222 protein-coding genes, 5 tRNA genes, 1 pseudogene and 2 riboswitches (2 of these 230 running past the window's edge) are annotated in these 228,501 nt (G+C 68.3%); of the genes and pseudogenes, 60 read left to right on the top strand and 168 right to left on the bottom strand.

The genetic code is table 11. From position 1 onward, the window contains the following. From B0I29_RS09040 to B0I29_RS09050, 3 genes are all read right to left on the bottom strand, one after another. Positions 1 to 5, bottom strand: partial view of an NUDIX hydrolase gene (locus B0I29_RS09040; RefSeq protein WP_111648428.1) — the 5' portion only. 943 nt of this gene lie to the left of the window's left edge; 5 of the gene's 948 nt are visible here — the first part of the coding sequence; it begins with the start codon at positions 3 to 5; the stop codon falls past the left edge of the window. Between the two features lie 131 nt (positions 6 to 136). Beyond that, on the bottom strand, positions 137 to 1,684 hold the full coding sequence (guaA, locus tag B0I29_RS09045; RefSeq protein ID WP_111648429.1) for a glutamine-hydrolyzing GMP synthase: 1,548 nt from the start codon (positions 1,682 to 1,684) through the stop codon (positions 137 to 139). Positions 1,685 to 1,744: 60 nt separating this feature from the next. Then, positions 1,745 to 3,556 (bottom strand): S8 family serine peptidase, encoded by a 1,812-nt coding sequence (locus tag B0I29_RS09050; protein WP_111648430.1) that lies wholly within the window; start codon positions 3,554 to 3,556, stop codon positions 1,745 to 1,747. A 149-nt stretch (positions 3,557 to 3,705) separates the two neighbouring features. On the opposite strand from B0I29_RS09050, the gene B0I29_RS09055 reads away from it, so the two are divergent. Together B0I29_RS09055 and B0I29_RS09060 are read left to right on the top strand one after the other, a co-directional pair. Continuing rightward, complete coding sequence (locus tag B0I29_RS09055) at positions 3,706 to 4,815, top strand: LCP family protein (protein WP_111648431.1); 1,110 nt, start codon at positions 3,706 to 3,708, stop codon at positions 4,813 to 4,815. Between the two features lie 17 nt (positions 4,816 to 4,832). Then, the gene (locus tag B0I29_RS09060) at positions 4,833 to 6,248 is read left to right on the top strand and encodes a M1 family metallopeptidase (RefSeq protein ID WP_111648432.1); all 1,416 of its coding nucleotides are present in this window, start codon (positions 4,833 to 4,835) and stop codon (positions 6,246 to 6,248) included. A 4-nt stretch (positions 6,249 to 6,252) separates the two neighbouring features. On the opposite strand, the gene B0I29_RS09065 is transcribed toward B0I29_RS09060, so the two are convergent. Beyond that, positions 6,253 to 7,371 carry a GuaB3 family IMP dehydrogenase-related protein gene (locus tag B0I29_RS09065; protein WP_111648433.1) on the bottom strand — a complete coding sequence of 373 codons (1,119 nt, stop codon included), beginning with the start codon at positions 7,369 to 7,371 and terminating at the stop codon, positions 6,253 to 6,255. Positions 7,372 to 7,390: 19 nt separating this feature from the next. Then, on the bottom strand, positions 7,391 to 8,878 hold the full coding sequence (guaB, locus tag B0I29_RS09070) for an IMP dehydrogenase (RefSeq protein WP_111648434.1): 1,488 nt from the start codon (positions 8,876 to 8,878) through the stop codon (positions 7,391 to 7,393). A 120-nt stretch (positions 8,879 to 8,998) separates the two neighbouring features. Between guaB and B0I29_RS09075 the strand changes: the two genes are divergently transcribed. After that, on the top strand, positions 8,999 to 9,400 hold the full coding sequence (locus B0I29_RS09075; RefSeq protein WP_111648685.1) for a DUF5319 domain-containing protein: 402 nt from the start codon (positions 8,999 to 9,001) through the stop codon (positions 9,398 to 9,400). A gap of 158 nt (positions 9,401 to 9,558) precedes the next feature. Here B0I29_RS09075 and B0I29_RS09080 read toward each other — a convergent pair whose 3' ends face one another. Beyond that, entirely contained in the window at positions 9,559 to 10,401 is an 843-nt protein-coding gene (locus B0I29_RS09080; protein WP_111648435.1) for a response regulator transcription factor, read from the bottom strand. A gap of 231 nt (positions 10,402 to 10,632) precedes the next feature. Here B0I29_RS09080 and B0I29_RS09085 point away from each other — a divergent pair, with 231 nt between their 5' ends. Continuing rightward, positions 10,633 to 11,019: a WhiB family transcriptional regulator gene (locus B0I29_RS09085; RefSeq protein WP_111648686.1), complete on the top strand. Its 387-nt coding sequence runs from the start codon at positions 10,633 to 10,635 to the stop codon at positions 11,017 to 11,019. A gap of 159 nt (positions 11,020 to 11,178) precedes the next feature. Here B0I29_RS09085 and B0I29_RS09090 read toward each other — a convergent pair whose 3' ends face one another. The 10 genes from B0I29_RS09090 to B0I29_RS09135 all read right to left on the bottom strand — a co-directional run bounded on the left by B0I29_RS09090 (position 11,179) and on the right by B0I29_RS09135 (position 23,624). Next, on the bottom strand, positions 11,179 to 12,720 hold the full coding sequence (locus tag B0I29_RS09090) for a molybdopterin-dependent oxidoreductase (protein WP_111648436.1): 1,542 nt from the start codon (positions 12,718 to 12,720) through the stop codon (positions 11,179 to 11,181). A 113-nt stretch (positions 12,721 to 12,833) separates the two neighbouring features. Next, positions 12,834 to 14,531: a peptidase M16 family protein gene (locus B0I29_RS09095; protein ID WP_111648437.1), complete on the bottom strand. Its 1,698-nt coding sequence runs from the start codon at positions 14,529 to 14,531 to the stop codon at positions 12,834 to 12,836. After that, positions 14,528 to 15,472, bottom strand: a complete 945-nt coding sequence (locus B0I29_RS09100) for a hypothetical protein (protein ID WP_245972362.1) — start codon at positions 15,470 to 15,472, stop codon at positions 14,528 to 14,530. Before B0I29_RS09100 ends, B0I29_RS09095 begins: the two co-directional genes overlap by 4 nt. A gap of 64 nt (positions 15,473 to 15,536) precedes the next feature. After that, positions 15,537 to 16,991: a peptidase M16 family protein gene (locus B0I29_RS09105; RefSeq protein WP_111648439.1), complete on the bottom strand. Its 1,455-nt coding sequence runs from the start codon at positions 16,989 to 16,991 to the stop codon at positions 15,537 to 15,539. Between the two features lie 98 nt (positions 16,992 to 17,089). Next, positions 17,090 to 18,268, bottom strand: coding sequence for an ROK family transcriptional regulator (locus B0I29_RS09110; protein ID WP_111648440.1), 1,179 nt, complete (start codon positions 18,266 to 18,268; stop codon positions 17,090 to 17,092). After that, positions 18,268 to 19,524, bottom strand: a complete 1,257-nt coding sequence (locus B0I29_RS09115; protein ID WP_111648441.1) for a sugar ABC transporter permease — start codon at positions 19,522 to 19,524, stop codon at positions 18,268 to 18,270. The genes B0I29_RS09110 and B0I29_RS09115 overlap by 1 nt, the downstream gene beginning before the upstream one ends. Next, complete coding sequence (locus B0I29_RS09120; protein ID WP_111648442.1) at positions 19,521 to 20,324, bottom strand: ATP-binding cassette domain-containing protein; 804 nt, start codon at positions 20,322 to 20,324, stop codon at positions 19,521 to 19,523. The genes B0I29_RS09115 and B0I29_RS09120 overlap by 4 nt, the downstream gene beginning before the upstream one ends. A gap of 161 nt (positions 20,325 to 20,485) precedes the next feature. Continuing rightward, positions 20,486 to 21,589, bottom strand: coding sequence for a sugar ABC transporter substrate-binding protein (locus tag B0I29_RS09125; protein WP_111648443.1), 1,104 nt, complete (start codon positions 21,587 to 21,589; stop codon positions 20,486 to 20,488). A 346-nt stretch (positions 21,590 to 21,935) separates the two neighbouring features. Beyond that, positions 21,936 to 22,418 (bottom strand): Cys-tRNA(Pro) deacylase, encoded by a 483-nt coding sequence (gene ybaK, locus B0I29_RS09130; protein ID WP_111648444.1) that lies wholly within the window; start codon positions 22,416 to 22,418, stop codon positions 21,936 to 21,938. A gap of 18 nt (positions 22,419 to 22,436) precedes the next feature. Beyond that, positions 22,437 to 23,624, bottom strand: coding sequence for a class I SAM-dependent methyltransferase (locus tag B0I29_RS09135; protein WP_111648445.1), 1,188 nt, complete (start codon positions 23,622 to 23,624; stop codon positions 22,437 to 22,439). 214 nt (positions 23,625 to 23,838) lie between these two features. Here B0I29_RS09135 and groES point away from each other — a divergent pair, with 214 nt between their 5' ends. After that, complete coding sequence (gene groES / locus B0I29_RS09140; RefSeq protein ID WP_111648446.1) at positions 23,839 to 24,153, top strand: co-chaperone GroES; 315 nt, start codon at positions 23,839 to 23,841, stop codon at positions 24,151 to 24,153. Positions 24,154 to 24,225: 72 nt separating this feature from the next. Then, complete coding sequence (gene groL / locus B0I29_RS09145; RefSeq protein WP_111648447.1) at positions 24,226 to 25,869, top strand: chaperonin GroEL; 1,644 nt, start codon at positions 24,226 to 24,228, stop codon at positions 25,867 to 25,869. Here groL and B0I29_RS09150 read toward each other — a convergent pair. The 12 genes from B0I29_RS09150 to B0I29_RS09205 all read right to left on the bottom strand — a co-directional run bounded on the left by B0I29_RS09150 (position 25,866) and on the right by B0I29_RS09205 (position 37,299). Continuing rightward, the gene (locus B0I29_RS09150) at positions 25,866 to 27,656 is read right to left on the bottom strand and encodes an ABC transporter ATP-binding protein (protein ID WP_111648448.1); all 1,791 of its coding nucleotides are present in this window, start codon (positions 27,654 to 27,656) and stop codon (positions 25,866 to 25,868) included. The two genes, groL and B0I29_RS09150, sit on opposite strands and share 4 nt — an antisense overlap. Then, positions 27,653 to 29,338: an ABC transporter ATP-binding protein gene (locus tag B0I29_RS09155; RefSeq protein WP_111648449.1), complete on the bottom strand. Its 1,686-nt coding sequence runs from the start codon at positions 29,336 to 29,338 to the stop codon at positions 27,653 to 27,655. The genes B0I29_RS09150 and B0I29_RS09155 overlap by 4 nt, the downstream gene beginning before the upstream one ends. Positions 29,339 to 29,380: 42 nt before the next feature. Continuing rightward, positions 29,381 to 29,635, bottom strand: a complete 255-nt coding sequence (locus B0I29_RS09160; RefSeq protein ID WP_111648450.1) for a hypothetical protein — start codon at positions 29,633 to 29,635, stop codon at positions 29,381 to 29,383. A gap of 9 nt (positions 29,636 to 29,644) precedes the next feature. Continuing rightward, positions 29,645 to 30,697 carry a tRNA (adenosine(37)-N6)-threonylcarbamoyltransferase complex transferase subunit TsaD gene (gene tsaD / locus B0I29_RS09165; RefSeq protein WP_111648451.1) on the bottom strand — a complete coding sequence of 351 codons (1,053 nt, stop codon included), beginning with the start codon at positions 30,695 to 30,697 and terminating at the stop codon, positions 29,645 to 29,647. Continuing rightward, positions 30,690 to 31,127, bottom strand: coding sequence for a ribosomal protein S18-alanine N-acetyltransferase (gene rimI, locus B0I29_RS09170; protein WP_111648452.1), 438 nt, complete (start codon positions 31,125 to 31,127; stop codon positions 30,690 to 30,692). Before rimI ends, tsaD begins: the two co-directional genes overlap by 8 nt. Beyond that, positions 31,127 to 31,924: a tRNA (adenosine(37)-N6)-threonylcarbamoyltransferase complex dimerization subunit type 1 TsaB gene (gene tsaB, locus B0I29_RS09175; protein ID WP_111648453.1), complete on the bottom strand. Its 798-nt coding sequence runs from the start codon at positions 31,922 to 31,924 to the stop codon at positions 31,127 to 31,129. The genes rimI and tsaB overlap by 1 nt, the downstream gene beginning before the upstream one ends. Before the next feature lie 197 nt (positions 31,925 to 32,121). After that, positions 32,122 to 32,796, bottom strand: a complete 675-nt coding sequence (gene ung / locus B0I29_RS09180; RefSeq protein WP_111648454.1) for a uracil-DNA glycosylase — start codon at positions 32,794 to 32,796, stop codon at positions 32,122 to 32,124. Next, positions 32,793 to 33,242 carry a tRNA (adenosine(37)-N6)-threonylcarbamoyltransferase complex ATPase subunit type 1 TsaE gene (gene tsaE / locus B0I29_RS09185; protein WP_111648455.1) on the bottom strand — a complete coding sequence of 150 codons (450 nt, stop codon included), beginning with the start codon at positions 33,240 to 33,242 and terminating at the stop codon, positions 32,793 to 32,795. The genes ung and tsaE overlap by 4 nt, the downstream gene beginning before the upstream one ends. Then, a complete protein-coding gene (locus tag B0I29_RS09190) occupies positions 33,239 to 34,300 on the bottom strand; it encodes an alpha/beta fold hydrolase (protein ID WP_111648456.1) in 1,062 nt (353 codons plus the stop codon). Before B0I29_RS09190 ends, tsaE begins: the two co-directional genes overlap by 4 nt. Then, entirely contained in the window at positions 34,297 to 35,418 is a 1,122-nt protein-coding gene (gene alr / locus B0I29_RS09195; RefSeq protein ID WP_111648457.1) for an alanine racemase, read from the bottom strand. The genes B0I29_RS09190 and alr overlap by 4 nt, the downstream gene beginning before the upstream one ends. Positions 35,419 to 35,466: 48 nt before the next feature. After that, complete coding sequence (locus B0I29_RS09200; RefSeq protein WP_111648458.1) at positions 35,467 to 36,912, bottom strand: NAD(P)H-hydrate dehydratase; 1,446 nt, start codon at positions 36,910 to 36,912, stop codon at positions 35,467 to 35,469. 12 nt (positions 36,913 to 36,924) lie between these two features. Beyond that, complete coding sequence (locus tag B0I29_RS09205) at positions 36,925 to 37,299, bottom strand: holo-ACP synthase (protein ID WP_111648687.1); 375 nt, start codon at positions 37,297 to 37,299, stop codon at positions 36,925 to 36,927. Between the two features lie 631 nt (positions 37,300 to 37,930). Between B0I29_RS09205 and B0I29_RS09210 the strand changes: the two genes are divergently transcribed. Further along, complete coding sequence (locus B0I29_RS09210; RefSeq protein ID WP_111648459.1) at positions 37,931 to 38,218, top strand: hypothetical protein; 288 nt, start codon at positions 37,931 to 37,933, stop codon at positions 38,216 to 38,218. Positions 38,219 to 38,265: 47 nt separating this feature from the next. Continuing rightward, positions 38,266 to 39,738 carry an alpha/beta hydrolase gene (locus tag B0I29_RS09215; RefSeq protein WP_245972363.1) on the top strand — a complete coding sequence of 491 codons (1,473 nt, stop codon included), beginning with the start codon at positions 38,266 to 38,268 and terminating at the stop codon, positions 39,736 to 39,738. Here B0I29_RS09215 and glmS read toward each other — a convergent pair. Next, complete coding sequence (glmS, locus tag B0I29_RS09220) at positions 39,725 to 41,569, bottom strand: glutamine--fructose-6-phosphate transaminase (isomerizing) (RefSeq protein ID WP_245972365.1); 1,845 nt, start codon at positions 41,567 to 41,569, stop codon at positions 39,725 to 39,727. The two genes, B0I29_RS09215 and glmS, sit on opposite strands and share 14 nt — an antisense overlap. Positions 41,570 to 41,821: 252 nt before the next feature. Between glmS and B0I29_RS09225 the strand changes: the two genes are divergently transcribed. Both B0I29_RS09225 and B0I29_RS09230 read left to right on the top strand, forming a co-directional pair. Then, positions 41,822 to 42,646 (top strand): MmpS family transport accessory protein, encoded by an 825-nt coding sequence (locus tag B0I29_RS09225; RefSeq protein ID WP_146616748.1) that lies wholly within the window; start codon positions 41,822 to 41,824, stop codon positions 42,644 to 42,646. Positions 42,647 to 42,655: 9 nt separating this feature from the next. Further along, positions 42,656 to 43,825 carry a pyridoxal phosphate-dependent aminotransferase gene (locus B0I29_RS09230; RefSeq protein WP_111648688.1) on the top strand — a complete coding sequence of 390 codons (1,170 nt, stop codon included), beginning with the start codon at positions 42,656 to 42,658 and terminating at the stop codon, positions 43,823 to 43,825. Between the two features lie 40 nt (positions 43,826 to 43,865). Here B0I29_RS09230 and glmM read toward each other — a convergent pair whose 3' ends face one another. The 3 genes from glmM to rplM all read right to left on the bottom strand — a co-directional run bounded on the left by glmM (position 43,866) and on the right by rplM (position 46,378). After that, positions 43,866 to 45,218 (bottom strand): phosphoglucosamine mutase, encoded by a 1,353-nt coding sequence (glmM, locus tag B0I29_RS09235; RefSeq protein WP_111648463.1) that lies wholly within the window; start codon positions 45,216 to 45,218, stop codon positions 43,866 to 43,868. A 165-nt stretch (positions 45,219 to 45,383) separates the two neighbouring features. Further along, positions 45,384 to 45,911 (bottom strand): 30S ribosomal protein S9, encoded by a 528-nt coding sequence (rpsI, locus tag B0I29_RS09240; protein WP_111648464.1) that lies wholly within the window; start codon positions 45,909 to 45,911, stop codon positions 45,384 to 45,386. Positions 45,912 to 45,934: 23 nt separating this feature from the next. Further along, the gene (gene rplM, locus B0I29_RS09245) at positions 45,935 to 46,378 is read right to left on the bottom strand and encodes a 50S ribosomal protein L13 (protein ID WP_111648465.1); all 444 of its coding nucleotides are present in this window, start codon (positions 46,376 to 46,378) and stop codon (positions 45,935 to 45,937) included. Positions 46,379 to 47,110: 732 nt separating this feature from the next. Between rplM and B0I29_RS09250 the strand changes: the two genes are divergently transcribed. Next, a complete protein-coding gene (locus B0I29_RS09250; RefSeq protein ID WP_245972367.1) occupies positions 47,111 to 48,256 on the top strand; it encodes a uroporphyrinogen-III synthase in 1,146 nt (381 codons plus the stop codon). A 1,633-nt stretch (positions 48,257 to 49,889) separates the two neighbouring features. Here the strand turns inward: B0I29_RS09250 and B0I29_RS09255 are convergent. From B0I29_RS09255 to B0I29_RS09275, 5 genes are read right to left on the bottom strand one after another with little or no spacing between them, the layout of a single operon-like run. Continuing rightward, positions 49,890 to 50,480, bottom strand: a complete 591-nt coding sequence (locus B0I29_RS09255; protein WP_111648467.1) for a GNAT family N-acetyltransferase — start codon at positions 50,478 to 50,480, stop codon at positions 49,890 to 49,892. Beyond that, on the bottom strand, positions 50,425 to 51,042 hold the full coding sequence (locus tag B0I29_RS09260; RefSeq protein WP_111648468.1) for a GTP-binding protein: 618 nt from the start codon (positions 51,040 to 51,042) through the stop codon (positions 50,425 to 50,427). Before B0I29_RS09260 ends, B0I29_RS09255 begins: the two co-directional genes overlap by 56 nt. Next, positions 51,023 to 51,385: a DUF742 domain-containing protein gene (locus B0I29_RS09265; RefSeq protein WP_111648469.1), complete on the bottom strand. Its 363-nt coding sequence runs from the start codon at positions 51,383 to 51,385 to the stop codon at positions 51,023 to 51,025. The genes B0I29_RS09260 and B0I29_RS09265 overlap by 20 nt, the downstream gene beginning before the upstream one ends. Before the next feature lie 29 nt (positions 51,386 to 51,414). Beyond that, on the bottom strand, positions 51,415 to 51,822 hold the full coding sequence (locus B0I29_RS09270) for a roadblock/LC7 domain-containing protein (RefSeq protein WP_111648470.1): 408 nt from the start codon (positions 51,820 to 51,822) through the stop codon (positions 51,415 to 51,417). Further along, positions 51,819 to 54,398 carry a sensor histidine kinase gene (locus B0I29_RS09275; RefSeq protein WP_245972370.1) on the bottom strand — a complete coding sequence of 860 codons (2,580 nt, stop codon included), beginning with the start codon at positions 54,396 to 54,398 and terminating at the stop codon, positions 51,819 to 51,821. The genes B0I29_RS09270 and B0I29_RS09275 overlap by 4 nt, the downstream gene beginning before the upstream one ends. Positions 54,399 to 55,016: 618 nt before the next feature. On the opposite strand from B0I29_RS09275, the gene B0I29_RS09280 reads away from it, so the two are divergent. From B0I29_RS09280 to B0I29_RS09295, 4 genes are all read left to right on the top strand, one after another. Beyond that, positions 55,017 to 56,624 (top strand): hypothetical protein, encoded by a 1,608-nt coding sequence (locus B0I29_RS09280; RefSeq protein ID WP_146616749.1) that lies wholly within the window; start codon positions 55,017 to 55,019, stop codon positions 56,622 to 56,624. Between the two features lie 112 nt (positions 56,625 to 56,736). Continuing rightward, positions 56,737 to 57,180, top strand: coding sequence for a ribonuclease domain-containing protein (locus B0I29_RS09285; protein ID WP_111648473.1), 444 nt, complete (start codon positions 56,737 to 56,739; stop codon positions 57,178 to 57,180). Positions 57,181 to 57,430: 250 nt separating this feature from the next. After that, positions 57,431 to 57,835 carry a hypothetical protein gene (locus B0I29_RS09290; RefSeq protein ID WP_146616750.1) on the top strand — a complete coding sequence of 135 codons (405 nt, stop codon included), beginning with the start codon at positions 57,431 to 57,433 and terminating at the stop codon, positions 57,833 to 57,835. Positions 57,836 to 57,930: 95 nt separating this feature from the next. Further along, positions 57,931 to 59,943, top strand: a complete 2,013-nt coding sequence (locus tag B0I29_RS09295; RefSeq protein WP_111648475.1) for a signal peptidase I — start codon at positions 57,931 to 57,933, stop codon at positions 59,941 to 59,943. On the opposite strand, the gene thiC is transcribed toward B0I29_RS09295, so the two are convergent. From thiC to B0I29_RS09340, 9 genes are all read right to left on the bottom strand, one after another. Continuing rightward, complete coding sequence (thiC, locus tag B0I29_RS09300; RefSeq protein ID WP_181557752.1) at positions 59,916 to 61,445, bottom strand: phosphomethylpyrimidine synthase ThiC; 1,530 nt, start codon at positions 61,443 to 61,445, stop codon at positions 59,916 to 59,918. The two genes, B0I29_RS09295 and thiC, sit on opposite strands and share 28 nt — an antisense overlap. A 69-nt stretch (positions 61,446 to 61,514) precedes the next feature. Continuing rightward, the gene (gene thiD, locus B0I29_RS09305; RefSeq protein ID WP_111648477.1) at positions 61,515 to 62,282 is read right to left on the bottom strand and encodes a bifunctional hydroxymethylpyrimidine kinase/phosphomethylpyrimidine kinase; all 768 of its coding nucleotides are present in this window, start codon (positions 62,280 to 62,282) and stop codon (positions 61,515 to 61,517) included. After that, positions 62,279 to 62,941, bottom strand: coding sequence for a thiamine phosphate synthase (locus B0I29_RS09310; protein ID WP_111648478.1), 663 nt, complete (start codon positions 62,939 to 62,941; stop codon positions 62,279 to 62,281). Before B0I29_RS09310 ends, thiD begins: the two co-directional genes overlap by 4 nt. After that, positions 62,935 to 63,678, bottom strand: a complete 744-nt coding sequence (locus tag B0I29_RS09315) for a thiazole synthase (RefSeq protein ID WP_111648479.1) — start codon at positions 63,676 to 63,678, stop codon at positions 62,935 to 62,937. Before B0I29_RS09315 ends, B0I29_RS09310 begins: the two co-directional genes overlap by 7 nt. Positions 63,679 to 63,680: 2 nt before the next feature. Then, the gene (thiS, locus tag B0I29_RS09320; RefSeq protein ID WP_111648480.1) at positions 63,681 to 63,881 is read right to left on the bottom strand and encodes a sulfur carrier protein ThiS; all 201 of its coding nucleotides are present in this window, start codon (positions 63,879 to 63,881) and stop codon (positions 63,681 to 63,683) included. Continuing rightward, positions 63,872 to 64,897, bottom strand: a complete 1,026-nt coding sequence (thiO, locus tag B0I29_RS09325; protein ID WP_111648481.1) for a glycine oxidase ThiO — start codon at positions 64,895 to 64,897, stop codon at positions 63,872 to 63,874. Before thiO ends, thiS begins: the two co-directional genes overlap by 10 nt. Beyond that, a complete protein-coding gene (locus tag B0I29_RS09330) occupies positions 64,894 to 65,478 on the bottom strand; it encodes a thiamine phosphate synthase (RefSeq protein ID WP_111648482.1) in 585 nt (194 codons plus the stop codon). Before B0I29_RS09330 ends, thiO begins: the two co-directional genes overlap by 4 nt. Beyond that, positions 65,472 to 65,582: riboswitch (TPP riboswitch) on the bottom strand. Its footprint overlaps the gene before it by 7 nt. 34 nt (positions 65,583 to 65,616) lie before the next feature. After that, the gene (locus tag B0I29_RS09335) at positions 65,617 to 67,263 is read right to left on the bottom strand and encodes an ATP-binding cassette domain-containing protein (protein WP_111648483.1); all 1,647 of its coding nucleotides are present in this window, start codon (positions 67,261 to 67,263) and stop codon (positions 65,617 to 65,619) included. 27 nt (positions 67,264 to 67,290) lie between these two features. After that, the gene (locus B0I29_RS09340) at positions 67,291 to 67,896 is read right to left on the bottom strand and encodes a class I SAM-dependent methyltransferase (RefSeq protein ID WP_111648689.1); all 606 of its coding nucleotides are present in this window, start codon (positions 67,894 to 67,896) and stop codon (positions 67,291 to 67,293) included. Between the two features lie 96 nt (positions 67,897 to 67,992). Between B0I29_RS09340 and B0I29_RS09345 the strand changes: the two genes are divergently transcribed. Then, positions 67,993 to 68,721 carry a hypothetical protein gene (locus B0I29_RS09345; protein WP_111648484.1) on the top strand — a complete coding sequence of 243 codons (729 nt, stop codon included), beginning with the start codon at positions 67,993 to 67,995 and terminating at the stop codon, positions 68,719 to 68,721. On the opposite strand, the gene truA is transcribed toward B0I29_RS09345, so the two are convergent. The 56 genes from truA to B0I29_RS45655 form a co-directional block, all read right to left on the bottom strand. Further along, positions 68,718 to 69,530, bottom strand: a complete 813-nt coding sequence (gene truA, locus B0I29_RS09350) for a tRNA pseudouridine(38-40) synthase TruA (RefSeq protein ID WP_111648485.1) — start codon at positions 69,528 to 69,530, stop codon at positions 68,718 to 68,720. The two genes, B0I29_RS09345 and truA, sit on opposite strands and share 4 nt — an antisense overlap. A 98-nt stretch (positions 69,531 to 69,628) precedes the next feature. Beyond that, positions 69,629 to 70,183: a 50S ribosomal protein L17 gene (gene rplQ, locus B0I29_RS09355; RefSeq protein WP_111648486.1), complete on the bottom strand. Its 555-nt coding sequence runs from the start codon at positions 70,181 to 70,183 to the stop codon at positions 69,629 to 69,631. Between the two features lie 36 nt (positions 70,184 to 70,219). Further along, positions 70,220 to 71,242, bottom strand: coding sequence for a DNA-directed RNA polymerase subunit alpha (locus tag B0I29_RS09360; RefSeq protein WP_014440749.1), 1,023 nt, complete (start codon positions 71,240 to 71,242; stop codon positions 70,220 to 70,222). Positions 71,243 to 71,341: 99 nt separating this feature from the next. Further along, a complete protein-coding gene (gene rpsD, locus B0I29_RS09365; protein WP_111648487.1) occupies positions 71,342 to 71,968 on the bottom strand; it encodes a 30S ribosomal protein S4 in 627 nt (208 codons plus the stop codon). Between the two features lie 13 nt (positions 71,969 to 71,981). Continuing rightward, entirely contained in the window at positions 71,982 to 72,389 is a 408-nt protein-coding gene (gene rpsK / locus B0I29_RS09370; RefSeq protein WP_014440747.1) for a 30S ribosomal protein S11, read from the bottom strand. Between the two features lie 17 nt (positions 72,390 to 72,406). After that, complete coding sequence (gene rpsM / locus B0I29_RS09375; protein ID WP_111648488.1) at positions 72,407 to 72,787, bottom strand: 30S ribosomal protein S13; 381 nt, start codon at positions 72,785 to 72,787, stop codon at positions 72,407 to 72,409. Positions 72,788 to 72,951: 164 nt separating this feature from the next. Beyond that, on the bottom strand, positions 72,952 to 73,068 hold the full coding sequence (rpmJ, locus tag B0I29_RS09380) for a 50S ribosomal protein L36 (RefSeq protein ID WP_014440745.1): 117 nt from the start codon (positions 73,066 to 73,068) through the stop codon (positions 72,952 to 72,954). 51 nt (positions 73,069 to 73,119) lie between these two features. Further along, complete coding sequence (gene infA, locus B0I29_RS09385) at positions 73,120 to 73,341, bottom strand: translation initiation factor IF-1 (protein WP_007073013.1); 222 nt, start codon at positions 73,339 to 73,341, stop codon at positions 73,120 to 73,122. 237 nt (positions 73,342 to 73,578) lie between these two features. Further along, on the bottom strand, positions 73,579 to 74,001 hold the full coding sequence (locus B0I29_RS09390) for a DUF1707 SHOCT-like domain-containing protein (RefSeq protein ID WP_245972372.1): 423 nt from the start codon (positions 73,999 to 74,001) through the stop codon (positions 73,579 to 73,581). A gap of 120 nt (positions 74,002 to 74,121) precedes the next feature. Next, positions 74,122 to 74,955, bottom strand: coding sequence for a type I methionyl aminopeptidase (gene map, locus B0I29_RS09395; RefSeq protein WP_111648491.1), 834 nt, complete (start codon positions 74,953 to 74,955; stop codon positions 74,122 to 74,124). Position 74,956: 1 nt separating this feature from the next. Then, a complete protein-coding gene (locus B0I29_RS09400) occupies positions 74,957 to 75,610 on the bottom strand; it encodes an adenylate kinase (RefSeq protein WP_111648492.1) in 654 nt (217 codons plus the stop codon). A 74-nt stretch (positions 75,611 to 75,684) separates the two neighbouring features. After that, positions 75,685 to 77,025, bottom strand: a complete 1,341-nt coding sequence (gene secY / locus B0I29_RS09405) for a preprotein translocase subunit SecY (RefSeq protein ID WP_111648493.1) — start codon at positions 77,023 to 77,025, stop codon at positions 75,685 to 75,687. A gap of 436 nt (positions 77,026 to 77,461) precedes the next feature. Then, positions 77,462 to 77,911 (bottom strand): 50S ribosomal protein L15, encoded by a 450-nt coding sequence (gene rplO, locus B0I29_RS09410; protein WP_111648494.1) that lies wholly within the window; start codon positions 77,909 to 77,911, stop codon positions 77,462 to 77,464. Beyond that, a complete protein-coding gene (gene rpmD / locus B0I29_RS09415) occupies positions 77,911 to 78,093 on the bottom strand; it encodes a 50S ribosomal protein L30 (RefSeq protein ID WP_014440739.1) in 183 nt (60 codons plus the stop codon). Before rpmD ends, rplO begins: the two co-directional genes overlap by 1 nt. Next, positions 78,093 to 78,716 (bottom strand): 30S ribosomal protein S5, encoded by a 624-nt coding sequence (gene rpsE, locus B0I29_RS09420; protein WP_111648495.1) that lies wholly within the window; start codon positions 78,714 to 78,716, stop codon positions 78,093 to 78,095. The genes rpmD and rpsE overlap by 1 nt, the downstream gene beginning before the upstream one ends. A gap of 13 nt (positions 78,717 to 78,729) precedes the next feature. Continuing rightward, positions 78,730 to 79,125, bottom strand: a complete 396-nt coding sequence (rplR, locus tag B0I29_RS09425) for a 50S ribosomal protein L18 (RefSeq protein WP_111648496.1) — start codon at positions 79,123 to 79,125, stop codon at positions 78,730 to 78,732. After that, positions 79,122 to 79,661 carry a 50S ribosomal protein L6 gene (gene rplF, locus B0I29_RS09430; RefSeq protein WP_111648497.1) on the bottom strand — a complete coding sequence of 180 codons (540 nt, stop codon included), beginning with the start codon at positions 79,659 to 79,661 and terminating at the stop codon, positions 79,122 to 79,124. Before rplF ends, rplR begins: the two co-directional genes overlap by 4 nt. Positions 79,662 to 79,676: 15 nt before the next feature. Next, on the bottom strand, positions 79,677 to 80,084 hold the full coding sequence (rpsH, locus tag B0I29_RS09435; RefSeq protein WP_111648498.1) for a 30S ribosomal protein S8: 408 nt from the start codon (positions 80,082 to 80,084) through the stop codon (positions 79,677 to 79,679). A 115-nt stretch (positions 80,085 to 80,199) separates the two neighbouring features. Further along, on the bottom strand, positions 80,200 to 80,385 hold the full coding sequence (locus B0I29_RS09440) for a type Z 30S ribosomal protein S14 (RefSeq protein ID WP_014440734.1): 186 nt from the start codon (positions 80,383 to 80,385) through the stop codon (positions 80,200 to 80,202). Positions 80,386 to 80,387: 2 nt separating this feature from the next. Continuing rightward, positions 80,388 to 80,957, bottom strand: coding sequence for a 50S ribosomal protein L5 (rplE, locus tag B0I29_RS09445; RefSeq protein WP_111648499.1), 570 nt, complete (start codon positions 80,955 to 80,957; stop codon positions 80,388 to 80,390). Continuing rightward, entirely contained in the window at positions 80,957 to 81,277 is a 321-nt protein-coding gene (gene rplX / locus B0I29_RS09450; protein ID WP_111648500.1) for a 50S ribosomal protein L24, read from the bottom strand. The genes rplE and rplX overlap by 1 nt, the downstream gene beginning before the upstream one ends. Next, positions 81,274 to 81,642: a 50S ribosomal protein L14 gene (rplN, locus tag B0I29_RS09455; protein ID WP_015619002.1), complete on the bottom strand. Its 369-nt coding sequence runs from the start codon at positions 81,640 to 81,642 to the stop codon at positions 81,274 to 81,276. The genes rplX and rplN overlap by 4 nt, the downstream gene beginning before the upstream one ends. 95 nt (positions 81,643 to 81,737) lie before the next feature. Further along, positions 81,738 to 82,010: a 30S ribosomal protein S17 gene (gene rpsQ / locus B0I29_RS09460; RefSeq protein ID WP_111648501.1), complete on the bottom strand. Its 273-nt coding sequence runs from the start codon at positions 82,008 to 82,010 to the stop codon at positions 81,738 to 81,740. Then, complete coding sequence (rpmC, locus tag B0I29_RS09465; protein ID WP_111648502.1) at positions 82,007 to 82,240, bottom strand: 50S ribosomal protein L29; 234 nt, start codon at positions 82,238 to 82,240, stop codon at positions 82,007 to 82,009. The genes rpsQ and rpmC overlap by 4 nt, the downstream gene beginning before the upstream one ends. Beyond that, the gene (rplP, locus tag B0I29_RS09470; protein ID WP_014687763.1) at positions 82,240 to 82,665 is read right to left on the bottom strand and encodes a 50S ribosomal protein L16; all 426 of its coding nucleotides are present in this window, start codon (positions 82,663 to 82,665) and stop codon (positions 82,240 to 82,242) included. Before rplP ends, rpmC begins: the two co-directional genes overlap by 1 nt. A gap of 3 nt (positions 82,666 to 82,668) precedes the next feature. Next, positions 82,669 to 83,496, bottom strand: coding sequence for a 30S ribosomal protein S3 (gene rpsC, locus B0I29_RS09475; protein WP_111648503.1), 828 nt, complete (start codon positions 83,494 to 83,496; stop codon positions 82,669 to 82,671). Next, complete coding sequence (gene rplV, locus B0I29_RS09480) at positions 83,496 to 83,954, bottom strand: 50S ribosomal protein L22 (protein WP_111648504.1); 459 nt, start codon at positions 83,952 to 83,954, stop codon at positions 83,496 to 83,498. The genes rpsC and rplV overlap by 1 nt, the downstream gene beginning before the upstream one ends. 31 nt (positions 83,955 to 83,985) lie before the next feature. Further along, on the bottom strand, positions 83,986 to 84,267 hold the full coding sequence (rpsS, locus tag B0I29_RS09485; protein ID WP_014440726.1) for a 30S ribosomal protein S19: 282 nt from the start codon (positions 84,265 to 84,267) through the stop codon (positions 83,986 to 83,988). Positions 84,268 to 84,279: 12 nt separating this feature from the next. Then, entirely contained in the window at positions 84,280 to 85,119 is an 840-nt protein-coding gene (gene rplB / locus B0I29_RS09490; protein WP_111648505.1) for a 50S ribosomal protein L2, read from the bottom strand. 12 nt (positions 85,120 to 85,131) lie between these two features. Beyond that, the gene (rplW, locus tag B0I29_RS09495; RefSeq protein ID WP_111648506.1) at positions 85,132 to 85,434 is read right to left on the bottom strand and encodes a 50S ribosomal protein L23; all 303 of its coding nucleotides are present in this window, start codon (positions 85,432 to 85,434) and stop codon (positions 85,132 to 85,134) included. Next, the gene (gene rplD / locus B0I29_RS09500) at positions 85,431 to 86,081 is read right to left on the bottom strand and encodes a 50S ribosomal protein L4 (protein ID WP_111648507.1); all 651 of its coding nucleotides are present in this window, start codon (positions 86,079 to 86,081) and stop codon (positions 85,431 to 85,433) included. The genes rplW and rplD overlap by 4 nt, the downstream gene beginning before the upstream one ends. After that, positions 86,078 to 86,728, bottom strand: coding sequence for a 50S ribosomal protein L3 (gene rplC, locus B0I29_RS09505; RefSeq protein ID WP_111648508.1), 651 nt, complete (start codon positions 86,726 to 86,728; stop codon positions 86,078 to 86,080). Before rplC ends, rplD begins: the two co-directional genes overlap by 4 nt. An 11-nt stretch (positions 86,729 to 86,739) precedes the next feature. Further along, complete coding sequence (rpsJ, locus tag B0I29_RS09510) at positions 86,740 to 87,048, bottom strand: 30S ribosomal protein S10 (RefSeq protein WP_007073037.1); 309 nt, start codon at positions 87,046 to 87,048, stop codon at positions 86,740 to 86,742. 361 nt (positions 87,049 to 87,409) lie between these two features. Then, positions 87,410 to 88,603: an elongation factor Tu gene (tuf, locus tag B0I29_RS09515; protein ID WP_111648509.1), complete on the bottom strand. Its 1,194-nt coding sequence runs from the start codon at positions 88,601 to 88,603 to the stop codon at positions 87,410 to 87,412. A gap of 120 nt (positions 88,604 to 88,723) precedes the next feature. Next, entirely contained in the window at positions 88,724 to 90,820 is a 2,097-nt protein-coding gene (fusA, locus tag B0I29_RS09520) for an elongation factor G (protein WP_111648690.1), read from the bottom strand. An 84-nt stretch (positions 90,821 to 90,904) separates the two neighbouring features. After that, a complete protein-coding gene (gene rpsG / locus B0I29_RS09525; RefSeq protein ID WP_111648510.1) occupies positions 90,905 to 91,378 on the bottom strand; it encodes a 30S ribosomal protein S7 in 474 nt (157 codons plus the stop codon). Between the two features lies 1 nt (position 91,379). Beyond that, complete coding sequence (rpsL, locus tag B0I29_RS09530) at positions 91,380 to 91,754, bottom strand: 30S ribosomal protein S12 (RefSeq protein ID WP_014440718.1); 375 nt, start codon at positions 91,752 to 91,754, stop codon at positions 91,380 to 91,382. A 442-nt stretch (positions 91,755 to 92,196) separates the two neighbouring features. Next, positions 92,197 to 92,682, bottom strand: a complete 486-nt coding sequence (locus B0I29_RS09535; protein ID WP_245972374.1) for a hypothetical protein — start codon at positions 92,680 to 92,682, stop codon at positions 92,197 to 92,199. A gap of 43 nt (positions 92,683 to 92,725) precedes the next feature. Beyond that, positions 92,726 to 93,073 (bottom strand): hypothetical protein, encoded by a 348-nt coding sequence (locus B0I29_RS09540; protein ID WP_111648511.1) that lies wholly within the window; start codon positions 93,071 to 93,073, stop codon positions 92,726 to 92,728. 67 nt (positions 93,074 to 93,140) lie between these two features. Then, the gene (locus B0I29_RS09545; protein WP_111648512.1) at positions 93,141 to 97,034 is read right to left on the bottom strand and encodes a DNA-directed RNA polymerase subunit beta'; all 3,894 of its coding nucleotides are present in this window, start codon (positions 97,032 to 97,034) and stop codon (positions 93,141 to 93,143) included. Positions 97,035 to 97,133: 99 nt separating this feature from the next. Next, entirely contained in the window at positions 97,134 to 100,574 is a 3,441-nt protein-coding gene (rpoB, locus tag B0I29_RS09550; protein WP_111648513.1) for a DNA-directed RNA polymerase subunit beta, read from the bottom strand. Between the two features lie 559 nt (positions 100,575 to 101,133). Further along, the gene (gene rplL, locus B0I29_RS09555) at positions 101,134 to 101,514 is read right to left on the bottom strand and encodes a 50S ribosomal protein L7/L12 (protein WP_111648514.1); all 381 of its coding nucleotides are present in this window, start codon (positions 101,512 to 101,514) and stop codon (positions 101,134 to 101,136) included. A 56-nt stretch (positions 101,515 to 101,570) separates the two neighbouring features. After that, positions 101,571 to 102,116, bottom strand: coding sequence for a 50S ribosomal protein L10 (gene rplJ, locus B0I29_RS09560; protein ID WP_111648515.1), 546 nt, complete (start codon positions 102,114 to 102,116; stop codon positions 101,571 to 101,573). A gap of 279 nt (positions 102,117 to 102,395) precedes the next feature. Beyond that, the gene (locus B0I29_RS09565) at positions 102,396 to 103,073 is read right to left on the bottom strand and encodes a hypothetical protein (protein ID WP_111648516.1); all 678 of its coding nucleotides are present in this window, start codon (positions 103,071 to 103,073) and stop codon (positions 102,396 to 102,398) included. Then, positions 103,070 to 103,840: an ATP-binding cassette domain-containing protein gene (locus tag B0I29_RS09570; protein WP_111648517.1), complete on the bottom strand. Its 771-nt coding sequence runs from the start codon at positions 103,838 to 103,840 to the stop codon at positions 103,070 to 103,072. Before B0I29_RS09570 ends, B0I29_RS09565 begins: the two co-directional genes overlap by 4 nt. Positions 103,841 to 103,913: 73 nt before the next feature. Then, positions 103,914 to 104,630, bottom strand: a complete 717-nt coding sequence (gene rplA, locus B0I29_RS09575) for a 50S ribosomal protein L1 (protein ID WP_111648518.1) — start codon at positions 104,628 to 104,630, stop codon at positions 103,914 to 103,916. A gap of 85 nt (positions 104,631 to 104,715) precedes the next feature. After that, positions 104,716 to 105,441: a transcription termination/antitermination protein NusG gene (nusG, locus tag B0I29_RS09580; RefSeq protein WP_111648519.1), complete on the bottom strand. Its 726-nt coding sequence runs from the start codon at positions 105,439 to 105,441 to the stop codon at positions 104,716 to 104,718. A gap of 56 nt (positions 105,442 to 105,497) precedes the next feature. Then, positions 105,498 to 105,866, bottom strand: a complete 369-nt coding sequence (gene secE / locus B0I29_RS09585; protein ID WP_111648520.1) for a preprotein translocase subunit SecE — start codon at positions 105,864 to 105,866, stop codon at positions 105,498 to 105,500. 108 nt (positions 105,867 to 105,974) lie between these two features. Beyond that, a tRNA-Trp gene (locus B0I29_RS09590) sits at positions 105,975 to 106,047 on the bottom strand. A gap of 83 nt (positions 106,048 to 106,130) precedes the next feature. After that, complete coding sequence (locus tag B0I29_RS09595; protein ID WP_111648521.1) at positions 106,131 to 106,526, bottom strand: MaoC/PaaZ C-terminal domain-containing protein; 396 nt, start codon at positions 106,524 to 106,526, stop codon at positions 106,131 to 106,133. Further along, positions 106,523 to 106,975: a MaoC family dehydratase N-terminal domain-containing protein gene (locus B0I29_RS09600; RefSeq protein WP_111648522.1), complete on the bottom strand. Its 453-nt coding sequence runs from the start codon at positions 106,973 to 106,975 to the stop codon at positions 106,523 to 106,525. Before B0I29_RS09600 ends, B0I29_RS09595 begins: the two co-directional genes overlap by 4 nt. A 70-nt stretch (positions 106,976 to 107,045) precedes the next feature. Then, positions 107,046 to 107,213, bottom strand: a complete 168-nt coding sequence (rpmG, locus tag B0I29_RS09605) for a 50S ribosomal protein L33 (protein WP_014687739.1) — start codon at positions 107,211 to 107,213, stop codon at positions 107,046 to 107,048. A gap of 112 nt (positions 107,214 to 107,325) precedes the next feature. Further along, positions 107,326 to 107,398 (bottom strand) — tRNA-Met (locus tag B0I29_RS09610). Between the two features lie 46 nt (positions 107,399 to 107,444). Further along, positions 107,445 to 107,520: transfer RNA gene (locus tag B0I29_RS09615), tRNA-Thr, on the bottom strand. Positions 107,521 to 107,617: 97 nt separating this feature from the next. After that, the gene (locus B0I29_RS09620; protein WP_111648523.1) at positions 107,618 to 110,146 is read right to left on the bottom strand and encodes a putative bifunctional diguanylate cyclase/phosphodiesterase; all 2,529 of its coding nucleotides are present in this window, start codon (positions 110,144 to 110,146) and stop codon (positions 107,618 to 107,620) included. A gap of 40 nt (positions 110,147 to 110,186) precedes the next feature. Beyond that, positions 110,187 to 110,327, bottom strand: coding sequence for a hypothetical protein (locus B0I29_RS45655; protein WP_181557739.1), 141 nt, complete (start codon positions 110,325 to 110,327; stop codon positions 110,187 to 110,189). 253 nt (positions 110,328 to 110,580) lie between these two features. On the opposite strand from B0I29_RS45655, the gene B0I29_RS09625 reads away from it, so the two are divergent. Next, complete coding sequence (locus B0I29_RS09625; protein WP_111648524.1) at positions 110,581 to 110,892, top strand: hypothetical protein; 312 nt, start codon at positions 110,581 to 110,583, stop codon at positions 110,890 to 110,892. Here the strand turns inward: B0I29_RS09625 and B0I29_RS09630 are convergent. Together B0I29_RS09630 and B0I29_RS09635 are read right to left on the bottom strand one after the other, a co-directional pair. Next, positions 110,889 to 111,179 (bottom strand): hypothetical protein, encoded by a 291-nt coding sequence (locus B0I29_RS09630; protein WP_111648525.1) that lies wholly within the window; start codon positions 111,177 to 111,179, stop codon positions 110,889 to 110,891. The genes B0I29_RS09625 and B0I29_RS09630 overlap by 4 nt on opposite strands. A 31-nt stretch (positions 111,180 to 111,210) precedes the next feature. After that, a complete protein-coding gene (locus B0I29_RS09635; RefSeq protein ID WP_111648526.1) occupies positions 111,211 to 111,702 on the bottom strand; it encodes a YajQ family cyclic di-GMP-binding protein in 492 nt (163 codons plus the stop codon). 147 nt (positions 111,703 to 111,849) lie between these two features. Between B0I29_RS09635 and B0I29_RS09640 the strand changes: the two genes are divergently transcribed. Next, a tRNA-Tyr gene (locus tag B0I29_RS09640) sits at positions 111,850 to 111,930 on the top strand. Positions 111,931 to 112,269: 339 nt separating this feature from the next. Here the strand turns inward: B0I29_RS09640 and B0I29_RS09645 are convergent. Continuing rightward, positions 112,270 to 112,812: a hypothetical protein gene (locus B0I29_RS09645; protein ID WP_111648527.1), complete on the bottom strand. Its 543-nt coding sequence runs from the start codon at positions 112,810 to 112,812 to the stop codon at positions 112,270 to 112,272. 317 nt (positions 112,813 to 113,129) lie between these two features. Further along, positions 113,130 to 113,510 (bottom strand): hypothetical protein, encoded by a 381-nt coding sequence (locus B0I29_RS09650; RefSeq protein WP_111648528.1) that lies wholly within the window; start codon positions 113,508 to 113,510, stop codon positions 113,130 to 113,132. Positions 113,511 to 114,948: 1,438 nt separating this feature from the next. Between B0I29_RS09650 and B0I29_RS09655 the strand changes: the two genes are divergently transcribed. The 3 genes from B0I29_RS09655 to B0I29_RS45160 all read left to right on the top strand — a co-directional run bounded on the left by B0I29_RS09655 (position 114,949) and on the right by B0I29_RS45160 (position 116,387). Continuing rightward, entirely contained in the window at positions 114,949 to 115,197 is a 249-nt protein-coding gene (locus tag B0I29_RS09655) for a hypothetical protein (protein WP_111648529.1), read from the top strand. Positions 115,198 to 115,259: 62 nt separating this feature from the next. Beyond that, complete coding sequence (locus B0I29_RS45155) at positions 115,260 to 115,904, top strand: helix-turn-helix transcriptional regulator (protein ID WP_146616751.1); 645 nt, start codon at positions 115,260 to 115,262, stop codon at positions 115,902 to 115,904. A 6-nt stretch (positions 115,905 to 115,910) separates the two neighbouring features. After that, on the top strand, positions 115,911 to 116,387 hold the full coding sequence (locus B0I29_RS45160; RefSeq protein ID WP_146616752.1) for a hypothetical protein: 477 nt from the start codon (positions 115,911 to 115,913) through the stop codon (positions 116,385 to 116,387). Positions 116,388 to 116,664: 277 nt separating this feature from the next. On the opposite strand, the gene B0I29_RS09660 is transcribed toward B0I29_RS45160, so the two are convergent. The 7 genes from B0I29_RS09660 to B0I29_RS09690 all read right to left on the bottom strand — a co-directional run bounded on the left by B0I29_RS09660 (position 116,665) and on the right by B0I29_RS09690 (position 121,529). After that, on the bottom strand, positions 116,665 to 117,429 hold the full coding sequence (locus B0I29_RS09660) for a hypothetical protein (RefSeq protein WP_245972377.1): 765 nt from the start codon (positions 117,427 to 117,429) through the stop codon (positions 116,665 to 116,667). 38 nt (positions 117,430 to 117,467) lie between these two features. After that, positions 117,468 to 117,755: a hypothetical protein gene (locus tag B0I29_RS09665; protein ID WP_245972379.1), complete on the bottom strand. Its 288-nt coding sequence runs from the start codon at positions 117,753 to 117,755 to the stop codon at positions 117,468 to 117,470. A gap of 38 nt (positions 117,756 to 117,793) precedes the next feature. Further along, positions 117,794 to 118,516: a hypothetical protein gene (locus B0I29_RS09670; protein ID WP_111648532.1), complete on the bottom strand. Its 723-nt coding sequence runs from the start codon at positions 118,514 to 118,516 to the stop codon at positions 117,794 to 117,796. A 1-nt stretch (position 118,517) separates the two neighbouring features. Next, positions 118,518 to 118,931, bottom strand: a complete 414-nt coding sequence (locus B0I29_RS09675) for a hypothetical protein (protein WP_111648533.1) — start codon at positions 118,929 to 118,931, stop codon at positions 118,518 to 118,520. Positions 118,932 to 119,137: 206 nt separating this feature from the next. Further along, positions 119,138 to 119,962 (bottom strand): aminoglycoside phosphotransferase family protein, encoded by an 825-nt coding sequence (locus B0I29_RS09680; protein WP_111648534.1) that lies wholly within the window; start codon positions 119,960 to 119,962, stop codon positions 119,138 to 119,140. Continuing rightward, positions 119,959 to 120,666 (bottom strand): HAD family hydrolase, encoded by a 708-nt coding sequence (locus tag B0I29_RS09685; protein ID WP_181557740.1) that lies wholly within the window; start codon positions 120,664 to 120,666, stop codon positions 119,959 to 119,961. Before B0I29_RS09685 ends, B0I29_RS09680 begins: the two co-directional genes overlap by 4 nt. Beyond that, on the bottom strand, positions 120,663 to 121,529 hold the full coding sequence (locus B0I29_RS09690; protein WP_111648692.1) for a winged helix-turn-helix domain-containing protein: 867 nt from the start codon (positions 121,527 to 121,529) through the stop codon (positions 120,663 to 120,665). Before B0I29_RS09690 ends, B0I29_RS09685 begins: the two co-directional genes overlap by 4 nt. Positions 121,530 to 121,852: 323 nt before the next feature. On the opposite strand from B0I29_RS09690, the gene B0I29_RS09695 reads away from it, so the two are divergent. The 10 genes from B0I29_RS09695 to B0I29_RS09735 all read left to right on the top strand — a co-directional run bounded on the left by B0I29_RS09695 (position 121,853) and on the right by B0I29_RS09735 (position 132,178). Further along, on the top strand, positions 121,853 to 122,593 hold the full coding sequence (locus tag B0I29_RS09695; RefSeq protein WP_146616753.1) for a GntR family transcriptional regulator: 741 nt from the start codon (positions 121,853 to 121,855) through the stop codon (positions 122,591 to 122,593). A 105-nt stretch (positions 122,594 to 122,698) separates the two neighbouring features. Then, the gene (locus B0I29_RS09700) at positions 122,699 to 123,130 is read left to right on the top strand and encodes a hypothetical protein (RefSeq protein WP_111648693.1); all 432 of its coding nucleotides are present in this window, start codon (positions 122,699 to 122,701) and stop codon (positions 123,128 to 123,130) included. A gap of 93 nt (positions 123,131 to 123,223) precedes the next feature. Further along, positions 123,224 to 123,535 carry a hypothetical protein gene (locus B0I29_RS09705; protein WP_146616754.1) on the top strand — a complete coding sequence of 104 codons (312 nt, stop codon included), beginning with the start codon at positions 123,224 to 123,226 and terminating at the stop codon, positions 123,533 to 123,535. Positions 123,536 to 123,574: 39 nt separating this feature from the next. Continuing rightward, complete coding sequence (locus B0I29_RS09710) at positions 123,575 to 124,945, top strand: FtsK/SpoIIIE domain-containing protein (protein WP_245972380.1); 1,371 nt, start codon at positions 123,575 to 123,577, stop codon at positions 124,943 to 124,945. Further along, positions 124,942 to 125,442 carry a hypothetical protein gene (locus tag B0I29_RS09715; protein ID WP_111648539.1) on the top strand — a complete coding sequence of 167 codons (501 nt, stop codon included), beginning with the start codon at positions 124,942 to 124,944 and terminating at the stop codon, positions 125,440 to 125,442. Before B0I29_RS09710 ends, B0I29_RS09715 begins: the two co-directional genes overlap by 4 nt. Further along, positions 125,439 to 127,244: a replication initiator gene (locus tag B0I29_RS09720; protein WP_245972382.1), complete on the top strand. Its 1,806-nt coding sequence runs from the start codon at positions 125,439 to 125,441 to the stop codon at positions 127,242 to 127,244. The genes B0I29_RS09715 and B0I29_RS09720 overlap by 4 nt, the downstream gene beginning before the upstream one ends. Continuing rightward, a complete protein-coding gene (locus tag B0I29_RS09725; protein WP_111648540.1) occupies positions 127,237 to 127,419 on the top strand; it encodes a helix-turn-helix transcriptional regulator in 183 nt (60 codons plus the stop codon). The genes B0I29_RS09720 and B0I29_RS09725 overlap by 8 nt, the downstream gene beginning before the upstream one ends. Then, positions 127,416 to 128,855, top strand: a complete 1,440-nt coding sequence (locus tag B0I29_RS09730; protein WP_245972384.1) for a tyrosine-type recombinase/integrase — start codon at positions 127,416 to 127,418, stop codon at positions 128,853 to 128,855. The genes B0I29_RS09725 and B0I29_RS09730 overlap by 4 nt, the downstream gene beginning before the upstream one ends. Positions 128,856 to 129,671: 816 nt before the next feature. Then, positions 129,672 to 130,331: a hypothetical protein gene (locus B0I29_RS45165; protein ID WP_146616755.1), complete on the top strand. Its 660-nt coding sequence runs from the start codon at positions 129,672 to 129,674 to the stop codon at positions 130,329 to 130,331. Positions 130,332 to 130,954: 623 nt separating this feature from the next. After that, positions 130,955 to 132,178, top strand: coding sequence for a hypothetical protein (locus tag B0I29_RS09735; protein WP_111648541.1), 1,224 nt, complete (start codon positions 130,955 to 130,957; stop codon positions 132,176 to 132,178). On the opposite strand, the gene B0I29_RS09740 is transcribed toward B0I29_RS09735, so the two are convergent. From B0I29_RS09740 to B0I29_RS09805, 14 genes are all read right to left on the bottom strand, one after another. Further along, positions 132,159 to 132,833, bottom strand: coding sequence for an MOSC domain-containing protein (locus B0I29_RS09740; protein WP_111648696.1), 675 nt, complete (start codon positions 132,831 to 132,833; stop codon positions 132,159 to 132,161). The two genes, B0I29_RS09735 and B0I29_RS09740, sit on opposite strands and share 20 nt — an antisense overlap. A gap of 46 nt (positions 132,834 to 132,879) precedes the next feature. After that, positions 132,880 to 133,893, bottom strand: coding sequence for an LLM class flavin-dependent oxidoreductase (locus B0I29_RS09745; protein WP_111648542.1), 1,014 nt, complete (start codon positions 133,891 to 133,893; stop codon positions 132,880 to 132,882). Positions 133,894 to 133,976: 83 nt separating this feature from the next. Beyond that, on the bottom strand, positions 133,977 to 135,233 hold the full coding sequence (locus B0I29_RS09750) for an MFS transporter (protein WP_111648543.1): 1,257 nt from the start codon (positions 135,231 to 135,233) through the stop codon (positions 133,977 to 133,979). A gap of 131 nt (positions 135,234 to 135,364) precedes the next feature. Further along, complete coding sequence (gene htpX, locus B0I29_RS09755; RefSeq protein ID WP_111648544.1) at positions 135,365 to 136,252, bottom strand: zinc metalloprotease HtpX; 888 nt, start codon at positions 136,250 to 136,252, stop codon at positions 135,365 to 135,367. Between the two features lie 99 nt (positions 136,253 to 136,351). Next, positions 136,352 to 137,527, bottom strand: coding sequence for a hypothetical protein (locus B0I29_RS09760; protein ID WP_111648545.1), 1,176 nt, complete (start codon positions 137,525 to 137,527; stop codon positions 136,352 to 136,354). Continuing rightward, entirely contained in the window at positions 137,524 to 138,051 is a 528-nt protein-coding gene (locus tag B0I29_RS09765) for a SigE family RNA polymerase sigma factor (protein ID WP_111648546.1), read from the bottom strand. The genes B0I29_RS09760 and B0I29_RS09765 overlap by 4 nt, the downstream gene beginning before the upstream one ends. Beyond that, positions 138,048 to 139,238 (bottom strand): hypothetical protein, encoded by a 1,191-nt coding sequence (locus B0I29_RS09770; protein ID WP_111648547.1) that lies wholly within the window; start codon positions 139,236 to 139,238, stop codon positions 138,048 to 138,050. Before B0I29_RS09770 ends, B0I29_RS09765 begins: the two co-directional genes overlap by 4 nt. After that, on the bottom strand, positions 139,238 to 139,744 hold the full coding sequence (locus tag B0I29_RS09775; RefSeq protein ID WP_111648548.1) for a SigE family RNA polymerase sigma factor: 507 nt from the start codon (positions 139,742 to 139,744) through the stop codon (positions 139,238 to 139,240). The genes B0I29_RS09770 and B0I29_RS09775 overlap by 1 nt, the downstream gene beginning before the upstream one ends. Before the next feature lie 500 nt (positions 139,745 to 140,244). Then, positions 140,245 to 141,705 (bottom strand): NADH-quinone oxidoreductase subunit N, encoded by a 1,461-nt coding sequence (locus B0I29_RS09780; protein ID WP_245972386.1) that lies wholly within the window; start codon positions 141,703 to 141,705, stop codon positions 140,245 to 140,247. Continuing rightward, the gene (locus tag B0I29_RS09785) at positions 141,702 to 143,210 is read right to left on the bottom strand and encodes a complex I subunit 4 family protein (RefSeq protein WP_111648550.1); all 1,509 of its coding nucleotides are present in this window, start codon (positions 143,208 to 143,210) and stop codon (positions 141,702 to 141,704) included. The genes B0I29_RS09780 and B0I29_RS09785 overlap by 4 nt, the downstream gene beginning before the upstream one ends. Then, complete coding sequence (locus B0I29_RS09790) at positions 143,210 to 145,135, bottom strand: NADH-quinone oxidoreductase subunit 5 family protein (protein ID WP_111648551.1); 1,926 nt, start codon at positions 145,133 to 145,135, stop codon at positions 143,210 to 143,212. The genes B0I29_RS09785 and B0I29_RS09790 overlap by 1 nt, the downstream gene beginning before the upstream one ends. After that, positions 145,132 to 145,503: an NADH-quinone oxidoreductase subunit NuoK gene (gene nuoK, locus B0I29_RS09795; protein ID WP_111648552.1), complete on the bottom strand. Its 372-nt coding sequence runs from the start codon at positions 145,501 to 145,503 to the stop codon at positions 145,132 to 145,134. The genes B0I29_RS09790 and nuoK overlap by 4 nt, the downstream gene beginning before the upstream one ends. A 1-nt stretch (position 145,504) precedes the next feature. After that, entirely contained in the window at positions 145,505 to 146,062 is a 558-nt protein-coding gene (locus B0I29_RS09800) for an NADH-quinone oxidoreductase subunit J family protein (RefSeq protein WP_111648553.1), read from the bottom strand. Then, a complete protein-coding gene (locus B0I29_RS09805) occupies positions 146,059 to 146,706 on the bottom strand; it encodes a NuoI/complex I 23 kDa subunit family protein (protein WP_111648554.1) in 648 nt (215 codons plus the stop codon). Before B0I29_RS09805 ends, B0I29_RS09800 begins: the two co-directional genes overlap by 4 nt. Before the next feature lie 107 nt (positions 146,707 to 146,813). Here B0I29_RS09805 and B0I29_RS09810 point away from each other — a divergent pair, with 107 nt between their 5' ends. Then, positions 146,814 to 147,383: a Uma2 family endonuclease gene (locus tag B0I29_RS09810; RefSeq protein ID WP_111648555.1), complete on the top strand. Its 570-nt coding sequence runs from the start codon at positions 146,814 to 146,816 to the stop codon at positions 147,381 to 147,383. Here B0I29_RS09810 and B0I29_RS09815 read toward each other — a convergent pair. Further along, complete coding sequence (locus B0I29_RS09815; RefSeq protein ID WP_111648556.1) at positions 147,380 to 148,339, bottom strand: complex I subunit 1/NuoH family protein; 960 nt, start codon at positions 148,337 to 148,339, stop codon at positions 147,380 to 147,382. The genes B0I29_RS09810 and B0I29_RS09815 overlap by 4 nt on opposite strands. Further along, positions 148,339 to 148,947 (bottom strand): NADH-quinone oxidoreductase subunit C, encoded by a 609-nt coding sequence (locus B0I29_RS09820; protein WP_111648557.1) that lies wholly within the window; start codon positions 148,945 to 148,947, stop codon positions 148,339 to 148,341. The genes B0I29_RS09815 and B0I29_RS09820 overlap by 1 nt, the downstream gene beginning before the upstream one ends. A 64-nt stretch (positions 148,948 to 149,011) precedes the next feature. Between B0I29_RS09820 and B0I29_RS09825 the strand changes: the two genes are divergently transcribed. The 4 genes from B0I29_RS09825 to B0I29_RS09840 are packed head-to-tail and all read left to right on the top strand — an operon-like array spanning position 149,012 to position 152,086. Beyond that, a complete protein-coding gene (locus B0I29_RS09825; RefSeq protein WP_245972388.1) occupies positions 149,012 to 149,536 on the top strand; it encodes an RNA polymerase sigma factor in 525 nt (174 codons plus the stop codon). After that, the gene (locus tag B0I29_RS09830) at positions 149,533 to 150,543 is read left to right on the top strand and encodes a hypothetical protein (RefSeq protein ID WP_111648559.1); all 1,011 of its coding nucleotides are present in this window, start codon (positions 149,533 to 149,535) and stop codon (positions 150,541 to 150,543) included. Before B0I29_RS09825 ends, B0I29_RS09830 begins: the two co-directional genes overlap by 4 nt. Before the next feature lie 47 nt (positions 150,544 to 150,590). Next, positions 150,591 to 151,130: an RNA polymerase sigma factor gene (locus tag B0I29_RS09835; protein WP_111648697.1), complete on the top strand. Its 540-nt coding sequence runs from the start codon at positions 150,591 to 150,593 to the stop codon at positions 151,128 to 151,130. Then, the gene (locus B0I29_RS09840; protein ID WP_111648560.1) at positions 151,130 to 152,086 is read left to right on the top strand and encodes a hypothetical protein; all 957 of its coding nucleotides are present in this window, start codon (positions 151,130 to 151,132) and stop codon (positions 152,084 to 152,086) included. Before B0I29_RS09835 ends, B0I29_RS09840 begins: the two co-directional genes overlap by 1 nt. Before the next feature lie 26 nt (positions 152,087 to 152,112). On the opposite strand, the gene B0I29_RS09845 is transcribed toward B0I29_RS09840, so the two are convergent. Beyond that, positions 152,113 to 153,429 carry a DUF2252 domain-containing protein gene (locus B0I29_RS09845; protein WP_111648561.1) on the bottom strand — a complete coding sequence of 439 codons (1,317 nt, stop codon included), beginning with the start codon at positions 153,427 to 153,429 and terminating at the stop codon, positions 152,113 to 152,115. A gap of 50 nt (positions 153,430 to 153,479) precedes the next feature. Here B0I29_RS09845 and hemC point away from each other — a divergent pair, with 50 nt between their 5' ends. Next, positions 153,480 to 154,409 (top strand): hydroxymethylbilane synthase, encoded by a 930-nt coding sequence (gene hemC, locus B0I29_RS09850; RefSeq protein ID WP_111648562.1) that lies wholly within the window; start codon positions 153,480 to 153,482, stop codon positions 154,407 to 154,409. A 777-nt stretch (positions 154,410 to 155,186) separates the two neighbouring features. On the opposite strand, the gene B0I29_RS09855 is transcribed toward hemC, so the two are convergent. The 3 genes from B0I29_RS09855 to B0I29_RS09865 form a co-directional block, all read right to left on the bottom strand. Next, entirely contained in the window at positions 155,187 to 155,708 is a 522-nt protein-coding gene (locus tag B0I29_RS09855; protein WP_111648563.1) for an NADH-quinone oxidoreductase subunit B, read from the bottom strand. Positions 155,709 to 155,812: 104 nt separating this feature from the next. After that, the gene (locus B0I29_RS09860) at positions 155,813 to 157,231 is read right to left on the bottom strand and encodes a pyridoxal phosphate-dependent decarboxylase family protein (RefSeq protein ID WP_111648564.1); all 1,419 of its coding nucleotides are present in this window, start codon (positions 157,229 to 157,231) and stop codon (positions 155,813 to 155,815) included. Then, positions 157,228 to 158,559 (bottom strand): MFS transporter, encoded by a 1,332-nt coding sequence (locus B0I29_RS09865; protein WP_111648565.1) that lies wholly within the window; start codon positions 158,557 to 158,559, stop codon positions 157,228 to 157,230. Before B0I29_RS09865 ends, B0I29_RS09860 begins: the two co-directional genes overlap by 4 nt. A gap of 48 nt (positions 158,560 to 158,607) precedes the next feature. Between B0I29_RS09865 and B0I29_RS09870 the strand changes: the two genes are divergently transcribed. Beyond that, positions 158,608 to 159,999: a gamma-glutamyltransferase gene (locus tag B0I29_RS09870; RefSeq protein ID WP_111648566.1), complete on the top strand. Its 1,392-nt coding sequence runs from the start codon at positions 158,608 to 158,610 to the stop codon at positions 159,997 to 159,999. 11 nt (positions 160,000 to 160,010) lie between these two features. On the opposite strand, the gene B0I29_RS09875 is transcribed toward B0I29_RS09870, so the two are convergent. Then, the gene (locus B0I29_RS09875; RefSeq protein ID WP_111648567.1) at positions 160,011 to 160,940 is read right to left on the bottom strand and encodes an NAD-dependent epimerase/dehydratase family protein; all 930 of its coding nucleotides are present in this window, start codon (positions 160,938 to 160,940) and stop codon (positions 160,011 to 160,013) included. Positions 160,941 to 161,044: 104 nt separating this feature from the next. On the opposite strand from B0I29_RS09875, the gene B0I29_RS09880 reads away from it, so the two are divergent. After that, positions 161,045 to 161,725: a TetR/AcrR family transcriptional regulator gene (locus B0I29_RS09880; protein WP_111648568.1), complete on the top strand. Its 681-nt coding sequence runs from the start codon at positions 161,045 to 161,047 to the stop codon at positions 161,723 to 161,725. Here B0I29_RS09880 and B0I29_RS09885 read toward each other — a convergent pair. Together B0I29_RS09885 and B0I29_RS09890 are read right to left on the bottom strand one after the other, a co-directional pair. Beyond that, positions 161,722 to 162,519 (bottom strand): class I SAM-dependent methyltransferase, encoded by a 798-nt coding sequence (locus B0I29_RS09885; protein ID WP_111648698.1) that lies wholly within the window; start codon positions 162,517 to 162,519, stop codon positions 161,722 to 161,724. The genes B0I29_RS09880 and B0I29_RS09885 overlap by 4 nt on opposite strands. Further along, positions 162,519 to 162,821, bottom strand: coding sequence for an MGMT family protein (locus B0I29_RS09890; RefSeq protein WP_111648569.1), 303 nt, complete (start codon positions 162,819 to 162,821; stop codon positions 162,519 to 162,521). The genes B0I29_RS09885 and B0I29_RS09890 overlap by 1 nt, the downstream gene beginning before the upstream one ends. A 62-nt stretch (positions 162,822 to 162,883) precedes the next feature. Between B0I29_RS09890 and proB the strand changes: the two genes are divergently transcribed. Next, a complete protein-coding gene (gene proB, locus B0I29_RS09895; protein WP_181557741.1) occupies positions 162,884 to 163,996 on the top strand; it encodes a glutamate 5-kinase in 1,113 nt (370 codons plus the stop codon). Between the two features lie 81 nt (positions 163,997 to 164,077). Beyond that, the gene (locus B0I29_RS09900; RefSeq protein ID WP_111648571.1) at positions 164,078 to 165,319 is read left to right on the top strand and encodes a glutamate-5-semialdehyde dehydrogenase; all 1,242 of its coding nucleotides are present in this window, start codon (positions 164,078 to 164,080) and stop codon (positions 165,317 to 165,319) included. Between the two features lie 1,005 nt (positions 165,320 to 166,324). Here B0I29_RS09900 and B0I29_RS09905 read toward each other — a convergent pair. The 6 genes from B0I29_RS09905 to B0I29_RS09930 form a co-directional block, all read right to left on the bottom strand. Next, a complete protein-coding gene (locus tag B0I29_RS09905) occupies positions 166,325 to 167,128 on the bottom strand; it encodes a prenyltransferase/squalene oxidase repeat-containing protein (RefSeq protein ID WP_111648572.1) in 804 nt (267 codons plus the stop codon). Positions 167,129 to 167,293: 165 nt separating this feature from the next. Beyond that, the gene (gene moeZ, locus B0I29_RS09910; protein WP_111648573.1) at positions 167,294 to 168,475 is read right to left on the bottom strand and encodes an adenylyltransferase/sulfurtransferase MoeZ; all 1,182 of its coding nucleotides are present in this window, start codon (positions 168,473 to 168,475) and stop codon (positions 167,294 to 167,296) included. A 109-nt stretch (positions 168,476 to 168,584) separates the two neighbouring features. Further along, positions 168,585 to 171,218 (bottom strand): DUF3152 domain-containing protein, encoded by a 2,634-nt coding sequence (locus tag B0I29_RS46575; RefSeq protein WP_245972390.1) that lies wholly within the window; start codon positions 171,216 to 171,218, stop codon positions 168,585 to 168,587. A 178-nt stretch (positions 171,219 to 171,396) separates the two neighbouring features. After that, a complete protein-coding gene (locus B0I29_RS09920; protein ID WP_111648574.1) occupies positions 171,397 to 172,287 on the bottom strand; it encodes a DUF3152 domain-containing protein in 891 nt (296 codons plus the stop codon). A gap of 94 nt (positions 172,288 to 172,381) precedes the next feature. Beyond that, positions 172,382 to 173,326, bottom strand: coding sequence for an alpha/beta fold hydrolase (locus B0I29_RS09925; protein WP_111648575.1), 945 nt, complete (start codon positions 173,324 to 173,326; stop codon positions 172,382 to 172,384). Then, on the bottom strand, positions 173,326 to 175,086 hold the full coding sequence (locus B0I29_RS09930; protein ID WP_245972393.1) for a Daple: 1,761 nt from the start codon (positions 175,084 to 175,086) through the stop codon (positions 173,326 to 173,328). The genes B0I29_RS09925 and B0I29_RS09930 overlap by 1 nt, the downstream gene beginning before the upstream one ends. Positions 175,087 to 175,372: 286 nt before the next feature. Between B0I29_RS09930 and B0I29_RS09935 the strand changes: the two genes are divergently transcribed. From B0I29_RS09935 to B0I29_RS09945, 3 genes are all read left to right on the top strand, one after another. Then, a complete protein-coding gene (locus B0I29_RS09935) occupies positions 175,373 to 176,032 on the top strand; it encodes a TetR/AcrR family transcriptional regulator (protein ID WP_111648576.1) in 660 nt (219 codons plus the stop codon). A gap of 38 nt (positions 176,033 to 176,070) precedes the next feature. Next, positions 176,071 to 176,295 (top strand): DUF3107 domain-containing protein, encoded by a 225-nt coding sequence (locus B0I29_RS09940; RefSeq protein ID WP_111648577.1) that lies wholly within the window; start codon positions 176,071 to 176,073, stop codon positions 176,293 to 176,295. Positions 176,296 to 176,574: 279 nt separating this feature from the next. Beyond that, positions 176,575 to 178,470, top strand: a complete 1,896-nt coding sequence (locus B0I29_RS09945; RefSeq protein WP_111648578.1) for a DEAD/DEAH box helicase — start codon at positions 176,575 to 176,577, stop codon at positions 178,468 to 178,470. Between the two features lie 91 nt (positions 178,471 to 178,561). On the opposite strand, the gene B0I29_RS09950 is transcribed toward B0I29_RS09945, so the two are convergent. Then, positions 178,562 to 179,203: a biliverdin-producing heme oxygenase gene (locus tag B0I29_RS09950; RefSeq protein ID WP_111648579.1), complete on the bottom strand. Its 642-nt coding sequence runs from the start codon at positions 179,201 to 179,203 to the stop codon at positions 178,562 to 178,564. Positions 179,204 to 179,300: 97 nt separating this feature from the next. Between B0I29_RS09950 and B0I29_RS09955 the strand changes: the two genes are divergently transcribed. Beyond that, on the top strand, positions 179,301 to 180,449 hold the full coding sequence (locus B0I29_RS09955; protein WP_111648701.1) for a class I SAM-dependent methyltransferase: 1,149 nt from the start codon (positions 179,301 to 179,303) through the stop codon (positions 180,447 to 180,449). An 859-nt stretch (positions 180,450 to 181,308) separates the two neighbouring features. On the opposite strand, the gene B0I29_RS09960 is transcribed toward B0I29_RS09955, so the two are convergent. Next, positions 181,309 to 182,415, bottom strand: coding sequence for a hypothetical protein (locus B0I29_RS09960; protein WP_245972395.1), 1,107 nt, complete (start codon positions 182,413 to 182,415; stop codon positions 181,309 to 181,311). A 55-nt stretch (positions 182,416 to 182,470) separates the two neighbouring features. Further along, entirely contained in the window at positions 182,471 to 182,683 is a 213-nt protein-coding gene (locus B0I29_RS09965; RefSeq protein WP_111648580.1) for a heavy-metal-associated domain-containing protein, read from the bottom strand. Between the two features lie 139 nt (positions 182,684 to 182,822). On the opposite strand from B0I29_RS09965, the gene B0I29_RS09970 reads away from it, so the two are divergent. Further along, positions 182,823 to 183,278, top strand: coding sequence for a GNAT family N-acetyltransferase (locus B0I29_RS09970; protein ID WP_111648581.1), 456 nt, complete (start codon positions 182,823 to 182,825; stop codon positions 183,276 to 183,278). Between the two features lie 64 nt (positions 183,279 to 183,342). Here the strand turns inward: B0I29_RS09970 and B0I29_RS09975 are convergent, their stop codons facing one another. Both B0I29_RS09975 and B0I29_RS09980 read right to left on the bottom strand, forming a co-directional pair. Further along, the gene (locus B0I29_RS09975; RefSeq protein WP_111648582.1) at positions 183,343 to 185,496 is read right to left on the bottom strand and encodes a RecQ family ATP-dependent DNA helicase; all 2,154 of its coding nucleotides are present in this window, start codon (positions 185,494 to 185,496) and stop codon (positions 183,343 to 183,345) included. A gap of 116 nt (positions 185,497 to 185,612) precedes the next feature. Next, positions 185,613 to 186,461 carry a hypothetical protein gene (locus B0I29_RS09980; protein WP_111648583.1) on the bottom strand — a complete coding sequence of 283 codons (849 nt, stop codon included), beginning with the start codon at positions 186,459 to 186,461 and terminating at the stop codon, positions 185,613 to 185,615. A 1,288-nt stretch (positions 186,462 to 187,749) separates the two neighbouring features. On the opposite strand from B0I29_RS09980, the gene B0I29_RS09985 reads away from it, so the two are divergent. Continuing rightward, positions 187,750 to 188,148 (top strand): hypothetical protein, encoded by a 399-nt coding sequence (locus B0I29_RS09985; protein ID WP_111648584.1) that lies wholly within the window; start codon positions 187,750 to 187,752, stop codon positions 188,146 to 188,148. A gap of 25 nt (positions 188,149 to 188,173) precedes the next feature. Here B0I29_RS09985 and B0I29_RS09990 read toward each other — a convergent pair whose 3' ends face one another. From B0I29_RS09990 to B0I29_RS10040, 11 genes are all read right to left on the bottom strand, one after another. Beyond that, positions 188,174 to 188,899: an SDR family NAD(P)-dependent oxidoreductase gene (locus tag B0I29_RS09990; protein WP_111648585.1), complete on the bottom strand. Its 726-nt coding sequence runs from the start codon at positions 188,897 to 188,899 to the stop codon at positions 188,174 to 188,176. A gap of 16 nt (positions 188,900 to 188,915) precedes the next feature. Beyond that, a complete protein-coding gene (locus B0I29_RS09995) occupies positions 188,916 to 190,667 on the bottom strand; it encodes a serine/threonine-protein kinase (protein ID WP_111648586.1) in 1,752 nt (583 codons plus the stop codon). Positions 190,668 to 190,725: 58 nt separating this feature from the next. Next, a complete protein-coding gene (locus tag B0I29_RS10000) occupies positions 190,726 to 192,216 on the bottom strand; it encodes a fused MFS/spermidine synthase (RefSeq protein WP_111648587.1) in 1,491 nt (496 codons plus the stop codon). A gap of 72 nt (positions 192,217 to 192,288) precedes the next feature. After that, a complete protein-coding gene (locus B0I29_RS10005; protein ID WP_111648588.1) occupies positions 192,289 to 192,741 on the bottom strand; it encodes a deaminase in 453 nt (150 codons plus the stop codon). Between the two features lie 98 nt (positions 192,742 to 192,839). Next, positions 192,840 to 193,844, bottom strand: a complete 1,005-nt coding sequence (locus B0I29_RS10010; protein WP_245972401.1) for a coiled-coil domain-containing protein — start codon at positions 193,842 to 193,844, stop codon at positions 192,840 to 192,842. A 63-nt stretch (positions 193,845 to 193,907) separates the two neighbouring features. Then, positions 193,908 to 194,681 (bottom strand): SDR family NAD(P)-dependent oxidoreductase, encoded by a 774-nt coding sequence (locus tag B0I29_RS10015; protein ID WP_111648590.1) that lies wholly within the window; start codon positions 194,679 to 194,681, stop codon positions 193,908 to 193,910. Positions 194,682 to 194,690: 9 nt separating this feature from the next. Next, positions 194,691 to 195,512: an inositol monophosphatase family protein gene (locus B0I29_RS10020; RefSeq protein ID WP_111648591.1), complete on the bottom strand. Its 822-nt coding sequence runs from the start codon at positions 195,510 to 195,512 to the stop codon at positions 194,691 to 194,693. Beyond that, positions 195,505 to 195,960, bottom strand: coding sequence for a response regulator (locus B0I29_RS10025; RefSeq protein WP_111648592.1), 456 nt, complete (start codon positions 195,958 to 195,960; stop codon positions 195,505 to 195,507). The genes B0I29_RS10020 and B0I29_RS10025 overlap by 8 nt, the downstream gene beginning before the upstream one ends. Continuing rightward, entirely contained in the window at positions 195,957 to 197,558 is a 1,602-nt protein-coding gene (locus B0I29_RS10030) for a sensor histidine kinase (protein ID WP_111648593.1), read from the bottom strand. Before B0I29_RS10030 ends, B0I29_RS10025 begins: the two co-directional genes overlap by 4 nt. Beyond that, on the bottom strand, positions 197,555 to 198,751 hold the full coding sequence (locus B0I29_RS10035; RefSeq protein ID WP_111648594.1) for a PP2C family protein-serine/threonine phosphatase: 1,197 nt from the start codon (positions 198,749 to 198,751) through the stop codon (positions 197,555 to 197,557). The genes B0I29_RS10030 and B0I29_RS10035 overlap by 4 nt, the downstream gene beginning before the upstream one ends. Before the next feature lie 91 nt (positions 198,752 to 198,842). Continuing rightward, the gene (locus B0I29_RS10040) at positions 198,843 to 199,184 is read right to left on the bottom strand and encodes a hypothetical protein (RefSeq protein ID WP_181557743.1); all 342 of its coding nucleotides are present in this window, start codon (positions 199,182 to 199,184) and stop codon (positions 198,843 to 198,845) included. A gap of 75 nt (positions 199,185 to 199,259) precedes the next feature. Between B0I29_RS10040 and B0I29_RS10045 the strand changes: the two genes are divergently transcribed. Continuing rightward, on the top strand, positions 199,260 to 201,614 hold the full coding sequence (locus B0I29_RS10045; protein ID WP_111648596.1) for a M28 family peptidase: 2,355 nt from the start codon (positions 199,260 to 199,262) through the stop codon (positions 201,612 to 201,614). A 19-nt stretch (positions 201,615 to 201,633) separates the two neighbouring features. Here the strand turns inward: B0I29_RS10045 and B0I29_RS10050 are convergent, their stop codons facing one another. After that, positions 201,634 to 201,918: a Smr/MutS family protein gene (locus tag B0I29_RS10050; protein WP_111648597.1), complete on the bottom strand. Its 285-nt coding sequence runs from the start codon at positions 201,916 to 201,918 to the stop codon at positions 201,634 to 201,636. Between the two features lie 11 nt (positions 201,919 to 201,929). Next, positions 201,930 to 202,301, bottom strand: coding sequence for a tetratricopeptide repeat protein (locus B0I29_RS10055; RefSeq protein ID WP_111648598.1), 372 nt, complete (start codon positions 202,299 to 202,301; stop codon positions 201,930 to 201,932). A gap of 325 nt (positions 202,302 to 202,626) precedes the next feature. Between B0I29_RS10055 and B0I29_RS10060 the strand changes: the two genes are divergently transcribed. The 6 genes and pseudogenes from B0I29_RS10060 (at position 202,627) to B0I29_RS10085 (ending at position 210,291) form a co-directional block, all read left to right on the top strand. Continuing rightward, the gene (locus tag B0I29_RS10060; RefSeq protein ID WP_111648599.1) at positions 202,627 to 203,364 is read left to right on the top strand and encodes a response regulator transcription factor; all 738 of its coding nucleotides are present in this window, start codon (positions 202,627 to 202,629) and stop codon (positions 203,362 to 203,364) included. A gap of 1 nt (position 203,365) precedes the next feature. Continuing rightward, on the top strand, positions 203,366 to 205,012 hold the full coding sequence (locus tag B0I29_RS10065) for a HAMP domain-containing sensor histidine kinase (RefSeq protein ID WP_111648600.1): 1,647 nt from the start codon (positions 203,366 to 203,368) through the stop codon (positions 205,010 to 205,012). A gap of 204 nt (positions 205,013 to 205,216) precedes the next feature. After that, positions 205,217 to 206,281 (top strand): 3-deoxy-7-phosphoheptulonate synthase, encoded by a 1,065-nt coding sequence (locus B0I29_RS10070; RefSeq protein WP_111648601.1) that lies wholly within the window; start codon positions 205,217 to 205,219, stop codon positions 206,279 to 206,281. A gap of 128 nt (positions 206,282 to 206,409) precedes the next feature. Next, on the top strand, positions 206,410 to 208,596 hold the full coding sequence (locus tag B0I29_RS10075; RefSeq protein ID WP_111648602.1) for an ArnT family glycosyltransferase: 2,187 nt from the start codon (positions 206,410 to 206,412) through the stop codon (positions 208,594 to 208,596). A gap of 476 nt (positions 208,597 to 209,072) precedes the next feature. After that, a pseudogene (locus tag B0I29_RS10080) lies at positions 209,073 to 209,762 on the top strand (dolichyl-phosphate beta-glucosyltransferase); the annotation flags it as partial. 256 nt (positions 209,763 to 210,018) lie between these two features. Next, on the top strand, positions 210,019 to 210,291 hold the full coding sequence (locus B0I29_RS10085; protein ID WP_111648603.1) for a DUF3040 domain-containing protein: 273 nt from the start codon (positions 210,019 to 210,021) through the stop codon (positions 210,289 to 210,291). 58 nt (positions 210,292 to 210,349) lie between these two features. Here the strand turns inward: B0I29_RS10085 and B0I29_RS10090 are convergent, their stop codons facing one another. Further along, positions 210,350 to 215,203 carry an ExeM/NucH family extracellular endonuclease gene (locus tag B0I29_RS10090; protein WP_111648604.1) on the bottom strand — a complete coding sequence of 1,618 codons (4,854 nt, stop codon included), beginning with the start codon at positions 215,201 to 215,203 and terminating at the stop codon, positions 210,350 to 210,352. Positions 215,204 to 215,406: 203 nt separating this feature from the next. On the opposite strand from B0I29_RS10090, the gene B0I29_RS10095 reads away from it, so the two are divergent. Beyond that, a complete protein-coding gene (locus tag B0I29_RS10095) occupies positions 215,407 to 216,645 on the top strand; it encodes a cellulose-binding domain-containing protein (protein ID WP_245972403.1) in 1,239 nt (412 codons plus the stop codon). Here B0I29_RS10095 and B0I29_RS10100 read toward each other — a convergent pair. Then, positions 216,640 to 217,350: a GntR family transcriptional regulator gene (locus B0I29_RS10100; protein ID WP_111648605.1), complete on the bottom strand. Its 711-nt coding sequence runs from the start codon at positions 217,348 to 217,350 to the stop codon at positions 216,640 to 216,642. The genes B0I29_RS10095 and B0I29_RS10100 overlap by 6 nt on opposite strands. Before the next feature lie 67 nt (positions 217,351 to 217,417). Between B0I29_RS10100 and deoC the strand changes: the two genes are divergently transcribed. Continuing rightward, on the top strand, positions 217,418 to 218,113 hold the full coding sequence (deoC, locus tag B0I29_RS10105; RefSeq protein WP_111648606.1) for a deoxyribose-phosphate aldolase: 696 nt from the start codon (positions 217,418 to 217,420) through the stop codon (positions 218,111 to 218,113). Here the strand turns inward: deoC and B0I29_RS10110 are convergent. Both B0I29_RS10110 and B0I29_RS10115 read right to left on the bottom strand, forming a co-directional pair. Further along, on the bottom strand, positions 218,110 to 219,345 hold the full coding sequence (locus B0I29_RS10110) for a D-alanyl-D-alanine carboxypeptidase family protein (RefSeq protein ID WP_111648607.1): 1,236 nt from the start codon (positions 219,343 to 219,345) through the stop codon (positions 218,110 to 218,112). The genes deoC and B0I29_RS10110 overlap by 4 nt on opposite strands. A gap of 27 nt (positions 219,346 to 219,372) precedes the next feature. Then, complete coding sequence (locus tag B0I29_RS10115) at positions 219,373 to 219,927, bottom strand: RNA polymerase sigma factor (protein WP_111648608.1); 555 nt, start codon at positions 219,925 to 219,927, stop codon at positions 219,373 to 219,375. A gap of 36 nt (positions 219,928 to 219,963) precedes the next feature. Between B0I29_RS10115 and B0I29_RS10120 the strand changes: the two genes are divergently transcribed. Beyond that, positions 219,964 to 221,241 carry a serine/threonine-protein kinase gene (locus B0I29_RS10120; RefSeq protein ID WP_220091297.1) on the top strand — a complete coding sequence of 426 codons (1,278 nt, stop codon included), beginning with the start codon at positions 219,964 to 219,966 and terminating at the stop codon, positions 221,239 to 221,241. A gap of 294 nt (positions 221,242 to 221,535) precedes the next feature. Here B0I29_RS10120 and B0I29_RS10125 read toward each other — a convergent pair whose 3' ends face one another. Continuing rightward, entirely contained in the window at positions 221,536 to 222,645 is a 1,110-nt protein-coding gene (locus tag B0I29_RS10125) for a calcium-binding protein (protein ID WP_245972405.1), read from the bottom strand. Positions 222,646 to 222,721: 76 nt separating this feature from the next. Continuing rightward, on the bottom strand, positions 222,722 to 223,960 hold the full coding sequence (locus B0I29_RS10130) for a saccharopine dehydrogenase family protein (protein WP_111648610.1): 1,239 nt from the start codon (positions 223,958 to 223,960) through the stop codon (positions 222,722 to 222,724). Positions 223,961 to 224,186: 226 nt separating this feature from the next. Beyond that, a riboswitch (cyclic di-AMP (ydaO/yuaA leader) is annotated at positions 224,187 to 224,359 on the top strand. On the opposite strand from B0I29_RS10130, the gene B0I29_RS47395 reads away from it, so the two are divergent. Continuing rightward, entirely contained in the window at positions 224,360 to 224,980 is a 621-nt protein-coding gene (locus B0I29_RS47395) for a LysM peptidoglycan-binding domain-containing protein (protein ID WP_111648611.1), read from the top strand. It begins immediately after the preceding riboswitch. Between the two features lie 332 nt (positions 224,981 to 225,312). Here B0I29_RS47395 and B0I29_RS10140 read toward each other — a convergent pair whose 3' ends face one another. Beyond that, the gene (locus B0I29_RS10140; RefSeq protein WP_111648612.1) at positions 225,313 to 225,669 is read right to left on the bottom strand and encodes a YybH family protein; all 357 of its coding nucleotides are present in this window, start codon (positions 225,667 to 225,669) and stop codon (positions 225,313 to 225,315) included. A 70-nt stretch (positions 225,670 to 225,739) separates the two neighbouring features. On the opposite strand from B0I29_RS10140, the gene B0I29_RS10145 reads away from it, so the two are divergent. Next, positions 225,740 to 226,609, top strand: coding sequence for a LysR family transcriptional regulator (locus tag B0I29_RS10145; RefSeq protein WP_111648613.1), 870 nt, complete (start codon positions 225,740 to 225,742; stop codon positions 226,607 to 226,609). Positions 226,610 to 226,697: 88 nt separating this feature from the next. Here the strand turns inward: B0I29_RS10145 and B0I29_RS10150 are convergent. After that, positions 226,698 to 226,773 (bottom strand) — tRNA-Arg (locus tag B0I29_RS10150). Positions 226,774 to 227,053: 280 nt separating this feature from the next. On the opposite strand from B0I29_RS10150, the gene B0I29_RS10155 reads away from it, so the two are divergent. Further along, positions 227,054 to 228,501: the 5' portion of an Ig-like domain repeat protein gene (locus B0I29_RS10155; protein ID WP_111648614.1), read on the top strand. The gene runs 547 nt beyond the window's last position; only the first 1,448 of its 1,995 coding nucleotides appear in the window; the start codon lies at positions 227,054 to 227,056; its stop codon lies off the right edge, out of view.

Raw genomic sequence — 228,501 nt, forward strand, 5'->3', positions numbered from 1 at the left:
GTCACGGGCGGCAATTCTGCCCGGAATATGTTACCTCTCAAGAACTTCTGTCGGGTTCCTGACAGTGGGATAGCGGTGCGTAATCGCAGCTCAGGGCGATTTTACCCGCCCTGAGCTATTGATCCACTACGGAGCGTCACTCCCACTCGATAGTGCCCGGCGGCTTGCTCGTGACGTCCAGAACAACCCTGTTCACCTCGCGGACCTCGTTCGTGATCCGGTTGGAAATCTTGGCGATCACGTCGTACGGAAGGCGCGACCAGTCGGCGGTCATGGCGTCCTCGCTGGAGACCGGGCGGAGCACCACCGGGTGACCGTAGGTGCGGCCGTCGCCCTGGACGCCGACGCTGCGCACGTCGGCGAGGAGCACCACCGGGAACTGCCAGACATCGCGGTCCAGGCCGGCCTCGGTCAGCTCCTCGCGGGCGATCAGGTCGGCCGACCGCAGGATGTCCAGCCGGTCACGGTCCACCGCGCCGATGATCCGGATCGCGAGACCCGGACCCGGGAACGGGTGCCGCTGCACCATCGCCTCGGGCAGGCCGAGCTCGGCGCCGAGCGCGCGCACCTCGTCCTTGAACAGCGTCCGCAGCGGCTCGATCAGCGCGAACTGGAGGTCGTCGGGCAGGCCGCCGACGTTGTGGTGGGACTTGATGTTCGCCGTGCCGGTGCCGCCGCCGGACTCCACCACGTCCGGGTAGAGGGTGCCCTGCACCAGGAACTCGATGTGCCGCTCGGCATCCAGCTCGCGGGCCGCGGCCTCGAACGTCCGGATGAACTCACGGCCGATGATCTTGCGCTTCTGCTCCGGGTCGGTGACGCCGGCCAGGTGCCCGAGGAACTGCTCCTCGGCGTCGACGGTGATGAGCCGGATGCCGGTGGCGGCGACGTAGTCCTTCTCCACCTGCTCACGCTCGCCCGACCGCAGCAGGCCGTGGTCGACGAAGACACAGGTGAGCTGGTCACCGATCGCCTTGTGGACCAGGGCCGCGGCGACCGCCGAGTCGACGCCACCGGAGAGCGCGCAGAGAACCTGCTTGTCGCCCACCTTCTCGCGGATCAGGGCGACCTGGTCCTCGATGATGTTGCCGGACGTCCAGGTCGGTTCGAGGCCGGCGATGTCGTACAGGAAGCGCTTGAGCATTTCCTGGCCCTGCTCGGTGTGCGCCACCTCGGGGTGGAACTGCACACCGGCGCGCTTGGTGGTCAGGTTCTCGAAGGCGGCGACCGGTGCGCCCGGGGTCGAGGCGGTGACCGCGAAGCCCTGCGGGGCGACCGCGACGCTGTCGCCGTGGCTCATCCAGACCGGCAGGTCAGCGGGGAGATCGCGAAGGAGAGTGCCGCCCTGTGCGGCGAGAAGCGTCCGGCCGTACTCCCGGGAGCCGGTGTGTGCCACCGTGCCGCCGAGGGCCTGGGCCATCGCCTGGAATCCGTAACAGATGCCGAAGACCGGGACGTCGCTGTCGAACAGCCCGGCGTCGAGCGAGGGCGCGCCCGGCTCGTAAACGCTGGAGGGGCCGCCGGACAGGATGATCGCGGCCGGGTTTTTCGCCAGCATCTCGGCCACCGGCATCGAGTGCGGGACGATCTCGGAGTAGACACGGGCCTCACGGACCCGGCGGGCGATCAACTGGGCGTACTGGGCGCCGAAGTCGACGACGAGAACGGGACGCGGTGTACTCACCCGGCGAGTTTACCGGCGGTGCGTCACGGCCCCCTGTACGGGGCCGTGACGCACCAACGGTCAGCGACGGTAGTAGGTACGCGTCGCCAGCTTCTTCACGTTGCCCGCCTTGTCGTACGCGCGAACAACGACCTTCATCGTCTTCTTCTGCTTCGACACCTTGAAGGACAGGCTGTAGCCGGCCTTCGTGTCGGTCGCCACGACCTTGCCGTTGACCAGCAACTGGACCTTGGCGACCTTGTACTTGTCACTCGCCTTGACCTTGACGGTCACCGTGCCCGACACCTTGGCCTTGTTCTTCGGGGCCTTGGTGATCGTGACCTTGGGCGGCGTGTTGTCCGCGACCACCCAGGTGGCCGGCGTCCAGCCGATGTTGCCGGCCTTGTCGGTGATCCGCAGCTGAATCTTGAGCGGGCCGTTCTTGCCCGCGGTGTTCAGCTTCGGCGCGAACGGGGCGACGTAATCCCAGCTGTGCCACTTGCCGTTCACGTACAGGTCGACGTTGCGGATGCCGGAGTTGCCCGGCTCCTTCACGCCGGTCGCGCTGATCGCGCGAGAGCCACGCACCAGCGTGTTCTTCGCGATCCCGATCCCACCGGTCGGCTTCGCGGTGTCGACAGTCTTGTAAGCGACCGCCGCCGACGCGTCGACCAGGCCCCTCTCGACCCAGCCACCGATCGGACGGGCCGTGTTGCGGATCGCCCGCTGCACGCTCCATCCGCTCCACGACGGGTTCTTCGACTGCACCAGCGCGGCCACACCGGCGACCAGCGGGGCGGAGAACGACGTGCCCTGGACCTCGTACTCGTTGTAGTACCAGTCCCAGCAGGCGGCCGTGTTGCCGTCCCAGCAGTACGCGCCGTTGTTGCGCATGCCCGCGGTGATGGCGGGCGCCGCGACGTCGACCCAGCTCGCGCCGTAGCTCGAGAAGTCGACGCGCTCCTTGCCACCGGTCCGGGTGTTGGTGCCACCGACAGCGAGCACGTCGGCGTACGCCGCCGGGTACATCCGCTGGCTGGTGCCCTCGTTGCCGGCTGCCGCCACGACGAGTGCTCCACGGCCGTTCGCGTACGCGATCGCGTCCTGGAGGGTGGTCGAGGTGTCCGCACCACCGAGCGAGAGGTTGATGATCTTCGCGCCCTGCTTGGCCGCGTAGACGACACCCGCCGCGACGGCGGCGTAACTGCCCGAACCGTCCCAGTCCAGCACCTTCACCGGGAGGATCTGGCACTGCTCGCACACGCCGGCCAGGCCGGCGTTGTTGTTGGTCTTGGCAGCGATCAGCGACGCCACCACGGTGCCGTGCGGGAAGTCGCCGTCGTCGGAGGCGTTGTTGTCGCCGTTGACGAAGTCGTACCCACGTAGAACCTTGCCGGACAGGTCACCGACCGACGAGACGCCGGTGTCGACGACCGCGACCTTGATCGCGCCACCCTTCGTGGTGTTCCACGCCGCGGGCACGTTGAGCTGGGCGAGCTCGGGCTGGTGACCGCCCGCGTAGACCGGGTCGTTCGGCGTCACGGCGAACGACTTGGCGGTCGGGTCGACCTCGACGTACGAGACCTTCGGGTCGGCCTTCAGCGCCGCGATCACCGACGACGACTTGTCGGCCGGCACCTCCAGCGCCTTCGCCCGTACCTCGGCGAGAGCGGAGCTCAGCGCACCGCTCTTCTCCACCGCGCCCTTGAATCCCCAGCCGGAGAGGGCGGAAAGCGGAGCCTCGGCGTCCACCGAGGACTTGAGTCCCACCACGAGCCGGATCGGCTTGGAATCCCAGGCCTGGGCCGGGCCGGCAACACCGGCCACGCCGAGACCGGTCGCCAGGCTCGCGGTGACGATGCCGGCAAGAACGCGCCGGCTGGAAGAATTCATGCTTGGAGACCTCCCCCGTTGCGACCGCCGGGGGGTCGGCGAATCGCCGGGCCAGCGTACTTGCGATCTCCAAAAAGGCAATACCAGGTTCATTGAACGAGATATGTATAGGCATTGAGCACTACAACAATGTCCTTTACTGTTCCGCTATGCGGAACAGCAAGATCACTTGGGCGGTGATCGCCGGCGCGGTCGTGGCGCTGCTCGCCGGCGTGGGCGTCGCCATCGCGATGAATCGGAGCTCGAACAACACGGCCGCCGCGCCGGCCAGCTCCGCGGGCGCGTCGTGGGCGGCGACCGCCCCGTCGGCCTCGGCGGCACCGGCCGAGTCGCCCGGCGCCGACATCAAGGGCCCGCTCGACCTGGTTCTCATCGGCGTCGACACCCGGACCAGCATTCCCGGCTGGGAACCACACGCCGACACGGTGATGCTGCTGCACGTGGACTCCGGACTCGAGAACGCCTACCTCTACTCGCTCCCCCGCGACCTCCGGGTCGACATGCCCGCCTACAAGAAGGCGGGCTTCTCCGGCGGCCGTTACAAACTCACCGAGGCGATGAGCCGCGGCTCCCGGATTCCCGGCGAAAAGACCAAAAAGAGCACCGAGCAAGGGTACGAGCTACTGACCAAGTCGCTCAGCGAATACACCGGGATCAAGACGTTCCAGGCGGGCGCGATCCTCAACTTCGCCGGCTTGTCGAAGCTCGTCGACGCGCTCGGTGGCATCGACATGAACATCGACCAGAAGGTGAAGTCGCGGCACCACAAGCCGGACGGCACGAACCGGCCGATCGCGCCCGGCGGCGGTGACCACACCGGACCGCAGATGATCTACCAGGTCGGTGAGCGGCACCTGGTCGGCTGGCAGGCGACCGACTACGCCCGCCAGCGGTACGGGCTGCCCAACGGCGACTACGACCGGCAGCGGCACCAGCGCCAGATGGTCAGCGCGATCATGACGAAGGCGCTCGCCGAGGGCGCACAGGACCCGGCCAAGCTCGGCGACGTCATCAAGGCGCTCGGCGACTCGCTGGTCTACGTGGGCGGGCGTACGCCTTTCGAGTACGCGTACGCGCTCAAGGACCTCACGCCCGAGAAGATCACCCTGGTCGACCTGCCCGGCGCCGGCGTCTCCAGCGGCGGCAAATACGTCGGTGAGCAGCTCAAGTCCGAGGGCACAGGCTTCCTCAAGGCGCTCGTCAAGAACAAGGCGGCGGCGTACCTGAAGGAGCATCCCAAGCTGGTCAACAAGCTGTAGAACGTAACCTCGTCTGCATGAGACGACGGGGTATCGGCGCACTGGCCGTCCTGGCATTGATGGCCGGCTGCACGACGGGCTCGGATCCGGACACTCCGGAACCGAGCCCGTCGCCCAGCGTGGACTTCCAGCCGGGCGCGGACGGCGCCGGCGACCCGTACTTCCCGAAGTACGGCAACGGCGGGTACGACGTGGCCGGTTACGACCTGGCCCTGAGGTACGACCCGAAAACCGGCAAGCTGGCCGGGACGGCGACCATCACGGCGACCGCCACCCAGGACCTCTCCCGGTTCAACCTGGACCTGGCACACCTGAAAGCCACCGAGGTCGCCGTCGACGGGACCGCCGCGACCAGCAAGGCCGAGGGCAACGAGCTGGTGATCACGCCGGGCAGCGGCATCGTCTCCGGCCGGACGTTCACCGCCCTGGTCCGGTACGAGGGCACCCCGTCGCTGCTGGAGAACAAGGCGCTCGGCAACGGCGGGTGGATCCGTACCCCGGACGGCGCCCTCGCGCTCGGCCAGCCCGAGTCGGCCAGCACCTGGTTCCCGGTCAACGACCATCCCTCCGACAAGGCCACGCTGAAGCTGGCGATGACGGTTCCGGACGGTGTCGAGGTGCTCAGCAACGGCGTACCCGGTGAGCGGCCGTCGAAGGACGGCTGGACCACCTGGAACTGGTCGGAGAGCTCCCCGATGGCGAGTTACCTCGCGACCGTCGTGATCGGTCAGTACCGGATCACCACGAGCAAGCACAACGGCCTGCCGATGGTGATCGCCATCCCCGAGTCGCTGCCGGCGAACGGCCCGTCAGCCAAGTCACTGGCCCGCACCGGCGAGATCACCGATTACCTGGCTACCCAGTTCGGGCCGTACCCGTTCACCTCGAACGGCGGCGTGGTGGTCGACGAGGACAAGATCCAGTACGCGCTGGAGACGCAGTCCCGCCCGGTGTACGGCCAGACGTTCTTCACCAACGGCGAGAACCTGGGTGTCGTCGCGCACGAGCTGGCCCACCAGTGGTTCGGCGACAGCGTCGCGCTCGACCGCTGGCAGGACATCTGGCTCAACGAGGGCTTCGCGACGTACGCCGAATGGCTGTGGTCCGAGCACTCCGGCGACGCGACAGCCGACGAGCTGTTCACGACCTCGTACAACACGTTCAACTGGGCGGAGATCCCCGGCGACCCGAAACCGGCCCGGATCTTCGGCTCCGCCGTCTATCAGCGCGGCGGGATGACCGTGCACGCCCTGCGCGAGACCATCGGCGACGAGGCGTTCTTCAAGCTGGTCAGGTCCTGGACCGCCGACCACCGCGACGGCAACGTCACCACCGACGAATTCATCAAGGCGGCCGAGGCGGCATCCAAAAAGGACCTGACGAAGTTCTTCCAGGACTGGCTTTACGGGACCGAGAAACCCCCGGTCCCGTAAAGGCTCACTTGTCCAGGACGAGGGAGACCTTCTGGAACTCCTTGACGTCGCGGTAACCGCACTTGGCCATCGCCCGGCGCAGGCCACCGAAGAGGTTCAGCTGGCCGTCCGGGCGGTTCGCCGGGCCGTACAGCACCTCTTCGAGGGTGCCGTCCGGCTCGCCGGCCACGCAGAAACCGCCGCGGGGCAGCGCCGGGTGGCTGGCCGCCGAGTGCCACCAGGCACCGCCGGCCGGGGCGCCCTCGGCGAGCGACAGCGGCTCACCGAGCATGACCGCGTCGGCGCCGCAGCCGATCGCCTTGGCGATGTCGCCGGAGGTGGCGATGCCACCGTCGGCGATCAGGTGAACGTATCGCCCACCGGTCTCGTCGAGGTAGTCACGGCGGGCCGCGGCCGCGTCAGCGATCGCGGTGGCCATCGGCACCCGGATGCCGAGCACGGTGTCCGTGGTGGCCCACTCGTCGGCGCCGACACCGACGATGACGCCGGCCGCGCCGGTACGCATCAGGTGCAGTGCCGTCTTGTAATCGGTACAGCCACCGACGATGACCGGCAGGTCGAGGTCGGCGATGAACTCCTTGAGGTTCAGCGGCTCGTCCGTCGTGGACACGTGCTCCGCGGAGACGAGCGTGCCCTGGATGACCAGCAGGTCGACGCCGGCGTCGAGCACAACCGGCGCGAGGGCCAGGGTGTGCTGCGGCGAGACCCGGACCGCGGTGGTGACACCGGAAGCACGGATCTGCCGGACACGCTCGGCGATCAGGTCCGGCTTGATCGGCTCCGCGTACACCTCCTGCAGGCGCTTGGTGGCGTCCGCGTCCTCGTCGAGCGAGGCCAGCTCTTCGAGGATCTTGGTGGGGTCTTCGTACCGGGTCCAGAGGCCCTCGGCGTTGAGCACGCCCAGGCCGCCGAGGCGGCCCAGGGCGATCACCGAGTCCGGGCTCTGAGTGGCGTCCGACGGATGCGCGACGCAGGGGATCTTGAAGGGGTACGCGTCGAGTTTCCACTCGGTCGACACGTCGTCCACGTCGCGGGTGCGGCGACTCGGAACGATCGCGATGTCATCCAGGTGGTACCCGCGCTGAGCGGTCTTTCCGAGACCGATCTCCACGACGTCACGCATGTTGGGGCGCCTGTTCTATTTAGCGGGAGTGATAGTTGGGAGCCTCGACCGTCATCTGGATGTCGTGCGGGTGGCTCTCCTTGAGCCCGGCCGCAGTGATCCGGATGAGCTGTCCCCGCTCCTGAAGGTCGGGGATGGTCTCCGCGCCCACGTAACCCATGGCCGCGCGCAGCCCGCCGATCAGCTGGTGCGCCACCCTGGACAGAGGACCACGATAGGGCACCTGACCCTCGACGCCTTCCGGGACCAGCTTGTCCTCGTTCACATCCTGCTGGAAATAGCGGTCCTTCGAGTACGACTTGGCCTGACCGCGCGACTGCATGGCACCGAGGGAGCCCATGCCGCGGTACGACTTGTACTGCTTGCCGTTCATGAAGATCAGCTCGCCGGGGCTCTCCTCGGAGCCCGCCAGCAGGCTGCCCAGCATGACCGTGCTCGCGCCGGCCACGATCGCCTTGGCGATGTCGCCGCTGTACTGGATGCCGCCGTCACCGATCACCGGCACACCGGCGGGCGCGCACGCCCGGGAGGCCTCCATGATCGCGGTGATCTGCGGTACGCCGACACCCGCGACGATCCGGGTGGTGCAGATCGCGCCGGGGCCGACACCGACTTTCACCGCGTCAGCGCCCGCCTCGACCAGCGCCTTGGCGCCGGCGTAGGTCGCGACGTTGCCGCCGATGATGTCGATCGGGACGTCTTTCTTCAGCCGGGCCACCATCTCGAGGACGGCCCGCTGGTGCCCGTGCGCCGTGTCGACGATGACCACGTCGACGCCCGCGTCGACCAGGGCACGCGCCCGCTTGTAGGAGTCGTCGCCGACACCCACCGCGGCGGCGACCCGGAGCCGGCCCTGCGCGTCCTTCGCCGAGTTCGGGTACTGCTCGCTCTTGGTGAAGTCCTTCACCGTGATCAGCCCGCGCAGGCGGCCACCCTCGTCGACGAGGGGAAGCTTCTCCACCTTGTGCTTGCTGAGCAGCTCCAGCGCCTGGTCCTTGGTGACACCGACCGGAGCGGTGATCAGCGGCGCTTTCGTCATCACGTCGCGCACCTTGGCGCTGTGGTCGCTGACGAAGCGCATGTCACGGTTGGTGACGATGCCGACCAGCACGCCCTGTGCGTCGACCACCGGGGCGCCGGAGATGCGGTAACGCCCGCAGAGGGCGTCCACCTGGTTGAGAGTGTCGTCCGGGCTGCACGTGATCGGGTTGGTGATCATGCCGGACTCGGAGCGCTTCACCAGGTCGACCTGGGCCGCCTGGTCCTCCACCGAGAGGTTGCGGTGCAGCACTCCGATGCCGCCCTGGCGGGCCATGGCGATCGCCATCCGCGCCTCGGTGACGGTGTCCATGCCGGCCGAGAGCAGCGGGATGGAGAGCTCGACGTTGCGCGTCAGCCGCGTCACGGTGTTGACCCGGCTGGGAACGACATCCGACTCACCGGGCTGAAGCAGCACGTCGTCGAAGGTCAGACCGAGCGGAACGGTGCGGGCGCTGTCAGTTTCCACAAATCATCCCTAGAGAAGAGGCGGAGTCCAATCATCCTACCCATCCCAGCCGGGGCACCCGGGCGGCGGACAGAACGTGCGGGCCAGCACACCTCGGCTCGGGGTGAGTACGGTATGGGGGTGCAAGAAGAGCCGATCGACCCCTTCAACGGCGATCCCGCCGACCCGGCCGCCGGGCTCGACGACCTCAACGAGGACGCCGAGGCCGAACCGCTGACCGAGGAAGAGCGGCAGGACGTCCTGGAGGACCTCTCCGACCTGGAGATCTACCAGGCGCTGCTGAGTCCGACGGGCATCCGCGGGTTGGTCATCGAGTGCGAGGATTGTCACGAGCCGCACTACTTCGACTGGGATCTGTTGCGCGGCAACCTGCGCCACCTGCTCGACAGCGGGCGGCCGAGGGTGCACGAGCCCGCCTACGACCCGGACCCGGACCACTACGTGACGTGGGAGTACGCACGCGGCTACGCCGACGGCGTGCACGACACCCTCACCGAGGGCTCAGAAGAAGAGCAGAGCTAGCTGGCTCCGCTGCGCTCCGCGGCAAAACGCCTTTTAACCGGTGAGGAGTCGGGCGATTTTCCGACACCCGCAAACCCCGCGGGCGTCGAAAAATCACTCGCCTCCTCACCGGCGGCGTTTTGCGGTCGTGGGGCACCGTGGTGAAACCCCACGTATAACTAAGCGACCAGACCCGCCCGGAAACCCGCCGCCACCGCGTGAGCGCGGTCGCGGGCACCCAGCTTGCGGAACAACCGCCGGGCGTGGGTCTTCACGGTGTCCTCGGAGACGAAGAGCTCACGGCCGATCTCGGCGTTGCTCTTACCGTCCGCCATTCCTCGCAGGACTTGCAGCTCCCGCTCGGTCAGCGTCAGCCGCCGGCCGGTCGGTGCGGCTTCGCCCATCTCGTTGCCGGGCCACGCCGCCATCGGACGGCCGGTCGCCGGATCGATGGGCGCGTCGCCTCGCTGCGCGGGAACCATCGGGGCGTTCGGGCCGAGCATGGCCGGGACGGCAGCCGCGTTGGCGACACCCAGACCGCCGGGACCGTTGTGGTACGCACCACGGACCGCCGGGGAGTTGTTGTTACGAGCCCCTCCGGCCACGGTGGCCGGCTGAGCGTTCGCGCCGTTGATCGGCATGCCCTGCGGGCGTACCGGCAACAGCAGCAGGAGCAGCGCCTTGGCGACGACGCTGACCAGGTCGTGTTCGACGCCGCGGATGACGCCCCGGGCGCCTGCGGCGACGGCTGCCGCCGCTACCCGCGGGTCTTCCGCTCCGAAGAGCACTACTTGAGCCTGTGGGGCGCGTGCGAGCACGCGCCGGGTGAACCCGACGCTGTCGGGCCGGGTCACGGCGGTGTCAGCAAGGACCACTTCGGCCGGCCGTTCCGCCAGTCGGATCATGGCCTCGGTCTCGCTGACCGCGGTCCGGACGACACCGGTCATGCCGAGCCGGGCCGCGGTGGACGCGACGGTTTGGGCCGCCAGCGGGGTTCGGACGCACACGAGGACGGTACGCACAGTGATCCTCCTTCTCTCTCAGAGGAGATCACGCGAGGGCCGCAGCATTACGCGCTTTAGATGGAAAAAATGGGAAAGATAGGTATGACTTGCCACCCCTTTGCCATACCGCTCACGAAGACATCGACATGTTGCGTGTGAGCCGGCGGCCGCCGGGGTACACCCGCGGGAGGCCTGGGCACAGGCCCTCATGACGAACGCTCCGCGGCGCCGCGCGGGAGGAGGGTGTTGATGTCGAACGTTCGCAGACTGCCCGGGCCCATCGCAGACCTGTGGGACTGGCAACGGCTCGGCCTCTGCCGTGGCCGGGACAGCACGCAGTTCTTCCACCCCGATGGCGAGCGCGGGTCGTCCCGCAATCGTCGCGAGGCCAAGGCCAAGACCATGTGTGGCGCGTGCCCGGTTCGGGCGGAGTGTGCCGCACATGCCCTGGAAGTTCGCGAGCCGTACGGAGTATGGGGAGGCTTCAGCGAATCGGAGCGGCTGCGGCTGCTCGCGGTCGGCTGGGAAGACCTCGTGGATCGTCACGGACGGGTAGACCTGCTACGGCTTGAGGCACGCCTCGGCCGGCCCCACAAAACGGCGGTTCCCGTGCAACGGCAGGCTCCGGCAGCCTGACGCCGACCGGCGCGTGGCAACACCACACGGCTGGCGACACGGTCCTCAGCGGAGGACCGTGTCGACTGGTTCAGCGGTTCTCCAACCGCATTGGTGGACATGCAAGCCACCGTATGAGCGACTTGCGTTTTCGAGTCGGACCGAAAGTGCGGCTTCGACTTACTCGACACCAACCTCGACCTGGTGCCATCCAGTCGCGCCGTCCGGCGCCGGAGGCGCCTCGTTCGCAATCTGTGTCACCCCGTCGATATCTGTCGCCCGGACGCGCACGACATGACGGCCCGCAGGGGCCTGCCAGGTGTGACTCCACTGCCGCCAGGTGTCGGCCGAGACCGTCGGAGCGAGCGTCGCCTCCTCCCAGGCACCGCTGTCCACCTGCACTTCGACCTTGGCGATGCCGCGGTGCTGCGCCCACGCCACTCCGGCCACGACGACCGGACCGGCGGGCCGGGTGGCGCCGTTGCGCGGTGAGTCGATCCGCGACTGCGTCTTCACCGGCGCCTGCGCCGACCACCCTCGCGGCACCCAGTAGGCATCGAAGTCAGCGAATCTCGTCAACTCGATCTCGGTGATCCACTTGCACGCCGAGACGTACCCGTAAAGTCCGGGAACGACCATCCGCACCGGGAATCCGTGCGCCACCGGCAGCGGCTCGCCGTTCATGCCGACCGCGAGCAGCGCGTCACGACCGTCACGCAGCACCGAGGTCGGCGCGCCGCAGGTCCAGCCGTCCGACGAACGCTGCACCACCTGGTCCGCGCCGGGCAGCGGGTCGGCCTCGTCGAGCAGCGCCTTGATCGGCGTGCCGAGCCAGAGCGCGTTCCCGATCAGATCGCCGCCCACCTCGTTGGAGACGCAGGCGAGCGTGACGTACCGCTCCACCATCGGCCGCTTCAGCAGCTCTTCCCAGGTGATCTCGATGGGGTTGCGGACCATCCCATGGATGCGCAGCCGCCACGTCGCGGGATCCACCTGCGGCGTGACCAGGGCGGTGTCGATGCGGTAGAAATCGCTGTTCGCAGTGACATAAGGGACGGCTCCCTGCGCCTGCACCCCACTCGGCACCACCGGCGCGCTCCCCTGCGCCGCCGGCAGCGCGACCTCCTGCCTGGCGACGCTCACCGCGCGACGCGAGCTCAGCCACCTGCCGCCGGCTCCGGCGCCTGCGGCGACCGCCGCCACGATCCCCAGATCCTTCAAAAAACGCCTTCTTTGGTACGCGTAACCGCCCTCGTCGTGACCCGCCACAACACTGCCGGCCGTGCTCGGTTCGGCCCGCTCGGACAGCCGCAACAGGTGACGCAGCACGAAGATCGCCGCGGTCGCCCCGATCACCGACGGCAACGCCCCAGCGAGTCCCACGTCGTCCCGGCTCACCGCGGCCACCGCACCGACCAGGCCGAAGACGCCGATCCCGACGACCGCGAAAGCCCACCGCCGAAGGGCGGCCACGCCGATCCCGTACGCATAAAGGCCCAAGAGAATCGCGGTGCCGGACAACAACGCGGTCTTGTCGTGCACCCCGAAGACGGCGATGCCGAAGTCCTTGACCGGCGCCGGCACATGATCGACCACCACGCCACCGACCGCGACCAGCGGGCCGGACGCCGCCCCGGTGCCGACCGCGACCAGTTCGGCGACACCGAGAGCGACTCCCGCCGCCACCACACCGGCCAACCCGGCCCGAACGCTGACTCTCACCCCACCATCCTCCCTCGCGCCGCCCCACCCGGCTTAACGTCACGGCCCCCGGCTTAACGCCACGGCGACCCTGCCGTTAAGCCGGGCAAGAGCGGCCGGCACGAAGGGTGGGGTCAGCCGCGGCGGAGGCGGCGGATGGCCCAGACGACGCCCCAGCCGGCGAGCAGCGCGAACGTCAGGAAGACCACCGAGATGGTCACCTCGGTGGCAACGTCGATGTCGTCCTCGAACGCGACGGCGCCCATGATCAGGCCCAGGCCGCCGAAGAAGAGCAGCACCGGAGCGAGCGCCACCAGCACGACGATCGGCCAGGCCTTGCCGCCACCACCGCCGGACGCACCGGCGGCCGGGACAGCGGCCGGGCTCGGCTTCGGGATCCGCTCCAGGTCGCGGGCCGGCATCGCAGCCCACAGGCCACGGGGCACCCGGGCGTCGATCGCCGGGACGACGGCGTGGCCGTTCGGGAACAGCGTGGGCTCGAAGTGCACCACCATGCCGTCATGGCCGATGAACCGGCGGGCGCCGTCCGGCCAGACCAGCAGCACCGAGCACTCGTCGTAGAAAACGGTGGCGGCCGAGTCCTCCTGCACAAGGCTGACGCCGCGATCTCCGGCCACGAAGGACACTTCTGGGTCCTCGAGCGAGGCGTACTTCGTACCCTCCACGATCGACGCCGAGTCCTGGGGCGCCTGCGCGTATCCGGCCCAGTCGGCGGTGTTCCGTCCCGGTGTCATCAGCAAGCCATCGGCAAACGCCGCCGCAGCGACTGCGGCAACCTCATCCCGGGTTACCGCACGCAGCTCGGCGACGAGTTCCTCAGCGCTCTGCACCGGACGGCCGATGAGCAGGTTGAACGCCAGACCAGGCAGCCGGCTGCCGTCCTCTTCGGCGTGCGTGAGCTCCTCGACCCGATGGTTCACCTCAGCAGTAACGTCGGCCTGCTCCACCAACCCGAGCCGGAGCGCGGCCAGCACGTCGATGAATCCGCCCAGCACGGCGCCCTGCTTCTCTGGCAACGCGTCGGCGATTGCCGTGATCACGGCACGGCCGTCGGAGCGCGGCGAGTAGTCGGTCTGCACCGCGTAGGAAAGACCACCTTCCTGCCGCAACGACCGGAAGAGTGCCCGCTTCAGCACGCCGGTGAAGACCCCGGCACTCACCGACCGGTCGACGACGGCGTCCCAGGCAACACGCTTCGGCGGGCCGGGGAAGTACGCCGGGCGTACCGGAAGAGCCGACGACGGAGCCGGCGCCGGGCGACGCTCGCCGTGTGGCAGGCGAAGGTCCAGACCGGCGGGAACCGCCGGGCCGGCGATCCAGAGAGCGGCGTTCTCGGCGGTGAAGTACCGCGCCACCCAGGCACGGAGGTCGTCCGGGGTGATCCCGGAGAGGCCCCACTCCGGATAGGTGCCCACGCCGTAGTCCCGGGCGCCGTGCCGCCATAGCGCCAACCCCTCGGTCGGGTTGTCACCACGCGTGCTCGCCTCAGTGCGCAGGATCTCCTTCTCGGTGGTGAGCCGATGCATCGGGAGATCGGTCAGCGCCGCGCTCACCCCGTTCAGGAACGCGACGATGTCCGTCTCGGCGCCCTGCATATGGAAGTACGTGAACTCGTCGCCGGTCGCGCCGTTGTAGTGATAGTCGGCCACGCCGAAAGCGTGCAGCGCCAGATGTTCGAGCAGGTGCGTGATGCCCCGTCTGGCAAGCGGCTCGTCCACCCTGCCGACCCGGAAGACGAGTCCGGCGTGCATCGGGCCGGTGGTCGGCGAGAGCACCACTGGTATCCCGCTCACCTCGAGCTGAGTGATCATCGCGCTCCTCCGAACGCCCAGGCGCGTGCTTGCCGGATCTTCGGCGCCGCGTCTTCCTCCGAATGGCCCCACGGATCGACAGTGGCGAGGTTGCCGAGCAGCTCGAACATCCGCGCGGCCTTCTGCTGGTCGCCCTGCAGGCTGAAGAGGGCCGCGTAACTGCTCGCCGCGCGTACCCAGCCGTACTCCCGGTTGAAGCGCGGGTGCAGCACGCTGTGCTGGGCGGCCTGGTCGAGGTCGGCACGCAGCCGGGGGTCGTGCAGCAGACGGGCGCGTTCGGCGTCGTCGTCCGCGGCGCCGTACCGGGAGAAGAAGGCCTCGGACACCAGCAGGCCGTGCGGGCTGCCGGGCAGCGCGGCGAGGGCGGCGTCCCGGGCGAACGTGTGCAGTTCCTCCCAGGTGCCGGACCACTTGGGCTCCAGCGAATAGCTGAGCTCCATCTGGCCGGGCAGGTGGTGCGGCACCGCGGTGGAGAGCCGGTCGTACCGGCGGCGGATCTCGGCGATGCCCAGCGACAGACCGCGGGCCGAGAGCAGCCGGCTGGTCCAGACCGCCGGGTCACCCGGGTTGTACGCGCTGGCGTCGATCAGCACCAGCTCCGCTTTCCGCAGGTGCTCGCGGAACCCGGCCCACTGCTCCTCGGTGACGTCCTTGGCCCAGGCTGCGGTCCGGATCTCCCAGCCCAGGTCGATCAGGTGGAAACCGAGCAGTGCCGCCGCGGCGCCGTCGCGGGGATCGCCGCGCAGCACGTACCGGAGGAAGTCCTCCAGGTCCTTCTCGTCACCGCAGGTACGAATCAGCGAGGTCCGGTCGGCCGGGGTCACCGAGTCGAGCACGGCCCGGGCGCCCGCCCAGTCCCGGCCGGTCAGTGCGGCCCGCAGAGCGGTGAGACCCGGGTACGGGACCGCCGGGTCGAACACCACGTCGGAGGGTTGAGACATGGCGCGCAGCATAAAGGTCGATCACCAGATCCGCGACGCCCATCCCAAGGTCAACCGACCGGCCTCAACCGTTCGGCCGGTTGAGCCAGCCGCGCCGGGGCTGCGGGATCGTCTCCGGGTCGCGGGCGGGCATCTCGATCCGCAGCGCGGCCGGCGTCCGGGCGTCGATCCCGGCCACCACTGCGGTGCCGTCGCGATAGAGGGTCGGCTCGACCGGAACCGCGATCGCGTCGTCGCCGATCAGCCGCCGGCCACCGTCCGGCCAGGCGAGCACGGCGGCGCAGGAGTCGTACCGGACCGTGCGGATCGCGTCGCCTTCGACGACGCTCACCCCGTCCTCGCCGTGCACCAGCCGGGAGCTCCGGTCGCGGCGCGCCCGGACGGTACGCCCGGTCACCGCCGCGGTGGAGACAGCGGGCGCCGCCACATATCCGGCCGGGCCGGTCGTGGTTCCGGCGGGCGTCATCAGCAGGCCGGACTCGTAAGCGGCGGCCGCGACCTCGGCGACATCGTCCACTGTGATCGCCCGCACTTCCGCGATCGCCTCGTCGACGCCGCGTACGCCACGGCCGGCGAGCACGTTGAAGGCCTGGCCCGGCAGCCGGCGGCCGCGGACCTCGGCGTCGCGCAGCCCGGCGCAGGTGTCGTCGACCACTGTGGACACATCGGCCGCTTCGATCCGGCCGTCGCGCATCGATTCCAGCACTCCGGTCAGGCCGGCCAGCACGGCGGCGTGGTGCTCCGGCGCGGCCTCGGCGACCGCGGTGATCCGGGCGTTACGGGAGGCGCGGGGCTCGTACTCGGTGTGGGTCTCGAAGTTGATCAGGTCCCGGGTCAGCTGACGGTCCAGCACGTTCGCGAAAGCGGCGGCGCGTGCTTCCCGGCGAACCACGGTGTCCCAGGCCACGCCGGTACGGTGCGCGGCGAACCAGGCCGGGGTGACCGGCAGCGCGGAGGACGGCACCGGCGCGGGCTGGCGTACGCCTTCCGGCAGGTTCAGCCGCAGGCCGGGCGGCACCTCGTCACCGGCCACCCAGAGCGCGGCGTTCTCCCTGGTGAAGAACTGTGCGATCCAGGTGTGCAGGTCCTCGCCGGTGAGGCCGTTCAGGCCCCGCTCGCCAAAACTGGGCATGCCGTAATCGCGGGCGCCGTGCCGCCACATCGACCGGGGCTCCAGCGTGCGGCCGGCGCTTTCCGCGCGCAGCACCTCTTTCTCCCCGTCGATCCGGTCCGCGGGCAGGTCACGCAGCGCCGAGCAGACACGGTTCAGGAAGGTGCTGATGTGTGCGGCGGATCCCCGCACGTGGAAGTAGGTGTGCTCGACCCCGGTCGTGCTGTGGGTGTGCGCACCGATCTCACCGAGGCCGTACACCGCGAGGTGCTCGACGAGGTGGGTGATGCCCCGCCGGACCAGCGGCTCGTCCGCGACACCGACCCGGAAGACCAGGCCGGCGTGCATTTCTCCGGTGACCGGCGCCAGCACCGCCGGCACACCGTCCACCTCGAGCTGCTTGATCATCCCGCGCCTCGGCGGGCGGCACACGATAAACGAAGCGGGGGCATGGCGGGCAGCATAGATCTTCCGCGATGACCCTGGGGATGGTGGGTGAACCCGTTTCAAGAAAGCAACGGATCGTCCAGCAGATGCTCGAACGCGAGCTCGGCCGCCCCGATCAGGGCCGCGTCGGTGCCCAGCTCCGGAGTGCGCAGCCGGACGTGCTCCCGACAGGCCGGCAGACCGACCGCGTTGAGCCGGCTGCGGATCTGCGCGGCGGCGCCCAGATACACGTCACGCAGCGTGCCGCCGAAGATCACCACCTCCGGGTTGAAGATGTTGACCAGGTTCCCGACACCGAATCCGAGCCAGTCGCCGACCTGACGCAGCGCGTGCTGCGCCTGGCTGTCACCACGCATCGCCGCGTCGACCACCGCGAGCACCTCGTCCCGCCCGGTGCGCCCGGTCCGCCCGGCGAGGCGCAGCAGTGCGTGCTCACCGATCTCGGTCTCCCAGCACCCCCGCGAGCCACAGGAGCACGGCCGCCCGTACGGGTTGACGACCATGTGGCCGACCTCGCCGCTGTAACCGCCGTGCCCGGTGACCCGGTGCCCGCCGGCCACGATCCCGGCGCCGACACCCACGTCGCCGTACAGGTAGATGACGTTGTCGCAGCCCACGGCCGCGCCCCGGGCGTGTTCGGCGAGCGCGCAGACGTCCGCGTGATTGCCGATGCTGAGCCGGCCGGACTCACCGAGCGCGGCACTCAGCGCCGGGCCGACCGGTTCCTCGACCCACCCGATCGTCGGGGCGAGCCGGACCATGCCGTCCTCACGCCGGACCATGCCGGCCACGGCGAGGCCGCTGCCCACACACCGGGCGTCGTCCGGAACGCTCGACCGCATCTGCCGGATGAACCGGGCCAGCGGCTGGACCGCGTCGTCGACACCCATCCCGGGCGGGCGCTCGGTCTCGTACTGCTCCAGGATGCGGCCGCCGAGCCCGACACGCGCCGCGCGCAGCCGGTCCACCTCGATGCTCAACGCGTACGCGTAGACCCGCCCCGACTCGGGCCGGACGACCAGTGACGGTCGTCCGGCCCGGCCGGTCTCGCGCGGTACCGCCTCGCTGACCAGCCCGACGCTGATCAGCTCGGAGGTGAGGGCCCCGATGGTGCTGCGGTTGAGGCCGAGCCGGTTGGTCAACTCCGCCCGGGACGTCGCGCCGTGCACATGCACGTAACGGAGCAGCGTCCCTAGGTTGTGCCGGCGTACCTCTTCCTGGGTGGGGCCGGCACGCATCAGCTTCCCGTTGCGGATGCTCTGCGCCGGGCCAGGGCGTCGACGCTTGCCGCCGCCAGGAGGACCAGTCCGGTGAAGATGTACTTCTGACCGGAGCTGAAGCCCATCAGACCCATGCCGTTGTCGATGACCGCGATCACCGCGCCACCGATCACCGCGTTGATCACCTTGCCCTTGCCACCGAAGAGGCTGGTGCCGCCGATGACCGCGGCGCCCACCGAGTAGAGCAGGATGTTGCTGCCACCGGTGTTCGGGTCGACCGAGCTGGCCCGGCTGACCACCAGGATGCCGCCGATCGACGCCATGAACGAGCAGATCACGAAGACCGAGATGCGGATCCGGTCGACCGGGATGCCGGCGCGGCGGGCCGCCTCGGTGTTGCCACCGACCGCGTAGACGTGCCGGCCGTACGTGGTGCGGCCGAGCACGAAGCTCCAGATGATCATCGCGATCGCGATGATCGGGACGACGATCGGCACACCCTTGAGCGAGTTGATCGCCGGGTTGATCGCGCGTTCCTGGGTGAGCACCGCGGTGGCCGCGAAGAGCAGCACAGCGAGCCCGCCGATGCGGAACAGGACGATGCCGATCGGGTCGGTGATCAGGTTGCGCGCCGCCCGGCTACGAACCCGGTTCAGCTGGATGCCCGCGTAACCGACCACCGCCAGGATCGCGAGACCCCAGCTCCACGCCGTCGAGAGGTTGCCGTTGTTCAGCGACTTCACGAACTCGTCAGTGATCGAGATGTTCTGACCGCCCTTGAGCATGGTCAGAAGCACACCCTGGAAACCGAGGAACGCGGCCAGCGTGACCACGAACGACGGGATGCCCAGCTTCGCGACGAGCACGCCGAGCATCAGACCGATCACGATGCCGGCGAGCATCGCGGCCGGGATCGCCACGTACCAGGGCAGGCCGTGGTTCGTGAGCAGGATGGCCATCACCGCGCCGCAGACACCGCTGGCGAAGCCGGCGGAGAGGTCGATCTCGCCGAGGAGCAGCACGAAGACCAGGCCCATGGCGATGAAGACCACCTGGGCGCTCTGGGTGAACAGGTTCGCGAAGTTGAGCGCGCTGAGGAACGTGTCGCTGCGCGCCACACCGAAGATCAGCGCCAGGACGAGGAGGCCGAGAACGGCCGGAAGGCTGCCGAGATCGCCGCCGCGGACCCGGCCCCAGTAGTCACGGATGTGGCTCGCGACCGTGGGCTTGACGGCCTGGATGCCACCGGCCGTGGTGGTCGTGGTGGTGGTCACTGGGCTTCTCCCGGCGTGATGTCGATGAACTCGGAGGGCTTCTCCGCCGGAAGGCCGAGGTTGCCGCTGCGCCCGCCGGTGATCAGCTCGACGATCTGGGAGTGGGTCACGTCAGAGGCCTTCACCTGCGCGGCCATCCGGCCCAGGTAGAGCGCCGCGATCCGGTCCGAGACCGCGAACACGTCGTTCATGTTGTGCGAGATCAGCACCACGCCGAGGCCGTTGTCCGCGAGCCGGCGGACCAGCTCGAGCACCTGGGCGGTCTGCGCGACGCCGAGGGCGGCGGTCGGCTCGTCGAGGATGACGACCCGGCTGTTCCAGAGGACAGCCTTGGCGATCGCCACGGTCTGACGCTGACCACCGGAGAGGCTGGCGACGAGCTGGCGCAGCGACTTGACCGTGCGTACCGAAAGGCTGCGCAGGGTCTCGCCGGCCATTTCCTCCATGGTCGCCTCGTCGAGGACGATGCCGGAGGTCTTCTCCCGGCCGAGGAACATGTTCTGGACGATGTCCAGGTTGTCGCAGAGCGCGAGGTCCTGGTACACGACCTCGATGCCGAGCGCGGAGGCGTCACGAGGCGAGTGGATCGCCACCTCGTTACCCTCGAAGGTGACAGTGCCGCCATCGATCGGGTAGATGCCGCTGATGCACTTCACCAGCGTGGACTTACCGGCGCCGTTGTCGCCGACCAGGGCGGTGACCTCACCCGGGTAAACGCTGAGCCCGACGTCGTGCAGGACCTGGACGGGACCGAAGCTCTTGTCGATCCCGCGCAGTTCCAGAAGGGGTGTCGCGGCCACTGATGGTTCTCCTTCGTTCGGTGACCGGTTTCGCCGGGGGCTCGGACACGTCGTCGTGACCGGCCGACTGCGGGAGGGGTGCCGCAACCGAGCCGAGCGCCGCTCACGCGTGAACGTGAGCGGCGCCGTAGCCCAGCCGTTGCGGCTTCAGTGCGTCAGCGTCAGCTGATGCCCGCGTCGGTGCATGCCTTGGCGAAGTCCGCGGTGCAGAGCTCCTCCTTGGTCACGAAGCCGTCGGTCACGACGTCCTTGACGTTCGCCTTGGTGATCGACTGCGGCTTCAGCAGAACGGACTTGACGTCCTTCTTCGACTCCGGGTCGGTGATCGAGCCGGTGGCCGAGGTCGGCGCCTGGCCCTTGGCGAGCGCGATCGCCAGCTCGGACGCCGCGTCGGCCTCCTGCTTGATGGCCTTGTAGACCGTCATGCACTGGTCGCCGACGAGCACGTTCTGGAGACCCTGAACGGTGGCGTCCTGGCCGGTGACCGGGACCTGGCCGTTCAGCTTGTTCTTCTTCAGCACCTGGATGGCCGCGTTGCCGAGACCGTCGTTGGCGGCGAGAACACCCTTGATGTCCTTGTTCGTGGTCAGCATCTGCTCGAAGAGCGTGCCGCCCTGAACGTTGTCCCAGTCCGGAACGTCCTGGTCCGGACCCTTGGTGTACTCACCCGAGTCGAACTTCGGCTTCAGGATCGAGTCGTAGCCCTCCTTGAAGAGGGTGGCGTTGTTGTCGGTCGGCGACCCGTTCAGGTACGCGACGACCGGCTTCGTCACCTTCTTCTCGGTGAGGCAGTCGATCAGACCCTGGCCCTGCAGCTTGCCGACCTCGACGTTGTCGAACGACACGTAGTAGTCGGCGCCACCGTTGAGGGTGAGGCGGTCGTAGTCGATGGTCGCGATACCCGCGGCCTTCGCCTTGTCCAGCACGGCCTTGCCGGTGCCGGAGTCCAGGTTGACGATGACCAGAACCTTGACGCCGCTGGAGATCATGCCGTCCGCGATCGTCTGGAACTGGGTCTTGTCACCCTGCGCGTTCTGGATGTCGGCCTCGACACCGGCCGCCTTGAAGGCGTCGGTGAGGTACTTGAGGTCGGCGGTCGCCCAGCGAGCGGAGCTCTTGGTGTCCGGCAGGATCACACCGACCTTGCCGACCGACGAGCCACTGCTGCCGCTGTCGCCGTCACTGCCACTTTCACTGCCACACGCAGCCATGCTTCCGGTGGCCAGGAGGCCGACCGCGGCAAGGGCGAACAGTCCCTTACGCATTCCTTATGTCCTTTCGGGGGGTAAATCCGGGGCCTTGGTTCGGATTTGTCAGGGGTCGCTTGATGCCCGAGAAGGGCGCTTCCCCTGTGACGCCGATGGAGGAGGAACCGGTTTGTTGTGCCCGGCAACGTATTCCCATGGTGGCCGAGAACACAAGCCGCAACGGAGGTCTATCTCGTAACGAGGGATAACAATCCGGCAACACAGCTCTGTTACCAGCAGGTACCTTGTCGTACGAAAAACGCCCCCGGATACACACGGGGTAACGCTAAGTAATGTTGGGCCCTGAAGTTGGCAGATCCCGGAAGAACAGACGTTTCCTGACTCGTACTAGGATGCTCCGACTTCAGCTGCGGATCGGTGCCACTGTCGCGCTGGTCAGACGAATCAGGTCGGCCGGTGCCAGGGAGACCTGGAGACCGCGGCGGCCCGCTGAGACGTACATCAGGTCGAGATCGTGCGCGGTGTCGTCGATCACCGTGGGGAGTCGGCGGCGCTGGCCCAGCGGGCTGATCCCGCCCCGGACATATCCGCTGCTGCGCTCGGCGGCGGCTCGATCGGCGAGGGTGGCCCGCTTGCCTCCGGCGGCCTGCGCGAGCGCTTTCAGGTCGAGGTCGCCGGTCACCGGTACGACCCCGACGATCAGTTTCCCGTCGACCTCGGCGATCAGCGTCTTGAAGAGGCTCGCGGGCGCGACGCCCAGGAACTCGGCGACCAGAGCGCCGTAGTTCGGCGAGTCGGGCGACACCTCGTACGGATGAAGGGTGTGCGCGACCCGCTCGGCGGTCAGCACGACGGTGGCCGGCGTGCCGGCCGCTTTCTTCGCCATGCGGGGCACGCTACCCCGCTACGACTCGGTGGTGATCAACGCCACCGGCGCGCCCGCGACCCGGGTCAGCACCAGGCCGGCGCCGTTCGGCCCGGAGAGGCGCAGATCCTTTCGCAGCTGGTCCGGCACCAGGGCCGAGCCGCGCTTGCGGATCTCCAGCCGCCCGACGCCCCGCTCCCGCAGCAGCGCCCGCAGCTTCTTCAGGGAGAACGGCAGCACGTCGGTCACACCGAGCCGCCGGGCGAACGGCGTGTCCACCGGGTCGTCGGTGTAGACGTACGCGATGTCCGGATCGCCGAGCCGCCCGCCGACCGTCTCGGCGAACTCGGCCACCAGGTGCGAGCGGACCACGGCCGGGTCCGGGTCGTACAGGTACGCGCCGACCGGGCCCACCGGCGCGGCCTCGACACCGGATCCGGTGAGCTCCGCGACTCCGGAGGCGCCCAGCAGCGACGCCCGGCGCGGATCCCGGGCGAGCGGCCCGCACCAGAAGGCCGCCTCGACCAGGTCACCACCGACGCTGACCCACTCACCCTCGGCGCCCGGCGGCAGCAGGCCGTGGTCGATGCCGGGCGCGAGTTTCAGCACGGTCCGCGGCACCCGCTGCGGCAGCGCCGCCACGAAGTCCCACGGCGGCGAGTACGACTTCGGGTCGAACACCCGCCCCCGGCCGGCCTGACGGCGTGCCGGGTCGGCGAAGACCGCGTCGTACGCCTCGACCTCGACAGTGGTGGCGTCCGCGCACTCCACCGTGATCATGTCGGTCAGGCCGAGCGCCTCGACGTTGGCGGCGGCGACAGCGGCGGTCAGCGGGTCGGCGTCGACCGCGTACACCCGGATGCCCCGGCGTGCCACGGCGAAGGCGTCGGTGCCGAGACCGCAACCCAGGTCGGTGAGCGAGCGCACATCCGCGGCGGCGAGCCGCTCCGCCCGGCGGGCCGCGACACCCCCACGGGTGGCCTGTTCCAGCCCCGGGCGGGTGAAGAACATCCGCGCGGCGTCCGGCCCGAACTTCATCGCCGCGCGGCCGCGCAAACTAGCCTGGGTCAAGGCGGCTGCCGCGAGTTCCGCGCCGATGCCCCGGGCCCGGACGGCCGAGGCAGCGGCGAGAGGCTCGATGTCAGCCACCTCAGCCGCCACGGCCAGGGCTTCGACCCCTTCCGGGGTACGTAATGCAGAGAGCAGCTCAGGTGTCACGACAGGCATTCTCCCTGGCGTGACAGGCTGGCACTCTGGTTGACGGAGTGCTAGTTCCGGAATAGTCTCCGATTAGCACTCTCAACATGAGGGTGCCAATCGCCCGGCCCGTCCGGACGGTTAGGCACCAGGCGGACCGGCACCCGCGACGACGGCCCCGCCCGGTGGCATGAGGCATGAGACCGGCCTGGTTCATGGCCGGCAAACCTGTACCCAGGAGGGTATGCCCGTGACTACCGCGACCAAGGTTGCGATCAAGCCGCTCGAGGACCGCATCGTGGTCCAGGCGAACGAGGCTGAGACCACGACCGCTTCCGGCATCGTGATCCCCGACACCGCCAAGGAGAAGCCGCAGGAGGGCACCGTCCTTGCTGTCGGCCCCGGCCGGATCGACGACAAGGGCAACCGCGTTCCGCTCGACGTCCAGGTCGGCGACGTGGTCCTCTACTCGAAGTACGGCGGCACCGAGGTCAAGTACGCCGGCGAGGAGTACCTGGTGCTCTCCGCCCGCGACGTCCTCGCGGTCATCGAGAAGTAAGACCTAACTGATTGCGCCTGCGCCCTGTTCCGATATGTCGGGGCAGGGCGCCGGTGCGTGAAGGGACCATAGATGGCGAAGATTCTCAGCTTCTCCGACGACGCCCGGCACCTGCTGGAGCACGGCGTCAACACGCTCGCCGACACGGTCAAGGTCACCCTCGGACCGCGCGGTCGCAACGTCGTCCTGGACAAGAAGTTCGGTGCGCCCACGATCACCAACGATGGTGTGACCATCGCCAAGGAGATCGAGCTCTCCGACCCGTACGAAAACCTTGGCGCGCAGCTGGTCAAGGAGGTGGCGACGAAGACCAACGACGTCGCCGGCGACGGGACCACCACCGCGACCGTGCTCGCGCAGGCGCTGGTCCGCGAGGGCCTGCGTAACGTGACCGCGGGCGCCAACCCGATCGGCCTCAAGCGGGGCATGGACCTGGCCGCCGAGGCCGTCTCCAAGGCTCTGCTGGCCAAGGCCGTCGAGGTCGCCGACCACAAGGCGATCGCGAACGTGGCCACCATCTCGGCCCAGGACGCCACCATCGGCGAGCTCATCGCCGAGGCGATGGACCGGGTCGGCCGCGACGGTGTCATCACGGTCGAGGAGGGCTCGGCCATGCTGACCGAGCTCGACGTGACCGAGGGTCTGCAGTTCGACAAGGGCTTCATCTCGCCGAACTTCGTGACCGACGCGGAGTCTCAGGAAGTCGTCCTCGAGGACGCCTACATCCTGATCACCACGCAGAAGATCTCCAGCATCGAGGAGCTCCTCCCGCTGCTGGAGAAGGTGCTCCAGGGCGGCAAGCCGCTGCTGATCATCGCCGAGGACGTCGAGGGCCAGGCCCTCTCCACCCTCGTGGTGAACGCGCTCCGCAAGACCATCAAGGTCGCCGCGGTGAAGGCGCCCGGTTTCGGTGACCGCCGCAAGGCGATCCTCCAGGACCTGGCGATCGCGACCGGTGGCGAGCTGATCGCCCCCGAGCTCGGTTACAAGCTCGACCAGGTCGGCATCGAGTCGCTGGGCAGCGCCCGGCGGATCGTCGTCGACAAGGAGAACACCACGATCATCGACGGCGGCGGCAACAGCTCCGACGTCACCGACCGGGTCTCGCAGATCCGCAAGGAGATCGAGGCGTCCGACTCCGACTGGGACCGTGAGAAGCTCCAGGAGCGGCTCGCGAAGCTCTCCGGCGGCATCGCGGTGATCAAGGTCGGCGCGGCCACCGAGGTCGAGATGAAGGAGCGCAAGCACCGCATCGAGGACGCCATCGCGGCGACCAAGGCTGCGGTCGAGGAAGGCACCGTCCCCGGTGGCGGCGCCGCGCTCGCGCAGGTCTCCAAGGAGCTCGAGGGCAACCTCGGTCTCACCGGCGAAGAGGCCATCGGTGTCGCCATCGTCCGCAAGGCGCTGGTGGAGCCGCTGCGCTGGATCGCGCAGAACGCCGGCCACGACGGTTACGTCGTGGTGGGCAAGGTCGCCGAGCTGGGCTGGGGCCACGGCCTCAACGCGGCCACCGACGAGTACGTCGATCTGGCCGCGGCCGGCATCATCGACCCGGTGAAGGTGACCCGCAACGCGGTCTCCAACGCCGTCTCGATCGCCGCCCTGCTGCTGACCACCGAGAGCCTCGTGGTCGAGAAGCCGGCCGACGCGGCTCCGGCCGCCGGTGGCGGGCACGGGCACGGTGGCCACGGCCACCAGCACGGCCCGGGCTTCTAAGTACTGATATGAAAGGGCGCGCCGTCATCGGCGCGCCCTTTCTGTTTCTCGGCGCCGCCCTGCCACGAACGCCACAGAGCCGCGTACGCCCCATCGGCCGCCAGCAGCTCGTCATGTGACCCGATCTCGGCGATCCGGCCGTCCTCCACCACCGCGACCCGGTCGGCGTCGTGTGCCGAGAAGAGCCGGTGGGCGATCGCCACGACCGTGCGCCCACGGACCACGGCCGCGAGGCTCTGTTCCAGGTCCCGGGCCGCCCGCGGGTCGAGCAGCGCGGTCGCCTCGTCGAGCACCAGGGTGTGCGGGTCGGCCAGGATCAGCCGGGCGAGAGCCACCTGCTGTGCCTGCGCCGGCGAGAGGGGCAGACCGCCGGCGCCGACCACTGTCGCCAGCCCGTCGGGCAGGGCGTCCACCCAGTCCAGGGCGTGCACGGCGGAGAGCGCCCCGCGTACCTCGGTGTCCGCGACGCCGGGACGCACCAGCGCGACGTTCTCGCGCAGCGTGCCGATGAAGATGTGGTGTTCCTGGCTGACCAGAGCGACCTCGGCGCGCAGCCGCTCCGGCGGCAGCGCCGCCAGCGGTACGTCACCCACCGTGATGATCCCAGCGGTCGGCTGGTGCACGCCGGCGAGCAGACGGCCGAGGGTGGACTTGCCGGCGCCGGAGACACCGACCACGGCGAGCCGCTCGCCCGGTTCCAGGGTGAGGTCGATGCCGTGCAGCACCTCCCGGTCCGGCCGGTACGCGAACCGCACCCCACGCAGCTCGATCCGGCTCCCGGATGGTTCCGGCCCGGTGGCCGCCGGTGACGCCTCAGCCGTGACGCCGAGCAGCCGGGCCAGCGAGGCGGCGCCGACCTCCAGCTCGTCGAGCCAGGCGGAGAGCCGGTCGAGCGGGTCGACCAGCTGCTGCACGTAGATCACCGCGGCGGTGAGCTGACCCAGCGTCACCACGCCGCGCAGATAGAGCCAGCCGCCGGTGAGCAGGGTGACCACGACCGGCAGGACGTAACTCGTCTCGATGATCGGCCACCAGACGGTCCGCAGGAACAGCGTGTGCCGCTCGGCCTTCCAGGCCCGCGAAAGGTCCACGTCGGTACGCGCGACCCGCTGCCGCCCCCGCCGCAGCGCCTCGACCGTCCGAGCACCCTCCACCGTCTCGGTGAGCCCTTCAGTCACGTCGGAGTACGCCGCGTTCTGCTCCAGATAGCCCTCCGGCGCCCGCCGCAGGTACCACCGGGTCCCGGCCACCAGGATCGGCACCCCGATCAGCAGCGGCACCGCGAACAGCGGACTGACCAGCACCAGCGCCACCACGAACAGAGCCAGCGTGATCAGCGCGATCATCGTCTCCGGCACCGCGAACCGGACGCACTTGGAGAGCGCGTCGACGTCCCGGGTGGCCCGGGTCAGCAGGTCACCGCTGCCGGCGGCCTCCACCGTGGACAGCGGCAGGGTGACGACCCGGGCGACGAACTCCTCCCGGAGCCGGGCCAGCACCCGCTCACCCAGCCGGGCCGAGGCCAGATGGGCGAACCGGGTCAGGATCGCCTGCACCAGCACGAACCCGGCGAGAGTGAGGACCAGCCGGTTCAGGTCGACGATCGGCTCGTGCTTCTCGATCGCCTCGACCAGCTCGCCGAGCAGTCGCGGGCCGGCCAGGGCGGCGAGTGCCGCGGCGACGTTCAGCCCGACCGCCGCGCGGAACATCCCCGGGTCGAGGCGGATCAGGTCACGGGCGTACCGGCGAGCCTGCGACGTGCTCGCCACCGGAAGCGGGCGGGTCATGGCTGATCCTCGCGCAGCACCATCCGTGCGTACCCGGGTGTGGAGCGGAGCAGGTCCTGGTGCGGGCCGGCCGCGACCAGCTGTCCACTCTCGACGTAACAGACGTGGTCGGCGCGGCTCAGCAGCAGCGGGCTGGACGTGCAGACGACAGTGGTACGCCCGGACCGCGCCGCCCGCAGCCGGTCGGCGATCAGCGCCTCGGTGTGCGCGTCGACCGCGTTCGTCGGCTCGACCAGGATCAGCACCTCCGGGTTCACGATCAGCGCGCGGGCCAGGCGCAGCCGCTGCTGCTGGCCGCCGGAGAAGGACTGGCCGCGTTCGGCGACGACGCCGTCCACCCCGTCCGGCAGGCCGTCGACGATGCCGGTCGCGGCCGCCGCCTCCAGGGCCTCCGGGAGGGCGCCGGTCGCGTACGGGTCCAGATCGGACACCAGCGGGCCGGCGAACAGGCGCGCGTCGTTGTCCGCCACCAGGATCCGCTTCCGGATCTCGGCGAGGTCCCCGGCGGCAAGCGGGACGCCGCCAAGAGTGGAGCCGTCCTCATACCGGCCGAGGCGGTCGGCAATCCGGGCAGCCTCGGACGGGAGGGCCGCGACGATCGCGGTCATCAGACCGGCCGGCACACACACTCCGGATTCCTGGTCACGAAGCTCACCGGCGGGCAGCGGCACCGGATCGTCCGGTTCGGTCAGCTCCGGTTCCACGGTGAGCATCGCCACCACCCGGCGGCTCGACACGTGCCCTCTGGTGATCTTGTCGACCGCCTCGGTGAGCTGCCGCAACGGCGCCACCAGGAACGCCGCGTACGCGTAGAACGACACCAGCTGACCGACCGTGATCTCCCCTTTCCAGGCGGATCGCGCGCCCAGCCACGTCAGCAGGACCAGGAAGACTCCGGGCAGCAGCACCTGGGCCGCCTCGAGAAGTGCTTCGACCTTCGCTGTGCGTACCCCCGCCGCGCGCAGCGCCTGAGACGCGGCGCGATAGCGCGCCGCCATGATTGGCTCACCACCCACGCCGCGCAGCACTCGCAACCCGGACACCAGGTCGGCGGCCTGGCCGGTCAGCCGGCCCTGAAGCGTGCGATACGCCCGCTGGCGGCGATGCAGCGGACCGATCAGCAGGCCCACCACCATCATCATGATCGGTACGCCGATCAGCACGATCATCCCGATCGGGACCGAGATCCGCAGCAGCAGCACGGTGACCACACCGACCGCCAGCAGCGACCCGATCCCCCGCGAGACGAGGTCGACGGCGCTGCCGATGTGGCTGATGTCCGAGGTGCCGATCGCCACCACCTCGCCGGCGTCGAGGCGTCGCGGCAGTGTGGCGCCGAGCCGGTTCGCCTGGCGCACCACCACCTGGACGGTCCGGAACGCGGCGCCCAGCCAGTTGGTGACCGCGAACCGGTGCCGCATGATGCCGGCGACCGCCTGCACCGTGCCGACGCCGAGCAGCAGCAGCGTCCAGCCGGCGAGCTCCCGGCTGTCATAGGCGACGGCCGCGTCCACTGCCTCGCCGACCATCGCGGGCGCCAGCGACTGGCAACCCATCCAGATGACCGCGAGGACGGCCGCGGCGACGACCGTCAGTCGGGAACGCCGGACCAACCAGAACAGAAATCGGGCGGCGGACCGGGAGTCGGGAAGGCCGGGTTCGTGCTCGGGCAGTCTTCGCATCAGGCCCCGACGGTAAATGCCGGGTGCCCTGACTGCGACCGGTCAGCGATCGACGGGTGTGAAATCCCAGACGTGCGGAGTGCGTGCTACCAGCTTCTCCGGCGGGGTCGGCATGCTCTCCGGGGTGTTACGCCATTTGGTGATGACGACGATGCGTTGATCGGTGGACGAATAGACGTCACTCGACACATGTTGTGGCAGCACCTCCAACGAGGGCACCGCCGTGTCACAGACCCAGCTCAGCAGCTCGTCGAAGCCGCTGCGCGAGGCCCGCACCTCCCACATCCGCGCGATCATGCCCGATTCCTACCCCGCGACACTGACCTCGGTCAAACTCATGGCCGAGTCAGCCGGAAGATCAAGACGGCTCGGGGCGACGCCGGCCGCGACGAGATGCGAGCCGAGTGCCGCGACCATCGCGCCGTTGTCGGTACACAGACCAGGCCTGGGTACGCGTACCAGAATCCCGTGCTTGGCCGCGCGCTGTTCAGCGAGCACCCGCAGCCGCGAGTTGGCCGCCACGCCACCGCCGATGACCAGCGTCTTCACGCCATTCGTCAGGCAGGCATCGATTGCTTTCGCGGTCAGCACGTCGCAGACCGCCTCCTGGAAACTGGCCGACACGTCGGCCACCGGCACCGGCTCGCCGGCACGTTCCCGGGCCTCCACCCAGCGCGCCACGGCCGTCTTGAGCCCCGAGAAGGAGAAGTCGAACCGGTGCGCGGCCTGATCCTTCGGCGCGGTCAGCCCGCGCGGGAACGCGATCTTCCGGCTGTCCCCGGAGACGGCCGTCCGATCGATGATCGGGCCGCCCGGGAAACCGAGCCCGAGCAGCCGGGCCACCTTGTCGAACGCCTCGCCGGCCGCGTCGTCGATGGTCGCGCCGAGCGGCGTGACACCGGCCGTCAGGTCGTCGACCAGCAACAACGAGGAGTGCCCACCGGAGACCAGCATCGCGATCGCCGGCTCGGGCAGCGGGCCGTGCTCCAAAGTGTCCACCGCGACGTGCGCGGCCAGGTGGTTCACGCCGTAGATCGGCTTCTCGGCGGCCAACGCGTAACCCTTTGCCGCCGCCACGCCGACCAGCAGGGCGCCGGCCAGGCCGGGACCGCTGGTCACCGCGATCGCGTCGATGTCGGCGAGGGTCACCCCGGCCTCGTCGAGGGCGCGCTGCATGGTCGGCACCATCGCCTCCAGGTGCGCGCGGCTGGCCACCTCGGGCACCACCCCGCCGAACCGGGCATGCTGGTCCACACTGGATGCCAGCGCGTCGGCGAGCAGGGTGTGCCCGCGCACGATGCCGATGCCGGTCTCGTCGCAGGAGGTCTCGATCCCGAGAACCAGGGGTTCGTCACGCATCGCGCATCATCACCAGGGCGTCCGTGTTGCTGGGTTGGTAGTAACCGCGCCGGATTCCGACCGGCTCGAAGTCATAACTCGCGTACAGCGCCTGCGCCGGCGCGTTGTCGACGGCGACCTCCAGCAGGGTCTTGCGTACCCCGCGCGCGGCCGCCTCGGCCAGCAGCGCCTCGAGCAGCCGGCGTCCGAGGCCGCGGCGTTGCGCGTCCCGGCGTACCGCGATGTTCTGCACCCAGGACTCCTCCGGGTCGACGACCGAGAGCCCGGCGTAACCGAGCACCTTCTCGTCCTCGACCGCGACCAGGTAGTGATGCCCCTGCGCCAGCTCGTTCCAGAACATCGCAGCGGACCATTTCTCCGGACCGAAGAGGTCCTCCTCGACCGGCAGCACCTGACCGATGTGCCACCAGCGGAAACGCTCGATCCGCATCAGGTCAGCACCGGCTTGCGCGCGGCCGGCTCCACCGCATCGGGCCGCCGCAGATAAAGGGGCGTCAGCACCTCACTCGGCGCTTCGCCGCGGATCTTCGCCGCGGCGAGCGCCACGAGAGCGGCTCCCGGCGGATAGAGGAGATGCTCTTCCACGGGTACGCCGAAAAGGTCGCCGTATTTCAGCGCACCCTCGCCTGCAGCGCGATCGACGAGCCCCGCAAGGCCGCCACCCACCGCGTCACCCAGCAGCCCGGCAGCCAGCGGCCCGGCGCCCAGCGAGCTGGCGCCCAGCGAGCCGGCATCCAGCGGCCCGGAGCCCAGCGAGTCGGCGGGCAGCGAGCCGGCGGCGAGGAGGGCGGCCACGTCCGCCGGTTTGGCTACGTCGGGGCCGGTCAGTCGCTCGCCGTCCTGATATGTCGCGAAATAGACCTCGCGGCGCCGGGCGTCCGTCGCGATCAGCACCCGGCCCGGACCTGCGGCGCGGCCCAGACCGTCGAGCGAGCAGACGCCGTAAGTCGGGATGTCCAGCGCCTGGCCCATGCTCGCCGCCGTGGCGAGACCAACCCGCAGGCCGGTGTACGGCCCCGGCCCAAGACCCGCCACGATCGCCGTCAGATCACGCGGCCGGTAACCCGCCTCGGCCAGCACCGCGGCGATCTCCGGGGCGAGTTTCTCCCCGTGCGCCCGCGGGTCGACAGTACGGCTTTCCGCAACGCCGAAGAGGCCGTCAGCGGTCACCTCGACGAGCGCCGCCGTGGAGGCGGGTGTGGCGGTGTCCAGAGCTAAAACGAGCACACCTGACCCTAGCGCGGGCCCGATCCAGTCAGCCGCCACCCGGCCCACGCGCGAGGCACCCGGCCCACGTACGAGCCGCCCGGGCCCACGCGCGAGCCACCCGGCCCACGCGGCGGGGCGCCAGCACACGCGCGAGGCGCCGGCCCACGCGCGAGGCGCCCGGGCCCACGCGCGAGCCACCCGGCCCGCCGCTGTGCTTAGCGCGGGTCCCAGTTGATCAGCGGGCGGCCGCCGTCGGCGAGGGCCTTGTTGGCGGCGCTGAACGGCCGGCTGCCGAGGAAGCCCACCCGGTTGAGCGGGCTCGGGTGCCCGGCCTCCAGAACCGCGTGCGCCGGGTTGGTGATCAGGGCTGCCTTCTTCTTGGCGTAACTCCCCCAGAGCATGAAGACGATCCGCTCGTCGCGCTCGTTCAGCGCCCGGATCGTGGCGTCGGTGAACGCCTCCCAGCCCTTGTTGCCGTGCGAGCCGGCCTTGGCCGCGCGGACCGTCAGCACCGCGTTGAGCAGCAGCACACCCTGCCGCGCCCAGCCGGTCAGGTCGCCGCTCGCCGGCTTGGCGATGTTGACGTCCTCGGCGAGCTCCTTGAAGACGTTGTTCAGCGACGGAGGCTTCCGCACACCCTCGCGCACGCTGAAGCTCAGCCCCTGGGCCTGCCCCGGACCGTGGTAGGGATCCTGACCCAGAATCAGCACCCGGGTCTGCTCCGGCAGGCACAGCCGGTACGCCGCGAACAGATCCTCCACCGGCGGGTAGACGGTCTCGCTCGCATATTCAGCGGCGACGAACTCGCCCAGTTTCGCGGTGGCGTCCGCGTCGAGGAACGGCGTGAGCTCGGCACGCCACTCCGCGGGCAGCAGTTCGGTCAGGTTCACAGGCTCTCCAGTCGCTGTGCCCAGTCGCCGCCGTGCGGCACCAGGTCGATCACTCGGGTGTCGTCGTCCAGCCGGTCGATGCGGACCCGCAAGTATTCGTCGTTGAGCTGCTCGACCAGGCCGGCACCCCACTCGACGACGGTCACCGCGTCGTCGGCCGAGGCGTCCAGGTCCAGGTCGTCGATCTCGGCACGCGGGTCGGGCCGCGCACCCAGCCGGTACGCGTCCGCGTGCACCATCGGCAGCGGTCCCTTGTGCACCCGGGCGATCACGAAGGTCGGCGAGGTGATCGGCCCCTGCACGCCGAGGCCGGCGCCGATGCCCTGGACCAGCGCGGTCTTGCCGGCGCCGAGCGGGCCGGTGAGCAGCAGCAGATCGCCGGCCCGGAGGATGCCCGCCAGGCGGCGGCCGAAGTTCTGGGTGTCCTCGACGGTCGCGAACTTCACGTGATCTTCTCCAGGAAGGGGATCAGGGCCGCGTTGACCTGCTCGGATTTCTCCAGCATCACCACGTGGCCGCTGTTCTCTATCTTCAGCAACTCGGCCTCGGGCAGATGCTTGAGGATCTCCTCGGAGTGGGTGACCGGTGTCAGGTAGTCACGGTCGCCGACGACCACCAGAACCGGCACGCCGCGCAGCGCCGACAGCGCCGGGAACCGGTTGTGGGTGTACAGCGTGTGCAGGTATTTCGTCAGCGTCTCCACCGACGTCTTGGAATTCATGCTCTCCACGAACGTCACAAGCGTCGCGCTCGGTTTTGCCTCGCCGAACCCGTAACGCCGGGTGAGCAGCCAGGCCAGATCGGAGGACGCGACCCGGGCCCGGTCGATGGTGCCGCCGCCCAGGTGCGCCGCCTTGTCCCACAGCGGGAAGAAGGGTGCGCTGGCCCGGGCCACCAGGTTCGTCACGCCGAGCTGGGCCTTGTCGATGAGCCCGGCCGACGTGGACATCAGGACCACGCCGGTGACCCGGTTGCCGAACCACTCCGGGTACTGCTCGGCGAACGCCATTATCGTCATGCCGCCCATCGAGTGGCCGACCAGAATTATGTGGCCGTCCGGCACCGTCGACTCCAGCACCGCGGCGAGCGAGCGGCCCAGCGCGGCGATGTCGTACGTCCCTGACTGCAGCTTGCCGGACCGGCCGTGACCGGGCTGGTCGTAGAAGACCATCCGGTACTCGCCGCGCTCGGCGAGCTCCTTGCGCTGGAAGTAGAACGTGCCCATGTCGAGCGCGAAGCCGTGCACGAAAACGATGGTGGGCCGATCATTCGGCTCGTCCGGCTCGACGATCTCGACGTGCAGGTCGGTGCCGTCTGCTGCGGTGACCGTCCGCTCCGCGTCGAACTGCTGGTCGCCGAACGGCTCCTCGACGTACGGGTCGCCGGGCGCGTTGACCGACCGCCGCACCAGCACCCGCTCCACGGCGAACGCGGTGGCCAGGCCGGCCGCCGCGACACCGACCGCGGCGCCGAATATGCCGGCGGTCTTGGCAGCCCTTTTCACGGCCGGACCTCCCCGTCGTAGTGCCTTGGCACCCGGCTGCTCCCGAACCGGGTGACGATCTCGTAATTGATCGTCCCGGTGGCGGCGGCCCAGTCGTCGGCGGTCGGCTCACCGTCGTCACCCGGACCGAAAAGGGTCGCCACGTCGCCGGCCTCCACCGGCTCGTCGCCGACGTCGACCACGAACTGGTCCATGCAGACGCGCCCAGCGATCCGGGACACCGCGCCGCCGATGCGCACCGGGCCGGTGCTGGAGGCGTGCCGGGGAACCCCGTCGCCGTAACCCAGCGGCACGACAGCGAGAGTGGTCTCCCGATCAGTCGTGTAGGTCAGGCCGTAGGAGACGCCCTGACCAGCCGGAACCCGTTTCGCCAGGGTCACCCGGGCGCGGGCCGTCATCGCCGGCCGCAGACCGTAGGTGTCCCCCGCGATCGGCGACAGACCGTAGGCCGCGATGCCGACCCGGACCAGGTCGAAGTGGGAATCCGGGCGGCTCAGGGTGGCCGCCGAGTTGGCGATGTGGCGGAACCGGGGGCTGATCCCATAACGCCCGGCCAGCTCCAGGCCCTCGCCGAAGGCGGCCAGCTGCCTGTCGACCGACTCGTGGCCGGGGTCGTCGGCGCAGGCGAAGTGGCTCCACACACCGACCACCTCGACGTCGCCGCCGGCCTGCGCCTTGGCCGCGGCCTCGAACAGCGCCGGCCAGTCGGCCTGCGCCGCGCCCCCGCGGGCCAGGCCGGTGTCGAGTTTCAGGTGCACCTGGGCGGTGCGGCCGGCCTGCCGGGCAGCGGCGACCAGCTCGTCGACCAGCTCCGGCGTGGCCGCGCTCAGGTCGATGCCGGCGGCCACACCCTCGTGCAGCGGCAGACCCGGGCTGAGCAGCCAGGCCAGCACGCGCGACTCGATGCCGGCCCGGCGCAGGGTGAGCGCCTCGTCGAGGGTGGCGACACCGAGCCAGGTCGCCCCGCCCGCGATCGCCGCCCGGCCGGCCGGAACCATGCCGTGCCCATAACCATCCGCCTTGACGGCGACCAGCACCTCGGCGGAGGTGCGGGCCCTCAACGCCGCGACGTTGTCCCGGATCGCGTCCAGATCGACGCGGACTTCGGCCTGCCACATGCCTCTAACCCTACTGAGGCGTATGACAGTTCTGGTCACCCCGCAAGATCATTGAAGGATCCGGCCGAGCACCGGCCGGATCGCGGCCGCAACGTCCGGCGCGGTCACCGGGCCGTCCAGCGCCGCGTGCCGCCCGGCCAGGCCGTGCACGAAAGCGGCGGCCACCGCGGCCTTGACCGCCGGAAGGCCGGCTGCCAGCAGCGAGCCGAGCAGACCGGCCAGCACGTCGCCGGAACCTGCAGTGGCCAGCGCCGCGCTGCCGGTCGGATTGACCCAGATCTCACCCGCCGGAGTGGCCACGATCGTCCGGTCGCCCTTGAGCAGCACGACCGCGTTGGTCCAGGCCGCGAGCCGGGCGGCCGCGCCGGCCCGGTCGGCGCCCGGCGACTCACCGGCCAGCCGCTTGAACTCACCGTCGTGCGGGGTCAGCACCACCGGAGCGTCCCGGCGCAGATCCTCCGCGTGCTTACCGCCGACCAGCAGGGTGATGGCGTCCGCATCAAGAAGCACCGGCAACGACGTGGCAAGGACACTGCGCAATTCGGTACGCGCATCCGCCCCCGTCCCCAACCCGGAACCGCAGACCCAGGCCTGCACCCGGCCGGAGTCGGCAACCCGGGGCGCCGCCACCACGGAGGGGTGTGCCCGGACCACCTCGGCGTGCGCGCTGCCCGCGTAACGGACCATCCCGGACGGCCCGGCCAGCGCGCCGGTGCAGCCGAGCAGGGCCGCGCCGGGGTAACCGGCCGATCCCGTCGCCAGCCCGACCACGCCCCGGGTGTACTTGTCCGAGGTCGCACCGGGTACCGGCCACCACTCGGCGATGTCGGACGTCTCGGCGAGCTGGACCGCTGGGCTCATCACCAGTGCCGGGCCGAGACCGATGTCGATCAGCTCGACCTCACCGCACCGGACGGCGGCCGGGCCGATCACGTGTGCCGGCTTCAGGCACCCGAACGTGACAGTGACGTCCGCGTCGACCGCCTCACCGGGAACGTCCCCGGTGTCCACTGCCACTCCGCTCGGCACGTCGACGGCGACGATCACCGCGCGGTCACCCGTACGCCCGCGAAGTGAGCCGAGCCGGCGCACGATGGCCGCGGCAGGCGGCCGGAGTCCCCCGCTGGCGCCGATGCCGACGATCCCGTCGAGGACCAGGTCGGCGCGGTCCGGAAGGTGTGAGGTGGTGAATCCGCCGGAGGCGCGCAGGGCGGCGAGGCCGGCCAGATGAACGCGTTCCGGGGTGAGCAGCAGCGCGCGGACCTGCGCGCCCCGGCGGGCCAGCGCGGCGCCGGCGTAAAGCGTGTCACCGCCGTTGTCACCGCTGCCGACGAGGAGCACGACCCGTGCGCCGTAGACGTCGCCGTCCAGAAGGAGTGCGCATCGCCGGGCCAGACCGGCCGCGGCCCGCTGCATCAGCGTGCCGTCCGGCAGCGTCGCCATCAGCGACTTCTCGGCCGCCCGAACGTCCGCCACCCGCCATGCCTGCCGCATCTCGATCTCCTGTCACTCACCGGTCTCGGCGACCACCATCGCGGAAGCGATGCCGCCGTCGTGGGACAGCGACAGGTGCCATCGATGGATGCCCCTCTGGGACGCCGCGGCGGCGACCGTACCGGAAACGGTCAACCACGGCCGCCCGTCCGGGTCGGTGACGATCTCGCAGTCGTGCCAGCGCAGGCCGGCCGGAGCGCCGAGAGCTTTGGCGACAGCCTCCTTGGCCGCGAACCGGGCCGCGAGCGACTCCGCCGACCGCGGATTCCCGGTTCCGGTCAGCCGTTCCGGCTCGGTGAAAAGACGGTCCCCGAGGAGCGGAGTCCGCTCCAGCGCACGGGCGAAACGATCCACCAGGACGACGTCGATGCCGACAGACACGATCACACCGGTCACCTTAGTGGTGCCCCCGACCCCATTCCCACGTACGAGAACCACGGCGCGCGCCACCCCACCGGCCAGGCCGCAGGACCAGCCCCGACGCGCCGGCGCTCGACCCCCCGCCGCCGCAGGTCCCCAAGGCCGGCTGCACACCACGGCCACCACACATGACAGCCGGCAGCCGTGCCGTACAGCCAGCCCGGACCGGCTGTTCAGCACGGCTGCCACACGTGTCAGCCGCCGCCCGGTTGTGGGTCGTGGTCGTTCGGCCGGCGCTCATGGTCGTGGCTGAGCCCTGCCAACGACCGCAAGCGCTGGCCAATCCGGGTATCGCTGCTCGGCGACGAGCTTGTTCGCGGGCGAGCCGTAGCTCCAAGATCCGCGACCAGCGAACCAGCTCTCGTTTCAGCATTTAACGCATAAAGCCGACGTCGGGGCCGCATACGACACGGGCCGACGGAGCCAGCCGGCTTCAGCAACCCCGCCGACTCGTTGCCGGTCGGCTTTTAGCAAGCCCGCCGGCTCGTCGCAAGGGCTGTGGACAAAGCCCCGTCCGCTTGTCCACAGGCCGGTCCACAGGGCTTCGAACAGCCCTAACGTCGACGCATCCCGTTCCGCCGCTCTCTGGAGGCAGCCGATGAACCCCGATTTCCAGGTCGACGCCGACGAACTGATTCGTCAGGCCACGGCCGCCGACGACATCGCGGCCCGGCTGAACGGCACGGCCGACGCCGCCCCGCACCTCCACCCGTCACCCCGCTGGGCCGCCACGACCGCGACGGCTCTGGTCGCCGACGCCCTGCGCCTGCAGCTTCGCCAGCTCGGCGGCGACGTGTCCGAAACCGCCCGGCTGATCTCAGCGGCCGCCGCGGCCTATCAGGAGGCTGACGCCCGCGCGGCCGCCCGCTTCCGGCTCTCCCGATGACCACCTGGAACGTCCCATACCCAGCAAGCACCTATGCCCGGCTCCGCGTGACCGATCCTGATCGCTGGCGGGCGGCCGCTTCCGCCTGGCGGCGATGGGCGGCGCTCGCGGGTGCGCTCGCCGCCGAGTTCGGGACGCTGACCACGCGCCTCCGGTCCTCCTGGTCGGGCACAGCGGTCGCCGCCGCATCGGCTGCCTTCGCTGGGTTCCGGCGGCGGCTCGCGCTGTTCCGGGTGCTCTGCTGGCGCGCTGACCAGGCGTTGAGCGAGCTCGCCGCCTCACTCGCGCGAGCGCGCGAGCTCCTCCGCCGGGCGCAAGGCCGTGCGAAAAGCGCCGGCTTGGTGATTGATTCCTTGGGTACGGTCCACAGCACCCGCCCCACCGCCCATGCTCCGATGGCCGAGGTGACGGCCGACCTGTCAGCGGCTCTGGAGATCGCAGCCCGAGCCGACGCACAGGCCACCGCCCGCCTGACCGCGGTCTCAGCCTCCACGGGGTTCGGCGCGCACTCGGACCGGCCGGACTGCACCGCCGGGCCGGTCGAGGTCAAACAGTGGTGGGACAGCCTCACCCAGCAGGAACGGAACTGGCTGCTCGCCACCGATCCAGCCACCCTCGCCTCGGCCCGCGGCATTCCGGTCGCCGACCGGGACGTCGCGAACCGCCTGCTCCTCGATGACCAGCGAGTCGCAGATCGCCGGCTGGACGAACTGACGGCACGTCTTGACGACGACGGTGCGCTCAGGGCGTACCTCATCGGGGTTGATCTTGGGGGTGATGGTCGCGCTGTTGTCGCTCTGGGTGACCCGGATCGGGCCTCGCACGTGCTGACTCACGTTCCCGGCATGACCAGCGATCTGGAGTCGCTCGGCAGTGAGCTGACCCGGGCGGGCCGGGTCGCGCAGCGAGCCGCCGAGCTGGCGCCGGACCAGGCCACCAGTGCGGTGTTGTGGCTGGATTACGACGCGCCGGACTTCCTGCACGAGGCGTTCTCCGACCGGCAGGCCCGGGAAGGTGCGGCTGAGCTGCGCCGATTCCAGGAGGATCTGCGGGCCACGCATGACGGGGAGCCGGCGCATCAGACCGTGCTCGGCCACAGTTACGGCTCGCTGGTGACCGGGTTGGCCGCTGCCGGGCCGCTCGCCGCCGATGACGTCGTGCTCGTCGGGTCGCCCGGGACCGGCGTGGACTCGGTGGACCGGTTCACCGTCCCGGCCGATCGGGTGTGGGCGTCGACGTCGCGGACCGACGTGATCCAGTACGCCTCGGTGTCGCCGAAAAGCCTGCTCCAGGACCTGCCGATCGCGGCCGTGCTGCCCGGGACCGGCCCGATGCTGGCTTTCGGTACGCCCGAACGGGATCTCTGGTTCGGCCGGAACCCGAGCGATCCGGGCTTCGGCGCCCAGGTCTTCGCCAGTCAGGAGGACGCCGGTCACCTCGGGTACTGGGATCCGGGCCGGCCCGCGCTCGACGCGCTGGCCCAGATCACCGTCGGTCAAAAACCGATCACTCGACCGTGACGGACTTCGCCAGGTTGCGCGGCTGGTCGACGTCGTGGCCCCGGGCAGCGGCGATCTCGCAGGCGAGGATCTGCAGCGGAACCGTGGTCATCAGCGGGGCGAGCAGCGTCGGCGTACGCGGAACCACGATCAAGTGGTCAGCGAAAGCCTTGACGCTGTCGTCGCCCTCCTCGGTGATCACGATGGTGCGGGCGCCACGGGCACGCACCTCCTGGATGTTGGAGACGACCTTGTCGCGCATCACGCCACGACCGGCCGGGGACGGCACCACGCAGACGACCGGGGTTCCCTCGTCGATCAGCGAGATCGGCCCGTGCTTCAGCTCGCCGGCGGCGAAGCCCTCGGCGTGCATGTACGCGAGCTCCTTGAGCTTGAGCGCGCCTTCGAGAGCCACCGGGAAGCCGACGTGCCGGCCGATGAACAGGATCGTCGAGGCGGTCTTCAGGTCACGGGCCAGCGCCCGGACGTCCTCCATGCCGGCCAGCAGCGTACGCAGGCTGTCCGGGGTGGCCTGGAGCTTCTCGACCACGGCGGCGACCTCGTCGGCGTACATCACGCCGCGGATCTGGGCCAGGTGCAGGCCGATCAGGTAACAGGCGACCAGCTGGGTGAGGAACGCCTTGGTCGAGGCGACAGCGATCTCCGGGCCGCCGTGGGTGTAAAGGACGGCGTCCGACTCGCGCGGGATCGTGGAGCCGTTGGTGTTGCAGATGGCCAGCACCCGGGCCTTCTGCTCCTTGGCGTGCCGGAGCGCCATCAGCGTGTCCATCGTCTCGCCGGACTGGCTGATCACGATCACCAGCGTGGAACGGTCCAGGATCGGGTCGCGGTAACGGAACTCGCTGGCCAGCTCGACCTCGCACGGGATGCGTACCCAGTGCTCGATGGCGTACTTCGCGACCATCCCGGCGTGGTACGACGTGCCGCAGGCCACGATGAAGACCTTGTCGACGTCACGCAGGTCCTGGTCGGTGAGGCGTACCTCGTCCAGGATGATCTCGCCGCGGTCACTCAGGCGGCCGAGCAGGGTGTCCGCGATGGCCTGCGGCTGCTCGGCGATCTCCTTGAGCATGAAGTACTCGTAGCCACCCTTTTCGGCGGCGGACAGGTCCCAGTCGACGTGGAACTCCTGCCCGGTTGCCGGGGCGCCGTCGAAGTCGGTGATCTCGATGCCCGCCGGGGTGATCAGGACGACCTGGTCCTGACCGAGCTCGATCGCCTCGCGGGTGTGCTCGATGAACGCGGAGACGTCGCTGGCCAGGAAGTTCTCCCCGTTGCCACGGCCGACCACGAGCGGCGAGTTGCGCCGGGCGGCGACCACCGCGTCGGGCACCTCGACGTCGACAGCGAGCAGCGTGAAGGCGCCCTCGAGCCGCCGGACCGTACGCCGCATGGCCTCGGCGAGCAGCGCCGGGCCCTCCAGGGCACCGGTCGCGCGCAGCGCGCGCACCTCGGCGGCGAGCAGGTGGGCCGCGCACTCGGTGTCGGTGTCGCTGCGGAACTCGATGCCGTCGGCCTCAAGCTCGGCGCGGAGGCGGGAGAAGTTCTCGATGATGCCGTTGTGGATGACCGCGACGCGGCCGTCGGCGGAGAGGTGGGGGTGGGCGTTGCGGTCGGTCGGACCGCCGTGGGTGGCCCAGCGGGTGTGGCCGATGCCGGTGCTGCCCGCGGCGATGCGGTCGCCGCTGCGCTCGGCGAGGGCCTTCTCCAGGTTGGCGAGCTTGCCGGCCCGCTTCTCGGTCTGCACCACGTCTTCGTCGATGACGGCGATGCCGGCGGAGTCATATCCGCGGTACTCCAAGCGGCGGAGTCCATCGAGAACGATGCTCAACGCCGGACGATTGCCTACGTAACCCACGATCCCACACATGACGGGCAGCGTAGCCGAACTTCGCTCAAACGTCATGCTCGGGAAAGGCACTTTCGAGCATCGTACGTGATCGGAACTATAGGCGACAGGCCCGTGTACTGCACAAGCGCGATTTGCCGGACGACAGGTGAACACCCCGTACGGGTGGGTGACACGCCAGGTGCGTCGCTGGCGTACCGTCGTTCACGGCAGCGCCTCACCGGGAGGGAACCCATGAGCGATCCAAGCGAGCCGCGCCAACCGCCCCGGCCGCCGCAGTTCGCCCCGGGCATGGCGACGCCACCGGAGCCTCCTCCCTACGATCCGACGTCCGCGTTCCCGCCGGTCGGATACGAGCAGGTCAACTACGCGCCGCCGGGATACACCCCGGAGCCGGGTTACGCGCCTGACTACACCCAGGGCGGCTATCCGCCGCCTCCGCACCCGCCTTACGGCGAGCCCATGCCTGGGTACGGTCCGCCGCCCCCGCCCCGGAAGAGCAAGGCGCCGCTGATCGCGCTGGTCGTGGCCATCTCGCTGCTGCTCTGCGGCGGCGTGGTGACCTCCGGTGTGCTGATCGTGCGCAGTGTCACGGACAAGGCGAAAGAGGTCGTCGAGCCGATCGCCAATCCGACACTGCCCGAAGTGCCGGACCTTGGTTTGCCGACCGATGTGCCGGACCTTGGTTTGCCGACCGATCTGCCGACCGTCCTCCCCACCGGTCTGCCGGGCCTGCCCACCGATCTGCCCGACCTCCCGGGCGTCGATGAGAACAAGGAGATCTCGGTCGTCTACGAGATCACCGGTGACGGGCCGGCCGAGGTCCTCTACACCGAGCAGCTCGGCACCGCGCCCAAGGTGGTGAGCGGCGTGAAACTGCCGTGGAAGGTCTCCACCACGATGAAAGGTGTGGCCCTGATCTCGGTCTCCGCGCAGCGGACCGACGGCACCGAGGGCGACATCACCTGCCGGGCCACCGTGGACGGCAAGGAGGTCGCGAAACAGACCGGCTCCGGGCCGTACGCGACGACGACCTGCAACCAGCTCGTTTTCGACTAAGGGGTCGTGTTGCCCGCTTCTGATCCACTGGTCGAGCGGATGCGCCCGTTCGGCACGACCATCTTCAGTGAGATGTCCGCGCTCGCCGCGCGTACCGGGGCGGTCAACCTCGGGCAGGGCTTCCCGGACACCGACGGGCCGGCCGAGATGCTCGCGGCGGCCGCCGAGGCGCTCGCCGGCGGGGCTAACCAATACCCGCCGCTGCCCGGCATCCCGGTGCTGCGGCACGCCATCACCGCGCACGAGCAGCGGTTCTGGGGGCTCACCCGGGATCCGGACTCCGAGGTCGTCGTGACGGCCGGTGCCACCGAGGCGATCGCCGCTGCCATCCTGGCGCTCTGTGAGCCCGGCGACGAGGTGGTCTGCTTCGAGCCGTACTACGACTCGTACGCCGCCTCGATCACCCTGGCCGGTGCGATCCGGCGGCCGGTGACGCTGCGGCCCGGCCCTTCAGGGCGGTACGAGTTCGACGAGGCGGAGCTGCGGGCGGCTTTCGGTGGGCGTACCCGTCTGGTGCTGCTCAACACCCCGCACAACCCGACCGGCAAGGTCTTCACCCGCGCCGAGCTGGACCTGATCGCCGAGCTCTGCCGGGAGCACGACACCTACGCCGTCACCGACGAGGTGTACGAGCACCTGGTCTTCGAGAGCGAACACGTGCCGCTGGCGAGCCTGCCCGGGATGCGGGAGCGCACCCTGCGGATCTCCTCGGCCGGCAAGACGTTCTCCTGCACCGGCTGGAAAGTCGGCTGGGCGACCGGCCCGGCGCCACTGGTCTCGGCGGTGCAGCGGGTCAAGCAGTTCCTGACGTTCGTCAACGCGGGACCGCTGCAGCCCGCCGTTGCGGTCGCGCTGGGCCTGCCGGACGCGTACTTCACCGGGTTCACCGCGGGTCTGCGGGAGCGCCGGGACCGTCTGGTCTCCGGGCTCACCGACGCCGGCCTGGCCGTCCTGCCCTCGGAGGGCACATATTTCGTGACGGCCGACATCCGGCCGCTGGGTGGCACCGACGGCATCGAGTTCTGCCGGGAACTGCCGGACCGGTGCGGTGTGGTCGCCGTGCCGACCCAGGTCTTCTACGACCATCAGGACGCCGGCCGGCATCTGATCCGGTTCGCGTTCTGCAAGCGGCTCGACGTGATCGACGAGGCCGTCAGCCGCCTCAAGAAGCTGACATGAAAAGGGCCGGCTGGCAGCCGGCCCTTTCAACGATCGAATATCAGGCCGGGCTGGCGGCCCTTACCTCTTCGGCGATCCGCTCGGCGACAGTGCGCGCCTTCTCCTCGGTGGCGGCCTCGACCATCACCCGGACCAGCGGCTCGGTGCCCGACGGGCGCAGCAGCACCCGGCCGGTCTCGCCCAGCTCGTTCTCCGCGAGGGCGACCGCGGCCTGCACGGTCGGCGCGGCAGCGCCGGCTTCCCGGTCACCGACCTTCACGTTGATCAGCACCTGGGGCAGCGTGTGCACCACGGAGGCCAGGTCGGCGAGCGACTTGCCGCTCGACGCCACCTGAGCCATCAGGTGCAGGCCGGTCAGCACGCCGTCGCCGGTCGTGGCGAAGGCCGGCATGACGATGTGCCCGCTCTGCTCGCCGCCGAGCGCGAGGCCGCCGCTCTGCAGCTCCTCCAGGACGTACCGGTCGCCGACCTTCGTCTCGATCAGCTTGATCCCGGACTGCTTCATCGCGATCCGCAGGCCGAGGTTGCTCATCACGGTGGCGACCAGGGTGTCGTCGGTGAGAGTGCCGGCGTCGCGCATGGCCAGCGCCAGAATCGCCATGATCTGGTCGCCGTCGACGACGTCACCGGCCGCGGTGACCGCGAGGCACCGGTCGGCGTCGCCGTCGTGGGCCAGACCCAGGTCGGCGCCCTCACGCAGCACGGCTTCGCGCACCTTGTCGAGGTGCGTCGAACCGCACTCCTCGTTGATGTTGAGACCGTCCGGCTCGGCGTGGATCGCGATGACCTCCGCACCGGCCTCCCGGTACGCGACCGGCGCCACGTCGCTCGCCGCACCGTTGGCGCAGTCCACGACGACCTTGATCCCGGCCAGCGGGTGCGGAGCCGACTCGACCAGGTGCCGGATGTAGTGCTCGGCGCCGTCGAGAAGGTCGTGCACCCGGCCGATCGCAGCGCCGGTGGGGCGCCCGACCAGTCCGTGGCCGTCCGCGACGGCCTGCTCGATCCGCTCCTCCAGCTCGTCCGGCAGCTTGGCGCCGCCGGCGGCGAAGAGCTTGATCCCGTTGTCCGGCATGGGGTTGTGCGACGCGGAGAGCATCACTCCGAGATCGGCATTCGTCTGCCCCACCAGGTACGCCACCGCCGGCGTGGGTAGCACGCCGACCCGTACCACGTTGGCCCCGGCACTGGTCAGGCCGGCCACGACGGCCGCCTCCAGCATTTCTCCGCTGGCCCGGGGGTCGCGCCCCACTATGGCAAGCGGCTGGTGGCTGCTGTCAGCCTCGACCAGAACCCGCGCGGCCGCGACAGCGACAGAGAGCGCGAGCTCGGGGGTGAGCAGATCGCCGTTCGCGAGACCGCGAACGCCGTCGGTGCCGAAGAGTCGCCCCATGGCGGCTTCCTTTCGCCGGTGACACGTCAAACAAGACTGCCTCAGGGCGCGCCTGTTTCCGAGTACCGGAACGGCTGGTTGGGGAGGGAGGAAAAACAGCGACGGCCGAGCACGCCCCTCGTGAACAGGGGTGCGCTCGACCGTCGGTCAGAAGCGGCGCAAAAATCAGCGCTTCGAGTACTGCGGAGCCTTACGGGCCTTCTTGAGACCGTACTTCTTGCTCTCCTTGACCCGGGCGTCACGGGTCAGGAAGCCGGCCTTCTTCAGGGCCGGGCGGTCGTCCGGGTCGCTCGTGATGAGCGCACGGGCGATGGCGAGGCGCAGCGCACCGGCTTGGCCGGTGATGCCGCCGCCACGCAGGTTCGCGATGACGTCGAACTGCTCGGCGCGCTCGGTGGTGACGAACGGCTCACGGATGAGCTGCTGGTTCACCTTGCTCGGGAAGTAGTCCGCGAGCTCGCGACCGTTGCAGGTGATCTTGCCGGTGCCGGGCACGAGACGCACCCGGACGATGGCCTCCTTGCGGCGGCCAACGGTCTGGATCGGGCGGTCACCCGGACGCGGGGCGCGAACCGGAGCCGGAGCCGGCGTCTCGACGACGACAGCCGTCTCGGCGGCGGGCTCTTCGACGGCCTCAACGGTCTCGACGGTCTCGACGACCTCGGTGACCTCGGGCTCGATGTTGTCGGACACGTTGTTGCTACCTTCTCCCGCGCTCACTGCGCGATCTGCTTGATCTCGAACGGCTGCGGCTGCTGGGCGGCGTGCGGGTGCTCGGCACCCGGGTACACCTTCAGCTTCTTGATGATCTGCCGCGCCAGCTTGTTGTGCGGGAGCATGCCCTTGACGGCCAGCTCGATCGCGCGCTCGGGGCGCTTCGACAGAAGCTCCTCGTAGCTGACCTGCTTGAGGCCACCCGGGTAACCGGAGTGCCGGTAGGCGATCTTGGTCTGACGCTTGTTACCGGTCAGAGCGACCTTGCCAGCGTTGATGATCACCACGAAGTCGCCGGTGTCAACGTGCGGGGCGAACGTCGGCTTGTGCTTGCCGCGCAGAAGGGTCGCGGTGTGGGTGGCGAGCCGGCCCAGAACGACGTCGGAAGCGTCGATAATGTGCCACTGACGCTCGATCTCACCCGGCTTCGGGCTGTACGTACGCACAGAATTACCTTGTCTCGTCGTCGGTCTGGGGGCGCGCGCTGGTCGCGTCGAACACGATCGTCAAGCGTCCCCGCATAGGGACCACTCGCAGCTGTCGCACAACAGCAGGCAACAATACCCGCCCGCGCAGCGCGTGGTCAAAACAGCCAGTGTTTAGGGCACTGACCGTCCGGCGAGCGTTCTGGTTGCAAACACTCAGCCCTAGCGGAACCCCAAACATGACCAGCATACTCCGCGCTACGGACACGCCCGAAGCGGGTGGAGCAACCCGAGTCTGCCTGACTTAGCAGGCTTGAAACAAATGGGACGCTCTTCCGAAATTCGCCCCCGGCACTCTTCGGTCATGGCCAACGGTGCGGTTCTCCCAACGATGCGGTTCGGGATTCGCCGAAGCCGCCTCCGGGGGCGCACCATGGAAAGACCATCGTCAGGGTTGAGGACGGACCTGACGATGTCCGCCGGACCGGCTCGCCGGTTCGGCGAGGAGGAGTCGCGGCGTGCCCCGGACGGAGGTACGGCGAAGAACGCAGGCGTGACGTGGGAGCGGGTCGACGCTGAGGACGGCGGGCTTCGAGCGTGCCCTTCGGTGGACCGTTCGGCCACGCCGCGACTTCTCGCCTCGGGACTGAGTTCTCTCAAGCCAGGTCTTCTCAAGCCAGGTCTTCTCAAGCCAGGTCTTCTCAAGCCAGGTCTTCCCCAGCCAGGAACAGGTCTTCTCAAACCGGGTCTGGGATGACGGATCGGACCCCGGGCTCTCGCCGGGCGGTGCTGACCGCTGCCGCGCTCGCTGAGCCGGCCGCGGCCCTCTCCGGTTATACGATCGGGGTCACCGCCGACGGGCGTAAGGACGAGCTCGCCACCCTGCTCGAAGCACGTGGCGCCCGCGTGGTGCTGGCGCCGGCGTTGCGCATAGTGCCCATCGCCGACGACGCCGAGCTGCGCGCGGCCACCCGGGCCTGCCTCGACACACCACCCGACATCGTGCTGGTCAACACCGGCATCGGCATGCGCGGCTGGCTCGAAGCCGCCGAGAGCTGGGGCCTGGCCGAGCCGCTGCGCTCGGTGCTCTCCCGGTCGTACCTGGTGGCTCGCGGACCCAAGGCCCGCGCCGCGGTCCGCGCCGCCGGCCTGCACGATCAGTGGACCCCGGACGGCGAGGGGTACGAAGAAGTCGTCGACCACCTGACCACCAGAGGCGTGGCCGGTCTCACCGTGGCACTGCAGCTGCACGGGGAGAGCCAGCCCGAATACACCGACGCCCTGCAGCGCGCCGGCGCCCGGGTCATCGAGGTACCGGTCTACCGCTGGGCGCCGCCGATCGACCCCGCACCACTGCACCGGCTGGTCGACCTGATCCTCGGCAGGCTGGTGGACGCCGTGACGTTCACTTCGGCCGCCGCCGTCCAGGCCGTGCTCCGCGCCGCCGGCACGGGCACCGACACGGTCCTCGACTCGCTCCGCGGCGACGTCCTAGCCGCCTGCGTGGGCCCGGTCACCGCGGCCCCGCTGCGCCGGCAGGGCATCCCGGTTGTCACACCCGGCCGGGCCCGGCTCAGTGCCATGGTCCGCACCATCGTCGACGAGCTGCCCAAACGTGCCGTCTCCCTGGAGGTGGCCGGGCACTCCCTGACCCTGCGAGGCCACGCGGCAATCGTCGACGGTGAGCTTCGACCACTGGCCCCGGCCCCGATGGCCGTACTGCGAGAACTCGCCGTCTCACCCGGACGAGTACTCTCCCGCGCTTCGCTGCTGCAGGCCCTCCCCCGCGGCGCCGACGAACACGCGGTCGAGATGGCCGTGGCCCGCCTGAGAGCCGGCCTGGCAGTCCCAGGCGTAATCCAAACAGTGGTAAAACGCGGCTACCGCATCCCCGCCTAGCCGTACCCATACCCACACCACCGCCACCCAGCCCCAAGCCCACCGCCGCCCAGCCACCACAACCGCCGGGCGCCACCACGCACCCCCGCTACTTCCGCCGCGCGCCGCCGCTACTACCACTGCGGGACGCCACCGCGCCGCCGCTACTTCCACCGCGCCGCCGCTACTTCCACCGCGCGGCCGCCACCACCGCGCGGCCGCCGCTCACCGGGGATGCCGCTCACCGGGGGATGCGAGACGTGTCGACCTGTGGTCAGGCGTGTCCTCTCGCCGCAGGCCCTGTAGCCGCGGGTGAGCCGTAGCTCAGATAGGTCATCGGGGCTGATGACCTATCTGAGCTACGGCTCGTGTCCATAAGCCGGCTCGGTTCAGCGAGCCGGGTCCGGGCTGCTTGGCGGAGCGTCACCCCGTGAACACTCCCGCCCGGTGTGTGTCGAGTTGAGGCGCGTATCGAACCCAAAATCAACACAGGGCAGGTGATCCGCGGGGTGCGTGTCGAGTTTGGGGGCGTAGCGAACCTGAAGTCGACACGCTGGTCGGGGTCGGGCGCATTCTGGGCAAACCCCGCCGATGCTTCGGCTGGAACTTGCCAAGATTTGCGGCGGGCTGGGGTTCGAAGCGACACCAGCCTCCCGTGGGCCTGGGTGCGCTGGGCGCCAGCCTGTCCGGCTGGCTGGCTGTGGCGTCAAACTGCCCGTGACGCAGCACTGACCCTGCTGGTCGATTGAGGTAGCCGTCTACCCGGGGATGCGTGACGTCGAATCGTGGTCGAGTGTGTTCTGCCGCCGGAGATCTCATCGTCGCGGGGGCGAGCCGTAGCTCAGACACCTCATGAGGGCGCGATGACCTATCTGGCCTACGGCTCGCACCCACCAGCCGTAGCTCAGACACCTCATGACAGCCCGATGACCTATCTGAGCTACGGCTCGCCCCAGCGGCCGGCTCACGCCGACGGCCGGGTTCGGTCCGTGCAGCGGGGCCGACGGCAACATGCCGCGGGCACCCCACCCGGTGCGTGTCGAGTTAAGGCGCGTATCGAACCCCAAATCGACACACGGCAGGTGATCCGCTGGGTGCGTGTCGAGTTTGGGAGCCCAGCGAACCCGAAATCGACACAGGGCAGGTGGTTCGCGGGGTGTGTGTCGAGTTTGGGGGCGCAGCGAACCTGAAGTCGACACACTGGTCGGGGTCGCGCGCATTCTGGGCAAACCCCGCCGATGCTTCGGCTGGAACTTGCCAAGATTTGCGGCGGGCTGGGTTCGAAGCGACACCAAGCGTTCGCCGGCCCGGGCGCGCCCGCCCGCCAGCCAGCCCGCCTGGCTCGCTGTGTAATCAAACTGCCCGTGATGCAGCACTGAGCGCCAGCCGGACCAGCTGCAGCGACACTGCGAAACGCTCCGTGACCACGGGAACGCTCCGTAACCACGAACGCTCCGTGACCACGGGAACGCTGCGTAAATCGGGTACGCCGGGCAGCCTTGGCGGGTGGCGGGGGTGACAGGAAAAGGGGCGCAACCATTTACGCAGGCCGCTCGGGGCGCGGAGCGTTCTGGACGCGTAGCGGCCAGCGATTGCGCCTCGAGCCCTCGGCGGGAGCAGCGGTCCGTACCCACCACCCCGCTGCGACAAAGATCTAAAGGTCTGTCGGGATTCGGCTGTAGATGACCAGGTCGACGCGGGTGCCGTGGATCTGGCCGGCGCTGCGGGCGATTCCCTCGCGGGCGAAACCGGACTTGATCGCCACCCGGTTGGAGGCCGCGTTTCCCGGGGCGATCCGCAGCTCGACGCGCTCGAAGCCCGCGTTGTGCAGGGCCCAGTGGGACAGCGCCGTCGTTGCCTCGGTCATCACGCCGCGGCCGCGGAAAGCGGGCATCGCCCAGTAACCGATTTCGGTCACGCGGGCGACCCAGTCGGTCCGCTTCAGGTCGATGACGCCGGCGAAGGCGCCGTTGTGTTCGATGGCGCGGACCACGCCGTGGCCGACCGCGTGCAGGCCGGGCGCCAGGCGGTTGATGAAGGCGCGGGCGTGGTCGACCGTGTACGGACGTGGCAGCGGCAGCCACTGCTGGGTGACCGGATCGGAGGCGCCGGCCACCACGTCAGTCGCGTCCGAGTCACGCAGTGGCCGCAGGACCAGGCGCTCCGTCCGCAGGATCAGGTCGGGGAACCTAACCGACCGTGGCTGGGTGGCCTTCGTGTTCGGCCACAAGGGTCGCCATCGCATGCTCGACCACCCCGATCAGTACGGCCTTGGCGGACTCGCGATGCCGCGCGTCACACATGAGCAGCGGCACCCGAGCCGGGATGGCGAGCGCCTCACGGACCTCCTCCGGCTCGTAACGCGGCGCGCTCTCGAAGCAGTTCACCGCGACGAGGTACGGAAGATGCCGGTTCTCGAAGTAGTCCAGCGGCGCGAACGCGTCGGTGAGCCGGCGGGTGTCGACGAGAACCGCCGCACCGACCGCTCCCCTGATCAGCTCGTCCCACATGAACCAGAAGCGGGTCTGCCCGGGCGTGCCGAACAGATAGAGGATCAGGTCGTCGGCCATCGTGATGCGGCCGAAGTCCATCGCCACCGTGGTCGAGCCCTTGCCGGGCACCTTCGAAGCGTCGTCGATGCCCTCGCCGGCCGCGGTCATCACGGCTTCCGTGGTCAGCGGTTCGATCTCGGAGACGGCACCGACGAGAGTCGTCTTGCCCACGCCGAACCCACCGGCGACGACGATCTTCGCGGACGTGATCTCCGTGGGACGCGCTCCGGCCCCCTCAGAGCTTGCGTAATCCACCTAACACCCTTCCCAGAAGGTTCATCCGATCCGCGAAACCAGTTCGAGGAGCGGCACTGTGCAGCGTCAACAACCCGTCGGCCACCATGTCGGCGACGAGCACCCGAGTCACCCCCAGCGGTAACCGGGTGAGCGCCGCGAGTTCAGCGAGCGATTGGGCCTTCGGCTCGCACAACACGGCTAGGCGGTACTTGTCGTGCCCGGCGAACCTCGATTCCTGTACGGCCGCCGCGCTCGCGACCAGAACCGCTTCGATCGGGATGTCCCGGATCGGCTCGGTCCGGCCACGGGTGACCGCGTACGGCCGCACCAGGTTGCCCCTGGGATCATGCGGCTCTGACATGTCGCGGTCACCTCGCCATTTTTGAAAGGTCAGTAACTGACGGCCTCGCGTGGCGCCGGCGACAGTGCCGCGCCGACCCGTTCCACCACGAGGGCCATCTCGTAACCGACCTGGCCGACGTCGCAACTGCGCGCCGCCAGGACAGCCATCGATGATCCGTCACTGATGGACATCAGGAAAAGATAACCGCTGTCCATTTCGATAATGGTCTGCTGCACCTTCCCGGCGTTGAACATCCGGGACGCGCCGTCGGTCAGGCTGACCACGCCGGAGGTGATCGCGGCGAGCTGATCCGCCCGGTCCGCTGGCAGATCACGCGACGAGGCCAGCAGCAGACCGTCCGCCGAGACGGCGATCACGTGCGCGATGCCCGCGATGCTGTCGGCGAAGTTGCTGAGCAGCCAACCCATGTCGTGCATGGTGGGGGGCCTGGTCACTGTTCATTCTCCTTAGGAGCTGTGGCGCCGGAGTCGGCAACGCCGTCCGTCCGCCCTCTTTGCACCCCGCGGTGGTACGAGGAAAGCAGGCCCCGCACGTCGTCCGGATTGCGACGGTGCTGGGTCCGCGGCTGGGTCTGCACCCCGCCGGGCACCAATTGTGCCTGCGGGACTCGTTTGGGAAGTCCGGATCGGGTGATGCCGGCGTCCTGAGGGACGGCGGCGGCAATCGCCCGCTGCCAGCCCTCGTCAGCGGTGGTCCGCCACCGGTCCTCCGGCGACTGACGAGGCTTGGGAACAGCGGCGGCCGGCGGTGCTGAAATAACCGGCGGAGCCGAGACGGGAGCAGGGGCGGGCGGCGGCGCATATCCCGCCGTCGGCATCCCCACCTGACTCTGCGCGTCCTCGGTCTGATCGAACCAGTTGGTCTGCATCTCCAACTGGATTCGATCATCGGTGGAAGGAGCAACCGGCGCCGCCCGTGTCGGCAGCGGCGGCCGATCCGGCGTAGGCGCGAGATCCAAATCGGACACCGGCCCGACGGCGAGCTGCTGCCGGAACAACGGCTCGGCCGGCATCGGCGCCGACCGGACCGGCGGCCGCACCTCAGCCCGCGGCTCGGGCCGGCCGGCAACCCGGCCAGGCCCCAGCGGCGCCGGACCGGGACGCGTCCAACTCGCGGCACGGGCCGGAACCGACGGCTCCCCGCCCGGCACCACGGCGACATCGGACGGCAGCGTGATCTCGGCGATCGTGCCGCCCTCACTACCGGGCCGCAGCTCGACACCGATGCCGTGCCGGGCGGCGAGACGGCCGATCACCGCGAAACCCATCAGCCGGAACGCGCTGACGTCCACTTCGGTCGGTTCGTCGAGACGCCGGTTGATCTGGTCCATCTGGTCGGCGGTGATGCCGAGACCGCGGTCCTCGACCTGGATCACGGCCTGGTCGCCGACCCGTCCGCCGTGCGCCATCACCAGCGTCGACGGCGGCGAGAAGCGGGTGGCGTTGTCGAGCAGTTCGGCGAGCAGGCGTACCACGTCGTTGACGGCCGCGGCGGAGACCAGCACGTCGGTGTCGATCGAGCCGAACTCGACGCGGTGGTAGAGCTCGACCTCGGACTGGGCGGCCCGCAGCGCGTCGATCAGCAGCGCGTCCTCGCGGCGCGGCGCACCGACCTCGGCACCGGCCAGGACCAGCAGGTTCTCGTCGTTGCGGCGCATCCGGGTGGCGAGGTGGTCGAGTTCGAAGAGGCGGGCCAGCCGCTTCGGGTCCTCCTCCAGCCGCTCGATCTGGTCGAGTTCGCCGATCATCCGGTCGACCAGGGCCTGACTGCGCCGGGCGAGGCTGAGGAACATCGTCGAGACGCTGGTGCGCAGCGCGGCCTGTTCGGCGGCGACCCGGATGGCTTCCCGGTGCACCATGTTGAAGGCCTCGGCCACCTGCCCAAACTCGTCGTGCTCGGTGACCAGGATCGGGTCCCGGGTCTCGGCGAGGATCCGCTCGACGCCGCCCTCGCCCAGGTTTTCCACGTCCTGCAAACGAGTCACGGCCTCGGGAAGATCCCGGTTCGCCACCGCGAGCGCGCCCTCCCGCAGCCTGCGTACCGCGAGGTGCATCGATCGCCCCAGGTAGATCGCGACGGCGACGGCGAGCAGCAGCACGAGCAGGACCAGGACGAACTCGATCGTGGCCCGCCGGGAGGCGTCGGTGCCGCTGTCCTGCGCGACCGCCACGGCCTGCTCACCGAGCTGGACGTCAGCGGCCCGGAAGAGGCCGGTCACCGTACCGAAGGCATCAACGACCTCGTTGGGCGCGGTCGCACCGAGCCCGCGCCCGTCGCTGGAGAGGGTGTCGGCGCGAGCCACCGCGTCGTCCTGGACGACCGATTCGACCAGCGCGATCTGCCGCTCCGTCGCGACCGACCGGAGGTCGGTCAGCGCCTCCGCGCGACTTGCTTGCGCCGCGACGATCGCTTGCTGCCGTGCCGCGTCCAACCCCCCTTGGGTACGCGCTAAAAAGGTGACCGCCGCCTGCTGTGCCGCCGCCGACTCGATCCGTGCGAACGCGGCAAGGGTCCGCAGTCCGTCGGCGACCGTTCCGGGTTCGGCGACCCGGCTCAGCGTGTTGTCGAAACCGCCCAGGCCGGCGAGCGCGTCGCCGTACCGCTGGGTGGTGTCGGTGATCGCGGCGGACCGGTCGGAGACGCCATCGCGAGCCGCGGGCAGCCCGCCGATCGCGGTGTCGACGACCGTCAGCCGGTCGGTCACCAGCGACGGGATCTCGTCGATCGCCGCCCGTTCGGTACGGAAGACCTGCACCTGCGCGTCGACAGCCTTCACGGCTTCCCGATAACCGGTGTCGGCGGCGTCCGGCACGGCCAGGTACGCGAGCGCGGCCATCCGCTCGTCGTGCAGCAAACCGGTCAACCGGGACAGGTCGGTGCCGAGCGCGGTCAGGTCGGCCACTCGTCCGGCGTCACCGGCCCGCTCGCCGACCTCTGCCAGCCGCACGGTCGCGAGGACCAGCACAGCGGCCAGCGGCACGAAGAGCAGTGCGGCCAGTTTGGCGCGCATGCGCGCGTCCCGGAGCCCTAGGAGGCCACCGCGTCGTGCAGCCTGGGCCGAGGATCCCGTGCTCACGACATCTCCTTCGTGGTCGTCCCCGATCGGCTCCGGCTGGGTGGCCGGCGCACAAGGGTCCGCGGTCCGGCCCCGTCCGGTGCCCGCAGCAAAGCCCGCGCCGAATTCGGCACGGCGGCGATTTCACCAGAACGCCGGTCCTTTTGGGAAGTGCGGATCCTCCCCGGAAATGCCCGGCTGTCCGGGTGATAACAACGCGCGGACGCGGGAAACGAAGGTGAAGTCCGGTTTGACGTGCGCGAATGCCTCACCCGCGACCTTCCAAGAAGTCACCGCCACCGTTCCAGCCACTGAGATTTCTGTCCCGTGACCTTGTGAGGTTCTCACGTTCGCAAGGATTGGCACGACGCGACGGACTCGCTGTCCGGTGCGGCAATAGTGTCCACTGCGGACGGTGCACGTGGCAACCAATCCCTACGTCGCCTAACGATGACTCTGAGTGACAGTGAACATAGTGACACAAGTCGATACTGATGATCCAGACTTTAGGGTGTCTTAATAAGCGGGCCCCGGACTGGCGTGTCAGCGTGCGGATTCCGTAACGTGCGCGGCATGGGATTTCGGAGCTGGGTGAAGCTACTGGCGACGACAACCGCGGCAGCCGCCGTGGTCGGCGCGGGACAGCTCGGCCTCGCCTACGGGCTCAGCATGGTTCGGCTCGATCGGGATCTCGACGTCACTGCGAGTGATCAATGGACGTCCCAGCTCGCCTGGGTCGCCTGGATCGCGATGACAGCGGCCGCGGTCGGCGCGATCGTCGGCACCGGCTTCCGGCCTCGCTGGCTGCCGCAGCCGGTCGGCACCGGCGGCGCTCTCGGCGTCGGCCTCGCCGGCGGTCTCGGCGCGCTCGTGGTGCTACCGCTGACCATGCAGCCCGCCCGGTCCGCATCGGTCGCCGGCGTCAATCCGGTCTTCGTCATCGGCGTGTGCGCGGTCCTCGGCGCCGCGGTCGGCATCTTCGCGGCCTGGGCCGCCGCCGCCCGGGCCGTCGCCCGGTGGAACCTCGGCACCATGACCGTGCTGGTCTGGATCGTGGCGCTGATCGCGGTGACGCCGTCGCTGCTGCCCGGCCACACCCCGGCTCCGGTGCGCCTCGGCGTACTGGACGGCAGCCTCATCCCGGGCGCGATCGCCGAGCACACCCCGTTCGTCACCATGCCGGTGCTCGCCCTGCTCGCCGGTCTGATCCTCGGCTGGGCGGCCCGCGGCCGCCGGATGCCGATCACCACGGTGGCGCTCACCGGCCTGGCCGGCCCGGCGCTGCTGACCGTGGCCTACCTGATCGCCGGGCCCGGCGAGTCAACCGGCTTCACCTTCGACCCGTACTGGGCGGCGATGACCGCGAGCGGCGCCGGAGTGCTCGGGTCGGTGCTGGCGGCGATCGTGCGCGGCCAGCCGGGCGCTTTTGAGGGTGACACGCCCCCAGCGGCTTCCTCGGCCGTTAGTGACGCGCCCGCTAGTAACGCGGCCTCTGACAACGCGGCTTCCAACAACCGCGCGCTGAACACCGCGCAGGCGCTGGACGCCGAGTTCCCGCCGCTGCCCCGCCGCGACCCGGTGCCTCAGCAGCCCCAGCAACAGCAGGCCCAGCAACAGCAGCCACAGCAGCCCCACTACGCCGACTTGGCGGCGACCGCGGCGCAGCGCCCGGACGCGCAGCTGCGGCCCTCGGACACCGGCGTGATCGGTTACGCCGGCGACCGCCCGCACCCGTTCGCCGACCTGGCGAACCAGGCCCCCGCCAACGCGCCAGCCTCACCCTTCTCCTCCGGCACGGGTACGCCGTTCGGCCAGCAGCAAAACCAGCAGCAACCGCAGCCGCAGGCCCCCGCGCCCCGGCACTCCGGTGAGGCCGAGCCCCCGGCCCGCTTCTCCGGTCAGCAGGAACCCACTCCGAGCCCTCGCCGCGGCTGGCGGACCCGGCGCCCGGCACCGGAGAACCCACCCTCCCCAGGTAACTCGTTCGACGGCTTCGCGACTACGAACCCCAGTCCGCGTACCGGGATCGACACCGCCGAGCTTCCGCGGGTCAACGCCGCGATGCCGCGCCCGCAGGTCGTCGAGCCGACCTCGATCAGCGGCCCGCCGCCGCACCGGGGCCCGCAGGGTCAGCAGGAGTCGGAGTACGTCAACTGGGTGAACGGTCTCGGCAACTCGTAAAGCTTTGCCGAACTCCGGTGGAATGACCGGATCGGGAGGTACCCGACAGCCGTCATCACAGTGAAGATGGTCGATGTCCGGGTCAATCCCCCCACGGCATCGGAGTCCGATCATGATCACTGACCGGCAAACCCGCCCGCTGTCCCGAATCGGCCGCCTCTTCGCAGGCGTCGCCCTGGTCTTCGCCCTCTCGGGCACCGCACTGGTGGCACCCGCCATCGTGGCGCCGACCACCACCGACGCGGCACAGGCGGCGGTCTACAGCAGCTGCACGATCAGCCGCTGCTCGGCCGCGCGTACCGCTTTCACCGGCTGGAAGTCCCTGGGCTGGCCGACGAGCGCCGGCTGGTACTCCTGGCCGTACGGCAACTACAACTACACCGGCGGCACGTTCCAGAACCGCGAGGGCCAGCTCCCCTCGGCCACGTACAGCGAATACGACGTCTACTCCCGCGCCCGAGGCGCCAGCCGCGACGCCTACCGCATCGTCGTCAACCGCAGCACCCGGGTCGCCTACTTCACCCCGGACCACTACGTCACGTTCTACAAGCTCTAAACCCTTCCCGCGTACGCGCGGCGGCCGTCCTCCCGACGGCCGCCCTGCGCCGTTTCTCCCCCGGAAACGACGGCCTCGCCACCTCTTAGCACCCGAGCTGCACTCAGGTGGAAAAACCCCGAGAGAATGCGCCGGAAAAATGGCTTCTAACGCTTAGCGCCCAGGGGCGCTGGCCGAACAACCTGGCGTAAGCGAGATCGGGCAACCGCTCGGGCCGCTCGGACACGGGGAGAACTTCTATATGCGCAGCATGATGCAGCTCGTTGGTGGCGTCGCCGTCGCTGGGGCCGTCGCGGCCGGCAGCACCGCCTTCACCGGCGCAGGTATGAGCAGCGGCCTCACCAACGCCTTCATCGGTGGCGCTGTTTCTAAGACCGTGGTTAGCGGCGCCGATCTCACCGGAGTTCAGGGCACGGTGAACAACGGCACCGACCAGATCGCCGAGGTGAAGCTGACCTTCGCCACCGACACCAACATCGTCGGTCGGACGGTCACCCTCACGACGAACGGCTCGGCCGGCGGCGGCAGCCCGACCGGCTTCTACTGCCAGGTGGTCCAGTCGGACTACACCGCCCTTTGCAAGGCTGGCACCGCTTACGCCAACCCGGTGGGTTACTACACCACCATCACCTCGATGACGGCTGCGGTCCTCTAACGGATTCCGCCACCGGCCGACTCCATCTCGTTTACCGTCTGCCCTGTCGCAGGCTGTGAATGGGGAGTCGCATCCGCCCGGTCAAACGTAACGCTGTGGCCGCCATCATGATGATGGCGGCCATCGGCGTGTGGGCAGTCAGCACCGGACGCCTCTCGTACGTCATTACCCATGGCATCAGCATGAACCCGGTCTACTACGCGGGCGACTTGGTCATCATCACCAAGTCCGATTCCTATCAAGTAGGGCAGATCGCCGCATATTATGGCCCTGGAGGCAAGGTCAAAGTCCTACATCGCATCATCGGCGGTGATGGCGAGACCGGCTTCGTCTTCAAAGGGGACAACAACAGCTCCGTCGATGTGGATCGGCCGACTTCGGGCCAGATGATCGGCCAGGCCGCCGTCCACATCCCCAAGGTCGGTGCGTGGATACAGCTGCTGCTCAGCCCCACCGGTCTGGGCATGCTCAGCTTCCTGTTCATCAGCGGTGGCGCTGCCACGGTGAAGAGCCGCCGGGATGTCCCACGCGGTCACCGGAAAAAGAAAGTGAAGGGCATGTCTGGCCAAGGCAGCTCTTGGGCAGCGGCGACAGCCGTGGTCAAGGCAGTCAGTCGGCTCCACCCCGCACTCCGGGTTGTTGCCGCGCTCTCCGTTGTGGTGGCAATTTTTGGTCTCGTGCTCGCCGTGCTCGGGTGGACCAAACCGGCGACTCAGCTCACCGACAGTTCATCGCCAACCGGCGAGTCGATGACTTTCTCCTACTCCGCCGATGTGCCTCGCAGCGCCGCTTATGACGGCACGACCGCCTACTCCCCTGACCCGATCTATCGGAATCTCGCCAAGTTCGTCGTTCTCCGGATGCAGTACCTCGGGCAGCCAGGCAAGGCGGACGTGAGCGCCCGCCTCTCCTCCCCGACCGGTTGGCACTCGACCATGCAGCTGGCCCAGACCAGGGAATTCTTCTCGGAACGATTCACAGGAACTGTGTCACTCGATCTGGAGGGCATGGAAAAGCGGGCCCAGGAGGCCAGCGACGCGATCGGCGCGGACGTCGGCGCGGTCACGGTGACGGTCACCGCACGAATCAGCCACGACGACGCGACATTCGAACCACAGGTGGCTTTCTCGCTCAGCAATGTTCAACTGGCCCTCGTCGGCGGAGCGGACAGCCTCGTGGCCGACCGATCAGGCACGACGTACAGCGGCGGGACCTACCCTCGCCAGATCTCGGTGCTTGGCAACGAGCTGCTCACTGCGGCGCAAGCTCGCAAATACGCAACAATCCTCGTGCTCATCGCACTGCTCGCCGCCGCCGCCGTGGCTGTGGTCGCCGTCCGGCGGGTGCCACTCAAAACTCGGGAGCAGATCGAGCGCCGCTATCCGCATCTCCTGGTACCGGTCGAGCCGATGCCCAGCCCACCCGGGAAACCCGTAGTCATCGTCGACAAGTTTCCTGCGCTGGTGAAGCTCGCCGAGAAATACGGGCAGATGATTCTCACCTGGACTCGGCCGGACGGGGCCGAGGACTTCGTGGTGCGCGACGACGGGGTCACCTATCGCTATCGGATCGAGGCTCCGGTCGTACCCTCGCCCTCGCAGCCCGAGTCGAAGCCGGCGCCGGCCCGCAAGCCGGCGCCGCGCAAGGCCGCCCCTCCCCCGCCGGAAACCCCGCAGGAGAGCCCGCCGCCCCCGCCGGAAACCCCGCCTCCCCCACCCGACAAGCCCACGGCCGCGCAAGAGCCCACGGCCACGCAAGAACCCGCGGTCGAGGCAAAGCCCGAACCCACCGCAGAAGAGCCCGCGGCGGAAAAGCCCGAACCCGCGAAACCAGCCCGCGCGCCAAGGAAGAAAGCCACACCGAAAGCAGCCCCGAAAGCAGCCACCCCCGAGGAAATGCCGCCCAAGCCTCCCCTCAAACGACCCATCCGCCGCAAGCCCGAAGCCGATCGCGAAGCCATCGAAACCCTCGCCGAGCTCAACAAATCGGTGGGCGGCGCCCCGGAAGGCAAATCCGAGACGCCCCACGAGCCGATCTACGACTTTCTGCCGCATGCCAAACACGCGGCAGCGGATCCCGATCAGGCAGACGGCGTGACCGGCAGATAGACCCGGCCACCCGCATCCACGAACTCCTCAGACTTGGCTTTCAGCCCCGCCGCCCGCAGCTCATGGCTGATTTTCATGGAGCAGAACTTCGGCCCGCACATCGAGCAGAAATGCGCCGTCTTGGCGGGCGCCGCCGGCAACGTCTCGTCGTGATAGGCCCGGGCCGTCTCCGGATCCAGCGACAGCTCGAACTGGTCCTCCCACCGGAAATCGAACCGCGCCCGGGATAGCGCGTTGTCCCACTCCTGCGCACCGGGATGACCTTTCGCCAGGTCAGCAGCGTGCGCCGCGATCTTGTACGCGATCATCCCCGCCTTGACGTCCTCCTTGTTAGGCAGACCGAGATGCTCTTTCGGGGTGACGTAACAGAGCATCGCCGTCCCGAACCACCCGATCATCGCGGCCCCGATAGCCGACGTGATGTGGTCATAGGCGGGCGCGATGTCGGTGGCGAGCGGCCCCAGCGTGTAGAACGGCGCTCCGCCACACAGCTCGACCTGCAGATCCACGTTCTCCTTGATCTTGTGCATCGGCACGTGGCCGGGGCCTTCGACCATGACCTGCACGTCGTACTCCCACGCGATGTGCGTCAATTCGCCGAGGGTACGCAGCTCCGCGAACTGCGCCTCGTCGTTGGCGTCAGCGATCGATCCGGGCCGCAGGCCGTCGCCGAGTGAGAACGTGATGTCGTACTCCCGGAAGATCTCGCAGAGCTCCCGGAAGTGGGTGTACAGGAAGTTCTCCCGGTGCTCGGCGAGGCACCAGGCCGCCATGATCGAGCCGCCCCGGGACACGATGCCGGTGACGCGTTCGGCGGCGAGCGGCACATACGCCAGCAGCACGCCGGCGTGGATGGTCATGTAATCGACGCCCTGCTCGGCCTGCTCGATCACGGTCTCCCGGAAGATCTCCCAGCTCAACCCCAGCGGGTCACCCTTGACCTTCTCCAGCGCCTGGTAGATCGGTACGGTTCCGATCGGGACGGGCGAATTCCGTACGATTGCCTCTCTTGTCTCGTGAATTCTCGGCCCGGTGGACAGGTCCATCACGGTGTCGGCGCCCCACCGGGTGGCCCAGGTCAGCTTCTCCACCTCCTCGGCGACCGACGAGGTGACCGCGGAGGTGCCGATGTTCGCGTTGACCTTCACGAGGAACCGCGAGCCGATGATCATCGGCTCGCTCTCCGGATGGTTGCGGTTGGCCGGCAGCACGGCCCGGCCGGCCGCGATCTCGTCGCGCACCAGCTCGGGTGCGACGCTCTCGCGGACCGCGACGAACTCCATCTCCGGCGTGATCACGCCGGCTCGCGCGGCGGCGAGCTGGGTCTGCCCGGTCCACCAGGGTTCGCGCAGCGGCGGTAGCCCCTCCGACGGTTCGCTGCCCGGCCCGGACGTGTCGTAGAGCCGGAACGGCGGCTCGTCACCGGTCAGCAGCACCTCGCTGAACGGCACCCGAATGTCCGCACGCGAACCGTCCACATAGACCTTTTGCCTCACGTCGATCCTCCCCAAACTAGGATAAAAACGGCAGCACAAGGCAGCACTGAACCCAGTGCCGAACCCTGTAGATCTCTAGATTGACCAGCCGAAGTGGTCCAGGGGGCCCGGGCCCGCGCCCAGCCGCCACGAGCTGCCACCGCGCAGCCCGCGTCGCACGTACTCCTTCGCCGCCACCACCGCGTCCGGCACCGGGTCACCCGCCGCGAGCCGCACCGCGATCGCCGACGAGAACGTGCAGCCCGAACCATGGTTGTTCTCGGTCATCACCGGCTCACCGCGCAGCAGGGTGACCTCTCCCGCGTGGTACATCGCGTCGACCGCGAGCTCACTTCCGGTCACCACGACGGTCCGCGCCCCGAGCTCCGCGAGCTCGGCCGCGGCCGAGACCATTTCCTCGGCCGTCTCGATCACCCTCCCGAGGAGGGCGCCGGCTTCGTGCCGGTTCGGCGTCAGGACACTTGCGTACGGAATTAGCAAACCGACCACTCCAGGCTCACCAAGTCTGCTCCCGGCGGTGGCCACCAGAACCGGGTCGATGACGAGTTCCGGCAGACCGGCAGCCCGTTCCGCGATCACCTTGGCGACCGCCGGGTCGGAGATCATCCCGATCTTCACGGCCGCCACCGGCAGATCGGACAGCACGGCGTCCAGCTGCGCCGCCACGATGTCCGCCGGGACGGCGTGGATGGCCGTGACGCCGAGCGTGTTCTGCGCGGTGATCGCGGTGATCACCGACGTCCCGAACGCACCGAGCGCCGCGAACGTCTTGAGATCCGCCTGAATCCCCGCTCCCCCACCGGAATCCGACCCGGCGATCGTGAGCACCACCGGCGGCGTCACAGCGCGCCTTCCAGATCCCTGGCAGCGGGGTCTCGCCCGGCGACCCTTCGCTTGGCGGCGGCGAACGCGCCGGCCAGCTCGCTAGCCACCCGCGCCGGGTTGGCGGCCCGCATGATCGCCCCGAGAACCGCGATGCCCTCGGCTCCGGCTTCGGCGCACTCGGCCGCCCGCGCCGCCGAATCCACCCCGCCGAGAGCGAGCCACGGAATCCGGCCGACGGCAGTGCCTCCGCCTGCCGGCGATCGCGGAACCCGGTTCACCAGTTCCGCCGCACCTGCCGGACCGAGCGCCGGCCCATATCCCGGCTTCGTGGCCGTCAGATACACCGGCGACAGCGTCACGTAATCCACATCGGACAACGGTTCGGTGCCGTGCCAGGACCGGCCGACCAGTGGCACCCCGGCCGGCACCGGATCGGCGGCCGACAGGTGGACGGCCGAGCCGCCGAGCGGGTCCGGCCCCGCGACGATCAGCCGGCCCGGTGGCAGCAGCGGTCGCAGTTGAGCCGCTAGTGCTGTGCGTTCCGCGTACCCAAGGTCTCTCTCCCGGAGGATGACCCACGCGGCGCCGCCGCGGATCGCGGCCGCGACCACCTGGACCAACGGCCCGGCGGCGGACCGCCTGTCGGTGAGTACGACGAGCCCGCCCGGTGTCACCATGCCGCGATCCCTTCGTCCGCTGTGGACGCGAGTGCGTGGAACCGCCGTGGGATCCGGCCGGCGGCGCGAGCGAGCCGGCCTGCCGCGACCGCGTGCCGCATGGCCGACGCCATCGCCGCCGGATCGTCGGACCGGGTGATCGCGCTGGCGACCAGCACCGCGTCGCAGCCCAGCTCCATGGCGAGCGCGGCGTCCGAGGCGGTGCCGATGCCGGCGTCCAGGACCACCGGGATGTCGACCATCTGGCGGATCAGCTCGATGTGATGCGGGTTGGAGATGCCGAGACCGGAACCGATCGGCGAACCCGCGGGCATCACCGCGGCGCATCCGGCGTCGGCGAGACGGCGAGCCAGAATCGGATCGTCGGTGGTGTACGGCAGAACCGTGAACCCGTCCGCCACCAGCGTCTCGGCGGCCCGCAGCAGCTCCACGCCGTCGGGCAGCAGCGTCCGCTCGTCGCCGATCACCTCAAGTTTGATCAGGTCGGTCTCGAATGCCTCGCGGGCCATCTGCGCGGTCTTCACCGCGTCACCGGCCGTGTAACAACCGGCGGTGTTCGGCAGCACCCGCACACCGAGCCGGTCCAGCATCGGCAGCAGTCCCGGACCGGCCGCGTCGACCCGGCGCAGCGCGACGGTGACGAGAGTGGTCTCGGATGCCGTGATCGCTTCTTCGAGCGCGGCGAGGCTCTGTGCCCCGCCGGTGCCCAGGATCAGGCCGTTCTCGGGCAGGAACATCCTCAACCGCCCTGCGCCGCGGTCAGTACCTCGACCCGGTCGCCGTCGGCGAGGTCGACGTCCGCCCAGGTGGAACGCGGCACCACGGTCCCGTTGACCGCGACCGCCACACCGCGCTGCGCGGCGATGAGCTCGGCGACCAGGATCGCGACAGTGCAGCTCTCGGTCCTGCTCCGGTCCTGGCCGTTGATCGTCAGGCGCATCCGAATCTCCCGGGGGTGAACGCGTCGAGCAGGGGATCCGCGGTTCCGGTCAGCACCAGATCGGCGATGAGCCGCGCGGTGATCGGGGTGAGCAGCACCCCGTTGCGGTGGTGACCGGCGGCCACCACGGTTCGTTCGTCGAGGCGGCCGAGTCCGAGCCTGCCTAAAATCGGGGCGTTGTCGGGTGTGCCGGGGCGATGCCCGGCGGTGATCTCGGTGAGTTCGTGCTCGGACAGCCCGGGCACGAGGTCGAGGGCAGCGCGCAGCAGGTCGTGCACACCACCGGCGGTGGTGAAGTGGTCGGACCGCTCTTCCATCGTCGCGCCGACAACAACCTCACCGTTCGCACGGGGCACCAGGTAGACATGCCGTCCGTCGGCCTCACCGTCGATCACGTGCCGCAGCAGACCCGGTTCGCCGTGCAGCCGCAGAACCTGGCCTTTCACCGGACGGATCGGGAGTCCGGTGAGTGACGCCGTGCCAACCCCGGCAGCGACAACCACGATTTCCGCGTCTATTTCCGATAAATCGGTTACCTGCCGCGCGACAATCCGACCTTTGAGGACTGTCCGCAGCACGGAGACCACCTTGCGCGGATCAACCTGCCGCTCAGTCGGCGAGAAAGCGCCGGCCCGCACCCGAGGCGACAACGCCGGCTCCAGCTCGCGCACCTGAGAGCCGGTCAGAGTGCTGAGCTTCTGGTGCTTCCACTCCCGGGAGGCACTGGCCACGTCGTCAGCCGTCAACGCCACGCTCAGGGTGCCGGCATCGTCATAACCGACATCCCCCAGAGAAGCCGCATAAGACGGCCACAGCGCGTTGGACGCTTCCAGCAACGGCTCCAGAAAAGGGAACTCGAACGCCGACTCCCCACCCGGCGCCAGCATCCCGGCCGCCACATGCCAGGCGCCGTCATCACCACCCGGGTCGAAGACGGTGACATCTGCTCCACGCAGCAACAACTCGCGGCCGATGGCCAGCCCGATGATCCCGCCGCCGACAACAGCGACCCTCATCGCAGTGCCTCGATGAACTCGGCAACCGCCCGCTTCGGGTCGACCACGAACGCGCCGATCGCGGCAACGCCATGGGATGGAAGCACCGGCACCCGGTCGGCCGTGATCCCGCCGATCGCCAGCACCGGAACACCCGGCACCGCGTCGACCACAGCCGCCACGCCGGCCGGGCCGATCGGTGGTGGCAGACCGTCCTTCGTGGAGGTCAGGAACGCCGGCCCGGTGCCCAGATAGCTCGCACCGGCGGCGACCGCTTCCCGGGCCGCCGTCGGGTTCCGGCAGGTCGCACCGATCACGGCGGACGGGCCGAGCACCCGCCGCGCCGCATCGATCGGCAGATCGTCGGCGCCCAGGTGAACCCCGTCCGCGCCGGCCGCGAGTGCCACCCCGATCCGATCGTTGACCAGGCACAACGTGCCGGCCGGGCGAAGGATTTCCAGGGCTGCGAGGGTCAGTGCGTACGCCTCGGCGTCAGTTGTCTTGACTCTGATCTGAACGGCCACGTCGTCTTGACCGGCCACCGCACGGATGACGTCGAGCGAATCGGTGATGACGTGGATCCGAGGAAACGACTCGTGCATGAAGCACTCCTCCCTGCGCCGGCATGACCCGGATCAGGTTCGACGGTCGGGGGCCGCATCAGCCCCCCTCTCAGCCCGGTGCCCGGACTCCCGTGGGTTTCTTGTAATCGGACCCTAACCGGTCCGTGACGAGAAAAGCTAGCGCACGTCCCAGACCGGTTCAGGAACCTCGACAACCTCGTTGTCGGCCCCGAACAGCACGAAACGGTCGAAAGACCGGGTGAACCAGCGGTCGTGGGTGACCGCTATCACCGTGCCGTCGAACGCCTTCAATCCCTCTTCGAGCGCCTCGGCGGACGCCAGGTCCAGGTTGTCCGTCGGCTCGTCGAGCAGCAGCAACGTCGCGCCGGAGAGCTCCAGCAACAGCACCAGGAACCGGGCCTGCTGCCCACCGGAGAGCGTGCCGAAGCGCTGGTCGCCCTGTGCCGCGAGCTCGTACCGGTTGAGCGACTTCATCGCGCCGGCACGGTCCATCCCGGAGCGATGTTCATCACCTCGCCAGAGGATCTCGACGAGCGTCTTCTCGGTCAGCTCGGGCCGGTCGTGGGTCTGCGAGAAGTGCCCGGGACGGACCCGCGCCCCGAGCCGGGCGACACCCTCGTGCATCACGTGCGTCAGTGGCGCGCCGTCGACAGGTTTGTGCTCCAGGTCGGGCTCGGAGCCGCCGGCCGCCAGCAGCCGCAGGAAGTGCGACTTGCCGGTGCCGTTCGCGCCGAGGACCGCCACCCGGTCGCCGTACCAGATCTCCAGGTCGAACGGGAACGTCAGGTTCTCCAGTTCGAGCCGTTCACACATGACCGCGCGTTTGCCGGTGCGGCCGCCGCGCAGGTTCATCCGTACCGACTGGTCCTTCGGCGGCAGCGGCGGCGGGCCGGCCTCCTCGAACTTGCGCAGCCGGGTCTGCGCGGCCTGATAACGCGACGCGAGGCCGTCGTTGAAAGCCGCCTTGTTCTTCAGCGTGAAGACGAGCTCGCGCAGTTTCTCGTGCTCCTCCTCCCAGCGCCGGCGCAGTTCCTCCATGCGCTCGTGCCGGTTCACCCGGGCCGCGTGCCAGGAGGCGAAACCGCCCGGATGGGTCCAGGCGCCGCCACCCTCGACGGCCACCACCCGATCCGCCGTCTGCGCGAGCAGTTCCCGGTCGTGCGACACGAAGAGGATCGACTTGGACGACTCCCGCATCCGCTGTTCCAGCCAGCGTTTCGCGGGCACGTCGAGGAAGTTGTCCGGCTCGTCGAGGAGCAGCACCTCGTCGCCGCCGCGAAGCAGCAGGTCCAGGGCGAACCGCTTCTGCTCACCGCCGGAAAGCGTCCGCACGACGCGGTCCTTCGCCTCCTCCCACGGCTTGCCGAGGATCGAGACGGTCACGGTGTCGAAGAGGACCTCAGCCTCGTATCCGCCGACCTCACCCCAGTGCGTGAGCGCGTTCGCGTACGCGATCTGGCTCTTCTCGGTCTCGCCAAGAGCCGCGGCCGCGGCGGCAAGTCGCGCGCCTGCCGCGCCCAGCGCGGGCGCGACCAAGGACAATGCAAGATCTTCGAGGGTACGGTCGTCGCCGATCATCCCGATGAACTGGCGCATCACACCGAGCCCGCCGGACCGGGCGATCGTCCCGCTCTGCGTCGGGATATCGCCCGCCACCATGCGCATCAGCGTCGTCTTGCCGGCGCCGTTCGGCCCGACCAGCGCCACTTTCGCGCCCTCGCCGACCCGGAAAGCGACGTCGGAGAAGAGCTCCCGCCCATCGGGGAGCACAAAGCCGACTCCGGCGACATCCACGTAACCCATGGCGGCATCCTCCCGTGCGACGAGCCGTCAGTCAGCCGAATTTCGGGTGACCCGAAGCACCCGGAAACCGCGCTGGCTGGCGGTTCTCTCCACCTGCCAGCCGAGCCCGGTCAGCCAGGTGTGCAGCGAATCACCGCCGAGGTTCCGGTTGATCACCAGCCACGCGGTGCCGTCCGGTGCCAGGCGCGGCAGCCAGCGTTCCATCAGCGCGCGCAGCTCGGCCTTGCCGACGTGGGTCGGCGGGTTGCTCCAGATCTGGTCGAACGTGACGTCCGCCGGAACGTCGTCCGGCGCGGCCACCTTCACACCCAGTTTGCTGGTGTTCTCCGCGGTCAGCTCACGCGCCCGGGAGTTCACGTCCACCGCCCACACCGTTGCGGCCGGCGCCTCGGTGGCCAGCACGCACGCGATCGGACCGTACCCACAGCCGAGGTCGAGCAACGTACCCTCGGTCGTCACGGTCGGCAGGGTGGCCTTGCGCAGCAGCACGGCGGTGCCCGGGTCGAGCCGGCCGGCCGAGAAGATCCCGGAGGCGACGGCGAGCCGGTAGTTCTTGCCGGCGACGCTGAACTCGATCTCGCTGCGTCGCAGCGGCGCGTCCGGCTCGGCGGTGAAGTAATGGTCGGCACTCACCCGGCCAGTCTCCCGCCGCGCAACGAGCGGCAGCACGGCGGGGTGCCGCACATTGTGTGCGTTCATAGATCAGCGTCCCCGCCTAACTTGGGGTCCATGCGGTACGCCACCTCGACGCGCTCCGCGCACGCCCTGATTCTGCGACCGTTCCCGGGACCCGCCGGACAGCACCGCACCCCGGCCCGTTCCCGAGCGCGCAGCCAGCGGCACCTGCGACGGGAGCCTCTCCGGACAGCCCGTCTGCTCACCCACGGCCTGGCTGCCCTGATCGTGCTCGGCATCGTCGTGATGGTGGGCGTCCTCATCCTCTCCGACGACCGCCTGCCCTCCACCCCCTCGACGCGCGGTCCCCGCACGCCTCTCACCACAGCGGACGTCTTCCCCGATCAGGCGTCCCTCTTCCGGGTCAGCCAGTCGCGGGTCGAGGCCGATTGCCCGCTCGCCGTCACCGGCGGCCTGCGCTCACTTCTTCAGGGGTACGGGTGTACGCAGGCGGTCCGCGCCGAGCTGTCCGTCCCGTACGCCCCTCACCAGGTGACCGCAGGGGTTCTCAACCTGCCGGACGCCCAGAGCGCGGCGTCGGTGAGCGAGCTGATCCGAGCCCAGGTGGAGACCCGCGACGGCGGCTTCAGCAGCCTGACCGGCGCCGAGACTCCGCAGGGCTCCCCGGTCGCCTGGCGAACCCTGGACCACTACCTGCTCTACAGCGTGATCGTCAGCCCTGAGGGCGAGCCGCTGACCAACGACGACCCCGCGGTGACCCGCATCATGACCGAGGTGCTGGAAACCCACCTGCCCCAATCGCTGACCCAGGACAGGTCCTAGGCCCGCAGGCGGCGGGTGGCTTCGGCTCGGGCGGCGTAATCGGCCTCGTCGGCGTACCCGACCTGCACCAGGGTCAGGCCGTGGGCGGCGGCCACCGTGACCTCGCTGGAGCGTTCGCGGAGGGTCAGCAGGCGGGCCGGCCACCCGGGCTCCTTGCGGCCGTCGCCGACGAAGAGCATCGCGCCGACCAGGCTGCGGACCATGGCCTGACAGAACGCGTCCGCCTGCACGGTCGCCACCAGGATCCGGTCCGGGTCGCGGCGCCAGTCCAGGCGGCTGATCGCCCGGATCGTGGTGGCGTGCTCCTTGCGCTTGCAGAACGCGGCGAAGTCGTGCTCCCCGAGCAGACCGGCCGCGGCGGCGTTCAGCCGGTCCAGGTCGAGCGGGCGCATCCAGCCGAGGGTGTCGTGTCGGCGGAGCGGCTCCGGACCCCACTGGTCGTCGGTGACGCGGTACTCGTACCGGCGGAACGTGGCCGAGAAACGGGCGTCGAAGGTGTCCGGGACGGGGGCGACCGCGCGTACCCGGGCGTCCGGCGGCATCAGGGCCGCTAGCCTGCGCAGCAGTGAGCCGGTGAGCCGTTCCCAGTCGTCGACGGGCAGGTCGATGTGGCAGACCTGGCCGGTGGCGTGCACGCCGGCGTCGGTGCGGCCGGCCACGGTCAGTCCGAGCGGGGTGTCCGGGCCGACCAGCCGGCCGAGCGCCTCGATGAGCACACCGGCGACAGTCCGGCGGCCGGGTTGAACGGCCCATCCGGAGAAATCGGCGCCGTCGTACGACACGTCCAGTCGAAGGCGGATCGAACTCATCCCGCTGGGTGCTCCTGTGGTTAAGGCGTACACAAGAAGATCTTGGAAAGCGAAAGGCCCGGCACCCAGAGTGGGCACCGGGCCTTTCAACGTGGCACTCAGGCCTTGGCGTCGTCGCCCTCAGCCTTGTCGCCGGAAGCGCTGACCGGCGCCTCGGCGTCCTGGTCGGCCTCGGTCTCCGCGGCCGGGGCGCTCTTGGGCGCCTCGTCCTCGGGCGCGAGCGCCTCGACCTTGGCCTGCTGCGCGGCGGCCTTGCGGGCCGACTTCGACGGCGCGGCGGTGGTGGCCGCGACCTGCAGCTCCTCGACCAGCTCGATGACCGCCATGGGGGCGGCGTCGCCCTTGCGCGGGCCGGTCTTGGTGATGCGGGTGTAGCCACCGGGGCGGTTGGTGTACCGCGGAGCGATCTGCTCGAACAGGGCGTACACGACGTCCTTGTCCTTCACGGTGGCCAGAACCCGGCGACGGGCGTGCAGGTCGCCGCGCTTGGCCTTCGTGATGAGCTGCTCGGCCAGCGGGCGGAGCCGCCGGGCCTTCGTCTCGGTGGTCTTGATCTTCCCGTGCCGGAAGAGCTCGGTGGCCAGGTTGGCCAGGATGAGCTTCTCGTGTGCCGGGCTGCCGCCGAGGCGGGCACCCTTGGTGGGCGTGGGCATTTCAGATGCTCCTTGGTTATGGCGCGGCAGCCGGACTTACAGCTGCTCGGTCTCGCGGTAGTCGTCGGTGTCGTAATCCACGTCGCCGAACGAGTCCACGACGTGCGCCGGGTCGAAGGACGGCGCGCTGTCCTTCAGCCCCAGGCCCATTCCGGCGAGCTTCATCTTGACCTCGTCGATCGACTTCTGGCCGAAGTTCCGGATGTCCAGAAGGTCAGCCTCCGTACGCCCTATCAACTCGCCCACGCTATTGATGCCCTCGCGCTTGAGGCAGTTGTACGACCGGACGGTGAGGTCCAGCTCCTCGATCGGCAGGGCCAGATCGGCAGCCAGCTGAGCATCCTGCGGCGACGGGCCGATGTCGATGCCCTCAGCGGTCTCGTCCAGCTCACGGCAGAGACCGAAGAGCTCGACGAGGGTCGAGCCGGCCGAGGCCAGCGCGGTCCGCGGCGAGATCGACGCCTTCGACTCGACGTCGATGATCAGACGGTCGAAGTCGGTGCGCTGCTCGACACGAGTCGCCTCGACGCGGTAGGTCACCTTGAGAACCGGCGAGTAGATCGAGTCGACCGGGATCCGGCCGATCTCGGCGCCGGCGCTCTTGTTCTGCGCTGCCGTGACGTAGCCACGGCCCCGCTCGACGGTGAGCTCCATGTCGAGCCGGCCCTTGCTGTTCAGGGTGGCCAGCTTCAGATCGGGGTTGTGCACGGAGACGCCAGCCGGGGGCTGGATGTCACCGGCGGTCACGTCGCCCGGGCCCTGCTTGCGCAGGTACATGCTGACCGGCTCGTCGTGCTCGGAGCTGACGGTCAGTTCCTTGACGTTCATGACCAGCTCAACCACGTCCTCCTTGACACCGGGGATCGTGGTGAACTCGTGCAGCACGCCGTCGATCTTGATGCTGGTGACAGCCGCGCCCGGGATGGACGACAGCAGAGTCCGGCGGAGGGAGTTACCGAGGGTGTAGCCGAAGCCCGGCTCCAGAGGCTCGATGGTGAACCTGGAACGGGTCTCGCTGAGCGACTCCTCCGAGAGGGTCGGCCGCTGGCTGATGAGCACGCTTTTCTTCTTTCTGTCAGGCCACCCACTATTTGATGGCCGTCTGGTGTTCTTTTTTCGCCGGTGCCGGCCCGAAGGCCGGCACCGGCGAAAGAGCTGCTACTTGGAGTAGAGCTCGACGATCAACTGCTCCTGGACCTGCGTGTCGATGACAGCGCGCGCCGGGATCGAGTGGATCAGGATCTTCATCTCGGCCGGAATCGGCTCGAGCCACGCCGGAACGCCGCGGGAGCCGGCCTGAGCCTGCGCCACGACGAACGGGGTCATTTCCTTCGACTTCTCACGCACGGTGACGATGTCGTGTTCCTTGACCCGGTACGACGGGATGTCGACCTTAACGCCGTTCACCAGGAAGTGACCGTGCTTGACCAGCTGCCGACCCATGTCCCGGGAAGCGGCGTAGCCGGCCCGGTAGACGACGTTGTCGAGACGCGTCTCGAGGATCTGCAGCAGGACCTCACCGGTCTTGCCCTGCTTCTTGACGGCTTCCTCGTAGTAGCCACGGAACTGCTTCTCGAGGACGCCGTACGCACGACGGGCCTTCTGCTTCTCGCGGTGCTGAAGCAGGTATTCCGTCTCCTTGGTCCGTCCACGCCCGTGCTGTCCGGGCGGGAACGGCCGGGACTCGAACGGGCACTTCGGACCGTCGCACTTGCTGCCCTTGAGGAAGAGCTTCATCTTCTCTCGGCGGCAGCGCTTGCAGTCGGCACCGGTGTAACGAGCCATCTCGGTACCCCCCTTAGACCCGGCGACGCTTCGGCGGACGACATCCGTTGTGCGGCTGCGGCGTGACGTCGGAGATCTGACCGACCTCGAGGCCCGCGGCCTGCAGCGAACGGATGGCGGTTTCCCGGCCGGAGCCCGGACCCTTGACGAAAACGTCGACCTTGCGCATGCCGTGCTCCATGGCACGACGCGCGGCAGCCTCGGCAGCCAGCTGCGCCGCGAAGGGAGTCGACTTGCGGGAGCCCTTGAAGCCCACCTGGCCGGAAGAGGCCCAGGAGATGACAGCACCGGTCGGGTCGGTGATCGACACGATGGTGTTGTTGAAGGTGCTCTTGATGTGCGCCTGCCCGTGGGCGACGTTCTTGCGTTCCTTGCGCCGGACCTTCTTGACTGCGGCCCCTGCGCGTGCCTTCGGTGGCATAAGTCAGTGCGCTCCTATTACTTCCGACCGGGCTTCTTCTTACCGGCGACCGTGCGCTTCGGGCCCTTACGGGTACGAGCGTTGGTCCGGGTCCGCTGTCCACGCACGGGCAAGCCCTTGCGGTGGCGGATGCCGGCGTAGCAGCCGATCTCAACCTTGCGGCGGATGTCCGCGGCGACCTCGCGGCGCAGGTCACCTTCAACCTTGAAGTGGGACTCGATGTAGTCGCGGAGCTGGACCAGCTCCTCGTCTGTGAGGTCCTTGGCGCGCTTGTTCAGGTCAATCGCGGTAGCAGTCAATGCCTCGACGGCACGGGTGCGACCGATGCCGAAGATGTAGGTGAGCGCGATCTCCATCCGCTTGTCGCGGGGAAGATCAACGCCGACGAGACGAGCCATAAGTGGGCGTACTCCTCAGGGTCTCTCACGGAGGTCTGTGCCTGTCCCATCCCGCCTGCCCGGGCGGGCCCCGGCCTCCGACCGGGGGTATAGCCACTCATGCCTGCGCACGGATGACTGGGACGAGCTTGTTCAGTGGTGCGGATCCTGCGTTGAGGCTGAAATCAGCCCTGACGCTGCTTGTGGCGCGGGTCGGTGCTGCAGATGACCATGACCCGCCCGTGCCGCCGGATCACCCGGCAGTTGTTGCAGATCCGCTTGACGCTCGGCTTGACCTTCACGGTTTGCCTTAACTCTCAGTCAGACGGGAAGTGGATCCCCCGCGACCCGGGTTACTTGTAGCGGTAGACGATGCGCCCACGGGTCAGGTCGTACGGCGAGAGCTCGACGACGACCCTGTCCTCGGGAAGGATGCGGATGTAGTGCTGCCGCATCTTGCCGGAGATGTGTGCCAGGACCTTGTGACCATTAGCGAGCTCAACGCGGAACATAGCGTTCGGCAGAGGCTCGATCACTCGGCCTTCGATCTCGATGGCTCCGTCTTTCTTTGGCATGTCCTCCGCTACCTGTACATCGGGTTCATGGGGCTGGCTTTTGCAACGCCTCATCCGAGCCGAAAATCCGCCTCGAACCAGCCGCGGCTCCCCCGCCCTCGAAGCGCTTGAGGGCATGGAGAGAGGACGCTGCGCGCCAGCAAGCTAGTCTACGCGCCCGTTACAGTGACGACAAACCGAGGGTTCCGTAACCCGGGGTCGGGCGTGTCTGCACCGGACAAGTACCACTTTATCGCCTCAGTGGCGGTGCTTGTCCCGATCTCCGAGTCGCGCCAGGACAGCGAAGGCAACCGGGATCAAAACCCACATCGGCCAGAAGTAGTGAGCGTCGCCGGAAGTCAGGCTCGTGATGCCCCAGATGATCGTGCAGATCACGAAGATGCCGAGCATCGGACGGACGCCGTGCTTGCGTTCCGGGGCGCCCGTGGGTGCCACCGGTGCCTTGTGCGCGGGCTCGATCCGGGATTTCCGCAGCGGGACCGTGCCCGGCAGATCGTCCAGCAGCCCGTCCAGGTCGCCGTAGGTCCTCGCCCCGTACGCCTTCTGGATCCGGTCGTCGTACTCGTTCAGATCCAGCCGGCCCTCGTCGAGTGCGGCCTTCAGCTGATCCGCGACCTGTTGGCGGTCGGCATCACTCGCACGCATTCCCTCGCGCCCCATGAGCCCCAGCATGCCAGCCGCAATCCACCCAGGCCACGGCTGAGTGCCACCGGGCATGGTTTTACGGCTGGCAGGCCGATAAAGGGCTTCTTACGGCTGGCGGGCCGATTAAAGGGCTTCTTACGGCTGGCGGGCGGTCACGAGGTCGCCCAGGCGGCCGCGACCGCCGTCGTGGGCGGTCGTCACCCAGACGCCGTCGTCCAGCAGGGCCATCGTGTGCTCCACGTGCGCGGCCCGCGAGCCGTCCCGGGTCACCACGGTCCACCCGTCGTCGAGCTCCACCGTGCGCGGCGAGCCCATCGTGATCATCGGCTCGATCGCCAGGGCCATGCCCGCGATCACCCGGACGCCCCGGCCCGGCTTGCCGTGGTTCAGCACGTGCGGGTCCTGGTGCATCTCGGTACCGATGCCGTGGCCGCCGTAACCGTCGACGATCCCGTACCGGCCGGCCCTGCGGACGACCTTCTCGATGTTGAAGGAGATGTCCGTCAGCCGGCCACGGCCGTTGGCGACGCCACGGGCAGCCGCGGCGATGCCGGCCCACATGGCGTCCTCGGCCACCTCGGCCATCCGCAGCAGGGCGGGGTCCGTCTCGCCGACCCCGACGGTGATCGCCGAGTCGCCGTGCCAGCCCTCCAGGATCGCCCCGCAGTCCAGGGAGATCAGGTCACCCTCGCGCAGGATCTGGTCGGTGCTCGGGATCCCGTGCACCACCTGCTCGTTGACCGACGCGCAGATGGAGGCCGGGAAGCCGTGATAGCCCTTGAACGACGGGACCGCCCCGGCGTCGCGGATCACTTTCTCCGCGACCGCGTCGAGGTCGGCTGTCGAGACACCCGGCGCGACCGCGTCGCGCATCGCGTCCAGCGCGGCCGCGACAACAAGGCCGGCCGCGCGCATCAGCTCGATCTGCTCCAGCGTCTTGAGCTGGATGCTCTGTTCGTTACGCCCCACGTCAGCCCCCGTAGGAGCGCAGCGCGTCGATCGCACGCACGGTGACGTCCTCCACCGGGCCGGTCGCGTCGATGCCCACCAGCTTGCCCTGGGCGCCGTAGAAGTCGACCAGGGGCGCGGTCTTGTCCGCGTACTCCACCAGGCGGTTGGCGATCGTGTCGGCCTTGTCGTCGTCGCGCTGGAACAGCTCGCTGCCGCAGCGGTCGCAGATGTTGTCCTTGCTCGTCGGGTCGAACTCGACGTGCCAGATCTTTCCGCAACCACGGCAGGTCCGCCGGCCCGAGAGCCGGCGGATCACCTCGTCATCGTCGACCACGAGCTCCATGACCAGGTCCAGGGCGGTGCCCAGGTCGGCGAGGAGCTTGTCCAGCGCCTGAGCCTGCGGCACCGTCCGCGGGAACCCGTCCAGCAGGAAGCCGTCGCTGGCGTCGGGCTCGGCGAGCCGGTCGCGGACCATGTTGATGGTCACCTCGTCCGGCACCAGCTGCCCGGCGTCCATGTACCGCTTGGCCTCGACACCCAGCGGCGTCCCCTGCGAGACGTTGGCCCGGAAGATGTCCCCGGTCGAGATCTTCGGCACGGCGAGATGGGCGGCGATGAACTCAGCCTGGGTTCCCTTGCCGGCCCCCGGAGGGCCCACCAGTACCAGCCGCACCTACATCGCCTCGCTTCGGTCAGGAGAAACCACGCCCACCTGAGACGCCAGAGCCCCCCGGCCCTGCGTCCCCACTACCGGAGGAACCCTTCGTAGTTCCGCTGCATGAGCTGGCTCTCGATCTGCTTCACCGTCTCCAGACCCACGCCCACCATGATCAGCACTGCGGTACCACCGAACGGGAAGTTCTGGTACTGCTGCTGGTTGAGCCAGATGAAGAAGAAGTTCGGCAGAACCGAGATCAGGGCCAGGTAAAGAGCGCCCGGCAGCGTGATACGGCTGAGGATGAAGTCCAGGTAGTCGGCGGTCGGCTTGCCCGGACGGATGCCCGGAACAAAACCACCGTACTTCTTCATGTTCTCCGCGACCTCAGTCGGGTTGAACGTGATCGACACGTAGAAGTAAGTGAAGAAGATGATCAGCAGGAAGTAGAGGCCGATGTAGATCGGGCTCGTCGGGTCAGCCAGGTTGTTCTGGATCCAGATCTGGTAACCCTTGAGATTGTTCTGGTCGAAGAACTGCAGGTACAGCTGCGGGAGGTACAGCAGCGAGGACCCGAAGATGACCGGAACGACACCAGCCTGGTTGACCTTCAGCGGGATGTAGGTGGAGGTCCCGCCGTACATCCGCCGGCCGATCATGCGCTTCGCGTACTGGACCGGAATGCGTCGCTGAGCCTGCTCGATGAAGACGACCAGAGCGATGATGACCAGGACCAGGCCGATGACCAGCAGGAACTTGCCGGTACCGCTGGAGGTCTTAATCGTCCAGCCCTCGCCGGGGAGGCGAGCAGCGATCGAGGTGAAGATGAGGACCGACATGCCGTTGCCGACGCCGCGGTCGGTGATCAGCTCGCCGAGCCACATGACCACGCCGGTGCCGGCGGTCATCGTCATCACCAGGACCATCAGGGTCAGCCACATCGGCAGGCCCGTGCTCTCCGGAATGATCTGGTAAGCCGGGTTGTCCTGGTCACACACGTTACCGAAGAGCTGGCCGGTACGGGCCAGAGCGACGAACGCGGACGCCTGAAGGACAGCGAGGCCCAGGGTCAGGTACCGGGTGTACTGCGTGATCTTGGCCTGGCCGCTCTGGCCCTCCTTGCGGAGCTGCTCAAGTCGCGGAATCACGACCGTCAGCAGCTGCAGGATGATCGATGCCGTGATGTACGGCATGATGCCCAGCGCGAAAACGGAGAGCTGGAGCAGCGCACCGCCGGAGAAGAGGTTGAGCAGGTTCAGCACGCCGTTGCCGGAGGCCTCGGTGAGGGCCAGGCAGGCCTTCACGTTGGCGTATGACACACCGGGACTGGGGAGAGTGGCACCGAGACGGTAGATCGCGACAATCGCTACCGTAAAGAGTAGCTTCTTCCGCAGGTCAGGCGTCCGAAGCGCGCTCGAGAAGGCGGACAACAACTGATCCTCCTGCGTAGTCGCCACACTCTGGGTTGCGTTATCCCGGAAGTTCGGGCACACATCATTGGGCAGCCATATAGGCCGCCAGCGGAGCACTGTATCAGCAACGCCGAGAACTCAACCACCGGCGTGGCATGGTCCGATGCATCAGTACAACACAAGTGTCTGACTCAGTGGCCGAACCGGGCGTGCTCCACCTTGGCCGGTCACCCGTTCCCGGCCGGTTCCCACCATACGGCAGCGCGGCCCGTTCAGAACGCCTCTGAGGGCACCAGATGTTACGACCGTGTTCCGCCCGGTTCCGGGTGCATTCGCCGCCTCAGGCGACGCACAGGGCCACCTGCGCGTCACCAGTCACTCACCCGACGCGGGTGAAAAGCGAAGAGGCCGTGGCGCCGGACGAATCCGGTGCCACGGCCTCTGCCGTTGTCACGTACTACAGCTCGGTGACGGAACCACCGGCGGCAGCGATCTTCTCCTTGGCCGACTCGCTGAAAGCGTGCGCCGTGATGGTCAGCGACACACTTCCCAGCTCGCCCGTGCCCAGAACCTTGACCGGCAGGCCCTTGCGGACAGCGCCGGCCTGGACGAGCTCGGCCGGGCCGACCTCGCCGCCGTTCGGGAACAGCTCGGCAAGGCGGTCCAGGTTGACGACCTGGAAAACGACCTTGTTACGCGGCTTGTTCCGGAGACCCTTCATCTTCGGCAGGCGCATGTGGATAGGCATCTGCCCACCCTCAAACGATGCCGGAGTGTTCTTGCGGGCTCCGGTGCCCTTGGTACCACGACCGGCAGTCTTGCCCTTGGAGCCTTCACCGCGACCCACACGGGTCTTCGCGGTCTTGGAACCGGGCGCCGGGCGCAGGTGATGAACCTTGATCGCCATTACTCGACCTCCTCAACACTGACGAGGTGGTTCACGGCGAAGATCATGCCCCGAATCTCGGGGCGGTCCTCCTTGACCACCACGTCGTTGATCCGCTTGAGGCCGAGCGAACGCAGGGAGTCCCGCTGGTTCTGCTTACGGCCGATACCGGACCGGACCTGGGTGACCTTCAAGCGTGCCATCAACGCACCGCCGCTTCGGCACGCGCCGCCAGCATCGCAGCCGGCGCCACATCCTCAACCGGGAGACCGCGGCGAGCCGCGACCATCTCCGGCGACTCGAGGCCCTTGAGAGCAGCCACAGTCGCGTGCACGATGTTGATCGGGTTCGAGGAGCCGAGGCTCTTCGAGAGGATGTCGTGGATGCCCGCGCACTCGAGCACGGCACGCACCGGGCCACCGGCGATAACGCCGGTACCAGCGGAAGCCGGCTTGAGCAGGACGACACCCGCGGCAGCCTCGCCCGTGATCGGGTGCGGGATTGTCGCACCGATACGCGGAACCTTGAAGAAGTGCTTCTTGGCCTCCTCGACGCCCTTGGCGATTGCCGCGGGCACCTCCTTGGCCTTTCCGTAACCGATACCGACGGTGCCGTCACCGTCGCCGACGATCACCAGGGCGGTGAAGCTGAAGCGACGACCACCCTTGACGACCTTCGCAACACGGTTGATCGCGACGACCCGCTCAAGATGCGGGGTCTTCTCGACGGGCGCGTTACCGCGGCCGCCCTCGCGACGGTTGTCGCGGCGGTTGCCACCCTCGGTGTTACCGCCGGACCCGCCGCCTCGGCGCTGCTGACCAGGCATTGGTCAATTCCTCCTAGAACTCGAGTCCGGCTTCGCGGGCGGCGTCCGCAAGCGCGGCAATCCGCCCCGCGTACTTGTTGCCACCGCGGTCGAAGACGACCTTGGAAATGCCCGCGGCCTTGGCCCGCTCGCCCAGGAGGGCGCCGACCTTGCCGGCCAGGGCGCTCTTCGCGCCCTCGCCACCACGGATCGAGGTGTCGAGCGTGGACGCCGAGACCAGGGTGTGACCGGCCAGGTCGTCGATGATCTGCGCGGTGATGTGCCGCGTGGAACGGGTGACGACCAGGCGCGGACGCTCGGCCGAACCGCGAACGTTCTTGCGGACCCGGAAGTGCCGACGCGCCTTGCCAACGGCACGCGCGGCGGAGACCCCGCCGCCATTGCGGCGCTTGAGCAGCGTGGCGGTCACTTCTTACCTGCCTTTCCAGCCTTGCGGCGGATGACCTCGCCCTGGTACTTGACGCCCTTGCCCTTGTACGGCTCCGGCGGGCGGATCTTACGGATGTTCGCTGCGACCTCACCGACAAGCTGCTTGTCGATGCCCGCGACCGTGAACTGGGTCGGCTTCTCCACGGAGAAGGTGATACCCGTCGGCGGCACGATGTTCACCGGGTGCGAGAAACCGAGAGCGAACTCCAGGTCCTTGCCCTTGGCGGTCACGCGGTAACCGGTTCCGTTGATCTCGAGCGTCTTCTTGTAGCCCTCGGTGACGCCAACGATCATGTTGGCGACCAGCGTGCGCGAGAGGCCGTGGAGTTCCTTGGCCTTGCGCTCGTCGTTGGGGCGGTTGACGTGCAGCTCGCCGCCGTCCTTCTCAACCGTGATCGGTTCAGCGACGGTGTGCGAGAGCTCGCCCTTGGGGCCCTTGACCTTGACGGTCTGGCCCGTGATGGTGACGTCGACGCCGGTCGGCACCGGGATCGACTTACGTCCGATTCGCGACATTGTCTAAGTCTCCAGTTACCAGACGAAGGCGAGGACTTCCCCGCCTACGCTCCGCTTGCGGGCCTGCTTGTCGGTCAGCAGTCCCTGGGACGTCGAAATGATCGCGACACCGAGACCACCGAGCACGCGGGGCAGCTCGTCGGACTTGGCGTAAACCCGCAGGCCGGGCTTCGAGACGCGCTTGATGCCGGCGAGGCTGCGCTCACGGTTCTGGCCGTACTTGAGCTCAACGACCAGACGCTTGCCGACCGCGCCCTCTTCGGGCTCCTCAGACGACCACGAGGCGATGTAACCCTCAGCCTTGAGGACCTCGGCGATGTTCGCCTTGATCTTCGAGTAGGGCATCGTCACCTTGTCGTGGTACGCCTGGTTGGCGTTACGCAGACGCGTCAGCATGTCTGCGATCGGGTCCGTCATCGTCATGGGTATTCGTCAACCTTTCTCGCCGGGGTTCCCGCGAGCGGGCCTACGGCGAAGCGGTATTGCACAAACCCAGCCACTGTTCCGCTCAGGAGCGGCGGGCGGGGCGGTTGGATGGTTACCAGCTGGCCTTGGACACGCCGGGGAGCTCACCGCGGTGGGCCATGTCCCGCACGCAAACCCGGCAGAGGCCGAACTTGCGGTACACCGAGTGCGGGCGACCGCACTTCTGGCAGCGGGTGTAGGCACGCACGGCGAACTTGGGCTTCGCGGCAGCCTTGATGATCAGCGCCTTCTTAGCCATGCTCAGTTCTCCTTGAACGGGAAGCCCAGGAGCTTGAGCAGCGCCCGGCCCTCGTCGTCGGTCTTGGCGGTGGTGACCACCGTGATGTCCATGCCCCGCGGACGATCGATCCGGTCCTGGTCGATCTCGTGGAACACCGACTGCTCGGTCAGACCGAAGGTGTAGTTGCCGTGGCCGTCCAGCTTCCGGCTGTCGAGGCCGCGGAAGTCACGGATACGCGGCAGCGCGATCGACAGCAGCCGGTCCAGGAACTCCCACATCCGGTCGCCACGAAGGGTGACCTTCGCGCCGATCGGCATGCCCTCACGCAGCTTGAACTGCGCGATCGACTTGGTCGCCCGACGCACCAGCGGCTTCTGACCGGTGATGGTGGTCAGGTCCCGAACCGCGCCGTCGATCAGCTTGGCGTCACGAGCGGCCTCGCCGACACCCATGTTCACGACGACCTTGACCAGGCCGGGGATCTGCATGGGGTTGCCGTACGTGAACTGCTCGTTGATGGCCGGCGCAACCTCGGAGCGGTACTTCTGCTTGAGGCGCGGCAGCGTCTTGGTCTCGGTGGCGGCAGTCATCAGAGTTCCTTACCGGTCGTACGCGCGATGCGGACCTTGTTGCCGTTCCCGTCGATCTGGTAACCGATGCGGGTCGGCTTGCCCTGGTCGTCCAGCACCTGCACGTTCGAGATGTGAACGGGGGCTTCCTGAGTGACGATGCCACCGGTCTTCGAGCCCCGCTGGTTCGTGCGGATGCGCTCGTGCTTCTTGACTCGGTTGACGCCCTCGACCAGGACCTTGTCCTGCCGCGGGAAGGCCGCAATGACCTTGCCCTTGGCACCCTTGTCCTTGCCGGCGATGACGACGACCGTGTCGCCCTTCTTGATCTTCACGGTCAGAGCACCTCCGGCGCCAGGCTGATGATCTTCATGAACCGCTTGTCGCGCAGCTCGCGCCCGACCGGGCCGAAGATGCGGGTGCCGCGGGGGTCCCCGCCGTCCTTGATGATGACGGCGGCGTTCTCGTCGAAACGGATGTACGAGCCGTCCGGACGCCGCTTCTCCTTGGCGGTGCGAACGATGACCGCCTTGACGACGTCACCCTTCTTCACACCGGCACCCGGGATGGCGTCCTTGACCGTGGCCACGATGACGTCGCCGATGCTCGCGTAACGGCGACCGGAGCCGCCGAGTACGCGGATGCACAGAATCTCCCGTGCACCCGTGTTGTCGGCGACACGCAGTCGCGACTCCTGCTGGATCACGTCTGTCTCCTATGTCTGCCAGTTCTCCGGAAAAACTCGCCCGAAGCTTGGCGGAACGATGGGCCGCTGGGCCGGCCGAAGCCGGCCCAGCGCGCTCACTTGGCCTTTTCGAGGATCTCCACGATCCGCCACCGCTTGGTGGCGGAGAGCGGCCGGGTCTCCATCATCAGGACCCGGTCACCGATGCCCGCAGCGTTCTGCTCGTCGTGCACCTTGAGCTTGCGGGTCCGGCGGATGACCTTGCCGTACAGGGCGTGCTTGACCCGGTCCTCGACCTCGACCACGACGGTCTTGTCCATCTTGTCGCTGACCACGAGGCCCTCACGCACCTTGCGCTGGGCGCGCGGTGCAGCCGTGTCTTCACTCATGCTGTCACCTCATCCGGCGCAACCGAGAGCCCCAGCTCGCGCTCACGCATGATCGTGTAGATCTTCGCAATGTCCTTGCGAACAACCTGGAGTCGACGGTGATTGTCGAGCTGCCCGGTCGCACGCTGCACGCGAAGGTTGAACAGCTCCGCCTTGGCCTCCTGCACCTTCGCGACCAGCTCCTCGTCGGAGAGTTCGCGCAGCTCGGTTGCCTTAACGCCCGCTGCCATCAGCTTTCACCCACTTCGCGTGTCACGATGCGGCACTTCATCGGGAGCTTGTGAATCGCGCGGCGCATCGCCTCGCGCGCGACCGTCTCGTTCGGGAACGACATCTCGAAGAGAATGCGTCCCGGCTTGACGTTCGCAACCCACCACTCGGGAGAACCCTTACCGGAACCCATGCGGGTCTCGGCAGGCTTCTTCGTCAGGGCCTGGTCCGGGAAGATCGAGATCCAGACCTTGCCACCACGCTTGATGTGGCGGGTCATCGCGATACGCGCCGACTCGATCTGCCGGTTGGTTACGTACGCGGGCTCCAGCGCCTGGATACCGAATTCGCCGAAGACGACCCGGTTGCCGCCCTTGGACGCGCCGTGGCGGTCCGGGTGGTGCGGCTTGCGGAAGCCCTTCGGGGGCTTACGCGGCATCAGCATGGCTCAGCCCTCCTGCTGCGTTTCGGCCGCAGCCGGAGCAGCGGCGGTTTCATCAGCGGCCGACGCGGCCTGGGCCGCACGGCCGGCCTCGGTGCCGCCGGCGGTCGTGCCGGACGAACCGGAACGGCCACGGCGCGGACGCTCGGGGCGGTCAGCGCGGTCGCGGCGGGGGCGCGCAGGCGCCTCAGCCACAGCCTCACGACCCGGAACGGCGTCGCCCTTGTAGATCCAGACCTTCACGCCGATCCGACCGAACGTGGTACGGGCCTCGAAGAAGCCGTACTCGATGTTCGCGCGGAGCGTGTGCAGCGGAACGCGACCCTCACGGTAGAACTCCGTGCGGCTCATCTCCGCGCCGCCGAGGCGACCGGAGACCTGCACACGGATGCCCTTGCAGATCGGGTTCTTCATGGCCGACTGCATGGCCTTGCGCATCGCCCGGCGGAAGCTGACCCGGCTGGACAGCTGCTCGGCGACGCCCTGCGCCACGAGCTGAGCGTCCGACTCGGGGCTCTTCACCTCGAGGATGTTCAGCTGGACCTGCTTGCCGGTGAGCTTCTCGAGCTCGCCACGGATCCGGTCGGCCTCCGCACCCTTCCGGCCGATGACAATGCCCGGCCGGGCGGTGTGGATGTCGACGCGTACCCGGTCGCGGGTCCGCTCGATGTCCACCTTGGAGATGCCGGCGCGCTCGAGGCCCTTGGACATCATGCGGCGGATTTTGACATCCTCGCCGATGTAGTCCTTGTAGAGCTTGTCCGCGAACCAGCGGCTCTTCCAGTCGGTGGAGATGCCGAGACGGAACCCAGTGGGGTGAACCTTCTGACCCATTACTCGGCACCCTCCGTGCTCTGGGACTCGGCAGCCTTCGGCTCAGCGGCCGCAGTGGCCTTCTTCGCCGTGGCCTTCTTCGCCGGACGGGTCGTCTGAACCGCCTCGACCGCAATGGTGATGTGACACGTGCGCTTGCGGATCCGGTAAGCCCGGCCCTGCGCCCGCGGACGGAACCGCTTGAGCGTGGGACCCTCGTCGACGAACGCCTCACTGATGAGGAGTGCGTCGGGGTCGAGCCGCTCGTTGTTCTCCGCGTTCGCGATAGCGCTCGCGACCACCTTGTAGACCTGCTCGCTCGCCGACTGCGGCGCGAATTGCAGGACCGTCAGGGCCTCCTTCGCGGGCAGACCGCGGACGAGGTTGACGACACGGCGTGCCTTGCTCGCCGAGATGCGCACGTGCTTCGCAACTGCGCGAGAGCCCGGAAGCGCGGGAGCGTCGTTCTTTACTGGCATCGCTGTAACCCCTTTCTTATCCGTGGACTGACTAGCGACGACGGCTCTTGCGGTCGTCCTTCTCGTGACCCTTGAACGTACGGGTCAGAGCGAACTCGCCGAGCTTGTGACCGACCATGGCCTCGGTGATGAACACCGGGACATGCTTGCGACCATCGTGAACGGCGATCGTGTGCCCGAGCATGTCGGGGATGATCGTCGAACGACGAGACCAGGTCTTGATGACGTTCTTGGAGTTCTTCTCGTTCTGGACTTCCACCTTCTTGATGAGGTGGTCGTCGACGAACGGGCCCTTCTTCAGGCTGCGAGGCATCTTCTACTCCCGTTACCCGCGCTTGCGGGTGGCGTAGCGGCGGCGAACAATCAGCTTGTCGCTCGGCTGGCCCTTGCGACGGGTACGGCCCTCAGGCTTACCCGCCGGGTTCACCGGGTGGCGACCACCCGAGGTCTTACCCTCACCACCACCATGCGGGTGGTCGACGGGGTTCATGGCGACACCACGGACGGTCGGGCGCTTGCCCTTCCACCGCATACGACCAGCCTTGCCCCAGTTGATGTTCGACTGGTCAGCGTTGCCGATCTCGCCGACGGTGGCGCGGCAGCGCACGTCGACGCGACGGATCTCGCCGGAAGGCATACGCAGCGTGGCGTACACACTTTCACGGCCGAGAAGCTGGATGCCCACGCCGGCCGAACGGGCCAGCTTGGCGCCACCGCCGGGACGAAGCTCCACGTTGTGGATCGTCGTACCGACCGGGATGTTGCGCAGGGGCAGGTTGTTACCGGGCTTGATGTCGGCGCCAACGCCCGACTCGACCCGGTCACCCTGCTTGAGGTCCTTCGGCGCCACGATGTAGCGCTTCTCGCCGTCCGCGTAGTGGAGCAGCGCGATGCGCGCGGTGCGGTTGGGGTCGTACTCGATGTGAGCGACCTTGGCCGGCACGCCGTCTTTGTCGTTGCGCTTGAAGTCGATCAGCCGGTACTGCCGCTTGTGGCCACCGCCCTGGTGCCGGGTGGTGATCCGGCCGTGGACGTTGCGGCCACCCTTCTTGGGCAGCGGAACCAGCAGAGACTTCTCCGGCGTCGACCGGGTGATCTCAGCGAAGTCGGCGACGCTCGAGCCGCGGCGGCCCGGCGTGGTCGGCTTGTACTTACGGATAGCCATGATTCGTACCCCTTAGCTGACCGGGCCGCCGAAGGCCTCGATGCGGTCACCGTCAGCCAGCTTCACCATCGCGCGCTTGGTGGCCTTGCGCTGGCCCCAGCCGGTACGGGTCCGCTTGCGCTTGCCCTCACGGTTCGCGGTGTTCACGGACAGCACGCGGACATTGAAGATCTGCTGGATCGCGATCTTGATCTGGGTCTTGTTCGCGTCCGGGTCGACGAGGAACGTGTACCAGTTCTGGTCGAGAACGCTGTAGCTCTTCTCGGAGACCACCGGGGCGACGATGATGTCGCGCGGGTCGGCGATCGTGCTCACTTGTCGCCCTCCTCGGACGTATCGGCCGAACCGCCCAGGAATTCGTCGAGCGCGACCTTCGTGAAGACCACCTCGTCGGCGACCAGCACGTCGTAAGTGTTCAGCTGGCCGGCCTCGATGAGGTGCACGGACGGCTCGTTGCGCAGCGAGATCCAGTTCAGCTCGTCCTGGCTGTCCAGGACGACGAGAACCTTGGTCGTCTGGACGACCTTGCGCAGCGCGGCGACGGCGACCTTGGTCGACGGCTTCTCGCCGCTGACGAAGGACTCGACGACGAACACGCGGCCGTCACGGGCCCGGTCGGAGAGGGCGCCACGCAGAGCGGCGGCCTTCATCTTCTTGGGGGTCCGCTGGCTGTAGTCGCGCGGCACGGGACCGTGCACGACGCCACCGCCGGTGAACTGAGGCGCGCGGATCGAGCCCTGACGGGCGCGACCGGTGCCCTTCTGCTTGTACGGCTTCTTGCCGCCACCGGCGACCTCACCGCGCGTCTTCGCCTTGGCGGTGCCCTGGCGGGCCGCGGCCAGCTGGGCCACGACGACCTGGTGCATCAGCGGGATGTTCGCCTGGACGTCGAAGACGTTGCCGGGCAGGTCGACCGAGCCGGCCTTGTTGCCCTCGGCGTTGATCACGTCAACCGAGCTCACTTGGCACCGCCCTTCTTCGCCGCGGTACGGACCAGGATGAGAGCGCCCTTGGGACCGGGAACCGCGCCGCGGACCAGGATCAGGTTGCGCTCGGTGTCGACGGCCTGGATGGTCAGGTTCTGCACGGTGAAGCGCTTGCCACCCATGCGACCCGCCATCTTGACGCCCTTGAAGACGCGACCCGGGGTCGCGCAGGCGCCGATGGAGCCGGGCGAGCGGTGCTTGCGCTCGACACCGTGGCTCGCGCGAAGACCGTGGAAGCCGTGCCGCTTCATGACGCCGGCGTAGCCCTTGCCCTTGGTCTTGCCGGTCACGTCGATCGAGCCGCCCGCGGCGAAACCGTCGACAGTGACTTCCTGGCCGAGCTCGTACTCGCCGGCGTCGGCGGTGCGCAGCTCCACGAGGTGGCGCCGCGGCGACACACCGGCCTTGGCGTAGTGGCCGGCCTCAGGCTTGTTGACCTTGCGGGGGTCGATCGAGCCGTATGCCAGCTGGACAGCGGAGTAGCCGTCCTTCTCATCGGTGCGGACCTGGGTCACGACGCACGGGCCGGCCTGCACCACGGTCACCGGAACAACCTTGTTGTTGTCCCAGACCTGGGTCATGCCGAGCTTGGCGCCCAGGATCCCCTTTACTTGCCTGTCCATTTGTCGGATCCCTACAGCTTGATCTCGATGTCGACCCCAGCCGGCAGGTCGAGGCGCATAAGCGAGTCGACCGTCTTCGGAGTCGGGTCGATGATGTCGATCAGTCGCTTGTGCGTGCGCATCTCGAAGTGCTCGCGCGAGTCCTTGTACTTGTGCGGCGAACGGATCACGCAGAAACGGTTGATCTCCGTGGGCAGCGGCACCGGGCCTGCGACCTGCGCCCCGGTGCGCGTCACCGTCTCGACGATTTTCCGCGCCGAGGAGTCGACGACCTCGTGGTCATAGGCCTTGAGCCGGATGCGGATCTTCTGTCCCGCCATGGTGGCTTCTGTTTCCTTCTCTCGATGCCGCTACGTGCGGAAGCGGGTGGCTTCCGCATGCCCGCAGGACCGTTGATCCTGCGTTGTCCGACCCCCGCGGTCGGGCGTGTCGCGCCTTGCCTCAGAATGCTGGGCACTCTGATTCCGCCTCAGTTGCCTGAAGCGGGTTGATCACGGGGATCTAAGAGTGGCGGGCGGCAAAAGAACACACCCGGACACCCTGCGAGGGTGGGCAACTGAACGAGCAGCTGCCCACCCCGCGCGGACGCAACCTGACTAGTATGCCGGATTCTCTCCGACAACGCTAATCGGGGTCACCGATGAGGGTTGTTCACGACATCACACCGTGAACATCCGTCAATTAGTTGGTGATCTTCGTGACCGTTCCGGCGCCGACGGTGCGGCCACCCTCACGGATCGCGAACTTCAGGCCCTGCTCCATGGCGATCGGCTGGATCAGCTTCACGGACATGGAGGTGGAGTCGCCCGGCATGACCATCTCGGTGCCCTCGGGCAGCGTGACGACGCCGGTGACGTCCGTGGTACGGAAGTAGAACTGCGGGCGGTAGTTCTGGAAGAACGGGGTGTGCCGGCCGCCCTCTTCCTTTGAGAGGATGTAGACCTGGCCCTCGAACTCCGTGTGAGGAGTCGAGGTACCCGGCTTCACGACGACCATGCCGCGCTCGACGTCCTCGCGCTTGATGCCGCGGAGCAGCAGGCCGACGTTCTCGCCAGCGCGAGCCTCGTCGAGCAGCTTGCGGAACATCTCGATGCCGGTGCAAACGGTCTTGGTCGACTTCTCGCGGATACCCACGATCTCGACCTCCTCGTTCGGCTTGAGGATGCCACGCTCGGCGCGACCGGTCACCACGGTGCCACGGCCGGTGATCGTGAAGACGTCCTCGATCGGCATGAGGAACGGCTTCTCGGTCTCACGCTCGGGCTGCGGGATCGCGGTGTCGACCGCGTTCATCAGCTCGAGGAGCTTGCCGGTCCACTCGGGGTCACCCTCGAGGGCCTTGAGCGCCGACACGCGAACGACCGGCAGGTCGTCGCCCGGGAACTCGTAGGTGCTGAGCAGCTCGCGAACCTCGAGCTCGACGAGCTCCAGGAGCTCCTCGTCCTCGACCATGTCGCTCTTGTTCAGGGCGACAACGATGTACGGAACGCCGACCTGGCGGGCCAGGAGCACGTGCTCCTTGGTCTGCGGCATCGGGCCGTCGGTCGCGGCAACCACCAGGATCGCGCCGTCCATCTGCGCGGCACCGGTGATCATGTTCTTGATGTAGTCGGCGTGGCCGGGGCAGTCCACGTGCGCGTAGTGACGCGCCGCGGTCTGGTACTCGACGTGTGCGATCGAGATCGTGATGCCGCGGGCCTTCTCCTCCGGCGCCTTGTCGATCTCGTCGAACGGGGTGTACGGGTTCAGGTCCGGGAACTCGTCGTGCAGGACCTTCGTGATGGCCGCAGTCAGCGTCGTCTTACCGTGGTCGATGTGACCAATGGTGCCGATGTTGACGTGCGGCTTAGTCCGCTCGAACTTCGCCTTCGCCACTGGTGTCCTCCTGTGGACTGATCAATACTTTTCGCCCGGCACGCCCGATAAGGCGCCTCAGGACTCTGTCGACTGCTAGTGCACGTGCGGCTCTCGACGAGCCGCACGTGCCTCAACGCGTCAGGCGCCAGTGGCCTTAGCGATGATCTCCTTCGCGACGTTCCCGGGAACCTCGGCGTAGGAGTCGAACAGCATGCTGTAGCTGGCCCGGCCGGCCGTCTTCGACCGGAGGTCGCCGACGTAGCCGAACATCTCCGACAGCGGAACCAGAGCCTTGACGACGCGGGCGCCGGAGCGCTCCTCCATCGACTGGATCAGGCCGCGGCGGGAGTTGAGGTCGCCGATGACGTCACCCATGTTGTCCTCAGGGGTGGTGACCTCAACGGCCATCATCGGCTCGAGCAGCGCGGGGTCGGCCTTGCGGGCCGCTTCCTTCATCGCCATGGAGCCAGCGATCTTGAACGCCATCTCGGAGGAGTCGACCTCGTGGTACTGACCGTCGATCAGCGTGAACTTCACGCCGACGAGCGGGTAACCGGCGAGGACGCCGTACTGCAGGGAGTCCTGCGCACCCGCGTCCACCGAGGGGATGAACTCCTTGGGGATGCGGCCACCGGTGACGGCGTTCACGAACTCGTAGGTCGGGCCGTCAGCCTCGAGCGGCAGCGGCTCGACGGTGACGACGACCTTCGCGTACTGGCCCGAGCCACCGGTCTGCTTCTTGTGGACGTACGAGAGCTTCTCCACCTTGCCGCGGAGGGTCTCGCGGTACGCCACCTGCGGCTTACCGATGTTCGCCTCGACGTTGAACTCGCGCCGCATGCGGTCGACGAGGATGTCGAGGTGGAGCTCGCCCATGCCGGCGATGATGGTCTGCCCGGTCTCCTCGTCGTTGAAGACGCGGAAGGTCGGGTCCTCCTCGGCCAGACGCTGGATCGCGGTGCCCAGCTTTTCCTGGTCCGACTTGGTCTTCGGCTCGATGGCGACCTGGATAACCGGCTCCGGGAAGGTCATCGACTCCAGGATGACCGGGTTCGCCGGGTCGCTCAGCGTGTCACCGGTGGTGGTCTGCTTGAGACCCTGGACGGCGATGATGTCGCCGGCCTGCGCGGTGGCGCGCTCCTCACGCTTGTTCGCGTGCATCTGGTAGATCTTGCCGATCCGCTCCTTACGGTCCTTGGTGGAGTTGACCACCTGGGAACCGGAGTCGAGCGTGCCGGAGTAGACCCGGACGTACGTGAGCTTGCCGAGGTGCTTGTCGGTCTGGATCTTGAAGGCCAGGCCCGAGAACGGCTCGGAGTTCGACGGCTTGCGCAGCATCGGCGTCTCGCCGTCGGTGGCAGTGCCCTCGATGGCCGGAACGTCCAGCGGCGACGGCAGGTAGTCGACGACGGCGTCGAGCATGGGCTGAACGCCCTTGTTCTTGAACGCCGAGCCACACAGGACCGGGTTGGCCTTGCTGGCGATCGTGGAACGCCGGATGGCGGCCTTGATCTCGTCGATCGACACCTCTTCGCCCTCGAGGTACTTCTCCATCACCGCGTCGTCGACGTCGGCGAGGGTCTCGATGAGCTTCTCGCGCCACTCGGCCGCGGAGTCGGCCAGATCGGCCGGGATCTCCTCGATCGCGTAGTCGTCACCCTTCTGGGTTTCCCCGCGCCAGGTGAGCGCCTTCATGTTGATCAGGTCGACGACGCCGATGTGGTCGCCCTCGAGCCCGATCGGGATCTGCAGCACGAGCGGCGTGGCGTTCAGCCGGTCGATCATCATCTGCACGCAACGGAAGAAGTCCGCGCCGGTCCGGTCGAGCTTGTTGACGAAGCACATCCGGGGGACGTGGTACTTGTCCGCCTGGCGCCAGACGTTCTCGGTCTGCGGCTCCACGCCGGCAACGCCGTCGTAGACCGCAACCGCGCCGTCGAGCACACGCAGCGACCGCTCGACCTCGACCGTGAAGTCGACGTGGCCGGGCGTGTCGATGATCTGAATCGTGTAGCCCTTCCACTCGCACTTCGTGGCGGCGGAGGTGATGGTGATACCGCGTTCCTGCTCCTGCTCCATCCAGTCCATGACGGCTGCGCCCTCGTGGACCTCACCGATCTTGTACGTGATGCCGGTGTAGAACAGGATCCGCTCAGTCGTCGTGGTCTTACCAGCGTCGATGTGCGCCATGATGCCGATGTTGCGAACCTTGGCGAGCGCGTCTGCGGCGGCCACTTCCATCCCTACTTTTCTTCGTCGTCGTCTCGTGGACCGGTACGACTGCCGTGGCCCGGCACATGGCCGGGCCCGCAGCAGGTCTTACCAGCGGTAGTGCGCGAAGGCCTTGTTGGACTCCGCCATCTTGTGAGTGTCCTCGCGCCGCTTGACGGCAGCACCGAGGCCATTGCTGGCGTCGAGCAGCTCGTTCTGGAGGCGCTCGATCATGGTCTTCTCACGGCGGGCCTTCGAGTACTGGACGAGCCAGCGCAGGCCGAGCGTGGTCTGACGCGGGGTGCGAACCTCGACCGGAACCTGGTAGGTCGCGCCACCAACGCGGCGGCTGCGGACCTCGAGGGTCGGCTTCACATTGTCCATCGCGCGCTTGAGGATGACCACCGGGTCGGTGCCACCGCTCTTCTCGCGAGCACCCTCGAGGGCGCCGTAGACGATGCGCTCGGCGAGCTGGCGCTTGCCGCCCACCAGGATCTTGTTGACCAGCTGAGTCACCAGCGGGGAGTTGTACACCGGGTCTGCGACCACAGGGTGGCGCGGAGCGGGTCCCTTACGCGGCATATCAGCTCTTCTCCTTCTTCGCGCCGTAACGGCTGCGGGCCTGCTTACGGTTCCGGACACCCTGGGTGTCCAGAGAACCGCGGACGATCTTGTAACGGACGCCCGGAAGGTCCTTAACACGGCCGCCGCGCACGAGCACGATGGAGTGCTCCTGGAGGTTGTGACCGACGCCCGGGATGTAAGCCGTGACCTCGATCTGGCTGCTCAGCTTCACACGAGCGACCTTGCGCAGCGCAGAGTTCGGCTTCTTGGGGGTAGTGGTGTAGACGCGCGTGCACACGCCGCGCCGCTGGGGGCTTCCCTTCAGCGCCGGCGTCTTCGTCTTGCTCGTCTTCGCCTGGCGGCCCTTTCGGACCAGCTGCTGGATCGTGGGCACCGGGTTTCTCCGCTCCCTTCGGCCGTTTCCTTGTGTTACGGCCGCACCGAGTAAGTCTGCTTCTGTGTGTGGGGGCCGCCCAGGAGGGGCGTCTCCCACACCCGCGGTCGGGCGTGTCGTCCGGCTCACGGTCCCATTACGCGTGGTACCCACGCGCTCCGGGTCTTTCTTGTCTTTGTCGGGACAGGACCCTCACCGGGTTCCGCCCGTCGTGCTGCAATACCCGTCGCACGTTCCGAGTCGGGTGCACGCACGAGTTGCCCGGGCTAGCCCGGGCACGAAGGGAAAGATTACCCATCACGAGCACCCAGGTCAAAATGAGGGCCGGGCTCCCATGATGGACATCTCCGTATACCAGTGTACCGGGTGCTTCTGCGTGACATCGTCGCGGTGCCGGAACACGGGGTCGCACGCTCCCGGACGGCGCTCGCCGAGGGGCCGTTCAGGACATCTGCAACACCAGTCCCAGCAACAGACCCAGCAACCCTATTCCCGCGCCCACCCCTCCGCAGATGATGCCGGCGATGCCGACACCGCGGCCGGTGAACCGGACCCGGCCGACCTGGCCGGAGCGGCGGATCTGCCGCAGGGCGATCATCCCGGCCGCCACCGCTCCCCCACCGGCCAGGACGCTGAGGAGAGTGAAGGCGCCACCGACCCAGGCACCCCAGCCCTCGGCGGCGCCGACAGCGTTGAAGCAGAGAGCCAGCACCGAGACCAGGATCGCGCCGATGCCGGCCACCAGCGAGCCGATCGCCAGCCCGGACGTGATGGGCGCGACACGCAGCTGCGCCAGGCCGAACCCGGTGCCGCTGACCGCATCGACCCGTTCCAGCTCCCAGCCCGCTGAGGGCGGGGCCACCGGCGGCGGGCCGTAGTGGTGCTGTGGCGGCGGGCCGTAGTAGGGAGACTGCGGCGGCTGGGTCATACCGAAAGCATGTCACCCGTATGAGCCGGGGCGCAGCCCGGCATCAGTCAGTGCCGGGCGCGAAGTCCTGTCCCCCGGGCGCCGTGGCCAGATGCAGCAGGGCGACGATCACGGCGACCACCAGCGACGTCAGCGCCAGGACCAGGCCGGCCCAGGCCAACCGCCGGCCCCGCAGGATCCACGCTGAGCCGGTCAGATAGCCACCTGCCGCATAGGCCTCACGATGCGCCTGCCGGGCCAGCAGCAGCGCGAGGGTGGCCGGGACGACCCCGCCCACAAACACACCGGTGAGCAGCCCCACAAGACCGAGCACAAAAACCGCCCGCGATTTCGTGGAGGCCACCGGGTCCGGGTCCATCGGGTGCCGTGCCGGCACCACGGAGACAGTCATGAAGCCATCCTAGAAACACTGATGGGGCGGTCGCGCTGTGCGCGACCGCCCCATCAGAAAGAAACCCTTAGCGGTACGACCCGAAGTCGAAGTCGTCCAGCGGCACAGCCTGCCCGCTGGCCGGCCCGAAGCCATAGTCGGTCTCGGGGTACCCGGTCATCGAGTACACCTTGGCCTTGGCCTCCTCGGTCGGCTCGACCCGGATGTTGCGGTACTTGGAGATACCGGTACCGGCCGGGATGAGCTTACCGATGATGACGTTCTCCTTGAGGCCCACCAGCGAGTCGCTGCGCGAGTTGATCGCAGCGTCGGTGAGCACCCGGGTGGTCTCCTGGAAGGAGGCCGCGGAGAGCCACGAGTCGGTCGCCAGCGAGGCCTTGGTGATACCCATCAGCACCGGACGACCGGCGGCGGGCTCGCCACCCTCGCCCACGAGCCGGCGGTTCTCCGACTCGAAGAGCGCCCGGTCGACCAGAACACCCGGAAGGAATTCGGTCGCGCCGGAGTCGATGACCGTCACCCGCTTGAGCATCTGGCGGATGATGATCTCGATGTGCTTGTCGTGGATGAGCACACCCTGCGAGCGGTAGACCTCCTGGACCTCACTGGTCAGGTGGACCTGGACCGCGCGCGGACCCATGATGCGGAGCAGCTCGTGCGGGTCGATGGTGCCCTCGGTGAGCTTCTCGCCGACGCCGACGTGGCCGCCGTCCGGGATGCGCAGCTTGACGCGCTTCGAGATCTTGTCGTAAACGATCTCTTCGCTGCCGTCGTCCGGCACCACGATGATCTTGCGAGAGCGCTCGCCGTCCTCGATGCGGACGCGACCGGGGGTGTCGGCGATGGGCGCCTTACCCTTCGGCACGCGGGCCTCGAAGATTTCCTGGACACGCGGCAGACCCTGGGTGATGTCCTCACCCGCGACACCACCGGTGTGGAAGGTACGCATCGTCAGCTGCGTGCCGGGCTCACCGATCGACTGGGCCGCGATGATGCCGACGGCCTCGCCGATGTCGACAGCCTTGCCGGTCGGCAGCGAGCGGCCGTAGCAGGCCGCGCAGACGCCCAGCTTCGACTCACAGGTCAGGACGCTGCGCACCCGGACCGTCTCGACGCCGGCCGCGACGAGCGCGTCCACCATGATCGAGTTGAGGTCGTCACCACGCGACACCACACGGTTGCCGTTGGCGTCGTCGATGTCGTCGGCCAGGGTACGAGCGTGCACGCCGGTTTCGGCGTGCGTGTGCACGACCAGCTTGCCGTCGACCCGCTCCGCGTCGGTCACCGCCATCGGGATCGCGCGGTCGGTGCCGCAGTCCTCCTCGCGGATGATGACGTCCTGCGACACGTCCACCAGACGACGGGTCAGGTAACCCGAGTCGGCGGTACGCAGCGCGGTGTCGGCCAGACCCTTACGGGCACCGTGCGTGGAGATGAAGTACTCCAGAACGGTCAGACCCTCGCGGTACGACGAGGTGATCGGGCGCGGGATGATCTCGCCCTTGGGGTTGGCCACCAGACCACGGATCGCGGCGATCTGCCGGAGCTGGAGGAGGTTACCGCGAGCGCCGGAGTTGATCATGACCCAGAGCGGGTTCTCCTGCGGCAGCGCGGTCTCCATCTCCTTGGAGATCTCGTTGGTCGCCTTGGTCCAGATCTCGATGAGCTCGCCGCGGCGCTCCTCACCGGTCATCAGACCACGCTGGTACTGCTTGTCGATCCGGTCGGCCTCGGCCTGGTACTTGGCGAGGATCTCCGGCTTACGCGGCGGCGCGATGACGTCGCCCATACCGATCGTCACACCGGACCAGGTGGCCCAGTGGAAGCCGGCCTCCTTGAGCGCGTCCAGGGTCGCCGCGAGGACGACCTTCGGGAAGCGCTCGGCGAGGTCGTTGACGATCGCCGACAGCTGACCCTTGCGGATCTCGTAGTTGACGTACCGGTACCCGACCGGGAGCGTCTCGTTGAAGATCACGCGGCCGAGAGTCGTCTCGACGGTGACCTGGCCACCCTCGGTCCAGTCCTCCGGCGCGACCCAGGTCTCGCCCTTGGCACCGTTGTCGACACCGACGACGTTCTGGAGACGGAGCTTGATCGGCGCCTGCAGGTGCAGCTCGCCGTTGTCGAACGCCATCCGCGCCTCGGCGTCGGAGCTGAAGACCCGACCCTCGCCCTTGGCACCCTTGGTCATGTGGGTCAGGTAGTACAGACCGATGACCATGTCCTGGGTAGGCATGGTGACCGGCTTACCGTCAGCCGGCTTGAGGATGTTGTTCGACGACAGCATCAGGATCCGCGCCTCGGCCTGAGCCTCGGCGGACAGCGGCACGTGGACCGCCATCTGGTCACCGTCGAAGTCGGCGTTGAACGCCGTACAGACGAGCGGGTGGATCTGGATCGCCTTGCCCTCGACCAGCTGGGGCTCGAAGGCCTGGATGCCGAGGCGGTGCAGGGTCGGCGCGCGGTTCAGCAGCACGGGGTGCTCGCTGATGACCTCTTCCAGGACGTCCCACACGACGGGGCGCTGACGCTCGACCATCCGCTTGGCCGACTTGATGTTCTGCGCGTGGTTCAGGTCCACCAGGCGCTTCATCACGAACGGCTTGAACAGCTCCAGCGCCATCTGCTTCGGCAGGCCGCACTGGTGCAGCTTGAGCCGGGGGCCGACGACGATGACGGAACGGCCGGAGTAGTCAACGCGCTTGCCGAGCAGGTTCTGACGGAACCGGCCCTGCTTGCCCTTGAGCATGTCGGAGAGCGACTTGAGCGGGCGGTTACCCGGACCGGTGACCGGCCGGCCACGACGGCCGTTGTCGAACAGCGCGTCGACGGCCTCCTGGAGCATCCGCTTCTCGTTGTTCACGATGATCTCGGGCGCGCCGAGGTCGATCAGTCGCTTGAGGCGGTTGTTCCGGTTGATGACCCGGCGGTACAGGTCGTTCAGGTCGCTGGTCGCGAAGCGGCCACCGTCGAGCTGCACCATCGGGCGCAGGTCCGGCGGGATGACCGGGACGCAGTCCAGCACCATGCCGAGCGGCGAGTTACGGGTGTTCAGGAACGCCGCGACGACCTTGAGCCGCTTGAGCGCCCGGATCTTCCGCTGGCCCTTACCGGTGCGGATGATCTCCCGAAGGTTCTCCGCCTCGGCGTCGAGGTCCATGTTCTCGAGCAGGGCCTTGATGGCCTCCGCGCCCATGCCACCGGTGAAGTACTCACCGAAGCGGTCGCGGAGCTCGCGGTAGAGCAGCTCGTCCGTGACCAGCTGCTTGGAGTCGAGCTTGCGGAAGGTGTCGAGCACCTCGTCGAGGCGGTCGATCTCGCGCTGCGCCTTGTCACGGATCTGGCGCATCTCGCGCTCGCCAGCTTCCTTGACCTTGCGGCGCACGTCGGCCTTGGCACCCTCGGCCTCAAGCTCGGCCAGGTCCTGCTCCAGCTTGGCGGCGCGCTTCTCGATCTCGGAGTCGCGGCCGTTCTCGGACTGCCGCTTCTCGGCGAAGATCTCGTTCTCGATCGTCGACATGTCACGGTGACGCGACTCGGCGTCCACGCTGGTGATGACGTACGAGGCGAAGTAGATGATCTTCTCAAGGTCCTTGGGAGCCAGGTCGAGCAGATAGCCCAGCCGGCTCGGCACGCCCTTGAAGTACCAGATGTGGGTCACCGACGCGGCCAGCTCGATGTGACCCATGCGCTCACGGCGGACCTTGGACCGGGTCACCTCGACGCCGCAGCGCTCACAGATGATGCCCTTGAACCGGACCCGCTTGTACTTGCCGCAGTAGCACTCCCAGTCCCGCTGAGGACCGAAGATCTTCTCGCAGAAGAGTCCGTCCTTCTCGGGCTTGAGGGTGCGGTAGTTGATCGTCTCGGGCTTCTTGACCTCGCCGTGCGACCACTGCCGGATGTCGTCAGCGGTAGCAAGGCCGATGCGCAACTCGTCGAAGAAGTTGACGTCGAGCACTTGGACTATCCCTCGTGTTTCGTTGCTCGGGTGAATTCAAGGCCGGCGGGTGCGGCCCCGGCCCGGCTGAGTTTCCTCAGACCGGCGGGGCCGCTTCCGTCAGATCTCTTCGACGCTGCTGACGCCCTCGTTCGGGCGCCGTGACAGGTCGATGCCGAGTTCCTCCGCGGCCCGGAAGACCTCGTCGTCCGTCTCGCGCATCTCCAGGGCAACACCGTCGCTGGAAAGCACCTCGACGTTCAGGCACAGCGACTGGAGCTCCTTGAGAAGCACCTTGAAGGACTCCGGGATTCCCGGCTCCGGGATGTTCTCGCCCTTGACGATGGCCTCGTAGACCTTCACTCGGCCCAGGACGTCGTCGGACTTGATGGTCAGCAGTTCCTGGAGGGCGTAAGCCGCACCATAGGCCTGCATCGCCCAGCACTCCATCTCACCGAACCGCTGGCCACCGAACTGGGCCTTACCACCGAGCGGCTGCTGCGTGATCATCGAGTACGGGCCGGTCGACCGAGCGTGGATCTTGTCGTCGACCAGGTGGTTCAGCTTCAGGATGTAGACGTAGCCGACCGAGATCGGGTCCGGCAGCGGCTCACCGGAGCGGCCGTCGAACAGCTGCGCCTTGCCGTCACCGTTCACCAGGCGCTTGCCGTCCCGGTTCACCAGCGTCGACTCGAGCAGGCCCTTGATCTCCTCCTCCTGAGCACCGTCGAAGACCGGGGTCGCGACGTTGCTGTCGGCGGAGGACTCGTGAGCCTCGATGGCGCGGAGCTGACGCTTCCAGTCCGCGTCGTCGCCCTCGACCTCCCAGCCGGTCTTGGCGATCCACCCGAGGTGGGTCTCCAGAACCTGGCCGATGTTCATACGCGAGGGCACACCGAGCGGGTTGAGCACGATGTCGACCGGGGTGCCGTCCTCAAGGAACGGCATGTCCTCGACCGGAAGGATCTTGGAGATGACGCCCTTGTTGCCGTGACGACCGGCGAGCTTGTCACCGTCCTGGATCTTCCGCTTCTGCGCCACGTAGACGCGGACCAGCTCGTTCACGCCCGGGGGCAGCTCGTCGCCGTCCTCGCGGGAGAACGTGCGGACACCGATGACGGTGCCGGTCTCGCCGTGCGGAACCTTCAGCGAGGTGTCCCGGACTTCCCGGGCCTTCTCACCGAAGATGGCGCGGAGCAGACGTTCCTCGGGGGTGAGCTCGGTCTCGCCCTTCGGCGTGACCTTGCCGACCAGGATGTCGCCGGGGACGACCTCGGCACCGATCCGGATGATGCCGCGCTCGTCCAGGTCGGCGAGCATTTCCTCGCTGACGTTGGGGATGTCGCGGGTGATCTCCTCCGGGCCGAGCTTGGTGTCCCGAGCGTCGACCTCGTGCTCCTCGATGTGAATCGAGGTGAGCACGTCCTGCTGCACGAGGCGCTGCGACAGGATGATCGCGTCCTCGTAGTTGTGGCCTTCCCAGCACATGAACGCGACCAGCAGGTTGCGTCCGAGGGCCATCTCGCCCTCGTCGGTGCAGGGACCGTCAGCGATGACCTGGCCGGCCTCGATGCGGTCACCCTCGAAGACGACCGGCTTCTGGTTGACGCAGGAGCCGGCGTTGCTGCGACGGAACTTGTGCAGCAGGTAGGTCCGGCGGTGGCCGTCGTCCTGGTGCACCGTCACGTAGTCGGCGCACAGGTCCTCGACCACGCCACCGACCTCGGCGACGACAACGTCACCGGCGTCGACCGCGGCGCGGTACTCCATGCCGGTGCCGACCAGCGGCGCCTCGGCCTTGACCAGCGGAACGGCCTGACGCTGCATGTTCGCGCCCATGAGGGCACGGTTCGCGTCGTCGTGCTCGAGGAACGGGATCATCGCCGTCGCGACCGAGGTCATCTGTCGCGGCGAGACGTCCATGTAGTCGACCTCGGTGCCAGGCACGTAGTCGACCTCACCGCCCTTACGGCGGACCAGGACGCGGTCCTCGGCGAACGTGTTGTCACTGGACAGCACGGCGTTCGCCTGGGCCTTGATGAAGCGGTCCTCTTCGTCAGCCGTGAGGTAGTGCACCTCGTCGGTGACGATGCCGTTCTCAACCTTGCGGTACGGGGTCTCGATGAAGCCGAACGGGTTGACCCGTGCGAACGTCGAGAGCGCGCCGATCAGACCGATGTTCGGACCCTCAGGGGTCTCGATCGGGCACATCCGGCCGTAGTGCGACGGGTGCACGTCACGGACCTCGAAGCCGGCCCGCTCACGGCTCAGACCACCCGGGCCGAGCGCCGAGAGACGGCGACGGTGGGTCAGACCCGCGAGCGGGTTGGTCTGGTCCATGAACTGCGACAGCTGCGACGTACCGAAGAACTCCTTGATCGCCGCCACGACGGGACGGATGTTGATCAGGGTCTGCGGCGTGATCGCCTCGACGTCCTGGGTCGTCATCCGCTCGCGAACGACGCGCTCCATCCGGGACAGGCCGACACGGACCTGGTTCTGGATGAGCTCGCCGACCGTACGCAGACGCCGGTTACCGAAGTGGTCGATGTCGTCCGCCTCGTAGCCTTCCTCACCGGCGTGCAGCCGGCAGAGGTAGTCCACGGTCTTGACGATGTCTTCCTCGGAGAGCGTGCCCCGGACGATCGGGACGTCGATCTCGAGCTTCTTGTTGAACTTGTACCGGCCGACCTTGGCGACGTCGTACCTCTTCGGGTTGAAGAAGAGGTTGTCGAGCAGGGTCTGCGCGTTCTCCCGGGTGGGGGGCTCGCCAGGGCGCAGCTTGCGGTAGATGTCTAGCAGGGCCTCGTCCTGCCCTGCGATGTGGTCTTTCTCAAGCGTCGTCATGAGCAGCTCGGACCAGCCGAACCGCTCGCGGATCTGGTCCGCCGACCAACCGATGGCCTTGAGCAGGACGGTGACGGCCTGCCGGCGCTTGCGGTCGATGCGGACGCCGACGGTGTCGCGCTTGTCGATGTCGAACTCGAGCCAGGCACCCCGGCTCGGGATGACCTTGACGCTGGTGAGGTCGCGGTCGGAGGTCTTGTCCGGCTCCTTGGTGAAGTACACGCCCGGCGAACGGACGAGCTGGCTCACCACGACCCGCTCGGTGCCGTTGATGACGAACGTCCCCTTGGGGGTCATCATCGGGAAGTCACCCATGAACACGGTCTGGCTCTTGATCTCGCCAGTGGTGTTGTTGGTGAATTCCGCGGTCACGAACAGCGGGGCACAGTAGGTCAGGTCCTTCTCCTTGCACTCCTCGATCGAGGCCTTGACCTCGTCGAAGCGCGGAGCTGAGAAGGACAGCGACATGGTGCCGGAGAAGTCCTCAATGGGACTGATCTCTTCGAGGATCTCTGCGAGGCCCGAGTGGGCGTGCGGGTCGTCCGTCGTCCGGGCCTGCCAAGCCTCGTTGCCGACCAGCCAGTCGAACGAGTCCGTCTGGAGGGCGAGGAGGTTGGGGACCTCTAGCTGCTCGGTGATCCGGCCGAAAGAGACCCGGCGGGGTGCGTAAGCGCTCGACGTACGGCTGGTCTTCGCAGGGCGGGAAGCTGCCAAGATGCGTCCTTCCGAGGACCGGTGCTGCTATGCGGCTGAGTTGCTGATGCAACTGGTCTGCGTGCACTCCAATGAGCCCCCGGGAATTAATCCTCACGGATATCCCGACAGGCATCAAGACAGAAGGCAGCGCAAACTAGCAGTGTAGCCGCTCGGCTAACCGCTGTCCAGCCCACACCCAAGGTGGTCCGCGGAACGTGCTCCCACCAGCGATGGGGCCGCTCAGAAACGCGGTAACTCTTCCTCGGGTGCCGGTCTGTGGAGGATCGGCAGGATCACCGATTACCCACAGCGCGACTGTCGCAAGCGCGGAAACTTGCTGATGTCAGCGTGCCTGTCAGGGGACACACAGTCAAGGGCTGTGCCGCGGGTCGAACCGGTGCGGTCGTCCACCCGGCACACCCAAGGGACCATAACGCATGAATAGCGAGCTTTGACAGTCTTTGCCACGTGTGCCGGTCAGGCGCTGATGAGCTGCCGAAACCGGCCGGCGATACACCGATGGCGGAGATCCAGCACGGATCTCCGCCATCGACAAGCAACGCTGAGGAGCGTTAGATCACTTGAGGGTGACCTTGGCGCCTTCGCCCTCGAGCTTGGCCTTGGCGGCCTCGGCCTTCTCCTTGTTGACACCCTCGAGGATCGCCTTGGGGGCGCTCTCGACGGCGTCCTTGGCCTCCTTGAGGCCCAGGCCGGTCAGCTCACGCACGACCTTGATGACCTGGATCTTCTTGCCGCCGTCGCCCTCAAGGACAACGTCGAAGGAGTCCTTCTCAGCCTCGGCCTCAGCGGCGGCCGGGCCGGCCGGGCCGGCAGCGGCAACAGCCACGGCGGCCTTGACGTCGAAGACGTCCTCGAACTGCTTCACGAAGTCGGACAGCTCGATAAGCGTCATTTCCTTGAACGCGTCGAGCAGCTCGTCGGTGCTGAGCTTCGCCATATCAGGCAACCTTTCCTAAGTACTGAACTTGACGTCTTACGGGTTCACGCGAGGCATCAGGCCTCGGCAGAACCGTCCTTCTCGCGATCGGCCCGAAGAGCGTCCACGGTCCGGACCAGCTGCGAGAGCGGGGCCTGGAACGTGGCAGCGGCGTTGCTCAGGCCGGCCTTCATGGCGCCGGCCAGCTTGGCCAGCAGCACCTCACGGGACTCGAGGTCAGCAAGCTTGTTGACCTCGTCCGCCGAGAGGGCTTTGCCCTCGAAGACGCCGCCCTTGATGATGAGAACGGGGTGGGCCTTGGCGAAGGCACGGAGGCCCTTGGCCGCCTCGACCACATCGCCCTTCACGAAGGCGAGCGCGGTAGGACCGGTGAACAGAGCGTCGAGACCCTCGATGCCCGCATCGGTCGCCGCACGCTTCGCGAGGGTGTTCTTCGCGACCACGTACTTCGCTTCGCTGCCCAGCGAGCGACGGAGCTCGGTGAGCTCCTTCACGGTGAGGCCGCGGTATTCGGTCAACACGGTGGCCGCAGAGGCACGGAACTGATCCGTGAACTCGGCGACGGCCGAAGCCTTGTCGGCCCGGACCGGCTTGTCCGCCATGTCCCTCCTCTCTCAGTGATACAGCCACTGGTCGAGAGGGTCCGTACAAGCAAAAACGCCCCGGCGCAGGGGCACGGGGCGGGACCAGGCACGCTTGCGCTTGCCGGAATCACAACCGTTTCGCCCTGCGCAGGTCGCCCGCTTGTGCGGGACCTTCGGCCGCGGCGTCCGTCGTGGTGACGGTCACTGCGGCGACCAGCGGTCTATGGGTGGAACTTCAAGAAGGAACAGTACGCGGACCGGCCACGAAAAACCAAATCGATGTGCGCTTCGTCCTTTCTAGGCACGGGCTCGACGCAGCCGGGCATAGATCCCGAGGGCGGCGGCGCACCAGAGCAGCGTCCGGATGACCAGCCACAGCAGATCCCCGGCAGCCGGGGCGGCGTCCTCGCTCAGCGCCCGGGCCGTCGCCATCACCGGCGGCACCAGCCACGGCGCGATCGAATCGCTCAGACCCAGCACGACCGCCAGCACCCCGCCGCTGACCAGGACCGCCACTCCGGGCATCACCCGGCGGGTGACGGCCCGGCCGGCCAGTGCACCGAGCGCGAGGGCGCCGGCCAGCGCCAGCAGGTGGGCCAGCACTCCGAGCAGGATGCCCACCCCGATCGCCGGTCCGCTGATCCCGCCGAACGCCCAGGGCGCCAGCATCGCCAGCGCGCACACCCCCGCGCCGAGAAGGCCGGCTGCCAGCAGACCCGCCGCTGCCTCCCGAGCCGGGCCGACCGCAAGTCGGGCCAGGCGGCGCTGCACGTCCGGCTCGGTGTCCAGCACCAGCTTGGTGATCCAGGCCAGCACGGCGAAGAGGGCGGCGGCCGAATATCCGTACGCGGCGGCGGCTCGTGAAGGGCCGCCTCCGTAGAGGATCGACAGGACCACCAGCACGGCCACCAGGGGTGCGAGGCAGCGGCCACTGCGGACGAAACCGGCCACCCGCATCCAGGCCAGCGCGATCATCGATCCTCCTCGACGGTGGTGTGCTTCTCGCGTACCGAAAGGCCGTTTTCGCGTACCCCAAGAACGCGGTGACCGGCCGCACGCAGCTGGACCACCGCGGCGGCGGCCTCGTGCCGCCGGACGGCGACCTCGACGATCAGCTCGTCCGTCTCGGGTTTTGCCTGCGTGGTGGTGGTGCGCAGCTCGCCGGCGGCGAGGGTCCAGTGGCGAGCGCCGGGGAGGTTGGCGATCTCTCCCCTGTGGTCGCTCACCAGGACCACTCCCCCGGCGTCGGTGACCTCGGTGACGATCTCGGGGATCAGGGTCCGGGAGGCGGCGTCCAGGCCTTCCCATGGCTCGTCGAGGACCAGCAGGCCGGGCGGGGTGAGCAGGGCCTGGGCCAGACCGACCTTCTGCGCGGTGCCCTTGGAGAGATCGGCCAGTGGGGTGTCCGCGTGGGCTGCGAGGCCGAGGCGCTCGATCCAGGGGTCGGCGGCGCGGGCAGGCAGGCCGCGGACCGCGGACATCGCGTGCAGGTAACCGAGCGCGGTGAACGGCTGAGCGGCCGGGAAACGCTCCGGAACCCAGCCCACGACGGACGGGCGGTCCCGGATCCGGCCCCGCGTCGGGCGCAGGACGCCGGCCGCGAGCTGGAGCAGCGTGGACTTGCCGGCGCCGTTTGGTCCCAGCACCACGATGGTGTCGCCGGGTGCGGCGGTGGCTTCGGCGCCGCGCAGAGCCCAGGGTGCGCGGCGGGAGTACCGGAACCAGAGGCCTTCGAAAAGCATGGCCGGAAGGATGCCACGAAAAAGGCCCCCGGGGTGTCCCCGGAGGCCTCAATCATGTCGCTTTGGGCTGAAATCAGCTCTCGGCGTCGCCGCGCAGGTTCTTCACAGCGTTCGGGTCGATCTGGACGCCCGGGCCCATCGTGGTGGCGACGGTGACCTTCTTCAGGTACTTGCCCTTGGCGGCCGACGGCTTGGCCCGGAGGACCTCTTCGAGCACCGCGGCGTAGTTGTCGAGCAGCTGCTCCGGCGCGAAGGAGGACTTGCCGATGATCAGGTGCAGGTTGGAGTGCTTGTCCACCCGGAAGGTGATCTTGCCGCCCTTGATCTCGTTGATCGCCTTCGTGACGTCGACGGTCACGGTGCCGGTCTTCGGGTTCGGCATGAGGCCACGCGGGCCGAGGATCCGGGCGATCCGGCCGATCTTGGCCATCTGGTCCGGCGTCGCGATCGCGGCGTCGAAGTCCAGCCATCCACCCTGGATCCGGGCGACGAGCTCGTCGGTGCCGACCTCGTCGGCGCCGGCCGCGACAGCCTCCTCGGCCTTCGCGCCCTGGGCGAAGACGATGACGCGGGCGGTCTTACCGGTGCCGTGCGGCAGGTTGACCGTGCCGCGGACCATCTGGTCCGCCTTGCGCGGGTCCACGCCGAGACGCATCGCGACCTCGACGGTGGCGTCGAACTTGACCGGGTTGGTCTCCTTCGCGAGAGCGACCGCTTCCTTGGGCTCGTAGAGCTTGTCGGCGTCGATCTTCTCAGCGGCGTTGCGGTACGCCTTGCTGCGCTGTGCCATTTCAATTACTCCTGTGGTAGTTGGCGGGGCCGCCGAATGCAGCCCCTCCCACTGAAATCGCCGCGTTGTCGTGCTCTCGCGACGATCAGATCTTGGTGACCTGGTTGAAGTTCAGCTCGACCGGAGTCTCGCGGCCGAAGATCGAAACCAGGACCTTGAGCTTCTGCTGGTCGGCGTTGATCTCAGAGATCGATGCCGGCAGCGAGGCGAAGGCGCCGTCGGTGACGGTAACCGAGTCGCCGACCTCGAAGTCGAGGACCTTGATCTCGGGCTTCGACTTCTTCTCCTCGGACTGGACGGCCGGTGCCAGCCACTTCAGCACCTCGTCCAGCGAGAGCGGCGCCGGCCGGTCGACCCGGTCGGTGGCGCCGACGAAGCCGGTCACACCAGGCGTGTTGCGCACACAGGAGTAGGACTCCGGGGTCAGGTCCATCCGGACCAGGATGTAACCCGGGAAGACCTTGGCCTGCACCTGGTTGCGCTTGCCGTTCTTTACCTCGACCTCTTCGCGGGTCGGAACCTCGACCTGGAAGATGAACTCCTCCATGTCGAGGCTCGTGATGCGGGTCTCGAGGTTGGTCTTGACCTTGTTCTCGTAACCGGCGTAGGAGTGCACCACGTACCAGTCGCCGGGCGCGTAACGCAGCTTCTGCCGCAGCTCCTTGACCGGGTCGTAGTCCTCGTCCGCTTCGGGCGCCTGGATGTCGGCGGCCTCGTCGGCCACCTCCACCGTCTCGTCCACCGACTCCTCGGTGACCAGCGACGACTGCTCGTCAGCAAACTGCGCGGTCTCGTCGTCGTACTCAGGCACGCTCGCTCACTTCTCCAGATCAGATCTCTTCGGTTCGGAACTCAGGGCCCGGCGGATCAGCCGAGGGCCCAGAGGATGCCCTTCCCGAAGACCCAGTCCAAGCTCGTCACGATTGAGGTCACGACCACCACGAAGACGATCACGACGCTCGTGTAGGTCAGAAGCTCCCGGCGGGTCGGCCAGATGACCTTGCGCAGCTCACTGACGACCTCGCGGAAGAAGCCACCCACCCGGCCGATCGGGCCGCCACGACGCTTCTTGGCTTTCGGGCTGTCCGACGTGGCCGAACGCTCGGCGAGGGCGGTGTCGCCACTGCCGGTCGCCTTGTCGACACCGTCGTCCGGTACGTCACCGCCGGCAGAAGCGTCGGCGAATACCTCGTCGTCGCCCGGGACGTCGTCACCGGGCCGGTCCTTATCGGCCACTTCGCGCTACTTCCGTCGTCGGTGGGTGTTGATTGTCCCGTCAGGGCTCGACCGGACGCGGAAGTCGTGCGAACCGCGCACCGGGCGGGCACGTCGAGGAGGAATGCGCAGGGGTGACAGGACTTGAACCTGCAGCCTGCGGTTTTGGAGACCGCTGCTCTGCCAATTGAGCTACACCCCTTTGCGGGACCTGGGCCTATGACGGCTCAGTGCCCCACGGCGCACCAGTGTACGGGTACGCCCGGCGTTATCCCAACCCGGGTGTTACCGCTTCCTGATGAGCGCCTGCGCCAACGACAGTACCTTGTCGCCGTTGCAGGTTGCGGTCAGGCTCAGCCGTGTGTGCCCCGCGTCGGTGATCTCCTTCACCATCCCGCTGACCACGACCTCGGTTCCCTCGTCGGTGTCCGGCACCGGAACCGGCCGGGCGAACCGGACGCTGAACTCCACGACCGCGTCCGCGGCGCCGGCCCACGTGGTGACGGCCCGGCCGACCAGCGCCATGGTGAACATGCCGTGCGCGATGACACCGGGCAGCCCGACGCCGACGGCGGTGCGGTCGTTCCAGTGGATGGGGTTGAAATCGCCCGAGGCGCCCGCGTAGCGCACCAGATCCGCCCGGGTGACCCGGAACGTCTGCGGCTCAAGAACGTCGCTCATTTGGCCTCCTCGCCCCGCTGAACCAGTTTCGACCAGACGGTGACGACCGGGTCGCCCGACTCGGTACGCACATCGGTCCGGGTGGTGATGAACTCGTGCCCGCCCCGGCTGGTGATGTCCTCGACCGAGTTCACACAGACCAGCGCGTCGCCGGCGACGACCGGCCGGTGGTAGGTGAACCTCTGGTCGCCGTGCACCACACGGGTGTAATCGAGGCCGAGCTCGGGGTCCGCGATGATCTGCCGGCTGCTCGACATGGTGAACACCACGGGGAACGTCGGCGGAGCCACCACGTCGGCGTAACCGATGGCACGGGCGGCCGCGGGGTCGTGGTACTCGGCGTCGGTCGCGCCGATCGCACGGGCGAATTCGCGGATCTTCTCCCGGCCCACGAGGTAGGGCTCGGTGGCCGGCCAGCTGCGGCCGACGAAGGATTGGTCCAGGGACATGCCCCACAAAGTACTCTGCGCCGCCCGGAAGAATCCGGACGGCGCAGGGTGAAAACTGTGGAGCGCTAGATCAGCGCGTCTCGCGGTGCAGGGTGTGCTTCCCGTCGCGGGGGCAGAACTTCTTCAGCTCCACGCGGTCCGGGTCGTTGCGCCGGTTCTTCTTCGTGATGTAGTTCCGGTCCTTGCACTCCGTACACGCCAGGGTGATCTTCGGACGGACGTCGGTCGCCTTGGCCACGGCGGGGTGCCTTCCTGCTAACGGGGTTCAAACTGTCGACGTTTCAGCGTAGACGCTGAGGCGGTCGCTCTGCAAAGCGGGCCCCGGGAGGGGTCCACCTGGAAAATCACAGTAGCGGTGGCCGGACTTGAACCGGCGACACAGCGATTATGAGCCGCTTGCTCTGCCATCTGAGCTACACCGCCGAGCCAGGCTCATCGTTCAACGCCGGCGGGGCGGGAACGAACCCGGTGGAGCCCCCTTACGGAATCGAACCGTAGACCTTCTCCTTACCATGGAGACGCTCTGCCGACTGAGCTAAGGGGGCTTGCCGCTTCGCGATCACTCGCTCGCTGACAGAGGTAAGAGTACACGGCCCGTCAGCGGGGGTGAAATCGGCACCCCGAAACAGGTTGAACTCCTGGTCAGATCACGACTCGGAGCCGCCGGACCTCGCCCGTCGGCGTCGATTCGGGCTCGGTTTGAGCGCTCAACCAGGCCTCCAGACGCTCGAACGGAAGCGGGCGGCTGAAGAGGTAACCCTGACCGAGTTCGCAGCCCATCTCCTCGAGCAGATCCAGGGTGAGCTCGCTCTCCACACCCTCGGCCACGACCGTGAGGCCGAACTCCCGGGAGAGCCCGACCACCGCCCGGACGATCGCGAGATCACCGGAATCGGTCGCCATCCCCTGCACGAACGTGTCGTCGATCTTCACCTCGTGCACCGGCCACTGCCGCAGGTACGCCAACGAGGAAGCGCCGGTGCCGAAGTCGTCGACGCTGAGCCGGACACCGAGGTCCCTCAGCCGGTACAGCGACGGCAGGACACGCTCTATGTCGTTGAGCATCCCCGGCTCGGAGATCTCGAAGGTCAGCTGACCGGGGTCGACGCGGTATTCCGCCAGCATCTCCTCGACCATCTCCGGGAACCGGGAGTCGAGCAGGGTCCGCGCGGAGAGGTTGATCGCGACCGACAGCGGCCGGTCGGCTTCCGCCCAGTCCCGGCAGCGCCGCAGGCCCGCGGCGAGAACCACCTCGGTGAGCCGGGCCAGCTGACCGGTGTGCTCGGCCACCGCCACGAAGTCCTCCGGAGCGACCTCGCCGTGCGCCGGATGCACCCAGCGGGCCAGGCACTCCACCCCGACCACGTGCCGGTCGGCGAGCGTCACCAGGGGCTGGAACCAGACCTCGAGCTGACCGTTGTCGAGCGCCCGGCGCAGGTCCGCCGCGATGCCGAGCCGGCGAACCGCCCTCGACTCCAGCGCCGGGTGGAACGGCTGCACGCCGTACGGCAGCGCTTTCGCCGCGTTGGCAGCGAGCTCGGCGCGCTGGAGCAGGGTTTCCGGGTCGCTGCCGTGGTCCGGGTAGACCGCCACACCGACCGCGGTGTCCACGTCGAGGGTGAGCGAGCCGACGGCCATCGGGCCGCGCAGCCGCTCACGCATCTCGGTGGCGAGCGCGATCGTCGATTCAAGGCTTTCGGTACGCAGGGTGACCACGAACTCGTCGCCGCCGATCCGGCCGACCAGCGCCCCGGAGTCGGCGATGCCCCGCAACCGGGCCGCCACCTCGGAGAGCAGCTTGTCGCCGGCCGCGTGACCCATCGACTCGTTGACGTTGCGCTGGCCGTCCACGTCGAAGAGGACCACCGCGACGACCTCCTGCTCGGCGTGCACCTTGACCGACTCGGCCAGGGCGTCGACGATCCGGCGCCGGTTCGGCATGCCGGTGAGGCGGTCGTGGTACGCGTCGTGGCGCAGGCGGTCGACCAGGCGGGAGTTCTCCACCGCCGCCGCCGCGTGTGCGGCGATCGTCTCGAGCACCTGGATGTCGCTGTCCCGGAAGCTGCGGCTCTCACCGATCCGGTTGGCCACTTCGAGCGTGCCGATGATGGCCTGACCGGAGCGCAGCGGGACCACAACGGTGTCCTTCACCCGGGCCGGACGCAGTTGGTCACGCAGGTGCTCGGTCTCGGTGAAGTGCTGACCGACCGCCACCACCTGGTGGTCGTCGACTGCCAGATCACGAATCTTGGCGGGCACCGGGGACATGTCTAGCAATCCCTTGTTGTCCACCTGTGCGGTGAGCAGCACCTCCGGATAGCGCTCCTGCGGCGCGAGCCAGAGCGTCGCGTACTCCGAGCGCATCAGGTCTCGGACGCGGCCGAGCAACACGTCGGGCAGGGCGCTGTTCGAGGTCTCGCGGCGGACGGCCTGGGTCAGCTCGTAGACGTCGGCAAGGGTGCGGTGCTGCCGGAAGAAGCCGGCGAACGAGCGCAGCAGCAGGGTCAGCGCCACGGCCAGGACCGCCAGCAGGACCGCTGACCACTTGGTCGCTTCGAGTGCGATCAGGAAGAGCAGGCCGACCGCCGCGTTGACCCCGGCGATCATCTGGTTGGGGAGGCTGGCCCTCAGTGTGTCGGGGCCGGCTCGGCCGCCCTGGACCACACTCATCACCCCGGCCAGACAGGCCAGTTGGACCAGCACGTTGACCGCGACGGCGACCGCGAGAACGCCCCAGGTGCCGGGGCCCGCGTTGACGATCGGCGGGAACGCCGCGATCACCAGCAACGACGCGCAGATGCTCGCCGCTTGCTTGGCGACGTTGAACCACGCCTTGACCGGAAGCTGGGTGGCCCGCAACTGGAGGCAGAGCGCCCCGGTGACGACCACTCCGATCATCAGCACGGGCGAGACGTAGTAGAGACCCAGGACGAGCGGGACCTCGGTCACCGTCACGGAGAAAGCGTTGCGCCTGATGACGACGTTGAACTCGGCGAACTGAGTGACCAGGTAGAGCACCAGCAGCAGGAGAGCGGGCAGCCAGTCCTGGTACCAATCAGGCTCCTCGAACCAGAACCCGATGGTGCAGGCGATCGCGAAGATCGCGAGGGGCCCGGTGATGAGCCACGCATAATCAGCAGAACGCCGCCGGGATCGTGAACTGCCGGCCATGGCGCTCCTATGCGGGTCGCGCCCAAAGGTCGCTGGGCGATCAGTTCCAGTCGAAGTCGAGCGTGGTGTAGCGAACCGCCGAGGAATCCCCGGACGAGGTGTGTCCGACGGACAATCCGCCGAATGCAGCTGCCAGCACGAGCACCAAACCGGCCAAGCGGCTCAGTTTCTTTGCAGACATGCGTGACTCCTGTTGGCGCGGTGCTCAAGTTCGGTGTCCTGATGTTGCCACACCCTTTGTGCGACAGGGAGCGCCGATCGGCGGGTCGGACCCACACTTCATCAAACAATGGCCGAACGGTTGAGTGAAGCCCGCGACTCACAGCCCAAGAATTGAGGGCTTTGCGCCGGATTTAGAGGCAGAAGTGAGGGCAATTCGCCTCTCATTGTCAAGGTCACTTGACGTCAAGGCAGCCTGACGAGAGGATCCTCCAGTGACGACACCGGAGGAGCTCGAGCCGCTTCACACGCTCGTGACAGCCACCGCTCGGTACAACGATCTACGGATGCGCGACGCACTGGCCGCGATGGACCCGGAAGGCACACCCGGCCTCACCCGGGACGAGTCGCTGGAGATGCTCGCGCTCAGCGAGGTCGTGATCCGCAAGGCCGGGTACGGACGCCAGCCGATGATCCGCACGGCACGAGGCGCCGGCGCGTCCTGGTCGCAGATCGGCGCGGCGGTCGGCAGCAGCAAACAGGCAGCGTGGGAAGCACACCAACGCTGGATCGACGCCCAGGGCTAAGGCTCTTCGTCTCGGACCCGGCCTCGGGGGCGGAAGCGGACCACGGCGACCGCGACCAGCGCGATGGACAGAATCGTCGCGGTCGTGCCGGAGGCCTCGCCCGGAAGACGGGCCCCCACCACGAAGATCACCAGTGCCACGCCGAAGAGCAGGTGGTACCACCCGGCTTCCCGATCGGCCCGAAACGATCGGGCGATCACCGCCGGGGCATGCCCGCTGACCAGGATGCGCGCCCCGAAACCCAGCAGCGCGAGCCCGATCAGGCCACCCAGAAACGCGGTACCCACCACACCAGTCTGCGGCGCGGCGGGACGGCGATCAGCGGTAATTCGTGAACTGGAGCGCGACTCCGAAGTCCTCCTGCTTGAGCAGCGCGATCACGACCTGGAGGTCGTCACGCTTCTTGCCGGTCACCCGCAGCTGGTCACCCTGGATCTGCGGCTGCACACCCTTGGGACCCTCGTCCCGGATCTTCTTGCTGATCGCCTTGGCCTTTTCGGACTCGATGCCCTCGACAACCTTAAGATCGATTTTGTACGTCTTACCGGACTGCCGCGGCTCGCCGGCATCCAGCGACTTCAGCGAGATGTTGCGCTTGACCAGCTTCTCCTTGAAGACGTCGAGCGCGGCGACGGCCCGCTCCTCGGTCTCCGACGTGATGGTGAACGCCTCACCCGACTTGGCGACGACGGTGCCGGTGCCCCGGAAGTCGAACCGGGTGCTCAACTCCTTCTCCGCCTGGTTGAAAGCGTTGTCGACCTCCTGCCGGTCGACCTTGCTGACGATGTCGAACGACGGGTTGGCTGCCATGATCAAACTCCTGCGACTGGGATCGTGTCGATGTCTTCAGCGAGGCGTTGGAGACCCCGCGACATGCCGACCGTACCCGGTTGCGGAGGGGCTCTGCGGTACGGCTATTCTGATGTCCGCTGCTGCGGGAAACCGCGGTGGTTCCCAGGCGGGTTGCCCGAGCGGCCAATGGGAGCGGACTGTAAATCCGTCGCGAAAGCTTCGAAGGTTCGAATCCTTCACCCGCCACTGGGAAGTAAAACAGCCCCGTAACCTGCGGAAACGCAGAACGGGGCTGTTCCTGTTGTGATCCAGAGAGTCCGGCAAGATCCGGCCGTCTATGGCGGTCTACGGGAACATCGCGGGAACGCCCAGCGGGCACTCTTCTTCCCCACCGCCATCCCGTCCGCCGTCGACCCACCCACCGGGGAGCGGGCCGGCGCCGGGGCCGCCACTGATCACTACATAGAGATAGGTGCGGACGCTGGCGGTCCCGGCGTCGGTCTGCTCGGCTCGCCTGGGGCGACGGTGGACGGGATGGCACCCATCCCAGAAGCCAGAGATCCCCGCCGGAGGCAACTGATGCCTTCAGGACATCGACGTGTCCTTACGGGCTTGCTTCTCCATCTCTGTGATCAGCTCGGCCAGCTCGTCGATCATGTCCGTCAGGTAGGCAGCCTGCTTATCTCGGAGCGCGTACTCCGATGAACTGGTTGCCCGAAGATTGCGCTCCGTCTGATGCAGGGTCTCGTAGGCATCGAGCAAGGTACGGAAGGTTACCGGCCACTGTCTTAGAAGCTCCCGGAACTGAGGGCCCGTGTCGAGCTGAGACAGTGCGCCAAGGCTCGCCTGCTCCCGCTCATCTACCAACGCGTGGTTGAACTCGCGGCGGCCGTCGATCGTCCGGCGGAGTTCGTCCTTGATATGCGTCACCCACGTGAGAATCCTGAGGTAGGCCTCGCGTGCTCGAACCTCTCGGGCCATCCGCGCGTCTCGGGCAGCCTTCCGCCGGTCGAGCGTGACAGTCACCGTCAGCGTGAGGATGGCTCCCAAGAGAGTGAAGAGGCCAGCGATCACTACCGTCGCCCACCAGGGAGGGCTGACTGCGACTTGCTGCGCAACCCTGAACATGGGCCTCACCGTAGAGATCCGGCGTGACCGGTGCCAGAGTGCACATTGCCACGCAGCCCAGATGCGGTCCGCATTCGATGCGCGTCTGGCCGGCGCGCCGGCCGATGCCGGCGCTTGCGCCGCCAGCAGGCCGAGCGCGACCGGCCGCGCCACGCTTGCGTGGCGCCTTGATCTAGTAGAGCCAAATTCGGCAGTCCACAGCCCAGCAACTTTGAGTATTAGGCAACCCGAATGCCCTGCTAGACAGCAAGCCCGGGTAGCCGCTCGGCAGCCACCCGGGGACACCCCGACCCACTCTCCTTAGAACATTGGCGAAATCACCCCTCGGACTTACGCTCCGGGAGCTTCGCTGCTTCCCCGCCTGTCGCGGTACTCGGGTGTCCAGCCCTAAAAGCGACGACTGCGAGAGCGGTCGTCACCCCTAAGACGAGGATTGCGAGAGCGCACCCCGGGATCATGACCACGAGCGGCTCGACAACGAACTGCAAGCCGAAGACGCAGGCGATCACGATTGCGGCCGCTGCACTGACTCCTATACCGCTAAGCATCACGGGGCTGGGCAACGCAGCCGCCCCTTTGACCTTCAGACCGATGATCCGCAGCTTGATCTCCAACCCAGCCCTGCCAGTGGGGTAGCCCTCTGTCTGGGTCAGATCAACTTCGAGCGGCGGAGGCTCCCGACGGTCCGGTGTTGTCATCTTGCGGCCCTTCTCCTACGTACAAACCCACATCAACCACGGAGGCGATCACCTGAAGCGGTACGCGAGGCTGCCCGGTTGTGCCGGCCCGCCGTCGGAAGAACTAGGTGCCATCGGCTAGATGGCGCCGGGACCAGTGTACGCACTTGAGTACACAAGTACCTTACGACCCACTGCGAGACCCCAGGCGCACAGCTAATCGCCATATGACGTACGTCACAGCCGGTGACTGATTTGCCCGTTTCATCGTGTTCTAAAGAACTAACGGCTACTCTTCGTGGGACCTAACGTCTACAGTGAGTAGTAAGGGCGCTGGTCCGAGTACAGCTTTCATCCATATAGCGAGTTGATACGTACTGGCAGCCGAGACATAGTAGGTCCCTGGTCTGACCAGTCCTACCGAAGACGCTTGTACTCGTCTCGACCAGTTGCTCCACGGACTAATAGTGGGGCAAGCCCACGTTGGAAGGGAGCCGGTGTGGCACGCACATCAACACTTACGAGTTCGACGCAGAGTGGCGATGAGCTCGAAAACCAGGACGACATGGCCTCGGACTTGGACGGCTCGCCGACCCCACCTGATACCTCGTCGAGCGGGGGGCGAGCGAAGCCGGTGAAGATCACTGTCAACCTTATTCAGCGGGCTTGGCGAGCACTCGGTCAGGTCTGCGGATTAACAGGGGAGAGCAAAACCGATGCGATCAACCGTTCCGTCTTGTTGTACTCTTTTGTTCAGTCTATGATTCATAGTGGACATGTGATCAAACTCGTCGGACCAGACGGGTCAGAAAAAGAGATACATCTTTTTTAGTGGCCGCCGATTAGTAAAGTCCGATTAGCTTCGGGCAAGCGGCCTGCAATACCTTTGCGATTCGGGTTTGCCACCGTAAGGAAACGGCATTCCCCTGGAGATGTGAAGGCGGCCCCTTTGTTAAGAACGACGGGCAAAGCACAGGTCATGTCGACGGCGGTCCTGATCTCCAAGATCCGACTGAACAGGACGCCGTTCCGACATCTGAAGCTGGTCCCCAGGTCGAGCCTCATAATCTGCTTGCAGAGAGGCAGTACGGCGTCCGCCGGGATCAGTGCCGTCTCGCCGACCCCTCAGTCCGTCAGATAGGCGACAGGCATCAACGCAGGGTGGGCCATGCTCATGGCCCACCCTGCGTATTTATGTCCGAACACGCCTACAATGCGGCTTCACGATGCAAATCAAGGCGATCACGTAGACGCGCGATTGATCATGATTTGACGGACAGACCGTCCGTCGCGAAGCATTCCACCCCCGTAACGTACGGCCAAATCAGTCGTTTCGGAAGGCAGCGGTCTTGACGCACTCCCAAGCACAGGGATCACGTCAGAGACGTTTGGCAGATTCTATTCGAAACGACGCAGTCAGGGCTGGAACAGCGGCGGACGATAGCCGTATCGTGCTCACATGACCACGAAGCGCCATCCTGATCCGGATGTGCGGACCGTCCTGAAGGAGGCGGAACGCGCTGGCTGGCGCTTGAAGCTGAGTACCGGCGGCAACTCCCACATCTTCGGCTCACTCATGTGCCCCGGCGAGCAATGCACGCCGGTGTGGGTACTGAGCACCCCCAGTGGCAGCTCTCAAGCCAAAATTCTGCGCCGAAATATGGCACGTTGTCCTCATAACGATACATCGGACAGTGATGGTCGCTAGATTAGGGGTGTACGCAAGTGAGTACGGTCGCTACCGTGGACGTACCAGGCAGGAGGTGGGCGGTGAAGGACGACACGACACAGGTATTGCCCTACCTGTTCACGCTGTTCGTGGGCGGTATCGACCTCGCATCGGAGACCACAGTTGCCCGGCTGCTCGATGACGGGAACATCGAGGTTTACCCAGCGGTCATCGGCGGCAAGCCACTACTCACATACCGTATCGCGGCAGAGAACAGCTACGACGCAGTGCTAGATGCTGTTGGGCGCCTATGCTGCGCATTCCCGAATGTCCAAATTCTCCGAGTGGAACCCGACCTTGTCAATATCACCGATATTGCGGCACGGACAGGCCGGCCTCGCGAGACGATTCGCGCATGGGCGCTGGGCACCAGGGGCAAAAAAGACTTTCCATTGCCGGTGTCCGTGGTTGGAGACGGAATTCGAATCTGGGATTGGACGAGTATCAACTCTTGGCTACGCCGCAATGAGTTGAACGGCTACGACGAGGACAATCTTCTCACTCGGGAAGAGATTGACGAACTAAACGTCATGCTAGTCCGGAAGCTGTGTGGCAATACTGGAAAAGCTTTCCAACAGTCCCGGCCAATGAGCGAGTCGAGCACCGTAAAACTAAGGAAGCCGAGCATTATCAAGGCTGCCGGTGTTACCTATCCCAAGTCGGTACTTTCAGGCTCCGGAGCCTGAGAACTCATGGCTGCCAGCAATGTCACTGCAGAGTTGTTTGGCCAGGCTGACCGCCTGTTCAGACAGGTCGAGCTTACGACCATTTACTTTGATCGGATCTCGGCCGAAGTGCACGACCGGTCAGCATTCGACCTTCCGGACGGCACGAGTATCTCCACACGAATAACCGTGATTCTCGGTCATAGACTTCTTGATGAGAAAACGATCGAATTTCGACATGAGACACGAGTTGCTATTTGCCCCGGAGGCGCCGACGGATCGGCAGTTGTAAACACAACAATTGCCGTTCAATTTGAGTCGAACGACCCTATCATTGCAGAGCCAGACGCGTTAAGTGCATTCGGCGAGATTTACAGTCACAGAGTCATGTTTCCTTATCTCAGAGAAGCAGTCCAATCGGCTCTCACCAGAGTCGGAATTATTGGCGCGACCATGGCCCTTTTCAAGGGCCCTGGCTTGGAGAATCTGGATCCGCCGCATTGATGCACCGCCTTCATACATGCTAAATCTGCTCCCCTGCCACCTTGTTCCTGCGGGGAACAGCGCAGCTTGGTTGAAGCGCCCTCGGCACGCGTATGTAGGTAATGATGGGCAGCGTCGATAACTGGCGTGTACTCCAAGACGGGTACGTCGACCCCGGCTAGCGCTCAGCGTTAGCCGGGGATTTTCGTTGAGAGCCCCTGAGCCGGTTGCGTGAACCGGCAAACACAACCCTTTCACGAGCTATGTTTTCGATCCTCATGCGACAGTGGACTGGGTGCTAGTCATCCTTGAGGGACCAGTCGGCGTCGCCGTCCTTGACCGTCCCGTCGCTGTACTGCGCGCTGTTCGACTTCGGCCATGCGCCGTTCGGAAAGCTCGTGGGATCGGCGGCTTCGCCGTGCAAGGTGACTAGGGCGTTGACCTGCGTGCCCAAAAATGCTGAGAGCAAGCCAAGAGCAGTGACGATCGCTGTCACGTTGACGACTCCTGATTCAAGGAAGATCATCGCGCCGACCGCGGAAAAGACCGCTGTGCTAATCGCGGTGGTCGCTGCAACAACCTCGACGATCAGCTTCGCAACGACGCCGGCGACCAGAATGTAGAAGGCCAGACCGGCACCGGCGCACAGCAGCAGGTTGTCGGATGCGGTCTTGGCGATCGACCCGATGCGTCCAGCGGCGGTGGACTGGGCCGCAGCGGCGTTGAGGTAGGCGTCATGACCCTGTCCGGACCAATCCGAGCTGTTGATCACCAGATTCTGGACCGTGACATCGGTAGAAACACCGTTCGCAGTGGCCTTGAAGTCGATCCACTTGTACGCATCGATGAACATGAAGACGGGTGCGGTCGCGCCCTTGAGCACGTCCAAGATGAAGTTCAGGATCTCGGTCCCTACTTCAACTGTCCTGCGGGCGATCCACTGAAGCAGATCACCGAGAACCTCGCCCACGTACCACTGGCTGGAGACCCTGTCCGCGGCGGGAATGACCTCGGCAAGCTTGGCCTCGAAGGTCTTCGTCCCCTGCTCGATCTCGCTGATCACTGCCTCATACTGCGCCGCGCTGAACATCGCGTCCCCCGTCAGTAGACATTCTTGATGCGGTGCGCGCCGGCCTGGTCCTCGGTCTCGTAGACATCCGCCACCTTGCGCAACGTGCCTGCCATGTCCGTCATCGCGGCAGCACCTTCAACACAGCGGGCAGCGACAGCACGAACGACCTCGTTGTACGGGCTCACCATCATCTGGAAGAGGCCGGCTTCAACACGGCCGAACTCCATGGCGCCGACCTCAGCGCTGAGCGCCCGCAGCGCCTCGCCCTGGGTGTCCCACACCGTTGCCTCGGCGCGCAGGGCATCGGTAGCGACCAAGACCTCTTCTGAGCTGGGAAGACCCATCACACATCACCTCAGTTCGACGACCGCTGGACCAGGGTGGTCAACGTCGCCAGAGCGTCGCTCACCAGCGCGTCGAGCTCGGCGCTCCGGTGCGCGGCCGACGGAAGTCCGTGTCTCGCTCGCCACAGTGCCGTCGAGAGGGCTTCGGTGATGGTGCCGCCGGTGCGGTTGCGCGCCCACTGCGGCTCGATAAAGCATTCCGTGAGGCCACCGCTGTTCAGCCTCACGGCCACGTGGTGCCCGCCGTCGACGCCGTCCGTATCGTCGGCGGGCTGCGGTCGGCTCGCCTGGTCCACCGATTCGCGCAGAGCCCTCATGACCTGCTCGTTGAATTCGCCGTCGGGCTGTGGCCGGCCTGGACCGAGCCCTGACGGCTGCTCGCGGCTCTGGGAGTTGGCTTCGCCGGCGTACTCGTCCGCGTCTCGCTGCCGCGTCCACCAGCGGCTGTTGTCCAGGCTCCCGGCCCACGCTCTGGTCGCTGCCTGTCCAGCGGCAGAGGAAGCGTCCAGAACCGCGGAGCCGAGTTCTTCCGGCTCCAACCGCTCCTGCCACTGGTCCCGCACTCGGATATCGACCGGCAATCCGTCCCGGCCGAGCAACACGAGCACACATCCGCTCGCGTCATAGCCTTCCGACTCCTCGGGTGCGGCCGACGCCAGTTCACGCGTCAGCTGACCAAGCTGGTTGACGCGCTGCTGGATTCGCTGAAGGCGTTGCGTTAGGTCCGGTTGCATCTCAGCGCGCCTCCCTCGTTCCGGACGCGTGCGCGACCTCCCGCCCGCCTAAAGCGACCAGCACAGCGGCACAGACCAACAGGAGTCCCGCCCCGAACTGGGTGTTGTCGGAAAACAAGAAGAGGTACGCCAGCGTCGCCACGAGAACGGCCGCAACGATCGACATCCCTACCGCTACAGCACGCACCGCAGATCCAGAGCCACGCCAAGCGATGACGGCCGAGACGCAAACCACGATGGCAGCTCCGACGGTCACAGCCACGGTCCCGGCCTTCCCGAACACCGTCGCTTCGGCAACATCCTCTGATGCGGCGACCAGCAGCGTCACGGTGAGCAGCAGGATTGAAGCGGTTGTGCTGAGCATCAGCAGGGTGAACCCGCCTGCGCTGTCACGCCGGCTCGTTTGCTCGACCATGGCCTACTCCTCATCCGCGAGCATTCGACAGGACGGTCTCGAACCAACTACTCAGCGCAACATAGCTACTCAAGTAGTCATGTCCTCGCGCCCCTACCCCGAGGTTGGACGCTACTTCCATCCACAGTGGTACACGCCCTCGGAGCCAGGGCGGTTCACCAAGCCCCAGAACATCGCTCGCGGGAATCTGACACTCGGTGGAGCGACTACACCCGTGCGGCCTGCGCGATCTTCATCCAAGCGCGGAGTCGATCACTATCCACTCGGGTGAGATCGGCGATGAGGCTGACTAAACCAGGCGAACTGCGGACGACACTGACTCGGAGTGCGAGCACAGCAACGTCGTAGCCGTGCTCGCCAGTCATGCCCCGGGGGTCGATGAGCATCCAGCCACGTCGACCACGGGCGAGGATGTTCCCGCTGGATGCATCGCCATGACACAAAGCTGGGGTGTGGTCGCGAGCTAGATCGGTCAATTGCGCCAAGGCAGCTCGGCGCTCACTTGCCGGAGCCACAGCGGTACCGGGACGCAAATCGGCAAGATCGTCGTTCTCAAGACGATCACGCAACCAGTCCAAGATTGAGGGCAAATCCGGCGAGGCTGGCGGCTGAGCAGCCATCGCCGCGAGCGGAGCAAAGAGTGCTTTCGGGTCAACGGTGGCAGGATCAACCTGACTAAGGGGTGTTCCGGGCAGCACTCGATCGAGCACGGTCCAGGTGCCTCGTTCATCGCTGAATGCCTCGTGCACCGGCGGTGCGGTCCCCAGGTTCGCAAGCGCGACCGAGACGGCGGCTTGATCGCGCCCGTGAGGGTCCGGGCTACTACGAATGACGAGTGGGCCGTCGGTGGCATCTACCGCGACTACGAATCCATACCTCGCTGACAGCACCTCACGCGGAATGGCTTGGTAGCGCTCACAGATAGCACGGAACTGCACCGGGACTTGGGCAGCCCAGGACTCAGCTGTCTCCGGCCAACGACGGCGAACGTTCGCAAGCACCGCGGCAGGCACCACGAACTGATCGGTCATCGCATCGGCCTGGTTGCGGTGGAAAGCAGCTCGGCTGCCAGCGCTCGCATGGAGTGGATCACGATGTCGGCGCCGGCATCGGTGAGTCGCTGCTGTTTGCCTGGCTTGTTGGCGTACCCGATCGTCCGGATGCCTGCGGCCCTGCCGGCCTCGACGTCGGTAACCGAATCGCCGATAAAAACCGCCCTGTCGCGCGGCACGCCCGCGGAGGAGAGCGCACGTTCCAGCAGGAACGGATGTGGCTTGAGCAGGCACGGGTCCATTCCGTCGAAGCGCGAAGCGATGCCGTCCACATAGGAGGCCATGCCATGCAGCGCGAGGTATTCGCCGATAGCCGTGGTGGCGTTGTTGCTGACCACGGCCACTTTTCGCCCGGTCAGGGACGCGGCGCGAAGTACCTCGTCTGCACCCTGCGTCGGTGCGGCGGACTGTACGGCGGTCACTTCCGCGTCTCGACTGGCGTTTGCGACCTTGCCGGTGAGCTCGTCGTCTCCGAGCTCACCGACGTCGACCAGGAGGCGCAGCGGGTCGCCGTGAGGTTCTGCCAACTTGGTTGGCAGCTCGCCGCCGTTGTGTCGGCGGATCACGTCGCGCAGGTCGTCGGCGACTACGGGGGCCGGGTGCCCTGCGAAGACCGAACAGATGGGTCCATCGAAGTCGATCAGGAAGAAACCCGCAGAACCGACCAGGTCGGCGAGCGTCACGGGATGTACTCGTGAGCGATGGTGTCCCACACGCTGTCGAACCAGCCGCGAGACTGCTGCACGAACTGGTCCCCGGCGTCGCCCTCGTCACCGCTCGTCACGAAGTGGAAGAGCGGTACGTCTTTGCCCAGCACGTCGAAGATCGGCACGGCCTGTTTGTCGACCGAGACGGTGTGGCGGACGACCGGGTAGAAGCCGAAGAAGACCTCTTCGCGGTTAATGATGTAGAGCTTTGACAGGACCGTGGTGCCGTAGGCGCGGATCTCCGTGGTGGCGTTACGCACCAGGCCCAGGGTGCCCAGCTCGCCTACTGACTCAACGATGGCCTCGGTGTGACGGCGCGCTATCCGGGCGGCGCGTTCACGGACTGCGGGATCATCGCCGGCTGGCTCCGCACGGGAGGGCACGATCGCCGGTTGACCTAAGTCCGGCAACAGGATGCGGATCGCGATGGACTCCGGGTTGAGCCGGCCCGCGCGGATCTTGTCCAAGGGCTCCTGGATGGCGCCGTGCAGGGTCTCGCTGGAGAAGCCGGCGAAGTCGATGCTGATGTGAGCCTGCTCAAATGCGGCCTCGATGTGCGGGCGTAGACCAACGGGTCGATCGGTCTGGGCCCGGACGAATGCTCCACTCCCCTGACGACTGACGATTAACCGGTCGTCCCGCAGGATGCGCAAGGCGGTCTTGACCGTCTCGCGCGCTACCCCGTAGCGCTCCGCCAGGTCGGTCTGTGAGGGCAGGCGCTCACCAGGAGCGAAGCGTCGAGTGAGGATCGCCGCGCGCAGCACGTTAGCGATCTGCTGGGAGGCCGGGCGGGCGTCGTCCGGTTCCAGGTCGTCAAGTTCGCGGGCTTCCACGTTCACTCCAGCAGCGTAAAGCCTGGCTAGCCAGGTTAGGAAATATCTCGTCTGTCTGCTTGCGTAGGTGAGCACCTACCCTTACGGTCAATTTGGCTAGCCAAGCTAGCCAAATCTGTTGCGCTCGACGTTACTCGCCACCCCAGCAGGGCGATCTTGTCTAGCGGAACAGTAGGTGCCGGAGCGGCGGTGCGGACAAACGCGCCCCTTTCGCGATCCGCCCGCTCCGGCGCCACCCCAAACCATCGGGTGGAGGTCGTGATGCCTGAACTGCTCGACGCCACATCATCGGCGTCCGCAGGGTGGCCCGCTCCCCTGAGTGCTCGGGCATGACCGGGATGCGGATCGATCCGGCGCCCGCGAAGTACGCGATGATCGCGAACACGCTCCAGGCACGCATTGACAGCGGCACCTACCCGACCGGCTCGATGCTGCCCAGCGAAGCCCAGTTGGTTCGCGAATTCGAGGCCTCCCGGTCAACCGTGGTCCGCGCGCTGGAGTACTTGCGGCAGCTCGGTTACATCGAGGGCGTTCAAGGCAAGGGACGCGCGGTGCTCGGCACTCCGCGGCCTCGCTCCCCTCGCTTGCCAGGGCGCATCTTCGCAGCTCTACACGGGGCCGAGATCGGCGTTGGCACGCTGATCGGTGCGGGCCGGGCGCCTGCGTCACCTCGGATCGCTGCGGCTCTCGCCATCCCGATCGGCGAGGCGGTCATCGCTCGCCAGCGGATCATGCCCGCAAGTGACTCGGAGCAGACTGCGCTATCAACGGTTTTCCTTCCGGCAATCACTGCCGGCGGAACCGCGCTCGGCGGTCCGAATCGTCTCCGTGAGGGCATCCTCGACCACCTGGAGCAGCGCCGGCAGTTCGTCGCGGGCGACGTAATCGAGCGACTGACCGCGCGGACCGCTTCTCCCCGCGAGGACGACTTGCTCCGACTCGGTCGGCGGACGCTTGTCCTGGCGAGCCTGCTGATCGTCCGCAACACCTCCGGCCACCCGGTCCTGGTGTTTGACCTGGTCATTCCTGCGGGGCCGCTAGGTATCGAAGAACTCTTCATCGTCCATTGATTTCAGACTATGAACAAGCTTGGCTAGCCAAGCTGTCCATCTGATAATTTCTGTCCAACTTGGTTAGTCAAGTAGCCAAGCTTGGACGACAGAGGGAGCAGCTCGGTGATTCCGAACGCGATCAAAGTGCCGGTTCCGTGGGACTACGTCGCGCCGCATGGTGCGCTCTGCCTCGGTGTCGAGCCGGCCACCGACTTCGACAAGCGCGGACAGGGTGACGATCAGCTCCGCGACAAGGACACCGGCGAGCGGGTCTGGCTCGTCCGGCTCCTTGACTTGGACCCGGAGGCCGGCAAGTTCGGCGGCTCGAAGGAATTCAAGGTCAAGGTCGTCGCGCCGCAGCAGCCGGTGCCGCCGGCGTCGGCCGTGCCGGGCTATCCGCCGATGGTGGAGTTTGTGGACGTGACGTTGACGCCGTACGTGGATTCGCAGAAGTGCAAGGGCGCCGCCGCTAAGTGCCGTGCGCGGCTGGGCTGGTCGGTGCGTGCGACCGCGATGACGGCGCCGCAGTCCGCCGGGCGCGCGAAAGCCGCCTAGATCTCGTCGCGTCCGGGAGCGGGGCCAACAACCGCCAAGAAGTCATCCCCGCCCCGGGCGCTCAACCACTGACCTGCGAAGGAGAGGGCTGTGATGCCCAAGGTAGTCGACGCTGCCCGCGTCACGACACGAGATAACACCGTATGGCGTACCTGCACCGAGTGCGGCCAGCTCAGGCCGATCCCGGACGGCGTCGAACGATGCGATGCCTGTCTCCAGCAGCGCGAGCGGGAAGCCCTACAACAGCACGCTCTGAACGGCTGGGAGTACGCGCACCGCTATACCGGCGTCATCGGCAGGATCGAGGCTTGGGCGCTGCTGATCCCTAATGTCAGCGATGCCGAACGCCTCGACCACATCCGGCAGGCCCTGAGCACCCTCGACCAGGCTAAGGCGGTGAGCTAGATGCCGCTGGTCAACATAATCCGGGGCGAAACGATCCCCGTGGCCCCGCTCAACGTACGCACGCCGATCGTCAAGCTCCCGATCTGGCTCGTCGTCACTTGGGAGATCATCAAGGCGGTCGCCAGGCTCGTCACCACCTACGTCCGACACTGGTACGCCACGCTGCCGATCACGCTCCTGACCGCCCTCTACGTCGTCTACGGCTGGCAGCGGCTCGCTCTGGTTGTCGGCGGGGTCGCGCTCGTCGCAACTGTATGGGCATTCGCGCACCGGCCGTCGTGGCTGCGGTTCGGATGGTGGCCGATCCTCGCGAGGGTTCGCAGGCTGGTCTACCGGCGGCGGTGGATGGCCGCGATGGTCACCGCAAAGCTGTCGATCTCGTACGACAAGCGCACGATCATCCCCGAAATCGTCCGGGTCCGGTGCCGGGCGGCCTGTGATGAGGTCACGGTCCGGATGGTGACTGGGCAGATCCCCGATGACTTCGCCAAGGCTTCCGAGCGGCTCGCCCACACCTTCGGGGTTCGCCAGGTCAAGGCCGTGCCCGGATCGACTTACGCAACCGTGGTCCTGGTTCTCATGCGCGGCGACGCTCTGCAAGAAACGGTGCCGCCTCTGCCGGTGCCGGACCTGCCGGACTTCACCGCTCTGCCCATTGCAGTGCAGGAGGACGGCGACCTGTACCGGATGCGACTGTTCGGCACTCAGGTGCTGATCGTCGGGGCTACCGGCTCGGGTAAGGGCTCGGTGATCTGGTCCATCGTGCGTGCCCTCGCCGGGGGCGTGGCGGCCGGCGTGGTCGAGCTTTGGGGCCTGGACCCCAAGGGCGGCATGGAACTCGGCATCGGCCGGCCGTTGTTCGCCAAGTTCGCCTCGCGCGACTTCGCCGAAATGGCCGACCTGATCGAGCAGGCGGCAGCCAAGGCCCAGCAGCGCGCCGCACGGCTGGCCGGCCGAACACGCCAGCACACCCCGACCGAGGACGAACCGCTGATCGTCCTGGTCATCGATGAGCTGGCGAACCTGACCGCCTACCTGACCGAACGGCAGCTCAAAGATCGGATCAAGGCCGCACTCGGCATCGTCCTCACCCAGGGCCGCGCGGTCGGCGTGCACGTCGTCGCCGCGATCCAGGACCCCCGCAAGGAGGTGCTGCCGGCACGCGGACTGTTCCCGACCCGCATCGGACTGCGCCTCTCAGAGCCCGCTGAGGTCGACATGGTCCTCGGCGACGGTATGCGTGACCGTGGCGCCCTCTGCGACCGCATCCCGCAGACCCAACCCGGCACCGGCTATGTCGTCCTAGAAGGCGACCCGACACCGATGCGGGTCCGGCACACCTACTGCGACGACGACACCGTGCGCGACATGGCCGACCTGTACGGCGAACCGGTCGGGGGTGCGGCATGAAGTTGCACGTGGAACGGATCGAGGGCCTGACGCTGGCCGCCATCCTCACCACCGTCGCACTGGCCGCGGGGTGGGCATCCTTCTCCCACGTTCACGACTGGACCATGCGCCACACTCCGGCCGGCACTCTGGACGCGTTCGGCTGGGTGAACGCGGTCATCTCCGAACTCGTCCCGGTCGCGGCGCTGCTGACCATCAAGCGGCGCCGCCGGACGGGGGCGCCGATCGGCTACCCACTGTTCCTGCTCGTCGCGGCCGGCACGCTGTCGCTCTCCGCTCAACTCGCCGTCGCGCAACCCAGCCCGTCCGGTTGGCTGCTATCCGCAGTGCCAGCCCTGGCGTTCATGGCCCTGGTCAAGCTGGTCTTCACCGGCACCACTCCGGCGCCGGCGGAGCAGCACACGCCCGCTGTCCCGGTACCGGCGGCCGTAGCGGCCCCGGTCAAGCCGATCACTCGCCCCAACGGCGTCCCTGTCATCGGGCAGGTGACCCGTTGACCGCTCCGACCCTGCCCACCCCGGCCGTGACACCGACGCCTCGGCCGGGCTCCAGGGCCGCCCGCCTCGCCCTGCCCCGCGCCACCGACGCGCTCAAAGACCTCGCCATCGACCACGGCGTCTGCATTCGCCCGATCGCACTGCGCCGCACCGACCTGACCACCGGCAAGACCGAACTCGTTGACCTGCCCTGCGGCGCCACCCTCGAAGTCAAATGCCCGCCCTGCGCCAAGCGAGCACGCAGGCTGCGGCAGGTCCAGATCCGCGAGGGCTGGCACCGCACCGACGAACCGCTCCCCGCACCGGCCCTCGCCACCCCACGGCAACGCGACCTCATCACCGCACGGGCACACCTCGAATTCGAGCGGGCCGCACTCCAACTCGCTGCGATGGACCCGGACGACAGAACGACGGAGCTCCACCGCATCGACACCGCGATCGGGGCAGTAGAGCAGGAGATAGCCGCCGAAGGACTGCGCGGCAGCATTGCGCCCAGCCACGCCAGCGACGACCAAGTCGGCGACGACAACGCACCTCGACGGGTCCGGTCCACCAAACGGCGGCCAGACGTGCCCGAGCTGCCTCGGCAGAAGGTCGACCCCCGCACCGTCGGCCGCACCTACACCGGCCCGGACGGTGTTGAGCATCGCCCCTCGATGTGGCTGACCCTGACCCTGGACAGCTACGGACCGGTGCACTCGATCCACGCTGGGCGCTCGTGCGCCTGCCGTCGCCGACACACCGAGGACGATCCGCAGCTCGGCACACCGGTCGACCCGGCGCGGTATGACTACCGGCGCGCAGCCTGGGACGCTGTCCACTTCCCCCGATTGCTCGATCGGTACTGGCAGAACCTGCGTCGAGCGGTCGGTTGGAACGTGCAGTACGCGGGCTGTGTCGAGCCGCAACGGCGCCTCGCTCCGCACGCGCACTTCGCCATCCGGGGCACTGTTCCCCGAGCGATGCTGGAACGCGTCGCCACTGCGACCTATCACCAGGTGTGGTGGCCGGACGCCGATCGGCTGAGGTACCCGATCGATCGGCCGCCGGCCTGGGATGCCAAGGCCGAAACGTGGGTGGACCCGGACACCAGTCGGGCGCTGTCGACCTGGGCTGAGGCTCTGGATGCGATCGACGACGATCCCGACGCTGAGCCAGCGCACCTGGTCCGCTTCGGTGCCCAGGTCAAGGCCAAGGGCGTCGACCCTGGTACCCGCGTTGCCGAGCGGACGATCGGCTACATCACGAAATACATCACCAAATCCGCGGTGGACTGCCACTCGACCAGCGGCGACCCGCAGCGCGCTCACCTCGACCGGCTCTGGCACGAACTATGTGTCACCCCGTGCTCGGAGCGATGCGCGAACTGGTTGCTCTACGGCGTCCAGCCGAAAAAGGCGCACGGGCGACTCCGGCCCGGCCATTGCAAGGGACGTGTGCACCAAAAGACCACCCTCGGCATCGGTGGCCGACGTGTGCTCGTCTCCCGTGACTGGTCCGGCAAGACTCTCTCCGATCACCGCGCCGACGCCCATGCCTGGGTCAAGGCCCTGCTCGGCGTGATCACCGATGACACGGAACCCAGCGCGGAAAAGCCAGCAGTCGCCTGGGAAATGGCCCGCAACGACGATCCCGACTTACCCCCGCTCGAACACCGACTCCTACGAGCGATATCTCAGCGCATCCAACGCCGCGCGCAGCTGAACACCGCTCGGCAACGCGCCAGCGGTGACCCACCGACAGCTCCTTTGGCAACCGGCCAGGCGCCCGACCAACGCGGAGGGGAACAGAGCAATGGATGAGCTGCTGACCGTGCCGGAAGTGCTCGCCGAACTGCGGGTGCCTCGGTCGACCTGGTACCAGTGGCGGCAGACGGGTCGGGCACCGCGCGTGTTCAAGCTGCCCAATGGTGAGCTGCGGGTCCGACGCTCGGTGTTCGAGGACTGGCTCACTGGCCTCGAAAGCGATGCGGCATGAGGAGCTACCAGGTCCGTATCTGGGATATCGGCAAGCGAACGATCCGGAGCAAGCTCTGGTACCGGGTCCGCTGGTCCGTGGAGGGCGCCGCCCGGCCGTTCGAGGAACTGTTCGCCAAGAAGGCGCTCGCCAACTCGTTCCGCTCGGAACTGGTCAAGGCCGCGAACGACGGGCAGCCGTTCGACACGGAGACCGGCCGCCCCATGTCAGAGATCCGCGCCCTCAACGCGGTGACCTGGTACGTCCACGTCCGCGAGTACATGAAAGCCAAGTGGCCCCGGCTGGCCGCCAAGTCCCGCCGGGGCACGGTGGAGGCACTGACCGATGTCACCGCGATGCTGACGGCCAAAAGTCGACGCGGGCGCCCAGACAAACAGGTTCTTCGCGAGGCCTTGTACCGATACGCGCTCAACCCGATGCGCTGGGATGAGGAGGTTCCGGAGACGCACGCCGCCGCGCTGGCCTGGCTCGAACGCTCCTCGATCTTGGTCACGGAACTGGAGACAGCGGCGACCGTGCGCCGGGTCCTCGACGGGCTCTGCATTCGGCAAGACGGCACGGCTGCTGCTGCCAGCACGATCAGTCGAAAGCGCGCGATCTTCTACAACGCCGTGGGCTACGCCGTCGAGCTGGGCCGCCTCGACGCCAATCCGATTGACCCTCTCCAGTGGACCGCTCCTCAGGTCGCCTCGGCCGTCGACCGCCGGGTGGTAGCCAACCCCACCCAGGTCAGTTCGCTCCTCGATGCGCTGGAATCGCTCGGCAAACGGGCCGACCGGGTGCGGGCGTTCTTTGGCTGCCTCTACTACGCCGGTACGCGCCCGTCGGAAGCGGCTGATATTCGGCAACCTGACTGCGAGCTACCGGGCCGCTGCCTGGACTGCGATACCGATCTGCCCGACGTGACCGCGCCGCCGCGGGGCTCGTGCCAACACGAGAAGATCGAGTACGGCTGGGGCCGGATCACCTTGGCGGAAACCGCACCCCGATCGGGCACCGCCTGGACCGACGACGGCAAGCCTCACGAGCGACGCGGTCTCAAGCACCGGGCTCGCCACGACACCCGCGTTGTGGCGGCCCCGCCCCAGCTGGTTGCCCTGCTGCATCACCACATCACGGAGTACGGCGCGGCTCCTGACGGCCGGCTTTTCCGCGGCCTCCACGGCGGTCCGCTCTCCGAGTCGGTCTACGACCGGTGGTGGAAGATGGCCCGTCGCGCGGTGTTCACTCCGCACCAGGTCGCCTCGCCACTGGCGAAGCGCCCATACGACCTCCGCCACGCCGCCGCCTCGCTCTGGCTAAACGCCGGCGTTCCGGCAACCGAGGTCGCCCGGCGACTCGGGCACAGCGTCGCGGTGTTGCTCCGGGTCTACGCCAACTGCATCGACGGCGGCGAGGATGGTGTCAACGATCGCATCCATAACGCACTCAGGTAGCGTGCAGTTCCGGTAGCTTCTGGACCTTGTCGGTCGCGATCTTCCATTGATCGGGCCGACTCCTTGTTCGAGCCTTAACTCGCCAAGTCCTGGACGGTACGAATTGGCCCGCAACCAACAGAGCGAACCCCGATGCTCTCGCGTCCCCCTTAGTGACCACACGAAGCGTCGCCTATGGTCCGAATCGGGAGGCTACTGCGCTAATCCGGCCTGCGAGATCGCCCTCTTCGACACTGACAACAGTGTCGACTTCGCGGAAATGGCGCATATTATCGCAGCATCCAAAGGTGGGCCGCGCGACGACAAAGGCGTGACCCTGACTGCGGATGAGCGAGCGAATTCCGATAATGTCGTTGTACTCTGCGCAAATTGCCACACTAAAGTAGACAAGGTTCCAGGAAACTATCCCGCCACGCTACTTCAATCTTGGAAAAGTAGACACCAAGATGAACTACGCCGAGCTTTTGGAACTCCCGAATTCACTGACCGGAAATCCGCGCGCGCATTCATCGAGCCCTTGCTAGAAGAAAACCGTGCAATATTCCTACGATACGGGCCTGCGGACGGCGTTTTTTCTGAGGCTCGCGCTAGCCAGTGGAGCCGACATGCCAAGGGGACAATCATACCCAACAACGCCAGAATAAAGCGCGTACTACAAAGAAACAACGCACTACTCGACCCAAGCGAGCGTCGTGTCGCCGAGGAATTCTCAATTCACGCCCTAGAATTCGAGGAGCGCCACCTGTTCGATGATTGGACCGCCGGCTCTAGCCGTTTTCCGGCCGAAATGGATGACGTCCTCCGAGGAGATGCACGGTGACTATGCGGGATTGGGCGGCCGGAAAACTCCGAGAGGACGGGTACCCCACTGTCACACCAGTAGGCGTGCACGGTTTACAGATCAACCGTAAGGCGCTACCGCCAGCCTTCGTCTACTGCGTGGAAAAAAAGGGGAATCTCTCTTTTACTGCCAGAGATCTGGATGACGCGATCCGCGAAATGCCAACAGCCGAGGCTTTCCTGCTAATAAGGCGTTCCGCCGATGGCAGCGCCTACGAGATGGCAGAGACACGTGGCGTCCTCCTTGCTCGCATGGGTGACTTGAAGGGAGCCCTCCTCCGGAGTCCGAGGATCTCCGAATACGTCAGCTCCGAACAACAGTACGTTCACAATAGGCTCAACTCAAATTGGCACGTCGCAAATACACGGCGTTGCGGCGAGTTCACCTATGAAGTCAGTCGTAAGGGCGGCCTTAGTCCGCTCGTCGCAATCTTTTACTCCGACTACGAGCTAACCTCAGACAGCGTCTACTCACTCTTGGCAGCTGAGCCTCGGGTACCAGTCGATGCAATCGTAAACACCAATCCTAGCTGCCGCGGGTTCGCGTCCGAGGTCTACGAGGCCGGGAAAGTATCCAATACAAAGATCCTGCTCCTAACAGATTTCCTGAAAAGCCTGGGCCTAGAATGGAAATGATCGATCGCTGGCCACATCTTCGGGCACTCTACAAGGAGTTGAGCAAATACCCATTCGTCGAGGCGTGGCTATTCGGTTCAGCCCTAGTATCACCCATTCCGGAAGACATCGACGTATTGCTCATGTATAGCAACCGGGATAACATCAAGGCACTTCGCGAGGCCGACTACTGGCGAGACTACGTTCCACCAATCCACATCATTGCTATGACCCATAGCGAGGAGATGCACTACCACTTCAAGACCGTAACCAGGGCCGTACGGTTGCTACCGGCCGCGGGACTGCAAGCAGGCAGTACGGGAACATGACGGGAACATACCCGCGATGGCTACCCATCGCCGACTAGATGCGCAGGTCGGGCCATTGTCGATCTTGCCTTCAGGCGCTCCCTGTAAATCCGTCGCGAAAGCTTCGAAGGTTCGAATCCTTCACCCGCCACCACTGGGAAAAGAAGCCCCCGACCAGGCGTTATGCCGGTCAGGGGCTTTTTTCATGCGTATCACTCGGTCTCCGCCGGAGCTGATCAAAGCTGGCTCGCCCGGTGTTCGCTCGGTGTGTGAGGCCATACAACCCACCCCTGTGAAGTCGCGTCTATTTAGTGGGCAGCAGAACGGGGAGCGGGGATGGACAAGGACTTTCTGGTGGACGACGAGGATTGCGGGGCGCTGCTGTTGCGGCCGCTCGGCCACGGGACACCGGACGGGGTGGCTCGGGTTGACGTCGCCAAAGCTATGCGGGACGGCCTCAGGGCTCGGCGAGCGCGGGCCTGGTCGACCGCGGTGGCGGTCACCGCTGGGGTCGCGGTTGTGGTCACCGGTGGGTTGCTGGTGTTGCGGCCGCAGAATCAGGCGTTGCCGCCGGTGCTTCCGGCGGATCCCAGCGTGCCTGCGTCCTGCACCGCCTCGGCGCTGCCTGCAGGCGACGCGAAGTCGGCTGAGGTCAACGCTGGGGATCCGAGTGGCCGCTATCTGGTCGGCGCCTCCGAGCCGGTTGAGGGCGGGGACCACAACGTGCTGGTCTGGCGGGACGGGAAACTGGTCGCGGATGTGGCGTACCAAGGTCCTCGGGTTTCGATGACGGACATCAACGCGTCCGGGGTTGCGGTCGGGGCCACCACCGGCGGGGTCACGCTTCCGTACGCGTACGAAAGCGGCAGGGTGACCCGGATGAAGGGCGCGGGTAACGCGGTCGCGATCAACGACGCGGGCATCGTCGCCGGTGACACCGAGCCGGTGATCAAGGATCCGCAGCCGCAGCGATGGGCCTCGTGGGACGCCGAGCCCGAGCTGATGCCGATGCCGGCGGGGATGACCGCCGGGCAGGCCTTCGACATCACCGAGGACGGCACGATCCTGACCTCGCTGTGGAGCCGGAACGTCGGCGGGATCTATCTCTGGCATGCGGACGGGACTGTCGAGAAGGTCGAGCCCCCGAAGGCCGCTCCGGGGCACGAGGTGTTCGCCGGGCCGCTGGCGTTCCATTTCGGCTGGCTCTACGCCGAGGTACGCACACCGTCGCTGAACAGCAGCGAGTCGACGCCCGAAGCGAGGACCGTCGGGTCGAACTACCGGTATGACCCGGCGAGCAGGACCTGGCAGGACCTCGGCACCAAGTCGTACTCCGTGCAGGTGCCGGCCGTGCAGCGCCGAGGCGGCGGTTTCCTCCAGAACAAACCGACCGTTTACGTCGGCAAGAAGGTTCTCACGCTGCCACCGCTGGCGAAGTACGACGACGACGCTTTCAAGGTCGCCTTCATCAGTGCGGACGCCCGCGTCGTGGCCGGCTCCAACCTGAGTGGCGTCGCCGCCGAACGCCCTGTCCTGCCGATCATCTGGCGGTGCCGGTAGTCCGGGACAGGCGTTCCTCGATCTCCCTGCGGGCTGACGGGGGCAGGGAGTCAGCGACCAGCAGCCGGGACAACCGGCTCGGGTCGTGCATGTAGATATCGAACGCCTCGGCCACGGTGAGACCGTGACCGGGGCGTTCGGTCACTTCCACCCGGTCGCCGGCGCGGATCTCACCGGGTTCCAGAATCCGCAGGTACGCCCCGGTGCGGTTGGCCAGGGCGAACCACTTCGTCCAGCGCTGCTCGCCCATCCGGTGCTGGAACGTGGCGCACGGGATCCGGCCGAAGGTGGGCTGCAGGACCACGCCGGACGGGAAGGTCCACCGTTCGCCGATCACCGCACCGACCAGGTCGAGGCCTTCGGTGGTCAGGTTCTCGCCGAAGAGCCCGTTCGGCAGCTCCCGCCCGAGCTCCGACTCCCACCAGGCGTAATCCTCCCGGGCGTACGCGTAAACGGCCTGATCGTCACCGCCGTGGTGCTCGACGTCGCCGATGTAGTCGCCGACCACGCCGCTGTGCAGCCCGGTGGTTTTCTCCCCCGGTGGCCGCACCGTGATGGCGTGGTCGATCGGGCGCTTGCCGATGCCGGTCACGCCGACGGCCTTGGCCGGGTTGGGCTCGGCCGAGCCGACGTTGACGGTCAGAACAATACCGATACTCATGAATACGACTCCACCACGACCGGTGAGCGGCGGCAAACGATTACAGGCCCCACACCTTCGCGATCCGGGCCAGGCTGTCCTTGCGGGTCGCCGGGTCGTACACCGCGCCGGCCAGGATCAGCTCGCTCGCTCCGGTGCGTTCGACAAGCGTGTCGAGGCCGGCGACGACCTCATCGGCGGTGCCCGCGTACTGGGTGCCGGGCAGCGAGTCGAGGACGGCGCGGTCCATGTCGGACAGTTGCCGGGTGGCGGCGGTCTCCGGCGAGACCATCGGGCCGAGCCGGCCGGTACGCAGACTGAGCGCCATGATCCGGCTGGGCCCGGCCAGGTACTGCGCTTCCTCGGTGGTCTCGGCCGCAAGCACCGAGGCGCTCACCATGAGATGCGGCTCGGGGAAGCGTGCCGACGGCTGGAATCCGTTCCGGTAGAGCCGGGCCGCACTGTCCACGTCGGAGCTCATCGCGAAGTGGTACGCGTAACAGAACGGCAGACCGAGCGTCGCGGCCAGCTGAGCGCCGTACGTCGAGGAGCCGAGAATCCAGATCTCCGGGAAGGTCTCCGCCGCCGGGGTGGCCGAGAGCCGGGCCGGCGCGGATCCGCGAACGTCACCGAGCAGCGCCATCACGGTCTGCAGGTGATCGGGGAACTGCTCCACGGTGAGGTAGGGCGAGACACCCCGCAGCGCGGCCGCGGTGGCCTGGTCGGTGCCGGGCGCCCGGCCGATGCCGAGGTCGATCCGGTCCGGGTACAGCGCTTCGAGCAGGGCGAACTGCTCGGCCACCACGAACGGCATGTGGTTCGGCAGCATCACGCCGCCCGAGCCCACCCGGATGTCGCGCGTGTTGGCGGCGACCGCACCGATCAGCACCGGCGGCGTGGTGGACGCGACGGCGGGCATGTTGTGGTGCTCGGCGACCCAGAATCGGGCGTACCCAAGCTCGTCCGCGGTTTTGGCGATCTCGATCGTGCCTCGCAGGGCGTCGGCGCTGCCGTGGCCTTCCCTGACGGTGGCGAGGTCGAGGACGGAGAGCGGGACGCGGTTCGGAGCGCTCATGACGGAATCCGTTCTGAAGATTGCAGTAGGTCGAAACCCTCCCCGAACGTAGCTCGGCTCGCACCGAGTGCAAGTGATACCGGCTACTTGAGGGCTGCGGCCAGGTGCGCGGCGGCCACCCGGTCCGCGCGGGCCATCGAACCTTCCGGCATCGCCGCCACCGCGGCCGCCACCAGCACCACGCCGCCCGCGAACGCGAACGCCCAGGGCAGTCCGCCCGGCTGGTCGACGATCACGCCGGCCAGCGCGCCTCCGGCCGCGCTCCCGGAGACCGAGACGGTCACCATCCAGGTGTACGCCTCGTTCAGCATCCCGGCCGGGGCGAACCGTCCGACCAGGCTGTTCTCCACGGTGAGAGCCGGCGCGATGGTCGCCCCGCCGATCACCAGGGCGGCACCGAGCCAGAGCGGGCTCGGCATGAGCCCCAGCACCGCGAAGCTCGACCCGACGGCCGCCAGCAGCCAGGCGAACTGCCGGGTCAGGGTCATCGCCGGGCGCCGGGTGCCGAACCAGATGCCACCGAACACGCTGCCGACACCCCAGACGCCGAGCAGGACGCCACCCAGCGCCTCTCCCCCGCCGTGCTGCGATGCGTACGCCGGGACGATCACACCGGCCGCACCGAACGCGATGCCGAGAGCGGTGACACAGAGCAGCAGCTGCGGGAAGCCGCCCGAGCGCAGCGGGCCGAGACCCTTCGCCGCGTGCTCACCGCCGGCCGCCGTGCGGCGCCGCATCACCGGCAGCCGGGAGATCCACACGGTGCCGGCGAACGTCGCCGCCGCAGCACTGATCAGCGCCGCCGCCGGCTCGCCGCTGACCACCATGAACACCGCGACCAGCATCGGGCCGAGCACGAAGACCAGCTCGAAGAGCGACGTCTCGGCCGCGAGCGCGGCCGATCGCAAACCAAGACCACCGGTGGTCACCGAGGTCATATCGGTCCAGGCCCTGCGGATCGCCGCGGTCAGAGGAGGGTACGTGGCACCGGCCACCGCGGTCGCCGTGAAGATCCATGGGAGTGCGTTCGCACCTCCGCGGCTGGCCAGGATCAGCGCGCCCAGTGCGAGCGGGTGCAGCACGGCCGTCGCGAGCAGGATGGGCCCTGGGCCGATCCGGTCGGCGAGACGGCCGGCGATCGGGCTCAGCGCGGCGCCGGCCAGCGCGTACACACCACCGGCCAGGCCGGCCGCGGCATACCGCCCGGTGGCCTGTTCGACCAGGAGCAGCAGGGCCAGCGGGGTCATGCCGATGCCGAGCCGGGCCAGGATGCCGACGGCCAGCAGGACCTTTCCGCCCGGGAGTTGCCACACGCCAAGGTACTGACGCAACGCGGTCACGGGCGGGACCTCCGGAGTTGATCGGTAACGACTGAAACGCGTTCCGACGCTAACTCCGAAGCATTGATCAATGGAAATGAAATACGCCCGTGGTGTCAGGACTCACCACGGGCGTATCCGTTAGCTTCCGGTCATTGCCGGTACGGGCGTGCCGCGCTTCCGCTGAGCGACGCCTGCTCGTGCAGACGGCGGATCCGCTCCTGCATCGGCGGGTGCGTGGCGAACAGCGACGACAGGCCGCCGGCCTTCAGCGGATTGGCGATCATCAGGTGTGCGCTACTGGCGAGTTGTCCGTCGGCCGGCAGAGGCATTTTCTGCGTACCGTAATGGATCTTCTCTAGAGCGCTGGCAAGCGCGAGAGGGTCGCGGGTGAGCGTGGCGCCGGAGGCGTCCGCCTGGAATTCGCGGTTGCGACTGATCGCGAGCTGGATGATCGACGCGGCGAGCGGGCCGAGGATCATCATGAGCAGCAGGCCTGCCGGGTTGGGGCTGTCCTCGTCGTCCGAGCTCAGGAACGGCAGGAAGAACGCCAGCTGCGCGAGCATCGTGATGATGCCGGCCAGACCGGCAGCGACGCTCGAGATCAGGATGTCCCGGTTGTAGACGTGCGACAGCTCGTGGCCGATGACTCCGCGCAGCTCACGCAAGGTCAGCAGGCGGGTGATCCCGACGGTCACGGCGACCGCTGCGTGCTCCGGGTTGCGACCGGTGGCGAACGCGTTCGGCTGCGTCGCGGGCGAGACGTAAAGGCGCGGCATCGGCTGCCCCGCCTCGCTCGCCAGCTCGCGAACCATCCGGTGCAGCTCGGGGAACTCGGCCTCGCTGACCGGTCGTGCGCCCATCGATCGCAGCGCGATCTTGTCGGAGTAGAAGTAGCTGATGGCGTTGGTGGCCAGCGAGACGATGACGGCGAGCACGAGGCCGCCGCTGCCGCCCAGCCAGTAGCCCACGGCCAGGATCAGACCGGTGAGCAGACCCAGCAGAGCGGCAGTCTTGAGGCCATTGTTATGGCTGGACAACGTTCACTCCTTCGGTTTGCGAGCTTGTGGCCCGCATCCGAGAGAACGTCGGCGACCTGCGCTTTCATCCGGTTGGCGCTGTGAGTTCGCTGGGGGGTTCTACCGGCAGCTCCAGATGATCGGGTCGGGCGGGTTGTTGTCGCTGGCCGTCAGGCTGAACTTGTTTCCGGCCACCACTTTGGCGTTCTCGCTGATGAAGTCGACCGTGTAACCGTCGTCGGGTGTCTCGGTCATATCCGGCAGTTCGAGGATCTGCCGGCCGACGAACACCTGGGGAATCTCGGACTGGAAGCCGCCGATGTTGGTCGGGGCGGGAACGTGCGCCTCCCAGGTAGCGGCGCTGACCTGCTGCCAGGTCCGTGTCGGCACGTGATACCGCTGGATTCCCGAATCAGACCTGCCCGCCGCACTGGATTGACCGCCTCGAACCTCGGCGTACAGCCATCCGAAATGGAACGCGATCGGCTGCACATTGCTGCGGTCGAGCCGATCGGGCCCGGCGATCGGCTCGACCGATCCGTCGGCGTGCCAGAGGAACGCTTTCTCACCCTTGGTCGTATAGAACGAGGTGACGACCGTGCCGTTCTCGTCGATGTCCACCGTCCGGCCGCCGTTCGCGCCGGCCGGCACCGGCATCACCTCCGGCTCGGCGTCCGGTGACGCCCAGCGCTGCGGCGCGGCCTCGCCACGCTTCTCGTAATTGCCGGCGATCTCGCCGGCTTCGTTGATCGCGATCGCGGTCCCGTCACCCTTGAGGCGGGTCACCTTCCCATCCCGCAGAAAGAACGGCAGGCTGGGCATCTCGGCGGTGCCACCGACCGCGATCCCGGATCCATTAATGTCCGACATCACCGGCATTCGCTCGGGAGTGGGCACGGAAGCGGTCAACTCACCCTTTTCCCAGACCAATACCGTACGGGATTCAGCACCGGCCCACGAGTTGGTGGTGCCGACCAGGTACGTCCCGGTGGGGTCTCCACCGGTCACCTCGGCCGACGCCGCCTTGCCGAACTCCAATTTCTGCGCCACGCAGGACGACGGCTTGACCGGGTCGGGCGGCAGGGCGGGCAACACGTGCTCGGTGGTCGGGCGCAACACGAGCGCGCCGGCGGTGGCCACGACGGCTGTTATCACCGCCGCCGTCGAAACGGTCCGCACGCGGCGGGCTCGCCGGCCGTCGCCCATCGCCTTGGCGACGTTGATCCGGCTCGGCCCGTCCGGGACGCCGGTGTCCAGCGGCCGCAGCAGGCTGGTTCCGTATTCGTCGTCGTTCACCGCGGTCCTCCTTCGCCGTTCGGATTGGCCGGGACGGGGTCGCCGATGATCCGGCGCAGGGCGTTGAGTCCGTGGGAGGTCTGGCTCTTCACGGTGCCTTCGGAACAGCCGAGGATCTGGGCGACCTCGGCGACCGGACGGTCATAGAGAAAGCGCAGGACCAGGACGGCCTGCTGTTTGGGCGGTACCTGTTTCAGCGCGGCCCGCAGCATGGTGCGGTCCTCCAGGCCCGCTGCCTTTTCTGCCCGCTCCTCGGGAATCGAGCCGAACAACCCGACCCGCCACCAGCCCCGCCGTTTCTCGTCCAGGAACGCTCGGACGATCATCGTGTGCACGTAGGCGTCCACATTGTCGGCACGGGAGATCTTCGACCAGCGCGCGTACAGCTTGGTGATCGTCTCCTGCACCAGGTCATCAGCCTGGTCCCGGTCGCCGCTGAGCAGGTACGCGAGCCGCCTCAGCGCCGGAAGACGCCCGTTCACGTACGCCAGGTATTCGTCGTCGGCCGTGCTGTCGCGGCTCATCGGCAACGCCAGATGATCGGGACGACCGGGCGGTCCGCAGCGACGCCGCTCATGTTCGATCCCGCGATGACCTGGGCGTCCTCGCTGACGGACTCGATCATGAAGGAGTCATCGCCGTACTTCTCGACGGTCGGCAGCTCGAACATCTCCTTACCGATGTAGACCTTCGGCCTGGGCCCGAGGGCCTGTGGTCCCCCGGCCGGCAACTGGGCGCTGTACGGCTCATCGTTGATCTTCTGCCAGACCTTGCTGACCGGGTCGTAACGGAAGAGCGACTGGATTTCGTCAGTGCCCGCCACCGCGTAGACCCAGCCGTATCGGAAAGCGATCGGCTGGACGTTGACGGGCTGCTCGATGTCCATCTCCGGAGCCCCGATCGCCTCGATCTCACCGTCGGCGTGCCAGAGGTACGCCCCCCTCGTCGATGCCCGTGACGTATAGGACCCGGTGAACAGCGCGGTGAGGATGGTGCCGTCCTCGGTGATGTCGTAGGCGGCCCCGCCGGTGATCCCGTCCGGCAGCGGCATCGCCTCAGGCTCGGCGTCCCACGACGACCAGCGCTGCGGATGCGGCTCCTCCGTCACGTGCTCGGTGTCACCGGCGATCATGCCGGCGTCGTTGATCGCGATCGTGGTGCCGACGCCTTTCATCGGGCGGACCTTGCCGTCCCGGTACGCGTACGGCTTGATGGTCCCGGCATTGGTGCTACCGACCGCCTCGCCGACTCCGTTGATGTCCTTCATCTCCACGCGCGGGCCTTCGTACTCGACGTCCGCGACCAGCTTGCCGTCCTTCCACACGAGCAGGTCGAAGTCGCCCTCGAAGACCGGCTCGGTCGCGCCGACCAGGTACGTCCCGGACGGGTCACCGCCGGTCACCCCGGCTGACGTGGCGTCTCCGACCGGCAGAGTGTCCACTGTGCAGGCGGCCGGCAGAGCGACATCCGCCGGAAGCACCGGTTGCGGCAGGTTCTCGTCGTTGTGCCGGGGTGGCGTCAGCACCAGCATGCCGGCGGTGACGATCGCCGCCATCCCGGCGGTGACGGCCATGGCTGTCGACCAGGTTCGCAGCCGGCGAGCGCGCAGGCCGTCGCCCATCGCCTTGGCGACATCGATCCGGGTCGGTCCGTCCGGGTTTCCGGCTTTCAGCGGCTGCAGCAGAAGTACGCCGTAGTCTTCGTCGTTCATCACAGTCCGCCTTCCTGGATTTTTACGGCCGGGAAGAGGTTCGCGGCGTGAGCGGTCGGGCCCAGGATTCGGCGTAGTGCGCTGAGGCCGTGGGACGTCTGGCTTTCGACGGTGCCCTCGGAGCACCCGAGGATCTGTGCGACGTCGGCGACGGAGTGGTCGCCGAGAAAGCGCAGCACGAGTACGGCTTGCTGTCTGGCCGGGATCCGCCTGAGCGCAGTCCGCAGCATGGGTGCTTCTTCTTCTGCCCGCTCCGGCGGGGCGGGCCGGTTGGTACGCCGCCACCAGCCCCGCCGTTTCTCCACCAGGAACGCCCGGACGATCGCCGTGTGCACATAGGTGTCCACATTGTCGGTGCGGGAGATCTTCGGCCAGCGCGCGTACAGCTTGGTGATCGCCTCCTGCACCAGGTCGTCGGCTTGGTCCCTGCTGCCGCTGAGCAGGAACGCCAGCCGTCTCAGCGACGCCAGCCGCCCATTCACATAAGCCAGATACTCGTCGTCCATCCCCGCTCCCCGTTCTGCAGCCCATTAGATAGACGCGGGTTCACACGGGTCGGTTGTATGCCTCGATCCGATTGCCAGAAGACATCGGGACGCTCCAGTCGCCGCCGCCGCCCGCCGCGTAGGCCGCGTAGGCCGCGCAGGCCGCGTGAGGTCCCAAGATCGCGCAGACCGTGCGCGTGTCGATTTAGGGTTCGATCCGCACCCGAACTCGACACACGCGCAAGAAGCCGCCCGCCTGTGTCGAATTGAGGTGCGCCAGCGACCGGCTCGCGCTCACGGTCGTGTTTGCCGCCTCCGCACGACCACAACAACAAGCCGAACCGCAACGGCTCGCGCTTACGGTCGCTTTCCCGGCCTCCACACGACCCTAAGCACAAGCCGGCCCTGCGTGGCTCGCGCTTGCGGTCGCTATTTCGGCTTCGGTGCGACCGCGAGCACAAGCCGGCCCCGCGATTGGTCGGCCCGCGGGTGGGTGGCGGTGGGTCGGGCGGGTTGGTGGGTCAGGTTAGGGCGTTCAGGAGGAGTTGGGGGGCGAAGCCCAGGGCCACCGCTGCCGTCACCGCTGCTGCTACCGCAATCGCCACCGGGCGTGGGACCGGCAGGTGGGGGTGGATGGCCTCGTCCAGCAGGACCGGGTCGGCCACGGAGAAGCCGACTCTCGGCGGCAGCGTGTACAGGGCTGCCGACACCCGGACGTAGTAGGCGAGGGCGATCACCGCGTTCAGGACGACTACGCCGGCGAGCCAGGTCCAGTTCGCGTCGATCAGGGCGTCTACCACCGAGAGCTTTGCGAACAGCCCGGCCAGGCCCGGGGGCAGGCCCGCCAGTCCGGCGAAGGCCAGGATCAACGCTGCGCCCAGCCAGGGGCTGCGGCGGCCCGCGCCTCGGAAGTCGGCCAGGGTGCCGCCGTCCCCGCCCTGCGGGCGCAGCGCTACGACCACGCCGAACGCGACGAGCTCCAAGACCACGAAGAAGCCCGCGTACGCGAGAGCGGCCACCGCGCCCGGTTCGCCGATCGCCAGGGCGGCCAGGATGTAGCCGGCCTGTGCCACCGATGACCAGGCGAGCAGGCGGACCATGCGGGTCTGGCGGAGAGCTACCAGGTTGCCGATCGTCATGGTCAGGATGGCGAGGATGGTGACCACGGCACGGGTTTCCAGGCGGGACACCACGGTTACCAGGGCCAGGATGCCGCCCAGCTTCGAGGCGGTGGACAGATAGGCGGCCACCGGCACCGGGGCGCCGTCATAGGTGGCGGGTGCCCAGGCGTGCAGGGGTACCGCGGCCACCTTGAAAGCCAGCCCGATCACCAGCAGAGCGGCGCCCACCCCGGCGATCGGCGCGAACACGGATGCTTGTGCCGGGCCGAGCGAAGCCAGGTGTACGACGCCGGTCGCCACGTAGTTGAGTGCTACGCCGAGCAGGGCGATCGCCGTGGAGACGACGCTGATCAGGAAAAACGTCAGCGAGGCGGCGGCCGGGTCGGAGGTGACCCGTTCGGTGGGGGCGAAGCGGCGCAGGCCGACCAGGACGTACAGCGGCAGGGTCAGCGTCTCCAGGCCGACGATCAGGGTGATCAGGTCGCCGGCGTACGCGACCGTCACGCCGCCGGTCATCGAGCACGCCAGCAGGAAGCAGAACTCGCCGGCCGGTGCCGTGCCGATCCGCAGTGCGGGCAGCGAGAACGCCAGAACGCCGGCGGTCAGGCCGGCGAAGAGTACGGCCGTCGTCGCTGCGGCGCCGGTGGGAATCCAGGAGCAGCCGCCGGTGGCGCAGAAGGTGGGTTCGGCGTTCGCGGCCAGGACGGCGCAGACCGCGGTGGCGAGGGTGCCGAGCAGGGTGACGCCGGTGATCGCGGCGCGGCGGCCGGTGAACAGGTCGGCGAGCAGGGCGAGAATCGCGGTGCCTGCCGCCGCATAAAGCGGCAGAAGAGCGAAATGTCCGACGCTCTGGCTACTCACGGGCGGGCTCCGATCAGGCTGACGATCGGGATGTCGGTTCCGGACAGGACCAGCGCCGGCATCAAGCCGATCACCAGGCTGAGCACCACCAGCGGGCCCCACGCAACCCATTCCACCAGCGATATCGAGTGGCGCGATGCGCGTACCCCTGGGGTTGACGGACCGTGAGTGACGCGCCGGAGCAGGCGCAGGAAGTAGGCGGCGGTGAGGGCGCCGCCGCAGGCGGCGATCACGGCGAGGGTGACCCAGAACGGGCCGCCGGCCTGGACCGCGGCCACCACCGCGAACGCCTCACCCCAGAAACCGGCCAGACCCGGCAGGCCGAGCGACGCGATCGCGGCGAAGCCAAGCAGGCCGGCCAGGCGCGGTGCCTGTTCGCGCAGGCCGCTGAGCTGGTCGAGGGAGCCGGTGCCGGTGCGGTCCTTGATCGTGCCGACCAGGAAGAACAGCAGGCCGGTGATGAGGCCGTGCGCCACGTTGCCGATCAGCGCGGCCTGGATGCCGGTGACCGTCAGGGTGGCGATGCCGAGCAGGACGAAGCCCATGTGGCCGACGCTGGAGTACGCGATCAGCCGTTTCAGCTCGCGCTGCCGCAGACAGATCAGCGAACCGGCGATGATCGCGACGACGGCCAGGACACCGAGGACCGGAGAGGCCCATTCGGCGCCCTGCGGCGCTACGCCGAGACCGACTCTGATCAGTCCGTAGGTGCCCATCTTGAGCAGTACCCCGGCCAGGATCACCGAGCCGACAGTGGGCGCCTCGGTGTGTGCGTCGGGCAGCCAGGTGTGCAGCGGCCAGAGCGGCGCCTTGATCGCGAAAGCCACCGCGAGCAGGGCGAAGACCAGGCACTGCGTGTTCCGGCTCAGGTCGAACGAGCCGGTCAGGTCGCCGCTGCCGGTCTGCGACACCACGGTCACCACGCCGATCAGCAGCAGCACCGAGCCGGCCAGCGTGTAGAGGACGAACTTGCGGGCCGCCGCTCGCCGCTCCGGTCCGCCCCAGCCGGCGATCACCGCGAACATCGGCAGCAGGACGACCTCGAAGAAGATGAAGAAAAGGATCAGGTCCAGCGCCAGGAAAGTGCCGAGGACGCCGACTTCCAGAACCAGGAGCAACGCGGCCAGGGTGCGCCCGGCGCCACCTTCCGGGACCTTTTTGACCGTGTACGCACAACACAGCACCGTAAGCAGCCCGGTAAGCACCACAAGCGGGTACGAGATCGCGTCGACACCGAGGTGGAATTGCAGCCCGAGCGACGGCACCCAGTCGGCCTGGACCCGCACCCACGGGATCAGTGCCGGCACGGGTCCGTAGGAGAACCAGCCGAACTCCCGGGGCGCCGCCACCGGCAGGGCCAGCGTCAGCAGGAACGTGACGCCGGCCAGCCCGGTCGCGAGAACCCGGGCGGCGCGATCCCGGCGGGCCGGAACGGCGAGAACGGCGACCGCCCCGACGGCCGGGACGGCCAGCAGCGCGATCAAGAGGATCTGGGCGGCATCCATCAGGCCAGCGCTCCCACCCACGCGACGATGCCGAGCACCAGAGCGCCCAGGCAGACCAGCAGAGCCGCCGCCGGCAACGCCACCCGGTGTCCTTCGGCGAAGACTCCGCCGAGGTTCCGGGTCCCCTCGCCCGCGCCCATCACCGCGGCGTCGACGACATGCTCGTCGGCGGCGGTGAAGAAGCGGGCCAGCACCCGCACCGGCACGACCACGAGCCGGTGCTGGACGGCGTCCAGGTGGAAGCCGGCCGCGAAGAGCGGGCGGGCCCGGCCCAGCGCCAGTGCCGGGTCGACGCCGGGAACCGCCCACCAGATCCACCACGCCGAGACGGCGCCGGTGACGAGCAGCAGCATCGGCAGGGCGACCGCGACACCGAGGTGCGGGTCTTCGAGCTCCAGCGAGGTACGGAAACCGGGCGCGTAGGCGGCAAGGCCGAGTAACGCCGACGGGACGAGCAGCACGAGAAGAGGCCCGCGCATGGCCCACGGCGGGTCGTGCGGCGTCGACGGAGGCTGATAGCGGGCATCGTCGAAACCGATCTCCCAGGCCGGCCCGTCCGGACCGTGTGCGCGGGAGACGCCGAAGAAGGCTCGGAGCAGCAGGCGGGTCGCGTACCAGGCGGTGATCCCGACCGCGAGCAGCGCGGCGAGCCAGACCACCCAACCGGCCCAGACCGGAACAGCTTCGCTGCCCTCGGTGGCGTGCGCGGCAGCGGTCAGCACGGTCTCCTTCGACCAGAAACCGGCGAGCGGTGGCAGCCCGGCGAGCGCGCCCAGGCCGATCACGAACGACGCGAACGTCACCGGCATGTGCGCGCGCAGGCCACCCATCCGGGACAGGAACCCGGTGCCGGCCGTGTGGATCACCGCGCCGGCCGCGAGAAAGAGCAACGCCTTGAACGCGGCGTGGGTGAGCAGGTGGAACAGCGCGGCGGCGGGCGAGCCGACGGCCAGCGCGGCGGTCATGTAACCGATCTGGGAGACCGTCGACCAGGCCAGCACCCGTTTCAGGTCGTCCTGCGCGGTCGCGGCGAGCGCGCCGAGCAGAATCGTGATCGCGGCCATCACGCCGAGCACCGCGAGGGTGGCCGGCGACTGTTCGAAGAGCGGGTACAGCCGGAAGACCACGTAGACGCCGGCCGCGACCATCGTGGCGGCGTGGATCAGGGCGGAGATCGGGGTCGGGCCGGCCATCGCGTCCGGCAGCCAGGTGTGCAGCGGGAACTGGGCGCTCTTGCCGGCCACCCCGGCCAGGATCAGCAGCAGTGCCGCGGTCAGCGTGCCGGCGTCGTAGGGGAAAGTCAGCACGTCGGAGATCCGGGCGCTGCCGGCCTGGGTGATCAGCACGGCGATGCCGAGCAGGAAGCCGACGTCACCCACCCGGGTGACCAGGAAGGCCTTCACCGCGGCGGCGGGCGCTTCCGGCAGCCGCCGATCGTGGCCGATCAGCAGGTAGGAGCAGGCGCCCATCACCTCCCAGCCGATCAGCATGAAGATCAGGTCGTGGCTCGTCACCACCAGCAGCATCGCGCCGGTGAAGAGGCTGATCTGGGCGGCGTAGGGCGCGTACCGCGGGTCGTCGTGCAGGTAGGTGACCGAGTAGATCTGCACCAGCAGCGCGACCAGGCTGACCGCGAGCGCCACGTAGACCACGGCCGGGTTGATCGCGACGCCGAAACTGACCGCGAGCGGGCTGTTCAGGCTGTCGCCGAAACTGACGATCTCCAGCCCGGTCTCGAACGGGTCGCCCTGCCAGAACAGCAGCCGGATCGCGAGGGCCAGCGCCGCTGCCGCCCCGGCGATGCCGAGGGCGGCGGCGATCTTTCTGCGTGGTCCCTGTCCGTCGCCCGGCGGCAGCAGGAGTCCGAGCAGGCCACAGAGCAGGGGTACGAGTGGAAGCAGCGGCCCGGCGACGTCGACGCTCACCCGGCGATCCGTTCCTCTTCGGCGTCCAGCCGCACGTCATCGGTGATCACGGCGTTACGCATCCGGTAGTACTGCAGCACGATCGCGAGCCCGACACCCACCTCGGCGGCGGCCAGCACGATCACGAAGAGGGTGAAGACGCCGCCGGTGCCGGGTGCGGCCGCACCCGGGTTGGCCCACGCCTCGATGACGACACCTTCCAGGGCGGATCGCAGGCTGACGTCCGCGGTCACGAAGATCAGGTTGACCGCGTTGAGCATCAGTTCGACCGCCATCAGCACCAGGATCGCGTTCCGCCGGCGCAGCACGCCGTAAACGCCCAGGCCGAACAGGAGAGCGCCGACCACGTACGGAATGACCACGTGCATGTCAGGCGTCCTCCGTTTCGGGCTCTGTCGCCGGCTCCGGCTCGGGCTCCGGCTCTGCCTGTCGCGCGCCGATGTCGGGGCGGGACAGCACGATCGCGCCGACCAGGGCGGAGAGCAGCAGGATCGACAGCACCTCGAACGGCAGCACCCAGGCGCCGAAGATCTGCTCGCCGACCCGCTCGGCGGTGCCCGGTTCCGGCTCCGGGTAACGGACCCAGTGGAACGCGTCGGCGAACAGGCCGGCCAGGCCCAGGCCGACACCGCCGCCGATCAGGGCGGCTGGGAAGACCGGGCGGTCCAGGTCGGCGGACGGGCCGATCGGCGCTCGGGTCAGCATCACCGCGAACAGCAGCAGCACGACCACCGCGCCGACGTAGACGAGGACCTGCACCCAGGCGACCAGCTCGGCGCCGAGGACCAGGTAGAGGCCGGCGATCGCGCCGAGGCTCACCACCAGGTAGAGCCCGGCCCGGACCAGGTGTTTGCTGGTCACCACGAGCGTGCCGGAACCCACCGCGAGGGCACCGAGCGCGAGAAGCAGCACGTCGGAGACGGTCACTGCTCCCGCTCCGGGTTCGCGCCTGAGCCGGGGGCCCGGTCGGGGGCCGGACCTGCGGTTGGGGGGCTCGTCGTGCGTACCGAAGAAGGTCTTGAGGTCTTGGCCGCAGTGGCCGCGCCGGGGCCCGCGGCCTTGCGTGCCGCGGTGGCCTCCTCTTTGCTCGGCTCGCCGAGCACGTCGTGAGCCGGCGGCGGAGGAACCGTGCGCATCCATTCACCCAGCCGGTTCTTGTCGTGCAGCAGGGAGAGGACGTCGGTTTCGGCGTATTCGAACTCGGGCGTCCAGTGCAGCGCGTCGAACGGGCAGACCTCGATGCAGATGCCGCAGTACATGCAGAGGGCGAAGTCGATGTCGAATTTGTCGAGCACGTTGCGCTGGCGGGAGCGCGCGGCGCCGGGGACGACGACCTCTTCCTTGTGCGAGTCGATGTAGATGCACCAGTCCGGGCACTCGCGAGCGCAGAGCATGCAGACCGTGCAGTTCTCCTCGGAGAGCGCGATCACGCCGCGGGAGCGCGGGGGGAGATCGGGCTGGACGTCCGGGTACTGCTGGGTGGTGGACCGCTTGGTCATCGTCTTGAAGGTGACCGCAAGCCCGTCGAGCAGTCCCTTGCCAGGCACGTCGCGGTCGCCGTTATCAGTCACAAGGGCATATCCTGCCCGCTCCGGGCGGGTGACGCGACCTCGGGCTCGCCGGTTTTTCGGGTACCGTCGGTGGGACGGGTGACATGACCCCTTCCCCGGAGGCCGCTATGACCGCTGCGATCGAGTTCCCGCGCGCTGGCGGCTGGACCACTGAAGATCTTGAAGATCTACCCGATGACGGCTTGCGCCGCGAGTTGCTCGATGGAGTGCTGCTCGTGTCACCCTCCCCCACAGATATTCATCAAATCATCGCCATGCGCCTCGGTGTCGCACTCGAAGAGAGCTGTCCGAATGACCTTCAGGTGACGCAGGGCGTGGAGATCAGGCTCAGTCCGACCCGGTCGTTCATTCCGGACGTGCAGGTGGCGACGGACGAAGCGGCCCAGCGCCGCGGGCGTTATTACACCCCGAAAGAGATCATCCTCGCCGTCGAGATCGTGTCGCCGACGTCGCTCGCCATGGACCGGGTCACCAAGCCTGCGCTCTACGCCTCCGCGGGGATCCCCTACTACTGGCGGATCGAGACGACCAACGGGATCGTCGTGCACGCGCAGAAGCTGGACCCGGAGTCCGGGGTCTACCTTCCGGTCGAGCTCTTCGACGCCCGGATCCGCACCGTGGAGCCGTGGCCGATCGACATCCCGATCGAACGGCTGACGCCCCGCCACCTGCGCTAGGTCAGGGATTTCACCGCTACGGTCAGGACCAGCTGGGCCAGGGCGGTCGGGACCAGGATCAGCCAGCAGAGGCGTTGCAGCTGGTCCTCGCGCAAGCGCGGGTAACTCACCCGGATCCAGATGATCACGAAGGACAGGGCGAAGACCTTCAGCATGGTCCAGAGCCAGCCCAGCTGATCCGGGTTCGGGCCGTGCCAGCCGCCCAGGAACAACACAGTGGTCAGGGCGGCGATCACGACGATGCCCACGTATTCGGCGAGCAGGAAGAACGCGAAGCGCAGCCCGGTGTACTCGGTCATGTACCCGAAGACCAGCTCGGAGTCGGCGATCGGCATGTCGAACGGCGGGCGGCGGATCTCGGCGAGGCCGGCGATGAAGAAGACCAGCGCGGCCGGCGCCTGCCAGATCAGCCACCACGGACGCCACGCCTCGACGATGCCGGGCAGGCTCAGCGTGCCCGCCGCCATCGCGACGCTTGCCGCCGACAGCACCAGCGGCAGCTCGTAACCGAGCAGCTGGGCGGCGCCGCGAACGCCGCCGAGCAGGCTGTACTTGTTCGCCGACGACCACGCCGACATCAGCACGGCCACCACGCCGATCCCGAGCACCGCCAGGACCAGGAACAACCCGATGTCCAAGCTCTGGGCGACCAGGCCGCCGGGTCCGAGCGGCACCATCAAGAGCACCACCAGGTACGGGAACAGCGCCACGATCGGAGCGAGCCGGAAGACGACACGGTCCGCGTCCCGTGGAGTGACGTCCTCCTTCTGTACGAACTTCACCCCGTCGGCGACGAGCTGCGCCCAGCCGTGGAAGCCGCCGGCGTACATCGGGCCGAGCCGGCCCTGCATGTGCGCCATCACCTTGTGCTCGGCCTGCCCGACAACAAGCGGCAGGACCAGGAAGGCGGCCATCACGGCGACGACCCGGATCAGCAGGTCGAGCCAGAGCGGCATCAGGTGGCCTCCCGTGCTTTTGGTCCCCACTCGTTCGGGTCGGGGACACCCGGCGGGCGCATCGGTGCGCGTTTTGCGGTGCCGGCCTCCGACTCGCCCGGCTCCTTCGCACCCGGCCACGGTTTGGCCACCCGCGAGGCCAGCACGAACTCCTTGCGCAGCGGATGCCCCTCGAACCCCGGCGGCAACAGCAGCGGGCGCAGGTCAGGGTGGCGGGCGAAGGTGATGCCGAACATCTCGTGCGTCTCACGCTCGTGCCACGCGGCGCCCGGATAGAGGTCCACGAGCGACTCGATCTCCGAATCGGTACGCGGAACCCGGGCGCGCAGCAGCACCCCGTGCTTGCGTCGCGTCGACCAGAGGTGGGCCACCACGGTGAGCCCCTCGTCCAGCTCGTCCACGGCGGAGAGCCAGTCGAAGAAGTCGCAGCCGATCGCACCCGGGTCGAGGGCCACCTGAGCGGCGTGCCACCAGCGGGCCGCCGACACGTCGACCACGGCGCGGGCGTGCCCCGGCCCACCACCGGAGACACCGGCCGTGACGGTGCCCGAGGGCTCGTCCGTCGTGAGCAGGGCGACCAGGCGGTCACCGACCTCTTCGGGCGTCATGGGCCACATCCTATGGTCCTCGAAGGCTTCGCAACGTTCCGCCGGGCACAGGCGTGTATTCCTCGTGACCGCCATCGTCGAACCGGAGACACCCATCAACGCCCGAGACGACCCGCCCTCGTTCGACGAGGTCTACGCCGCGCACTACACGGACCTCGCTGTGCAGCTGTACGCGTACTTCGGCGATCGGCAGGAGGCTCAGGACGTCGCTCAGGAGGCGTTCTGCCGCGCTCTGGCCCGGTGGAACAGCATCGCCGAGTACGACGATCCGGTCGCCTGGATCCGCCGGGTCGCCTGGAACCTGGCGGTCAGCCGGTGGCGCCGGGCGCGTACCGCATTGAACTTCCTGAGCCGGCAGCGTCCGGCCGAACCACAGACCGACGGGCCCGACCCATCGCGCGTCGCGCTGCTGGCCGCGCTCGCGACGCTGCCGCCCACGCAGCGGCGGGCCATCGTCCTGCACTACCTCGCTGACCTGCCGGTCGCCGAGATCGCGGCGCGCGAGAGGGTCGCCGAGGGGACCGTCCGATCCTGGCTGTCCCGGGGACGTGCCGCGCTCGCCATCACGCTGAAGGGGGTGTCGCTGTGACCGACATGCTGGATGAACTCCTCGCCGACCTGCGGGAGTCGGCGGTCCGCGAGATCCGGCCGCCGGGGGCTGCGGCAGCGCGGCGGACGGTTCGGCGGCGCCGGGTGACCGGTGCGGTGGCGGTGGGGTGTGCGGTGCTCGTGGCGATCGTCGGCGGGTTCTCCCTGATCCGCGGGCCGGCGGCGGCTCCGGTCCTGCCGGCGGTTTCTCCGACGGCTTCTCCGGCGCCTTCCTTCAGTGCCGCGGAACGGCTCGCGAGAGTCGCCTACCAGAGGATCAGGACCGACCAGCCCGCTCTTGAGCAGGTCGGACCGGTTCAGCCGATCGACATCCAGAAGCGGGTGTACCTGACCCGGCTCACCCTCACGGTGGCCTGCGCCGGCACCGGCCAATTCACCCTGGTGGTGACAGGCGACGTTTCGGGCGACCGGAACAACACCTTCAAAGACAAAGAATTGGTACGCGTAAAGGTCCCCTGCAGCGCCGATCCATCCCCGATCACCCGCAAGATCAACGCGAACACTCTGCCCGAGCTGACGTTCGAGCTGGAGGGGACGAAGAGCGCCGTCGAGAAGGCCGGCTACGCGTTCCGGCTCACCGGCGACGGTGATGCGCCTCTGGCTCCCGACGACGAGACGGCCAGCGTCGACAAGGCTCTCGGCGTGAATTTCGAAGCGCCCACGACCGTGCGGGCCGGCGGCGGCGCCCCGGAGGACGAACCCTTCGACGGCAAGTTCCACTTGGGTGGCCAGGATGCCGAATTCCCGGCCGATGAGCGCTACACGCTCGCGCTGGCCTGCCGGGGCGAAGGCACCTACGCTCTCCAGATCCGCCGCGGCGGCACCGGAAAGATTCTCGCCGAGCACTCGGTCCAATGCTCCTGGCCACCGCGGCGGAAGAACTTCGAGGTGCCCGGCGCGCTCGGCAAGAACGTGGAGTTCTGGAGCCGATACGAAGCGCCGCCCTCGGAAGTGGCCGAGACCGGGTGGGCGCTGCACATCCGGTGAGAATCTCCGGCGGCCGGGTGCAACCGGCCGCCGGGGCGCGGCGTGTTGTGGCCGTGACAGCCATCGCCGGATATGGATCGGAGACGCTGACCGCCGTGCGCCCATCCTTTGACGAGGTGTACGCCGCGCACTACGCCGATCTCACCGTGCAGCTGTACGCGTACTTCGGTGACCGGCAGGAAGCGCAGGACGTGGTCCAGGAGGCGTTCTACCGCGCCCTGGTCCGGTGGAACAGCGTCGCCGGGTACGACGATCCGGTCGCCTGGATCCGCCGGGTCGCCTGGAACCTGGCGGTCAGCCGGTGGCGCAAAGCGCGTACCTCGCTGAGTTTTCTGCGTAAGCAGCGACGGATCGAGCCGCAGGCAGAAGGCCCCGACCCGGACCGGGTCGCGCTCGTGGCCGCACTCGCCGCGTTGCCGGCGGCGCATCGCCGGGCGCTGGTGCTGCACTACCTCGGTGATCTGCCGGTGGCGGAGATCGCCCGCCGGGAAGGCGTGGCGGCCGGAACGGTGAAGTCCTGGCTGCATCGGGGGCGTGCCGCGCTCGCCACCCAGCTCGACCTGACCGACAGCACCGGAGGTGCGTGATGACCGACCGGTTCGAAGAACTCTTCGCTGACCTGCGCGCCGAAACCCTGCCCACGGTCCGGCCACCCGGTGCCGCGACGCTGCGGCGGGCAGCCCGGCGTCGGCAGGCCGCTCTCTCGTCCATCTCCGCGGTGGTCGCGGTGCTGATGATCGCCGGCCTGATCGGGATCGTGGTCCGGCCGGGTGGCGGGCAGTCATCTTTTAACCAGGAAGCGCCTGAGCCCGAGCACTACAGCCAGGCCGTTCTCGCCGAGAAGGTGGCCGGGTTCCTGAACGCCGGCGAGGAGGCGATGCGGTCCGGCAAGACCTTCACCTACATCGGGCCCGAGATGGTCACCTCGCGGCACGAGCTGCTCGGCGGAACGTACGAAATGCCGGTGACCTGCTTCGGCTCCGGTGACGTGGCCGTCGCGGTGCACACCACAGCGGTCGGGAAATCGCCGATCAGTACGACGTACGACCATCCGTGCGTGACCCAGAAGCTCACCACGGAGACGCTGCTGACCGTGCCGCAGCCGAGCGGCATGGTGTCCGTCGAGGTGACCGGCGTCGGGGTCGAGCCGGGCGAGGCCGCTTTCGGCTATCTCCTGCAGCTCAGCCAGGACGACCGGATCCGATATCAGAAGGCCGCCGAGTCGGTGCTGCCGAAGCAATGGCACACCATGCAGTCGACCTTCCTGGATGGCGCCGACGGCGCCCAGCTGCCGGTACGCCCGGTCGAACAAGTGATCACGGTGGCTTGCGTGGGATTCGGCTCGCTGACCCTCACCGTCGGGCCGGTCGACGAGAACGAGACGTTCGCCGACCGGATCGACGTGCCGTGCACCCTGACCAGCCCGGCGAAGTGGGAGTTGCGCTACACCCCGCCGGGGAAGAGCCTGCGCACCACGATCACGCCCGACCGAACGGCGATCGGCCGCAGTGCCGCGGCCGTCTCCATCGCCGAGGCGGGCTGAGCCTTTCGTCGTTCGAGCGGCCTTTCTCAGAGGCCGGGAAGGCGGCCGTTGCGGAAGACGTCGACGAAGTCCTGGTGGTCCTCGCGGGCCTGGTCACCGTACTTGTGCGCGAACTCGACCAGGTGGCGTACGAAACCGGCCTCGTCGGAGTCGATCACCGCGACGATCGCCTCCTCGGTGGAGAAGTCGACCAGGTCATGGCTGGACTCGTCGTCGGCGACCGAGTGCATCCGGGCCACCGCGCGGCCCAGGTCGGCAATCACCCCGGACAGCTCCTCCGGCTCGTTCACGTCCGACCAGTCCAGGTCGGCGGCGTACGGGGAGACCTCGGCGACCAGCTGGCCGACACCGTCCAGCTCGGTGAAGCCGAGCCACGGGTCGGCGTGCGCCTGCAAGGCCCGCTGCGACTCGGCGGTCCGGTGGCCCTGGTGCTTGAAGTACGACCGGACCCGGTCGTCGTCGATCCAGCGGGCGACGGCCGGCACCTGCGCCTGCTTCATGTAGATGATCACGTCGTTCTCAAGCGCCTCGGTGTGGCCTTCGAGCAGCATGTTGTACGACGGCAGGCCGGCCGACCCGATGCCGACACCCTTGCGCAGCTTGATGTCCTTGATGTTCGTGGACACCGGCCGGCTCTGGTCCGGCAGCGTGCTCAGGTACTGCTGGAACGCGGCACGGACCCGGTCCCCGGTGTTGTCGTCAACGTCGTAGACGCCGTCACCGAGCGAGAACCGCCGCTCGTAGTCGTCGATCGTGGTCTGGCCCGCGAGCAGGTCGACCCGGGTGTTCAGCCGGGCCTCCTGCAACACCCGGCGCAGCACACCGTCCGCGTTCTCCAGGGTGATCGAGCCGATCGCGTCGTCGCCGCCGTGCGCGATCGCCCGCAGCTCGGTGAGGTACGACCCAGCGAACGTGGTGACCAGCGCCGTGATGCTGTCGTCGGAGAGCGCCTTGGAGTATCCGATCAGGGCCACGCTCGCCGCGAACCGCTTCAGATCCCAGCTGTACGGGCCGACGTACGCCTCGTCGAAGTCGTTGACGTTGAAGACCAGGTGGCCGGAGGAGTTCATGTAGGTGCCGAAGTTCTCGGCGTGCAGGTCACCGTGGATCCACACCCGGCTGGTGCGCTCGTCGAGGTAGCTGTCGTCGCGGTAGTCGCCGGTGAGGTCCGCGTAGAAGAGCGAGGCACTGCCCCGATAGAACGCGAACGGCGACGCTGCCATCTTCCGGAATTTGCGACGAAACGCCGCGGGGTCGATCGCGATCAACTCACCGAACTCGCGGGTCAGCACGTCGATGATGAAATCCGCCCTCGATCGGGCAGCGGAAGACTCAGAGCCCATGTCCGATCACGGTACTCACCCGAGGCCATCGGAGGGCTACCCTTTCCGCTATGTCCGCTTCACGCTTGCTGCGTATCGGAACACGGTCCTCGCCGATGGCTCTCGCCCAGGTCGAACGGGTCCGCCGGCTGCTCGCCGAGCGGCGCCCCGAGGTGACCGTCGAGGTGCTGCCGCTGTCGACAAGCGGCGACCGATGGCAGGGCTCGCTCGCCGACCTCGGTGGCAAGGGCGCGTTCACCAAGGAGGTCGACCAGGCGCTGCTGGACGGCCGGGCCGACCTGGCCGTGCACTGCGTCAAGGACGTGCCCGGCGACCGGCCGGCGCCGGCCGGGACGGTGCTCGCGGCGTACCTGACCCGCGACGACGTCCGGGACTGCCTGATCCACCCCGGCGGCGCCTCGCTCTCCGAGCTTCCGGCCGGCTCGAGGGTGGGCACTTCTGCCGTACGCCGGATCGCGCAGCTCTCGTTGCACTTCCCGCACCTGACCGCGGTGCCGATTCGCGGGAATGCCAATTCCCGCCTCGCAAAACTGGACGCCGGGGAGTACGACGCGCTGCTCCTGGCCGTCTCCGGCCTCGACCGCATCGGCGAGCAGCACCGGATGACCCACCCGATCGACGTTGACACGTTCGTGCCGGCGGTCGGCTCCGGCACGCTGGTCCTGCAGTGCCGCGACGACGACGCGGTCACCCGGGAGCTGGCCGAGGCGCTCGGCGACCGGCGGACCCAGCTGGAGACCGAGGCCGAGCGCTGGATGCTGCACATCCTCCAGGGCAGTTGCCACTCCCCGATCGCCGGTTACGCCCGCATCGAACCGGACGGCCGGATCGGCCTGCGAGCCCGCGTGATCAGTCTGGACGGCAAGACCGTCCTGGACGCCCACGAGTGGGCGACGGATCCGATCGTGCTGGGCACGTCGGTGGCGGCGGCTTTGCTGCGCCAGGGCGCCCGCGAGATCCTGGACGGAGTCACCCGGTAAAGACAGCTGCCAAGGGTGCGTGTGGGGGCGCGGCTGTAGGGAGCGCGGCACGCATTTTGGGGGATTCCGGGCGCGGCACCGCCCCAGATGGCTGTCACGGTTGCCTCAACTGACCCGTTGGCCCCGGCGTGCGCTGCCGTCGCAGGCCTCGTCGTCACGGGGGCGAGCCGTCGCTCAGACATGTCATGAGGCTGCGATGACATGTCTGGCCTACGGCTCGTGCCGCTCAGCCGTCGCTCAGACATCTCATAAGAGCCCGATGACCTATCTGAGCTACGGCTCGCCCACTGGCCGGGTCGTCAGTAGCTCGGTCGCCCAGTGATCGGGTCCGGATTCCCGGGCAGCATGGCTGAGGCCAGCGTGCCGCGGAGCCCACACCGGTGCGTGTCGAATTAGGGCGCGTATCGCACCCGAAGTCGACACAGACAGGCACATCACGGCGTGCGTGTCGAACTAGGGCGCGCAGCGAGCCCGAAGTCGACACAGACACGAAAGTCCCGGTGTGCGTGTCGAATTTGGGGGCGTATCGAACCCGAAGTCGACACACTCTCGTCGGGTCTACGCGATCTGGGGCTGCGGTTCCCCTCGGACCCCCGGTCCAGGGACTACGGGCGGGTCGCGGGCGACGCGCTGCGGGCGGGCGCTCGGGCGCTCAGGGCCGGCCGCGCTCAGGGCCGGCCGCGCTCGGGATCTTGGGCGATTTTCTACAGCCTGCTGTGCGATATCGCTCAAGATTCGCTGGTTGTGCGCTCGAACGGCTGCTTGGACAGCGCCGTTTCAGAGGGGTGGCTTGACCAGTGGGGCGGTGAGGGCCAGGGCGTCGGGGCGGGGGACGCCGCCGACGCCGGACTGCTCGGCGGCGATTTTTTCCTGGAGTTTGAGGATGCCGTGCAGCAGTGCTTCCGGACGGGGCGGGCAGCCCGGGACGTAGACGTCGACCGGGATGATCTGGTCGACGCCCTTGGTGACCGAATATGAGTCCCAGTAGGGTCCGCCGCAGTTCGAGCAGGAGCCGAACGAGATCACGTATTTCGGCTCGGGCATCTGGTCGTACAGCCGCTTGATCGCCGGGGCCATCTTGTCGGTGACCGTGCCGGAGACGACCATGAGGTCGGCCTGGCGCGGACCGTGCGCGAACGGGATGACACCGAGCCGCATGAAGTCGTGCCGGGCCATGCTGGAGGCGATGAACTCGATGGCGCAGCAGGCCAGACCGAAGTTGAACACCCACAGGGAGTAACGGCGCCCCCAGTTCAGCACGAACCGGATCGGCTCACCGAGCACTCCAGGAAGGGCCATCCGGTCAACCTACCGCGTAAGGCTCGGCCAGGGTCATCGGCGTGCGGGCCACCTCCAGCACGGAGTCCGGATCCGACAGATGACGTTATGACGCAATCATTGCGTCATAACGCAGTCGGGCGTTGTAGGAGGCTGAGGAAGCCGGTCAGGAGTGCCTCGCGTAAGGCCGGCGGGGCGGCGTTCAGGATTGAATTCACCGCTGCCATCTGGGAGAAGTCGCCGCCGCCCAGGCCCAGGCCCTCGGCCAGGGACGCGATCAGCTCTGGGGTGATCATTTCGGGGGTCAGGGGTGGCAGCTGCGGGATCTCCACCGGGCCGCGGGCTCTCGCCGATGAGACCGCGGACTTCAGGTCGGCCGCGAAGGACGGGGCGGTTGCTCGCACCGAGGCTGTCACGGTCAGGTGGATGGTCGGGGGGAAGTCGCCGTACGCCATCTGGGGCTGGGTGTGCCAGCCGCGCGCGGCCAGTTCGTCGGCCAGCACGAACAGGTCGACGCCGTCGGACGCCAGGCAGACGACGCTGGTCTCCGCCGGCGCGTACAGACGCACGCCGTCAGTTTCGGTCACGGCGGCGGCGAGGATGCTTACCGCTTCCTGGACGGAGACGGCCAGGTCTCGGTAGCCGGCGTCGCCGATCGAGCGCAGCGTCGCGACCGCGGCGGCGATCGGGCCGCCGGAGCGGGTGGACGAGATGATCGGGTTGATCATCGTGTAGCCGGGCCAGTCCGCGTAGGCGAAGTACTGCGGCCTGCGCAGCGCCTCGTCGCGGTGCAGCAGGACCGAGACGCCCTTCGGCGCGTAGGCGTACTTGTGCAGGTCGACCGAGATGCTCGTGACGCCCGGGACCGACAGATCGAAATCGGGCAGGTCGGCGCCGAGCCGGCGCAGGTAGGGCAGGATCCAGCCGCCGAAGCAGGCGTCGACGTGGAAACGCACGCCGCGCTCCGCCGCCAGCGCCGCGATCTCCGGGATCGGGTCGACCACGCCGTGTGCGTACGACGGGGCCGAGGCCGCGACCAGGACGGTCTCCGGCCTGACTGCCGCGCCCATCGCTTGCGGGTCCGCTTTCAAACCCTTCGTCGGTACGACATCAAGCTCGACCCGTAGGTAGTGCGCGGCCTTGGCGAACGCGGCATGAGCCGTGGACGGGATCACCAGGCGAGGTGACGAGATCTCGGGGTGGGCGTCGCGGGCCGCTTTCACCGCGAGGATCAGCGACTCGGTGCCGCCACTGGTGACGCTGCCGACCGTGCCGTCTGAGCCGCCGAGCAGCCGGGCCGCCGCGCCGACCAGTGCGTTCTCCATGGCGAGCAGCGACGGGAACGCCGTCGGGTCGAGGCCGTTGACGTGCGACGAGATCGCGTGCGCGGCGCGGGCCAGCTCGTCCAGGCCGTCCAGCGCCGGGTCGTAGACGTACGCGAAGAGCCGCCCGCCGTGCGTCGGCAGGTCGGAGCCGCGCAGCTCACGTAACTCGGCGAGGACCTGCTCGGCGGGGACGCCCTTCTCGGGCAGCGCGTCGATCACGCTTTCATCCTCTCCTGATATCCGCGGAGGAGCACCAGTGCGGCACCGACCAGGGTCGCCGGGACGACGGTGAAACCGAGCAGGACGCCGAGGCGGGCGCTGTCGCTCTGGGTGGCGGCCTCGCCGGTGGCCGAGGAGGCGTACCCGGAGATCTGCAGCAGCGCCGCGTAGATGCCGGGGCCGAGCGCCAGGCCGAGGGTCTCCCCCGCGGTCCACAGGCCGGTGAAGACGCCGGCCTGGCGGCGGCCGGTGCGTTCGGTGTCGTACGCGATGCAGTCCGGCAGCATCGACAGGGCGAACACCTGCTGGCCCGCGTACCCGGCGCCGATCACCGCGACGATCAGGTAGACCGCGAGCGGCGGCAGGGCCGGCGAGGCGAGCAGCAGCAGGGCGCCGGCCGCGAACAGCAGCGACGAGACGATCAGCGAGCGGAGCTTGCCCCAGCGGTTGCCGACCGCCGTCCACAGTGGCATCACGAGCAGGGCCGGGCCGACGAACGCGGCGAACAGGAACGTCGCGCCGGAGGCCTGGAAGAGCACGTGGTCGGCGAAGTACTGGACACCGGCCAGCATCGTCCCGATACCGGCGGATTGCACCACGAAACAGATCAGCAGCACGCGGAACGGACGGTTCCCGGAGGCCACCCGCAGCTGGGCACGCAGGCTGGGCTCGGATTCAGCGGCCGTACGAACGTCTGCTTTGCGCGTACCCAAGAATGTCGCAAGCGTGCCCACGACGATGAGTGCGCCGACGAAGGCGCCGGACCACCGGTGTCCTTCGCGGCCGCCGCCGGTGAGGTCGACGACCAGCGGCGCGAGTGCACCGGAGATCAGGATCGCGAGGGCCAGGACGGCGACGCGCCAGGTCATCAGGCGGGTGCGTTCCGCGTAACCGTCGGTCAGCTCGGCGGGCATCGCGACGTAGGGGACCTGGAAGAACGCGTACGCGGTGGCGGCCGCGAGGAACGCGACAGCGACGTACGCACCGGAGGCCGCGCTGCCGCCGAACGGCGCCAGGAAGATCGCGGCGAAGAGCACGCTCAGCAGCAGACCGGCGATGAGCAGGAACGGGCGTCGCGAACCGCGCCGGTCGGAGATCCGGCCGGCGACCGGATTGACCAGAACGTCCCAGGCCTTCGGCAGCAACACGAGTAGTCCGGCGACACCCGCCGCAACACCGAGCGTATCGGTCAGATAAGGCAGAAGAAGCAAACCGGGCACCGTGCCGAAGGCGCCGGTAACCAAGGAGCCCAGGGCATATCCAGCCAAAACTCCGCGTGGGAGTACGCCCGTCCGGGGTAACACGGGAGAGGGACCAGGTGTCGTCATCGACGCGCATCGTAACCATGATCGGCCTCTGCCGCCTACGCTCGCCGCATGAAAAGCGTTGCGGCCGGCGTCGCCGCGAGCCACCCGGCGACCGCCCGCACCGGGGTGCGGATCCTGGAGGCCGGAGGGTCCGCCGCGGACGCCGCGGTCGGTGCGGTTCTGGCGTGCTGCGTCGCCGAAACGGTCTACACCGGACTGGGCGGCGGCGGGTTCGCCACCTACTTCGATGCGCGTACCGGTGAGGTCACCTGTCTCGACTTCTTCGTCGCGGTGCCCGGACTCGACGGCGATCGCAAGGCCGAGCCGATGGTCGCGGTCGACGTGTTCTTCGGCGGGCTGCCACAGACGTACTCGATCGGTGGTGCGAGCGTCGCGGTCCCCGGCGTACCGGCCGGGCTCGGCGAGGTGCACCGGCGCTGGGGGCGTCTGCCCTGGCCGGAGGTGGTGGAGCCGGCGGCCGGGCTGGCGCGTACCGGGGTGCTGCTGCCGCTCGCGCACGCCCGCACGCTGGAGGCGTGCGCGCCGGCCCTGGCGTACGGCGACGGGGCCGAGCTCTATCAGCCCGGTGGGCGGCTGCTGCAGGGCGACGAGCTGCTCTTCCACCCGGGGCTGGCGACCGCGATGGACGTGCTCGCGGAGCGGGGACCGGACGTCTTCTACACCGGCGAGTACGCCCCCGTGCTGGTCGACTCGGTCCGAGCCGCCGGTGGCGCGCTCGGGCTAGCCGACCTGGCGAGTTACCGGGTCGTCTCGACCGGCGTGGACCGGGCCCTGCTGGCTGGGCACCAGGTTTTCGCCCGGCACGACCTCAACCGCACGATCGACACGATCGCGGCGCTGCCCGAGGACCTGTCCCGGCCGAAACGGGCACCCGCGGTCGCCACCGCGCTGCGCAACCGGGGCGCGCAACGGCTCGGCGACACCACGAACGTGTCCGTCGTCGACGCCGACGGCAACGCCTGCGTGATCACCACGACGCTCGGTCTCGGTGCCGGGGTCTGGCTGCCCGGTCTCGGCATCAACCTGAACTCGATGCTCGGCGAGGGTGAGCTGCTCACCGAGGAACTGCTGCCGGGGCGGCGGATGGCGTCGTACATGTGCCCGCTCGTGGTGATCGCCCCGGACGGCGGGCTGGCCGTGGCGGCCGGGTCAGCGGGGGCGTCGCGAATCCGTACCGCCCTGGTGGACACGCTGCTCGGCCTGCTGGTCGACGACCTGACCGTGCCGGAGGCGATCGCCCGGCCGAGGTACCACGTCGTCGCGGACACCGTGCACGCCGAGGCGGGCTGCCCACCGGAGGAGCTGGCGGCGCTCGTCGACGCGGGCTGGGAGGTGGTCGAGTGGCCGGAGCTGAACCATTACTTCGGCGGGGTGACCGCGGTGGGCCTGGCCGGCGCGGCGGGTGATCCCCGCCGCGGTGGCGTCGGCATCATCGTCTGACTCCCGGTGCATCACATCGTGCGGGCGGCGGTCTCGTCGGCGGCGGTCGCGGTCTCGCGCAGGGCCTCGTCGAGGCTGGTGGGCGTGAGGCCGAAGGTGCGCTCGGTGAGCGAGCTGTCCATCACGAACGGCGCGTAGAACTGGTAGTCCATCTCGGCGAGCTCGCGGGCGATCGGGACGGCCAGGCCGGCCGTGCGCATCACGAACCGGGGCATGCTGTGCACCTTGAGCGGCGGCTGGCCGGTGAGCTCGCAATACCGCGCGGCCATCTCGCGGATGGTGATCGGCGCGGGTGACGGGACGTGCCAGGCCTTTCCGTACGCCCTCTCGTCGCGGGCGAGGGTGGTCAGCGTGCGGGCCATGTCGCCGGTGTAGGTGAACGAGTGCGGCAGGTCCATTTTCGCCGGGCCCCAGGCGGGCCGGCCCTTCTGGATGGCCGGCAGCAGGACCGTGGAGAAGATCCCGGCCGTGCCGGCGCCGACGTAGTCCGAGCCACGGGCCTCGATCGTGCGCACGCCGCTGGCCAGGGCGTCCTGCCACATCTTGATGCGGATGCGGCCCTTGCGGCCGGTGGCGGCGAGCGGGCTGGCCTCGGTCATCAGGCCGCCGGGCTGGGGACCGTATCCGTAGAGGTTGCCGGTGATGGCGTAGACCGCGCCGGCTGACCTGGCCGCGGCGATCATCGCGTTGTTCATCGGGAACCAGAGCTTGGCCCACTCGGTGTATTTCGGGTTCGCGCAGTTGTAGAGCACCTCGGCGCCCTCGGTGACCTCGGTGAGGCGGCGGGTGTCGGAGGCGTCCGCGGCGACGCGCTCGATCAGCTCGTGCTCCGGGCCGCGGCCGCTGCGGGTGACGACGCGGACGCTCTCGCCCTGGTCGGCGAGGAGAAGGGCGACCTTGGAGCCGATCGGGCCGGAACCGACGACGACATGCTGAGCCATGACGATGATCTCCTTTGCGAGCAGTGCTCTCTGTCGAGAACAACAGTCGCACATGGCATGTCAGATTTGCAAGAGCAGTGCTCTCGTTGTGGCACACTGGGCGCATGAGCGCCGCGAACCTGCGAGCCCGGGTGCGGGCCGAGATGACCGAAGAGATCAAGAACGTGGCCCGCCGCCACCTCGCCACCGACGGCGCGAACCTCTCGCTGCGGGCGGTGGCGCGCGATCTCGGCATGGCCTCGTCGGCGGTCTACCGGTACTTCGCCAGCCGCGACGAGCTGCTCACGGCGCTCATCATCGACGCGTACAACGAGGTGGGTGACGCCGCTGATCGGGCCGCCGCGACCCAGGTGATGCCGCTTGGCAAATGGCTCGCCGCCGGGCACGCCGTCCGGGACTGGGCTCTGGTCAATCCGCATCAGTGGGCGCTGATCTATGGGAGCCCGGTGCCTGGTTATCAGGCGCCGCAGGACACCATCGGGCCGGCTACCCGGGTCATCCTGCTGCTCGGGGCCACGCTCGGTGACGCGTACCAGAGGGGTTTGATCCCGGCTCGGGAACCGATCAGCGCGAGTTTCGCGCAGGAGCTCGCGCCGATCGCGGAGACGTTCCAGGCGGGCATGCCGCCGCACGTGGTCGCGGACACGCTGGCCGGCTTCTTCCAGCTCTGCGGCGCGATCAGCGCCGAGCTGTTCGGCCAGCTCAACAAGTCGGTCGACGAGGACCGGCGCGGCTTCTTCGAATACCAGATGCGGGCCGCCGCCGCCGCTGCCGGCCTGAGCTAGCGGCGGGCGTGCAGGACGTGACCGCCGGGCGTCTCCGGTGGCACGTCGGGGCGATCGAAATAGCGCGCCGCGAGCGCCGACGGGCCCAGGTCCTCGATCTCAGTGAAGCCGCGTTCGCGCAGGTCAGCGCCGATATCTTCGGGTTCGAAATAGGTCAGCCACGGCTCGCCGAGCTTCGCCACCCGCGCGGCGCGCTCCTCCAGCGCGGCTCGGCGCGCACCCGCCATCCGCTCCGGTGACTGCGCGTAATCGAACGCCACCTCGTTGCCCTCGCCGGCCGCGACGAAGGCGAGCGTCTCGGCGAAACCGTCAGCGCTCAGGTAAGGCACAACACCCAGCCAGAGGAAGAACGCCGGACCGTCCAGACCGATTTCGATCGTCTCCTTCTCGAAGTCGACGCCGGCGTAACGCACGCTCTCCGGGATCGCGATGCCGGTCTCAGCGAGCCGCTTCCGCTTCCAGGCCTGCGTGTCCGGATGATCAACCTCGGTCACGCGCAACCCCGGGTGCGGATTGCGATAGGCGAACGTGTCCAGGCCCGCACCGAGAATCACCAGCTCACGAACGCCACGCCCGACCGCCGCGGCAATCGCGTCCTCCGCGAACCGCGTCCGCGCCGCGATGAAAAGCCGCATCGCGCGCCGCGGTGCGTCAGCCAGGAGATCCGCTTGCGCTTCACCGAGCATGGGTACGGCGAGAGGGTCGGCGAAGATCCGTCCCTGCTCGATGATCTGGTGTGCGGCCCGATACCGTGCGGCACTCCAAGCGGTCTTGCTGGGTTGTCCGTTCTCCATCACGGCTGCCACTCGGCTTTCGTCATCTGGACGCGTTCTCCGCGCATCGGAACACCTTCGGCGAGCAGCCGGGCCCGCGCCTCCCGTTCGTTCCCCGGTGGCAGGCGTCCGGCGCTGTTCACCACACGATGCCAGGGCACACCGCCACCGTGCCGGGCCATGATCGTGCCGACCTGACGTGGTGAGTTGCGGCCGGAGCGCTCGGCCAGCGTGTCGGCGATGCCGCCGTACGACATGACCCGGCCCTCCGGGATGCTCTCGACCAGCGTCAGAACCTGTTCGACGTACTCCTCGGGTGTCATCACACGCCAAGATATGGGATCTGACGACGGTTGACACCGCCCTGCCGAGCACAATGGGCCGGGTGCGAGATGTGGTGACCGGTGCGCGCCGGATCGTGGTGAAGGTGGGTTCGTCCTCCCTGACCACCGCGGCGGGCGGTATCGACGAGCAGCGGATCGACGCCCTCGTCGACACCCTCGGCGGTTTGGCGACGTCCGGCCGCGAGGTGGTTCTGGTGTCCAGCGGCGCGATCGCCGCCGGCCTGTCCCCGCTGAACCTGCCACGGCGACCGCGTGACCTCGCCACCCAGCAGGCCGCTGCCTCGGTGGGCCAGGGCCTGCTGATCGGGCGGTACACGACGGGTTTCGCCCGGCACGGGATCACCGTCGGGCAGGTGCTGCTCACCGTCGACGACGTGACCCGGCGGGCGCATTATCGGAACGCGTACCGGACGCTGCGGAAACTGCTCGACCTCGGCGCGCTGCCGATCGTCAACGAGAACGACACGGTCGCGACCGAGGAGATCCGGTTCGGCGACAACGACCGGCTGGCCGCGCTGGTGGCCGCCCTCGCCGACGCCGACCTGCTGGTGCTGCTCTCCGATGTGGACGCGCTGTACACCGGCAACCCGTCGGATCCGTCGTCGCGGCGGATCGGTTTCGTCGGCGACGAGTCGGATTTGTCGGGCATCAACATCGCGACGCCGGGCCGGTCCGGTGTCGGTACCGGCGGCATGGTCACCAAGGTCGAGGCGGCCCGGATCGCCACCGGGTTCGGCATCCCGGTGGTGCTGACCGCCGCGCCGCTGGCCGCGCGGGCGCTGGCCGGCGAGGACGTCGGCACGCTGTTCCAGGCGGCGTCGTCGCGACCGGCCGCCCGGCTGTTCTGGCTGGCACACGCCACCTCGCCGCGTGGTCGCCTGCACCTGGACGCCGGTGCCGTGGCCGCGGTGGTGGCCCGGCGCAAATCACTGCTGCCGGCCGGGATCACCGCGGTGGACGGCTCGTTCGCCGCCGGCGATCCGGTCGACCTGGTCGACGCCGGCTCCGGCACACCTGTCGCCCGCGGTCTGGTCAACTATGACGCGGTGGAGCTGCCCGCCCTGCTCGGACGCTCCACTCCGGAGTTGGCTGCGGCGCTCGGCCCGGGTTATGAACGAGAGGTCGTGCACCGGGACGATCTGGTGCTTCTTTAGGACGATTTGGTTCTGCTTAGGGCGATTTGGTGCTGCTTTAGTGCGTACCCAAGCAGGTTTTTGATCTTAGAAAGGTTTGCCATGAGCGTGCTGGAGCAGGCTGCCGCGGCCCGGATCGCGGCCATCGACCTCGCGGGCGCGACCCGCGCTGAGAAGGACAAGGCGCTGCTGCTGATGGCGGACCGCCTGGTCGAGCGGTCGGACGACATCGTCGCGGCAAACGCGGTGGACATCGCCAACGGCCGGGAGAACGGCATCGGCGAAGCGATGATCGACCGGCTCACGCTGACCACCGAGCGGGTCGCCGCGATGGCCGACGGGCTGCGCCAGCTCGCCGCGCTGCCCGACCCGATCGGCGACGTGGTACGCGGCTCGACCTTGGCGAACGGCCTGGAGCTCCGGCAGGTCCGGGTGCCGTTCGGCGTGGTCGGCATGATCTACGAGGGCCGGCCGAACGTGACCGCCGACGCCGCCGGGATCTGCCTCAAGTCCGGCAACGCGGCGCTGCTGCGCGGGTCCGGCTCGGCCTTCTCGTCGAACGCGGCGATCGTCTCGGTGCTGCGCAAAGCGGTCACCGACGCCGGGCTTCCGGCCGACACGATCCAGCTGCTCGACGCCACCACCCGCGACTCGGTGAAGGAGCTGATGCGGGCCCGCGGCCTGGTCGACGTGCTGATCCCGCGCGGTGGCGCCTCGCTGATCAAGACGGTGGTCGAGCAGTCGACGGTTCCGGTGATCGAGACGGGCGTCGGCAACTGTCACGTCTATGTGGACTCCGCCGCCGACCTGGAGAAAGCCCTCGCCGTCACGGTGAACTCGAAGACCCAGCGCCTCTCCACCTGCAACACCGCGGAGTCGCTGCTGGTGCACACCGAGATCGCCGAGCGGTTCCTGCCGCTGGTGCTGGAGGAGTTCGCGAGCCACGGCGTGACCGTGCACGGTGACGCGCGGGTCGCCGGTTACAGCGACGACGTGGTCGCCGCGACCGAGGATGACTGGGGCACCGAATACCTGGCCGCCGACATCTCGGTGGCCGTCGTCGACTCACTGGACGACGCGCTCGACCACATCCGCCGGTACGGCACCGGGCACACCGAAGCCATCGTGAGCGAGTCGGTCACCGCGACGCGGCGCTTCGTGGCAGGCGTCGACGCGGCGGCTGTGATGGTTAATGCGTCGACTCGGTTTACTGACGGCGGCGAGTTCGGGTTCGGCGCGGAGATCGGGATCAGCACGCAGAAGCTGCATGCACGGGGTCCGATGGGGTTGCCGGAGCTGACGTCGACGAAGTACGTGGTGACCGGGAATGGTCATACGCGCTGAGGTTTGCGCGGTTGGGCTGGGCTTTGCGCGGTTGAGCTGAGCTTTGCGCGGCTGGGCTGAGCTGGGCTGGGCTGGGTTTACGCGATCCTGGCAAGCTCTGGTCGTTTGGCGTGCGCTCACCGCCCTTGCGTAGGCGTTCTGCATGCGCCGGTCGCCCCGGATGCTGGCCGCTCCAGATGCTGGCCGGCCCGGATGCTGGCCGGTCGATCGTGATGCCGCGCCAGCGAAGTCCGGCACGGTCAGCGGGAGCGGACGAGGTCGCACATAGCGGTTCGGTGCGACCTCGTCTACGCCAGAGCGGGGGCAGGAGCTCACGGACACACTCGGTGCGGCCTGGTCATCGCCACCAGCCGCCTGAGTGTGCTCGCGACTGATTCGCACCAGAGCGCCGACCCGTGCTCGATCTTGCGGAGTTTGCCGCGAACGGGGCCGCGTAACTCGACAAGATCGGCAGCCGGGCGACGGGCCAACCGGGAGACCAGCGAATCTTGAGCGATTGTTGACCGCCCCGTGTAGAACATCGCTCAAGATCGCGGGACCGGCGCGGGAGCTGGCGCTGGCGCGGGAGCTGGCGCTGGCGCTGGCGAGCGACTTCGCCGCTGTGGTGGCGGGTGCGGCCGGATGTCTGGCCGGTGCCACTCGCTCCACCGAACCGTCACGGAAGGTGAGCACTAAGCAGGCGTCGCCGGCCAAATCTTGGTAACCCACGGGTGCTCTAACCCCCACGGATTACCGCAAAGCCCAAACCCCTCACCCCTGCGGTGGCAGCGCGTCACCAGCAAACTCGCGGATCGCCCAAAATCGACACGCCACGGGTGGCCTTCCCGGAAACTCGTGCGTTTGCGGTCGATCGGACGGCCAAACGGCACAAGATCTGAACGACGCCTCGCCACGAGAGCCGCTCCAACCCGCCACCGGCCACCGGCCACCGGCCACGGAACGGCGGAACCGCGGAACGGCGAAACACGAGCGGACGCGGTTTGAACCACGATCCCGCGGTGAGGATCAGCGGCAGGCTCGCAGCGCCGTCAGGGTGATGTTGACGTCGAAGAGCGGGCCCTCGTTGCTGTCCCAGCCACCGTCGATCCGCTGCGTCTCGGCGAGACGTTTCCGGGCGCTCTGCAGCAGCCAGTCGTCACCCAGGTTGACCCGGCGCAGCGCGGCCGCCATCGCCGCCACGTCGGCCGAAGCCATGTTCGGAAGGCGGTCGCCGAGGACCTGCTGGACCCTCGCCGACTCGTAGAAGAACTGGCGCTGGTGCAGCAGCCCGGCGGCGTGCCAGCCGACCGCGAGGAAAGACGGCCAGGTCCCGTCCGGGTTCAGCTGGGAGACCACGAAGGCGGCGGCACGGCCGATGGCCTCACCGAACGGCGAGCGGGTCTGATACGGGTCGGCCTCCACCGCGGCGGCGGTCAGCCAGAACCCGGCCACCGAGGTCAGGTACAGGGTTGCTTCCGGGTCGCCGGGCATCGCCCACGGTGGGGCCTCGCCGGCGAGGGACTCGTGCTCCTGCCAGGTGCCGTCGCCGCGCTGGGCGGTGGCGAGCCAGTTCAGCGCTCGCTCCACCACCGGGCCGCGCAGGCTGCCGAGGTCGTCGAGTTCGGCGAGGCGGAAGCAGGTCGCGTCGATCGATGGGACCGCGCCCTCGGCGGAGGCGGACCAGCCGCCCTCCAGCATCTGTCCGGCGGCGATGCGGTCCACAACCTCCTCCGGCGCCGGCTGACCGGTCCGGAGGTAAGACAAACGTGCTCGCTCGACCGGGTCACCGTGGGCGACCACGTACCCGATGGCGGCGTCTATATCGACCACTGTGGTGACGCTACAGTCCGCGCCTGTGATTCGCTGTGCCGATTCGACATCTGTGACGTTCGTCCGTTTCGGTCACTTGTTCATCACTCTGAGGAGCTGCAAAAGCAACCCCTCAGAGTGACAACTGAGCTAACCCGCGGCGGAAAACCGAGGCCAAATCGCGTTTCAGTACGAGGGCAACGAAGGGTCAACTGTGCTGACCCAGGAGACGATGCCGCCCTGGACGTGCACCGCGTCCTTGAACCCGGCCGCCTTCAGCGCGGCGAGCGCCTCGGCCGAGCGGACACCGGACTTGCAGTGCAGCACGATCTGCCGGTCCTGCGGGAACTGCGAGAGCGCCGCGCCGGAGAGGATGTCGCCCTTGGGGATCAGGACAGCGCCCGGGATCCGGTTGATCTCCCACTCGGCGGGCTCACGGACGTCGACCAGGAACACGTCCTTGCCGGTGTCCTGCCAGTCCTTCAGTTCGCGAGCCGTGATGGTCGCGTTGAAGGTGGCTTCCTGCGCCTCGACCGAGACCGCGCCGCAGAAGTCCTCGTAGTCCTCCATCAGGTCGGTCAGCGTCGGGTTGTCCCCGCAGAGCACGCAGTCCGGGTCCTTGCGGACCTTGATCTTGCGGTACTCCATCTCCAGGGCGTCGTAGACCATCAGGCGACCGACCAGCGGCTCACCGATGCCGGTGATCAGCTTGATCGCCTCGTTGACCTGGATCGAGCCGATCGACGCGCAGAGCACGCCGAGGACGCCGCCCTCGGCGCAGCTCGGAACCATGCCGGGCGGCGGGGGCTCCGGGTAGAGGCAGCGGTAGCAGGGACCGTGCTCCTCCCAGAAGACCGAGGCCTGGCCGTCGAAGCGGTAGATGGAACCCCAGACGTACGGCTTGCCGAGCAGCACCGCAGCGTCGTTGACCATGTAGCGGGTCGCGAAGTTGTCGGTGCCGTCGACGATCAGGTCGTACTGGCTGAAGATCTCTTTGACGTTGTCACGGTCCAGCGCGGTGTTGTGAATGACCACGTTCACCAGCGGGTTGACCTCGGCGATGCTGCGTGCCGCGGACTCCGCCTTGGGCGTACCGATGTCGGAGACGCCGTGAATGATCTGGCGCTGGAGGTTGGACTCGTCGACCGTGTCGAAGTCGATGATGCCGAGTGTGCCCACGCCGGCAGCGGCGAGGTACAGCAACGTCGGCGAGCCGAGGCCGCCCGCGCCGACCGCGAGCACCTTCGCGTTCTTCAGCCGCTTCTGACCGTCCATCCCGACGTCGGGGATGATCAGGTGTCGCGAATAGCGGCGGATCTCGTCGATGCTCAGCTCAGCGGCCGGCTCGACGAGCGGGGGCAGAGCCACAGTCACTCCCCGGGGTTCGGTGGTAAGGATCGCCGCCCATTGTCGCTCGTTCGGCGCGGATATGCCCATGACGTCGGACACCGGCCCGACATGCGGGATCTGGGAATATTCAGACGGTCGGCTCGCCCGCGTACCGCTTGCCGCTCAGATAGGGCCAGGCGTTGCGGGTACAGCCCTTCAGACCGTACGTCTGCTGCATCATCACCGGAGCCTTCTCGCCGTCACCCGGGCACGCCTCGTGGCCGCGTCCCAGCTCGTGGCCGACCTCGTGGTTGATCGCGTATCGGCGGTACTCGGCGAGGTGCCCGTCGTAATCGACGACCCCGTCCACCCACCGGTCAGCGTTGATGATCACCTGGCCGGGCACCCGGCACGAGGTGAACCCCTCGGTCTGCAGACCACCGGTCGCGCACATCTTCTCCGAGGTGGCGGCCGACGCCAGGTAGATCGTGAAGTCCGCGTTGCCGGCGCTCTGCACCCGCCGCATCCGCAGCCGGCCGTCGTTGGTCCAGCTCCGGTCGTCGCCGAGCGTCTCGTCGATCATCTCGGCGAAGGCGGCCGGCGCGGTGCCGTCCACTGTCTCCTCGACGGCCACCCGGAATCGGTGGAGTTGTCCGCCGGTGCCGAGCATCGGGCCGCGGCCTTTCGCGTATCGGAACTCCCCCGCGTCGCCGGTCGTGACGGCCTCGGCGGTTCCGGTTTGCTCTTCGGTGGCGGCGGGCGCTTTCGCGTCCGTGTCGTTCGGCACGATGCCCTGCGCGGCTGTCGCCGCTGCCGTGGGCTCCGCGGCCGTCGTGGGCTGAGCTGCCTGCTCCGCCGCCGGCTGCGCGGCCTCTGGCGCCGCTTCTTCTCGATCGCGAAGCTCATGCCCGGCGACCAAGATCCCGGCGACCACCAAGAGGTACGCGAGAAGCACCGCACGCCTCCTGCGCCGAATCGTCTGCCGGACGCGCGGGGAGGGAGCGCCGTGACGGGCGGTCTCGGAGTTCTCGTAGGCGTCGTCGGTGCCATCGCTGCTGCCGGTGCCGTCGGTGTCGTCCTGGGAGAGGACACCGGGGAGGAAACCGCGGTCGTGGCCGTGGTCGGCCGGAAGCCCGTTGAGACGCTGGCCGAGAGCGGACATCTGGTGCTCGGTGGCCGGGTAGATCCGTTCGGCGGTCGTCTCCTCGGGCGCGTCCGGGTAGGCGACAGTGCCGTGCGGCTCGGCGGCGCTCAAGGGCTCGTGGGTCTCGGCCGGAGCACCCCAAGCATCGTCGGGTGTGGTTCCCCAGGCGTCTTCGCGAAGGTTCTCGGCGTTGTCGAAATCGGTCAGACCGGCTTCGCGGATTTCAGCCGGCTGGGCTTCGCCTGTCTCGGGCCGGTCGGCTGTGTCGAATTCGGGCTCGGTGGCCGCGTCGTATCGGGGCAGGGCGGCTTTGTCGCTCTGCGGCAGGGCAGCGGGTGGCCAGAGGTTGTCAGGCACGTCGACCGGAAGCCGGAGGCTCGGCGGAAGGCCCACCGGCGGACGGTTGCCGGTCTGGTCGTAGTGGTCGTCGAAGTCCTGCGGCCACTGCGGCTCGAAGTGCTGTTGCTGGTCCGTCGCGTCCGCGCCCGTCCAGCTGATGGCGGGCAGGGCCACCTGGCCGGCTGTCCAGGCGGTACCGGGGTGGGCTGGGTGCCCTTGCTGGGCCTTCAGCTGCTGGGCCTGCTTGTAGTTGGCCTGACGTCGCGCGGCAGGAGTCTCGCCGGGCGTCCTCCGCCCAGGCGTGCTCTCCGCAGGCACTGTTTCGGCGGGGCGTGAGGCGGCCAACCGTTCGGCGGCCAGCTCGACGATCCCCCGGGTCAGCTCGGTACGCTCCGGCACCGGCGCGGCGGCCTCGGCTGGCTTCGCAGCGGCGGCCGAGCCACGGGGACGCCGGGTTTTGCTTGCTTTGGCTGCGGGATCCGTCCTGGCGGCGAGTGCGGCCTCGACGGACTGGACTCGTGCCGGTGTGGCGCGGTTGTCCGGGACAGCTTTCGCCGGTCCGGCACCTCGTGCGGCCAGGGCGGCCCTGGTGACAGCATCGCGCGTCGTCTTGGCGTCGGTCTGCTGGGACTTGGCGGCCGGTGCCCGGCGAACCGTCTTCGCAGGTGGGGGCGTCGCCTCCGGTTGCGAGGCGGCTGACGTGCTCTTACGCGCGGTACGGCTCGTGGCCTTGCCGGCCGGCTCGTCGTCCGCCGGCCGCGCCGAGGTCGACTTCACGGCAGGCGACTTCACCGCAGGCGGCTTCACAGCAGACGGCTTGACCGCGGAAGACTTCGCCGCAGGCGGCTTGACCGCGGGTGACTTCGCCGTGGGTGGCTTGACCGCGCGTGCCGGCTTTGCCGGGATCGAGTCGGCCGGGATCGAGTCGGCCCGCGGCGGCTTGGGCGGGGTGACCTTGACCGGGGTCGACTTGACCGCCGGCGGCTTTGCCGGGGCCGTGGTCGCTGAAGTCGACTTGACCGGCGTTGACCTGGCCGACGCCGGCTTCACCGGCACCGATGCCCGGGCGACCACCGCACGCGGCTTGGCGCCACTCGGGGCGTCGCCGTCCGGATCCGGTCCGGGCCCCGACGGCGTGTGGCTGGCCGTCTTGCGGGCGGGCTCGGCGGGCGGCGTCACCGCGGCCCGGCCGACGGTCGCCCTGGCGGCGACCGCAGTCGCCGTGGGAGCCGCGGCGGTTGCCGTGCCGCTGTGGGCCGGGGTTTCGTCCGGTTCCGGGTCGGCACGGTGTGCGCCCACCCGCCGCACCGATGGCAGGCCGGCCATCAGCGCGGCCTCGGCCCGGGAACGCTCTACGGAACGTCCGGCGGAGGGGGCGCTGGTATCAGCAGAACCATTTGTCGCGTTTGCCATAACATGCGCAAGCCTGCCACGACTTACCGCTTGTCACAGGACTTTCGCATTTCCCCAGTGAAGATCAGATCGACGGACCGGCGAAGTTCCGGTTGTCGCGGCGAGGCCATGCGTACGGCACACAGCCGCGCAACGTCAGCGTCTGCTGCACCATCACCGGGGCGGGTCCGCCGGCCTTCGGGCAGCCCTGGTGACCGTGGCCGAGCTCGTGCCCGACCTCGTGGTTGATGACGTACTGGCGGTAGGTGGCGAGGTTGATCTTCGCGTCCAGGTACGGCTTGGCCGACAACCGCCAGCGGTCCAGGTTGATGATCGCTTTGCCGGTGGTGCGGCAGGACGTGTACGGCACCCCGCCGACCCGGATGTTGGTGCCGCCCTGTGCGCACATCTGGCCCGCCGTGTCCCGGGTCGCCAGGTACACCGTGAAGTCGGCCTTGTCGGCGCCGGTGACCATCTGCAGGCGCACGTTGCCGTTGCCGATCCAGCTCCGTTTGTCGCCGAGGATCGCCTGCACCTGGGCCGCGAACACCTCGGCGTCCTCGTTGCTGCCCTTCTCCACGGCTACCCGGAAACGCCGGACCTGCCCTTTGCTACCGACGATCGGCCCGCGCTGAGACGCGTACAAAAAATGGCCTGAAGCCTTGGTGGGCACCGAGCCGGAGAGGCGCAGCAGGCCGGCCGCCGGGAAGGGGCTGGTGGGCGAAGGCGAAGCCGAGGCCGATTCGAGGATCGGAGCCGACGGCGAGGCGGCGAGCGAGGGCGCGACGGAAGCGACCGGCGGCGTGGAGACGGCGGGCGACGGTGAGGCTGCCGCTGCGGCGTTGCCGACCGGGGACGGGTCGGCGGTCATCTGGTTGCCGATCACGACGGCGATGAGCAGGACCAGCGTCGCCGCCAGGATCACCAGCCAGGACTGACGCCATCGGTCTGCGGTGGGCGGGGCTGAAGAGATCATGGGCTTTCCACATTGGCACATGTCGTCGATGCCGGGCGCGGCGAGTTGATCAAGTGCGGCGAGGCCCACAGAGGGCGGGTGAAAGGTTTGAACCTCAGCGCACGTCGTCGAGCAGGCCGACGATCCCCCGAGCAACCAGCCGGGGCACTTCCATCTGGGCGACGTGACCCACGCCGGGCAGGATCAGCAGCCGGCTGTCCGGGATCGCTTTCGCCACCTGGGCCGGCACCCGCGGGTCGACCAGCTTGTCGTTGAGACCACCGATCACCAGCGTCGGAGCCTGCACCCGGGCCGCAAGCCGCCACTGCGAGTCCTCACCCGGCAGATAGGCCCGCAGGAAGCTGCTCACCAGCCCGCGCAGCGTCCCGAGGTACGCCTTCGGGTAGTGCGCCACCGTGTAGCGGAGCTGGATCTCCTCCATCGCCTCGGCGCGGCGCTGCGGATGCACCTTCGTGGTGTCGCCGAAACACGCGGCGAGCACCTGCTCGGCCATCTGCTCGGCGGTGACCCGGGTCAGCGCCCACGCCATCAGGCGTTCCGCGCCGGGCAGGGCGAGCAGCGGCAGCACCGGGCCCTGCGCGGTGCGGCGCGGGTTCAGGAACGGCATCGCCGGCGAGACCAGGGTGAGAGTGCGTACCAGGTCAGGGCGCAGCGCGGCGACCCGGACCGAGATCGACCCGCCCAGCGAGTTGCCGATCAGGTGGACCGGACCACGCCCGGAGTGCTCCAGGTAATCGATCAGCGTGGTCGCGAACGCCGGGATCGAATATCGCGGGATCGCGTCGCTGTAACCGAATCCGGGCAGGTCGACGGCCTGGCCGTCGAGGCGGTCGGCGAGCAGGCCGGCCAGGTCGGTGAAGTTCTGCGACGAACCGCCGAGGCCGTGCACGTACACCGCGGGCTCGGCGCCGGGGTGACCCGGCGTGTCCCGGACGTGCAGCATCGAACCGCCGACCGTGACCCGGCGAGCGGGCCAAGGCGACGGGATCTCGTCGGCCGGCAACAGCACGCTGTCGTCGGCAAGCATCGCGCCTCTCATCAGGCCAAGAGTGCCTCAAGCCGGCGGTTCACCGCGGCGAGAGTGGCGCGGACCATGGCGTGCCGGTCATCACCACTCACCACGGCGGAGCCGGCCAGCTGCTCGACCCAGCCACCGTCGCAGGACAGCAGCAGCACGACGACCGCGACCTGCATCTGGCCGAACGAGACCGAGGCGGCGTGCTCGACGAAACAGCGAGCCGGGCCGTGCTCATGCTGCGAGGAGGCGAGCAGCTCGTCGACCGCTCCGGCGGTGGCCGTCGCGCAGAGGCGCAACAGGTAGCCGTCGACGGCGGGGCCGGTCGCGACGCCGGAGGCCGCCCGGCCGCCGGCACGCAGCCGCACCTCGACGCTGGCGTCCGCGCCGAAGGTGTTGACGTGCACGTTCTCGATGACCACGCGCGGGCCCGGGTTTTCGCCCGGGTCGAGCGGGCGGGGCCTGCTCGAGTCGACCGGGACGAGCGAGGCCCGCTCGACGAGGGGGTGGTTGCGCGGCGCGGGCAACGGGGACGGCTCCGACGAGATCGGGGCCGCCGAGATCGGGGCGGGCGGTGCCACCGAGATCGGCGCGGCCGGCAGAACCGGCGGAGGTGCGGAGACCGGCGCGGCCGAAATCGGCGACGCCGAGACGGGCGCCGGGACCGAGGCACGGCCGGACCGGGTCTGACCGGGAACGATCGGCGACGACACCGGGGCGGGCGCGAACCGCGGCGGCGCCGAGGTCGGTGCCGGTGCGAAACGCGGCGGAGCGGAGACCGGAGCCGGCGCCGGACTATCCCCGGGCATCGCCGCGTCCAGGCCCATCCGGTCCTGGAGCAGGCGGGCCACCCGGCGGCTCACCTCGGCCGGGTCGGCGCCGTCGGACAGGTCCAGCCGCAGGCTGTGCGCGCCGGCCGGCGTGGCACGCAGCGACGCGTCGCGGACACCGGAGACCTCACGCACGGCGGCGAGGATGTCCTGGACGTCGAAGCCCTCCTGCCGTTCCTGCACCGGCACGACGTCACCGCGACGCAGATGCGTCGCGATGCGCGCCAGGGCGGGCGCCTCGGCCGATGGCTCCACGGAGGGCGGCTCCGGAACTCGGGGGACGTCAGGCTGGGCCGGAACCCGCTGGGGCAGCGCGCCGCTGTTCTCGGTCACGGCCGCGACGAGGGCTTCGTCCGGTTCCTCGGGACGACCAGGCGCGGGGTACGGGCTGAGGTCGTCGGTGGCTGGCGGGAACGCGACCGGCCCCTGCTCGTAGCGGCGCTGGTAGCTCGCCGAATCGTACGACGGACGGGCCAGGGCCGCGCTGTTGTCCGCGGCGACGACCTGGGGCAGACCCTGGGCGAGGGTGTCGGTGACCAGGGCGTGCCGGGAACGCTCGGCTCCGGCGGCAGGCTCGTTGACCGGAACCCAGTCGGGCCTGGTCACTGGCGGTGCGGAGCGCGGCGCGGGACCGTCACGGTAGTTGTCGTCGAGGTCACCCTCGTACGGGTACGGCGGTGCGCTGCTCGGCGCCGGCGCACCGATGGGCGCCGGGGAGGACGGCTGAGGCGCGCGGCGGGCGCCGAGAATCTCGGCGAGGCGGCTGCGCTCACCCGGCCACGGCGCGGGCGGCTGCTCGGCTGACCCGTTAGGGGGAATCTCGGATGAATTCTGAGCGGGCACCGCGGAGGACGGCACGGATCCGAACGGGCGCTCCGGCGGGAACTGCTGACGCCCGAACGGGCGACCGTCCGACGGGCGACGCCACGACGGCACGTCCGTCTCCTGCTCCACTGCCGCTCCTGCGTTCGACCACGGACTATCGGCGTTCGCCCACCCGTTCACTCGACTGCGGTCTCGCGAGTCGGCGCCGTTGCCGCTCCCTGTGGCCCCGGCGTCTCCGGAATGCCCTGATTCATCCACCGCGTGCTCCTCGCTCGCCCCAGCTGAGGCTACCGTGTGGTTGCAGTGGCGATAAGTTGCAGCGTCGCGACAATTGCCCGCACGACCGCGACAAGCGCCGATCCGGGCAATCCACGACGACAAACCGCGGGGACCGACCCCCTGGAGGTTCAGAGAAATGACCGCTGCGTCCGGCGGGGCACAGACCGCCCGACCCACCCGCCTGCCACGTTCGGCCCGCCGCAAGCAGCTCCTGGCCGCCGCGCAGCAGGTCTTCGTCGCCCATGGCTACCACGCCGCGGCGATGGACGACATCGCGGAGCGGGCGGGTGTCTCCAAACCCGTTCTCTACCAGCACTTCCCCGGAAAACTCGAGCTCTATCTGGCACTGCTGGACACGCACTGCGACGCGATAATCGCCAAGGTGCGTGGCGCGATGCTGGCAACCCCCGACAACAAGGAGCGAGTCAAGGGCGCGGTCCGCGCGTACTTCGACTTCATGGATCACGAGAGCGAGGCCTTCCGGCTCGTCTTCGAATCCGACCTGCGCAACGACCCCCAGGTTCGCCAGCGGGTGGAGCGCGTCGAGCAGGGCTGCATCGCCGCTGTGACGGACACCATCATCTCGGATACCGGGCTCCGCCCGGATCAGGCCGAACTGCTCGCTTCCGGCCTCGCCGGAGCGGCTGGGCAGGCCGCTCAGTTCTGGCTGGCGAACGGCCGCCGTACGCCGAAAGCTGAAGCCGAAGCGCTCGTAGCTGCACTGATCTGGCGCGGCATAGCCAGCTTCCCGCTCCAGGGCGGCTCAACGGCCGGTACGCCGCCGGAAATCGGATAGCCTCATCGGCGGTAGACGGTTTGACAAAGGAGGGCCCCGTGGAGGTCAAGATCGGCGTGCAACATTCGCCGCGTGAGCTGGTGCTGGAAAGCGCGCAGACCCCGGCGGAGGTCGAGGAGGCGGTGTCCGAGGCGCTGGCCAAGGACGGCGTTCTGGCGCTCACGGACGAAAAGGGCCGCAAGGTGATCATTCCGGTCGCCAAGGTGGCTTACGTGGAGATCGCCGAGGCGTCGCACCGCCCGTTCGGTTTCACGACTCGCTGAAAGTTTTACGGCTCGCTGAATACGACGAGTGGGGACCCTGATACACAGGGTCCCCTCCCGTAACTTGCTCTCGGGTGCGCCCGGCCGCTGGTCGGGTAGACTTGTGCCGTTGCCGTCCTCGTCGATTTGTCAAATCGACCCGCCAAGACCCGGATTACCGGGTCCGCGATGTACGGCGATCGCGTGTGCGGCCCGCTTCACAGCGTGTGGCCCGCGCCAAAACAAGACCGCGCCCCTGACTTCGACGGGCGCACCACGAGAGGGCACCCGTAAAACTTCATGACCGACAATGAGCAAGCTCTAGTACCCGTAACCAGCCGTGCGCCGGTCCGCCCGGACAGCCCCACCTTCGCCGAGCTCGGCGTGCGTGCCGAGACTGTCGAGGCGCTGGCCGCGGCCGGCATCACCCACGCGTTCGCCATTCAGGAATACGCGCTGCCGATCGCCCTGCGCGGCACCGACCTGATCGGCCAGGCGCCCACCGGCACCGGCAAGACCCTCGGCTTCGGTCTGCCGCTGCTGGAGCGCATCCTCGCCCCTTCCGAGGGCGCTGACGGCCTCCCCCAGGCCCTGATCGTCGTCCCGACCCGTGAGCTCGGTCTCCAGGTCGCGCGTGACCTCGCGGCGGCCGGCAGCACCCGCGGCGTCCGCGTTCTGCCGATCTACGGCGGCGTGGCGTACGAGACTCAGGTCGACACCCTGAAAAAGGGCGTCGAGATCCTGGTCGGCACCCCCGGCCGTCTGCTCGACCTCGCCAAGCAGAAGCAGCTGAAGCTCGGCTCGGTCAAGGCGCTCGTCCTCGACGAGGCCGACCGGATGCTCGACCTCGGCTTCCTGGAGGACGTCGAGAAGATCCTGGCGATGCTGCCGGAGAAGCGTCAGACGATGCTCTTCTCGGCCACCATGCCGGACCCGATCGTCGCGCTGTCCCGCCGGTTCCTGCACAACCCGGTGACCATCCACGCCGGCCACAGCGCGGAGAGCGCCGCTTCCCCGCTGACCAAGCAGGTCGTGTACCGCACCCACCCGCTGAACAAGCTGGAGATGGTGGCCCGGATCCTGCAGGCCCGCGGGCGTGGCCTCACGATGATCTTCACGCGGACCAAGCGGGCCGCCGACCGGGTCGCCGAGGACCTGGACTTCCGTGGCTTCGCCGTCGCGGCCGTCCACGGTGACCTGGGCCAGGGCGCCCGCGAGCGCGCACTGCGGGCGTTCCGCTCCGGCAAAATCGACGTGCTGGTGGCGACCGACGTCGCGGCCCGCGGCCTCGACGTGTCCGGCGTCACCCACGTGATCAACTACGACTGCCCGGAAGACCCGGAGACCTACACGCACCGCATCGGCCGGACCGGCCGCGCGGGCGCCACCGGCGTCGCGATCACGTTCGTGGACTGGGAAGACATGCCCCGCTGGGTGCTGATCGACAAGTCCCTCGGCCTGGGGATGCCGCAGCCGCCGGAGACGTACCACACGAGTCCCGCGCTCTACGCCGACCTGGACATCCCGTCCGACATCTCCGGCACCCTGCCGACTGCCGACCGCAGCCGGGTCGGTCTGTCCGCCGAGATCGAGGAAGACCTGGGCAGCGTCGGTCGCCGGGGCCAGTCCCCGCGAGGCCGTGGCCCGCGCGTCCGTGCCGGTGGTCCTGGCCGTGGTTCGGATCGCGGCTCGGACCGTGGATCAGACCGCGGATCGGATCGTGGCTCGGACCGTGGTTCCGCGCCTTCCGAGGGCGTCGGCTCCGCTGACGAGACGTCGACGATCGAGCGGCCCAAGCGCCAGCGCCGCCGCCGCCGGGTCGACGAGGACCAGCCGGGCACCCAGGTGTCCGTGGACTCCGCGCCCGTCGTTGATTCCGCGCCGGCCGTGGACTCCAAGCCGGCTCTGGACTCGGCGCCGGTCGCCGACACGTCTGTCGCTGAGGAGGGGACGGCCGCCCCGCGCGCCCGGACCCGTCGTCGTCGCCCTGCCGCGACCGCGATCCCGTTCTCTGACGGCTCCGCCGACGCCGCACCGGCCGTCGCGGAGGTCGCACCCGCTGCCTCCGTCGCGACCGACACGGTTGATGGTGACGGGCCGTCCGAGGGCACCGCTCCTCGCCGCCGTCGCCGCCGCAGCCGCACCGCCGGTTCGGACGCGCCCGCCGAGGCCGGCGCCGGCGCTGCTGACGCCTGATCCATCGCATTTCGTGGCACGGGACCGCGTTGGTCCCGTGCTCCGGGACGGTCAGCGCGCTTCGATCTTCAGCGGCGGCGCGTCTCGATCCTCAGCACCAGCGTTCCTCCAGCTCGGCCAGCAACTCCAGGTTGAGCCGGTACGCCGCTGACACCTCGTCGAGGAACGCGTTCTGTTCGGCCCGCGACCAGGGCACCGAGTTGAGCTGGTCGCGGTACCGGGCACGGAACAACGGCGGATCCACACCCTCGAAGACGAAGAACCGGTACCCGTGCCGGTTGAACCCGTACGCCGCGACGAGCTTGGCGCCCAGCCACTGCCCGCCGGAGAGGTCGCCGAGATATCGGGTGCAGTGATGCGCGACATATCCGGTGGCCCGGTCGAACGCCGCGGATCGGATGCGGGTGCAGTACGTCGTCGTGGCGGGCAGCGCGGTTATCCGGCTCTGCCACCGGGCCCCGTACAGAAATCGCAGGTCGGCTTCGAGCGCCGGGATCCGGAACAGCTCCGGGTAGACGAAGTGCCGGGCGATCGGGTCGTCGGCCATCGCGGCGGCGGACAGCTCCAGCGTCTCGTAGACGAACCAGTGCTGTGCGGCCATCTCCGCGTACGCGGCGAGGGGCAAACGGCCGGTGGCGAGGCCCTCGACGTACCGGCTGCGCCGCGCGATCTCACGGCCTTCCCTGGTGACTTCCCGCAGGCGGGCGGAGAGCACGCCGGCCATCAACGACATCGCGTGGCACCTCCCTTCGCCCGCTGATCAACTTAACCGCGCCGCGCGAGATCCACAGCCCCCGGGCGACTCCGCGGCCCCGGGCAGAATGGACGTCATGCCAGAACCGCTCGATCAAGTACTTGCCGAGGTCCGGGAGCTCCTGCTCGCTCCCGGCCTGACCCGGGCCGTCGCGGCCGGGAAACGCCGCGGTCTCGTACCGTCGGTGACCAGAGCGCAAGTGCGGCCGGTAACCCTCAAGACCGGACAGAAACTACAGATCGTCACTGACGACGGCGTCCGGCCGTTCACCCGCAACGTCGCGCCCGGTTCCGAGGCGGCAGCCGCGGCGCTCGACGAGCTGCTGGCCGAGCCGTTCGGCAACTGGCACGTGGAGACCGAGTCCGCCACGGTCCAGGTGCGGATCACCAAGAAGGGCGATGCCCAGGTGCACCGCGCCGCGGTGAAGGACGCGGCCGGGAAAGCCCAGCCGCAGGCTCACGACCGGGCGAAACAGTGGCTCCTCGACCCGGGCGACCCGCTCTTCGAGGTGATCGGTGGCAACGCCGCGAAGCGCCGCCAGATCGACGCTTTCCTGCGCGCGCTCGCCGCGACCCTGCCCGACGAGCTGCCGTCGCCGCTGCGTGTCGTGGACCTGGGCTGCGGAAACGCGTACCTCACCTTCGCCGCGTACCGCTATCTGGCCGCGCGAGGCGCGGACGTCCAGGTCGTGGGCGTCGATGTCCGAGAGGACCAGAGGGTACGCAACACCGCCGTCGCCGAGCGTCTCGGATGCGCCGCCGAGGTCAGCTTCGTGGCCGGCACGATCGAGGACGCGCAGCTGCCGTTCGCACCGGACCTGGTGCTCGCGCTGCACGCCTGCGACACCGCGACCGACCAGGCGCTGGCCCGGGCCGTGCGCTGGGAGGCAGCCTGGGTCCTGGCCGCTCCCTGCTGCCACCACGACATCGCGGCGCAGATCAAAAACAGTCAAACCCCTTTCCCGTACGCGGAAACGACCCGCCACGCCATCCTCCGCGAACGCTTCGCCGACGTACTGACCGACTCGCTGCGCGCCGCCCTGCTGAAACTGCACGGCTACCGCGTCGACGTGGTCGAGTTCGTGGATTCCGCGCACACTCCCCGCAACCTGCTGCTCCGCGCCCGCCGCACCGGCGCCGAGCCCACCGAGGCCCAGCAGACCGAGTTCACCGCCCTGACCACCCAGTGGGGCGTAACCCCAGCCCTGGCAACAATGCTCAGCTAACAAGCCCAGCCCAGCCCAGGCGGGCGGGCGGGGCCAGCCGGACCGGGCCGGACCGGGCGGACCGGGCGGGGCCGGGCGGGGCCGGGCGGACGTTGCCGGGCGGGCCGGGCGGGCCGGGCGGGCCGGGCGGGCCGGGCGGGCCGGGCGGACGTTGCCGGGCGGGCCGGGCGGACGTTGCCGGGCGGGCCGGGCGGACGTTGCCGGGCGGGCCGGGCAGGCCGGGCGGACGTTGCCGGGCGGGCCGGGCAGGCCGGGCGGACGTTGCCGGGCGGGCGTTGCCGGGCGGGCGTTGCCGGGCGGGCGTGTCGATTTCGGGTTCGATACGCACCCGAACTCGACACGCACACTGCGATTCGCCTGCCTGTGTCAACTTTGGGTGCGATACGCGCCTCAACTCGACACGCATCGGCGGGGAACTCTCGGAACGCCGCTTCCGCCCCCCGCCGACCGAAATCAAGACCCGGCCACTCGACGAGCCGACCGCGAGGCGAGCCGTAGCTCAGGTGGGTTATCGGGCTCTTATGAGGTGGCTGAGCTACGGCTGATGGGCGCGAGCCGTAGGCCAGACACGTCATCGCAGCCTCATGGCAGGTCTGAGCTACGGCTCGCACCGCGGGCGACTAGGCCGGACCGGCTGGCGCGTGAGGGCAGACCGGCCGGCGCATAGGCACGGACCAGCCGGCACATCGGAGCGGACTGGCAGGCACATCGGGGCGGACCCGCCGGCGCATGGGGGCGGACCCGCCGGCGCTTGGGGTGGTTCCAGGGCCCACCGTGTGCCGCGGTCGCCGCGCCGAGGTCTGTGTTTGTCGAGCTGTGGGAGGGGGCGCGCTGGTGGGATTGGGGGGATTGGGATCGGTCAGCTGACTACGACTGTCCAGGCTGCCGTGTGGACTTTGCCGGTGGTCTGGAAGTCGAGGAACATCCGGTAGGTGCCTGGGCTCGGCGCGGTCAGCCAGAACTTGATTTTGCCGTCGATCAGCTGGCTTTCCGGGTGCACGTGGACGTACGCCAGGTCGTTCTGGCGCAGGACGACCAGGTGGCCGAAAGCGCCCAGGTAGGGCTCGACCGTGACGGGCTTGCCGGAGGCGTCGGTGACCGTCATCAGCAGTGGCTGGGTCGACTCCGTGCCGGGCGTTCCTTCGTACCCAATTTTGTAGCTCTCGGTGGTGGTGGCGCGCGCCGGATCGGGGAGGGTGACCGGAGCGTAGTTTCCGGCGACCGTCAAGTCGCTACCTAGCGTGGTGGCGAGCTGGGTGCCGCCGACCAGGGCGGTGAAGTCCGCGATCATGCGGTAGCTGCCCGGGTCGGCGAGGGTGAGGTCGACGCTCCAGGTGCCGTCCGGGGCCATCGTCGGGTGCACGTGCTGGAAGCCGGTGAGGTCCCGGCGGATCACGATGAGGTGCAGTGGTTTGTCGTGCACGATGGCGTACGTGGTGACCGGTGCGCCGCCCGGGCCGTGGATCACGAACTCGAGTTTCTGCGAGCGGCCCGGCTCGAACGTGGTGCTCACGGGGGTCAGGGTCAGCCCGGACGAACTGAGTGAGAGGCCGCCGACCGCGGCTCCGGCCGTGTTGGCTCCGGGGACCGGGACGGTCACGCCGTGTGTGTGCGGCTGACTCTCGTCGATGACCGTGGCGGACGGCGCCGGGGCCGCCGGGTTCGCGCCGGCCTGCGAAGCCGAGCCAGTCGAACCGGCCGAACCGGTCGAACCGGTCGAACCGGTCGAGCCAGTCGCACCGGTCACGCTGCTTGCACCGGTCGCGCTGGTCGCTGCTCCGTTGTTGAGGCGGCCTAGGCCGTAACCGGCGAAGAGCACGACGACCAGCAGCGCGCCGAAGGCGGCCAGCCGGAAACCCGCGTTCGGCGGAATCGCCGGAGCTGTCGAAGCGGCACCAAGGATCGGCTCATCGTCATGCTGCGCTTCCGCGACCGCCTCAGACGCCGGCAAACCCGGATCTGACACCGGCAAACCCGGATCTGACACCGGCAAGCTCGGATCTGGCACCGGCGAACTCGGGTCAGGCATCCGTTAGCTCGTAGCCCGCCTCGTCGACGGCGTCGCGCACGGCGGCGTCGGTGAGCGGTGTCGCGCTGGTCACGGTCACGCCGCCGGAGGCCAGGTCGACCCGCACCTCAGCGACACCGGGCAGCGCCGAGATCTCGCTCGTCACGGCCTGGACGCAGTGCGAGCAGGTCATGCCCTTCACCTGATAGGTGCTGGTCACCGCCATCGTCGACCCTCTCCCGTTCTCACCGGACACATCGCGACTTTACCCCCACCTGTATCACGCATTTCGCCGCTGTGAATTGGTCGTGCCCCGGCCCTCATGAGTTCCCGGCGGTCTTCGCGGATGGGTAGATTCTCCGGATGTGACGGATCGCGAACATGGGCAGTACGTGCTGACCGAGGACCGGGAACGGGTCGACCTGGACCAGGTGCACCGATGGCTGTCCGAGGAGTCGTACTGGGCGGCGGGGCGGGAACGCGACGTCGTGATGCGGTCGGTCGAGGGCTCCCTGCCGTACTCGATCTTTCTGGGTGACGAGCAGGTCGGGTTCGCACGGGCGGTGACCGACGGCGCGACGTTCGCGTGGATCTGTGACGTGTACATCGATCCGGCGCACCGGGGTCACGGCCTCGGCACCTGGATGATCGACTCCATCGTGGAGAGTCTCACCGAGCGGGGCATCCTGCGGTTTCTCCTCGCCACCAGGGACGCGCACGAGGTGTACCGGCGGTCCGGGTTCTCCGAGCTCGCCGGCGCGCAGCGCTTCATGGAGATCGACCGCCGGCCCACCCGCAACGCGATCCTCGGCCACAGCTAGCCGCCGAGAAACGGCCGGCCGGCGACAGCAAAGCGCCGCTAACCGGCGATGGCAAAGAGCGCCGTTAACCGGCGACGGCCAGTGACAGCGGGAGGACGGACTCGGCGCCGGCCCGGCGTAGCGCCCGGCCGGCCAGCGTCATCGTCCAGCCCGAGTCGACCAGATCGTCGACGAGCAGGACCGGGCCGGCCAGGTTCGCCAGCTCGGCGGCCACGTCAGCGGGGACGGCGAAGGCCTCGTGCAGTACGCGTACCCTCTGGGCGCTGTTGCCTCGCGCCGAGGTCTCCCCCGCTGCTGTCGAGGTCAGAGCGCCGAGGAGCGGCAGCCGCCCGACCCGCGCGATGTGCTCGGCGAGGCTGTGGACAAGTTGTGGATGACGCTGTGAGCCGACCGCCACGACGGCCGCCGGCCGCTGCCGCCAGGCGTCGTCGCCGCGCGCCCACGACTTGAGGACCTCGACGACCGCACCGGCCAGATCGTCCGGAATCGGAGCGTCCGCGGCGTCCGCGCTCACCACACCCCGCAGCCGGCTCCCCCAGCCGAGATCGGAGAGGCGGCCGACCGCCCGGCCCGGCTCGATCTGCTCCGCCGGCGGGATCTTCCCTTTCAGGCTGATGCCGATCGCGGCGAGGCCGGTGGGCCACATCTTCTTCGGCGCGATCTCCATGCCGGGACGGCCCAGGAATGCGTCCGCCGCCGCCAGCGAGGCCGACGAGACATCGGCGTCGAAGAGTGGCCCGGCGCAGTTGTCGCAGCGTCCGCACGGGACGGCCTCCGGATCGTCCAGACAGAGACGGAGGAATTCCATGCGGCAGGCGGTCGTTTCCGCGTACCCAATCATGGTTTTCTGCTCGGCGGCCCGTGCCTCGGCGACCCGGCGCAAGCGCGCGCTGTCATAGGTCCAGGGCTCGCCGGTGGCGAGCCAGCCGCCTCGCATCCGGCGCACAGCGCCGTCCACGTCCAAGACCTTCAACATCAACTCCAGACGGGTACGCCGAAGGTCCACCAGTGGCTCCAGCGCCTGCGTGGACAACGGCCGGTCCGGTGAGAGCTGCGCCAGGACCGACCGCACCTGGTCCTCCGGCGGGAACGCGAGCGAGGCGAAGTAACGCCAGATCGCGGCGTCCTCCGGGCCCGGCAGCAGGACCACCTCGGCGTGCTCGACGGCACGACCGGCGCGGCCCACCTGCTGGTAGTAGGCGATCGGCGACGGCGGCGCGCCCAGGTGCACCACGAAGCCGAGGTCGGGTTTGTCGAAGCCCATCCCCAGCGCGGAGGTCGCGACCAGCGCCTTGATCTTGTTGTCCAGCAGGTCCTGCTCGGCGGCGCGGCGATCCGCGTCCTCCACCTGCCCGGTGTACGAAGCGACGGGGAAACCGCGCGACCGCAGGAAATCCGCCGTCTCGGTCGCTGCCGCCACGGTCAGTGTGTAGACGATCCCGGAACCCGGCAGCCGATCGAGATGGTCGGCAAGCCAGGCCAGCCGGTGTGCCGGATTTTCCAGCTGGAGCACGGCCAGCCGCAGCGAGTCGCGGTCCAGCGTGCCGCGCAGCACGAGCGTGTCACCCTCGCCGAGCTGGTCGGCCACGTCGGCGGTCACCCGGGCATTTGCCGTCGCGGTGGTGGCGAGCACCGGAGTCCGCGATGGGAGCCCGGCCAGGAACGTGCGCAGCCGCCGATAGTCGGGGCGGAAGTCGTGCCCCCAGTCCGAGACGCAGTGCGCCTCGTCGACCACCAGCAGGCCGGTGCTCGACGCGAGGCCGGGAAGAACGTTGTCACGGAAGTCGGGGTTGTTGAGCCGCTCCGGACTGATCAGCAGGACGTCGACCTCGCCCGCGCGGACCTCGGCCTCGATCAGTGACCACTCGTCGAGGTTTGCCGAGTTGATCGTGCGGGCTCGGATGCCTGCTCGGGCGGCGGCGTCCACCTGGTTGCGCATCAGGGCCAGAAGGGGCGAGACGATCACTGTGGGGCCGGTGTTGCTCGCCTCGCGCAGCAGGGCCGTCGCCACGAAGTAGACCGCCGACTTGCCCCAGCCGGTGCGCTGCACGCAGAGGACCCGCCGTCGGTCGACGGTCAACGCCTCGATCGCGCGCCACTGGTCCTCGCGGAGCCTCGCGTGCTCACCGGCCAGGCGGCGGAGAACGGCCTCGGCGCGGTCACGCACGGCGGCCCGGTCCTGGGTCGAGACGGCTCGGTCCTGGGTTGCGTCAGTCACCCGGCATGTCTATCAGGAGGGTGAGACAGGTCCGGAGTTATCCACAGTCCGGAAGTTGTCCACAGGCAGGCAAGCGGGCGGGCCGGGGTCGGCCCGCCCGGAAAAGGCGAAGTCGATCAGAGCAGCGGGTCGTTCTGGCCGAGGGCCTCGCGCAGCAGGCGGATCTCCCGGTCCGCGATCGTGCCGCCGGTGATGGGCTCGGCCGCCGGCGGGTCCTGCCCGGGCCGATCCATCCGCATGTGCCACGAGGTGTGCACCGGCGTGTTCACCACCCAGCTGCCGCAGCTAGGGCAGGTGTAACCGGTCGGCTCGGTGATCGCCGCGATCGTGGCGGCCGAAGTGCCGGTCGCCGCACGCACCGGATCTTCCGAACTCGCCGGGCTTCCCCCACTCGCCGGGCTTTCCCCACTCGCCGGGCTTTCCCCACTCGCCGGGACCAGGCCGCCCGCCAGTGCGGCCTGGGCACCGGGAGCGGGCACCTTCGCCGTGCCGCGGACCGCGCCCAGCCGCTTGGCCCGGTGCATCTCGGCAGCGGTCCACAGCGGGAACCACTCCTGCACGATCACGCCGGTCGGCACCCGCAAGGCGGTGCCGAGCAGCTGGACCAGTTTCCACGAGGGCATCATCTTGCCGGTGAGCACCTTGCTGAGGGTGGCCTTGCTGTAGCGCACCTGCGCGCCCAGCACACTCAGCGAAGGCTTGCCCGCCTGCAGGTGCGCGAAATTCAGCTGCTCGACCAGGTCCGGCCAGGCGGCCTGCCCGTTGACGAATTTCGCCCGCATCCGCGCCAGCTCGTGGTCACGGACCAGGTTCGCCGCGACGTCCCGGCTCGCGCTCGGGCGGCCGGTCGGCGGCGGCTCGGTTTCCCGGTGCCGGCCGGCGACGTACCGCCCGGCGGTGCCGGGCGCCGGGGCGTACTTGAACGGCTCGCCCGAGTCGTCGAGGTCGTGCCGGTGCCTCGGCATCAGAATCGCCCTCCCACTGGCAGCTCGGTGATCGCGGGCAACCGGACGCCGTCGACGACCCAATCACAGTGTGTGACCGGGTCCTTCCATTCCGAATTCGGTTTCTCGAAGCGAAGTGGCATGACATGCCTCCATTGATTCAGTGGTCCCGGGCCGAAGCTCGAAAAGTGGATATGAAGAGCGACAGGCCCCGATGGTGGGCAGGGCCTCATCGCCGTTCCACATTCTGCTACACACGGACACCGATGCACCAACACCGAATCGGGCGCCGCGAATTGATCATTTTGGTGCCGCGAAACGTGCAACTTGCACCCCCGGGCCTGTAGATCTTACGAACCTCTATGGGTAACCGCTCCAGAAAATGATTAAGGGGCCGGCATGAGCGTTTGATCGCTCGCACCGGCCCCTCAACCTGCCAGGAAGACTGCCACCATAGCGGCTTCCTGGATATCGCTTTACCGAAGTGGCCCGGGACCAACCGAACACAACATCGGGCGGGACCACTTTCGTCGTCCACGGACGCAACCTTACTCGCCATCGCCTCGATGTAGCCAGATCAACTTCGCCCGAAGATCATCTTAAGCAGGAGATAAGGTTCGACCACGTAAGGAGATCGTGCGGCCGGGCATCCGCTCGCAGCCATACCGAGTCACCAACGCGAAACGACCATGGGTCACCCGAGGCTGCCACCTGGCAACTCCCAACCTAATGATCGTACGGTTGCGAAACGCCACGAAACGCGAGGCAACGATATTTGCGAAGATCACTGCATGTGTCCGACTTGATCCAGCATTTCCGAGGCGGTGAGTCATCCTTTTGGTGGCGTCGATCCGACTTCCCGGGGGATGCAGGGTGACCAGACCACAGAAGAACGAAAGACTCACTGTGAGCATTTCATTATCCAAAAACACATCGCTTAGCTCGATGAATGCGACCGTTCGGCAATATGCTTTTCAATAAGCAATGCGATCTCCGGGCCGGCGCTCATTTAGTGAAGCCCGAAAGGCCTCCCGCACACGCAAAAGTTGGAGGCGCGGACAAACTCCGGCACAGGAAAACCCGCTTAAGGTTTGTATCCGGCAAAACACTATAAGTCAGACACCGAGACGTCACCCTGAGTAGCTGTCAACACGGCTTCGCGTATTGAGTTGCGCAGATTTTCGTCAGAGATTTTTCGGCGTGTCGATCTTCCGGGGGACAGCTCCGGCCAGCCGCGGCACTGCGCGGCGGGGAGGACGCTTCGACGAAAGCGCCGAAGCGAACCCGCGGGGATGGAAATGTCGAGGCCATGACCGAGACGATCGCCGAAAAGCTGCTGATCAAGTCGAACTCGACTGTCTGGCTCAACGAGCCCTCGCGGCTCCCGCTGCTCACGCCGATGCCCGACGGAGTACGCGAAACCGGCATGCTGGCCACCGCCGGAACCGCCGTGATCTTCGCCGAGGACGCGGCCGGCGTGCGGGGCCAATTGGCCGAGCACCGGGCTGACCTGAACAAACCCGGTGCGTTCTGGATCGCGTACCCGACGGGGAACAAGGCCGGCATCAACCGGGACACGCTCTGGCCGATCGTGGCCGACTACGACATGCGCCCGTGCGGTCAGATCGCGATCGACGAGCGCTGGTCGGCCCTGCGATTCCGGACCAACCAGCCTGGCGAGGGCCGCTTCACCGGCACCTCCGAGTAACACGCGCGCACCACGCCCCAAGATCTCAGCGCCCCAGCACCGACCCACCGTTCACGTTGATGATCTGGCCGGTGACAAAACCGCCGCCCGGCCCGGTCAGCCAGCGGACCGTCTCCGCGATGTCACTCGGCTCGCCCGCCCGCTTCACCAGCGTCGCGTCGACCCGGGACTGATGGCCCTCAGGTGTCATCCGGCCAGCGAAGAACTCGCTGTCCGTGACGTATCCGGGTGCGATCACATTCGCCGTGATCCCCTCGGTTCCGAGGCTGGTGGCGAGGTCCAGTGCGTACCCGTGCAGTGCGGCCTTGGCCGCGGAGTACGGCCCGCCGCCGCCTCGCTGCGCCGCGATCGAGCTGGTCAGAATGATCTTGCCACCGGGGCGGCGGAGTTTCGGCAGCAGAGCCGTGGTGACCAGGACGGCGGTGAGCACGTTCGAGTCGAGGTTGGCGCGCCAGCGCTCGGCGACGCCGTCCAGGGTGCTCTCGTCGTGGGCGATGTACGCCCCGGCGTTGTTGACCAGCACGTCGAGCTCTCGGTCGCCGACCGCCTCGACGAGCCGGGGCACCTGGGCGGGATCCGAGACGTCGGCTGTCACGGCGCTCGCCTGCGGGCCGATCCACTTCACCGCGTCGGTGAGGACATCGGTGCGCCGCCCCACGATGATGACGTCGAATCCTTCGCCGGCGAGCATGCCCGCCGTCGCCTTCCCGATTCCGGTTCCGCCGCCGGTGACCACTGCGAGTCGTGTCATCCCCAGACCCTAACGGTCACAGTGCCAGTGAGAAGCCGGCCCCACGCTTGGACACCGGCGCCGGGGCACGACCGGCCGGCTCCTGGGCCGGCGCCGGTTTGCGCGACCCCGCTCCCCGCCGCGAAGGCATCCGCTTGCGCTTCCCGTTCGAGGACTCAGACGCCGAACCGGTCTCCGCGCTCACCGAGTTGTTCTTCACGGTGCCCGGGTTGGTGCTGCCCAGAACCTCGGTCCGGCAGGGCAGGCCGTCGACGGCGAACGCCAGCGGCAGCGGGTTCCGGCCTCGGTAACCGCCGTGCAGCATGACCGATTTGGATCGGCCCTTGCCGCTCACGACGACCCGGCGGCCCTGCTGGCTGACGGCCTTCGACACCGGGGCGAGGCGCTGTGTGCCGGGGTACCGGAACTCGACCCGCCAGCGGGTGCTGTCCGCGGCCGTGGTCACCACGGTGAGCCTCGCCTCGAAGTCGGCACCCGAGTCGGTACGCACCTCGTAGGTGACCGCGCATCTACCCCGCGGCGTGCTTCCGACGACCGCGCCGCCCACCACCGCGCCGGCCGCACCCGCTGCCGTGGCCTGTGCCGCCTCGGTGTCGCGGGATTCCTCCCGGGCCGACCAGCTGAGCGCGGTCGAGCCGAGCAGCACCACGGTCGCCAGCGCGGCGAACGCCGGCATCCGGTTGCGGGGTGTGGTGTCCCGCAACTGCATGTGGGGGAAGAGCCCGCCCAGGAAAAGCCCACCGCCGAGCGGCCGCACGCCACCGAGCCGCAGGGCGTTGCGAATCTTCAGTCCCGCCCGCAGCTTGAGCTTCACACCGTTCCAGGAGCGCTGCGTCCGCTCCGCCGGGATCGAGACGACGCCCCGGGCGCAGGGGACGGTCGGGCCGTCCCCGGAGCGCACCGGCGGAATGACCGGGCGGATGCCGGCGATGGCGGACAGCACGCGAGCGATCTCGGCGGCGCCCGGCCGCCCGGCCGGGTCCTTGGCGAGGCAGCGCAGGCACATGGTGGCGACTCCGGCCGGCATCCCGGGCAGGTCCGGGATCGGCTCGGGGTCGGAGTACAGGTGGGCGCGGAGCGCTTCGGCGGTGTTCTCGGCGGGCCACGGCATCCGGCCGGTGAGCGCGCGATAGAGCAGCAGGCCCAGGGCGTACACGTCGGTGGCGGGTGAGACGGCTACACCGGCGAGACGTTCGGGGGCCAGGTACGCGGGTGTGCCGAGCAGGCTGCCGTCCGGGGCGGCGTCACGCTGGCCGACGATCGCGGAGATGCCGAAGTCGACGACTTTCGCACCGGCACCGGTGAGCATCACGTTGGCCGGGGTGACGTCGCGGTGCACAAGACCCCGGGCGTGCGCGGTGGCCAGCGCCGACGCCACCTCGGCGGCGATGGTCACGGCCTCCCGCCACTCCAGCGAGCCCTGCCGTCCGATCCGTGCGCCGAGCGACTCGCCGTCGTTCAGCTCCATCACGACGAACGGGACCGTCAGCTCCTCCGAGATCCGCGCCTCGCCGAAATCGTGGATGCCGGTGATATGCGGATGGCAGAGCCGGGCGGCGGCCAGCGCTTCCTGGCGCAGCCGGTCGCGGAACGTGCGGTCCTCGGCGAGCTGCGGCGAGAGCACCTTGACCGCGACGTCACGGCCCAGCGTCTCGTCGTACCCGCGCCAGACGACCGACATGCCGCCGGTGCCGAGCTTCTCGACCAGACGGTAACGGCCGGCGATGCGGAGCGGTTCGCCCTGACCGTTTCGCTCCGTTCGCGCCATGCGCCGATTCTCGCCCGATCAGCAAGCCCCTCGTTGCCGCACTCGGAAACCCGTCGGATCAACCCGCCAATAGCTGGTCGACCGGGGCGTAATCATCGGTCAGAACTCGGGCATCGGCCACGAAATCGGCCAGCGAGTCACCGGACAGCACGGTCACCGGTTCTTTGGCCAGGGTTCCCAGCCCGGTCCGGACCTGGTCCAGCGGCAGCGGGCTCTCCGACGCGAGGATCACGAAGTTCGAACCCCGCCCGCCGGCCAGCGCTTCCGGCGGCGCGATCAGCGCGACATGCGCGAACGCGGCCGCCACCGTCGCCACCTCGGCCCGGATGAATCGGTTCGGCGGGTAGTCGATCACGTTCTGCGCATAGATCCCATCGGTACGCAGAACCCGCGCCACGTCGACAGCCATCTCCCTGGTCGCCAGGTGCCACGGCACCACCAGGTGACCGAACGCGTCACCGACGACGAAGTCGTAGGAGTCCGTGGCCTGCCCGGCCAGGCGGACCCGGGCGTCGCCGACCTCGACCCGCAGGTCCGGGCCGGTGACGAGACCGAGCTTCTGCTTGTCGAGGTCGACAAGGCCGCCGTCGAGCTCCAGCACGAGCTGGTCGCTGCCGGGCCTGGTGGCCCGGAGATAGCTGGGTACGGTAAACCCGCCACCCCCGATGTGCAGAGCATCCACCGGACCCGCGGGGAGGGTGCCGGCGGTCGCGGCGATCCACTGGACGTACTCGAATTCCAGGTATTCGGGGTCGTTCAGGTCGACGTACGAGTGCCGGGCCGAGTTGAGGATCAGCGTCTGCCCACCGGGCCGCGCGGGATCAGCCTGGACCTGGGCGCAGTGGTACGCGGTCTCCACGTCACAGGGGTTCGGGGAGGTGGCGCCGAGTCCGGCGCCGACCAGCCCGACCGCCGCGAGGGCCGCCCGGGCGCGGGGTGAGCCCGGCATGTCGCGGCGCAGCCACCAGCCGAGCGCCAGGCCGCCGACGCCGAGCAGCACCGCGAGGCTGAGCACGATCACGCTGCTCGGCATCGCGGCGACGAAGACGAACCCGGTCACCAGGGTCGCGGTGATCGCGCCGAGGGTGCCGATGCTGGACAGCCGGCCGACCACGCTGCCGGCTTCCCGCAGGTCGCCGAGCTGGAGTTTCACCACCATCGGCGCAACAGTGGAGAGCACGAAAGCGGGCAGGAAGATGGCCAGCGCGGCGAGCATCAGCACCGCGGGCGCCGCGCCACCGCGCAGCAGCTCACCACCCCAGCGAACCAGCGGCAGGGTGATGGCGGTGCCGATGGCGCCGAGGATCAGGGCGGGTGCGAGCAGGGCCCGCGGGTCGTACCGGTCGGCGAGGCGGCCACCGAGCCAGGCGCCGTACGCGATAGCGGCCAGCGCGACGCCGATGACCGAGCTGCTCACCTGGAGGGTGACACCGACGTACGGCCCGACGAGGCGCAGCGCGACGATCTCGAGGACGAGGACGGCTCCGCTGGCCCCGAAGGCCAGGGCGGAGGCAAGGGCCGAGGGAAGGGCGCGCGGCGGGGTCTCCACCGCGCGGATGCTACCGGCGCCCGCCGGACCGGATGTCCCTCGACAGGCCGCTGGAACCGATATCCAGCAGGTTCACAGCCTGGAGAAGACACCCAGGTGCATGTTCGGCTCCGACGCGGACAGGGCGAAGTCCGGCATCTCGATGACCTCGACGCCGGCGGAACGCAGCATCGACACGCCTTCGCAGGTCACGAAGATGTCCGGCTCACGCCAGGCGATCACCACCCGCGGGATCCCGGCCGCGATGATCAGGCTGGTGCAGGTGGCGTGCGGGCGGCTGGCCCGCTCCGAGCACGGCTCCAGGGTGCTGTAGATCGTCGCGTCCAGCAGCCGGCTGTCACCGGCGGCCTTGAGCAGCGCCGACTCCTCCGCGTGCACCCGCGCGTCGCCGTCGCGGGAGAACCCCGAGGAGATCTCCCGGCCGGACTCGTCGACGATCACCGCACCGACGGCGAACGCGGTCTCCGAACGAGGGCAGCGGTGCGCCAGGTCGACAGCGCGGCTCATCCACCGGTGGTGGTCCATACGGCTCCAGTCTGCGGTCACGGGTTCGGCCCATGCCTCATCGGAACGCTAGCGCCGCACTTTCGGTAACGAACCGAGAGGGTACGTAAAAGCAACCATCAGAGCATGGATAGATGCACGTGGTTGGTGTGCACAGCGGCCGGTCCACCACTCGCGCTGTACGCACGCCAGCCGGTGCTCGGCATCCAGATCTGCCGATACCAGATCACGTACATCACGCCCAGCTCCGAGGCGTTCTTGACGAAGTACGCGGCGAGCCGGTCACCGTACGCCTTGTCACCGCCGGTCGCCGCCGCGTTCTTGAACGTGCTGGAGTTCGACGAGAAATCGCAGGCCCGGCCCTTCGGGTGCTCACCGGACGACCGGGAGCTGTAACAGACCGTGTAGCGCTTGAAGCTGTCGGCGCGGGACTCCTGGTAGGCATGCAGCGTCCGAGGCGTAATGCAGCCGGTGGAGGTCGGGTCGTTGACCGTGCACGACTCCTTGGGCCAGGAACCGTCCGAGTTGCGCGGCGCCGGCTTGGCCGCCGGTGAGTTGGCGTCGACGAATCCGCCTGCTGCTCCACCACCGACCTCGGCGAGCGCGAGCTCGGCCTGCTTCTTCTTCCGGGCCATCACGGTGACCTGCTTCTTCTGCTCCTTGATCTCGTTGTCCAGCGCGGTCTTGGCGCGCTTGGCCGTATCGATCTCGTCGCGGTAATCAGCGAGCGTGCCACTGTCGACCTGGGCGAGCATGTCGAGGCTCTGCACCCGCTCCATGAAGCCGTCCGGCGAGGCGCTGTTCAGCAGCATGGTGACCGTGCTGATCCGGCCCATCTGGTACGAGCGGTTCGCCAGTTCGCCGACCTGCTCGGTCAGGGCCGCGGCGCCCGCCTGGGACTCCTTGAGTTTCACGGTCAGCTGTTTCTGCCGCTTCTTGGAGCTGGCGAGTTTTGTCTGCGCCTGGTCGTAACCCTTGGCGGCGGTCTCGAGAGCGTTGCGCAGCTTCTTGGTGCCGCCCTCCGGGTCGGCGGCGGCTGGTGACGCCCCGACGAGGGTCACCGCGACGGCGGCGACGAGCAGAGCCAATAGGGCGGTGCACCGGCGCGGGAATCTGGCCGCCACGAAGACCTCCAAGTCGTAAGCGCCGGTACTTTACCGTGCCGGACCAGGAGAAAGGGAGATCCATCAGGTAGCCGAATATCCACCATCGACGAAGAGTGTCTGGCCGGTTACCGCCTGGGATGAATCACTCGCCAGGAAAACCGCACAACCGGCGAAATCCGCCGGCAGACCGTTGCGGCCGATCATGGTCCGGGCGGCGTGCGCCGCCACTTTGGTGGGATCCGAGAACACCGGTTCGGTGAGTGGTGTGTGCACCACACCGGGCGCGATCGCGTTGCAGCAGACGCCCTGACGCGACCACGCCTCGGCCTGCGAGCGGGTCAGCCCGACCAGTCCGGCTTTCGCAGCGCCATAAGCACCGCTGTTGCCGTAGGCGCGGAACGCCTGCTGGGACACCACGTTGATGATCCGGCCCCAGCCGCGCCGGGCCATCGCCGGCCCGAACGCCTGCCCAAGTAGGAACGGCGCCGTCAGGTTCGCCTCCAGGGTCACGTCCCAGACGTCGTCGGTCAGCTCGCCGAGCGGCGGTCGCAGGTTCACCGCCGCGGAGTTCACCAGCACGTCCGGTTCCCCGTACGCTGCAATGATCTTGGAGGAGGCGGTCTTGACCGCCTCGCGCACGGTGAGGTCCGCGGAGATCGCGTGGGCTTCGGCTCCGTGCTCGTGCAGCTCGGCGACGACAGCGGCCATCGGCGCCTCGCGCCGGGCGACAAGCACCACGCGCGCGCCGGAACGGCCGAGAGCCAGGGCGATCTCTCTGCCGATCCCGCTGCTGCCGCCGGTCACCACCGCGGTGCGACCGCTCAGACCAAAGAGCCGATCAAGGTACGACGTCACGCGCCGACTTTAATCCGTCGGTACGACAGGAGGGCCGTCCGGGAACAGCGTGCCGTGCACGGTTTCCCAAATCTCGTCATTCGGCGCCACCAGCAGGCCGCGCTGCCGATCGGTCGGCCGGTACGGGCTGCCGTCGAAGTGACGCACGGTCCCGCCGGCCTCGGTGATGATCAGGCTGCCCGGCACGTGGTCCCAGGGCAGGATCCGCCAGAACATCGCGAACTGCTGCTCGTCGGTGGCCAGCGCCGGGTACTCGTACCCGGCGCAGTGTTTGCCGGCGGTGAAACCGCCCAAGCCGGCGGCGTTCGCACGGACCTGATGCCGCAGGTCGTCGGGGAGGTATTTGTGGGAGATCACGCCGTGCAGCGCGGCCGCGCCCGGGTCGTCGGTGCGGGTCTTGACGCGCACACCGTCGCGATAGGCCCCGGAACCGGCCTCGGCCACCGTGAGGTGATCGCCGACCACGTCGAGGATCCAGGCGGCCTGCGACTCGCCGTCGCGGACCAGCGCGACCATCACGCAGAACGGCGTCTTGCCGGCGGCGAAGTTGTTCGTCCCGTCGACCGGGTCGACGATCCACACGGCGCCAGCGGAGGCGAGCCGGTCACGGACCGACGGGTCGGCGGCGACCGATTCCTCGCCGACCACCAGGGAACCGGGCAGCAGCGCGGTCAGGCCTTTGGTCAGCGCCACCTCGGACTCCTGGTCGGCGACGGTGACCAGGTCACCCGGTGCCTTCTGGGACACTTCGCCCTCGGCCAGGTGTTTCCAGCGGGGCAGGACGATCGTGTGCGCGACCTCGCGGATGAGTTCAGCGACCTGATCAAGCACGCGGCGGCAGCTTCACGACGCTGACGAAGAACTCGTCGATCTGGCGGATCACCGCGATGAACCGCTCGAAGTCCACCGGCTTGGTCACGTACGCGTTCGCGTGCAGCTGGTAACTGCGCAGGATGTCCTCGTCGGCGGAGGAGGTGGTCAGCACGACGACCGGGATCCGGCCCAGCTCGTCGTCCTTCTTGATCTCCTCAAGAACCTCGCGGCCGTCCCGTTTCGGCAGGTTCAGGTCGAGCAGGATCAGGTCGGGGCGCACCGCGCCGGCGAACTGACCCTCGCGGCGCAGGTACGCCAGCGCCTCCGAACCATCCTGCACGACGGTGAGCCGGTTGCGGACCTTGTGCTCCTCGAACGCTTCCTGGGTCATCAGGACGTCGCCCGGATCGTCCTCGACCAGCAGCACCTCGATCGGGGTACCGCCCTCCCGGGATTCCAAGCTCATGCTCCCACCACTTCCCGTGTGTCGGCCTGTGTCTGGGGGTCCTCGGTGCCGGGCAGCACCGGCAGCGTGAAGTGGATCGACGCGCCCTCCGGCACGTCGACGTCCAGCCAGACCCGCCCGCCATGGTATTCGACGATCTTCTTGACGATCGCCAGTCCGATGCCGGTCCCCTCGTACGCGTCCCGCGAGTGCAGGCGCTGGAAGATCACGAACACCTTGTCAGCGAACTCGGCCTCGATGCCGATCCCGTTGTCCCGGACGTTGAGTTGCCACTCCTCGCCGTCCCGTTCCACCGAGACGTGGATCGCCGGAGCGACGTCCGGCCGGCGGAACTTCAGCGAGTTGCCGAGCAGGTTCACGAAGAGCGTGGTGAGCAGCGGCTCCTCGCCCTCCACAGTGGGCAGCGGGTCCCAGGTGATCTCGGCGTCCTCGCCGGCCCTGGCCTCCAGCTGCGATTTCACCTCGGTCAGCACCTTGTTCAGGTCGACCTCGGCGAAACCGCTGGTGAGCCGGCCGATCCGGGAGAACGCCAGCAGGTCGTTGATCAGCCGCTGCATGCGCTGCGCGCCGTCGACCGCGAACGCGATGTACTGGTCGGCGCGCTCGTCCATCTGCCCGGCGTACCGGCGCTGGAGCAGCTGGCAGAAACTCGCCACCTTGCGCAGCGGCTCCTGCAGGTCGTGCGAGGCGACGTACGCGAACTGCTCCAGGTCACGGTTGGACCGGGTCAGCTCCTCGGTCTGCGACTTGAGCTGCTGGTTCACCCACTCGACGTGGCTACGCGCCTCGCGTACCTCGGACAGCTCGCTGGCGATCTGCTGGCGCATCCGGTCGACGTCCGCGGCAAGCAACACCAGGTCGGACGAACCGCGTTTGCTCTCGATGTGCCGGTCGTAATCGCCGGCCGCCACCTGACGCACCTGCTCGGCCAGCTCGGTGATCGGCTTGGTCACCACCCGGTCCAGCAGGAAGAGCAGGAACGCGCCGGTCAGCACGATGATCACGGCGGCGGCGACCTCGATCGCCACCATGGTGCGGCTGGAGTCGCGGGCCGCGTCCGCCGAGGCGGTCCGCAGCACCTGGATGTGCGACTGCATCTCGGCGACCGCCGTACGCACCGCGTCGAAATCCGCCGTGTCGGAGGCCTCGACCAGCGCCTGGGCGGCGTCCGGCCCCTGCTCCCGGGCGGTCTTGATGATCGGGTCCGCGACGTCGGTCCGCCAGGTGTCGGCCCGTGCCTTGACCATGGCGAGCGCGTTGCGGATGTCGTCGTCATCGTGGTTCAGCAGCGTCTCGATCCGGGCGATCTGCCGTTCCTGGTCGGCGAGCCCGGTCTCGTACGGCTGGAGGTTGCGCAGGTCACCGGTGATCGCGTAACCGCGGATGCCGGTCTCCTGGTCGACCAGGGCGGTATTGAGCGTCTCACCGGCGGCCCGCATCGGGCTGGCCCGGTTCAGCACGTCGTCGACCTGACGGTTGTTCGCCGCGGCGGTGGCCGCGGCGAAAACGCCGAGCCCGCCGAGCACCACACCGACCGCCACGCAGAGCGCGATGATCCGCTGGCGCAGCGTCCAGCTGCGCACCTTGAACAGGGTCACCGTCCACCACCTCGGGAGATCAGCAGCATCGCCACGTCGTCGGTGAGCGGCCCACCGTTGCCCTGGTCAGCACGGGCGACCAGCCACGGCGGCAACCCGGTCAGGGACACCTCACGGGCGGCCGGCTCGTCCAGCAGTTTGCAGAGTCCATCCACATCGAGCCGCTCGTTTCCCGCCCCGGTGTGCCCCTCGATGAGGCCGTCCGTGTACATCAGCAGAGACCAGTCATGCCCGGTGAACTCCAACTCGGTCGCGGGTGTCGGCGTGGGACGTACCCCGAGCACGATCCCGGTACGCGCGTTGACCGGGTGGGCCTGCCCACCGGAGAGCACGACGGGCGGCGGGTGGCCGGCCAGCCGGACCGTCGCCCGGTTCGCCGGCAGGTCGATGACGGCGGCTGCCACCGTGGCGAACACCTCGCGAGCGCGGCGCTCGGACATCAGCACCTGCTCCAGCGAGGGCAGCACCTGCTCTTCGGGAACGCCGGCGAGCACCAGGGCCCGCCACGCCACCCGGAGCTCGACACCGAGCGCGGCCTCGTCGACACCGTGGCCGCAGACGTCGCCGACGATCACGTGCAGCCGGTCCTCGCCGATCTGCACCACGTCGAAGAAGTCGCCGCCGAGCAGGCCCAGCGCCCGCCCGGAGCGATAGAACGTCTCGACCGACACTTCGTCGGTCTGCATCAGCGGCTGCGGCAGCAGGCCCCGCTCCAGGCGAGCCGACTCGGCCTGGAGCAGCTCCACCTCGCGCAGCCGGCGGGCGTTCTCGTCGGCGCGTTTGCGCTCCACCGCGTACCGCAGTGAGCGGATCAGCAGCACGCCGTCGACCTGGCCCTTGACCAGGTAGTCCTGGGCGCCCTCAGCGACCGCCTGGACACCGAGGTGCTCGTCGGAGCGCCCGGTGAGCACACAGACCGCGGCACTGCCGGCGACCGCGAGCAGCTTGCGGAGCCCGTCGATGCCCTCCGCGTCGGGCAGGCCCAGGTCGAGCAGCACGCACTCGACACCGGTCAGCCGTTCCCGCGCTTCGCGCAGGCTGCTGGCCACGGTCAGCTCGAAGGAAGTGTCCGCCTCGCTGAGCAGCTCACGAACGAGAAAAGCATCGCCCTCGTCGTCCTCGACGAGCAGGATCCGTAACCGTTCCAGCTGGTTCGCCGCGTACCGAGAGGGCGCGAGCGACCGCTCCGTCATTCCGATTCCCCACTCGACGCATAGGTGACCCGCAAATCGTCCACCACTCGGAGCGGGACCACAACTCTGGTCATCAGCTCGTGACCTGGGCTCATTGTGAGCTGTCGTTCTCGGTCGCCACCCGGCGGGCGTGCTCGGCGATCACCTGGCCCAGAATGCCGTGCAGCTGCCCGCAGTCGCGGCAGTGCAGGTTCTCGTCGAGGTGGCGGCCGCCACAGCCGATGCAATTGCCCCGGTCCTCAGGGTCCCGATAGGACACCAGCGCCTTGCACATAGCGCGCACAACGTGATCACTGAGGGTGAAGACATCCTCCCCCAAAGCGGTACGGACCCCCACGACAGCGACAGGGGCCGCATCGGGATGCGGGTTGTACGGAGACACCGCGTCGATGAATTCCGCGATGACTGCGGCCGGGTCGAGCGGAGTAGTCACCCGGTCCACGCTATTGCACGCGCGAATGGATCTTCGGGGTACCCGCCGGAGGCCGTGGGCGCTTAGATGTCACCCATGCGTGACTTCGCTCTCACCCGACCGGCTCGCCGGGGGATCGCCGCGGCGGTGGTCCTGGCCGTTCTGGCCCTGGCCGGGTTCTTCGCCGTCCGGTCGATCACCCCGCCGGCGGCCCTGCCCACGTCTGCCCCGGCCGGCGACTTCAGCGCCGAACGCGCCTTCGAGCAGGTACGCACGATCGCGTCCGAGCCGCACCCGGCAGGCAGCCCGGCGAACGCGAAGGTCCACGACCACCTGATCGAGACCTTGCGCGGACTGGGCCTGTCGCCTGAGTCCCAGGACACCGTGACGATCCAGGGCGGCACGCTGTCGGCCAGTGCGGGCGGCGCCGGGCTGGCCCGGGTACGCAACGTGGTCACCCTGATCCCGGGCACCGCCTCGACCAAACGGATCTTCCTGGTCGCGCATTACGACTCGGCGCAGGTCGGCCCGGGTGGCAACGACGACGCGGCCGGCACCGCCTCGATCCTGGAGATCGCCCGTGCGCTGACCAGCGCCGGCGACAAGCTGCGCAACGACGTGGTGCTGGTGCTCACCGACGCCGAGGAGGCCTGTCTCTGCGGCGCGAAGGCGTTCGTCGACCAGCACCCGCTGGCCCGGGACGGCGGGGTGGTGCTGAACCTGGAGGCTCGCGGCAGCGACGGCCCGGCGATCATGTTCGAGACGTCGGAGAACAACGGGCGGCTGGTCGGGGCGTACAGCGCCGCGCCGCAGCCGGTCGGCACGTCGTTCGCCGTGGAGATCTACCGGCTGCTGCCGAACGACACCGACTTCACGCCGTTCCTGGCCGCCGGCTTCCTCGGGCTGAACGCGGCGTACATCGACGGCGCGGCCGTTTATCACGCGCCGACCGACACCCCGGAGTCGATGAACCGGGACAGCCTGCAGCACCACGGCGAGAACACCCTGGCGGTCCTGCGCGAACTCGGCGGACGTGACCTCGCCGGCATCGGTGACGGCGGCGACGCCACCTATTTCCCGGTGCCCGGCCTGCTGGTCCGGTACCCGGGTTCGCTGGTCCTGCCGCTCGCCGTGCTGGCCCTGGTCGCGGTCGCCGCCCTGGCCTGGCTGGTCCGCCGGCAGGGCCGGGCCGGCGGCGGGCGGATGGCCGCGGCGGCCGGGCTCACCCTGATCCCGATCGTCGTCGCTCCGGCACTGGCACAGGGCCTGTGGGCGCTGCTCACCGTGATCCGGCCGGCGTACGCCGCGCTGCCGATCGACCCGTACCGTCCACTCTGGTATCGCCTCGCGGTGATCGCGATCGCCGCGTGCACGGTGCTCACCTGGTACGCGCTGCTGCGCCGCCGGATCGGACCGGCCGCCCTGGCGGTGGCCGGGTTCGGCTGGCTGGCCGTGCTGGGTGTGGTGCTCGCGGTGCTGACGCCCGGTGGCGCGTACCTCGCGACCCTGCCGGCCCTGGCCGGCGCGCTCGCCGCGCTCATCGCGATCACCGTGGAGAAGACCGGCACGCTCGCGATCGCCGCGGGCGCCGTCGTCGCCGTGGTGATCCTGCTGCCCACCGTGCTGATGCTCTTCCCCGCACTGGGCATGCCGATGGCCGGTGTCGGCGCATTCCTGACCGTGCTGCTGGCGCTCGCGCTGCTGCCGGTCTTCGACCTGATCCATCCGGCGGCCGGTGGCGCTCGCGGCACGGAGGCGGCGAAGGCACGCCGGCTCGGCGCTCTGCCCGCGGTCCTGGCCGCGGTGACCGCGATCGCCTGCACCGCGACCGGCCTGGCCGTCGACCGTTTCGACGCCGAGCACCCGTCGCTCACCCACCTGATGTACGCGCTCGACGCGGACACCCAGCAGGCCCGCTGGCTGAGCCACGAGGCGGATCCGCAGGAGTGGACGTCGCAGTACCTCACCGAGCCGGCCGGCACGATCACCGCGCTGCTGCCGGCTTTCGGTGACGAGGAGCTGCGGATGGGCCCGGCGCCGGCCTGGTCCGACCTCGCCGCGCCCGCGCTCACCGTGACCGGGGACAACACATCCGGCACGGAAAGGACCCTGCGATTGCTGTTGAAGCCGCAGCGGCCCGCCCGGTTCGTCACCCTGCACGTGGCGGAGTCGTCAAAGGTCACCCAGGCGACGGTCGGCGGCCGTCCGGTCGACGTGACCGGTGTGGCCGGCGCCGGCTGGGGTTTCGGCTTCGTCTTCCACGCGCCGCCGGCCGAGGGCGTGGAGATCACCCTGACCGTGAGCGTTACCGGCCCGGTCACCTTCCGCGCCATGGACGCGACCGACGACGTCACCACGATCCCCGGGTTCCAGCCCCGGCCCGCGGGCGTCGGCGTCCTCGGTTCACACAGCAGCGAGATGGTCGCGGTGGCGAAGACCTACACCCTTTAAAGACCTTCTTGGGTACGGGTTAACGACCGCGCCCGCGACGTCCGGTGGACACGTCGTGCCGGAAGTGGATGAAGAGACGGCCCCAGTTGTCGCCGTCCTTCTCCACCCGGTGATAGAGCTGCTTGATCTCCTTCTGGTCGAGGAAGCGGAGCACCTTTTTCTTCAGTGCTCCGCTCCCCTTGCCCGGGATGATCTCGACGAGGGACGCCTTTTTCTGGATCGCCTCGTCGATGATGCCCCGCAGGGCACGGTCGATCTCGTGCCCCTTGTTGAAGATGTCGTGCAGATCCAGCTTCAGCTTCACGAGACGAAACCCTACGCGGACTCGTTCTTGCCGAGCCAGGTCTCGACCCGGCGCAGCGCCTCCTGATAGTCCGGCTGCGTCTTCATCGCGGCGGCCAGCCGCAGGTGCGGCAGAGCCTCACGGAAACGGCCGGCCCGCTCCAGGGTCCGGCCGAGCACGTGGTGCGCGTAGTGGTCGGACGGATCATGGTCGACCAGCGCGCGCAACTGCGTCTCCGCGCCTTTGAGCTGGGCCGAGTTGAAATAGGCCCGGGCCAGGAGCTGCCGGACCGCGGTGTTGTGCGGCTCGGCCTCGACTATTGGCTCCAGCAGCTTCGAGGCGCCGAGCGGGTCGCCGGACTCGAAGAAGAAAGTCGCCCTGCGGTACTCCTCGAGAAGATCCACGTCACGCTCCCCACGCCTCGGCGCTGCCGACATTGACCAACGCTCGCACAAACACCGGCCAGTCGGCGAGTGTTCCCACGCGTGATTCCGCCGGGCCATCCGGCGGATGTCGTCAGCGCTTCAGCAGGAGCAGAGCGATCCCTCCGGTCAGAAGGAGCATCGCGAGCAGTTTGGATTCCACTCTCACGCGACCATTATGTTACTTTTACCCGTTTGGCGGGCAAGCCTCGCCGCCAATGCTCGTGACCTAACTGTGTCCGTACCGCACAGCTGCTACACAGGAAACGAAAAGCCGGCGCAGAGCGTCGCCCAGCAAAGTAGGGGCATGACGATGGCGAACGCAGACACCAGCACCGAACTCCGGCGTCCCGACGGGACCCCGGTCCGGGTTCTCGTGGTCGACGACGAGCCGACTCTCGCCGAGCTGCTCTCGATGGCGCTGCGATACGAGGGCTGGGAGGTCAAGAGCGCCGGTGACGGCATGACCGCCGTGCGTACGGCCCGGGAGTTCCGCCCCGACGCCGTCATCCTGGACATGATGCTGCCCGACATCGACGGGCTTGAGGTCCTGCGTCGTCTGCGTGGCGAGTCTCCCGAGGTCCCGGTGCTGTTCCTGACTGCCAAGGACTCGGTCGAGGACCGGATCACCGGCTTGACCGCCGGCGGCGACGACTACGTGACCAAGCCGTTCAGCCTGGAAGAGGTCGTGGCCCGGCTGCGCGGTCTGATGCGCCGGATGGGTCACGCGCCGATGCGTACCGAGTCGCAGCTCGTCGTCGGTGACCTCACCCTGGACGAGGACTCGCACGAGGTACGCCGCGCCGGTGACCTGATCACGCTGACCGCGACCGAGTTCGAGCTGCTGCGCTACCTCATGCGCAACCCGCGCCGGGTGCTGAGCAAGCCGCAGATCCTCGACCGCGTGTGGAACTACGACTTCGGCGGGCAAGCCAACGTCGTGGAGCTCTACATCTCGTACCTGCGCAAGAAGATCGACGCCGGCCGCGCGCCCATGATCCACACCATGCGTGGCGCCGGTTACGTCCTCAAGCCGGCTGACTGACATGACCGCCGCCGACACCCGCCCCCGCCCCGCCCGCTGGCGCAGCCCAGCGGGCTGGCCCCTGCGCACCCGGCTGGTCGCCACCATGATCGCCCTGCTCGCGGTCCTGGGCCTGGTCGTCGGCAGCACCGCAGAGATCTACCTGCAGAAATCCCTCTACAGCCAGCTCGACGGAAAACTCGCGGACGCGCAGAAGTTCGCGGTCCGCGGCGGAGGCGGCTGGAGCAAGTCGCCTGGCGAACCCCCATCACCCGAAGACGTGCCCTCCACGCGGCTGGGCAACACCAGCCCGCTGAACTCGCCACCGCCCAACATCTCGCGCGACTCGATCCTGCTCTTCCTCGACCCGGCCGACACCACCACGGCGGCCGGCGGCGGTCTGATCGCGTTCAAGGACGCCACCAGCGCCACCGACGGCGGCGGCAACGAGTACACCTCGCTGACCGGCACGGCGCAGACCACGCTGACCACGGCGGCCATCGCGGCGAACGGTAACGAGATCGACGTCGACCTCGGCGACGCCGGCGAGTTCCGGGCCATCGCCTGGACCACCGAGGTCGGTGGCTTCGGCGGCCAGGGCGGCACCGAATACCTGGTCATCGCGGCGCTCCCGCTCGCCGACGTCAACCACACGCTGGTCACCGTCGCGATGTTCACCGGCTGCGTCATCGTCGGATCGCTGCTCATTGCCGGGTGGGGTGGTGCGCTCATCGTCCGGCGTACCCTCAAGCCTCTGGATCGAGTGGCAGCGACCGCGACCCGGGTCTCCGAGCTCAGGCTGGATCGCGGCGAGGTGCAACTCGCGCAGCGAGTGCCCGAGCGCGACACCGATCCGCGCACCGAGGTCGGTCAGGTCGGCGCGGCGCTGAACGCGATGCTCGACCACGTCGGCAACGCCCTCGAAGCGCGGCACGCCAGCGAGATGCAGGTGCGGCAGTTCGTCGCCGACGCCAGCCACGAGTTGCGCACGCCGCTCGCCGCGATCCGTGGGTACGCCGAGCTCAGCCGGCGCAGCCGCCAGGTGATCCCGGACGAGATCGCGCACGTGCTGACCCGGGTCGAGTCCGAGGCGAAACGGATGACCGCGCTCGTCGAGGACCTGCTGCTGCTCGCCAGGCTGGACGCCGGCCGGCCCCTCGCGCAGGACCCGGTCGATCTGACCATGCTCGCCGTCGACGCGACCAGCGACGCGCACGCCGCCGGACCGGGCCATTACTGGCAGCTCGATCTGCCGGAAGAGCCGGTGACGGTGATCGGTGACGGCGCCCGGCTGCACCAGGTGCTGGCGAACCTGCTCGCCAACGCGCGCACCCACACGCCGGAGGGCTCGACCGTGACGGTCAAGGTGGGCGCGGTGCCGAACGCCGCCGTACTGCAGGTGATCGATAACGGTCCGGGCATCCAGCCCGAGCTGGCGTCGCGGATCTTCGAACGGTTCACCCGGGGCGACAGCTCCCGCTCGCGTGCCGCCGGCAGCACCGGTCTCGGCCTGTCGATCGTGCACGCGGTGGTCACCTCGCACGGTGGCAAGGTCGGCGTGCAGAGCCGGCCCGGGCAGACGGTTTTCACCGTGATGCTGCCGCTCGGCCCACCACCGGTCGTCCCAACAGCTGAACAACATGTCCAGGAGCTGCACTCCGTACGGTGATGTGGCTATGCTGGCGGCGTGTCTCCGATCCGTGCGTTCTATTGGTTTACGAGGCCGGCTTTCGCCGGTGACTCGGCCATGACCGCATGACCTGAGACACCCGCCAGAGCCGGCCGAGGCAGCGACGCGACGTCGCTGCCTTTTTGTTTGCCACGAGCAAGCCGGCTCTCGCCTCGGGCGCCGGCGAAGGAGAGAGAAACCGCCATGACCGCCCCTGAGGTGCAGCGAGTTCGCGACCAGCGCATCGAGAAGGTCGTCCCGCTGATGAGCCCGGCGCTGCTGCACCACGAGCTGCCGCTGACCACCGAGTTGCATGACACCGTGCTGGCCGGCCGCAAGCAGGTCGAGGACGTGCTGAACGGCCGAGATCAGCGGCTGCTCGTCGTCGTCGGACCGTGTTCCGTGCACGACCCAATCGCCGCCGGCGAGTACGCCGACCTCCTGCAGAAGGAGGCCGAGCGGCTCAGCGAGGACCTGCTGATCGTGATGCGGGTGTACTTCGAGAAGCCGCGTTCCACTGTCGGCTGGAAGGGTCTGATCATGGACCCGGCCCTGGACGGCACCGGCGACGTCGGCACCGGCCTGCGGGTCGCCCGCAAGCTGCTGCTCGAAGTCCTCGGCCGGGGCCTGCCGGTCGCGGTGGAGTTCCTCGACCCGATCACCCCGCAGTACATCGCGGACACCGTGGCGTGGGGTGCGATCGGCGCGCGTACCGTCGAGTCGCAGGTGCACCGCCAGCTCTCCTCCGGGCTGTCGATGCCGATCGGCATGAAGAACCGCCCCGACGGCAGCGTCTCCACCGCCGTCGACGCGATCCAGGCCGCGGCCGCGCAGCACGTCTTCCCGGGGATCGATTACTCCGGTACCCCGGCGATCCTGCACACCACCGGCAACCCGGACTGCCACCTGGTTCTGCGTGGTGGCGGCGGCAAGCCGAACTACAGCGCCGCGGACGTCGCCGCGTCGGTGGAGCTGCTGCGCAAGGCCGGCCTGCCCGAGCGTCTGGTCATCGACTGCTCGCACGGCAACAGCAACAAGGACCACCTGCGCCAGCCGATCGTGGTCGAGGACGTGTCCGCCCAGGTGGAGGCCGGTCAACAGGCCATCAGCGGCGTGATGCTGGAGAGCTTCATCGAGCCGGGACGCCAGGACCTCGGCGGAACGCTCACCTACGGCCAGTCGGTCACCGACGCCTGCATGGGCTGGGACGCCACGGTCGCGACGCTGGAGCGGCTCGCCGCGGCATCCGCGAAGCGCCGCGCCCTCTGAGGCTCTTATCCCTGTGAGTCCGCTTTGGACTCACAGGGATCACACAGTTCGGGCACAAGTCAGCGACAGAACATCCGTCAATCGTTCATCGGGTACGAATCCGCCAGCTCTCCCTGGGGAGTACCTAGATGACCACGACGCTGCCGCCGCCCGTTATCGAGGAGCCGGCGGACCCGCCGGCTCCTCCACGTGACCGTACGGGCGCGGCTCGCCTCTTCCTGGGTCGCAACGACGCTGCCTGGATCCGTCCTTCGCTGATAACTCTCCTTGTGCTGACCGCGGTCCTCTACATCTGGGGACTGGGCGCGTCCGGCTGGGGCAACGCCTTCTACTCCGCGGCTGTGCAGGCCGGTTCGGAGAGCTGGAAGGCCTTCTTCTACGGCTCCTCCGACGCGGCAAACGCGATCACCGTCGACAAGACGCCGGCCGCGCTCTGGATCATGGCCCTTTCGGTACGCGTCTTCGGCCTCAGCTCGTGGAGCATCCTCGTACCGCAGGCACTTCTCGGCGTCGCCACCACGGGACTGCTGTACGCCACGGTGCGCCGCGCCGGATTCGGTCCGGCCGCCGGCCTGCTCGCCGGTGCGATCTCCGCGCTCACTCCGGTCGCCGTGCTGATGTTCCGATTCAACAACCCGGACGCGCTGCTGGTCCTGCTCATGGTCGCCGGCGCGTACGCGACTCTGCGTGCCGTGCAGACCGGCTCCACCAAGTGGGTCGCGCTGATCGGCGTCTTCGTCGGATTCGCCTTCCTCGCCAAAATGCTCCAGGCACTGCTCGTGGTGCCGGCGTTCGGTCTCGCGTACCTGATCGCCGGTCCGCCGAAACTCGGCAAGCGCCTCATTCAGCTGGTGCTCGCCTTGGTCGCGCTCGTGGTGTCGGCCGGCTGGTACATCGCCATCGTCGAACTCGTCCCGGCCTCGATGCGGCCGTACATCGGTGGCTCGCAGAACAACAGCCTGCTCGAACTCACCCTCGGCTACAACGGCCTCGGCCGGCTCAACGGCGACGAGACCGGCAGCGTCGGCGGCGGAGGTGGCGGCGGGAACGCCGGCGGCATGTGGGGTGAGGGCGGACCACTGCGCCTCTTCGAGAGCGCACAGGGCGGTCAGATCTCCTGGCTGCTGCCCGCCGCACTGATCCTGCTCGTCGCCGGCCTGGTGATCACGGCTCGCCGCGCCCGCACCGACGCGCAGCGCGCTGCTCTGATCATCTGGGGCGGCTGGCTGATGACCACCGCACTGGTCTTCAGCTTCATGCAGGGCATCTTCCACGCGTACTACACGGTGGCGCTGGCCCCGGCGATCGGCGGTGTGGTCGCGATGGGCGCCACGCTGCTGTGGGAGCGGCGGCGCAACATCTTCGCGGCGCTCACCCTGGGCGCCACGATCGCGGTGACAGCCTGGTGGTCGTACACATTGCTGGCCCGCAGCTCCGACTTCCTCCCCTGGCTGCGGCTGCCGGTCCTGATCGCCGGCATCGTCGCGGCGGTCGCGGTGGTGGCCACCTTCCGGCTCGGCCGGCGGCTGGCCCTGGTCGCGGCAACGGTCGCGGCGGTCGCCGGCCTGGCCGGACCTGCTGCCTACGCGGTACAGACCGCCTCCGAACCGCACACCGGATCGATTCCGTCCGCGGGCCCGGCGGTGGCCGGCGGCTTCGGCGGCGGCCCGGGCGGTGGCGGCGGCCGCGGCGGCTTCAACCGCGGCGGCGGCGCTCCCGGTGGCGGCGCTCAGGGCGGCGCTCCTGGTGGCGGCGCTCAGGGCGGTGCTCCCGGTGGCGGTGCTCAAGGCGGCGGTTTTCCCGGCGGCAACCAGGGTGGCGGTTTCCCTGGCGGTGGTCAGGGCGGTGCCCCGGGCGGCGGCTTCGGCGGTCAGAACGGCGGCGGGCAGACCGGCGGCGGTGGCATGCGCGGCGGTGGCGGCGGCATGGGTGGGCTGCTCAACGCGGTAGAGGTCAGCGACGAGATGAAGACGCTGCTCGAAGCGAACGCCGACCAGTACACCTGGGTGGCCGCCGCGATCGGCTCGCAGAGCGCTTCCGGGTATCAGCTGGCGACCGAGAAGCCGGTCATGGCAGTAGGCGGCTTCAACGGCACCGACCCGTCACCCACCCTCGAGGAATTCCAGAAGTACGTGACCGACGGCAAAATCCACTACTTCATCGGCGGCGGCAGCTTCAGCCGTGGCGGCGGTAACGGCGGCAGTAGCTTCAGCAGCCAGATCAGCGAGTGGGTGGCCGCCAACTACACCGCCAAAACGGTAGACAGCACCACCATCTACGACCTGACCTCCCCCACCACAACCGGCACCGCATAACCAACCGCCTACCCGACCCGCGCGGACCGCCCGATCTTGGCAAGTACCGGTCGAAATGCCGGCCCAGCTCGCCAAGATCGCGCGGTTCGGGCGGGTGTGTCGATTTCGGGTGTGAATCGAACCGTTAGTCAACACGCTCCGGGGGGCTGCGGGGTGAGCCGTAGCTCAGGCCTGTCATGGGGTCGCGATGACGTGGCTGAGCGACGGCTCGTGTCCCGCAGCCGTCGTCCAGGCACCTTACGAGCGTCCGATAACGCATCTGAGCTACGGCTCGGCTCGCTCAACAGCCCGGCAGCGGGCCGGCGGCGGGGGATGGGGCTTGAGTTCGCGCAGCGTGTCCGGCGGTAGCCGCCGGAGGCGGGGTGCTGGATTGCTGCGTTTGGGGAGGCGTAGGGCGTATTAAATGGGCTGGGTTTCATAGGGTTTCAAAGGGACTGGATACGGAGGGCTCAGAAGGGCGGCGGACGCTTTTCGGCATGAGTCTTTCGACCGCGCCTTCGCAGGATGCCGGGCCGCGCATTGTGCGTTCGCCGGTTCTCGATGTGGTGATTCCGGTCTACAACGAGGAGGTCGACCTCGGGCCCTGTGTGCGCCGATTGCACGGATATCTCGCGGCTGACTTTCCTTATCCGTTCCGGATCACGATCGCGGACAACGCCAGCGTGGACGGGACCGCAGCGGTTGCGCAGGGGCTGACCAGGAGTTTTCCTGAGGTGGACGCGGTTCGTCTGGCCGAGAAAGGGCGCGGGCGGGCACTGAAACAAGTCTGGACGCACTCGGACGCCGCCGTTCTGGCCTATATGGACGTCGACCTGTCGACCGATCTGGGCGCGCTGCTTCCGCTGGTGGCGCCGCTGATTTCCGGGCATTCGGATCTGGCTGTCGGATCGCGGCTGGCGCGTGGTGCGCGGGTCGTGCGTGGCGCCAAGCGGGAGCTCATCTCGCGCGGTTACAACCTCCTCCTGCGCGGCACTCTGGCGGCCCGTTTTTCGGACGCGCAATGCGGATTCAAGGCCATTCGGGCTGATGTCGCCTCCCGGCTGCTGCCGATGGTGGAGGACACCGGCTGGTTCTTCGACACCGAGATGCTGGTGCTGGCGGAGAAGGCCGGGCTGCGCATCCACGAGGTGCCGGTCGACCGGGTGGACGATCCGGACAGCCGGGTCTGGGTGTTCCGGTCCCGCACCTGATCAGTTTCAGCCAAACACGGCGGCAACCCCGGGCGAGGGGGTGCCGCCGTTCCGTACATATCTGATCTTTCCGGTGAACCCGGCAGCAGGTGGGCGCGGTGAAGTGAAGCGCGCGAAAAAATCGGCACACCGAGCCGTATCACAAATGCAACTCAGAGGTAACAATGGCTGTGACCGAGATCGCTGTATCTCGATCAGCTGAACCGGCGCGGCGGGACCGGAAGGTGGCGGCATGCTCAGTAAAGAGGACAACCGGCGGCTGGCGCAGCTTGAGCGTCAACTCCAGAGGGACGACCCGGAGTTCTGCGCCCGCATGGGCGGCGGCAACTTCAGCGTCTCGGCGACCGGACGCCCTCCCCTACCGCTGTTCATCATCGCTGCCGTGATCGCCGTCGCCTCGCTGGTGCTCGGCCTGGTGGGCTGGTGGATCGCCGCGGCGGTGGTGGCGGCCTGGTCGGTCGCAACCGCGATCGCGGGCGCGTTCCGCTGGCGCAACTCTCGGTAAACGTGAAAAGGGCCCCCACCGGAGCGATCCGGTGGGGGCCCTTCCTTACCTCAGGGTCTTACTTGGTGATCCGCACCGAGTAGGTCTGGGACTTCGAGCTGTTGCCAGCCTTGTCCTCGGCCCAGTACGCGATCTTCAGGGTGCCCTTCTCGACACCGGCGGTCTTCACGGTCCAGCCACCCTTGGCGTCCGGAACCGTGCTGACCGTGGCCGCCTTGGCAGCCGCGTCCCGCTCGGAGCTGGCCTTCACCCAGGTGGTGCCGGTGAAGTAGTACCACTTGCCGGACCGCTCCTGGATCAGCTCGACGCTGACCGAGGCAACACCGGTGCCCAGGTCGTACGCCGTACCGCTGACCGACTGCCAGGACGAGGCCCGGTCGTCGTTACGCGGCTCGGAGATCCGGGCCTCCGGCTTGAAGCAGTCCGAGAGGACGGTGACCACACCGACCGTGACGGTCTTGCCGGCACCGGCCGGGTTCGACGGCGTCACCTTGACCTGGAAGAAGCCAGGCTTGGTGTACGCGTGCGACACGCTGGTGCCGGTCGCCGACGTCTTCGTGGTGGTGCCGTCGCCCCAGCTGACGGTGAGCTCGGTCGCGCCGGTCACGCCGGAGAAGGCGAGATCGGTGGATTCGGTCTCCCAGATCAGCTTCGGGTTCAGCTTGTACTTGCCGGCCTGCGCCGCGACCACCACAGTGGCCGAACCGCTGAACGTGGCCGGGCCGGTGTTGCCGACCTCGTCGGTCAGTGCGACCGACACGGTGTAGCTGCCCGCCGCCGCGTACGTGTGGGTCGCGGTGGTCGTGCCGGCGGCGAGGGTCTCCGCCGCGCTGCCGTCGCCCCAGTTCACCACGCGGGTGACCTTGGCAGCGGCACTGACGTCGTCGCTGAGCGCGACCTCGGTCAGGGTGACCGACTGGCCCGGCCAGAGCGCCGCGGCGTTCAGGCTGTAGGTACCGGTCGGCGCGGTCACGTCGGCCACACCCGGGGTGCTGCGGAACGTGGTGTCCGCGGTGATCGGGGTGTACTTGGCGAAGTAGTTGACCAGCATGGTGAGGTCGTTGTCGCCGGTCGTGATCTTGTTGGTGCCCTGGCCGAGGGTGGTGAAGTTGTCACCACCGGAGGCGAGGAACGAGTTCGACGTGACCCGGTAGGTACCGGTCGGGTTGAGCACCACGCCGTTGAGCTTCAGCGAGGACGCGATGATCTTCGAGCCGCGGTCCTTGCTGAGGTCGTAGGAGTAGGTGAGCCCCTTCGACGAACCCAGGTGCAGCACCGGGCGGGAAGCACCGGTCGGCTGCCACTGCTCCTCGAGCACCTGCTTGATCTGGGCGCCGGTGAGGGTCTGGGTCACGACGTCGTTCGCGAACGGCTGGACGGCGAAGGCTTCCGAGTAGGTGGTGATGCCACCGTCGGTGCCGTACAGCAGGTCGGCCCGGAGACCGCCGGCGTTCATGAACGCGATCTGGGCGCCACCACGGCCGGCGTCGCTGGTCTGGTCCAGCTGCACGTCGGCGATGAAGTTGCCCAGCACCGACTCGGCGCCACGGTCCTCGGCGCCGGCGGCCGTGACGGCCCGCTTGATGTCGCCGGTGATCTTGCCGAGCTCCGCCTTGCCGAGCTCGGTCGCGGTCACCTTGGCCTTCGCCACGATGTCGGCGACGGCCTGGTCGGACGGGTAACCGTTGACGTTGAGCAGCTCAGCGGTGGAGTTCGTGACCGTCTTGGTGGTCGGGTCGAACGTCAGAACCGCCTTGCCCAGCTTCAGGCCGTAGTCCTCGGCCTGGATGACCGGACGGGTCTTGTCGGTGCCGGGGACCGGAACCTGGAACGCGTACGGCTGGTGGGTGTGACCGCTGAAGATCGCGTCGATGTCAGCGCTGACCCGGGTGAAGTCACCGAAGACCGAGTCGGCCTGAAGGGCCGCCGCGGAGCTGATGTTCTCGGTGGCCGCGCCCTCGTGGGCGAGCAGCACCAGCACGTCAGCCTCACCGTTGGCCTCGTTGCCGTCGGAGAGCTGCGTCGCGAGGCCGTTGGTCTCGGCGATCGGGTCGCGGAACTCCACGCCCTTGATGCCGTCCGGGCTGACCAGCGAACCGGTCTGCTCGGTCACCACACCGATGTAACCGACCTTGACGCCGCCCACGCTCTGCACGACGTAACCGGGCAGAACCCGCTCGCCGTCCTTGTACACGTTGGCCGCCAGGTACGGGAAGTTCGCCCGGTCCTCGACGCGACCCAGCAGGTCGGAGAGGCCCTTGTCGAACTCGTGGTTGCCGACCGCGGAGACGTTGAGGCCACCGGCGTTCAGCACGTCGAGCGTCGGGTTGTCGTTGTCGATCGCGGAGATGAACGTCGACGCGCCGATGTTGTCACCGACCGAGACCCACGCGGTGTTCGGGTTGGCCGCCCGGAGCTGGTTGACCGCACCGACGAGCTGCGCGGCACTGCCGTTGCCCGTGGTCGGCGCTTCGAGGCGACCGTGGAAGTCATTGATGCTCAGCAGCTGCAGGTCCACCGGGCCGGCGGCCTTGGTGTCCAGGCCGACGACGACCGGGTCGTGGTCGCTGGAGCGGTACGCGTCAGCGGAGAAGAACGGCGCGTAACCGTCGTACTCGAAGGCGAACGACTCGACCGAGTTGATGTTCCAGATGTCGACGCCGGTGATCCGCTTCGAGAACTCCTCGGTAACCAGCGCGTGGTCCAGGGAGCCCGACTCGCCGCCGAAGACGTACGAGGACTTGTTCGGCGCGAACGTGACGTGCGCGTCGGAGTAACCCTTGTCGTACAGGGCCTGGAGCGGGTCCTCCTGGCCGTACGAGTTGAAGTCACCGAGCAGGATGACCTTGTCGGTGCCGAGGCTGTCGACGAAGGTGGCCAGCGAGTTCGCCTGACGGATCCGGTCGCCGTTGTAGGCGCCCTGACCGTCACCGGTGTCCACGTTGTCGCCGGTCGGCACGACCGAGGCGCTCTTCGACTTGAAGTGGTTCGCCACCACGGTGAAGTCGATCGCGCCAGAGGTGAAGGTCTGCGCGATCGGCTCGCGGGCGTTGCCCCAGACCGTCTCGTCGTTGACCGACTTGGACGCGCCCTTCGGCGTGGCCACGGCCGGCTTGTAGATGATCGCGCTGGTGATCACGTCCTGCTCGGCCGCGCTGGGCAGCTCGGCGGGCGTACGCACGTAGTCCCAGGTGCCCGCGCCGTCAACCGTGTTGAGCGCGCCGACCAGGGTCTTCAGCGCCAGCTGGGTGTCGGTCGTCTCGAAGCGGACCGAGTTCTCGATCTCCATGAGAGCGATCACGTCGGCGTCGAGCGCGGTGATCGCCGAGACGATCTTCGCTTCCTGCTTCGCCAGAGCGGCCGCGTCGGTCGCGCCGCGCGCCTCGCCACCGAAGTGGACGAAGTAGTTCAGCACGTTGAAGCTGGCGACCTTGATGTCGCCGCCCACGGCCGCCGGACCGGCGGTACGCGGGTTGGTGTGCTTGAACGTGGTCCGCGTGGCGGCCGGGGTGCTCGCGTCGACCGGGGTGGTCGGCTGCAGGCGCCACTCGCTGAAGCCGTAGCTCAGCACGCTCGGGCCGAACTGCTCGACGGTGTCGCCGACACGCAGCGGCTCGTCCTTCGAGAAGTACGGCGGCGCGAGGCCGGCGGTGGCGAGGTTGGTGGTCTTGGCGTCGTCCAGCAGGATCCGGCCGGCCTTGTTGTCGGCCTTCACCTTCGCGGCGGCCGCGGAGCCCGGGCGGGCCACGTCGGTCGGGATGCGGGCGGGCGCGTCGCCGGCGGCCAGGACGATCTCGCCGTACCGGTTGGTGTTGTAGTTGTCCGAGACGGTGTAGGCGCCGAGCGGGGCGACCAGCATCGACTCGAGCGACTCACGAGCGTCGTCGGAGGCCGGCAGGGTCAGCGCGACCGGGGTCGGCAGAACCGCGCCGGTGGAGCAGATCTGCACGTCGGCCTTGGCCGCGATGCTGACCTGGGTCAGGCCGCTGTACTCGCTGACCGCGCCGGTGACCCGGACGACGTCGCCGATCGCGACGGCCGGGTGGTTCGCGGCGGTGGCGGTCAGGTAGACGAAGATGCCGTCCGACGCGGTGCCCGCGGTGCCCGCGGCGACCGGGCGGTCGCCGCCGCTGCCGGCCGTCTGGATCGCGATGCCGTTGTATCCACCGGTGCGGTAGTCAGCGGTGACGACGCCCTCGATGGTGACGGTCTGGCCGGCCAGGCCGGTCGCCGTACCGGTGCCCTGGACTCCGGCGATCGTGTGGGTGATCGTGGTGGTGCAGCCCAGGGAGGGCTCCTCCGGCTCCTCGGGCTCCACGACGACGGCCTTGTTGAGCGAGCCGAAGCTGCTCACGGCCGGCGCGAGCCAGGTGCCGTCGATCTTCTGGAGCGACTGGCCGACCGGCGTGGTCGTGGTCTCCGCGACGCCGATGTCGGTGCCGGTCAGACCGACGGCAGGGCCACCGGTCGCGGCGAAGGTGCCTTCGTAGGTGAGGAACTCGACGACCGTGCCGTCCGGCTTCACCAGGGCGACGCCGTCAGGCGCGCCGTTCTGGATGCCGTCGGTGGCGTAGGTCGCAACGACCACACCGGACGCCGGCACGAGGCCGCTGAGCGTCGCGGTGTTGTACGCGGCTCCACCGTTGCCGTTGTAGAGGACGATCTGCCAGCCGGTCAGGTCGAACCCGACCGGAGCCTCGATCTCGACAGCCTCGCCGCTGTCGGTGCCGGTGTTGTCGTAGTGGATCTCGCTGATGAACGGCGTGTCAGTTGCCGCTACGGCAGGGCCGGCCAGGGAAAGGCCGAGCGCGGTAACCACGGCGGTGGCGCCCAGCGCACGCAACCCGGAACGGGTCAGCAGTGCGGAGCGGGACCGCGCGGGGGAAACCACGCTGCGTATGTATGGACGCATCGAGGTGGATCCTCCGAAACGAAGTAGATCCGCCGGAGCGTAGGTACGCCGAATGACGATCAATTCTCTTTCAGGTAACGAAAAGGCATTCAGTCGATGAGTTCGGACTCCTTATTGTTCGTTTTTGTTCGGCCCGAGCAACCTTTTTGGATGGTGGATCCACTTCCTGTGTGACATCCCCAACTCTCGAAAGGCGACTCCCCGTGTTCTCAAAGATCCGGAAACGTCGCATCGCATGGTTCGCCGCCTGCCTGGCAGCCGCGTTCTCCACGGTCGCCGTCGTGCAGACCGCGTTCGCCGCCACCGGCTGCCGCGTTGATTACGCGGTCACCTCCCAGTGGTCCGGCGGTTTTCAGGGCTCGATCACGCTTGTGAATCTTGGCGATCGGCTGGAGAACTGGACGCTGAACTTCGCGTTCCCCGACGCGAATCAGAAGGTCGACCAGGGCTGGAACGCCGAATGGACCCAGTCCGGAACCGCGGTGACCGTGCGCAACGCGGGCTGGAACGGAACGGTCGCCGCCGGCGCTTCGGTGACCGCCGGTTTCACCGGCCGTTTCAGCGGCGCGAACCCCGTGCCGGCGTCGTTCAGCCTGAACGGCACGACCTGCACAGGAGCAGTGGCCACCTCCCCCACGCCGTCTGCTTCGGTCACGCCATCTGCTTCGGTCACGCCGTCGGCCTCCCCCTCTTCCGCTGACCCCTGGAACCCTCCGTCCACTCTGGTCGCTCCCCTCGCCGCGGTCTGGGAACACCAGGAAGACACCTACAGCGATCTGTACGGCTTCAAGAACTACGGCTGGGACCAGCTCTTCGCGAACAACGGCACGATCAACTACTGCGTACGCTGGGACTCCGCCAAGCAGGTCAGCACGGCACAGCGCGACGCCGTGCACGCGGCCCTGCAGAAGCAGTACCAGAAGTGGATGGACCAGCTGACCGGCTGGAACGCGTGGCCCTACCAGCAGGTCAAGGTCAACGTCGTCGGCTGGGCGGTACGCGACCGGGCGCAACTGGAGTGGACCGACTCCTCGGTCGACATCTACGTGAACGACATCCGTGAGGACGCGCCGCAGTGCTCCGAGCCGTGCGGCCGGTTCTTCCACCAGGACGGCAACTACTCCGGGTGCACCGGCGGCACGTCGCGGCACTACGACCACTCGCTCTGGCTCACCGACGGTTTCAACGGCGGCGCCGGCGGCGACTGGGGCCAGCGGATCGGCACCGAGTACTTCATGAGCAACCTGACCACCGAGAACGTCCACGTGCTGCTGCACGAGATCGGCCACACGTACGGCCTGGACGACTTCTACGACTGGGACCCGCTCGACGGCAAGCAGGGCTTCATCATGATGGCCGGCAGCGCCACCGAGATCACCGAGTTCGACAAGTGGATGCTCCGTGACTGGTGGCGCCACCTGAAGAGCCGGTACGGCCTATAAAGGCTCGACCCCGAAAGCTACATCGAGCCGGTAACGCTCACCGGCGTACCGGGACTCGCTCAGCTCCAGCGGCCGTCCTGTCTCGTCGAGGATCAAGCGCTCCTCGACGAGCAGGGCCGAGCCCACCGGAACACCCAGTTCCTGGGCGTCCTCCTCGGTGGCGGGCTGGGCCGTCAGGGTGGCGGTGCCGCGGGTGGGCACCCGGCCGAGACTGACGATCGCCTCGTGGACCGAACCGGAGACGTCCGCGTCGAGCAGCGCGGCGAGCGTGCCCGGGTACATGGCCCGCTCGAAAGCGATCGGCTCGTCGTCGGCAAGGCGTACCCGATGGATCGCGACCACCGCGTCGTTGTCGCGCAGGCGCAGCCTGGTCGCTTCCATCCCGGTGGACGGGCGCAGCTCGGCGAGCAGCACCCGGGCCGAGGGTTTGCGGCCCTGCTTGCGGATCTCCTCGCTGAGCCGGATCAGGTTGTCGGCGCGACGCGGGCCGGCCGGCACGGCGACGAACGTGCCGCGGCCGGGGGCACGGTAGACGAGACCGTCGTTGACCAGCTGGGTCACGGCGGCGCGGGCGGTCATCCGGCTCACGCCGAACTCCCTGGCCAGCTCCGGCTCGGAGGGCAGCGGGTCGTGCGGGCGGGACTGGGCGATCCGTGCGCGCAGTGCCTGTTCGATACGGAAATAGCGCGGCACGAAGTCGGGCATGGGCCACACCCTACCGATGCGCCAACCTGTCTAGACAACAGGCTGTCTAGACAGCTACGTTTCTGTCATGAACTTCACCGTTGCGCAGATCGCGAAGATGATCGACCACTCCATCCTCCGGCCCGAGTTCACCGTCGAGGACGTGCGCACCGGCTGCGCGATCGCGGCGAAGTACGACGTCGCCTCGGTCTGCGTACGCCCGAGTGACGTGCCCACCGCGGTGGCGTTGCTGCAGAACACCAACGTGCGGGTCGGCACCGTGATCGGGTTCCCGCACGGGGACAGCGCGACGCAGATCAAGGTGGCCGAGACCGAGCTCGCCGTCGACCAGGGCGCCACCGAGATCGACATGGTGCTGAACATCGGCTGGCTGCGCTCCGGCGACATCGTCTCGGTGGAGAACGAGATCCTCTCCGTGGTGAAGGCGGCCGGCGACGCGCACGTCAAGGTCATCCTCGAGACCGCGTACCTCACCGACGAGCAGAAGCTGGCGGCCTGCTGGGCGGCCGAGCGGGCCGGTGCGGCGTTCGTAAAGACCTCGACCGGTTTCGCCCCGACCGGCGCGACCATCGACGACCTCGCGCTGATGCGCTCGGCCGTCTCCACCGCCGTGCAGGTCAAGGCGTCCGGCGGCATCCGCAGCCTGGACACCATGCTGGCGATGGCCGCGGTCGGTGTGTCCCGGTTCGGGACGTCGTCCACCGCCGAGATCCTCGACGACCTCGCCCGGCGCCAGGTCAATGTTCCGGGCGGGCGAGCTTAAGAAATTCTGCTGAGCCGCCACCACGCGGACGGACTTTCCACTGCCTCATCAGTGCGCAGCTCCACGCGTACCGAAGAGGCCTCGACCTGGCCCACGACCAAGCCGGCGGCGATTGACGGACCCGGCGCCGTCGTCGTGACCGTGACCGGGACCGAAAGTCCTGGCCAGCCCACTACTTTCAGTGGCGCCGCAGGCGACACCGTGGTGGTGCCGCCCCACGCGGTCGCCACGCGCCCAGCCGGATCGGTGCCGATCAGCTGGTATTCCTTAACGGTCTTGCGGACTGCGGCCAGCAGTTTGCGGACGTGCGTGTTGACCTCGGCGAGCTGCTGCGGGGTGTTCGCGCCGGGCTGGTTGAAGACCGCGCCGACGATCGTGAGCGTGCGGCCGCCGACCTTCAGCCGGGAGGCGAAGACGAGGTTGCCACCGGCCTCGTCGGTGGAGCCGGTCTTGATGCCGAAGACGCCTTCGACGCCGAGCAAGTCGTTGTAGTTGCGGATCGTCCCGACGACCGGAATGGTCGCCTCACGCAGTTCGACAATCTCCGCGAAGACCGGCATCTTGATCGCGGCGCGGGCGAGATCTACCTGGTCAGCAGCGGTGCTGACGGTGGTCGGCAGGAAGCCGCTGGGGTCGGTGTACTCAGTTTCGTCCATGCCCAGCGAGTCCGCCGCGGCGTTCATCTTCGCGACGAAGGCCTCCTCGCTGCCGGCATCCCAGATCGCGAGCTGATGCGCGATGTTGTTTGCCGACGGCAGCATCAGCGCCTCAAGGGCGTCCCGCTCGGTGAGCTGCTCGCCCTCGACGACGTGCACCAGCGACTGCCCGGTCGCCTTGCGCCCCTCGTAATCCTTCACGTCAGCATCAGAAACGGTCAGCGACGGGCCTTCAGCAGTTCCGGTAAGCGGATGCTCCTTGAGAATCACATAGGCAGTCATCACTTTAGCGACGCTGCCGATCGGTTCGGCCCCGTCACCGCCTGTACCGCCGAGACGGCCGAGTCCCTCGACCATGAGCTCTGCGTTACCGGTCGACGGCCACGGCAGGCTGGGTGCCTTGCCGGGAATCGCGAGTTTCGCGGCGATGCTGGTGGTGATCGTCGCCGCCGGAAGATCCCGGACGAACTGAAAAACCGCGACGAGAGCGACGAGCAGGCTGACTGCCGCGGCTACCGCCGCGATGATCAATCCACGGCGCTTGGGTACGGGCGCAGGGGTGCCGTAGACGGTCATCGGCCCAGTAAAGCCGGGCGGATCAAGCTAGAGCCCCGCAACAAGGTATTCCCGCACATGCCCGCGAGCCTGATGAATCCGCGATTTCACGGTCCCCTCGGGGATACCGAGATGCAACGCGATCTCCTTGTAATCGAGCTGGCAGATGTCGCGCAGAACCATCGGCGCCACCAGTTCGGCCCGGCGGCCCTCCAGCTGCTCCAGCGCGTCCAGCAGATCAAGCCGCGACCCGGCGATCACGCTGGTGGTCCGCGCGTCCGGCACATCGACCGGCGCCTCGGCATGCGACTGCTCGGCGGCGCGGCGCTTCAACGACCGGTAGGTCTGCCGCGAGCCGTTCGCGATGATCACATGCAGCCAGGTGCTGAACTTCGACCGGCCCTGGAAACTGCCGATGTTGCGCGCGACCTGCAGAAGGACGTCCTGGCAGGCTTCCTCGGCGTCCTGGTAACAGGGTAGGAAACGGGCACAGCGCCGCAGCACGTTCGGCTGGATCGACGCCAGCAACTCGTTCAGCGCCGATCCATCACCGGCCGCTGCTCGAACCGCGAGCGCTTCCTGCTCCTCTTCGCGTGTGCCCATGCCATTCCCCCTGATAGACGCGCTCATAATACGAGCGTGTCGCTTCCCACCATGATCGGCCGATATCGCGTCGTGCAGCGCCTCGGCTCAGGCGCCTTCGCGACAGTGTGGCTTGCCGAGGACGACGTCCTCGACTCGATGGTCGCGATCAAGGTGCTGGCCGACAACTGGGCGCACCACCCGGACGTGCGTGCCCGGTTCGAGCAGGAGGCCCAGGTTCTGCGCCGGGCCGACTCGGAACGGCTGGTCAGGGTGCATGACTTCGGCGAATTGCCGGATGGGCGGCCGTACCAGGTCATGACATATGCGGCCGGCGGGACGCTCGCCGAACGTTTGGAGCAGGGCCCTATGCCGGTGGGCGCGGCTCTGCGTACCGCGACCGATATCGCACAGGCCGTCACCGTGCTGCACGAGTCCGGCGTACTGCATCGCGACCTCAAGCCGTCCAATGTGCTCTTCGACACGGTTCGTGGCGCCGAGCGAGTCCTGGTCGCCGATCTCGGCCTCGCCAAGGAGATCGCGCAGGCTTCGGGCTTCACGGTGGCCGCCGGAACGCCCGGATACATGGCCCCGGAACAGAGCCTGCCCGGCGGCGGATTGGACGAGCGCGCCGACGTGCACGCGATCGGCGCGATGACCTACCAGATGCTGACCGGGCGGACGCCGGTGCTGCGTGCGCCGGTTGCCCCGTCGAAACTGCGGCCTGGGATTCCGCGTCAGCTCGACCGGGTGGTGCTGCGCGCGCTCGACGCCGACCGGAACCGCCGCTGGGAGTCCGCGGCCGCCTTCGCCGCCGCCCTCGACATCTCGGTCCCGAAACGAAAGCGACGATTCGCCCGCCGCGCCGGACGCCTCCTCGGTGCGACGCTCGCTCTGGCCGCCATCGCCGCCACCGCGGGCGCAACGGTCCCGGACGCAACCCCACCTTCTTGGGTACGCGTAACCGACAGCACCCGCACGATCTCGCTGTCCGTTCCTGAACAGTGGGGACGGCAGCTGCACGACAGCGGCTGGGACAGTGTGGATGGACAGCGCCCCGGCTTGCACGTCTCCGCGGATCTGAACGCGGGTGACGCACCGGGCGTGTTCGCAGGTCTCGGAGCTCCGGAGACGCCCCGCCATGAGGACTGCACGCGCCTGCCCGAACGCCGGGTCGTCGCGGCAGGCCGGGCTGGAGTGGCTCAGCGGTGGACGGGGTGCGAGGCGGCCTATACCGAGGTGCTGCTGGAGGGCGTCTACATCCAGATCACCCAGGTCGACGGAAAGGACCGCACCGACGAGGTGCTGCGCACGCTCCGGCTGGGAGTTTCATAGCGTCCGGGTCTGGGGGTTTCATAGAGGCCGGTTTTGTCGCGGGTGGCCGGGTTTGTAGCGGGTGGCCGACCAGAACTGTGGAGTCGGCCGCCCCCGTATTGCGGCCGTTCCCACCAGCACTGGTCGGTCATCCCCCGCGGAAAACCCCATGCTTTCCTCCAGTGCGATGCACCGGCCCGCCACTTGGTTCTCGGTTCCACGTCACGGATAGATAACGGAGTACCGAGCGCTGATGGCAGCGGCCTGAGCCGCGCCCTCGCAGCTCAGGACTAACTCACCACGTGCGCGCTTTACTCAGCGCTCGCAACCAACCACTGTGTCGAGTTTGCCGGCGACGCATTCGTCGCCAAGCGATCCGTTGGCACCGCCGTCGAGCCGGTCCGGGACGTCCGGACGATCGTTGCCCTCAAGCCAGTCATCGCCGGCCCCGCCGTAGATCTTGTCGCGGCCGTCCTCGCCGAACAGCCAGTCGTCGCCCCCGCCGCCGTACACGATGTCGTTCCCGGTGTACGCCTGGATCACGTTGTTCGCCGCGTTACCGGTGAGCCGATCGTTGCCCCAGCCTCCGGCGATGTTCTCGACATCGGCGCCGACCGTGTCGTGCTCACCCTTGATGCCGTCGTCACCGGGGGAACCGTCGAGGTCGACGGTGATCGCCTTCTCGTGGCCTCCATAGTTGACGAAGTCCGTGCCGGTACCACCCAGGAGAACGTCGGCAGCAATGCCGTCGGAGTACACATCCCCGGACAGCGAGTCGTCGCCGGAACCTCCGTCGAGGTAGTCACGACCCTGATAACCCTCCAGGTCATCGCGACCGGCCTCGCCGTAGATCTTGTCGCTGCCTTCCTCGCCCCACATGAAATCGTTGCCGTCACCGCCGTGCAGCACGTCTTTGCCGAACCAGCCGTGGATCGTGTCATGCCCGGCGCCACCGTAGATCGTGTCGTTGCCGAACCGACCGTTGATGTAATCGTTCCCGGTGCCGCCGTAGAGCCGGTCGCCCAGCGAACCGCCGGTCAGGACGTCTTTACCGGTGCCGCCGTCCGCGGTCATCCGCACGCCGGTCTTGTTGGTGATCGAGTCGTTGCGGTCGTACGTGTAGACCCGCAGCCTCGTAGGCGCCTTCGCCAAGGTGCAGCGGACCTTCGTCTTGTCGCCCTTGACCTTCTTGCAGCCCTTACCGGCCTTGACCGCGACCCGGTCGTCGATCGTGATCGTCCGCCCGGCCCGGGTGACGACGACAGTGTTCTTCGCGCCGGTCGCGGATTTGTACTCCACCGTCGTCTTGCCCACGACCGAGACGACTCCGGAGGTGGCCGCCTGCGCCGGTGCCGCGAGGACACCCGCCGAGACGGTGGTGAACATGACGACGCCGACACGAGTCAGCCAGACAGAACGCGACATGGAAGTCCTCCCCCGAGATCCAGCGCCAGGATCATAGAACGGCACCGTTACGACGTCGATAGGAGAAAAGCCGCGTTCAGAGCTTCCGGGCGGTGATCTCCATTCCTGAGGTGCGCAGCCTGTCGACCAGGGCGTCTCCGATTCCCGTTGCCGGGGTCAGGACGCCACCCTCCGACGGCGGCAGCTTTTCCCTGTCCAGGGCCAGTGCCAGCGCTGACTCGCCGAGCATCACCGCGGTGGCCGCGTATCCCGGGTCGCCCTTGGCCCGGAAACGGGACGTGTAGCGCGCCCCGGTGCTCGTCGTGGTGAAGATGTCCATGGTGAAGTGACCCGACTGCTGGCGCTGCTCGCTCGGCCCGGTGCCCGGTTTCGGAAGGATGCGGTCCAGCACGAACCGGACCGGCGGCACGACGAATCCGACGAACAGCGCGCCGAGCCCGATCTTCGTGCCGTGCGCGATCACTGGAGACAACGGCGAGGCGCCGACACTCATCACCTCGCGGTATCGGAACCGCCGGCCGTAGGCCCACTCGCGCAACGCGTTGCTGCGCCGCACCACCCGCGTGTTGTAGGACGCCATTACGAACGGTGCCAAATGACCACGCAGTGAGGGGTCCACCTCGGAGGCGGTAAGGACCGGCATGTCCTCCTGCCGGCCGAGGTCCGGTTCCGCCGCGCGGTCCGGACTCAACGAGTACGGGCTGGCGCCGATTTTCCGCAGCGCACGGTCCTTACTCATCACGTCGGCCTGGTAGCGCATCGAGTCGATCGTGCCGCCACTCACGCCGCCGCGCAGGCTCGTCACCACGAGTGTGGTGTCAGTCAGCTCGCCGGCGTCCTCGGCCGCCACCAGCGAGTGCAGCACGTGCACGCCGATGTCGGACGGGATCGAGTCGAATCCGCACGAGTGCACGATCCGCGCCCCGGTACGCCGTGCCGCCTCATGGTTCTCGTTGATGCTGTCCCGGGCGAACAGCACCTCACCGGTCAGGTCGACGTAATCGGTGCCCGCTTCCGCGCAGGCGTGCGCAAGAATCCGGCCGTATTTCGCATAGGGCCCAGCGGTCGTGATGACCACCCGGGTGCGTGCGGCCATAGTGTCCAGCGCGGCCGTGTCGGTGGCGTCAGCAACCACGATCGGCCAGTCCACGTTCAGCCGGGTGCGGACTGCCTCCAGTTTCTCCGGTGACCGTCCGGCGAGGGCGATCCGTGTGCCCGCGGGTGCGAACCCGGCCAGGTGCCGTGCCACAAGGACACCGACGAAACCCGTGGCCCCGTAGACGATCACGTCGAACTCGCGCGCTTGATCGCTCATGGGTGCCGATTGTGCACCCTTGGTGGAGGGTGCGCAGCACATCAGTTACCTCCTGGTAGGTGGGTTGGTGAAAATCTGCCGAGTTATCCATACAAGCTCGGATCAAAGGGCTAATTTGGGGGAACAAGTCCATCGGACCGGCATGAAGGCGTAGCGCTCGTGAAGGCGTGGCACCGCGTGACCGGAGGGTGAGACACCCGTTGGTAGCCCGCATGAGGCGGGCACCGTGGCCGGAACGCCGAATCCTGCCGCCGACCACGGATCACAACTCAAAGGCATGGAGCGGGGGACCCACAGGTTCTCCGGCGCTTATGCGTCTTGGGGTGAAGCCGCACCGTGCGGCCGGGCCACTCTGCCCGAACCCGACAGCTGACCTCGCAGGCGTGGAGGACAACTGAAATGGTGCAAATCCGAAAGCAGGTCCACCTCGCGATCGGTGTAGCCGTCGCGAGTCTCGTCGGAACCGTGGGCCTGCTGGGCTCCAGCGTGCCTGCGCACGCTGTGCCGTCCGACGTGAACTGGGACGCCATCGCCCGCTGCGAGTCAGGCGGCAACTGGCGCATCAGCACAGGAAATGGTTATTACGGCGGCCTCCAGTTCAGCCACAGCACGTGGCGCGCTTATGGCGGTGCGCGTTATGCCCGGACCGCGAACCGGGCCACAAAAACCGAGCAGATCCGCGTCGCGGAACGCGTGCTGCGCGGACAGGGAATCGGCGCTTGGCCGACTTGCGGCAAGCGTGCGAGCGTCAAGGTGAGCCGCAAAGCAGTCCGCAAAGCCCCAGCTCGGACGGCACGCAAGGCGCCGGCACGAGTGGCGCCGACGCGAGTGGCGCTGGCGAGCGCGATGATCAGCGGGCGGTCGGCCACACGGACCTACGTCGTCCGCCGGGGCGACACGCTTGCTCGCATCGCCAGCCGGAACGATGTCACCGGTGGCTGGCGGGCCCTTTACCGGGCCAACCACGACATCCTCCGCAGCCCGCACCGCGTTTACGTCGGGCAGCGCATCAGGTTGTAGCGCACGGGACACCTTTCTTATCGCCCGGGACGCCGGGCGTCCCGAATCCGGGACGCCCGGGATGCTGCCGTGTCTCCAAGCCACGGCGGCGGCATGCCGCCGTGTCAGTCCGGCCGGGTGAACTCCGGCTGATCCAGCACGCGCAGCCACGTGCCGTCGTGTCAGTCCGGCCGGGTGAACTCCGGCTGGTCCAACACACGCAGCCACGTGCCGTCGTGTCAGTCCGGCCGGGTGAACTCCGGCTGGTCCAACACACGCAGCCACGTGCCGTCGTGTCAGTCCGGCCGGGTGAACTCCGGCTGGTCCAACACACGCAGCCACGTGCCGTCGTGTCAGTCCGGCCGGGTGAACTCCGGCTGGTCCAGCACGCGCAGCCACGTGCCGTCAGGCTGTCGCCTGGCGACCTGCGCCCGCGCGCCTGAACCGTCGCTCGGCGGCGTCGACGTGAGCGCGAGGTCACCGCTGATCAGTGTCGGTAGCGGTGGCTCCGGCTCGAACGCGGGCATGAGTGGCAACAGCTCGGCCCACAGCTTGCGGATCGCCTCGCGACCACGCGTCTGGCTGCCCGGCGGGTAAGCCATCACGGCATCCTCCTCATAGAGATTCGCGAGCCCGTCGGCGTCCTTCGCATTCGCACGCTCGACGAACAGGCTGGTCAGATCTTCAGGTCGGTGCGCTTTCCCGGTCATGGATCCAGCCTCTCGGAGAGGCGGAAACAAGTCCAACGCATAGTTCTTCTGATAACCAGTAGAATGACTCATGGACTTGCGCCAGCTCGAATACTTCGTGGCCGTCGCCGAGACGGCCAGCTTCACCCGTGCCGCCGAGCGCGTGCACATCACCCAGTCCGGGGTGAGCGCCCAGATCAAAGCACTGGAGCACGAGCTCGGAGCACAGCTCTTCGACCGGTCCGCGCGTACCGCGCGCCTCACCGACGCGGGTGAGGCGGCGCTCCGGCACGCCCGCGCGACCCTCGACGCGGCCGCCGACATGCGTGACTCGATCGACGACGTGTTCGGCCTGGTCCGCGGCCGGCTCACGGTCGGGATGGTGATCGGCTGCGAGGTGGCGCCCCTTTTCGATGCGTTCGCAGCGTTCCACTCCGAACACCCCGACATCGAACTCGAACTCGTGGAGGCGAATTCGGACCAGCTCGTCGCCGGCGTGCGATCCGGCGACCTAGATTTGGCGCTGGCCGGCCTGGCGGGCGAGCCTCCCGAGCACCTCGCGAGTCACGTGATCGCGAGCGAGCGGCTCGTCGCACTGGTCCCGGCCGACAACGAGTTAGCAGGTCAAGCGCGTCTCTCGGTCACCGCGCTCTTGGCGTACCCAATAGTTTGTCTGCCGGTGGGAACCGGCATCCGCAACGTGCTCGACCAAGCTCGCGCCGCACTGGGTGTCGATCTTTCGGTCGCGCTCGCGGCCACCTCGCCGGACACGGTCGCCGGCCTGGCGCGCCGCGGCCTCGGCGTGGCGGTGCTCAGCGAGTCGATGGCCGCCGGCTACCCGGATCTCACCGCGATCCCGATCGACGGCATCGACATCCCGGCGCTGCTCGCGCTGGTCTGGCAGAACCGCAGCAGCCCGGCCCTGGCCGCTTTCCTGCGGCACTGCAAGGCGGCTTTTTGAAAACTGGATCAAGTCAAGAAAAGCGTCACCAGAGATGACGCAGGCGCCCTCCCGGGAAGTCCGGCAAGACGCCTGAGCAGGTGAAACGTGGTGCCCCCGGTAGGAATCGAACCTACGACACACGGTTTAGGAAACCGATGCTCTATCCCCTGAGCTACGAGGGCGCGAAGCGTCATGCTACCGGACCAGCGACCGGCCACGGGCGACCGCCACTGCCCCACCAGCATCCAGCGCTGATGATCCGGGCCACGCGATCACATCCGGAGCAAATGGATCAGCGGCGGGCAGCAGGGCCCGCAGGCCAGACGCCGGTCATGCGACGCGTCTCAGCCGTTACGACGGTTCGGTAACGGCTCGTCCGTTCGACTGAGGTGTTGTTGTTGATCTTCGATATATCCTCGTGCGCTACTTCGATATTTACATCCCTGCACCACGAGGATCTGAATGCGTAACCGAAGGATCGGTGCCGCCACCCTGGTGGCCGCTCTGGCCGGATCCACTGTGCTCGCGGCCGGTGCCGGCCCGGCGATGGCCGACTCCGGCAAGTCTCTGCCCATCAAGTCCGTCGGCGACCTGGTCGTGGACAGCGCACGCCAGCGAATCTTCGTCAGCGACCCTACCGGCGGCAAAATCGTCGAGACGACGTACGACGGAACCGTTGTCGCGACCGCAAGCGGCCTGCCGCGGGTCACCGGCTTGGCGCTCTCCGCCGACGGCTCCAAGCTCTACGGCGCATTGGAGTCAAGCCGGGCGATCGTCGCCCTCTCGGCTGCCACCCTCACCCAGCCCGTCCGGTACGACCTGGGCGCCGGCGTCTACCCGTTGTCGCTGGAGAGCACGGCCGGAAAGCTCTGGTTCAGCTACGACGACTACGGCCGCGACCCGTTCATCGGCTCGGACGGGAACATCGGCTCACTCGACCTCAGCGGCGCGAAACCGGTGGTGACGCCGCAACAGGACACCACTGGCGCGTACGGAATCTGGCGCAGTGCGCCCCACTTGGCCTCCGCGCCGGGAGGCAGCGGGCTGCTCGCCGCCTTCGACCCGCACACCTCCGGTGGTGTCGTCGCGGTCTACAACGTGTCCAGCGGCATCCTCACCCGGACCGGGGTCAAGCAGGTCACCGGGGGATACACCCGGACCGCGGCGTTCACCCCGGACGCCACCCAGGTGGTTGCCGCCGACGCATCCGCGGTGACCGTCGCCCGCAGTACCGATCTCGCGCGTACCGGCTCGTACCCGGTCGACGGCTGGGTCCGAGCGGTGGCCGTCGCATCGGACGGCACGGTGGCGGCGGGTGGGGTAACCATGCGGATCTTCGCGGCCGGTAGTGCTGTGCCGATCCGCGATTACGCCCTCCCGGACACCGACCCGACCACGACCGGCGGCGACGAGGTGGCGGACCGGGCGCTTGCCTGGGAGCCGGCCGGCAACCGGCTGTTCGCCATCACCGAGAACCACGCGGGCATCCACTACCTGCGGGTCTACACCGAGCCGAAGAAGTCCTTGCCGGTGCTGAAGCTGGCCGGCCCGGCTTCGGCAACCCGGACGAAGCCGATCACCATCACCGGCAAGCTGACCGCTTCGGTCCCGTTGCCGGCCGGCACCCCGGTGACCGTCACCCGCACGGACCTGGAATATCCGTCCGGCAAGCCGCTGGGGACCAGAACGACTACCGCCAACGGTTCGTTCTCGTTCACCGACACCACGTCGGCCGGCGGCACGGTGACCTATCGGGTCTCCTACGCCGGGGACAAGAAGCATTCCGCCGTCACCGCGACCAGGTCGGTGGCGGTCTCCCGCACAGCACCGGCCCTGTCGCTGACCAACAACGGCAAGATCTATGGGTACGGCAAAACGGTCACGTTCACAGCGCGGATCGGTGCCACGTA

This window comes from Actinoplanes lutulentus (assembly GCF_003259845.1).
GTDB classification, from domain to species: Bacteria; Actinomycetota; Actinomycetes; order Mycobacteriales; family Micromonosporaceae; genus Actinoplanes; species Actinoplanes lutulentus.

Coding starts and splice junctions, on each gene's coding strand:
- B0I29_RS09050 (WP_111648430.1), bottom strand. CDS start 3,556: ATGAATTCTTCCAGCCGGCGCGTTCTTGCCGGCATCGTCACCGCGAGC.
- B0I29_RS09055 (WP_111648431.1), top strand. CDS start 3,706: ATGCGGAACAGCAAGATCACTTGGGCGGTGATCGCCGGCGCGGTCGTG.
- B0I29_RS09060 (WP_111648432.1), top strand. CDS start 4,833: ATGAGACGACGGGGTATCGGCGCACTGGCCGTCCTGGCATTGATGGCC.
- B0I29_RS09065 (WP_111648433.1), bottom strand. CDS start 7,371: ATGCGTGACGTCGTGGAGATCGGTCTCGGAAAGACCGCTCAGCGCGGG.
- B0I29_RS09085 (WP_111648686.1), top strand. CDS start 10,633: ATGTCGAACGTTCGCAGACTGCCCGGGCCCATCGCAGACCTGTGGGAC.
- B0I29_RS09095 (WP_111648437.1), bottom strand. CDS start 14,531: ATGATCACTCAGCTCGAGGTGAGCGGGATACCAGTGGTGCTCTCGCCG.
- B0I29_RS09100 (WP_245972362.1), bottom strand. CDS start 15,472: ATGTCTCAACCCTCCGACGTGGTGTTCGACCCGGCGGTCCCGTACCCG.
- B0I29_RS09105 (WP_111648439.1), bottom strand. CDS start 16,991: ATGATCAAGCAGCTCGAGGTGGACGGTGTGCCGGCGGTGCTGGCGCCG.
- B0I29_RS09110 (WP_111648440.1), bottom strand. CDS start 18,268: ATGCGTGCCGGCCCCACCCAGGAAGAGGTACGCCGGCACAACCTAGGG.
- B0I29_RS09125 (WP_111648443.1), bottom strand. CDS start 21,589: ATGCGTAAGGGACTGTTCGCCCTTGCCGCGGTCGGCCTCCTGGCCACC.
- ybaK (WP_111648444.1), bottom strand. CDS start 22,418: ATGGCGAAGAAAGCGGCCGGCACGCCGGCCACCGTCGTGCTGACCGCC.
- B0I29_RS09135 (WP_111648445.1), bottom strand. CDS start 23,624: ATGCCTGTCGTGACACCTGAGCTGCTCTCTGCATTACGTACCCCGGAA.
- groES (WP_111648446.1), top strand. CDS start 23,839: ATGCCCGTGACTACCGCGACCAAGGTTGCGATCAAGCCGCTCGAGGAC.
- groL (WP_111648447.1), top strand. CDS start 24,226: ATGGCGAAGATTCTCAGCTTCTCCGACGACGCCCGGCACCTGCTGGAG.
- B0I29_RS09150 (WP_111648448.1), bottom strand. CDS start 27,656: ATGACCCGCCCGCTTCCGGTGGCGAGCACGTCGCAGGCTCGCCGGTAC.
- B0I29_RS09155 (WP_111648449.1), bottom strand. CDS start 29,338: ATGCGAAGACTGCCCGAGCACGAACCCGGCCTTCCCGACTCCCGGTCC.
- B0I29_RS09160 (WP_111648450.1), bottom strand. CDS start 29,635: ATGATCGCGCGGATGTGGGAGGTGCGGGCCTCGCGCAGCGGCTTCGAC.
- tsaD (WP_111648451.1), bottom strand. CDS start 30,697: ATGCGTGACGAACCCCTGGTTCTCGGGATCGAGACCTCCTGCGACGAG.
- rimI (WP_111648452.1), bottom strand. CDS start 31,127: ATGCGGATCGAGCGTTTCCGCTGGTGGCACATCGGTCAGGTGCTGCCG.
- alr (WP_111648457.1), bottom strand. CDS start 35,418: ATGTGGCAGGCCGAAGTCCGCGTCGATCTGGACGCGATCCGGGACAAC.
- B0I29_RS09200 (WP_111648458.1), bottom strand. CDS start 36,912: ATGCGGCAGGCATGGCGGGTGGCGGACGTTCGGGCGGCCGAGAAGTCG.
- B0I29_RS09210 (WP_111648459.1), top strand. CDS start 37,931: ATGAACCCCGATTTCCAGGTCGACGCCGACGAACTGATTCGTCAGGCC.
- B0I29_RS09225 (WP_146616748.1), top strand. CDS start 41,822: ATGAGCGATCCAAGCGAGCCGCGCCAACCGCCCCGGCCGCCGCAGTTC.
- glmM (WP_111648463.1), bottom strand. CDS start 45,218: ATGGGGCGACTCTTCGGCACCGACGGCGTTCGCGGTCTCGCGAACGGC.
- B0I29_RS09250 (WP_245972367.1), top strand. CDS start 47,111: ATGACGGATCGGACCCCGGGCTCTCGCCGGGCGGTGCTGACCGCTGCC.
- B0I29_RS09255 (WP_111648467.1), bottom strand. CDS start 50,480: ATGCGATGGCGACCCTTGTGGCCGAACACGAAGGCCACCCAGCCACGG.
- B0I29_RS09265 (WP_111648469.1), bottom strand. CDS start 51,385: ATGTCAGAGCCGCATGATCCCAGGGGCAACCTGGTGCGGCCGTACGCG.
- B0I29_RS09275 (WP_245972370.1), bottom strand. CDS start 54,398: ATGCGCGCCAAACTGGCCGCACTGCTCTTCGTGCCGCTGGCCGCTGTG.
- B0I29_RS09280 (WP_146616749.1), top strand. CDS start 55,017: ATGGGATTTCGGAGCTGGGTGAAGCTACTGGCGACGACAACCGCGGCA.
- B0I29_RS09285 (WP_111648473.1), top strand. CDS start 56,737: ATGATCACTGACCGGCAAACCCGCCCGCTGTCCCGAATCGGCCGCCTC.
- B0I29_RS09290 (WP_146616750.1), top strand. CDS start 57,431: ATGATGCAGCTCGTTGGTGGCGTCGCCGTCGCTGGGGCCGTCGCGGCC.
- B0I29_RS09310 (WP_111648478.1), bottom strand. CDS start 62,941: ATGGTGACACCGGGCGGGCTCGTCGTACTCACCGACAGGCGGTCCGCC.
- B0I29_RS09315 (WP_111648479.1), bottom strand. CDS start 63,678: ATGTTCCTGCCCGAGAACGGCCTGATCCTGGGCACCGGCGGGGCACAG.
- thiS (WP_111648480.1), bottom strand. CDS start 63,881: ATGCGCCTGACGATCAACGGCCAGGACCGGAGCAGGACCGAGAGCTGC.
- thiO (WP_111648481.1), bottom strand. CDS start 64,897: ATGAGGGTCGCTGTTGTCGGCGGCGGGATCATCGGGCTGGCCATCGGC.
- B0I29_RS09330 (WP_111648482.1), bottom strand. CDS start 65,478: ATGCACGAGTCGTTTCCTCGGATCCACGTCATCACCGATTCGCTCGAC.
- B0I29_RS09335 (WP_111648483.1), bottom strand. CDS start 67,263: ATGGGTTACGTGGATGTCGCCGGAGTCGGCTTTGTGCTCCCCGATGGG.
- B0I29_RS09345 (WP_111648484.1), top strand. CDS start 67,993: ATGCGGTACGCCACCTCGACGCGCTCCGCGCACGCCCTGATTCTGCGA.
- truA (WP_111648485.1), bottom strand. CDS start 69,530: ATGAGTTCGATCCGCCTTCGACTGGACGTGTCGTACGACGGCGCCGAT.
- rplQ (WP_111648486.1), bottom strand. CDS start 70,183: ATGCCCACGCCCACCAAGGGTGCCCGCCTCGGCGGCAGCCCGGCACAC.
- rpsD (WP_111648487.1), bottom strand. CDS start 71,968: ATGGCTCGTTACACCGGTGCCGACTGCAAGCGCTGCCGCCGAGAGAAG.
- rpsK (WP_014440747.1), bottom strand. CDS start 72,389: ATGCCACCGAAGGCACGCGCAGGGGCCGCAGTCAAGAAGGTCCGGCGC.
- rpsM (WP_111648488.1), bottom strand. CDS start 72,787: ATGGCTCGTCTCGTCGGCGTTGATCTTCCCCGCGACAAGCGGATGGAG.
- infA (WP_007073013.1), bottom strand. CDS start 73,341: ATGCCAAAGAAAGACGGAGCCATCGAGATCGAAGGCCGAGTGATCGAG.
- B0I29_RS09390 (WP_245972372.1), bottom strand. CDS start 74,001: ATGGGGCGCGAGGGAATGCGTGCGAGTGATGCCGACCGCCAACAGGTC.
- rplO (WP_111648494.1), bottom strand. CDS start 77,911: ATGGCGATCAAGGTTCATCACCTGCGCCCGGCGCCCGGTTCCAAGACC.
- rpmD (WP_014440739.1), bottom strand. CDS start 78,093: ATGGCACGCTTGAAGGTCACCCAGGTCCGGTCCGGTATCGGCCGTAAG.
- rpsE (WP_111648495.1), bottom strand. CDS start 78,716: ATGCCTGGTCAGCAGCGCCGAGGCGGCGGGTCCGGCGGTAACACCGAG.
- rplF (WP_111648497.1), bottom strand. CDS start 79,661: ATGTCGCGAATCGGACGTAAGTCGATCCCGGTGCCGACCGGCGTCGAC.
- rpsH (WP_111648498.1), bottom strand. CDS start 80,084: ATGACGATGACGGACCCGATCGCAGACATGCTGACGCGTCTGCGTAAC.
- B0I29_RS09440 (WP_014440734.1), bottom strand. CDS start 80,385: ATGGCTAAGAAGGCGCTGATCATCAAGGCTGCCGCGAAGCCCAAGTTC.
- rplE (WP_111648499.1), bottom strand. CDS start 80,957: ATGACTGCCGCCACCGAGACCAAGACGCTGCCGCGCCTCAAGCAGAAG.
- rpsQ (WP_111648501.1), bottom strand. CDS start 82,010: ATGAGTGAAGACACGGCTGCACCGCGCGCCCAGCGCAAGGTGCGTGAG.
- rpmC (WP_111648502.1), bottom strand. CDS start 82,240: ATGGCAGCGGGCGTTAAGGCAACCGAGCTGCGCGAACTCTCCGACGAG.
- rplP (WP_014687763.1), bottom strand. CDS start 82,665: ATGCTGATGCCGCGTAAGCCCCCGAAGGGCTTCCGCAAGCCGCACCAC.
- rpsC (WP_111648503.1), bottom strand. CDS start 83,496: ATGGGTCAGAAGGTTCACCCCACTGGGTTCCGTCTCGGCATCTCCACC.
- rplV (WP_111648504.1), bottom strand. CDS start 83,954: ATGCCAGTAAAGAACGACGCTCCCGCGCTTCCGGGCTCTCGCGCAGTT.
- rpsS (WP_014440726.1), bottom strand. CDS start 84,267: ATGCCTCGCAGCCTGAAGAAGGGCCCGTTCGTCGACGACCACCTCATC.
- rplB (WP_111648505.1), bottom strand. CDS start 85,119: ATGGCTATCCGTAAGTACAAGCCGACCACGCCGGGCCGCCGCGGCTCG.
- rplC (WP_111648508.1), bottom strand. CDS start 86,728: ATGGACAGGCAAGTAAAGGGGATCCTGGGCGCCAAGCTCGGCATGACC.
- rpsJ (WP_007073037.1), bottom strand. CDS start 87,048: ATGGCGGGACAGAAGATCCGCATCCGGCTCAAGGCCTATGACCACGAG.
- rpsG (WP_111648510.1), bottom strand. CDS start 91,378: ATGCCGCGTAAGGGACCCGCTCCGCGCCACCCTGTGGTCGCAGACCCG.
- B0I29_RS09535 (WP_245972374.1), bottom strand. CDS start 92,682: ATGACCCAGCCGCCGCAGTCTCCCTACTACGGCCCGCCGCCACAGCAC.
- B0I29_RS09540 (WP_111648511.1), bottom strand. CDS start 93,073: ATGACTGTCTCCGTGGTGCCGGCACGGCACCCGATGGACCCGGACCCG.
- rplL (WP_111648514.1), bottom strand. CDS start 101,514: ATGGCGAAGCTCAGCACCGACGAGCTGCTCGACGCGTTCAAGGAAATG.
- rplJ (WP_111648515.1), bottom strand. CDS start 102,116: ATGGCGGACAAGCCGGTCCGGGCCGACAAGGCTTCGGCCGTCGCCGAG.
- B0I29_RS09565 (WP_111648516.1), bottom strand. CDS start 103,073: ATGATCGCGCTGGCCTGGATGCGGGTGGCCGGTTTCGTCCGCAGTGGC.
- B0I29_RS09570 (WP_111648517.1), bottom strand. CDS start 103,840: ATGCTTTTCGAAGGCCTCTGGTTCCGGTACTCCCGCCGCGCACCCTGG.
- rplA (WP_111648518.1), bottom strand. CDS start 104,630: ATGGCACAGCGCAGCAAGGCGTACCGCAACGCCGCTGAGAAGATCGAC.
- B0I29_RS09595 (WP_111648521.1), bottom strand. CDS start 106,526: ATGAGCGACGTTCTTGAGCCGCAGACGTTCCGGGTCACCCGGGCGGAT.
- B0I29_RS09600 (WP_111648522.1), bottom strand. CDS start 106,975: ATGTCCCTGGACCAATCCTTCGTCGGCCGCAGCTGGCCGGCCACCGAG.
- B0I29_RS09620 (WP_111648523.1), bottom strand. CDS start 110,146: ATGGCCGGCAGTTCACGATCCCGGCGGCGTTCTGCTGATTATGCGTGG.
- B0I29_RS45655 (WP_181557739.1), bottom strand. CDS start 110,327: ATGTCTGCAAAGAAACTGAGCCGCTTGGCCGGTTTGGTGCTCGTGCTG.
- B0I29_RS09635 (WP_111648526.1), bottom strand. CDS start 111,702: ATGGCAGCCAACCCGTCGTTCGACATCGTCAGCAAGGTCGACCGGCAG.
- B0I29_RS09645 (WP_111648527.1), bottom strand. CDS start 112,812: ATGTTCAGGGTTGCGCAGCAAGTCGCAGTCAGCCCTCCCTGGTGGGCG.
- B0I29_RS09650 (WP_111648528.1), bottom strand. CDS start 113,510: ATGACAACACCGGACCGTCGGGAGCCTCCGCCGCTCGAAGTTGATCTG.
- B0I29_RS09655 (WP_111648529.1), top strand. CDS start 114,949: ATGACCACGAAGCGCCATCCTGATCCGGATGTGCGGACCGTCCTGAAG.
- B0I29_RS45160 (WP_146616752.1), top strand. CDS start 115,911: ATGGCTGCCAGCAATGTCACTGCAGAGTTGTTTGGCCAGGCTGACCGC.
- B0I29_RS09670 (WP_111648532.1), bottom strand. CDS start 118,516: ATGCAACCGGACCTAACGCAACGCCTTCAGCGAATCCAGCAGCGCGTC.
- B0I29_RS09675 (WP_111648533.1), bottom strand. CDS start 118,931: ATGGTCGAGCAAACGAGCCGGCGTGACAGCGCAGGCGGGTTCACCCTG.
- B0I29_RS09680 (WP_111648534.1), bottom strand. CDS start 119,962: ATGACCGATCAGTTCGTGGTGCCTGCCGCGGTGCTTGCGAACGTTCGC.
- B0I29_RS09695 (WP_146616753.1), top strand. CDS start 121,853: ATGACCGGGATGCGGATCGATCCGGCGCCCGCGAAGTACGCGATGATC.
- B0I29_RS09705 (WP_146616754.1), top strand. CDS start 123,224: ATGCCCAAGGTAGTCGACGCTGCCCGCGTCACGACACGAGATAACACC.
- B0I29_RS09715 (WP_111648539.1), top strand. CDS start 124,942: ATGAAGTTGCACGTGGAACGGATCGAGGGCCTGACGCTGGCCGCCATC.
- B0I29_RS09725 (WP_111648540.1), top strand. CDS start 127,237: ATGGATGAGCTGCTGACCGTGCCGGAAGTGCTCGCCGAACTGCGGGTG.
- B0I29_RS09730 (WP_245972384.1), top strand. CDS start 127,416: ATGAGGAGCTACCAGGTCCGTATCTGGGATATCGGCAAGCGAACGATC.
- B0I29_RS09735 (WP_111648541.1), top strand. CDS start 130,955: ATGGACAAGGACTTTCTGGTGGACGACGAGGATTGCGGGGCGCTGCTG.
- B0I29_RS09745 (WP_111648542.1), bottom strand. CDS start 133,893: ATGAGCGCTCCGAACCGCGTCCCGCTCTCCGTCCTCGACCTCGCCACC.
- B0I29_RS09765 (WP_111648546.1), bottom strand. CDS start 138,051: ATGAGCCGCGACAGCACGGCCGACGACGAATACCTGGCGTACGTGAAC.
- B0I29_RS09770 (WP_111648547.1), bottom strand. CDS start 139,238: ATGAACGACGAAGACTACGGCGTACTTCTGCTGCAGCCGCTGAAAGCC.
- B0I29_RS09775 (WP_111648548.1), bottom strand. CDS start 139,744: ATGGACGACGAGTATCTGGCTTATGTGAATGGGCGGCTGGCGTCGCTG.
- B0I29_RS09785 (WP_111648550.1), bottom strand. CDS start 143,210: ATGGATGCCGCCCAGATCCTCTTGATCGCGCTGCTGGCCGTCCCGGCC.
- nuoK (WP_111648552.1), bottom strand. CDS start 145,503: ATGCACGTGGTCATTCCGTACGTGGTCGGCGCTCTCCTGTTCGGCCTG.
- B0I29_RS09810 (WP_111648555.1), top strand. CDS start 146,814: ATGACCGCTGCGATCGAGTTCCCGCGCGCTGGCGGCTGGACCACTGAA.
- B0I29_RS09815 (WP_111648556.1), bottom strand. CDS start 148,339: ATGCCGCTCTGGCTCGACCTGCTGATCCGGGTCGTCGCCGTGATGGCC.
- B0I29_RS09820 (WP_111648557.1), bottom strand. CDS start 148,947: ATGACGCCCGAAGAGGTCGGTGACCGCCTGGTCGCCCTGCTCACGACG.
- B0I29_RS09840 (WP_111648560.1), top strand. CDS start 151,130: ATGACCGACCGGTTCGAAGAACTCTTCGCTGACCTGCGCGCCGAAACC.
- B0I29_RS09845 (WP_111648561.1), bottom strand. CDS start 153,429: ATGGGCTCTGAGTCTTCCGCTGCCCGATCGAGGGCGGATTTCATCATC.
- hemC (WP_111648562.1), top strand. CDS start 153,480: ATGTCCGCTTCACGCTTGCTGCGTATCGGAACACGGTCCTCGCCGATG.
- B0I29_RS09855 (WP_111648563.1), bottom strand. CDS start 155,708: ATGGCCCTTCCTGGAGTGCTCGGTGAGCCGATCCGGTTCGTGCTGAAC.
- B0I29_RS09865 (WP_111648565.1), bottom strand. CDS start 158,559: ATGACGACACCTGGTCCCTCTCCCGTGTTACCCCGGACGGGCGTACTC.
- B0I29_RS09870 (WP_111648566.1), top strand. CDS start 158,608: ATGAAAAGCGTTGCGGCCGGCGTCGCCGCGAGCCACCCGGCGACCGCC.
- B0I29_RS09875 (WP_111648567.1), bottom strand. CDS start 160,940: ATGGCTCAGCATGTCGTCGTCGGTTCCGGCCCGATCGGCTCCAAGGTC.
- B0I29_RS09880 (WP_111648568.1), top strand. CDS start 161,045: ATGAGCGCCGCGAACCTGCGAGCCCGGGTGCGGGCCGAGATGACCGAA.
- B0I29_RS09885 (WP_111648698.1), bottom strand. CDS start 162,519: ATGGAGAACGGACAACCCAGCAAGACCGCTTGGAGTGCCGCACGGTAT.
- B0I29_RS09890 (WP_111648569.1), bottom strand. CDS start 162,821: ATGACACCCGAGGAGTACGTCGAACAGGTTCTGACGCTGGTCGAGAGC.
- B0I29_RS09900 (WP_111648571.1), top strand. CDS start 164,078: ATGAGCGTGCTGGAGCAGGCTGCCGCGGCCCGGATCGCGGCCATCGAC.
- B0I29_RS09920 (WP_111648574.1), bottom strand. CDS start 172,287: ATGATCTCTTCAGCCCCGCCCACCGCAGACCGATGGCGTCAGTCCTGG.
- B0I29_RS09925 (WP_111648575.1), bottom strand. CDS start 173,326: ATGAGAGGCGCGATGCTTGCCGACGACAGCGTGCTGTTGCCGGCCGAC.
- B0I29_RS09935 (WP_111648576.1), top strand. CDS start 175,373: ATGACCGCTGCGTCCGGCGGGGCACAGACCGCCCGACCCACCCGCCTG.
- B0I29_RS09945 (WP_111648578.1), top strand. CDS start 176,575: ATGACCGACAATGAGCAAGCTCTAGTACCCGTAACCAGCCGTGCGCCG.
- B0I29_RS09950 (WP_111648579.1), bottom strand. CDS start 179,203: ATGTCGTTGATGGCCGGCGTGCTCTCCGCCCGCCTGCGGGAAGTCACC.
- B0I29_RS09955 (WP_111648701.1), top strand. CDS start 179,301: ATGCCAGAACCGCTCGATCAAGTACTTGCCGAGGTCCGGGAGCTCCTG.
- B0I29_RS09965 (WP_111648580.1), bottom strand. CDS start 182,683: ATGGCGGTGACCAGCACCTATCAGGTGAAGGGCATGACCTGCTCGCAC.
- B0I29_RS09980 (WP_111648583.1), bottom strand. CDS start 186,461: ATGCCGAGGCACCGGCACGACCTCGACGACTCGGGCGAGCCGTTCAAG.
- B0I29_RS09985 (WP_111648584.1), top strand. CDS start 187,750: ATGACCGAGACGATCGCCGAAAAGCTGCTGATCAAGTCGAACTCGACT.
- B0I29_RS09990 (WP_111648585.1), bottom strand. CDS start 188,899: ATGACACGACTCGCAGTGGTCACCGGCGGCGGAACCGGAATCGGGAAG.
- B0I29_RS09995 (WP_111648586.1), bottom strand. CDS start 190,667: ATGGCGCGAACGGAGCGAAACGGTCAGGGCGAACCGCTCCGCATCGCC.
- B0I29_RS10005 (WP_111648588.1), bottom strand. CDS start 192,741: ATGGACCACCACCGGTGGATGAGCCGCGCTGTCGACCTGGCGCACCGC.
- B0I29_RS10025 (WP_111648592.1), bottom strand. CDS start 195,960: ATGAGCTTGGAATCCCGGGAGGGCGGTACCCCGATCGAGGTGCTGCTG.
- B0I29_RS10035 (WP_111648594.1), bottom strand. CDS start 198,751: ATGACGGAGCGGTCGCTCGCGCCCTCTCGGTACGCGGCGAACCAGCTG.
- B0I29_RS10045 (WP_111648596.1), top strand. CDS start 199,260: ATGCGTGACTTCGCTCTCACCCGACCGGCTCGCCGGGGGATCGCCGCG.
- B0I29_RS10060 (WP_111648599.1), top strand. CDS start 202,627: ATGACGATGGCGAACGCAGACACCAGCACCGAACTCCGGCGTCCCGAC.
- B0I29_RS10065 (WP_111648600.1), top strand. CDS start 203,366: ATGACCGCCGCCGACACCCGCCCCCGCCCCGCCCGCTGGCGCAGCCCA.
- B0I29_RS10070 (WP_111648601.1), top strand. CDS start 205,217: ATGACCGCCCCTGAGGTGCAGCGAGTTCGCGACCAGCGCATCGAGAAG.
- B0I29_RS10075 (WP_111648602.1), top strand. CDS start 206,410: ATGACCACGACGCTGCCGCCGCCCGTTATCGAGGAGCCGGCGGACCCG.
- B0I29_RS10085 (WP_111648603.1), top strand. CDS start 210,019: ATGCTCAGTAAAGAGGACAACCGGCGGCTGGCGCAGCTTGAGCGTCAA.
- B0I29_RS10090 (WP_111648604.1), bottom strand. CDS start 215,203: ATGCGTCCATACATACGCAGCGTGGTTTCCCCCGCGCGGTCCCGCTCC.
- B0I29_RS10100 (WP_111648605.1), bottom strand. CDS start 217,350: ATGCCCGACTTCGTGCCGCGCTATTTCCGTATCGAACAGGCACTGCGC.
- deoC (WP_111648606.1), top strand. CDS start 217,418: ATGAACTTCACCGTTGCGCAGATCGCGAAGATGATCGACCACTCCATC.
- B0I29_RS10110 (WP_111648607.1), bottom strand. CDS start 219,345: ATGACCGTCTACGGCACCCCTGCGCCCGTACCCAAGCGCCGTGGATTG.
- B0I29_RS10115 (WP_111648608.1), bottom strand. CDS start 219,927: ATGGGCACACGCGAAGAGGAGCAGGAAGCGCTCGCGGTTCGAGCAGCG.
- B0I29_RS10125 (WP_245972405.1), bottom strand. CDS start 222,645: ATGTCGCGTTCTGTCTGGCTGACTCGTGTCGGCGTCGTCATGTTCACC.
- B0I29_RS10130 (WP_111648610.1), bottom strand. CDS start 223,960: ATGAGCGATCAAGCGCGCGAGTTCGACGTGATCGTCTACGGGGCCACG.
- B0I29_RS47395 (WP_111648611.1), top strand. CDS start 224,360: ATGGTGCAAATCCGAAAGCAGGTCCACCTCGCGATCGGTGTAGCCGTC.
- B0I29_RS10140 (WP_111648612.1), bottom strand. CDS start 225,669: ATGACCGGGAAAGCGCACCGACCTGAAGATCTGACCAGCCTGTTCGTC.
- B0I29_RS10145 (WP_111648613.1), top strand. CDS start 225,740: ATGGACTTGCGCCAGCTCGAATACTTCGTGGCCGTCGCCGAGACGGCC.